Below are 230,686 nucleotides of genomic sequence, written 5' to 3'. Positions count from 1 at the left end.
TAATGAGCCGCCTGGCTGTACGGCGTTGGTTCCAGTTGTAGCCGCGGCCGTTGTATTATTGTGCGTAGTAAGATATATAGGAAAGCCAAGGCTGTTTACGCCCTGTAAAAACACGTGGTTACCGTTGCGCGACCGGCGTGTAACCGGCCAGCCTTTTTGCGCCGCCAATGAAAGGGCCTGTTGCTTATTTACATTGAAAGTACTCCTCAATTGCGAAGAAAAACTGCTTAATTCGGCTTTTTTTGCATCGCTAACCAGCGGTTGCTGAGCAAATGTTTGAACTGCAATACACAGCAAAAAAAAAGAAGTACATACCGCGGCGTATCGCTTATTCATAGGCTTGAAATATAGGTATTTTTAGTATGAAGTAGTTAGTATCAAGTATCAAGATTTTTGACTTTCGAACAAAGGTTTTTTAGACTAACCCGCAACTGTCTTGATACTTGATACTAACTACTTGATACTTTTTTACGACAAATATTTCCCTACTATTGGCATCCTGCGGCCCATGCCAAATGCTTTGGGAGATACCCGTAATATTGGCGGGGTTTGGTAACGTTTATGTTCGGCGGAGTTGGTGAGTTTGATCACCCTGCGAACTGTTGCTTCATCGTAACCCATTTTAATGATCTCGGCAGATGAGCGGCGGTATTCAATATATTCTTCCAATATCTTATCCAGTATATCGTATTCGGGCAACGAGTCGGTATCCTTTTGATCAGGTCTTAACTCGGCCGATGGCGGTTTTACAATGGAGTTTATCGGGATGATCTCTTTGTCTTTATTAATATGGCGGGCCAGGGCAAATACCTGGGTTTTGTATACATCGCCTATAACAGAAATGCCGCCGCACATATCGCCGTATAAAGTTCCATAGCCAACGGCGGCTTCACTTTTATTACTGGTATTAAGCAATATATAGCCAAACTTGTTACACATGGCCATTAACAATACCGCCCTGGTACGCGATTGGATATTTTCTTCGGCAATGTTAAACGGAAGGTTTTTAAATTGGGGATGCAGCGATGTTTCTATAGCCTGGGTTATATCTTTTATGGCGATGGTCTCGCTCTTGCAACCCAAATTAGCCACCAGGTCTTCGGCGTCTTTCAGCGAATGATCGGTTGAAAAACGGGACGGCAATAATACTGCCATTACATTTTGAGCCCCTAAAGCCTCGGCAGCCAATGCGCAAACTACGGCGGAATCGATACCGCCGGACAGACCTAAAATTGCCTGCTTAAAGCCCGATTTATAAAAGTAATCGCGGATGCCTAATATGATGCCCTGGTGAATTTGCTCAATATCGCCGGGACGGTCTGTTTTCATGGTTGACGGATGCTCAAAGCTGATACTGTTATCCTCATTGAGGGTATAGTAAGCCGTACTTTCTTCAAAATAGGGCATTTCATCTATCAGTGTCCCTTTATTATCAAACACCAGCGATCCGCCGTCAAAAATCAGTTCGGTTTGTGCGCCTATATTATTGATATATAAAAGAGGCAGCTTGTAACGGCTGGCATTATCGCTTAAAATAGCAATCCGCGTTTCATCATGGTTATAAGCAAATGGCGAAGCTGCGATATTAATCATTACATCGGGCCGCTGATGGATCAGGATATCCATAGGTCGGGTGATGTATAAAGGGTTTTCAATCGTGTTCCACAAGTCTTCGCAAATGGTAAGCGCTATTTTTTTGCCTTTAAATTCAATACAGTTAAAATCCGTTGATGGTTCAAAATAGCGGTATTCGTCAAATACATCATAGTTGGGTAGCAGCGCTTTGTTTACAATCGCTTTTACTTTACCATCCTCAATAAAATAGGCCGAATTATTTAAGTCCTTGCCTTCGGTTTTATTGTTAACTGTAGGCAGGCCGATAATACAGGCGATATCAATACACACTTCGGCTATTTTTTTTGCCGATTCTTCGCACAGGCCAATAAACTCGTCAAATTCCAGGAAATCACGGGCTGGGTAGCCGCACACGCATAGCTCGGCAAAAACCACCAGGTCGGCACCGTTTTGTTTGGCTTTTAATATATGGTCAATTATTTTGGCTGTGTTTGATTCGAAGTTACCTATATGATAGTTAAGCTGGGCTAATGCAATTTTCATGGATGGTATAGTAACGTATTAATGCAAATAAAAATTATTTTTGCTCAAAGGATAAATATGATAACTACCCGGTATAAAGCAAAACAAATTTACTTAATTTTTTTTATCGGTATGATATTGTCGGCCTGCCGCGGCAACAAAAAGGTTGATGTAAGTAATATTGACCTTGAGGTGAAGATTGAACGCTTCGACCAGGATTTCGACGCCATGCGCACCCACCCTATGGCACAGCAGGCTATTCACCTGCATAATAAGTACAAGGTGTTTTACCAGGATTTTATTGAACGTATTTTACCGGTAGGCAGCATCAGGGATACCGCTTATTTTAAAACGCTGCGCAATGTTTTTGCCAACAAAGCATATAACGACCTAAGGCACGATGTGGAGGCTACTTACCCCAAGCTGGATAAGCAGGAAGCCGAACTTACCGATGCCTTTAAGCATATTAAATATTATTACCCCCAAAAAAGGATTCCTAAGGTTTACAGTTATTTTTCGGGCTTCCAGGCGCAAACATCCATAGGCGATGGGTATTTTGCTATCGGGCTAGATTTGTTTTTGGGTGCCAATTCGCGGTTTTACCCTTCCATCACCAGCGCGTTCCCGCATTATTTATCAAGGCATTTTACGCCCGAAAACATTACGCCGCGGGTGGTTGAAGGCATTGCCCGCGAAGATATGTTCCCCGAAAGTGACGATGATAAATCGTTGTTGACAAAAATGATTTACAATGGTAAGATCATGTATTTTATGGACAAAATTTTGCCCGATGCCGGCGATACCCTGAAAATAAGCTACACCCGCGACCAGCTAAAATGGTGCACCGATTTTGAGCCTAAGATATGGGCTTACTTTTTAGAAGAAAACCTGCTGTACGAAACCGACTATCCCAAAATTCAAAAATACCTTACCGAAGCACCCTTTACGCCCGGCCTTGGCGAACGCAATGAATCGGCCCCAAAACTGGCCGTATGGACGGGCTGGCAAATTGTACGCGCTTATATGGATAAACATCCCGAAGTTACCCTGCAACAGTTAATGGCCAATAAGGATGCGCAGAAAATATTGAATGAATCGAAGTACCGGCCAAAGTAAAGCGAAGCCAGCCGGAACCTGAAGGCAATGGTGTTAAGAAATGCAGCGGTAACAATCTTCCGGGCACCTACAGGGACAAATCAATCAAAGTGTTGGCAAAAAAATTTGCAAGTAGCGTTCAAAACTGATAAAATTAACCGCAAACTGTGTGTACCGGTACAGGGTGAAACACCCTGGTACGGGGTGGTACACCACTCGTAGTTAATTTTTTTAACCCTGGCGATGTGTGGGGTTAAACTTATCGGATTAATTCGCCCGTATTAGATGGGGGTTATTGGTAATTACAAAGCTACCTGGTGGCCTATAAAGATGCTCAAAGATATTGAGCGAATCAAAGTACATGCCGAATTAGGACCCTCGGCCCCCTGAAAGGGGAGTTTTTGATTTACTGTTAAAGAAAGTTTAATAGCATCAAGCGAAGGCCTGTTATCCTGAGCCTGTCGAAGACTCGCGCGGAGAGGCATTTGTCCGTAAAGGGTCCCTTAGCATGACAGTTTTTTATTTTTGAATGTCATTTCCGCTTTGGTATTTTGACAATTTTATAACTGAATATGACCACTTTTTAAAAATGCACAGAAACCAAAAAAGCCCCATCCAAAAAATGAACGGGGCTTCTTTATAATATGTATTTTCCCAAACTCCCCCTTTCAGGGGGCAGGGGGGCTTTACTTCATAATTGCGAAAACAGCTTTTAAAGCTATCAGGGTACCAATTAACAATGCTGCGTTGGCTATCCATGAGAAATAAGCTGAGTTTTCATCACCTGCAAAACGGATAAATACACCAAAAATGCCTATGATGATTGCGACAACTAATAGTTTGTAATGTTTCTCTGCGTTAGCGTTTTCCATTGACTCCATGATACCGATATTTTTTGTACCGCAAAAATAGAAATGTTTACCGAAAATGCTACTAAATTTTTATGATTTTATAGTGCCGAAAAATGCCGGGTGTTTTCGCCTATAATACCTGAACAATAGCCATAAACAGATGGCAGCTAAAACGAATACCCAGATATTGGCGAAACCAACGGCCAGATTGATAAAAAGCGACCATCCATAAATTAATGCGCTAACCAAACGTTTAGAAGCAGGCAACTGATATGCTGATGCATCATTACTTGGCAGTACCTCTTTTAATACCGTTCTGCTTTGGTAAAAACTTAATATTACAGTACTAAACTTTACATCCTGGTCTGTTTTAAGGTTAGCAATTTTTCTGTCGACAATGTCATCTTTAGCCGTGAGTTGTTTTTCCGGGTCGGTCTTTTCACCGGTGTTCGCCTCCTGTTTTACAGCATTTTCCCTGTTTTCGCGCTTGAGCTTTGAAGATAAATAATCAAGAGATTTATCTTCGATGTTCATTTTCCTGTTCTCGACATATAGTCCTATCTGGGCAACCTGGTTCATGAAATCTTCCAGGTGATTTGGAGGAACGTTGACTGTCATATCGGCAACGCTGCTAAACGAAGATATGTGCATCACAGAATCATTACCGACGCTTAGGTCCTGGCTGCCTTCGTTTGTGGTTTGCATTTGGTGATGAATTACCATGCCTCCATATTTTGCAGTTAAGGCGGTAACCGTTTCTGTGGCTTTGCCAACATCTTTTACTTTAATACGCATATCGGCCGTTTTAACCAGCTTAGCATCGTCAAGTTTGTCGGTTTTGGCCGTAACTGCAGCAGGCGATACACTGGCCGTATCTGCGCTATTAGTACTTTTTTCGTTGTCGTAACTTCCGCCAGAACCCTTACAGGCGCCCAGCAGCAAGAACCCCGCCGCAAGGGCAGTAAAAATTTTTGTTTTCATGATGTTAATTTGTTTTTTGGTTACTATTGATACCAAAAAGGGTATTTAGGTAACCGTTATGTTTTTAGAAAATCAGTAAGTTATGACGAGCGCCTGGACGTTGGTTAAAGATTCACCCCGCTCATGGGTATTTCTAACCATAATCTGCTCCCACGCCATTTTCAACACCCTTCGTCGCCTTTGCCGAAAGGAATGAAAATGCTATTCAGGGTTTTATCGCACCTAAAAAAGCCGGGTGTTTTCTTTTATAAAATCTGAATAACATCCATACGGCTATCGCGGCTAAAACAAATACCCAAAGATTGGTAAGCGCCAAAATTAATTCGGTAAACAAAAACCAACCGTAAGCCACCGAATTGAAAAAACGTTTGCCGAAAGATAGCTGATAGGCCGATGGATCATCGTTGGCGATGTTTTCCTGGATGATGGTATTGCTTTCATAAAAGTTAAGGGTAATTACGCTAAACTTAACGGCAGCATCTATTTTAAGATTGTCAATCTGCCCGTCTACCATATCATCCTTTAACAACAATACATTCAGCGGATTTTTGATGGTAACCTTGCCTTTCTTTTGCTGATCTACCAGTTCTTTGCGGCTGTTTAGTTTTAGTTTTGCGGATAGATAATCGAGCGATTTATCTTCAATATCCATTTTGCTGAGGGTAACATGCGTACCCATATGGGCCACCTGGTACATAAAATCCTCCAGTTTATCCGAGGGGACTTTAATGGTCATGTCTTCGTTGGTATTGAATGCCGATACCCTGCGTACGGAGTCACCGCTGATGCGGTAATCCTGGCTGCCCTGCGCCGACGACTCCATTTGGTGGTGCATTACCATGCCGTTGTTTTTCACCGTGAGCGCGGTTATTTTCTCGGCCGTTTGCTGAACATTTTTTACTTTGAAACGCATATCGGCCGATTTTACAAGCTTGGGCTGTACAAATAAGGAGGTATCGGCCATCGTTTCTTTTTCTGACTTAGCCGAATCGGCGCTGCTGCTGTTGTTTATAGCTTCGTAATTTCCCGACCTGCCTCCCTTACAAGCGCCCAGCAGCAATACTCCCGCCGCAAGGGCAGTAAAAAATTTTGTTTTCATGATGTTAATTTGTTTTTTGGTTACTATTGATACCAAAAAGGCCATTTAGGTAACCCTACGGACGAGATAATCAGGGGATTAAAGTTGTGGGGCCGTAAGGGCAGATTGACTTCATGAAGTATTTGGCGGAACGCTGGCGACGACTCACCCGGTCGAGGCTGCGCCCGACCACCCTATCTCCGGCTGCGCCGCAAAGAGGGTGTAGCTCATTTTTTATATCTTTTAGCCCCTCTATGCGCGAAGCGGAGAGGCAGACGGGCGTAGCCTCGTCGGGGTGAGTCGTCTCCGCCGCGCACGATTTATCCCAGCTTTTCACCAATGAACTAATGAACCAGTGAACTAACCGAACCAATGAACTAACCCTCCTCCTTTAAACTATCCACCGGATTGGCCATCGCCGTTTTGATAGATTGAAAGCTCACGGTTATCATCGCAATTACAACAGCTGCCAGTGCGGTAAGCACAAATACCCACCATTGGATGTTTTGGCGGTAAGCATATCCCTGCAGCCATTTTTGCATGGCCAGCCAGGCTAAAGGTGTGGCAATGGCTATGGCAACCAGTACCAGTTTGATGAAATCTTTTGATAGCATGGTTACTAAACGGAACACCCCGGCACCCAATATTTTGCGGATACCTATTTCGCGGTTACGCTGGCTGGCGGCATAGGCCGCAAGGCCAAATAAGCCCAGGCAGGCTATCATAATGGCAAGGGTAGTAAATACCACAAATAGGCTCCCCATGCGCTGCTCGGTGCGGTAAAGGGCGTCAAAATCGGCATCCATAAATGAGTATTCAAATTGCTGGTTTGGGGCAAGCTTTTTCCACTCATGTTCTGCATGGTTTAAAAAAAGCGGCAGGTTTTTGGTATCCACTTTAACGCAAAGCAACTGCCGCCAATCCTGGTTCATGACCATTACCAGCGGACTGATGTTATCCCTTAACGAACTGAAGTTGAAATCTTTTACCACACCTATAACATGATATGTTCTGGCATTTGGCCCCTGCCCGGTAGTAAGCGTTTTATTTAAGGCATTGTTATTAAAGCCCAGCATATTGGCAGCTGTTTGATTGATGACCATTCCCGATGAGTCGGAACGGAACTGGCCCGAAAATCCGCGGCCTGTTAACAAGTGCATGCCCATGGTATGCAGGTAATCTTCGTCAACCGACCAATATTCGGCCATCAAGCCGCTTTTATGCTCGCTGCTGATGCTGTTTGGGAAGTGGGTTGTGTTGGTAGGGTAGTAGGCGCTAAGTGTGGCGTTAACAACGCCCGGTAATTGCTTTACTTGCTGTTTTAACAACTGCGGATTATTTAACGCGTTTACATTTTTTATTAGCAGTAGCTGGTCGCGGTTAAAGCCAAGGTCTTTATTTTGGATATACCTGAGTTGGTTGTAAACTACCATGGTGCCAATGATCAGGAAAATGGATATCGAAAACTGGAATACTACCAAGAAGCTGCGCAGCATGCCTCCTTTAAACCCGGTTGATATTTTGCCCTTTAAAACATGAGCAGGGTGAAAGGCCGACAGGAAAAAGGCAGGGTACGAGCCGGAAACAATGCCAACAATGATGATGATAACCGCCAAAGCAGGCAACAGCCAGCTAACCAGTTGCTTGCTTATCGTTATCTGTTTTCCGGCCAGCTGGTTAAATGCAGGTAGCAACGCCCATGCCACTAATACCGCTATGATAGTAGCTGCCAGGGTAACAATAAATGATTCGGACAGGAACTGTACAATGAGCGACCAGCGCGAGGAGCCCAGTACTTTGCGCACCCCAACTTCGCGGGCGCGGTTGGCAGCGCGGGCGGTTGAAAGGTTCATGAAGTTGATACAGGCCAGCACCAATATAAACAATGCAATGGCCGAGAAGATGTATACATACTGAATGTTGCCGTTTGGCCTCAGTTCGCGCTGGCGATTTGATTGCAGGTGGATGTTTTTTAGCGGCGTTAAATTCAGACGGATATAATTACCGCCTTTTTCAAATTTATCCATGTTCATACTGCCGTTAAGCCATTGGCGCATCAGGGCAGGCAGTTTGCCTTCGAGGCGCTCAGGGCTTGCACCCGGCTTCAGCAAAATATAGGTGCCGAAACTAAAATGATTAAACGTTTTATCGCGCGATGATTCCTGCGATAAAATTGACAGGAAGAAACCGGCCGTAAAATGCGATTGCACGGGTACATCTTTAACAACCCCGGTTATTTTATGCGGGATGCTATCGGTATTAATGGTGAGTGTTTGGCCTACTACGTCGGTTTTGTTAAAGTATTTGATGGCCGACGATTCGGTAAGTACAATGGCGTTCGGGTCATTCAGCGCGGTTTTCGGGTCACCATCAATCATGGGTAAGGTAAATATCGAAAACAGGGATGGGTCGCAATAGACCACTTTATCTTCGGCAATATCCTGGCTGCCTTTTTTAAAGCGGATATTTAAGGCAGGCGAGATCCTTACGGCGTTTTCTACTTCCGGGAAATTGTTTTTTAAAGCATCGCCCACGGGTGGCGCGGCAATTGCAAATGAGGTTATAACGCCGCCATATTTTAAATCGGTGTTTACCCGGTAAATGCGTTCATATTTTGCATTGTACCTATCGTAGCTCAACTCATCAACCACATATAAAACAATGAGCAGGCAGGTTGCCAGGCCCATCGCCAGCCCTAAAATATTGATAAAAGTAAAACCCTTATTTTTTAACAGGGAACGGAACGCGGTTTTGATGTAATTCCTGATCATAGCTTTATTGGTTGATAGGATAAAGCTATAACTAAATATTTAGTTAATCAAGGATTGAAAGAAAATGGATCTGATTTGTTTTTGCCATATCAGTAAACAGAGATATTATGGCGGCGCACTCGAGAAAGATCGTAGTGAAATTTTGACCCTTTATTTACTATGTTTTCATTTAATTATCATTCATTTGCAGTATAAAAACACGCATTATGTCATTACAACCAGGCCAGGCGGCACCACAATTTACATTAGTATCATCAGGGTTGAAAACTGTATCACTGTCCGATTTTAAGGGACGCAAGGTGGTATTACACTTTTTCCCTTTGGCATTTACCGGCGTTTGCACCACGCAACTATGCACCATGCGCGATAGCTTTGGCTATTACGATGGGTTAAACGCTACCATACTGGGCATCTCGGTGGATTCGCCTTTTTCGCTGGCCAAGTTTAAAGAAGAAAATGGTTATCAGTTTGATTTGTTATCCGACTTTAACAAAGAGGTATCTACCGCTTACCAAGCCATTTATGCCGATTTTGTAATGGGCTTAAAAGGCGTTTCAAAACGTGCCGCATTTGTTATCGACGAGGAGCAAAATATCATTTACGCCGAAGTACTGGAAGTTGCTACCGACCTGCCAAACTTTGCGGCCATTGCCGAAGTGGTAAAATAATTTTGTATACTATAGCACACCGAGCCTGTTAAGCCGAAATGCCTGGCAGGCTTTTTTATGCCTTTTTGTTTTTAGCAAAATGTTTCTTCAGCTTTAAGAAAAACTTCTCGTAATAAAAATATGATAACACCGGCACCAGCGCCAGGAACAGCAGGTTGATGGGATATTTGGTAAGCGGGAACCTGGTATCATTAGACAGGAACAGTTGCTGCCAGATGTAGATACTGTACGATAGTACGCCGATGAAACTCAATGCCGTCAAGTTCAGAAATTTATATACCAAATTGGTTTTGGGGCTGATGTTATTGACAATGATAATGCCGATAAAAATGGATATGAACAAATTGATAAAGCAAGATTGCAGCGTAAAAAAAGCATCGAACTTTAGGTAAAATATCATAAAAACGGATACCAGGGTAGCCGCCAGGCCGAACCTGCCAAAGTTTAAATAACCTTTAAATAACAAAACCGAAAACAGGCAACCCACAGCGATGCCCTGGAATTTAACCACGTAACGTAAAGCGGCAGACAGTACGCCGTTATTTAAAAAAGCGATTATTGTTTGAAGGTAAACCAGTACAGGTACCAGCAGAATGATTGCCAACAGGATAGTTACGTATAACTGAAACTTCTTTTTGATAAAAACCGGGAACAGCAGGTAAAACTGCTCTTCAACCGATAGCGACCAGTAATGGGCCAGGCTCCAGTCGAACTGTAACCTTCTGAAATAGGAAAGGTTGGCGATGAACAATGCCGACGATATAAAACTGAGCGCACCTACCTGCAATTTGAAAAAATAATTAAGTATGGCAATCACCACTATGTACAGGTAAGCAACCGGGAGGATTCTTAATGCACGGCGGATGTAGAAGTTTTTGAGCGATAAATCGCCGGTTGTTATTTTCTCCTTAATGCATAAAGTGGTGATTAAAAAACCGCTGATCACAAAAAATACATCAACGCCCAGGGGGCCGATAAATACAAGGCTTTGAAAATAAGGGTTGTAGTTGAGGATGAAATGATGGATAAGCACCATGATGATTGAAACGGCCCTTAACCCGTTCAGCGATGGATAGGTTTTTTGATCTAAAATAGCAGGCACCGATTTTATTTCGGAGAAAAGGCTGGCGCTATTGTTAAACTTCACGTTGGTTATTATCCGGTTAAAAAATTAAAGATATAAAAACAAATAACTAATTATGAAGCAAAGTAAGACCATGCAATACTGCGGTTTATAGGTTTTTTGAAAAAAAGTGTGAGAGATTAAAAAGAAATTCTATCTTTGCATTCCGTTTCGAAAAGCACTCGTAGCTCAATTGGATAGAGCGTCTGACTACGGATCAGAAGGTTAGGGGTTCGACTCCCTTCGAGTGCACATAAAATATGCCTTTAAATGGTTTTGTCCATACAGGTACAAAGTTAATCCTAAGCCTTTCTGTGTTGTACCGAAAGGCTTTTAATTTATAACGAGCATGCTAAACCTGGTATTGTTTGGTCCACCCGGAGCCGGGAAAGGGACTCAGTCACAAAAGCTTATTGAACAATATGGATTGATCCATTTATCAACCGGCGATCTTTTACGTGGCGAAATTGCGCAAGGAACAACACTTGGGTTAGAGGCCAAGAAGCTGATGGACGATGGTAAATTGGTTCCAGATGCGGTTGTAATTGGCATGATCAGCAATAAGCTGGACAGTAATAAAGATGGCAAGGGTTTCATTTTTGATGGTTTTCCCCGCACGGTTGCACAGGCAGAAGCGCTGGATAGCTTGTTAACCAGCAAACATTCGGCTATAACCGGCATGATAGCGCTTGAGGTTGATGATGATGAATTATTGCGTCGCCTATTGCTTCGTGGTAAAGATTCGGGCAGGCCTGATGATGCTAATCCGGAAGTGATTAGCAAACGCATCCATGAATACAATGATAAAACGGCGCCTGTGGCCGGTTTTTATAAAAACCAGGGTAAATTTAAAAGCATTAATGGCATAGGCTCGGTAGATGAGATTTTTGGCCAGATACATGCCATTATTGAAGCCTGGTTAAAAGATTAATATTTAAAGTCCGGAAGACGGGAAGTCAGTAAAGTCCGGAAGTTAGTAAGGATAAAGTCGGGAAGATAGGAAATCGGTAAAGTCCGAAAGTTAGGAAGTTAAAACTCTTAAACTTTCGGACTTTACTGACTTTCGGACTTTCGGTCTCAAAAAGAGAAAAAATTATGTCGCAAGGTTCCAATTTTGTTGATTATGTGAAAATCTGTTGCCGCAGTGGCCACGGAGGGGCGGGCTCTGCGCATTTACACCGTGATATATTAACCTCAAAAGGTGGCCCCGATGGTGGCGATGGCGGTCGTGGCGGCCATGTTATTGTTAAAGGTAATGCCCAGTTATGGACCATGCTGCACCTTAAATACCGCAAGCATGTTATTGCCGGCGATGGCGATTCGGGCGGCAGCTCGTTACGCAGCGGCAAAACCGGAAGAGACGAGATTTTGGAAGTACCCCTGGGCACCACCGTTAAAAATGCCGAAACCGGTGAGGTGATCTTCGAGATAACCCAGGACGGAGAAACCCGTATTTTAACCCCTGGCGGCCGTGGCGGCCTGGGCAACTGGCACTTTAAAACCCCAACCCAGCAAACCCCCCGCTTTGCCCAACCCGGCGAAGATGGTAAAGAAGACTGGAATATACTGGAACTAAAAATCCTGGCTGATGTTGGTTTGGTAGGATTCCCCAATGCCGGTAAATCTACCCTGCTTTCGGTAGTATCCGCCGCCAAGCCCGAAATTGCCGATTACGCTTTTACAACCCTGGTACCCAACCTGGGCATCGTATCCTATCGTGATAACCGCTCATTTGTAATGGCCGATATCCCGGGCATTATTGAGGGTGCATCGCAGGGCAAGGGTTTAGGCTTTAGGTTCCTGAGGCATATCGAGCGTAACTCGGTACTATTGTTTATGGTACCCGCTGATACGCCGCGCACCATCAAAGAAGAGTATGAAATATTACTAAACGAGCTGCAGGAATACAATGCCGAACTGATGCACAAGCCCCGCGTTTTAGCCGTAACAAAAATGGATTTACTGGATGACGAACTTCAGGCCGAAATGAAGAGGGAGCTGCCGGAAGGAGTGCCTTCGATTTTCATCTCGTCGGTAGCCCAAAAAAACCTTACCGGATTGAAAGATTTGCTTTGGGCCGAGATTAATAAAGCGAGCGTTTAAAAGCAGAGAGTTTAGGGCCCAAATCAGAAAGCTGATTTCCTCAATAAGTTGTACACCAAACTAAAAACTTTAGGCTTTCAGCTCATTTAGCTGAATACAGTACATATTTGTCGCTCAGCATATCCATATGAAAACCCTTATAACCCGGGAAACATTTACGGATGATGTTTGATTTTGGTCCCATGTAACTTGCCGGGAGCATGATAAAGATGGGACCGGCATGGCCATAATGTACATAGTCATCAAACGCAATTTTTACATCGGGGCCAATGGGGTCTAATATTACGTAGCGGTTATGGTTTATCTCCAGGCCCAGGTCGGGGCTGATAAATACAAAAATAGCATCGGTATTTTTCCGGTCGAGTTCCATAATCTGGTCTAACGATTGCTGATCAATGAACAGTTGCGCTATACCAGATGTTCCCCTGGCATTTTTGGTTGCATTTTGATAATAGCTGGGGGCAAAATACCTGATACTTAAAGCAGTAATAAACAGGCACACCAAACCAAAACCAATTTTAACAGGCAGCTTACTTAAACTTACCAGGTAAACAATGCCCGGCGTTATCAGCAAGCCTATGATCCGCAAATGCCTTCCCTCGTAAGAGATATTGGCCTGCTTTAAAAAGCTATACCCAAAAAACAATATTGATACCGAATAAAAAACGGCAAGCAGCAGCGTATAGTTTTTTTCAGGAACAACCCTAACAATACGTATTACTAAAATTACGCTTAATACCGCGGCCAATATCAAAACCACTAACGACCACAACGGATTAAGTATGGGTGTATTGCCATGCGTTATGAGGCCGTTTAATATATCATCTAAAGAAAAGCCCGTCAATACCGGCGAAGCTAAAGGAAAACTTAATGCTTCCCAGCTAAATTTAAACCCAAATGATATGCCGGCCGGGTTTGCCCCTTTTGACATATATTGAAAATAAATTACAGCAAATGATAGCGTGGCGGGAATACCAATCCAGATGCCATTTTTAATCCAATCAAGTACTGCTGTTTTATTTTTAGAAAGGCTGATCCACAGGTAGATACACCCAGCGCCGTACATCCACAAAAAAGATGACTTACAGAAGAACCCTATCCAGGCGGATAGCAGCAAAAATAAGGTAAGCTTCCAGTTGGCATTGTCGAAGCTAACACAACCATACAAAAACCACCCCAGGAAGCCGAAAAGTAAAACCTCGCCACCATTATAAAATATATAAGGTACAAAAAAAGCCTGCTGAATAACTATAATCAGCACGCTTATAGCTGCTAAAAGCTTTGTAAAGCCCACCTTTTTAAAAAAGGCATACAGCCCGGCTATACCTAACAAACCGCATACAGCAGTAGTAATGGCCGCTGCGCGCCCATCGTTAACACCTGGCAATGATTTAAAAAAGTACGGAGCCAGATATTGCCCCGGCGACCACCATGATAAAAACTCGCTGTAGTTTTTGCCGATATCAGCAGGGTCTGGCTTGTTTGTAATATTAAAAGCCCCGCCTGCCTGCATTTTATGCATCACCTGTAAACCCCAGGCCGGATCCGGAAAAATGGCTGCCGGGGCTATAAATATCATTATTCCTAAAATGAGCACAAACAAGCTTAATGCTATCAGTATAATTTTATGCGTTTGAGATTGCTGTGCGATCATATATAGTGGTTGTTTTTTACAGGCTAATTTCGCGGTCGCGGATTTTTACTGCCGGGTTACCCTGGTAAATGCTGTAAGATTCCATGTTTTTTGTGGCTATTGAGCCGGCGGTAAGCATAGCATGGCTTCCGGCAGTTATACCCAGGTTTACCATAGCGCCGGCGCCTATCCAAACCCCATCCTCCAAAACAACGCTTTTGGTTATCAGGTTAAACGATGCTGTTTTATAGTTGTGGCTGCCGGTTAGCAGTATTGCCCCTTGTGATAAGCATACGTTGGCGCCAATGGTAATCATTACCAGGCTATCTATCCAAACGTTTTCGCCAACCCAGGTATGGTCGCCAATTTGCAAAAACCAGGGATATTTGATATTTACGCAAGGCTTTATAGTTACTTTTTTGCCTATCCTGGCGCCAAATAGCCGCAATAAAAATACTTTAAAACCACTTGAAGGTATAAAGCTGGTTTTAAAGAAAACGGCATTCACATAAAACCATAATAGCCTTTTTAACGCATTGCCACCCGGGTGAAAAGGGTGGTTGTTATAAGTTGACAGGTTGGTTTTGTGCATGTTTGTTTAAGTGATTGTCGCCTTGTTTAACCCAAAAATACAGGCTTGCCATTATAATGATGTACAAAATGATATTAAATACCGTATGATGGTCAACAATCCGGCTTGAATTTTTATTCCAGAATAATGCCAACAGCACAAAACGCAAAATGTTTAAAAACTGGATGGCTAAAATCCCGGTGACTAAAAAGATAACTTTTTGCTTTGTTTTTGTAGGATAGGCAATAACAAATGCCGCAAAAAAACTCATCAGCCCAAGCCCGAGGCAGGAGTATACCAGCACTATAGCCCCTTTGCCTGCCACCAGCAATTCGGTGCCATTATGAATAGCCGAAAAACCAAACCAGTTAAGTACCTGGGCGCTGATACTCAGCAATAACCAACGGAGGCCCCGTATGTAATTTAAGTGATTAGCCAAAAACGGGTAGTAATGTTTGCCCGGATTGGTTATCCCAAAAAACAAAATGTTAAAGTAATAGAACATCAAAAACAACGCAAGAAACCTGAAGATAAATTTCACTGGCGAGATATGGCCTGTTGTTGCTGCCCTGGCTTGTTGCCCGTTTCTCAGGATTTCATCAATTTTAACATCTACAATCAGCCTGAACCAGAAACCTTGTAAAAAATGAAAAATTACGCCTGTACGTCCATCTAATACACCCAATTGGAATATCATACGATAGGTAAAATAAAGCATTGGCCTTACATAGCGGGGCAATTGCCACCACAATTGCTTAAGCCAGGCGGTACGCTCGTCCGGCGAGCCAGATAATGATGGCTTAAGGGTTTGCTGCCGCATTTTTTGCATGCGTTCCACCTCTTCCTGGGCCAGTAAATCACTGTACCGGTTATGTTTGGCTATCCAGAAACTGATGTGGTTCTCTTTCAGGTTTTCTTCCAGGATATGCCCGTCTTTCCATACTTCGGTTTTGCCAGGTACGATGAACCGGTGGTCCATATTTTCATTCAGATCAGAGTAGCCGACACCAAAACGGATCATTTTAAGCAGGAAAAAGGGATAGTAGCCGCCATGTTTTATCCAGCTGCCTTTAAAAAAATTCTTCCGGTTAAAGTAAATGCCGCTAACGCCCTGGTAATCCTGGTCTCTGAAATTCGCCAGTTTTTCTTTCAGTTCCGGGGTAACAACCTGGTCGGCATCTAAACAAATAATCCAGGGAGTTTTGATATCGAAGTTTTTAAGGGCGAAGTCCCATTGTTTAGGATGATTTTCAAAGGCGTGCTGCAAAACAGTTGCTCCAGCTTTTTTGGCTATGGCTACAGTATCATCATCGCTGCCCGAATCTAAAATAAAAACAGGCGCATCAAGCCCGCCGACAGAATCCAGCAAACGGGGCAGGTGCTGCGCTTCATTATGGGTAATGATGATAAATGAATATGCCGGGTTCAATGCTGTGTGCTAATTTTAGTATACAAACCTATATATTTTTCAACTATGCTACCCGCGTTAAAATCGGTATAAATAATATCGGGTGCTTGTTGCCTGATGCGTTCCAGTTCATGGGGCTGGGCCACTATTTGGTCAATCATTCCGGCGACAGATATCGCGCTTGTTTCGCACAGCCAGCCAAGCTTATTTTTACTAACATAATCAGCAAGGCCCACTTCGCGGCTAATTAGTACCGGCGTGCCAACACTTAAGCTTTCAATTACGGCGTTGCCAAAGTTTTCATCATAGGATGGCAGTACAAAAAGATCATGTTTTTGTAATAACTCAAACTTGTCCTCATTTATAAAGCCCGTCCAGGTTATTTTATCGCTAATGCTTATATCGGCAGCTAACTGTTTCAGGCTATCAACATAGGCTTCGCTGCCACTGCCTGCAATGGTAAGATGGAAGGGGGCCTTGATTAAGGGCAGTGCATCGATCAATATATCCAGGCCTTTTTTTTCTTCTATCCTGGAAAAAAATATCAGTTTAATTGTAGCCTTTGTTGTGTTTTGCACTTGTACCGATGGATGATAAACCGGCAGTTTTACAAAATTAGGTATGATAACCGAACTTTTTGGGCTGATAATACTGTTGACGGCCTCATTCTCCCGCTGCGAAGTGGCATGAATATGGCAGCGTTTTAGTACGGGTTTGCTCAATAGGTTATGAATGAGTGATTTGATTGCCCGGTTTTTATTTTGAAAAGAGTAAGGGCTTAAAGTACCCCTGGCCGATACCACCACCGGTACCCCACGTATTACCGCTATAAGGCAGGATAGTACCGAAACCAAATTCCACCATGCGTGGATATGTACGGCATCATAAGTTTTAGCGTTTTTCCAAACGGCTTTTAACAATGCAGGCGATAAATGGCTATGGTCTTTAGTGATGCGCTTAAAATAAGTAACGTTTACACCATCAACCATTACCGTTTGGTTAGGGGTTACATCAAGTTCGGAAACGCCGTTGGCTGTTGTTGCAAATACGCACACGGCGCAACCTGCATTTGCCAACTGTTCGCTTAGCATGGCTACCGACATAGTTGGCCCGCCATAAACGTAAGCAGGTTTGTATGATGCCGAAATTTGTAAAATCCTCAAACTTCTTTTAAAATGTTAGATGCCGTGAGTATTTTATGGATGGCCAGCATACTGATATAGCTCCAGAATACCGTATTGATAAGAAATTCAAAACTAAGGCCGCGCCACATAATCTGGAACAAGCCGCTAAATACAAGCGCGGTTCCTAAAATATATCCACCAAAAAGTTTTTCGGCTTTTACCGAGATAATTTGTGCAACGGCCCCGTAAATAAGCATCATGACAAAAACTCCCCAGCCACCAAGTGTAAGGTAGGCATCTACTATAAAAGCGGGCTTTGCCGATACCGACGAGGCCCTGTTAACTACTCCGGCATCATACACCCGCTCCATAATCAAATCTTCGGTGCTTGGTTTACCGGGCCAGAAAATGCGCGGAATGATAGCCATACCCGATTGGGCAAGCAATTTTGTGCGGTAAAAATCAACAGTCTTGGGCGTTGACTGGGTGAATTTGATGAACATATCAATTTCGCTTAATCTGTAAACCATAAAGCCCCAGTTTGAATCATCTTCATCGCCCGAATCGCTATTCAACGCGGCATCAAGTGCCAATTGGGTGGCCTCATCTGCCGAGGCATCGCCCGACCATGCGTTTTGCCTGAAAATTCGGTTATAGGTAGGCAAAAACATAAATAAAATAAGCAACGCAGGTATAAATATGCCTGCCACCAGTTTTTTGTAATTGGGATACAGGAAAACCCCCAAAACCAGTACGCTGATAATAATAGGCTCTTTAAATCCCGAAGTTAAGGCAGTGTAAAAGTTAAAAAAGTAAAAGGCCAGGCAAATAAGGGTATTGCCGATTTTTTTTTGAGGGATAGCAAAAGCGAGCGCCAGGGTGCCGGCTATAAAACTCAACGAACTAAACTGGTTGGCAAATTGCGATAAGCCCGGAATGCGAATGAAAAATATTGATGCAGGGAAACTGACAACGGCAAACATCATCAGTAAATTAGCCAGCTTATCTTTGGCGATGTAGTATTTTGATTTGGTACTATAATCCATAAAAATCAAAATACCCGATACGAAAGCAGCATGCCCTAAACAATAATAGCGCTGACATTGCGCGGTATACTGCAAGCGGTTCTGATCAACCAAGGTGGTGCTCACTTTTTCAAAGTTTTGATAGCCCAATACATCCAAAAAGTAAAATATGGAGGTACATGCCATGTAGCCTGCGAAAATGATCTGTACCAAAAAAATCGGGCGCATCAATTGTTCGGCTACGCTCATGTCATTAGGTATAGGCTTAACCCAACCCGTTAGTGTTAAAAAAAATATCAGGAATGATCCAAGCCAGGCTATGATATATGACAGCTGGGCATCGCTGCTTAACAAAGCAGCCAATGCCCAGGGGACATATAACATAATAATGCGTTCCATCGGGGCCTGTTTAGTTTGCATGGCTGTTATTAATTACGTTTAACATGGCATCGGCCTGTTTACTAAAGGTCCAACCGGCTATTTTAGCTTTGGCATTGTTACCCAAAATTGTTAGCCCATTTTTATCCCCGATGAGCGAATGCAGCTTTTTTGTTAGTGATGATACGTTACCGGCTTTAAATATTTCGCCGGTAACGCCCGGGTTTACCAGGTCGGCAGCGCAACCGCATTTGTTTGATACTAATACTGGTTTACCAGCTGCCATGGCCTCATTTACTGCAAGCCCCCATGTTTCGCCCGGGCCTTGTGAGGGCAGGCAAAACAGGTTGCAGGCATGGTATATAGCCGGCATTGCCAATTGATTTTGAAAACTTAAAAAATGAACATTGCTGTTTTTGCAGGCATTTGTTTTTAACGTCTCTTCCAAAATACCGTTACCAACAAATAATAAATGAGTGTTCGGCACGTCCAAAGTTAAAAAAGCATTTAGTAATAAATCGGGCGATTTCTTTTCTTCAAATTTACCGGCAAACAATATCAAAATATCAGCAGGCTTAATCCCTAAATCCGCCCTTATTTTGGAAGCTTCCTCACCTTTTTCGGCAGCAAACCTGTCGTTATCTATAGCGTGCGGCGCAAAAGTGAGCTGTTTATCTTTCAATCCGTATTTTTTAAAGTAAGCGCCATTATTGCTGCCCACATAAAACGCATGATCAACGTGGCCATAAATCCATCTTAAAAAAATAGTCCGCAATAATTGTTTAGCGCCCGGTTTAACATCCAGCAGCGTTGAGTCGCCACGAAAGTAAACCGGTATTTTATTTTTAAAATGCCTCATAACCTTTAAATGGCTATCATATGCCCAACCGTAAACCAAAACCGCATCGGCTTGCCATGATTTTATTTGGTTGATAAGACCGGGATTTACAATGCCTTTAAAATGATGGGAACCCGGATGGATAGATGTGTTTTTTACCCACTCGTAACTATAGCCGTCAAGCAATGGGATATCCCATGAGATGGTTTTGCCAAAGCCTGGATCAAATTTTTCCTGCGCCTCATTACCCCAGGTATAAAATACTTTAACATCAATTTTATCTGCCAGTAATTTAAATACCGGGGCGTAGTACTGGATGGGATGAGTAGTAATGATTGCCAAACGCATTTTAAATAGCCTCGCCCATGATTTTAAATCCTTTCGACACTTTTATACGTGTTTTTATAAACTCCACATCGCGGCAGTAAATGGTATTATAACTGCCAAATGAATCCATCAAATTTAGTTCCCGTTTAAAAGGATCATATTGGTATGGCTTAAAACCTACCGACAAAAGTGCTTTGTGAATATCATCTTCATTAAAACCATAGCGTAAACCACTGCCATTCAATTCAATAATAATGGCCTTAAGTATAGGCAGCTTTAGGGTGTTGGTCATTCCTTTTAACACTTCGGTTTCAAAGCCCTCCACATCAATTTTTATTAGGGCAGGTTTATCAGTAAGGCTGATAGAATCAACGCTGATCACATTTACCGTTTCTACATCCGTTGCCTGGCTTTCACCGGCACTGATAATGTGGTTGGTGGTGTCTTCGTTTTTTGAAAAAGTTAATATGCCTTCCTCGGCGCCTGCGGCCGCGTTTATTAAAGTAACCTTACTCTCCAGTTTATTCAGGCTAATGTTTTTTGCAGTTATGGCCGCAGTATTTGCCGATGCCTCGATGGCAAAAGTTTTGGCGTTACATACTCCTGAAGCCAATAGGGTGTACGACCCAACGTTGGCACCTATGTCAAAAAAAACATCGCCGGGCTGTAAAAAATGCAACAGAAGCGCCATGTCATCAAACTCATGCAAACCTGTATAAATATTGCCTGTAATACCTGTAAGGCCCTTGCGCGCATAAAAATTGATACCGGCAATATAGGGTTTCACTATAAACTTAGCCGGCTGCATACTGCTTTGAAGCTGCCAGGTTAAAAAACGGATAAAGGCTTTAAGCGGATTCCTTTTACCTAAAGGATGGTTTAATATAAAACCGAATGTTCTTTTAATTTTTCCCACCGGTAGCGCTGTCAAAAAGTTTGCATTGATTTATGGTCATTTGCCTTGCCGAATATTTATCTACGGCCCCGGCATGATATTGGGGTGGTTCCGGGCTGCCGTTGGTAAGGGAAGAAAAAAAAGCGCTGATGTTGGCCTCGGTAACAGTTTCATAATCATATACCTGTTTAACGCCATATTCCTTCATAATGTTTATTACCGAGCTTGCCTTGTTAAATATAGCTAATAGTGGCTTGGGGGTAAGTAAATACGGATAAATTTTTGAAGCCGTGTATTTAGGATCATCCGAGCCCGGAATAAATAATGCATCGGCCTGTTGCAGGGTTATTAATGTATGATAGTAGCTTATCCTGTCGGTAATTTCAATTACGCTTTCAGCAACGCCCAGTTGCCGGGCAAGCGGTGAAATGCTTGGCTTGCCTTGCCCGTTGGGGGCGTAACTTGTACCTATAAAATAAAATCGCAATGATTTTAAAGTCTCGTTGCCATTATCCAACACTGCTTTAAGGGCTTTAAACAGTGGAGTAATCGCCGGGTGCATGTCGGCACCGCCACGGCCTATGTACACTACGTTGGTGTAATTTGAGTCGAGCAGATTGGGGAAGGCATTCTTGTTCTGTTCGGCTATCTGCATATCCGGCTTAAATGCCCCGAAGGTTATAGTTGCTGATGGGATGTGTTTAATTAAAGGATAACGGTTTTTAAGATCGCTGATGTAATTATCAGATACACTGATGATGCCATCTACACTGTTCATAGCAATGGGTTCCAGGTATTTGTTCAGCCGATAAGAGAACCAGTATTTGGGTGGTCTTTGCGCTTTGGGCTTATCCTCGTAATAATCAGAAAACCAGGGATCCTGCATGTCAATTACGTAAGCGATACCATATCGTTTTTTAAAATAGGCACCTAAAATGCAAACCGGGAATTGGGTGGTCGAAAAATATATCAGATCGTAGGATTGTGTTTTTAAAAGCTCCTTTATTTTTTGCCTGTAAAACCACAGTGAGCGTAAAGCAATACTGCCCAAACCCAGTTTGGATGTAATGCTTTTTTTTAACGCTTTAACTTTATAGATCCTGATCTGCTCGGGAATACTTTGTAATAGCAGGTAATCGGCAGGCAGGTCGGCATATTGTTCATCCACCATTATTACTTCGGCATCCCACCCATTGGCCGCAAAATAGGGTAGGCTCATGCGGATGCGCTGCATATCGGCCCCGTTTACGGGTGGGAAGTAGGGCGATATGATGAGCAGTTTCTTCACAGGATTATTTTATCAGCCTTTTCCACCATCGATTGTTGCTGATTTTTTCGCGTGCTGCCGACCAATCGCAAACCTCATCAATAATATCGTAAAAACCCTGCTGCTTTTCGGGCAGGTTATTTGTCGCTATGATTTTAATCAGTTGCGGCAGCCCATCATAAAAAGCCTTGGTACGATAGGGGGGATGTAACGACCATAATCCTTTGCCGCTGCCTAAAAAATCAATCCGTTTTAAATGATGGCCGGCGATATAGGCAGATATCAGGTGTTCGGGCAAATCGGCATTGGAGTTACCTTCAATTATGGCTTTTATCTGCCCTCGTACGGGCGGTTTGGCTAGTATTAACTTATCGGTTTTAAACCGGCTTTTATTAATCATGAAAACCCTGGTGCTCATGCCTGCAAGTTGCCAGGTGTAAGGGGCAATTTTATTAATCACCTGTTGCCCGGTTAAAGTATCCATACTATTGGGCGGGCCAGGCAAAGGTGCCATAACAAAGCAGGCGGGATCTGTTTCAAAAAAATGTGCGGCTTCGGCAACCCATCCGCTATTTCCGCCACCTAAAAATATATCGGAATCTAAATGGAAAACGAGGTTATTGGCAGCCGAATAAATTCCGAAAAAATAAGCATAAAAAGGCCCCCCCCTGAAGTCTTTTTCGGGCATATCCTTTTTACCGAAGAAGTAGCCTGCAACTTTTTGTTTGGTTGCTACAGAATAATCAGCCGGGATAACTTTAACGTTATACTTGGTTTCAATTTCTGTTGACAGGAATTGGTTTAGCAACTCTTTGTTTTTCTCCCATCCCTCGGCAAAGCGGCCTTTGCTTGGCCGGGTATCAACCGTTAATATAATCTCATCTACCTGCGTACTTAAAATAGCTAACTGATGTTTAAGGATATACCTGGCATGCGGATAATCGCCGGGCGCCAGGTTTATTTGTAGGCTTACCTTATTCTCCAAGGGCGTTGTTTACTAATTGAAGCAATTTTTTCGACTCGTTTTCCCAATTGTAAAACGCAGCTGCCTCAATGGCTTGTTGTTGGGCTAATTGTAGTTCGACGGCATTGCTAAGCCACCTATCCAACTCGTTTATTTGCTGTGCCGATGGCTGTTGCGCTAATTTGAAACCCGGTTTAAATTTATCAAAGGCTTCATCCTGGCCTTCTGTTTCGCTGGCGATAACAGGCAGTCCCGATTGGATATACTGGAAAAATTTATTGGTAATGGTATAATTACGGCTTGGGGGGGTATCCAGTTCCAATGCCAGGCCAATATCAAAACCGGCTATTTTTGCGGCCAACTGATTTTCACCAACAAGGGGATGAAAATATAGTCCGTGCTGGGCGGGCATTAGTGTGGTGAGTATTTCGCGATAGTCTGTAGTTATATTGCCCAGCAAGTGTAGTTCAATGCCTGTTTTCAACGTGCTCAATACATTCATAAATTGTTCAAGCCCCCGGCCTGGGCCAATGGTTTGTGAAAACCAGAATAATTTGAGTGGCGTGCTAAATCCTTTTATTTTATTGTGAATAAATCCAGGTGACGGAAAAACATTATAAATGACTTTTGGTTGCGGGCATAAATACACCTTCGATAATTGGTTAGCCAGGGCATTTGAGGTTGTAATGCAATAGGAGCCTTTATTTAAAGCTATAGCCTCTATCCGCTGGAGTAAGCTGATGGGCCTTTCGGCGCGTGCTTCGGGCAGCAAGTCCTCCGAGTACCAGTCTTCAAAATCAAACGCCACTTTGTAACCTTCATTTAACAACCTGGTACCTATGTACGTAGCCAGCTCCTGGTGGCAGATGTATAAATTTGCTTTTGCAGCCTTAGCTTTATTATAATAGCGCATAGCGCCATAACCAAGTGCCAGGCTGTTTTCTGTTTTAAAGTTACGCACAAGCAGGCGGCCAATTTTACCCAGGAGCTTATCAGTAAATGAATTAAGGGTTGATGCAGAAAGATTTGAGATTAACTGTAACTTAATGTTAGCAAAGGAGCCTATAGCTAACAGGTCTTGCCGGTAGAGGTCATCTGAGATAATGCCTGTTAAAATATGAACATCATAACCTGCTGTAGCCAAAGTGATCGCCTCTTTTAAAACCCTGGGGTTTCGGCAAAGATGCGATTGTGTGATGATGCAAATTTTTTTTGGCAAATGCTTTAATTGTTTAGCTAAACAGCCGGGTTTTTATGAGTTGTAATGATTGCGGAATGGAATGGGAGTTAAGCGCGCGTTGCTGCCCTTTCATTCTCAGTTCTTTGCGCTTGTTTTTTGAAGCAATAAGTTCCCGGCATTTGTAAACCAGTTCATCGGCATTGGTATAGGTTTCCATATCGGTGCCCAACTCATATAACTGGGATAAGCCGGCAGTATATTCCGTCAGATAACAGGCACCCAGCATAGGCGCTTCCAGGTCACGAAGCCGGCTATAGGTTATGATATCTTTGCCAAACGTATTGAATGTTGGCACCCGGTTGATGCCAAGTGTTACCATGCTTTCACGGCTAAGGCGGATGTATTCGTCGAAACCAGGTTTTTCAAATATGTTTTCAACAGGTATGTTCGCAGGCATTACTTTTTTATTGCGTTGAAAATGATACGCTACAAACACCTTGATCCCTGCATTACGCAGCAGGTTGAATTGATTTTTAATTTTGGATGAAGGTTTTGGCGACAGTTGCTGTGCTGCAGGCTCGTTTGTATCATTCCAGCCATTTCCCCTTATTTGTATTGGGAGGCCCCTGGTAATCGCATCTGCCAAAAGCTGCGCGCGTAAATCATCTCTTGATCCGATGAAAGAGATGATGTCAGTTTCCTGCTCATTAAAATGGCGGTATTTAGGATCAACCCACATGGGCATGGGCAAATTAACGTGCGGAACCCGGGCGGTTTGATAAAGGTGCAGGGCTTCAAATTCAGGCACCCACACCAGGTCGAATACCTTAAACTGGAGCGGCAGTTTAGTAAACGAGCGTACATTATCGCAATAAAAATTAACGCACGGTACTCCCATTGCTTTAATTTGTTTTATAGCCCCGGTATCTATTTGTTTGGGATATAAATAGCACAAACAAATATCTATTTGCCTGCGGTTCGCTTTAATGTAGTTTATAGTTTTTTCCCATGCCTGCTGTTGCCATCGTTGCAGGGCAGGATCGTTTTCATAGGGTACAAGCCCGGCAGCCCAGTCAAGGCCTGGTATTTCGGCCCATTGCATTCCGGCTTCTTCTATGCCGTTTTTGATATAATATGTCCAAAAACGATATGCAGGTATGGCATGTGGCTGGCCGCCGTTATCCTGTAAAAATGAAAGGAGGATTTTCAATTAATTGATGTTAAATGCCTGTTTAAAACGTTTGGTAGCTTTCCAGCCTATCAAAGCTGTAATTATTTTGGTTATACCGCCTGCCATAAATTTTAATGTAGAACCTCCAAGCTCGTTTACCCGTTTTTGCGCTTCTTTGGCCAGTTGAGAATGCTTAGGGTAAGCGATATATATGTAATGCTGCCAGGTATTGGCGCAGGCCAGCTTAGCTTCGGTACTTTTTTTTACTGCCAGCAGATTTTTGGTGGCTTTATCAATAGCCGTAAATGCCGATTGCATGGCTTCCTGCTGTTTACGGTCAGATAAACTGCCGCTATTGCCCGACCGGTAGTATAATACAGAATTGGGGTCGAACACTACCAATTTGCACTTTAATATAACCCGGGTAAAAAAATCAAGGTCGTCAATTAAGGTAAGCTGGTCGTCCCACAGGCCGGCGTTTTCAATGATTTGCCTGGGCAATAAAAAAATGCCCGATTGTGTCATGGAGTGGCCGTTTTTCCATGATGAGCAGATCCAATCATATGCAGGCAGTGTTTGCCAGCAATCTTCGGGGCTCAGCTTAAAAGTATCCAGGCTGTTATCATAGAACCTGCCCCATTTTGCCGAAATTATACAATCCGGGTTTTCAACGGCCAGCTTAACCTGGCTTTCAATCATTTGGGGGTTGATGATATCGTCGCCATCTAAAAATTTGATATACTGCCCGTTTGATTTGCTGTAAGCCAAATTACGGGCAGCGGCAGCACCACGGTTTTGCTGATAATAAATGCTGATATTTTGATGCTGCAGGCTTTTTAATAAACTTTTGGTACTATCTGTAGAGCCATCATCAACTATTATTATCTCGATGTTTTTGTAGGTTTGATTAACTACCGCATTAATCGTATTAATGATATAGTTTTCACCATTATAAACCGGGATGCACACAGAAACTAAAGGAGCGGAAACAGCCATTTTATTTGATACCGTGTTTACGCTTTAGCTTCTCGAACAATGAACCCTTATCGTATTGGCCATTTTTATCAAGTTTGCCGGTATTCCATATTTCGTTCCAAAAATGTACAGTGTACGATTCCGGGCCTATTTTTCTGCCGGGCACGGTATCGGGCTTTAACAGAGGCCGTAACACCTCTTTCACTTTACTGCTTGTGCTCATTTTTCCTAAAATCAGTTCACTTACATTTTTCCAGGCGATAGGGTTAAAGTAACGATACGGGAGGACAAGTTTTTCTAACTCCAGTTCTTTTACTGCTTTTTGAAATAAAAACGGACCAGCTAAACCGAAAGACATGGTTTTGAGATCAATCAGGGCAATTTGGTCAAGGCAGTATTGTACAAAATCGCTATCCTTTGGTGCTTTAAAAACGCAGTTGTTTACCAGTTGGTCATATTCACCTTCATAGCTCGAACAAAAAACGGTATCGGCTTCAAAATCGAATTTTTTGAGGCAAATGATATCCATGTCAACCCACCATCCCCCATTTTTTTGAACCATCAGCAAACGGAACAAATCGGCAAAGCCTGATACTGAGCCAGCGCCCCAGCCGGTTTTGTATTTGAAAATAGCCTCTTCGCCAATAATACTTCTTGCGTTATGGATAATGGTATCTTTAGGTGCGTTGGTTATTTCTTCATAGGCATATAAATGAAAATTGTGCCCATGATCAATAAACGATTGGATACATAATTGTTCAACCTTTGATAACTGGCCGCCTATCCATAAGGATTGGATATGTTTATTTATATCGCTTTCCATGCTTTCTTAAAGTATCCTTCTTTTGATAAATCTACATAATGATGAAGTGTCCCAATATGATGCTCAATCCTGTTTACATCCGGGTTCACAATATATTCGTCTGCCGGTAAAACCACTGCTTCTACGTTGGCTAATAACATGGCCGTTAAAGCCTGTTCAAGGTAATACGAGCTGCCTTCCTTTTCCTCCAGTCCTGTTGTCCAGCTTTCTAAATGGGCCCAATTTACAGCACTGCTTTTGAGGCCAATAGCGCCTACATTTAACAGCGTAGGAATCTTGTTTTTACAAAGCTGCTCCATCAATTGCCTGCTGTAACCATATGATTCCTGGCAATCCTGCATATATATAGGTTTTTGGGGTTCCCTCAGCCAACTAACCAGGGCCAACGGATCGTTCCAAAACATCATATCCGAATCTAAAACCAATTTCCAATCCTCACCGGGGATGGTATGTACATCTGTCAGTTTCTTAATATGCGGATAAACCTGGCGTTTATGGTGTAAAACCGGGTATTGGTGTTTGGGTAACGCTTTGCTCAGGTTTTGATTTATCATTTGCCGGTCCACTATATCTGCCCCGGGCAATTGGGTGTTTATTTGTTTAATTAATTGTTCGTCAAAGCTGCCATCATCAACCAATATAAATTTAAAAGGAGTTTGGCTGACCTTTATTAATGACTGTATGCAGAACAGTGTTTGGTACAGGTACTTTTTCCCGGTTAAAAAGTAAACCTCCAGGCCATCTGCCGCCGATTGAACAGGAGGCAAATGAGCAGACGCCTGCTGCATCAGTTTTTGGCCGTGCAGCATTTTGCGGTAATTAAAATATCCACCAAAACGGTTAAAGTGTTTTAACCGGGCCTTAGGGTAACGATATAAAACATTAATTACTGACTGCAACACTTATAAAATGCCGATTTAAGTAGATAAAAGAAATTTTCATTGTTTGGCCAGGCCATCAAAAGTGCCGCAGGCACCCTGCCACCTGATGTAGTTTACCTTATTTTTCCAGGCTTTATAAGTAAACCATGCTTTTATCTTGCGTGGAAATACTGTCCAACCGGCAATTTGCGGCCAGGGGTTTATCCCGTGGCTTTGCAGCAACCTTACCCATGAGTTGCTGCTGTTATTGATTAACCGCGCCATGTAGCCGGTTTCCAGTCTTTGGGCCGGGATAATATGGTGTAATACCAGGCCTGGTAAATAGGCCACATGCCAACCCGCTTTCAGTATTTCTAAAACAATATCATTGTCACCACCCGAACTTAGGGAATCGCCCTTTCTATCGGTAATAACATTTTTTTGTGTTTCAATTTTTTTGATATACGTGTTCAGTGCCACTTTCCGGATAGCTATCCCTGCACCAATGGGTGCGCAAACGGGGTATTTATGATCCCATGATGCAGTTAAAATCTCGTCGCCAAGGTCGCGCAAAGCTAAGCTTGAATAGAACTCCGGTAGCCATGCCGGTGGGGTGCCTTCAAATACAGCGAGCGATTTGCCACCAATAGCACCAAGCTTAGGTTGATCCTGGAATGCTTTTAATACGTTTTCAAGGTAGTTATCTTCGAGTATGTTGTCATCATCAACTAATATCAAAACTTGCCCTTGGGCTTCTTTAAAGCCTTTTAGCCTGGCGTAGGTTAGCCCTTGCGCTGTTTCCCTAACAATTTTATGATTAGGTTGCCATCCAAGGTCTGCATTAATGGGTTGGTTGGAGTTATTATCAACTATTATTAATTCCCATGCCTGCAATGGAAGGCTTTGCTTTTGTAAACCGGTTAACGTTTTAGCAAGCCTGTTTGCATCAGGGTTGTAAGTGGGGATGATAACACTTAGCATATCAGCCATTTCTGTAGCTAACTACTTTTGCGGGCACACCCATTGCTATAGCATAGGGCGGCAGGTTTTTGGTAACCACCGAACCGGCGCCAACAACGCAGCCATCGCCAATGGTAACGCCGCCTAAAACTTTAACCCCGGCGCCTATCCAAACGTCGCTGCCAATTTTAACCGGCAGCAAAATATCACCCTGCGAGCGGATTAGCGTACCCTTATCGGGAATGGTATGGTTAGCACTTACAATACAGGTATGCATAGCAATCAAGGTATTTTCGCCTATGTCGACCCCGCCATGGCCGTAGATACACACGTATTCGCCTAAAAAAGTGTTTTTTTGTATGTTGACGGTGCCTCCATAAGCCTTGATAATTACGCCCCGCGATAGTTCACATTGAGGCGCGATTGTAATTTCCCCCTTTTTGCCGTTCAAAAAACCCCGTGACAAAAAGGTATTTGGTTTTATGATAACAGGTTGATGAATAGTTATGCCTAATAACCTAAAAAACGTGGCGTACAGGTTACTTATTAGTTTTGACATACAAAATCATTCAATAATGTTTTCAAAAAGACAAGGCCCTGCTTACTATCGTGTTCATCTTCAAAATTGAGCCAGGCTACATGATGTTTCAGCTGGCATACTGACGATAGCCTGTAAAAACAAGGTTTAAAAAGCATCCCATCGGGGAATAACTCCAAAATATGTGTACCCTTGTTACATAGATAAATGTTACTTAAACCTGCGCCATGGGGCGCAATAATGTGTGTGGCCGACTGCATCTTTTCGATAGTTTCGATAGCGCTCAGTCCCGAAAGGTCGATAGTTTCAATTGATGGGAAATGCTCCAGCAATGGGCGTTCCCAAACAATATCCCGTGAAGCGGCCCCTTTGCGGCTGATCCAAATTATTTTGCATGGAGCGGGTTGTTCTGTTGGAGTGATATTGAACAGGGCCTTTAAGGCGTCAATGCTCCATGGGTTTATCTGCTGATCGTTAACCAATCTGCCGGTAAATAACAGCTGCTCACATTGGTAATGCGCACTGTTAGTGGCCCAGATTATTTTTGAGGTATCGACGTTTGCCCTTTGAAGCCACTTTAATTTCCAGTCGGTTGCCGGTCCGTTAAACAATATATGGTCAACATGCCTCATTAGTGGCATGGCAAAATGGATTTTAACTATCGATTCAAATAAAAAATGATAAAAACCACCGTCGGCACCATTTGTCAGGCAGGAGAGTGTGGTGCCATCCAGGTACGTTTTTTGCGGGAAATGGACAACATTGGTTAAAGCAGAATCGCTTAAATCAACCGTCCATTCCTTGGCAGATTCATCAATAAAGCATCTCCGCTGGCTATCGTATACCAATCCGATAGCGCACCAAACTGTACCCTCTGATACACTATATAAGTACCTGTGGGGCTCTTTAAACACACCATTGGTTTTAAACCTTGGTTGCCCGCCAACAGTTTGCTGTGGTACTGTTTGGTTGTAAGTGATAAGCGGTAAATTGTAAGCCACCGATTGCCCCTCCTCATGCAGTAAAATTCCGGTAAGCGATTCGGGACGGTCAATGGCTTCGCCGGTTTTGGGGCGGTACAGGTCTGTAAAACTTTTAATTTGATATGGGTTGCCGGTGAAACATCTGATCCATATTTTTTTTAAAAGTTTCGAGATCATTTTATAAGCTGGCTTTTTTTAATTGTATCATCAAAGTTAACCTTTACCAATGAGCTGTTTTTTTATCCTGGGTTGAATAACGAGTTCGGCAATTGTTGACAGGGCACCGGTGATTAACACCGATGCCGATAGGCCAACTATTAATAAAGTAACGCCCGAAAGATATTTTGTAAGGCAGCTATTTAAAAAATAAAGCACCGGGAAATGGAAAACATACAGGGCATATGAGATGCGCCCTAATTTACTTAACCGCCCTAAAAAGTCAATTTTGAAATTGATGGGCAGTGTGATAATTGCAAGGGCAAAATAAAATATGCCATAAATCCAATTAATCTGCGAAAATAAAGGGTGTTTGAAGTAAAGTAATAACAATAAGTGGAATACCGGAATGGAGTAGGCTAAAAGCTTTATCCAATTCATATATTTTACTGACCTGTTGGTTAGTTCCATAATTATAATGAAGCAGACAGGCAAATAAACCAAATCCCCAAAAGAAACTTTAAAAGCAAAGTCAAGTTTTAAATGTACAAAGTGGGGGATAAGATCGCGGGTATCAAAACAATGGATTGCCAGCAGGAGAGCGAAATAGCTGATCAATGAATGCCACCTTTTTTTGGTTGCGGCTATAATTACAGTTTTAGTTTGGGCTATGTAAAGGCCAAGCATCCAAAAGATTGCGCCCACCAACAGTGATTTTAAAATTGTAGCATCCTGATTTCTCAATACAAATGCAACTGATAAAACACTAATGGCTAAGCACCAATGCATGTTGTATCTGCCAGCCTTCCATAAGCCTAAAAAAAGTATATAAAACGTCACCTCATAGCTAAGAGACCATAAAGGACTATTTGACGAAATGGTGTTTACAAAAAACTCCTGCATAAAAAAAAGATGCCCTAACAGTTGCCGTACCGAAAAAGCTCCGCCTTTATAAACCAGGAACGAGATGATGATTGCTAAAATATATATAGGGTATAAACGGACGGCCCTTTTTTTTAGATAAGCAATAACATTTATTTTATTAAAGGGCGTGTGGATATGATTTAATCCGATTACGTAACCCGAAAGCACGAAAAATATGAGCACCGCTTCATGCGCAAACTCAAGGTGCACAAAAAAATCATAATGCGGAATTTGGAATGAATGAAAAAAATCGAAGGTCAGGAAGTGGGATATAGCGACAACCAACGCGCATAATCCTCTCAACCCTTCCAATTTATGGTCATAACCCGATTGTTGTTGTTTAGTCATCGGCACTGTTTTTAAATGCAATTTTGAGTTGGATCATCCGCAGGTTGATCCTTAACCATGCTGGCAATATAGCGTTTATTATACCCCAAACCGGGCTTTTGCTATCCGGAACCTTTAATCCGCATAGCTCACTTAGCCTTAAGGCAGATTTGGCAGCGGGGTATCGGCGCGAAAGAATAAGTTTACTGGCCGTCAGTTGAGCTTGTTTTCCTATCGTGCGCAGCACGTTTTTATCAGTATAATGTTTCTGGTATGTTTTTAAAAGCGTCAGCCTGGTTAGCCAGCCAGATGTTTGATCTGCGCTTGCAGAGTTTGAATATCGGATAGAAATAGAAAGTACCTCCTCAATAACATAAAACCTTGCGCCTGCGCCAGCCAGCCTGACATGAAGATCGGCATCTTCCCAAATACGTAAGCTGGTATCAAAGCCGCCTGCCGCTGAAAATTTTTCTTTTCGGTACAAACCATTAATGCCGCCGATAGGATGGCCGATGGTATATGAAACAGGGGACTGATTTATTTGCTCGTTCGAGTATTTCCAGTTAAGCAAAATATTTTTTTGATCGGTGCTGTACCAGTCAACATTACAGAGTACAACATCGTAATTGCCGGTTTGCGCAACGGCCACAGTCTTTACCAGGTAATCGGGATCTAAAAAATCATCAATATCATGAAAATGAAACCAATCGCCTTTTGCCGCCGATGCAAGTGTATTCCGTGCAAAACCGGGCCCCCGGTTGGTTTCTCCTTTTATTACTGTGCAGCCCCTTGCCTGCAGTACCGAAACCGTATTATCAGTGCTTGCATCGTCATAAAACAACACCTCGTCGAATGCTTTGTTTAAATTACCGATATTGGCTAAAAAGCCGTCAATGAATTTTTCTGAATTATAACATGGAACTAATAAGCTATACACTGTTTAATTGTGCAAAATCCGTTTTAATTTTTTGTAAGCTTTAACCAGCATTGGCGGCTCTCTTCTGTCGAGTCCTGCAAAGTAGGGGTGAGCCGGTGGCAGGTTGAGCCTGGATGGAATTGCGATTGTTTTTTTTTGCCTACCCGCTAAATCGTTAAACAACTCAATCCAACTGGCCAGGTTTTTATCCGAAGAGAATTGGTCGTTTATCAATTTTTGACAGTTTAAAGAGAACTCTTCCCATTTGCCGGCATTGTGCTTTAGGTATTCAATTTTCGATAACAAGCCTTCCGGACCATTGGTAAGTAAGCCGGTAATGCCATCGTGTACCAATTCGGGGACGCCCGAATTGATGGATTTGCAAACCGGTACTACACCGCAGCCCATCGCTTCCATTAAAGCAACAGGAATGCCTTCATAATCTGACATCAGCACAAACACGTGACTGCAAAGCAGCACCTGCTGAACATCATCGGGTAAGATGCTTCCCTTAAAAAAAACATTTGCGGGGTTGTTGTGCGCGTTAATAATATTATTCACCAAAAAGGCATCGGGGCCAGATCCATAAATATAAAAGGCAACATCGGGTAACTTTTGCGCACATCTGCAAAAAGAAGTTGTTATATCATCTATCCTTTTTTGGTCCTTAACTATCCTGCCAATGTACACTACATTAAATGTTTCCCCCGGCTTTAATAAGGCCTTCTGTTTAGGTACAGGGGCGCCACATGGTATTTTATATAGCTTGATGTGCTGGTTGCGTTGTTTTACGTTTTTGTATAATGTTTCTGATACCGTTACAACTACACTGACATTGGTGTCGTTACCTTCGGCAACAAACTGGTCAATTATCGCGGCGTATTCAGCATCGTCATTGTGAAGTACTGCAATAGTTGGTAAGCCGGCCTCTTTTGCCCATTTGGCGGCGTGCAGGGCTGGTACCATGTTTCCCGGTACAAATACATCAGCGTTTTCGGCCTTTAAATATTTCAGTATCCAGTTAACCTGCTTCCCGGTATAATGTGCGGTGGGTATTATTGTACATTTTATACCTTTTGCCCTCAGCTGGGGAATTGTAGTACAATCTCCCTCGGCCGCCCAGGCTATAAAAATCACGCTTATTTCAATATCATTTTTTAGTAAAGCCGGCAGTAATCTTATTAGCCAGGTATTTATCCCGTTAATGACATCTTTTCCGTCGTAAGCACAAAAAACAACTTTCACTGGGTTTATTTAAAGCTAATTTTGTCTAAAATGTTAATGATCCTGTTGTATGCCCGATAAAGTAACATTTTCTTATCCCAGTCATAAACCGGGCCATGGCCATCCTGGCTGCAAATAAGCTGGTGGTCTTTTTCTCGTGCCGCATCCAGGTAGGGGCTCGATGTTTTAGCATCTTCATGCACATTGGCAACCGATAATGGCTGTTTAATTAACCGCCGTGTATTGCCTTTAATAATGCGAAGCCAAAGCTCGTAATCTAACGAGCATTGCAAGGCCTCATTAATTGGCTGATGGATGCGGGCAGCCCAGAAGCACGAGGGCTGCGGCAGCGTAGGGATACGGATAAAATAATCTAATAACGGATTAACTTTTAAAAGTTCAAATCGCGCTGTGTTAACGTGAAAATTATAAGCATAGCCATATATAAAATCAACCTTGCCCGCTATAAAGCCACGGGCTACTAACCTAAAAACATCCTTCAAATAATAATCATCACTGTTTATCCAGGCCATGTAGTCGCCGGATGCCAAGCTAAAGCCTAAATTAATGGCATGGCTTTGGCCCTTATCTTTTTCACTTTGACTGTAACTGAGCCAGGGCGAATATTTTTCGATGATATCTTTAGAATTATCTGTGCTGCCGCCATCAATTACAAGATACTCCAGGTTAGGGTAGTTTTGTAACAATACCGAGCGAATGGTTTGCTCTAAAAACCGGCCCTGGTTATAAGAGGGCGTAATAATAGTTAGCTTAGGCCATGTTGTGTTATCGTCGTAAGCAGCGGGGCTGCTTTCTTCTGTCCACGGCCAGCCGGTTTTACCTGCAGGCGGGGCCGGCAGCAATTTTAACAAACCATCTTTTGCCGACTCCACCACGGGTAAAGGGTAAATCACGCCTCTTTTTTGGAATAACGACCGGTATACGGCAAGATCAGGAAGCGGGAGGTTCAATTTAGTGTTTGATGATGTTTTATGATCAGCGGCTTCCAGGTTTCCCATTCATGTTTTTCAAAAGCATGGCAGCCAAAGGGCAGTTCGCCATTTAGTTTTTTTAATGATAGGAGGGGAGATTCCTCTATCGAAAACCTTAAAGCCACTCCGTCGGCCGGTAATTTAAAAAACGGGTAAAAAACGTTTCCCCAATATTTAAAGAAGCCATCTTCATTATGGGTTCCCCAGACTTTAACTTTTCCCTTTAATATTTTAAGTAACCAGTAGCAGGCTTTGGTTTTCCGTAAAGAAAAGCCGCCGTTGCCAACATTGCTTATTTTATGGTTTGTTTTAAAAAGGTGGTTAATAAGATTTATAAACTTTGTATAACCTTTCAAAAGTTGCATCCGCCCGTCCCGGTTTTCATGTGGCATATGCGGTGCGCCAATGAAATCGTAATTTTTATTGCACCAGTAGGTCAATTCATCTTTAAAAACATAGGCATCCAGCTGATAAATAAGGATAAACTTATAGTCAAAAAATGATTTATAAAAGCTGGGCGATAACATTAATTGATTATACCCGGCTATGCTTTCAAAATAACAATCATCAAAAGTTAACAAGTTAAACCCGGCATCGGCGCAAATGCTTTTATAGGCATCCGGATTTAGCTTGTTTGGGCCTACAAATATGATAGGATGTTTTTTTAAGACAGATAAACATTGTTTTAGCGAAATAACCTCATTATCAGAAAGCTGTTGTTTGTATATTGGGATAACTACCGCGGTAAGCTTATTTGCCATTTTTTTGTACCCAAAGTTTGCTAAACCTGCTGATAACAGATTTTAATTTATTGGTGTAATACCCTGCGTTTGAGCCTATCAATATATTGTATCGCTCATAATTATCGGCTTGTTTATTAATGCTGATTTTTTGAGGATGGTGAATAGCCATAATTGTATGTTGTTCCATCTGGCTCTGGTGCGAGTTGCTATCAAAAGTATGTGTGGCGTGTGGGCCAAAGCCTATATTTGAAACCATATTTTTCCATGGTACGGCGCATAGACCGTTATTTTTCCAAATCCAATACATCCATTGATAATCCCAGGCATCAAGCCCGTTGATAATCATTTTTAAACTGCCTTCCCAAAGCCGGCGTTCCCTGCTGTTGGCAAATGTGTTTTGTATCACATTGGTCCTTACAGCTTCGGTTTCATCATCCAGCTTAAAGTTGTAATTGGCCCAGGCCCGCTTCCAGGTTGCCCAACCCCAGGCATGCGGATATCGTGAAAAATAGTATGTATCGGCATTTAATGGTTTGGGCTGATAGCTGGTACCGCAAATCATCATTACGCTGGCATCATTATGATATTTTTTTAACAGATTTTCGCAAAACTCAAAAAAACTCTGATTAGGGATACAGTCATCTTCCAGTATGATGCCTTCATCCACCTGCGAAAAAAACCAGGTGATGGCTGTAGCCGGCGCGAACCCACAGCCCAGGTTTTTAGATTGATATAGTGTTTTTACCTCGCAGTCCCAATCAATTTGTGATACTATTTGCTTGCACTGATTGCCCAGTTCAATGTCGGTAGGTTTATGTTCCCGCGGCCCGTCGGCAGCAATAAACAAGTACTTTGGCTGTTGTTTTCGGATTTCAGCAAAAACCTTCTCCGTGGTGTCCGGGCGGTTAAATATCAGGAACAAAATAGGTGTACTTAACACGTTAGGTGAGGGCGGATTGAAGTTTTAATTTGGTATAAGCAATTAAACATATGGCCCGTTTCCAAATGTTTAGCGGCGAGTTGGCCGATAAGGCCGCTCTTTGTAAATAAAGCCGCGAGTTGATAAATTCCTTGCCAAAAATCTTTTTACCAAAGTATTTCAAAAACAGTGCACCGCGGTCTTTATGAAATTCATTGTCAGGAAAATTGGTGCTTTGGCCACCAACAAAAAAGTTTGCTATAACAATGTTTACATATTGAAATGCCGTTGCGGTATAGCATCGTAAATTAAAATCATAATCGGCATTGGTTTTATATTTTAAATTGTAAAAACCGCACTTTTCAAACACCGTCTTATTGTAAAACATGGCCTGGTGATTTATGGTAAGGTCGAGTAATTTTTCAAGATTGTATTCGCCGTTGAAAATTACATTATCCAGGTTCCACTGGTTTTGGCCCCGCATTTTTACGTTGCCATAAATAACACCGGCGGAGGTTGTTTTAGAAACATTTGCCACCGACGTAATTACCTTATCATTGTATAATGTATCGTCGCTCCCTAAAAAATATAGCCAATCGCCATTACATTTGTTTATTCCCTTATTCATAGCGTCATAAATGCCATTGTCTTTTTCGGATACAAAGTTTATATAAGGGAAGGCAAATTGATATTGTTTGATAATGTTTAACGTATCATCAGTAGATAGTCCATCCATCAACCATACCTCCATATTGGCGTAGTCTTGGTTAACAATGCTGTCCAGGCATTTAGCCAAAGTTCCCGCCGCGTTGTACGTTGGGATTATGATAGAAATTTTGGGATCGTTAACAGGTTTAAGCGCCATTAAATATGGTTGCGGCGTAAAAACGGATCAGCCGAAGCTTATTAACGGGCCTTAGCCCCCAGAAGGATTTTTTGCCCAGTGGCAGTAAAACATTTTTTTGTTTATATGGATAGTAGGCCTCAAATATCCTGTTGTCCAGGTAGGCAGCGGTATTATTTAACAAATAAAACTCCCGGTGATCTTCCATAAGCTTAACCATATCAAGCCGGTTAAAGCTCATATTCATGCCCGTTGCCGACTTATTCCAGGCGTAAATGGGCTTGCTTAAGTAAAAACCCTGGCTGCCACTTGTTATCACCCTGATCCAAAAATCAACATCCTGTACCGAGTAGGAGTATTTGAGGTTATAGCCGCCAACTTTTTCCCAGGCGGCTTTTTTGCATGGGCTTGTACCCAATAGTTTCCAATCTATCCCCAGTTTTTTAATGTCGACTGTGCCTGCCGTTGTTATGCCGCTGCAATCTACAACCCCGGTTTGGCCGGTTTGTACGTCATTAAGGTAATAATTGCCAACTATAAAGTCAAACCCAGGATTTTGAGTAAAGGCCGTATAAATATCATCAATGGCATGTTCGGGGAAAATATCGTCGGCATCAAGTGGTAATATATACGGGGTGGTGGCGTTTGCAAAACCGATGTTACGTGAATTGGATAGGCCAAGGTTCTGTTGGCTATAAATCACGTTGTATTTGGTAAGTTTTGCCAGCAAATGTAAAAGCCTTAATGTAACGGGATTTGTTGAGCAGTCGTCAATAATAATTACCTCAGTTTGTTTATAAATATCGTTGTGGTATAGGGATCTTAATGCCTCAATTAAGCACATTTCTTCATTAAACACGCAAATTATGACTGATAATTTAAACACGATTTAACGAATAAGGATATAACCGGTTTGAATATACACATCACCCAAAAACAGAAACGAGTTTAAATACTGCCCTTTGCGATACAGGTTCGGGCTTTGCAAAAAGTTTTTTAATAACAAAGGTCACCATCTTCTTCCCTTTGTAATTAAGATGGGATATGATAAGATTGAGACATTGGGAATGGAAGTCTTGATTAAAGATGTACCATTTCACTTTATCTATAAGTACCTGTCTGAATTTATCGGGGGCGTGTTCTTTAAGCAAATTGCTATAAGCGTGAAATATAGGCGCAGCGATACCTGTATTTTGAAAGGTTGATTGGTTGCTATGTACCCGGTAATAAAAAAGCCTGTCGGGAATTGATTTAAACACTTTATCCGCAATAAGTAATTTTAACCAAAGGTGGTAATCTTCTGCGTTTTGGATATCAGCATCCTCTGTAAATCCGCCCACCTGTAGCAAAGCTTCTTTTTTTACCAATACAGCAAGAATAGGGATACGGTTTTGTTGAACAAAATCGGCGAAATTATCGCTGTTCCAAGCCGTTTTTACTTCTACATTATAATCTTCAACCTGGCTGTTTGTAAGGCTATAGCCTTGTGAAAAAAGTAGGTCGGTATTTTTATCTTCTGATATCAGTTTCGTCTGGATGGTCAGTTTATCGCTTGTCCATTTATCGTCGGCATCTAAAAAGGCTATGTATTTGCCATTACTGTTTTGTATGGCCAGGTTACGGGCTTTTCCCTGTCTGCCATTTTGTTGATACAGGTATTTAATCCTTTGGTCGGTAGCTCCAAAACGCTTTACTATTGTGGCTGTGTCATCTGTGGATCCATCATCAACAACAAGCAATTCCCAGTGAGGATATGATTGGTTGATAACGCTTTCAATACTTTCGGCAATATAATTTGCCGCGTTATACGCGGGCATTATTACAGAAACTAAATCTTTATCCAATTTAACGGAACAATGTCTGTTTTAGCCGATACAAACCAGTTATCAGGTGCAATAACCACCTTATCGGGATTGTTATTTAACCATGCGCCCCACCAGCTGTAGCTGCTGTTGGCAATAATGTTGTGGCTGCACAGGCTCATCAGGTACATGTCTTCCCAGGTGTTGGCCGAGGCCCCTGAAACAATGGTAACCTTATCACCCAGGAAATCAAAGTTTAACCTGCACCATTCCGGGTCATCCGAAAAAACAAAATAATGAGGGCTGCTTACCTGCATTTCTAATTTATCTTTTGCCTGTTGATAGTAAGATAGAGGTAGCGTGCCATGAAATGCGTTTACCTCGGGCCTCAAATAATCTCCGCGGCGTACGTGAATGCTTACCGGGTTTAATGCTTCGAGTATCGCATCCTTTTTTTCGATGTTTCCTGCCGGAAATTTAAAATCGTGTAAAAGTTGTTCTCTTATCGGTTTAAAATAATCTTCATTTTGAAAATAGCCATCCAAATAAATTGCAGGTGAGGTTATTGCCTGAAGATTGATAAACTCATTATTTTCTGTTTGACAGATGAACACTGCCCGGGGCGTCAGGATACGTTTAAGATACCTGTAAAAAACTTTCCTGCTTTCTATTAAAGGTTTCATAAACCTGTTTGCCGTTTTGAACCGGATATTGTTAAAAATTGCTAATTCAAAATGCCTTGCAGTAAGTGTGTTTGTGCTTGTGGTATTGCTGCTTAAAAAATTCAGATCAAAATATACCGGTTTGTTGCCGCATATGCTCCTGGCGGCAGCATATTGAAACATTTGGTTACCAAGGCCGCCCTGTAGTTTAACAATAAGCATTATTGTTTTTTAATAAATTGGTGCCGCAGTCAAACCGGGATACCTTTTGCAATTTATTATAGCGAAGAAATTTCTACCTGCATGGGATTGAGCAGGAACCCAACATTAGTCGTTCTGACAATTGAGCTATCTATGAACGTATCTGTTGCTTCTGATATGACAAATGAGGCCACATTTTCAAGGTAATGAACTGATCGTTCAAAGTTAGAAAGCCCAACTGTTAAGTTATAATTGCCAGGCGCAAGTATTAAGTGCGTTTCTTTAAAAACGGCTTCATAATAACCTTCATCCAAATCTGTTTTTGTGCTCCAGGAGGTGCTAATGTTAACATCGATAAAACTATTGATGCCCAATCCAATAATAAAGTGTTGTGCTTTTTTATTGATTTTAAAAAATACGCGTATTTGCCAATTTTGGCCAACCGGTATCTCCTGGATAACGTTGCCGTAACTATTTTCAATTTGTATTTTTGAAGTATAGCCAATCATTTCGTCGGCGTTATGGGGCAACGGGATTTCGAACACGGCTTTTTTTACCTTCGAATCCTGTAAGTACTGGTCAATAACGCTTTCTGTTTTTCCGATGCATATCAGCTTCCCGTTTTCCAGTAACATGCCATGTTTACAAAGCTTTTGTATTGCCGCCATATTGTGGCTTACAAATAGTATTGTTCGTCCTTCACCTTTGCTTACATCGCCCATTTTGCCCAGGCATTTTTTCTGAAATTCCGCATCGCCAACGGCCAACACTTCATCAACTATCAAAATTTCCGATTCCAGGTGGGCGGCCACCGCAAAGGCCAGGCGCACATACATTCCAGACGAGTAGCGTTTTACCGGCGTATCAACATAACGTTCAACGCCCGAAAAATCAACTATTTCATCAAACTTCCGTTTTATTTCGGCTTTTCGCATTCCCAGGATGGCGCCATTGAGGTAAATGTTTTCGCGGCCGCTTAGTTCGGGATGAAAGCCCGTACCAACTTCAAGCAGGCTGGCTATACGCCCCTTTATTTTTACCGATCCGGTTGTAGGGGCAGTAACCCGGCTTAATATTTTCAGAAGTGTACTTTTGCCAGCACCATTGCGGCCTATAATACCAATAGCATCGCCTTGTTGAATATCAAAGTTTATATCTTTCAAACTCCAGACAACATCACTATCGCCTTTTTTTGAGCGATCATTAACCTCGCCTATTTTCAAAAAGGGGTCTTCTTTGCCACGGATCCTGGCCCAATAGCGTTCCAGGTCGCGGGATAAGGTACCGGTGCCTATTTCGCCCAGTTGATAAGCTTTTGAAAGGTTTTCGACTTTAATTACCGGTGACATATTTTTTATACAGTATCAACAAAGGTGCGTTCAACGCGGTTAAAAATTATTATTCCAGCTAAAAGTATAACAGTAGTTATTAGGGTTGTTATACCCAGCGATAACATGCTAAATGTTCCCTTGCCTAAAAAACCATACCTGAAAGCTTCTATTATGGGCGTCATCGGGTTGTACTCTACCAGCCAGGCATATTTGGGATACTTTTCTTTTACGGCAGACAAAGGATATATAACCGTTGTCAGATACATCATAAGCTGTATGCCGAAAGTGATCAGAAAACTAAGGTCGCGGTATTTTGTGGTTAATGCAGATATGATCATTCCAAGCGCTAAGCCCAGCATAGCCATTAATATAAGCAAAAACGGAAACAGCAAAAGGTAGGCATTGGGATGAACATTTGAACCTTTTATAGAATAAAATATCATAGTTAGCACAAAAAGCGCCATCTGCACTGCAAAACGAATGAGATTGGAAACAACAATGCTTAACGGAACAATTAGCCTTGGGAAATAAACTTTACCAAATAAGCCAGCATTTGTTACAAATACTGCCGACGTTTTGATGAGGCAATCAGCAAAATAATTCCAGGCGGTAATGCCGGCCATGTAAAACAAAGGCTTGTCTAAATTATCGGCAGATATGTTGGCCAGGTTTCCAAATACAAAAGTGTATATAATGGTTGTAAATACAGGTTGGATAAAAAACCACAAAGGCCCAAGGATGGTTTGTTTATAAAAAGAAACAAAATCGCGGCGTACCAGCAGCATCAGCAAATCGCGGTAATGCCATACGTCTTTCAGCTTTAAATCGAGCAGGCTGCCATTCGGGCTTAATTCAATATCCCATTCTTCTTCTATAGGTATACTCATTCGTTTAGTAGCAGTTGTAATTTTTTCATATAATCTGTTTCATTAAAATACATCAAGCATTTTTTTTGTAAATTTTCGCGTCTTGCCGGTGTCAATGGGGTGTCTAAGTAGCCGGTAATGCAATTGTATAGCTGGGCAGGATCATCGGCATTGATGGCTTTGCCCAACTCACCGTCCCTTATAGCATCAATGCTACCATCGGCATTGCCGCAAATAACAGGCAGGCCGCAGGCCAGCGCCTCAATAAATACAATGCCAAATCCTTCTTTTTTGCTTGGCAACACAAACACATCGGCCAGTAAAAAGTGATCAGATAGCTCATCTTCCTCAATAAAGCCGGTCAAAATTACTTGTTCGGTTACGCTGTGTTGTGCTATCAGTTTTTTTATTCTGACCTCTTCTTTGGCATCGTACTTCCCAGCCAGGATATACTTGATATCGGGATAGCTGCTTTTTATTTTACTTACAGCTTGTATAACATGCTCGTAACCCTTGTATTGCTCAGTAGATGCCAGGCGGGTGAGGGTGAAAATTACAGGCTGTTCCGGGTTTAATTTATAGCGGGCCAACAAATGCCGCGGTTTTTGAAAATTGACAGGCAATTTCATAAAAGGGTCAATTGCATTATTCAGTACGGTGCAAACAGCGGGGTTAAGATTGTGCCTTATTATCATTTGCCCACGGGTAAAATTGCTTACACATATAACCTTGTCGCAACGTTTTAACATGTATGTTTTAACCGGCGAGAGTGGCCGCCAAACTTCTATGCCGTGGGCAATAACCCATACTTTGCATTTGGGATTAACTAATTTTATAAATAAACCAATAACTGCAAGGTTAATGTGGCTCAAAATAACTATATCGGGTTTTACAGACCTGCTTATGGCCCTTAAAACAAAGCCTATTTTGTTTACACCGAAACCTTTAAACGCGCCGGATGGCAGGTATTGTGGCATCAGGTCGTTGTTTTTATCATAGGCCGACCATAACTCAAAATGCCAGTTAATGTTTTGCGAAAGCTGATATAAGGAATGCCCCAATGTACGGGTCATTTTTTGAATTCCACCGGTGCTGCTAAACGTCTGTAAGGTAAAAAGGATCACTTTTTTAGACATAGGGTTGTATCTGGTAAAGTGCAAAAGCTTTTGACCAGTGGATTTGATTGTTCGTAAACTTTTTTATTGTTTTTTTTACCAGCTTGCCTTTATATAAATTACTATCGCCTATTGGCTTATACTGGCTCATCCAGCGCTGCAAAGGAAAGCTAAAGCCCATTTTGGGCCTGTTCCAGACAGCCTGTGGCAACAGGTCGTTAAAACTGTCAATAAGTACTTTTTTGGGTTGTAGCGGGTTAAAACGTATTGCGGGCGAAATGCGTTCGGCCAGGGTTGTGAAATCTTCATCTAAAAATGGTACCCTTACTTCCAGGCCATGGTTCATACTCATTACATCGGTGTCCCTTAATAACTGATTTTTCATATAAAGGTTTGCCTCAAACCATGAAGCTTGTTCTGCGTCGTAAACACATCTTTTTTGCGCTTCCTGACTGTCAAAAAGTACTTCTTTTACCTCTCTGTCGCCAATGTCAAGCATCCGCGCAATATCGCCCGTTGAAAATAATCCGCGCAATAAAAGATAATCGGCTATCGGGTTGTCATTTGCCAAAAAAGCAAGCTTTTTGTACGGATCGGGCAATAATTCCTGAACGGCCGAGAACAGGAAAGGAGGGATTTTTTTTAAATATTTTAGATATCCGATCCGGGTAAATGAGGGGTAACCGCCAAAGTATTCATCGGCGCCTATGCCAGACAATACTGCTTTTAAGCCATCCTCGTGCGCGTATTTGCTGATAAACCAACTGTTGATGCCATCAGTGGTCGGCATATCCATGGCGCTGATAATTTGCGGCAGGTGGGTTTCAAAATCCTGTTGCCTTACTAAATGCGAGAAGTTTTGGCCACTTAGTTTATCAAGTACCAGGCGCTGATACGCCTGCTCGTCATAGCTTTTTTCATTAAAAAAAATGGATATAGTTTTAAGCTGTTCTTTTTTTTGCTTATCGGCCAGTAACGTAATCAGGCTCGAATCGGTACCGCCGCTTAAAAATACCCCTAACGGGGCATCGGCTATTAGCTGGCGTCCTACTCCATTTATCAAAGCTTGTTTAATAAGGTGCCGCGCTTCATCAGCATCTGTTATCTGATTGTTGTATCCTCCTGTTATTTTGTAAGCATCTATAAAATAGGTAGATGATGTATGGTCCCAGCATAAGTAATGGCCTTTGGCAAGACTGAATACGTTTTTTAACGTAGTATAAGGTTCCGGTATATGTCCAAAAGCCAAAAAACGTATCGGCCATGAAGCATCGTTACTATTAGTTATACCGGCAGCAATAAAAGCCCTTGTTTCAGATGCGAAGCTTAACTGGCCGGCCTGGGCAAAATAATATAAGGGCTTTACGCCCGCGGTATCACGTACCAGGTAGGTGAGTTTTTTAATGCTATCAAACAATGCAAAAGCAAACATGCCCCTAAACTTGCAGAAGGCTTCGGTGCCCCATTGCATGTATGCGGCTATGATAACTTCGGTATCGGTAACCGAGGTGAATTGTGCACCAAGGGTTAAAAGCTCGTTTCTGATTTCCAGGTAATTATAGATTTCGCCGTTAAAAGTTATCCACGTTTTTTGCCCGGGATCGGCCATTGGCTGGTGCCCGTTTATGCTCAAATCAATGATTGATAGCCTGCGGTGCCCAAAAGCAAGGCTGTTTTTTTCGTCGAAGAACACGCCCTCATCATCAGGACCGCCGTGCTGCAATGCCTGGCACATGGCCTTAACTTGTTCTTTGATTAGTTGAGGCTGTAAGCGATTGTTAATTACACCTGTTATCCGGCACATTTTTAGTTAAGTCTGTTCATAGCTTCGCCCGGTAAGTCACATGTATTATTTGTAACTTATTATTAAACAGCTTGTTGTGTTTTTATTTAGCTGCTGTTTATTATGTTGTCGACCCGAAATGGGTTCAATTTAACTTTTATTTAAAATAAAGTAAAATTCAGTTAAAATCTTTCAATGTATGAGGCAGCAACATGTACTATTATGGAGCATCCAATACTTTCAAGCCTCAATATCAATTGCTTTTGTGATCGTTGTGATATTATTTCACCAGTCATCCCTTTTAACGGCCCGCCTTTTATCATGATTTTTTCCCCGGGTTGCAGGTCCTGTTCGGTTACCTCTAATTCATAGGGGCTGGCCATTAATAACTTTAACTCTGTTATCTGGCGGTCGGGCATTGAGGCGGGCTTTCCCATGAAATATAAAAATCTTGATATACCTTTTGTCATCAATATATCAGCCTGCTCATGTTGGGCAATGTTAACAAATATGTACGATTTAATGAAGGGTTCTTCAACCCATTTTTTGCGGTCGCTCCATTGTTTTAACTGGCGGTGCAAGGGAAGGTAAGCTTCAAACCCTTTACCGGTTAGTGCCTGGTATGCTTTTTTTTCGGCACGTGGCTGAGTATAAACCGGATACCAGTTTTTTGTTGAGCGTGCATTTAAATCCATTCTTTATATAAGTATGCAAATTTTATTTAAACCATCGCCGTATGTCCCACCATTTATTTTTGTCGTCTTCCAGGTAATATCCTGATCCTGAATAGCCGCTATAATCTGAATAATAGTAATACCGGGCTCCGGCACTATCGCCACTGAATTTGGTAGTGTAATATCTTGAATGCAAAAGGTCCTCTTCAAAAGCATTAAGCACTATTACAGTATTATCAAGATGATATTCCTGGGCAATGCGCTGCGGTACACTGGCCGCATAAAATTTTGACTTGCCCGACCGGATTACAAAAACATTAATATCACTTACCCTGATCAAGGGAATAGCGTCAGATACCAGGCCTATAGGAGCGGTATCAATCATTACGATATCATATTTTAATTTTAGCTGGTTTATCAAAGCCTGCATCCTGTCACTATGTAATAATTCAGATGGGTTAGGGGGCACTGGTCCCGAAACTATAAAATCGAGGTTCTGTTGGTCAGAATGTAGTATAATGTCTTCCATCTCGTTTTGATGGGCAAGGTAATTGCTTAATCCCAGGTCATTAGGTACATGGAAGGTTTTATGTAGTTTTGAGCGTCTTAAATCTGCGCCTATAAGTACTACTTTTTTATCAATAAGCGATAAGGTGCTCGATAAATTTACAGCTACAAACGATTTGCCTTCACCGGCAACTTCGGATGTAATACAAATTACTTTACTCAATTTTTCTGAGGCAAGGAAACTAAGATTTGTGCGTACCGAACGTACGGACTCGGCGAAAATAGACCGTGGTTTGCTCAACGCCAAAACCTGCTTGCTGTTTTCGTCAATTATGTCGGGGTATTTTCTTATAATACCCAGGATAGGTATGGCCGTAAGGCTTTCGATAGTCTCCTTATCATAAATATAAGGGTTTAGCACGCGTATTAAAATAATAAGCCCCAGGCCAATAGCCAGGCCAAAAATAATTGCCGACCGGTGGATATCATGCTCATTTGGCGATACCGCGTTAAAGTTGGGTTGGGCAAATTCAATTACCGTAGCGCCCGGCAATATCCCAGCGCGACTTATTTGCGCCTCCAGCTTTTTTTCGGACAAGAAAGAGTATACTTTATCGTTAATTTCGAAGTCGCGTTGCAAGCTCACCAGGTCGCGCTGGGCAGCGGGTAAGGCCATTATTGTTTGGTTTACCTGCGATAGCTGGCTATCTAAATAAGCCATATTTTTTTCGATGCTGCTGCGAATACCTTTTATGTTATTTAACGCGGTAAGCTTGGTTTGTAAAATTTGTTGGTTAACCTCCTGTAAAGGTTGGGAGTTTGGCGTAAATGTTTTTAATAGACCCGATCTTTCAGATATCAGCCCGTCTAACTTATTAATCAGGGCGTTTAGCGCAGGTAAATCAGTTCCGCCGGCGCTGAAGTTCAATGTCACGTTATCTTTTTCTTTGGTAATTTGATCTTTGAGCTGATCGAGCGAAATAAGCTGGATTTTTAACAACGATCTGTTCGATTCAATCTCGGCGGCTTTTGATGCCGATGTGGCTGATGCCGAGTTTACATCAAGTATCTTGTTTTTATTTTTATATTTTTCTATTGAGCTTTCAGACCCTTTTACCTCATTTGATAAGAATGATAGCTGACTATCGATAAAATCGATCATTTGCGAGGCCGACTGTGCTTTTTGGTTACGGTCGAATATCACGTATTCTTTCATGATATTGTTAAGCACATCGGCCGCAAACTGTGGGTTCGAGTCGGTTTCCTGGATGGAGATGATATTGGTATTTTTTCCTGTTTCTCCGGCCCTTAGGCCACCCTGTACCCTGCCTATATAATCTTCGGGGATGTTGAAATTAAAAAGGTAAATGGTGCTATTATCAATGGCTCCGGGGTATTTTATATTGAAACTGGTATTGCCAATGGTTACAGGGCTGTTATACCTGTAATTATTTTTTATTTCTTTATCGCCCGCTTTATAGCTTAGGCTAAACGTTTGCCTGTCAATTGGCCTATAGCTAATTTGTTCATGAAAAAAATTTAAGCTGTCAAATTTTATTAACTGAATGTTTAATGGTTTTGATGGATAGGTTTCTGTAGTACGCACGCGGCCCGAGAGGTAAAAACTTACCCGGTAATCCATATCCTTAATAGCGCTAAGTATAACGTTGCGGCTTTGCAGCACCGATGTGATGCTTTGTATTTTTGAGGGACCGCGCTCGGGTACTGCCATAACAGTTATCAGGTCAGATACCTCAGATTTTTTTTCTTCTATTTTAAGCGTACCGGATGTTGCATATGTTTTTGGTGTATACCACAAATAAGCATATGAAATAACTACGGCAATACCTACAGATGTTGCTATCCAGTACCATCGGCTCAATAATATTTTACCTAACTTAAAATAATCAATTTCTTGATTGGGCAGTTTTCGTTGAAATTTTTCTGTCTCTTCCATTAGCGGCGTGAAAGCGATAAAACTAATAAGGCCGTATTAAATAAAAGTAATATGGGCTGTGCAAGAGTTGATATGTTTTGTAAATTATCGTTACGTATGGAACGTTTGTTGGGCGATGCATAAACAATATCACCGTTTTGAAGTATGGCCCTCGGGTCGTTTATGGATTGTATGTCCCTCAGATTAATATAGGTTACCTGCGGGTTTTTTTGATCGCCGCGTATAATTTTTATGTTTGTTTCGTTTGCCTTATCTGACAGGCCTCCGGCCTGTCCAATCATTTCAACTAATGTAGTCCTGTCTTTTACTAAAGGAAAGTTTCCCTGTCCTTTAAATTCTCCAAGTAGCGTCACTTTTAAATTTGTAATCTTTAATTCAATTATGGGATCTTTAAGTAGGTTTTTACGGTAAAGGTCCTCAATAAGTTTTGCTGCCTGTACACGTGTAAGTCCCGATACAGGTATATGCCCAATAACAGGCAGCGCTATGGTGCCATCTTCTTCTACCTGGTAAACCTGTCCTGTACCGGCAACTCCGCCACCACCGGTGCCCGAAGCCGACGGACTTTCATCAACAACATATTTGATATTTTGCAGGTTTCGTATCTGCAGTAAATCCTGGGGCTTTATATGGTAGCTGGTCAAATCACCATTGCTCCTTTGTGATGTATCAGGATTAATATTAGTTGCTTTTTGTTCAAAAAGTATTTGGTATTGTTTACCCGAACATGAGGTTAAAACAAGAGTTATTAAAAAGAAGGAAAAAAAGTAGATTATTATACGCATAGGGACGATAACTTATGCTTAATGTGTTTATAATTTTGCAATATTTTCAAAAATACATAATTTGCGGGTATTAGTGCGGTGTATTTTTTCAATTTTCAGGGTTTGAAGGTATCGTTAATTACAGTTGTTTATAATGCCCAGGATACAATTGCCAGATGTATCGAATCTGTTATCAGCCAAAAACATCCCGATATTGAACACATAATCATCGATGGCGGATCAACAGATAACACCCTTCCAATCATCAATCAGTACCGTTCATCAATCAGCCATTTGGTTTCCGAGCCTGATAAGGGAATATATGATGCCATGAATAAAGGCATTAAGTTGGCTACCGGCCAAATTATAGGGACGCTGAATGCCGATGATCGTTTGGCCGGTGCTGATGTTTTATCGGCAGTAGTTAAGGCATTTATTGAAAATAGCGCCGAGGCTGTATATGGCAACTTGCTGATTGTAAACCTTGCCGGCCAGGTTAAACGCAAATGGAATTCTAAGCAATGCGGGGTCAATTCCTTTAACCTGGGCTTTATGCCGCCGCATCCCACCTTTTACTGCAAACGGGAATTGTTTCAAAAATTGGGCTTTTACAGTCTTCAATATGGTTCTGCCGCCGATTACGAGCTAATGCTGAGGTTTATGCACCAGTATAAAATCAGGAACTTTTATTTAAATAAAGTAATGGTAATTATGCAGGGTGGCGGAGTTAGCAACAGCAGTTTAATAAACAGGGTTAAGGCCTGGAGCTTTGATTTAAAGGCGATGCGCCAAAATAACATCATGGTTCCTGTGCTGGCACTTGTATTAAAACCATTGCGGAAAATTTATCAATATTTTTAATTTGAAATTAAACTTTTATTAAACGCTTGCGTATAACGGCTTAACAATAAAACGAATTGATCTTAATACCCCCACACAATGCTTGAACTTTTACATTCGTCTCATTTAATTTACAATATTTTAATAGTAGTATTTTCAGCATTAATTACACTGCTATGTATCCCATCTATATTACATGTTGCGCGTTCAAGGCACTTGTATGATGACGTTGGCCATTTCAGGAAACAACATGACCATGGCATTCCGCGTTTGGGCGGTGTGGCCATTTTTGTAAGCTTTACCATTACTACACTGTTATTTAGCATAATTGATAAAGCACTCCCGCTCAGTTATGTGCTTATTTCGTGCATCATACTTTTTGCAATGGGATTAAAGGACGATCTTTCCGGCGTTAATTCAAGCACCAAGTTTTTAATCCAGTTTGTAGTTGCGTTAATATTGGTATTGCTGGGCGATATCCGTATTACCAGTATGTATGGTGTATTTGGCATTACGCTGTTGCCCTACCTGCCAAGCGCTGCATTATCTGTATTGCTTATTATGCTTATCGTAAATTCTTTCAATTTAATAGATGGGATAGATGGTTTGGCCGCTACTACCGGCATTATTGTAAACGGCGCATTTGCGTTTTTATTTATGTATATCAGGCAATATGAGCTTGCCGCCATTTCGCTGGCAATGGTGGGTGCTGTTATCGGGTTTTTAAAATTCAATATTACGCCTGCCAAAATATTCATGGGCGATACAGGCGCGTTGCTTATTGGCTTAATATCGGCAGTGATGGTTGTTAAGTTTATCGAGGTAACAAAAATTGAGCATAAAAACATCCCGGCTATCAGTCATGCACCCGCATTGGCTATAGCCATATTGATAGGCCCGGTATTTGATACTTTAAGGGTGTTTGTCTTGAGAATTGTAAGCGGTAAATCGCCTTTTGAGGCCGACAGGAACCATGTTCATCACCGTATTTTGAGGTTAGGACTTAATCACCTGCAAACAACCCTGTGCTTATCAATAATAAATTTATTATCAATAGGGATGGTGTTTATGTTTGATGGCTTGAGTAATTCATTGCTCATCGTGTTCATCCTGTTTATTTCGATAATAACTAACTGGATTATTACATTTAGCCTGCGCTCAAAAGAACGTGAGCGAGTTGCTCTCCGTAATTTTTTCGCTTAATCACATTTGTTTATTTTGCCATCTTTTGTAAAGTATTTACAACTAAAGTAGTTACAACGTCACTAAATCAGTGTCGTTGTAAATACCCGTTCATCTTCATTAACTTTGCGCTCTCCATAAAAAAAACACAAAAGAAGATGAAGATCGCTATAAATGGTTTTGGCCGTATTGGGCGCATATTTTTGCGAAATATCCTAAACCGGCCAGGTATCGAGGTAATTGCTATTAATGACCTTACCGATACCCAAACCCTTGCCCACTTATTTAAATATGATTCGGTTCATCGCGGTTATAAAGGCAAGGTAAGTTTTGATGCCGGTAATCTTTATATTGATGGTAAAGCAATAAAGGTTTTGGCCGAAAGCAATCCTTTGGCATTGCCATGGCAAAACTTGGATATAGACCTCGTGATCGAATCGACCGGTAAATTTACGTCAAGGGAAGGTGCGCAATTGCATTTAGCCGCCGGTGCAAAGCAAGTAATCATCTCGGCACCGGCAACAGATAAAAGTGTGCCAACAGTGGTGCTGGCTGTTAATGACGGGCAGGTTGACTTATCATCGCCCATATTGTCAAATGCCTCGTGCACCACCAACAATGTAGCAGTAATGGTAAAAATTCTTGATGAAAACTGGGGTATTATTGATGGTTATATTACTACAGTACATTCGATGACCGGCGATCAGAATTTACATGATGCGCCGCATAAAGATTTGAGGCGGGCCCGTGCGGCATCGGCCTCCATTATTCCAACTACTACAGGTGCTGCCAAAGCTATAACTGCCATATTTCCGCATTTAACCGGTCGTTTAGGGGGCGCGGGTATCAGGGTGCCGGTGCTCAATGGTTCGTTAACCGATTTTACCTGCAGTTTAAAAAAGCAGCCAACTATAAGCGAAATTAACCTGGCATTTAAACAGGCGGCTTACGGGGATATGAAAAACGTACTGGAATATACAGAAGATCCAATAGTATCCACTGATATTTTAGATAACCCGCACAGCTGTATTTTTGATGCCCAGCTTACATCAATAGTTGGCGGGCTGGTAAAGGTTGTTGGCTGGTACGATAATGAAATGGGTTACAGCAGCCGCCTTGCCGACCTGGTTGAAAAAATAGCCCATTTTAAAAAATAACATCTAAAGTGCCTTGATATGCCACCTGCGGTTGTGTTTTATTAGCTTAACGCTTTACAAAACACAGGTTTGCACTTTTAATATTAGTTTTAAGCATGATAAAATTTATTGAGGTTGAAGCGTTACTACCCATTAGGAACGAAGTATTGCGCGAGGGGCGGCTTACCCCTGATGAATGCCGTTTCCCGACAGATGTAATAGCAGGGGCTTTTCATTTAGGGTACTACAAAAATGATGAATTGGCTTGCATCGCATCTTTTCACCCACAAAACTATGGCGAATTTAGGGGCACTGGCTACCAGTTACGCGGAATGGCTACTATCCCCCAATATAGAGGGCAGGGGCTGGGCAACCGGCTGGTGAATTTTGCGCTTACCTATCTGCGCGGCCAAAAGGTAAATTATGTTTGGTGCAATGCCCGCAAAAAAGCTGTTCCATTTTATCTCAACGCTGGTTTTGAGGTTGTTTCGGCCGAGTTTGAAGTACCGGGAATAGGGCCGCATTTTGTGATGTATGTTAAGTTAATATGAAATATTGGGCAAATTAGAACAGCTTTTTACTTTTTTAGTTAAGAATTAAGAATAAAATGCTGAATTTGCGCGCCTTACCATTAAACGACCCATATTTTATATGAAAACCGTAGATCAAATTAGTTTTGCAGGCAAAAAAGCCCTTATCAGGGTTGATTTTAACGTGCCTTTGGATAAAGATTACACCATTACCGACGATAACCGGATGACGGCTGCGTTGCCTACTATAAAAAAGATTTTGAAAGATGGCGGCAGGGTTATCCTGATGTCGCACCTGGGCAGGCCAAAAGATGGCCCTAATGAAAAAGATTCTTTGATACACGTAGTTACTCATCTTTCAGATTTGTTGGGCCAGCAAGTGCAGTTTGCTAACGACTGCATTGGCGAAGAAGCGGTTGAAAAGTCAAAAAACTTAGGTAACGGCGAGGTGCTTTTATTGGAAAATCTTCGTTTTTATAAAGAAGAAGAAAAAGGCGACGTTGCTTTTGCCGAAAAGCTTTCAAAATTAGGCGATATATATGTGAACGATGCTTTTGGTACCGCTCACCGCGCGCATGCCTCAACATCAATCATCGCGCAGTTTTTTCCTGATGCCAAATATTTCGGTTATCTGATGGCCGGCGAATTGGCTAACGCCGAAAAAATACTGAACGGCGCTACCAAACCTTTTACGGCTATCATGGGCGGATCTAAGGTTTCTGATAAGATTCAATTGATAGAAAAATTGTTGGATAAAGTAGATAACCTGATTATTGGCGGCGGTATGGCTTATACTTTTGCCAAGGCAGATGGCGGCAATATTGGTACATCATTGGTAGAAGCTGATAAACTTGACCTTGCAATAAGTCTGAGGCAAAAAGCTAAAGATAAAGGTGTAAACCTTTACTTACCGGTAGATAACGTTATTGCCGATGCTTTTTCAAACGAAGCTAAAACAGGGGTGGCCAAAACCGGCGAAATTCCGGATAACTGGATGGGATTGGATATAGGCCCCGAAACCGTAAAAATATTTAGCAAGGTAGTTGAAGAATCAAAAACCATTTTATGGAACGGCCCGATGGGGGTTTTTGAAATGGAAACATTTTTGGTAGGTACCAAGGCTATTGCCGAAGCCGTAGTTAAAGCAACCGAAAATGGCGCATTTTCCTTAATAGGAGGTGGCGATTCTGCAGCGGCAGTTGCTAAATTTAACCTTACCGACGAGGTGAGCTACGTATCTACAGGTGGTGGCGCACTGCTTGAATATATGGAAGGTAAAGAACTGCCCGGCGTAAAAGCAATTAACGAATAACTTGATATATGTAAGCTTTTTCGTGCCGGTTTTAAACGCTGGTACGAAAAGCCTTACTTCTCCCAATTAATTGGCAGTACATTTCAACCAATCCCCCCGGGAAATAAGCGTAATAGCACGGCCACTCTGCATAACTTATTTGCACATCAGTATTCTGTAATAATTCTTACAACCTGCACGCAACCTTGTGATTGGTTAAGTGGTTTTTAACTACATTTGCACCATGATTGAATTGCCGGTAGTTCCTGCAGCGAGCCAGATCCAACGTAAGCCAGATTGGCTTAGGGTGAAGCTCCCCATCGGAAAAGAATACGCTCACGTGCGCGGCCTTGTTGACGAGCACAAACTACATACTATTTGCGAAAGTGGTAACTGCCCTAACATGGGCGAGTGCTGGGGTGCCGGTACGGCCACCTTTATGATACTTGGCAATATTTGTACCCGCTCATGTTCATTTTGTGCCGTAGCAACCGGCAGGCCGCTGGCTGTTGATGTTGATGAGCCAAACCGCGTAGCTACTTCGGTTAAATTAATGCAGGTAAAACATTGCGTTATAACCTCTGTAGATAGGGACGACCTTAAAGATGGTGGCTCCATCATCTGGGCCGAAACTATCAATGCCATCCGCCGCGAAAGCCCTGAAACTACTTTGGAAACCTTACTGCCCGATTTTCGTGGTAACTGGGATAACCTTGCCCGCGTACTGGAAACCCGCCCCGAGGTAGTATCCCACAACCTGGAAACTGTAAGGCGCCTGACTAAGGAAGTGCGTATCCAGGCTAAATACGACCGTAGTTTGGAAGCATTGAAACATGTATCAGCCGCCGGTTTGCGTACCAAATCGGGCATAATGCTTGGCCTGGGCGAAACTGAGGACGATTTGCTGGAGGCGATGGATGATTTGTTGATGGCAGGTGTGCACATATTAACCCTGGGGCAGTACCTGCAGCCAACCCGTAACCACCACCCTGTTTTGGATTGGATTCACCCGGATCAGTTTGCCCGGTTAAAACAAATTGGCCTGGAAAAAGGTTTTAAATATGTAGAAAGCGGCCCGCTGGTAAGATCATCTTACCATGCCGAAAAACACTTATTTGAATTATAACAATTCCTTTATATATTCACCTCGTTGAGTAAGAAACATAAAATATCGCTTTCGGAAGATGAGTTGGTGCTTGCATTGAGGAAGCATGAAAAAATTGCTGTCGAGGCGCTTTATGACATGTACTCATCGTCGTTATATGGTGTAATATCCCGCATTGTTGTTGATACCGCCGTAGCTGAAGATATTTTGCAGGAAACTTTCGTAAAAATCTGGCATTCCTTTTCCAGTTACAGCGCCGAAAAAGGCCGTTTATTTACCTGGATGGTTAACATTGCCCGTAACCTGGCAATTGACAAAATCAGATCAAAAGATTTTAAAAACCAAAACAAAAACCAGGAGATTGAAAATAACGTAACTTTTATTGACGAACAAAGGAGCACTGCTTACAAGCCTGAGTTAATGGGGGTTAAAGATTTAGTTCAGACTTTGAAGCCTGAACAGAAATCAATTATCGACTTGGTTTATTTTAAAGGGTACACACACGTGGAGGCAGCCGAAGAGCTGGGTATTCCACTGGGTACTATTAAAACAAGGCTGAGAATGGGTATACAGGAACTCAGAAAACATTTTAATTGAAAGTGGAAGATTTAAAAGCATATATAGAGACAGGGATACTGGAACTTTACGTTTTGGGGGATGTAACCCCCGACGAGAAGCGCCAGGTGGAAGAGATGGCTTCAAAACATCCGGAGATAAAAGCCGAGCTGGATGAAATTGAGCGCTCGATGGAATTATATGCAAAGGAAAACGCTGTTGAACCATCAGAAAATTTACGCAGCCGGGTTTTAGGCAGCCTGCTCACCAACTTAGGCGATGACAGGAATTTCAGTAAAGCACATCCGCAAAAGGACAATGAGACCGATGATGAGGATGAAGATAATGAAGATAATATTGTAACCCTGCCTGTTCAAAAAAAGGAAAGTGGTTTTTACAAATATGCTTTCGCGGCCAGCCTGGCGCTGTTGGTAGCAAGTACCATTGCATTGGTAAATGTTTACAGCAAGCTGCAGGCCTCAAATGAGCAACTGGTTGCACTACAGGCCGACAAACAGCATTTTGCCAACCAGGTTAAGCTAATGGATGGAGAATTGACGGTTTACCGCGATACCACCTACAAACTGCTAAGATTAAAGGGCACAGCCAAAACGCCGGAGTCGGTATTAACTGTTGCGTTTAGCCCGGTACATAAAAAAGTTGTTATCGACCTGGCCAATATGAAAATGCCAGTGAATGATAAAGCACATCAATACCAGCTTTGGGCCCTGGTAGGCGGCAAGCCGGTTGACCTGGGCGTTTTTGATTCGGGTGCTGATACCCTAACCAATATTAAAGAGATGAAGTCGCTGGCCTCGGCAGATGCATTTGCGGTAACACTTGAACCGCGTGGCGGCAGTGTTAACCCAACTATGGACCAGATGATGGTTATTGGCAAATTTTAAAAAAACACGCAGTCCTTCCCTAATAATTATAATTTAAAGCAGCTAACACGGGATGTTGCTGGCTTTTTATATCCAATAATTGTCATTTTGAGGTAATTTGAGGCGTATTTGTTAAGCTAATACCCGGTTTGCAAAATATTTAATACTTATTTAACAATAAGCCAAACCATTTATTCGTTTTTTTGTAACTATTAGGATGTCACCGACGTCTTATAACCAGTTAGATTAAACAGAGCCTGTGAAGTAACGAAAATGAAAGTGATAGATCTAACTCATAAACATGAGTATTTAGTTCTTTATAAGATCAGTTAATAGTTAATAAAAAAGGATGTATGATACTTGCATCCTTTTTTTATGCCATCAACTTTGCCATGGTAACCGGCAATTGAGAAATGATTTTGCCTGGCAACACTACATTAAGCCGGCTTGGTAAAGCAAGTTCGTCCCCGGCTTTTCCATGTATATAAATTCCTGCCAAACAGGCTTCTAAAGGTGTATATTTTTGAGCCAGCATAGCTGTAATTACCCCGGTAAGTACGTCGCCCATGCCTCCTGATGCCATAGCAGCGTTGCCTGTGGGGTTAAAATAACATTTGCCCCCGGGTGTTATAGTTATAGTATAGTTGTTCTTTAATACAATATAAATATTTAGCTGCCGGGCTTCTTCCAGTCCGGTTTCAAGCCTTTTCCACCAACTTGTATGCGGGCCGAACAGGCGGTCAAACTCCTTCATGTGGGGCGTTAAAATGCTGCCTGCGGGCAATTTTTTTAGCAATTCTTTATCCTGGGCTAATAAATTAAGGGCGTCGGCATCAATAACTAATGGTTTTTTATAGTTTTTTATGAGGGCCGCTAACAGTTTTGCAGCATCATCGTGCTTGCCCAAACCAGGCCCAATGGCTGCAGCGTTAAATTTCTCCCATTCAATCTCCGGCAATTCATTTTCATTGCGTACAATCACCATAATTTCGGGCAGGTAGCTATTTAAAGCAGTCAGACCGCTTGCGGGTACACAGGCCGTTGTTAAACCAGCGCCCGCATGTGCCGCGGCCGATGCGCTAAGCAAGGCCGCTCCCATGGTTTTTTCCTGCCCGGCTATAATCAGCGCGTGCCCGTAAGTGCCTTTGTTACTAAAAGGGCGGCGGGGTTTTAGTATTTTGCGAATGTCTTTCTCTTCAATAAACTGGTATGCGGAGTTTAGCGATTGCACAAAACTTTCATTAATGCCAATATTTACGGCTTCCCAGCAATTGATGTAAGGAGCCGATTCGGGCAGCAGGAAACTGATTTTAGGCTGTTGAAAAGTAATCACCAGGTCGGCTTTTATAGCTACTGCGTTCGGTAATATTTCGCGTTCCGAAAAAAAGCCGGTTGGCACATCTACCGCAACTATTGTTCTGTCAAGGTTATTGATGTAATTTACCAGGCGTCCATAGTCGCCGCTAAGCGGTTTGTTTAGCCCGGTGCCAAGCAAAGCATCAATTAATATAATGCCGTCGTCTGGTGGCAGCTCTGCGCTTTTGTTTATGTTAATGATAGTAACACCGGTTTGCTTTAACCTTTGCAGGTTAGCCTTAAAATCGTCGGTCTGCCGTTCGCTGAAGTAAGCTATTTTAACGCTTAGTCTTTTATATTGATGATCTTTAAGCAGTCGGGCTATGGCCAGTCCGTCGCCGCCGTTATTACCGGTGCCGCAATAAAAGGATATACCTACATTTTTATCCGGAAAATGGTTGATAAACCATCCTACAAACGCTTTCGAAGCCCGTTCCATCAAATCTATAGAAGCTATCGGCTCATTGGCGATGGTAAAAGCATCGGCCTGGCGTATTTGTTCGGAGAGGAGTAAAGGCAGCATATAACTTAAAGTTAGGAATTATATGTTTTGTTTGGGATTGAAATGATAATTGAAAATTATGTGCCTAAAAAATTGCTCATTGGATACCGGCGGTTACACTTTTAAATAGAGCTGATTTGGTGAAGCCGCTACATCAAACCCAGGGCCCCAACATTTCTTTGCGGTAACACATATAAAATTACCATTATTTGCGTTTAGTGTAACTTTAGCCGTTTAACTTCGTCCTATCAATACATCACCCAATAACAAATTGGGGCATCCTATGAGTAAAACATGCCCATTTTGACCCTCACTAAGCCCTATACCGATCAGCAGCTCCTGGATTTGATCAGGACGGATGACCGCGGTGCATTTACCGAACTGTACAACCGTTACTGGGATAAAACCTATGCCGTTGCCCTGCACCGCCTTGACGACGAACACGAGGCCGAGGAAGTGGTACAGGAAGTATTTTTAAGCATCTGGCAGCGCCGCGCGACGCTACAACTAACCCATACGGTGGCTACCTATCTTTCTGTTGCTGTAAAATATAAAGTAATTAACCACCTGGCCAAACAACACCGCCGGCAATTGCAGCATGATGAACTTACCATCACATCGCCGGTGGTTGCCGACAGCACTGCCGACTGGCTGCATGAAAAAGAATTGCGGCAACTGTTAGAGAAAACCGTCAGCCAGCTCCCCGAAAAATGTCGTATTGTTTTCCTGCTCAGCCGCGACGAAAATAAAACCTATGCCGAAATTGCCGCCGAACTGAACATATCGCAAAAAACAGTAGAAGCACACATGAGCAAAGCCCTGCGCGAATTAAGGGAAACGCTGGGCGTATCGGCACCCGTATTGGCTTTCATATTGCTTAATGCAGACCGGTTTTTGTAGAGTAAATTAGTACCTTAGATAAACCACTAATACATTCGGGACATGAGGAAGTCATCTGTAGATATCAGTAACAAAGAATTTGAACAAAGAGCCGAAATCAACCCGACTAAACCTTCTTTAAGTAAAATTGAACTGCGTGTTTACAACAGCCTGAAAGCGTCGTTTGAACAAATCAAATTACACCAGAAAGGTAAAATTAAGCTGCAAAATGCAAAAGAAGCCTTGGTAGAAGTAGAAGCATCGATTAAAGCCAATGACCTTTGATGTTGTTTTAACGCCATTAGGTATCTTTCCGCATTAGGTCCCCCAATGTTATTGAGTTAAGGATTTAAGTTCGATTTAATATCGAACAGCGAATGTCCAATTTCGAATAATGAAGGAAAAACTTCGGTGTTGGACATTCGAAATTCAATGTTCGATATTGTTTTTTCTTTTTCCTTAACTTAATGACGTTGCCCTCCCTCAAAATAAATTTCATTTCTCACTAAGGGTATCCGGCCCCGCCGTTGACTATATGTACAAAAGATAGATATATTTTACGATGGAAAACAACGCCTACGATATTAAAGAGCTTGCCCATAAACTTGAAAACGGAACCATTACTCCCGAAGAAATGGCCTGGTTTGAGCAATGGTACCAGCGGTTTAATGATGAAGAAGTACTGCTCACGGGCAGCAGGCACTCCGGCACCAATGAACTTAAGGATAGTATTTTTAATCGTATTGCATCGCAAATGGAAGCGCCTGCGCAACCAAAACGTAAGGTAATTTCCTTATGGCGTAACGTAGCTGCAGCAGCGGCTATAGTGTTATTGGTTGCCTTTGCGGCCTTTTACAAAAACGCTATCCTGGATATTGTCGATCCGGTAAAACAGGTGGATTTAACGAGCAAAGCAGGCGAGCACAGGCAAATCAGTTTGCCCGATGGTACCCTGGTGTGGCTAAGCCCGTCGACCCGCATCAGCTACCCGGATAATTTCAGGGGTGCGCAGCGTTTAGTAAAACTGGATGGCGAAGCATTTTTTGATGTAAAGCACGATGCCAATCATCCGTTTATCATTCAATCTGGTGCCATCAAAACCGTGGTGCTGGGTACCAGCTTTAACGTAACGGCTTATAAGGATGCAAAAACGGCCGAAGTTACGGTGGTAAGCGGCAAGGTGGGCGTGCTCACATCGGCAAGCGGCAAAAACCAACGGCAAATCATGACAGCCAGGCAAAGGGCGGTATTCAACAAAACAGATGGCTTGCTGGTGAAAGAAAACTATCCCGATGCCGCAAAATTCCTTGGCCAGCGTAATGGTAATTACGATTTTGAAGGCGCATCAATGCAAACCGTTGCTGATGAACTTGGCAGGCAGTATGGCGTGCAGATAAATGTTGACCCACGCATAGCCAATAGTTTATACTACGGGCACTTAAACACTACACGCCTCATCGGCACCGAGCTTGATTTGCTTTGTACCGTAATGGACAACACCCGCTGGCAAAAAGTGGGCAACCAATATTACATCCGGGAAATTATAGCTAAACATTAACCTTTTGATCCGGCTGATTACCGGGCATGAAAATCAACTCAAACCAGGGAAGTTTTTAACAGACTTACCCACATTTAAAAAACCTACACAAAATGAATAAAACCAAACCCACATGGTTATCCATGTTGATTTGCGCTGTACTGCAAATACCTATCCTGTTCCGAACGTCGTTCTGCGCCATCGTTTTACTTGTATCAAGCCAACAGGTTTATGCACAAGGGCCGTTGGATAAAACCTTAACCATCAGCATAAATAATGAACCTGTTAAACAGGCTTTAGATAAAATAACCGCTGCCTGCGGCGTTAGGTTTACCTATAACCAAACCGTTGCCCAAAGCCCCGCAAAAATCAGCATCCATGCCAAAAAACAGCCTTTGGGCGATGTATTAAAGCAAGCTTTTGCATCGGCCCCCTTCAGCTTTTCGGTGCTGGACCAGGACGTTATGATTAAATATGATGCGGCTAAAATAAAAAAGTTGCCGGCCGCCGTGGCAGGCGGCAAATTCATCCTAAGCGGTACCGTTAAATCAAAACAAAGCGGCGAAACCATTATTGGCGCCACCATCAGGGTTCCCGATGCCAGCCAGGGCACCTCGAGCAACGAGTACGGCTTTTACTCCATTACCCTGCCGGCCGGTAGCCATCAGCTGGCTATCAGCGCTGTTGGCCAAAAAAGCACTTTCGTGCAGGTGAACCTGACAGCCAACCAGCAGCTTAACATCAGCATGGATAATAACGAACAGGCGTTGCAGGAGGTTACCATCAGCGCCAAGGCACCCGGCACCCGCGATTTGGCCAGCCCGCAAATGGGGGTTGAACATTTAAGCGTACAGGAAACCAAAAATATCCCTGTGTTGCTGGGCGAACGCGATATCATTAAAACCATACAGCTGTTGCCTGGCATCAAATCGGCCGGCGAAGGCAGCGGCGGCTTTTATGTGCGTGGCGGCGCATCTGATCAAAACCTGATACTGCTGGATGAAGCGCCTGTTTACAACGCATCGCACCTGCTGGGTTTCTTCTCAACCTTTAACTCCGATGCCATCAAAAACATCAGCATTTATAAGGGCGATATGCCGGCCCAATACGGCGGCAGGCTATCATCCGTGCTGGATATTAAAATGAACGAGGGTAACAACCAAAAGTTTGGCGTAAGCGGCGGTGTTGGGCTGATAGCCGCCAGGATTAACGTGGAAGGCCCCATCCAAAAAAATAAATCATCGTTCCTTATCTCGGCCCGCCGTACTTATGCGGATGCTTTCCTGGCTTTCTCTAAAGATTCTATCGCCAAAAAAAGTCAGCTGTATTTTTATGATATCAACGCCAAGGCCAATTATATTTTGGGCGATAGGGACAGGATTTTCTTATCCGGGTACTTTGGTAAAGATGTATTGAAGGCCAGCGATATAGCAGGTATTAACTGGGGCAACACCACCGGCACCCTCCGTTGGAACCACATTTTTAACAGCCAGCTATTTTCAAACACCTCGGTTATTTACAGCGACTATGATTACAAGATCAATATTAAGGAGGATGTAAACCAGTTCCAGATTTTCTCGCAGATAAAAGACCTTAACCTGAAGGAAGACCTGCAATACTATGCCGGCGATAAAAATACCATCAGCTTTGGTTTTAATGCCATTTACCATACCATTAAGCCCGGCGAAATTTCATCCACCGGCAACTCGGGTATAATATCGCAGAGCCTGCAAAACAGGTACGCGCTTGAAAATTCGCTGTATGCTACCAATACCTGGAAAGCATCTGATCGTTTTAGTCTTACTTATGGCGTACGCCTGTCGGCCTTTACCATCCTGGGACAGGGCGATTATTATACCTTTGATGCCGATGGCAATATCACGGGCACAAAACACTACTCCACAGGGCAGGCGGTTAAAACCTATGTTAACCCCGAGCCACGCATCGCTGCAGCCTATTCGCTCAATGATTATAGTTCGGTAAAGGCTTCGTATGCACGTAACGCGCAAAATTTGCACCTTATCTCCAACTCCAACTCTGGTTCGCCAACAGATAAATGGGTGGCCAGCACCAACGTTATTAAACCCGAACTGGCCGACCAGTTTTCGGTAGGCTATTACCGCGATTTCGGCGACCATAAATATGAGTTCACCTTTGAAACTTATTATAAAAAAATGCAAAACCAGGTTGATTACCGTAACGGCGCCAATATTTTTACCAACCAGCCTATTGAAACCCAGCTGCTTTACGGCAAAGGCCGTGCTTATGGCGCCGAGGTGCTGCTTAAAAAGAAAACCGGCCGCTTAACCGGCTGGGTAAGCTATACCCTGGCCAAAACCGAACGGCAGATAGATGGCATTAACAACAACCAATGGTACAATGCCCGGCAAGACCGTACGCACGACCTGGCCATTGTAGCCATGTATAAAGCCACCGAAAAGTGGACCCTATCGGCCAATTTCATATACTACACCGGTGATGCGGTAACTTTCCCCAACGGCAAGTACCAGGTAGATGGGGCCAATTACTATTACTACACCAGCCGTAATGCCGACAGGATGCCTGCCTATAACAGGCTTGACCTTGGCGCCACCCGCCAGCTAAAAAAGAGCAGCAAATTTGAATCGGATTTAACTTTTAGCCTGTACAATGCACTGGGCAACCACAACGCTTACCGCATTTATTTCCGCAATAATAAAGACGATGCCAGCCGCACCGAAGCTGTGAGGACCACCCTGTTCACCTTTGTGCCTTCCATCACCTATAACTTTAAATTTTAATTGTATGCACAGTACCATAAAATATATGATACCCGCCCTGTTTGCCATAGCGTTATGCTCGTGCGAAAAGGCCATTAACCTGACACTGAAAGATACCACGCCCCAATATGTTGTTGAAGGTGTACTTACCAACGAAACCGGCGGATGCAAGGTAACGCTAAGCCAAACCAAAAACTTTACCGATAATAACGATATAGTAGGTATTGATGGCGCACAGGTAACCATAACCGACGATAATACCGTTTATCCGCTTACCGCATCGGGTGGCGGCATTTATAAAAACAGCACCCTGAAAGGGGCCTATGGCCATATTTACAAACTGAATGTGCTTGTTGCCGGCAAAACATTCGCATCAACCTGCGCCATGCCCGCATTGGTACCACTGGATAGTATTTACCTGGTAAAAAGCGATTTTGGTAACAATAAGGATGGCTCCATACGTAAATATGTAACCGTGAAATACCATGATCCTGTGGCTAACAAAAACTACTACCGTTTTGTGCAATATGTAAACAATCGCAAAGAAGAATCGGTACTGCTGGATAACGATGAATTTACCAACGGCCAGGAAGTAAACACCCGCCTTAATTTCGACAACAATAATGACGACCCGGCCCGCGACATCCGCCCGGGTAACCAGGTTACCATCGAGATGCAAAGCATCGACCCGGCCGTGTATAAATACTTTTTCAGCCTTACAGCCGGCGCCACCGGCGATGGCAATAACGCCGCCCCGGCCAACCCGCTTAGCAACGTTACCGGCGGCGCGTTAGGCTATTTCAGCGTGCACCCAATTTCAAGGAAAACCCTAACCGCGCCGTAATGGGGGCGCGGGGTGGTGGCGGGATCAAAAATATTGATGTTTAGCACTGCCAAAACACCCCGACAAACCATCCACAACATTTTTTTGACTTTTGAATTTTTACTTTTGACTTAACAGAGCGTTCCCGCCGCTGATAGAAGCGGCGGTCAGGCTTTCTGTTCATACTACACAGGCCTTAACCACCTGGCCGGTATCCACGCCAATCCTTAACGCGAACTGCGGGTGTACAAAGACACCCGGATGAAATTAAACATCCGGGTGTTGTATATTTATTACTTAGCAAGATTCTTGCCGTAGCCGGATGAAATCCTGTAGTTACAAACTAAAAGCATAGCCGCTCGATGGCAGAGAAATTGAACAGCACGGAAAAGGCTTACGGTCACAGGGGGCATTTTTACGAAGTCACTTTCTTTATTTGGCTAAACGAATAATTTAATATGTCAGGTTGTATAGCTTTTTTATTTCATTCAATGTAAGAGCCCTTTTATAGATTCGAATTTCGTCTAAAGCTCCCTGTACATAATAGCCGTTAGTTGGTACTTCTGGATTGTCCTTGCCGATATACAAGTCAGTTGTTATGTTGGCATTAGGAGAAGGCAGGCCGTAAGTGACATTGTCTAACACACCATCCACATATATGCTTATTTGTTGTTTTGTTAAATTATACACGGTAGTAACCATGTGCCATTGGTTTAAACCAATAATGGCTGTACCCCTGGCAAATGCGCTTCCGCCGCCCGGGCCATATGTAACGATGCCTTGAGTGGCTATTGAATAGCCCGTTATGCCCCAGGCCCATCCATTGTCAACTCCGGAAATACGTTTAGATAATAAATTGACACCATAAGAAGCATTATAAACATCTAATTTGACCCAGCTATTTAAGGTAATATCGGTATTGTTCAATCTAAGCGACTGATTATCTTTTACCTTGATGTAACTTGTTGTGCCATTAAAATAATAAGCGCTATTTGCTGTTCCAAACCGGTTTGGGACCGAACTAATATTGTAAACCATCCCATGGTTGGCATTGCCGGATGAGTCAACACCACTGTTATTAAAAGCAAAGTATGCAAGCAAGCCCACTTTTAAGCTATCTATAATGGTTTTTGGAACTACATTCACAAGGCATGTTACAGATATGGTTTGTTTATCATTGGTAGCTTTAACAATGGCAATTCCCGCTTTTATCGCAACAATTTTGCCCTTGTTAGTCACCGTTAAAACAGTAGTATCCGACGACGATAAACGAAGCAGCGATTGATCATAATCTGTAGGTGTAACCGCTAAATTAAGTTGATAAGTTTGTCCTGCAACAAGAGTCAGGGTATCCCGGCCGAGGCTTATAGTTTTTAATTCAACCGGCACGGGATCGTGTTTTTTCGAACACGCATTAAACAGTGCAATAGCAATTAACGCAATTAAAAGTGGGAAGTATTTTTTCACGATAAGGTTTGGTAAATAATAAATTAACAACTTTATTTCTATCCAAATATCAGAATAATTTGTCGCAAAACACATAATTCAAAAACAAAAAGGTTGCCCACGCTGCAGCAAGCCTCCTGGCTTGTGCGCCCACATGCCAGGTACATGCCATGCCTTTAGGACAATCGACAATATAGGTTGTTAACCTTAGCGCTTTTGTATTATTCTTTTGCCCTGTTTAAAACGCCACCCCCCGGATGAAACTTACATCCGGGAGTTGCATATTTATTACTTAGCAAGGCGTTTAACCTCTCAACGGGCGCACAAGCCTGGAGACGGCAGCGAAAAATGCTTGCGGGAGCTGGTGGCTGTTATCTGTCTTTTGTTTTTAATACCAGGGTGGTTACCAGTGAATCTAATTGCATTGTAGCCAGGTCAAGGGTGATGCCTGTCGCGTCCTGTTGAAATTTAACTTGTTCACCATGCAGAACCGTACACGCTGTAATAATCTGCCTGGTTGGTGGTAATTTAATAACAGCAGTTCCCTCCGGAATTTTCAGCAGGTGGATATATATTTTATTACCTCTGTACGTAGCTCCATAAAAATCATCAACGGGTTGAAACGGCCCCGGACGCGTTTGATATATACCTTCGCCATTTTTGGCTAACCACTGCCCCACTTCTTTCAGACGCTCCACATGAGTACGAGGAATGACACCATCCGGGTCTGGTCCAACATTTAATAACATATTTCCCCCGCGGTCAACCGTATTAACAAGCATATCTATAATCTGTTTCAAGGGCATCAGTTGCTGAGCTCTATTATACCCCCAGCTTGTTGAATTGAGGTTGAGGCATTTTTCCCATGGAAAAGGAATAATCGGCCCTTTAACATCCGCGCCGCCTTCGTCGGTCTGGAAATCTCCAACCATTCCCGATCTTGGGTTAATAACCACATCCGGGTTATAGCTACGTACCATTGCATTAAGTTTTAAGGGTTCCCAAAACCAGGCTGCATCCGCATCGCTACCCTTATGTGCCAACCAGCCGCCATCGTACCACAAAATATCTATTTTGCCATAATTTTTCATTAACTCTTCTACCTGCCCATAGGTTTGTTTCTTAAGCAGCGCGGCATTGTCAGGAAGTCCCTTAGGGTCGAAATAACCAGGAAAGCGCCAATCCAGCGGCGAGTAATAGATCCCTACATGGAGGCCCGCCTTACGGCATGCATCGGTGTACTCTTTTACAAAATCGCGGTGAGCGGCAGTTTCCCAACTATCAAAATGCCGGTAACTCGACGGGCTGTTCCAAAGCGCAAAACCATCATGGTGCCTGGAAACCATTACCATATATTTCATTCCGGCTTCTTTGGCTACCCTTGCCCATTCCGCAGCGCTGAAGTGTTTCGGATCAAACTGACCGGCAAGTCTGGCATATTCCTCAGCCGGTATTTTTTGATTAAACATGGTCCATTCGCCTGTGGCCGGAATTGCATATAAGCCCCAATGTATGAACATTCCAAATTTCTGATCTTCCCACCATTGCATCTTTTCGGGCGGAAGATTGGAACCCGGACCGGATACGCCTTGCCCTGCACCCTTTAATGCAGTGTAGATCGTTCCTTTCTCCATTGATTTTTTTTCTGCGTCGCCCATCTGCTGGCTCTTTACGGCAAAAGAATGGCTCAATAGTATTAACAACAGGCCGGTCACCTTAATCGTTATTTTTCGTTTGTATATCATTTTGGTTTCAAAATTTGAACTATTTAAATAATTGGCCAACGCTGCCATCTTTTTCGCCTATTTATAGTTGAACTGGTTGACTTAGCGTTAAAAATTGTCATATAAACTCCGATGAAAAATTTAGGCGCATGGCGTGGTTGTGAAAACACTGAGCTGGCTGGTATCCATAAAAACCTTGCACAATTAATACAGGCTTCGTTTCAATACCGGTCGCGGCTGTTTTTAAAGTGTGGTCTATTTATCGGTTGGCTTATAAAGGCTTTTGCAAATAACTCATATGTTGGTCAGCCGGGCTATTTGATTAAAACAAAACTATATAAAGTCTCCCATGCTGAATTATTCCAAACAGACTTTATTTTATACAAAACCGACTTTCAAGCTACTGCACATTTTCCCTTGAGAGAATATAGCATGTCTGTTTTATTTCTTTTTCAGCCTTGTCACAAAACCAGCCCCACGCTACCGCAAGTGTCCTCACTTGTGGCCCGCGTGCTAAGTACACGCCATGCTTTTAGGACAATCAAGAATGTTTGTTGTTAACCTTAATGCTTTCGTATTACTCTTATGCCCCGTTTAAAAATACAAAAACTCCCGGATGAAATTAAACATCCCGGAGTTGCATATGTATTATTTAGCATAGCGTTTACTATCAGCGGGCACACAAGCCTGGAGGCAGCGAAGGCGATCAGTTTAGTGTTAACCATGATAAAACATAAAACATTTATTATCAAATATTTATAATAAATATATTTGAAATGTGTTAAGTTATGTTAACCCAATTATATGCATTTACCCTGCGGCAAAGCCCTGGCTTCTTGATATTTTCAACCAATACCTTTATATTTATTCTGTTTATATAAACGTAGTTATCACCGCCGCAGGAATGAACTTATCGCAAAGCTCTAAAACCGAAGTTGTACAACACAAACGCTGGGTTAAAGGCGCGCACTTTATTATCACCCTAAGTTTTTTGGCGCTTACGGTTAGTGGTTTTGTTATCCTGATGTCGCACCCCAGGCTTTACTGGGGCAAGGCAGGTAACGACCTGACCCCGGCACTGTTTGAACTGCCGATAAGCCGCAACTACCACCATGGCGGCTGGGATAAAAGCGTACGGTTTAAGCACGTAACCGGCCAACAGATAAGTGCGGCCCGCACTTACGATATTTTTAATGAAAATGGCTGGGGGCGTAGCACGCACTTTTTGGCTGCATGGTTCATGGTATTAACCGGCATCATCTATTTTATAGCAGGGCTTTACAGCGGGCATTTTTGGCATAACCTGGTGCCGCGCCGCCGCGAATTTGGTTTAAAGCTACTTTGGCGCGATGTTGCCGCACATTTGCGCAGGCACATGCAATACACGGGCAAATATGGGCTACTGCAAAAGATCACCTATCTATCAGTTATCTTTTTACTGTTCCCGGTGGTTATTTTAACCGGCTTTGCCATGTCGCCGGCTATTACCGCGTCGTATCCATTTTTGCTGAAAATATTCTTCGGCCATCAATCGGCGCGCACTATCCACTTTTTTGCGGCGGTTTTACTTTTGCTGTTTTTGCTGGTACATGTGGTTATGGTGATCAGGTCGGGCTTTAAACGAAATATTTGGGCAATAACTTTTGGCAGGTAGCTATGAAAAGAAAACTACTGATGAACCGCCGCCAGGCTATTTTAACAGGACTTACCTCTGCTGGTGCGCTTTTGCTTTCGGGCTGCCTTAAAAAAGCACCGCCCACCTACGGCAATATTTTGCGGATGGGCGACGATTTAACCTACATTGCCCAGCGCGGCCTGCTTTCGCAGCGGGCCCTGGCTATGGAGTATCAAAAAAACGAGATAACCAGCTTCCCGGTAACCGATATTGGCGACCCTGCCGATCCGGCGAGCAAAAAAGCCTACAGCAAAGCTTATCAGCAACTGCAACTTGATAACTTTAAAGATTTTACGCTTGTTATAGAAGGCTGCGTGGCCACACCGCGTAAGTATTCAATAGATGAGCTCAAAAAACTGGGTGCGCGAACCCAAATAACCCGGCACACCTGCGAGGAAGGCTGGAGCGCCATTGCCGAATGGACAGGCGTACCGCTAAGCGCCCTACTAAAAGATGCCGGCATTTTAAAAACCGCACGTTATGTAGCCCTATACGGCTTCGACAACTATGCCGAAAGCATTGATATGCTTGATGCATTTCATCCGCAAACCATACTGGCCCATACCATGAACGGCGAAGACCTACCTGCGCGTAACGGCGCGCCCTTACGCCTGAGGGTAGAAACGCAGCTGGGCTACAAAAACGTTAAATTTTTGCAGCGCATTGTGGTGACTGATAAATTTACTGATCCGGGGCCCGATATTACTTCAGGATGGTCGTGGTATACCGGCATCTGATTTTGGGGGCTTTGGTTTATATCTGGCTATTGATAGACGCCTATGACCGGCTCTGCCACCACCATGGCAAGACAATGCGCAAGTTTTCCGCTGACTCAGCCTGGGGGCGGTGTGATAACACCGAACACAGGCTGAAAATCGCATTTCTAATCATGACAACACTTTTTCCTGATTCGGTTATTTCAAAATACGGCAGCACGATCAATTTGTTAACCCAGGTGCATGAATGCCGGCTTTGGCGGGCATAATTTTGTGTCATTATTTAGAAACAAACAATCATGACAACAAAAATCTCTTATGCAATCGCATTTTTACTGGGCCTGGGAATGGTATTCCTCGGAGCCCGCTTTTTTTTCTCTCCCGAAGTAGCAACAGCCGCTTTCGGCATCCGCTTTAACGCCAATGGCGATTACGCCTTTCATCACATTAAAGGTATCAGGGATATATTTTCCGGGATCCTGTTATGCGCATTGGTCCTGATGAAGGAGCGCCGTGCCCTTGGCGTAATGCTATTTGTAGCCACGATCATCCCGGTATCAGATATGCTGACTGTACTTAGTAAAAGCTATACCGGTTTGCAGCAAGCGATGCCACATATTGTAGCAACCATCATTTGTTCGGTTGTTGGCATCCTGTTATTTACGGCAAAACCTCAAACAAAATCACTATAAACAGTAAAAACAACATGGAACAATTAAGAATTTATACGCTTGCTGATAAAGAAACAGCTGCTCAGTACTTTACAGCAAATTGGGCCAGGCACAGGATAAACCTTCCGAAGTTTGGCTTCGCTGTCAAAGGTGTTTGGATCGGCAATACCCCCGGCATCGCTAACCAGGTTATCGCCCTCGTATCTTTTCCAGACGATGCCGATGTGAATGAAATGACCGAACGCTATTTGAAAAGCCCGGAGTTTGCCGCCGATACGGCAGACTTTGACAGAAACAAAATTACCAACGTAGAAACCAAAATTTTAAGGGCTGCAAGCTAACCGGTTTTGCCGCACCAGGATTGCTACACAACTTGTTAGCAGGTTGTGTACTTTTGGTTTTGATACAGTTCAAATGATGATGATAGACAGCTTACTAACCAGCATACAAAAGGTGATTACGCTCAGCCCCGAAGAGATAGATACCGTGACCTCTTTGTTTAAGGAAAAAACCTATAAAAAGGGCGACTATTTTTTAGAAGAAGGACGGATTTGCAAACAAGTAGGATTTGTGGCGAAGGGATTAATGCGGTTTTATATTAACCATGACGGAGAAGAAAAAACATATGATTTCTCGCAGGAAAATGAATTTGTATGTAATTATGAAAGTTTTCTTCCCCAGGCCCCTTCTTCAAAAAACATTCAGGCTTTAGAGGACAGTATTGTATTTGTGATCTCGCATGCTGACCTTCAACTATTTTATGCAAATGTTCGTGGCGGGGAACGTTTTGGCAGGATAGCCATCGAAGCAGTTTTTGTCAAAATGCTGCAGGATATCAGTTCATTATATGCAGAAACACCTGAACTTCGTTACGAGCGTTTTTTGAAAAATCATGCCGATCTGCAGCAAAGGATCTCCCAGTACCATATCGCCTCATTTGTTGGGGTTAAACCGCAATCACTCAGCCGTATCCGCAAAAGGATTTTTACACAATTCTGATTAGTTAAGCCAGGAATTTATTGTTTAGAGACACACAAATTTCTGATAGCAACGGTTGTCATTTTCCTTTTATGATAGATTTAAATTCGGCCAAATTATCTGGCGGCATAACGTTATAGCAAAACATAATTAACGATGATTTAAAATCGTTTTTTAGCATCTGTTCATATTTCGACTCAAACTGTTCATGAACCCCGAGGCCTAAAAACAACGATCCGTCTTCGTTAAAAAACATCATCGCGAAGGGCGCTTCACTATTTTCCTCATTTTCAAAATAAAAACAGAATCTGCTCTTTTCCTTTTGCAAAATATATGATAACATTAATTTATAATCGTCCGTTTCAAATTCGATTTCACCTCTGAAACGTGGGTATTCGTAGTAACCGTTAGTCTCCTTAAAGCCTTTTAAGTAGTTTTGGGTGAATGTCTCTATACTTTCGTTTCTTTTGGGAAATTCAATAGCTACATATATATCTTCGATATCTTCCATCTTATTAGTTTTTGATCTTCAGCTAATGTAAGTACCGTCAGTTCAGACTGTGATCGCGTCATCACTGTTCGTTTAGCTCACAGAAACGCCGTATTATATAGTTCTGGCACTGAAATATACGTAAAATACAACTTGGCTGGTGCAATGATAACACCGACCGCTCAATCTGCCCTCACCGTTTTTTCACCCAGCTTGCTAATTGTCAAAGTAAAACCCCTGCCAACATCCGTTAAGGGTACCGATATGCTGTACTGTATATTAAGGCCGTCCGGGTCAAATTCGACGTTCGGGAATAACAATACACCATACTTTTTTAAGCTATCGCCCAGTAAGCTTAAAAAATCATCCTTTTTGATAAATCCTTTAAATATCAGCTTACTGTTCCGCTTTACCTGCAATGCGGTTATAAAGTTATGCGCTTTAAACTTTTTGAGGCCGTACATGCGTAAGTACCGGGGCGGCAGGTTTATTTTACCATCATAAGTACAATAGTGCCTTAATTTAACTTTCAGGGTATCACCCTGTTTCAATACAAACAGGGTATCCACCTTGGTAATTTCATGATGGCGTTTGAGCTCATCGTGCAAGATGCTTTTTAGCGTGGGTGTGTGGGCATCTTCAAGCCGCGGTTTTAGCTTTGGCTTACGGGAGGTATCGGTTTTTGTGATGCCCAAAATACGTCCAACGCTTTTTGTAGCTACAACATGGTAGCCCGGCGAAAGCAGGGATAGCACCATGATGAATAGAATGGCTTTATTTTTCAACGTTATATATAGGTGGTTGTTAATATTTATTTCAGTTGCTCACCGTTTCCCACAAGGTTTTTTTTAAACAAAATTTCAGCAATAGGGATAGAAGCGGGTACCGGCCTGCGCCTAAAGCCTTGTGCGCGTATGAGCGGATAGCCCGGGCCGCAGGCATTGCCCTGTTTAACTTTATTGATTGAGTTTGTCGTCATCAAATACCTCTTTCAAACTTTTGTTCAGCGGCACAATTTCAAACGGATCGTGGGTAATTGTATAAATCACTTTATCGGTGCCAATGCCGATGAAATCGCCGTCTTTCAGGTCTTTAATGTGGTAATAGGTGTTTCCGTTTAAAACTACTTCGTATACTTCGCTGGGGTTAATTTCCTTAATATCATCGGCGTTTAACAGGGTGGCCAGTTTATCAAAATCGTCATTTTCCAGGTAAACTTTGGCATAGGCCCTTACATCAACGCTATTTAAATCGATAACCGACTGATCGAACTCTTTTAACGAATAGCCGCAGATGACGCCGGCAACAACCCAAATTGTATAGTCAAACTTTTTTTATCGATGTTGGATACTTTGATATTGCGGATCATGTAATCCTGCATGCGCCGGTTTTCAAAATCCCGGTAGATATCCGGGGCGAAGCTGAATGATATATAATCAGGATCGTTTGTGCTGCGGCCTGTAGAAGCTACTGTAAACAGCGGGTATTCAAGCTGCTGTTTCAGGTGCGCAAACTCACCCGGCAACTGGTTTAGGGCATTGTACATGATGCACATTTCCCAGTCGGTTATCGGCCAGGTCTTTCGTTTTTTATTCTTTTTAAACAATCCAAACATTTGTGCTGCAAATTATAGAGTGAACTAACTTTAGTTACAAACTACAAGCATCGCCATCAGTAATCAGAGACATTCGAACAGCTATAGACTACGGACAACCGGGGTTCCTGAGCTATTACTATTTCTCTATTTTACTTTTTAAATCTGCTACAATCTTATTAAAGCTATCCTCATATTGTTCCGCACTCAAACTATTAGGCCATTTATTTTTTAATTTTAAAAACAAATCATCAATGGAAGCAACGACATCATCAAAATTATCTGGAAAAAGCAGCCACCCTATTATCAGAGCAGTTAAATAATTATCGTAATTGGGGGCTATTTGCTCATTAAGATATTCATTCGAGTCTGTAAAAAGTTGATAGATATTTTTAAGTTCATTATAGCGTTCAATAAGAAGAATTAGTTGGACATCTAAAAAGGGGATTATCTTCCCAATGATAATTGAATCTAATTCTTTTTCATTGGTATATCTAAAAGACGTAAATTCATTTTTCACTAACCCTGTTAGTGAAAAGACTATTGTTGGTAAATTTTTTCCGTCGGAAGGATTTATGTCCACATACCGAATAAATAATTCCTGAACCTTATTTTTCCTAAGTTCAAACCCCAAATTCATATTGTAGGTCATGGCGAAATCATAAAATGAAAAATCAATCTTTACCCATCCGTTATCAATTTTCTTAACGAAACCAGATTTTGATTTTCTATAAACAAAACCATACTTTAAAAAGTAAGGTTCAACCTTAGGAATAATATAATCTAAAAAATCTTTTTTATTCATTGAGCTATTGCGTTTATTTCGATTATAACGTGATGTGCTGCAATTCCCTTACACCAGCGCCACACACTCCACCGAAATAAGAATACCACCCGGAAAAGGCATCACCTGCGGGGCGCTGCGTGCCGGCGGGTTTTCGGGGAAGAACTCGGCATAAATTTTATTGATGGCTGCAAAGGTTGGGTCCTGGCCGCTAACCATCCAGATGGTGGTTTTTACGATGTTATCCATATTGCTGCCTGCTTCCTGCAATATGGTTTGGATGTTTGCAAAAGCCTGTCGGGCCTGCCCTTCAAAAGTATCGTCGATCAATTTGCCGGTCTCGGGATTTAGCCCCGCCATGCCCGAAACGTATATTAAACCGCCTGCTATTACGGCCTGTGGGATAAAGGTGTTTAAACGCGGTATTTTACCGGTATTGAAGCTAATTTTTGAGGCCATGGCGATAGGTTTTTGGGATGATTTACTGCTCTATAAATATAAAAATAAGCACTGATATATCTTGCAGGTGTGATCAAATTGTCGTTAAACGAATATTTGATCACAAGTCACCATTTTCGCCACCGCCTACGCAATACTTCCGCCCAATCCGAAGTTTTGCCCTGGTTAAAAATATTAACCATTGGTAGTGTACCACCCCGTACCAGGGCGTACCACCATGTACCAGGGCGTGTTACCCTGTTTCACCTCGTACCGGTACACACACTTGCAATTAAATCCATTCGCCAACGTTGCCACGCTGGCTAAATATTACGGTACCAGGCGATCAACCGGAACTAATTAAAAAAATAAAAGGCGCTTTAATGTCTGTAACTTCAAATAACGCTTGATGTTCAATTAGTTAACCTTATTAACAGGTGTAACACAGTATATAAAGGTGCAAAAGATGCTTGTAAAGTGCTGGTATTGCAGGCGGGAACAGCCACCTAAAACCCCTTCTTCCGGGTGATGCCAGGCTTGCGGTTTTTGCGGGTTTCGTCCACTTCGCCAACGCCTTCTGCGCCGTAGCGGCGGGCCATTTTGGCAATACGTTCTTCCATAGTTTCGGTAGTCAGTTTTTCACGGCCAAGGCTGTCAACCATTATCGGGAAGGCAAATGGCGTAGGCCGCTCAATGGTTTTCAGGATGATGGTTTGGGTGGCTATCCGTTGTAAAGCTGCACGCAGCCTAAACTCCTCCAGCTGGAAAGCCAAAGCCTCGTTATATGCCTGGCGCACCAGCAGGTTATCCGGCTCGTACTCGGTAAACACCTCGAACAATAAGGAGGTTGATGCCTGCAAATGCTTATTCTTCACCTGCTGCCCGGGATAACCGGTAAACACCAGCCCCCCAATATGGGCTATATCCCTGAACCGCCTGCGGGCCATTTCATTGGCGTTCAGGCTATGCTGGATGTCATCAATGAGGTTATCTATCGAAAAAAAGCTGACGTCTTCCAGCACGTCCTCAATGGGTACGTCCTCGTCGGTAAGCAGTTCGAAACCATAATCGTTCATGGCGATGCTGAAACTGGCATTCCTGATTTTACTGATCCTGAAGGCCAGCAATGACGCCATCCCCTCGTGTACCAGCCGCCCTTCAAAGGGATAAAACAACAGGTGGTGCCCTTCGCGGGATTTAAACGACTCGATCAAAAACTCGTGGCTCTGGGGCAGGTGCGATAATTCCTGCTGCAACTTGAATAAAGGTTTCAGGGCGATGACTTCAACATCTTTTTCGATACCATGCGCCACCTCGTCCAGCTTATCCCTGAATACGGCAGCCAGTTGTGACGACAGAGGCATGCGCCCGCCATTCCAGCTCGGTATTAAACCCTTAGTGGAGTTTGATTTTTTGACAAAGGCCGCCATTTCCTTTACCCGGATAAACTCCAGGCTACGGCCTGCAAACCAGAAGGTATTGCCTGGCTTAAGCTTGGATACGAAGGATTCTTCGATGGTGCCCAGGCTGCCGCCGCTCAGCCATTTTACCCGGATGCTCAGTTCGCTGGTTATGGTGCCTATACTCAGGCGGTGCCGCATGGCCACCCGGCGGCTGTTTACTTTGTACAGGCCGTTCTCTATTTCTACCTTTAAAAATTCATCGTATTGCGCCAGTGTTTTGCCGCCGGTGGTTATAAACTCCAGCAGCTGGCCAAATTCGTTGCGGGTGAGGTCGGCAAAGGCGTAGGTACCCTTTACCTCGTTAAACAGCTCATCGGCCCTAAAACCGTCGGATACGGCCAATGTAACCATGTATTGGATGAGCACATCCATGGTAAGCAGCATAGGGTCGCGGCTTTCAAATATGCCGCGTTTAATGGCGGCTTTAAGCGCGGCCCCTTCCAGCAATTCCAACGAGTGCGTGGGCACAAAATACGCCCGTGATACCGCACCCGGATGGTGGCCGCTTCGCCCGGCGCGCTGCATAAAACGGGCAACACCTTTGGGGCTGCCCACCTGTATTACGCAATCAACCGGCCTAAAATCGACGCCAAGATCGAGGCTGGATGTGCACACTACGAGTTTCAGGGCCTCGGCATGCAGGGCCTGTTCTACCCAGTTGCGCAGCTCGTTATCTAACGAGCCATGGTGCATGGCCATAATGCCGGCATACTCCGGGTAATTATCTAAAATAGCATGGTACCAGATCTCGGATTGCGACCGCGTGTTGGTGAATATCAGCGTGGTTTTGCTTTTGGCCACAATCTCCATCACTTGCGGCAGCAACTTTAAACCAATATGGCCTGCCCATGAGTAATTCTCCACATTATCGGGGATGATGGACTGGATATCCAACTTCTTCTCCAGGTTGGCCCGCACCATCCTGATCTGATCTGCCGGGAAGTCATTGCCCAGCAAAACTTCGGCCGCCTGCTCCAGGTTACCTATGGTTGCGCTGATGCCCCAGATTTTGAGTCTTAAGTTCTGAGCCATAAGTCCTAAGTCTTTTTCGGGGACCTGACTCAAGACTTCAGACTTCGGACTTAAGACTTTCAACTTAGACAATCCCAGCTCCACCTGCACACCGCGTTTGGTGCCCAGGAGTTCGTGCCACTCGTCAATAACTACCACCTGCAGGTTGTTGAACAATTTGGGGTAGTCTTTTTGGGCCAGCATCAGGTGCAGGCTTTCGGGGGTGGTAAGCAGCACCTCGGGCAATTTTCGTTTCAGTGCGGCTTTTTCTGCCGCAGATGTGTCACCTGTGCGGGTGGCTATGTGCCAGGGCAGGCCCATTTCGTCGCAGGCTTCCTGCATGGCTTTGCGAATATCGTTGGTGAGTGCACGCAATGGGGTAATCCATAGCATGAGCAAGCCGTTGTTTTTTTGCGTGGTGTAAGTATCCGGGTGCTTGTTAATAAAATCGACCAGGAAGGGCAAAAACAAGGCAAAGGTTTTACCGCTCCCCGTAGGTGCGTTAAGTAAGCCGGAGTAGCCCCCCAGGTAGGCCGCTTCCATTTCCTGCTGAAAGGGGAACTGTTGCCAGTTTTTTTGCTTGTACCAATGCTGTATAACCTGCCGGCCTTTTGTACTCATCTTTTGCCTAACAATTTAATTTGCGTTTAGTTAGCCAGTGCAACAAATACGCGCCAACAAATTAGTGATAAATCCTGTTAGCTATAGTATGATAAAAAATAGCCTGATCATATTGCTGGCAACAGGCCTGTTATCCTGTAACCAGCCAGCCCAAAAACAACCAACTGCCGATACCGCTAAAACGGGCGCAGTTGATACTACGCTCACCGATAAATCTATTGTCGATGATTCTGTAGCCGATAAGCTGATATCGTCAGATACCTCAACTATGAGTACCGTTGCTACCGACCGACTTATTTTGCCGGGGAAAGGAGTAGGCCATATCCTGATTGACCAGGACCTGGAGCTGGCCTTAAAGCAACTAGGCAAGCCCGATAGTTCGGATGCAGCCATGGGCAGCTCATTAATGGTATGGTTTGCCAAACACGATACCAAAGGCTACCGCACCAGCATTTATTCGCACCGTAACATGGGCGGCAAAGATGAATCTATCAGCCGTGTCCAAAAAATACTGGTAACATCACCGTGGTTTAAAACTGCCGGTCATTTGGGTGTTGGTGCCGCTTTAGAAGCTGTTAAAAAAGACTTTTCGTTAAAACCTGTTACCAGGTATAAGGCCAACGGCCACAATGTACAGGTTTACACCGATGCAGATAAGGGAATATCCTTCGAAGTAGACGACGTTACTAAAAAATGTGTAGCCGTTGTGGTGCACAAAGCACATGAGGCGGCTTCTGCTTATATCAATATGCATTAGCTAACCAAACTTGCGAAGTTTCAAAAACTTCGCAAGTTTTTCTCAGTCAACAAAAAGCGCCCTGCCGGGTAAACCAACAGGGCGCTTTTACCATCAGCAAGAAATAATTATTTCTTCTCGGGCAGTAAAATCAATTTGATAAAGTTTTTGCCGCTTAAGTATTTGTTGGCGGCATCTTTGGTGCTTTGTACGGTTACCTGTTCAAGGTTACCTACGTGTTGCAAAATTTGATCCGGGTTTTCGCCATTTTGTGACGATGATGCCAGGTATCCAGCCCAAAAAACATTTTCTTTCATTTGCTCGCGTGTGCTGCGGGCTTCTTCGGCTACAAACTTCTGGATATCGGTTGCCTGGGCACCATTTTGTTTAAGCTTGGCTATCTCATCCAGGGTAGAGGCTATCATTTTGTCTACATTCGCTGGCGCACATCCAAAATAAACGGTGATGCTATACCTGCCGCTTGGCGTTTTGTGGTAACCGGCCCTTACGCCAGGAGCGTAAACACCGCTTTCCTGCTCGCGCAGGCGTTCAATCAATTTAATATTTAATACTTCTTCCAACGCATCCATTTGGATGTTATTGGCATCGTTATACTCATAATCTCCGCTAAACACCAGTTGTACGCTGCTCTTCTCGGCTTCACCCTTATTAACTATTTTGGTGATTTCGCCGGCCGGAGGTTGAATGTTCAAATTCTTGTAGGTTTCTTTACTATTGGTTGATGGCAAACCTCCTAAATAGTGCTCCAGGTATGGTTTTACCGTTTCCACATCAAAATTACCTACCAGGGTGAAGGTAAAATTGCTTGCATCGGCAAACCTGGCTTTATAAAAGCTGTAGGCCTTATCCAACGATGCTTTGCTCAGCCTTTCGGGCGTGGTAACCATTCCCCTGAAATTGTGGTTGCTTAATGTTGCTGATACCGTGTCCTGGAACACGCTCGGCGGATCGAGGCCCCTGTTGGCCAATACAGATTTTGTTTGGGCAATTGTTGATTGCCAGATATCGTTATCCTTACGCGGCTGGGTAAAATACAGGTAAATTAACTGCAGCGCCGTTTCAAAATCGGCAGGAGAAGAGTTACCCGAAATACCCTGGGCAAACTCGCTGATGTAAGGGGTGATGCTCACATTTTTGCCGGCCATTTTTTTATCGAGCATACCCTGGTTAAACTGCGCAATACCGCTGCTGCTAATGATAGACGAAGCCAAATTAGCCGATGTAAAATCATCATCGCTTGCTAACGACGAGCCACCAAAGGCATAGCCGTTAATCAGGATCTGGTCGTTTTTATAATCGGTCGGTTTTAATATCACTTTAAGCCCATTACCAAGGGTTAAAGTAGTAGTACCAATTAACGAATCGACAACTGTATTCACAACTTTGGTGCCCTCTGGTAATTTACTCAACAAAGGCTCCGATGATACATTGTCAACATAGGCAGTAACACCTTGTCCTGCCGCACTTATCCATTGCAGTAATGTGGCTTCGGTTGGTAAGGTAGCTTTGTCTTTTTCGGGGGCTTCAACAATCACAGCCCTGTTTTGGTCGCCAATAAATTTACCGGCCAAAGCATTCATCTGGTCTACCGTGATCTTGTTAATATTGTTTACATAATAATTGTATTCATACTCAATACCGGGGATTGCTTCGCCTTCTAAAAAGTGTTGCTGATACTCACGTACAAAATTTGCTGACCGTGTTTTATCGCGCTCTTTATAGGCATTACCCATTTGCACCAGCGCATCCTGCTTGGCGCGTTCCAACTCAGTAAGGGTAAAGCCAAACTTGCGGGCGCGTTCTGTTTCGGCAACAACGGCTTTAATGGCGCCTTCTAACTCGGCAGGCGTTTTTGCAACAGCAATTGAAGTAAAGGCATCCTGTTCGCCCAAAAAGCCACCATAGCTTGAGCGGCCAAACAAAAACGGTGGATTTGGTTTTTGCAGCAATTCGCCTAAACGGGCATTCAGCATCTGGTTAAATAACCGGATCCTGACACTCTGCATATAGTCAACTGTGTTTTTAACCGTTGTGCCAGGATGTTTTACAATGATTTCGGCCAGCGTGTAAGGGAATTCCTTGTCTGTAGCTATTTTAACAGCGGTACCCGGTGTAGCGGGTACGGTATACTTTGTGCGTGGTTTTTCGGCAGTTGGGTTTTGCAGGCCCGAGAAGTTTTGTTTTATCAGTTCTTCAACATGTTTCGGATCAAAGTCTCCTACAGCAATTACAGCCTGTAAATCCGGGCGGTACCAATCATGGTAAAAGCTTTTTATTGTCTCGGGTTTAAAGTTTTTAAGGATATCTTCTTTACCTATAGGCAAACGCAAGGCGTAGCGGGAATTATTAAGCAACACCGGTAATATCTGCTGTTGCAAACGCTCCTGCGCGTTTTTGCCGCGTAGCCGCTGCTCTTCTAAAACAACACCGCGTTCTTTATCAATTTCAGCAGGGTCGAAGCTTACGTAGCCCGCCCAGTTGGCCAATATTTTAAAGCCATTATTAAAAATAGCTGCCGTATCGGTAGGAATGGGTAGCTGATAAACGGTTTCGTTAAATGAGGTGTAGGCATTTAAATCGGCGCCAAATTTCACGCCTGATTTTTGCAGGTAATCAACCATTTGGTTTTTAGGGAAATCGCGGGTGCCGTTAAAGGCCATGTGCTCGGTAAAGTGGGCAAGGCCTTGCTGATCGTCGGTTTCTAAAACAGACCCTACCTTGTTTACCAGGTAAAGTTCTGCTTTGTTTTTAGGTTCAACGTTTTGCCTGATGTAATAAGTTAGGCCGTTGGGCAGTTTTCCAATAATTACTTTATTATCTATAGGCAATACATCTGCTTTTGCAAGCAATTGCGATGCTACCGGTTTGCTTTTAGGCGATGGTGCCGGCTTTTTTTTAACTTGTGCAAAAGCACTTCCTGAAGCTATAAGGAAAGCTAAAGCGGCTACAGAAAGCTGTTTGTTTAAATTCATATTGTTTAGGGAATATTTTATGCTAAGATGCTAAACGAAACTATTAGTTACAAATTGTGGCCCTTAATTATTGCCTGGCCGCGGGTGCTTCTTTTTTCGCAAATGCGTCTTGCATCATTTGCTCCAGCTCGGGCCTGTGGTCGGCTATGGTTTTTTGTCCTAAGGCCATGCCCTTTTGCATTAAAATTGGAGTTTTTGCGCTTAACTTTTTGCCAAGCGGCGAATTATAAAATGCCGTTAATTGATTGAGTTCATCTTCGGTATACTCTACAGCGTATATTTTTGCAAACTCTGTTTTTAATACATCCCACGAATAATATTTGACCATAAAGCGCTTCATTACCTTTACAAATTCGCCTCGTTGCGCTTCAGGAACCTGGGCGCTTGATGTATTTATCATATTATCAACAATGCCTCCAAATTGGCTGTTTATACCGGTGGCTATTAAAAAGTTTTCGGCCGCTTTTAATTGCGATGCACTGAAGGATGGAGTGGTGGTTTGTGCCTTTGCGTTGGTGATGCAGAAGAGCAAAATGCCCATTAAGGCGATAAGGGTTGGTTTAAATTTCATTTACTATATTTTGATAATTATTTTTCGAAGATACAATATCCACATCACCAGCCATAATATAATAACTGTAAATATGGCGCTTGCCAATGAGGCGTTCAGGGGCGAGAAATGGGGTGCAAAAAAGGTTTGATAAATAGATAAGCCGCCAATTTTTATCATGTTCATATAATGTGGAATAAAACCCGAAAGTACATATGCCGTAATGGCGTTGGCCCCAAAAACTACGAAAGGATAAGTAAACCGTTTACGCCCCTGCACATCAATAAGCCAGTAGCTTAGGGCGAGCGCAATGGTGGCCAATCCGCCGGTATAAAGCACAAAAGAGCTTGTCCACAAGGCTTTATTAATGGGGAAAAACAAATCCCATATCAGCCCGGCAACAACGGCGATAACGCCGTAGGTAAACATCCAGCTTACCTTAACATTGTCATCTACATCTTTCCGCTTCAGCCAGGTGCCTATCCTTATACCGAACAACCCGGTCGCCACAGCAGGTAAGGTGCCCAATAAGCCTTCGGGGTCCCAGGTGTGCGATTCGCTCCAGAGGTGATTGGTGGTAAAAACCAACCTGTCTATCCAGGCTCCCATGTTAGTGGCCGGTTCCAGGTTGGCATAGCCTACACCCGGAACGGGGATAAACGTCATGATGATAAAATAACCAATCAACGCACCGGCAAAAATCCAGTCGCGTGTTTTTTGTGACGTTTTTAGATAGATGATGGTACAAATAAAATAAACCAGGGCAATACGTGGCAATACGCCGGGAAACCTTAAATGCGAAAAGCCGCGATCCCAATGAAATATCAATTGTGTTATCCAGGGGATGGCAATTAAGATAGCGGTGCGTTGCAGGGCTTTAAGAATTAGTTTGGAATGAGAAACAGTAGCTTTCCTGCTTTCCATAGCATAGGTAACCGATACCCCAACCATAAACAAAAAGAATGGAAACACCAGGTCTGTAGGCGTACAGCCATTCCATTTGGAATGTTCAAGTGGTGCATAGATATGCCCCCAATCGCCTGGGTCGTTCACGAGTATCATGGCGGCAATTGTGACCCCACGCATTACGTCGAGGGAAAGGAGTCTTGGTTTTTTTTCCTGTGGAATCATTAGGTTATACGTTGGACGTTTTAAGTTATACGTTTTTGTTTCTTACTTTTTCGGGTAAGTTGATATTCATTGCCATTACCTTGTTGATTTTTTCCTGTAATATGTCAAAATCGCCTTCGGAAAGATAGTTTAGATCTTCTGCCAATATTGTTAAATAATCCGTTTCGTTAGTCGACCCCAACGAAATTTGAAGGAAATTGGCAAAATCTTTAGAAGTATATCGACCGCAACCTTCTGCTATATTGCAAGATATCGATGTTGCCGTCCGCCTTAATTGAGACGTAACACCAAACAACTCTTCCTTTGGGAATTTTTTGGATACCTCATAAACCTTAATGGTAAGCTGATGGGCTTCCTTCCATAAGATTAAGTCCTTAAATTTCTGCATAAATAACCCCTAAATAATAAGGAGATTGAATAGTCTTGTTGTTTTCTAAACGTATAACTTACCACGTAAAACGTACAACCTCTCAAAACTTATAACGCTTAAAACCTTCCATGGCTTCATACTCCGCTAAACCCAGGCGATCATATTTCTGCGCGGTGTCTCGTGTCCTGTCTTCGGCACGTACCCAGAATTCGCGGGCATCATCACCAGGGAATACAGGCCTGTCTTTTTGCGATTGGTGTTTGAAGATAGCATTGCGTTTACGAATTACCTCTTGCGGAGATAATGGCACGGCCATTTCAATTTCGTAAGTTTCAAATTCGTGCCATGCACCGCGGTACATCCATAACCAGCAGTCTTTTACCCACTCTTCGGTGGCTTTCAGGCGATCAAGAGCAGCTAAAATAATGTTAAAGCAAACCAGGTGGGTTCCGTTCGGGTCAGCAAAATCGCCGGCAGCAAAAATCTGGTGTGGCTTTATTTTTTGTAACAGGTCGATGGTCAGCTGGATATCTTCCTCGCCAACGGTGTTCTTTTTGGTTTTACCTGTTTCGTAAAAAGGCAAAGCCATAAAGTGGATATGATCGTCGGGCAAGCCGGCATAACGGGCGCCTGAGATGGCTTCTGTTTTGCGGATAAAACCTTTTACATTCCGTATCTCACGGGTATCAATCTGGTTGGGTTGTTTTTGCGGGAAGAAGGCACGCATTTCTTCGTATAACGAAGTCAGGTGTGCACTGTCCTCACCAATGCTGTTGGTAAAATCGATGGCGAACTCCATGTAACGCAGCACATCATCATCCCAAACTGCGGTATTGCCCGATGTTTGGTAGGCAACATGCACATCATGCCCCTGGTCAACCAGGCGAATGAAGGTACCACCCATCGAGATCACATCATCATCCGGATGTGGAGAAAAGATAACCGAGCGTTTTTTTGCCGGTAAAGCCCTTTCTGGCCGTTGTGAGTCATCTGCATTGGGTTTGCCGCCCGGCCAGCCGGTAATGGTATGCTGTATCTGGTTAAAAATATCAATATTGATGTTATAAACAGGGCCTTGTTCTACAGCAAGCTGCGCCATACCGTGGTTGTTATAGTCTTCTTCGGTAAGTTTTAATACCGGTTTGCCAATGGTATCAGCCAGCCAGATCACGGCTTTCTTTTTCAGCGTATTATCATCCCATGAACAATCTTTTACCAGCCAGGGGGTATCAAAGCGGGTTAATTCAGATGCTGCCGCTTCGTCAAGCACAAATTCAACATGCTCTGATAATTGCAGGTAGGTAGCAGGAACTTCGCCTGATATTTCGCCTTCAACAGCTTTTTTTACAATCGGGGCTTTTTTGGCGCTCCAGGCCATCAGGATAATTTCTCTTGCTTTAAAAATGGTGCCAATACCCATGGTGATGGCTTTGGTGGGCACATTGGCCTTGCCGCCAAAATCACGGGCGGCATCACTGCGGGTCAAATCATCCAGGGTAACCAAACGGGTACCCGAGTTCGGTGCAGAGCCCGGCTCGTTAAATCCGATGTGGCCGGTACGGCCGATACCTAATATTTGCAGGTCTAAACCGCCTAATTCTTCAATTTGCTTTTCATAGTCCAGGCAGAAAGCTACCACGTCTTCTTTATCCAAAGTACCATCGGGTATGTGCACATTAGCTTTATCAATATCAACATGACTGAAAAGGTTCTCATACATGAAAGTAACATAGCTTTGGGCGGCATCGGGCTTCATGGGATAGTACTCATCCAAATTAAAGGTGATGACATCTTTAAACGACAAGCCTTCTTCCTTATGTAAGCGTACCAGTTCGGCATAAACACGGATGGGGGTAACACCTGTTGCCAGGCCAAGCACTGCCTGCTCGCCTTTTGCCTGCTTATCGCGGATAAGTTTGGCTATCCTGCCTGCTACGGCAATGGATGCCTCCTGCTGGTTGCCATAAACGCTTACCGGTAGCTTCTCGTACCGGGTCTCTTCCAATAAATTTAATCGGGCCATAGGATGGGTTGAATTTGGTTGAAAACAAATATATCAGATATTTATTGACTGCCTCCATTATTTTAACTTTTGTAAACGGCCAACAAATAGTAATTTAACCGGATGTTACCGTTAAACCAAAATCTGCAAAAGCTTTTTGATGTCGCACAAAAGCCTGTCAAAACCGGCATTGGCTTAATGTCGGGCACATCATTAGATGGGCTGGATATCGCTTTAAGCAGTTTTACGGGCAATGGCTTACAAACCCAGTTTGAATTGCTACAATTCATCACGATACCATATCCCGAAAGTTTTAAAGCAGAAGTGCAGCAGGTATTCGCCCAAAAAACAATAGACCTGGAGAAACTGACTTTACTAAATGCCTTCATCGGCAACTATCATGGACAACTGGTGCTTCAGGCGCTCTCTGAATGGAATATTGAACCAAATACAGTTGATTTTATTGCCAGCCATGGCCAAACTATTTACCATGCACCAAAACGGTTACATAAGCAGCCGGGGTATCCGAATGCTACATTACAAATTGGTGATGGCGACCACCTGGCAGTAAAAACCGGGATATTGACCATAAGCGATTTCAGGCAAAAACATATTGCCGCAGGCGGAGAAGGCGCACCGCTGGCCCTATATGGAGATGTACTATTGGGCAGTAAAGCCGGCGAAGAACGGGTTTTGCTCAATATTGGCGGCATTGCCAACCTTACTTATTTACCAGCTGATAGCGATGCAAGCAAAGTTTTATGTACAGATATCGGCCCCGGTAATACATTGATTGATGCGGCCTGCCGCAAGTATTTTAACAAAGCTTTCGACGAGGATTCTGCTATTGCCAACAGCGGTAAAGTAAATGAGGATTTGCTTACCACCCTGCTAAGCCACCCGTTTTTTGACGAGGCCGCGCCGAAAACTACGGGGCCGGAATTGTTTAACCTGGCATTTGTTGAAAATGCGCAACAATGGTCACAAACAAAGGAGCTGCCACACGAAGATCTGGTAAGTACATTAAGCGCTTTTACAGCTGCATCCGTCATCAATTTTATCAAATACAATATCGGGGCTGATGATCTGAAAATATTTGTAAGCGGCGGCGGAGCAAGAAACCCCTTTGTGATAGCCCGGTTGAGGCAGGTGTTTGCAAACATTAAAGATACCGGCAGTTTGGGGATCAACCCGGATGCCAAAGAGGCGATATTGTTTGCATTATTGGGCAATGAAGCTTTATGCGGCGAACCCATCGCTATAGGTAACAATCCAAAGGTATTGATGGGGAAATTCAGTTTTGCCCCATAAAACAGGTGTTAATCAGATTAAAATTAGGTATGATAGATAATCAATTTGCATTACAGTTTGCCGCTGATTGGATAAACTGCTGGAATAAACAGGATTTGGATACGCTTATGGCGCATTATACAGATGATTTTAGCATCCAAACACCATACGCCCTGAAAATATACCCCGATTGCGGCGGCATCATATCGGGTAAAAGCAACGTGAGGCTGTACTGGGAAACCGCCCTGAGCAAACTGCCCAACCTGCATTTTGAGCTTATAGAAGTGCTTACCGGCGTAAACAGCATCAGCATATACTACCACAATACCGATAGCGGCAAAAATGTCGTGGAAAATTTATTTTTTAATGGTAATGGGATGGTTGATAAGGTTATTGTGATGTATAATTGAATGTTGTTGTACCTTAATATACAGCAAACGCCAGTTTGTGAAAGATTCTTTTTTATATTTAACCGCGTCAAAACCTTTACATGATTAAAAATAAGAAACTCCTCATCATTAGCTTGATCTGTTTTATCGGTATTAATACCTCTTATTTTTGGGAAAGTTATGCAGGTGCTTTATTGCTGCCGCTTACGCTGGCTTGTTTTATAACATTGGTTATTGCGTTTTTACTATTGTTAAGGCAGATATACATGGTGGTACGGGAGCGATTTGCCGATAAGTCAAGATTGTATACCACAATAGCGATAACCGTGTTGCTGGCTCTTATCGTAATTGAGCCGTTCGGTATCATCGATTTTGAAAAACTGGAGGGTAAAAGTATTTTCTCTGCCGGGTATAAAGGAGTTGCAAGCTGCAGTTCGGCTTTAAAGTTAACAGCAGACCATAAATATTTTGTACGGGGAGTTTGCTTCGGAGTAGAACACCTGAGCGGGACATACACCGTTGCTAATGATACAATAAGGTTTAAGTCACCGGCATCTGGCCGATCAAACAGTTATTATGAGTTTGGTGTAATAAAGATGCTTAGTAACCCGCCGGGTAGCCATATTATAGGCGAATTACGCCTGTACAGGTCTGTAAAAGATTCCATGCCATTGCCTATGGGTGTAACGCTGAACGAATTGACGAAATGAGTTTTAGATAATACGATGACCTGCCTATCGCAGCAACTTTGTACCAAAGAAACTATTATTCCTAAATACCCTCGGCTACCCTAATATAATACCCGTTGATATCAATAAAAGCAAATTCCCTTAATCCATATGGATGTGTTTTTAGGCCATCGGCTATTTCAACGTTTCGTTCCTGTAGTTCGGCATAAACGCTGTCAATATTATCAACAAACCACATCAGGGGCAGGCGGTGTTTGGTATTGTTAATTGCAGCGGTAAACCCGGCATCTTCACCAAACAGCAGGCGCATATCATCGCGTCTTATCCCACCGTCTTTATTGCCCTCGGTCCACTCATCATAAAAGCCAAGGGTTTCACGGTAATAATCAAGCGTCTGTTTTAAATCCTTTACCGGCAGGTGCGGGCTGCTACGGATAAATTTTTTTGTTTTCATGAACGGAGAGGTTGATTACAGTAAATTTAATATGCTTTTTTAATCAGTACAAAAAACAGGTGTCAGTAACCAAAAGATTGCAGCGTATTATGCCGCAGCTTTAACAGCTTTTTATCTTTTAAATAAACCATCCAGAATTTGGCGCGATCATCGGAGTTGCAGCCATATACGTTTGCGGAGTTACATAGTTTGGCAGGGAAACCAAGGCCCGGAATTATAACTCATTTTTTCAACGAAATATACAAGGACGCCAACATTATGATTTATCAATAAATAATGATAAGTTGGTATTCATTTCCATATAAACCGGGGATCAGCATAATGGAAGATAAAAGAGGTCGCAGAAGCTTTTTAAAAAAAGTGGGTGTTGGCGGAGCTATGGCCATGATGCCGGCCGCCGTTATAAATATGGCAGATGCCAAAGCTTTGGACGAATCCGTTGAGAATGTTAATGACAACTCGGGCAAACCTGTAAAACGGGCGTATAATACTGTGTACACCGGCGATCATTTAAACCGGGTAGCATTCCCCATAGGAGGTATGGGCGCGGGTATGTTTTGTTTGGAAGGTACGGGTGCTATTTCGCATGTCTCGATACGCAATAAACCCGATATTTTTAACGAACCGGGTGTGTTTGCCGCCATCCATGCAAAGGGTGTGCCCCGGGGAGCGAGGCTTTTGGAAGGCCCCGTACCCGATTGGAAAAAGTTTGGCCTTCGCGATGCAGGCAATGGCCTCACGGGTTCAACTACGGGCTTGCCGCGTTTTCATGCCGCTGAGTTTAAAACCGAATTCCCGTTTTGCCACATTAAACTTATTGACCTGGATATCCCATTATCTGTTGGCATTACCGGGTGGAGCCCTTTTATCCCTACCGATGACGATAACTCGAGCCTGCCTGTCGGGGCCATTGAATATCAATTTACAAATACAGGCACATCTAAAGTTAGCGCGGTGTTTAGCTTTAACGCCCGCAATTTTTGGGGCGACGCAAAGGGAAAGGACGCGGTGCTACCCACAAAAAACGGGTTTACGGCTACAGCTACCGGCAACGGCGAAACAAGTTTTCCTTTAGATTTTACGGTATTTACCGATGATGACCATACGGTTGTTGATCATTGCTGGTTCAGGGGTGGCTGGTGGGATCCGTTTACTATGGCCTGGAACGCCATAAAAGATGGCCGGGTGGTTGATAATCCTGCTGTGCCTGCCAATGCCCCCGGCGCCAGCCTTTACGTGCCTTTTGATGTAGCGCCCGGCAAACAAAAAACAATAAAGGTGATGCTGGCCTGGTACTCGCCCGAAACCCGGCTAACATTTGGTACCCCGGGTAAAAAAAAAGAGGGCTGCGACCCGGCCTCGGGCTGCTGCAATTCGCCGGCAGATATTGGTTTGGATAAGTACGACAAGGATTTTGACGGTAAATTTTATAAGCCCTGGTACAGTAACCGTTTCGAAAATATAGATAGCGTAAGCAGCTACTGGCGACAAAATTATAACGACTTAAAAGCAAAGTCGCGGTTGTTTACAAAGGCGTTTTATGCCAGCACCTTACCGCCCGAAGTTATTGAAGCGGTAGCCTGTAACCTTTCTATTTTAAAATCGCCAACTGTAATGCGGCAGTACGATGGCCGCCTGTGGAATTTTGAAGGCTGCGGCGATGACTCGGGTTGTTGCCATGGTTCATGTACCCATGTTTGGAATTATGCCCAGGCAATTCCGCATCTGTTCCCCGCGCTGGAACGCAGCCTGCGGGCCACTGAGTTTTGCGAAGATCAGGCCGAAGACGGCCACCAAACCTTTAGGGCCAACCTGCCGATAAACCCGGTGGCGCATGATTTTCATTCGGCTGCCGACGGGCAACTTGGCGGCATCATGAAGGTTTACCGTGATTGGCGCATCAGCGGCGATAACGACTGGCTTAAAAAGATATTCCCCATGGTAAAAGTGAGTATGGATTACTACATCAAAACCTGGGACCCACGGCACAAAGGTGTGATAGAAGAACCTCATCATAATACCTACGATATTGAGTTTTGGGGAGCCGATGGCATGCATACCAGCTTTTACCTTGGAGCGCTCCAAAGCTTTATAGCAATGAGCGGGTTTTTAAAACGGGATGTTGGTATTTACCGCGATTTACAGGCCAAAGGCAAGGCGATGATAGAAAACGCGCTTTATAATGGCGAGTTTTTTATACAGGAAATTAACTATACCGGCCTTAACGCCAAAGATCCATCCAAAGAAAAATCATACGGCGGCGAATACTCAAAAGAGGCTGAAGCATTGCTGCATACCGAAGGCCCCAAATACCAATACGGCAAGGGCTGCCTGAGCGATGGCGTACTTGGCGCCTGGATAGGCCGCATGTGCGGATTGGAGGATGTTATCGACAGCAAAAAAATAAACAGCCACCTGCAATCGGTATACAAATACAATTTTAAAACCGACCTCAGCGAACATGCCAATCCCCAACGCCCGTCATTTGCGCTGGGTAACGAGGCCGGCCTGCTGCTTTGCACCTGGCCCAAAGGCGGCAAGCTATCGTTGCCGTTTGTATACAGCGACGAAGTTTGGACGGGTATTGAACACCAGGTGGCATCGCACTTAATGCTCACCGGCAAGGTGGCCCAAGGCCTAAACGTGCTGCGTGCCTCCCGTAACCGTTATGATGGGAAAGTGCGCAATCCCTTTAACGAGTACGAATGTGGCCACTGGTATGCACGCGCCCTATCAAGCTACGGCTACCTGCAGGCACTCACCGGTGTAAGGTTCGACGCGGTTACAGGTGTATTACATATCGATTCGAAAATTGGCGATTTTACAAGCTTCTTATCAACGGCAACAGGTTTCGGTACGGTATCGCTTAAGGCAGGTAAACCATCCTTAAATGTTGTTTACGGGAGCATTAATGTTAAAAAGGTAATGGTGAGCGGGAGGGAAGTGGTGATGGGGTAACTGTGTTTTTTGTTGTAAATGTTTTGTTTTTAAGATTTCTGTGTTAGCTTTATAAAAACTGTTAACCTATATCTTAATCTCATATACCTGTAAATACTGCCTATGCGTTTAAAACAAAAGCTGCCTGTTAGCTATCTGCTTTTCACTTTTAACGGACGGATTTCGAGAGGGACCTATTGGTTGGCGGCTATTTTTTATTGGTGTACGTTTTATGTGCTTTACAACCTGTTTATGTTGACCACAGGCCCGTCATCAACATTTATTTTATATCCTTTGCTTTTCTGGATCATCGTGGCCACCTCAATTAAAAGGCTTCATGATCAAAACTGGTCGGGCTACTGGTTATTTGCATTGCTGGTGCCGGTTTTAGGTCCCGTTTGGTTGTTTTTCAGGCTTGGGTTTAAAAAAGGTAATTACAATAATAATTTTTATGGTACGGTACCCGGTTCGGCACCTGATTATTTAAAGAATGACCAGGGGCAGCCAATCCCTCATTTAAAAACTGACGAGCGAATTATTGATGATGTTACCAAACTTAACCCGGTGCTGGTATCGGGAATAAGGAGGCCGACATCGGTACAGGAAATATGCGACGTGGTGAAAAACACAATGAGCGCCATTTCAATTGGTGGCGGGCGTTTCAGTATGGGCGGGCAAACTGCAAGCCCGCACAGTTTGCATTTAGATATGCGCGGCATGAACCAGGTGCTTGATTTTTCGAAAGAGGAAAAATGGATAAAAGTACAGGCAGGTATCCGCTGGTGCGATATTCAGCAATATGTTGATCAGCACGATCTGAGTATTAAAATTATGCAAACCTATGCCAACTTTACAGTTGGCGGGGCCTTGAGTGTAAATGCGCACGGCCGGTACATGGGCCTGGGGCCGGTAGTTTTATCCGTACGAGGCATTGATGTAGTTTTGGCCAACGGCACTTTGGTACACGCCAGTAAAACGGAAAATAAAGAAATTTTTTATGGCGCAATAGGCGGCTACAACGCCATCGGCATTATTGTGCAGGCCGAGCTTGACCTTGCAGATAACCTGGCGATAAAACGGATAGATAAAAAGATGAGCGTGGAAGATTATAAAGATTATTTCTTCAAAAATGTCCGCGAAAACCATAAAGCAGTGTTTCATAATGGCGATATATATCCACCCAAATACAAATCACTTCGCGCAGTAACCTGGGTAGAAACTACCGAAAAGCCAACCGTGAAAACCCGGTTAATGCCTTTAAAAGAATCGTACCCGCTGGAGCGCTACTTCTTGTGGTCGTTTACAGAAACGCCATTGGGCAAATGGCGGCGCGAATATTTAATTGACCCCTTGCTTTTCAGAGGGAAAAAGATTTATTGGCGTAACTATGAAGCAGGTTATGACGTAGCCGAGCTGGAACCCCGGTCTCGTACGGATAGCACCTATGTGTTGCTGGAATATTTTGTGCCTGTGCAGCGTTTTGACGAATTTGAAAAGCAAATGGCCGAAATTTTTATCCGGTTTAATGTCAATGTGCTCAATGTATCTATCCGTCATGCCAAAGCCGATCCCGGTACGTATATGGCCTGGGCGCGCGAGGAGGTATTTGCCTTTGTGGTGTATTACAAACAACGCACAGATGCCGCATCTAAAAATGCCGTCGCTGTTTGGACACGCGAGCTTGCCGATGCGGTTATAGCTGTAAATGGGGCCTATTACCTGCCATACCAGGTACACCCAACTGCTGCCCAGTTTCATAAAGCTTATCCAAACGCCCGTAAACTGTTTGCTTTGAAAGATAAGCTCGACCCGATGTATAAATTCAGAAACACTCTTTGGGATACTTATTATAAACCTTTAAATCAACAAAATCATGGATAGTACCAAATCGGAATTTAAAGCGGTATTTAATGATACCAAATGGAGCGACGATTTTTACCGGTTTTTACAGGTGATATTCCATTTATATCCCGAGGATAAGTTTCATCAACTGATCAAAGAAGAAACGGCGGCTAACAGAACCGACGAAGAGATTTATAAATCGATACAAAGCAAGCTGCCCGGAATAAAAACGTTTCTGTCGGAACTTACTTACGCCTTGCCTGCATTAAAAAAACAAAAAAAAGAAATTACCCGTCAAACACTCGGCTTGCTGGGCGGTGTTAAACAGATTGATGGTTATGCCGAGATAGGTTCGACGGGTCGGTACATCAGCCAGTTACGAAAGGAAGTAAAAGTAGTTGAACCGATATACCTGATTAATGATTTGGCGCCAACCAATTCGCCGGGCGACATTATGGAGCGTGGGCAGTTGGGCAAACTGGGCACCTTTATTAATGTAAATAATTATGAATCTATAAGTGCCGCCGATATTGCGGATGAAAGCCTTACCGTAGTTACCTGTTATATTGGCTTGCATCATTGCCCCGTCGCTAATCTGGCTGGTTTCGTGCAATCTATTTACAGAATTCTGCGTCCGGGAGGTTCGTTTATTATCCGCGATCACGATATTAAAACAGCCGAAATGGCCACATTTGTATCATTGGTACATACTGTTTTTAATATAGGGTTAAATGAAACATGGGATTTTGAAATGAGGGATTTCAAGAATTTTAAATCTGCGGATGATTGGTCGGCCATTATTAGTGAAGCAGGGTTTAAAGATGCCGGGAAACGTATTTTGCAGGATAAAGATCCCTCGGATAATACATTGATGTTATTTACAAAGTCATAATATGAAAAGGCTGCGGATATTAACATTGATTTCGGTATTGCTGGCTATACTGGTGTTTTTTGTGAAAAATAAAAAACCATCAACCATATCCGCAGGTGATGGGTTATTGGTTGACAAGGCCTGGCTTACAACCAATCCGCAACCCTTGATACCGCAAAAAGATGTGCGTCCGTCCGACCAAACTTTTTTAACCTTTCCTGAATGGTTCCTGGTATTTAGCCCGGCAGAACAGGCCGACTATTTTAAAACCAATACATCAACTACATTCCCTTACATGAAACATATTGACCAGATGTGGGGAGGATATGGTATTGTTTATAACCAGATTAAAGGGAATTATCCATTCAATACCGGTTATCATGTTATGATTATGGTTATTGCCGGCAGTACGACGGTTGAATATGGCATCAAGTCTTTTTATGAAACAATTGCAGGGCGGATAACCAATACAAAGCAGGGCGAAGCAATGACCGGCGAGGATAAATTTAACGCGGCCTATGAACTTAACTACGTTAAGTTTATTGAGGATTTACCCTGGTACGAATATGACTTTAACCATCAGCTTAAAATGCTGTGGGGCAGCACACCATTATCAGGACAGCATATGTTTCGTAAACTGGAGCGACGATACTACCTCACTACCGAATTACTGGTGAAAAGCGGTTACGGCTATCTGATAAAACTTGCCACAAAGTCGGCTTATGATGTTGCCGCTTTAAATACAACGGTGGTTGTTGATAAGAAACCCGTTACCCCCGATGCTCGAAATACAAAGGAACTTTCAGGCGACCTTTGGCAAACCGATTTGCCGCGTTACGCCCGGTTTAATTACGCGGTTCAGCAATTGGCTGCGAGTAATATTAATTTAACAGAAATTGCGGGTAACAAAGGTAGTATTATGCTTACGCTGTTAACACCTCAATCTTTAAAGGAAAACCCACGGGATTTTAAAATATTGTTTACCCAGCCCATTTTTACCAAACCTGGTTTAAACCGGATTGCTGTTGTTACAACTGTTAATGGGCTTAGTAAATTGGTGAAAATACTTGGAGAAAATCATGTTACCATTGAGCATATCTATGATTATTGATTGAGCCAAATAAAAAACTCTCTGCCGGTTTCGGAAGATTCAAAAATTTAAAATGATCCCTTATAAGACTTGCGAAGTTTTTAAAACTTCGCAAGCCTGGTATTATCATAGTATTTTACGCCGTCAATTCTGCTTCCGCCAGTTTCGTGCCCTCAATCCTGGCTTTTATTTTCGCGAAGGCGGTTTCGCGGGTTGTGGATACATCGTCGCAAAATGGCGAGAAGCCGCAATCGTCGGTGGTGCCCAACTGGTTGGTATTGATAAAGGCTGCCGCTTCAAGTACCCTGTCGCGCACTTCTTCGGCAGTTTCTATTACGGGGTTAAGTACATCTATCACGCCAATAAACACTTTCTGATTGGGCTTTAGGTATTGTTTAATAACCTTCAAAACTTTTACCCTGTCGGGCTCGCTGGCCAGTTGCAAATAAAAGCTGCCTACATGCAGTTCAAATAAATCGGGTAAAAAATCGGCGTAATCAATATCCGCGCTATGGGTCGAATCGTGGTCGCCGCCGGGGCAAACGTGTACGCCCAGTTTTTGCTGTTCTTCAACGGTAAAACGGTCGAATACCTGGTTGTTAAGGCCAATGAAGTGTTTCAATACACCGCCGGATGGATCGAGCTTTAACGATAGCCGTCCTTCTGTAAAATCCATTTGTACTTTATATGCGCCCTGCTCCAGGCAAAGCCTGATGTCTTTTTCGCATTCATTCAGCAGGTCGGCAATAAATTCAGCTTGCGGATAGCCTTCAATTCGATCTGGCGGATAAATTAAACTAAGCGCGGATGCCGATATGATGGCTTGCTTAACGGGCAGACTGGTTAGTTTTTGAGCTGCGGCAAGATATTTTGATGCATAATTACCGTACCTGAACGGCCCTTTGGTAAGCAAAGGCAACTGCCGCGAGTGGCCATCCTCAAAATTGATGGTCATGCCTCCGGATGCTAAGTTGGTTAAGCCCTCCAGCGGATAAGTGACAAAGCTTGATTTGGTTTGCTCACCATCGGTAATAACGGGCGAACCGGTTTCAGCAAACTCCTTTAAAGTGTCGGCAATTGCAGCTGCATAAAGTTTATTTAACTCATCGGCATTGGCTTGTGTGGTAATTGCCGTTACAAGCTCAGGCGACCTCGGAATGCTCCCGATAGGTTCAGTTAGGATTTTCATAGACTTTAAATTGGGTTTATAGATTACATAAATCTACCGCAATTTTATATGGAATAAAAAATATTGCCTGGTAATTATTATAATAACTTGCCAAATGCTTTTAATAACCTAATTAAATATAGTTACTGAACCACTAAGCACCTGTTTTGTGCCTTTTGTGCTGATAACGTAATAGTATACCGAAGCGGGTAATTTACTGCCGTTATAGGTGCCATTCCAGGGCGTGGCATAACCTTGTGATTGAAATACCATACTGCCCAGGCGGTTATAAACCCTCACGGTTGTGGTTGGGTCGCCCTCCAGGCCGGCTATTACCCAGGTATCATTATGGCCATCGCCGTTGGGGCTAAATGCATTTGGTATATGTATATCATCGCAATGGCTGCTTATGGCAATGGTTTGTGATGCCTGGCACCCGTTGTTATCGGTTACCGTTAAAATAACCGATCCTAATTTATTGGTTGTAAAAGTGTTGGTGCCGGGTTGTCCGTTCCATTCGTATTTGACAAAACCTGCGGGGGCTGTAAGGGTAATGCTTTCATTGGTATACTGACAAAGCGTAGCCGATGGTACGTTTAACGTTGGATTGGGAAAATACTGCACCGTAGCAGATTCATCAACCGTACAACCCGCCGTTGTTGTAACTGTAGCTTTGAATGTGCCCGAGTGCTGGATGCTTATTTTGTCGGATGTAGCGCCGGTACTCCAGGTAACAGTACCGCTTGTATAGCTTGCTTTAAGATCAACCGTTTGACCATCGCATAAGGTGGTATTCACAATTTGTTGAATACTGACGGTGGGCGGCGGGGTAAAACCTAAATTATAAACAGACGACGCGATACTGCACGAACCAGCACTTACAACGGTTACCGTATAGTTGCCACCTATATTGGTTGTTATGCTCGCTTTGTCCTGTTCGTCTGGTAATATATTTCCGTCCCTGAGCCAGCTTACAGTCGTAAACGGGTCTATATTAACATTCGCGATTAGTTGGGCCATATCGCCAATGCAATATGCCGGTTTACTGGCAGATACAACAGGTTTTGGCAGTTTAATGAAGTCGACCTGCAGCCCGGCGGACGAAACCGAGCCGGAACAACCGCTTACCGTCACTTTGTATTTGCCCGGTTGGCTCACGTTTATTGCTGCAGCACTGCCGGTTATGGGGCTGCCATCTTTATACCAGGCGTACTGGTAACTTGTCCAATTCAAAATAGCCGAGGCATCAATAAGTACTTTGGCCGATAGTGTAGCCTGGTCGCCATCGCAGTAGCTTGCTTTATCGGTAGCCAAAACCGGCGTTGGGATAGTAATAAAGTTTACCTGAACCTCTTTTGAAGCTACCCAATTGCCTGCACAGGCGCTTACTTCTACCTTGTATTTGGCGGTTTCGGTGATATTATCAAGCGTGGCTGTTGTATTGCCATTTAATACGCCATCCTTATACCAGCGATATTGGTAGTTGGGTTTGTCGTCGGTTTTTAAGCTCGCTGATGAACCGGCGCAGTAGTTTAATACATCGGGGTAATTAAAGCTGAATACAGGGGCGGCTACCTGGGTGACTGTTAAATGATTTGATTCAAAATGCACCTCTGAGCAGGGATCATACATCACCACATAATATTCGCCGGCCTCCTTAATTGAAAGCGAGGTGCCGCTTTGGTTAGCCATTTCTTTACCATCCTTATACCACTGTTGAATGTTGTCGTTATAAACATAGGAGCTGAAATAAGCGTTAATACTGACATTGGCGCAAAGTTCTATTTTGGTAACCTCTGGTCCATTTCCTTCAAATTGGATAGCTTGTAATTGCTGTTTTTTATCAACATAAGCGCCAAAATCGGGCTTTAAAAGATAAAGCCCGTCAATAGCGGCCACCCAAACGCCGTCTTCACAAACAGGTGTGGTATACGATGTAGCGTTAACGCAAATGTCATTAATCTTTTTATTGCCTAATGGGTCATAGTGGAAAAAGGTGTAATTTCCCATCAGGCCATCTATATTGTTTTTATATCCCGAATTGGTAAAATACAGGCCATTATCAGTGCCTGCCAATACGTTTTCTTTACTTATTGCCTTTTGGTTAAGATAGCCAAATCCAACCAGGCCTAAAATAGAAGTTACCTTGTTAATATTAATTCCTTTCAGGTATTGTTTGTGCGGCCAATCTAAGGTATAGGAGTAGTTCCGGTTGTTCTGAAATATGCCGTCCTCGGTCCCCCAAATCTGGATAAAATATACGCCTGCATTTGCGGTGTTCATGTCATCAATCCAGCCGTAGGTATAACATGCGGTATTAATGCTATTTGCGAAATCCTGATATTTATAATATAGCCAACCACCGTATATCGTCCATTGAGTAAGTTCAATTACGTCATATTGGTAATCCTGTCCGGGATACCACGGGCCATATTCCAGATCGCTGAACATTTCCGTGCGGTAGGTAGCATCGAATACTTTGGCCGGCACTTTAGACGACCCTGCTAACATGACATCACTGTCATAATCATAGTGGCACATACCTTTATCAGTGCCAATGATAATTGAATTGGCGGTAGGGCGCCCTGCCAAACCGCGCGTATTATCGGTAACGTAAGTTCCTGTATAATCTGTGCCTATTGACGTGATTGCGCCCGGCACCCCGTCTGGATTGCCTATTTTTTTTAACGCGCTGTTTTTATATTCCAGTAAAACATCGGCATTGGTGGCAACAAATACCAATTCCTTGTTAACGCCCGCGATGTCGGTAAATCGAAAATTGCCATATGCCGTAAACTTATCCGAAAAATCATCTACTTGTTTGGTGACGCTATTAATTCTGTAAACTTCATTGTTTTTTGCAAGCACCCACAAATATGGGTCATGAAAGTCTCTTTTTATTTTCAAAATATTTTTACCGGGAAGAAAAGTATTACTCAGATGCAAGTCCATATCCTGCTGAGCATGAACTTTGTAAACGGTAGCAATAAGGATTAACAGTAGCAAATAGCGCAAACGGGACATGACAAGGCTTTACAGGCAGAAAGATAAGATAAATATTAAAATATTTAAAACACTATTCTTCCCACCTGGCTGCTATCCCCCATAAATATTATGCTCCAGAAACGCGTTCCTGAATTTACCATGCGGGTCATATTCGGCAACCACCTTTTTAAAATCGGCTATTTTTTCATAACGTGAGGCCAGCACTTTCGGATCGAGCGTAAATACTTTACCCCAATGCGGCCGGGCATTGAAAGGGGCCAGGGCCTTTTCAATAACGGGGAGTAGTTTGGTAACAGCTTCTGTTTCGGGTTTCCAGGTAAAGTGAATAGTTACCGAGGTTTGATTATGGCAGGGGCTCATCCACAGGCTATCTGCCGCTATGGTGCGGATCTCGGTTATAAATAAATGCGGGCCAACCTGCCTGCCTAATTTAGCAATCGCTTCAATGGCCGCTACCGCATGTTTTATCGGCACAAAATATTCTGATTGCAGTTCTTTACCGCTGCTTGGGGTAAAGCCCATTTTAAAATGCGGCAAACGCTCGTACCATGGTCCGGGTACACCTAACTGGTCGGTGCAGCTTTCGGCGGGGTGGTCATAAATAGGGTGCAGGTTTTTGGTGGCCGCTTGGGCACCATAAAATTCGGGACCGTCATGGTCTTTTTCGGTCATGCGGCTTTTTATCCAAACCTCGTTTACGTAGTCGTTTTGCCAATCGGTAAACAGGCTTACGCTGTAACCTGCAGATACTATCGCTTCAAAATGTTGCTTAACCTGTGCCATGGGCAGCTTTAAAAACACGCGCTGGCGCATCATGTAAGTGGGCTCGATGGCCAGGGTAACTTTGGTAATAACACCTATGGCGCCCAGTCCAACAACTACCGCGTTAAACTTTTCCGGGTCGGCGGCTTTTGAAAAATGAACTATACTGCCATCGGCAACAACAACTTCCAGCGCTGTTACGGCACTGGCCAGGTTGCCGTTTTTTACACCGCTGCCATGCGTAGCCGTGGTGATTGAGCCCGCAACGGATATATGTGGCAATGAAGCCAGGTTATGTAAGGCATAGCCCTCTTTATGCAGGTAGGGGGCCAGCTCGCCATATTTTATGCCGCCTTCAACAGTAACGGTCATGGCTTTTTTATCAATCGAAACAACTTTATTGAGTTCTTTGGTTGATAGGAGGTCGTCCTTGCTATCGGCGATGCGGTTAAAGCAGTGCCTGGTACCCAGCGCTTTTAGCTTGCCGTGTTTTTTTATGAGCTGTTGTACCTCGGCCACCGTAGCCGGATACTGCACATTAGCAGTGCTGTAAGTAAGGTTGCCCGCCCAGTTTTGCAAAGGTGCCTGGCCGGCCAGGCTGATAACGGGAGATAAAAAAGGTGTAGCCATAAGTGTGCCGCCTAAACGGATAAAGGTTTTTCTTTTCATAACTAATTGGTTGATACAAGGTAGGATTTTAATTGCCATAAAAAATTAAAATTAATCACAAATATAGTTGACAAAGTCAACTATATTTGTGAACTTAGCTTTTGTAACTGCATTATTTATATGGAAAGAAAGTCGTCACCAGTTCAGCAAATTCGGGCCTTTAGTCGTTTTTATACGGATATTATAGGTTTGCTGGATAAACACCTGCTGCAAAGTGATTACTCGCTGGCCGAGGCGCGTATCTTATTCGAGCTTCATGCGGCCAAAAGCATGCAGGCCTCGCAGATCATCTCGGCCATGTATATCGATAAAAGTTATTTAAGCCGGTTATTGAAGAAATTGGAAAAGGATAAGCTGATTGCCCGTAGGCCTTCGGAACATGATGCAAGGGCGATGGTGCTTTCGCTTACAGATAAAGGGATGGCCGAATTTGAAAAACTTAACCAGGCATCAGATAAGCAAATTAACCAGCTGATAAAAGATTTGCCTGCTGCCAGGCAGTCGGAACTGGTAGCGCACATGCAACAGATCATGACTATTTTAAAATAAACAATGAACGAAAAGAGCACAACGTTAAACATCAACGATATTAATATACGGACAGTATTGCAACCCGGCGACCTGGGTTACATTGCGTACCTGCACGGAGATATTTATGCGCGGGAATGTGGCTACGGACTTAACTTTGAACGTTATGTACTACAAGGCCTGGCCGACTTTGCCAGCCAGTACAACGCCGGTAAAGATAGGGTATGGATTTGCGAGCACCGGCAGCAAATGATCGGGGTGCTGGTTGGCGTTAACCGCGGCGATAGTATACAACTGCGCTATTTTATTTTTAGGCCCGAATACAGGGGGCTTGGCCTGGGCAAAAGGCTGATGGATGGCTTTATAAACTACATGCGTGAATCGCAGATAAACAAATCGTACTTATGGACAACCAACGAACAGCATGCTGCCATCTCGTTGTATACCCGTTATGGCTTCCGGTTAACCGAAGAAAAGGTATCTAACGGGTTTGATAAAGAGCTTACCGAAAGGCGGTATGACCTGGAACTTAACGACAAATATTGACTACCCAATGCCGAACCCATGGCATTGAATAGTCAATATTATAGAAGCCAAAAGTAGAATGCACAAAGCTTAAGGCTTATACATTGTTTGATATCTGAAACTATATAATATCAATTGGCCGTGAGTGCCACCGGCGCCAGTTGCCTTGGCGAACCATCGGGCCCAACCGCTATAATATTATCAAAAATTACCCTTGAACCTGGCTTGATGCTGTTAAGGGATGCCGTCATGGAATCATTCAGGGTGTTGCCCGATCCAACCTGTACCGATGCGGTTTCGCGGGGGTTGGCTATAATAAGGCTGAACCGAGTGATTTTGAACCTGGCGTCAAAATCAAAATTATCCAGCATGGCAAAAATAGCATTCTGAGCTTTTAAGGCCACGGTAGGTACGCTGCCGCTTGACCGGCCCGAGAACTTTGCGACAGGATCTGGAATGCGTTTGGCCCTGAACTGGGTATGGCTTAATACCTGTACTTTACCCGGCGCAATTTCTGCCGATACCGAAACGGTTACCGTACCCGGAGTAGTCACCCTGGCTACATACTTCCCTTCGGAACCGCTGAGCGTGCCGCCGGAAATACCTATCCTGATGCTTTTTGAGGGGATACCCGGCACAGAAACCGATACCGGGTTATCCACCCCGATATAAAATACATTCATCTTATCGGGCGATACCACTGCCGATGGCCTTGAAACAATATAACGCTGCTCGGGTGTGGTATAAGTTTTTATAGTACCATCGGTTTGTTTTACGCTGATGGTGCCCTTCCAGTTAAATACCCCTTCGCGGCTGGTATTTACATTGTATACGCCCCGTCCATCCTTCACAGATATCGGGTTGCCGCCAACCTGTACAGTAGGGGTCGAGCGTGAATCATAAGCAGTTAAAAATACCTGCGCGGTGTAAGGCTGTCCTTGTATCAGGTACGATGTTGGCGCCACTGCCACTGCCTCAAATTTATCCAGGTTCACCACGGCCTGGTCCATTTTGCCCAGTATCTTTTTCACCACTTCCGATTCGGCATTTTTGTTATCGGCCTGGATGCGCGATAGTATCGTAAACGTAGCGGTTAAAGGCACGCCTTCGCCAAAGTTCAATTCTTCCCAGTTGCGGTGGCTGGGGCCTCGTTTTACCGGGTCATCGGCGTTAAGATTGAATGATACCGTTTTGCTATCCTGCGGGCCTAACAAAGTGAGCAACCGTTCGCGGGTATCATTAATTTTTTGCTTAAGCGCGGTAGCCCGCTTTTTGTTAATCATTACATCAAAACCGATATCAAGGTTGTCGCGCTGTTTTAAATCGCCTGTTACAAGATCGTACCCGTTGCTTTGATTACTAAGTTCTGCTTTGATGTCCCTGATGTAGTTATCCAGATCTGTTGTTACTTCCCTTGCCTGTTTTGCTTTTTCATATACAGGTTTGGCCCTTTCGGGCGATTCCTTAAGGCGGGTTTGCTCAAAAGTGCTGAATAATTGCTGTACCGAATTACCCACGTTTGCCGCCGAAGCAGTTAAGCTGTCGTTTATGGTTTTAAACGCGTCCAGTATGGTTTCTGATACATTCAGGGCCAGCATTGCCAATAAAACCAGGTACATGATATTGATCATCTTTTGCCTGGTGGTTTCTTTTCCTGCAGCCATTTTTTTAAGTTTTAAATTGAATTATTAATTGTTTTGATAGGGTATAAACACCTTGTGGGATGTTGTTAGCCGTAGTGAGGGGGTACGAGAACTATCGGGTTTGAACGCTGGTTAAGACTCACCCGGCGAGGCTGCGCCCGCCACCCTCTCTTCGGCTTCGCCGGAAAGAGGGGCTTGAAAGCGTTTTTGTTTACTTCCATTAAGGATATTCCCCGTTCAATTCCCTCTTTCCACCGCAGGTGAAGAGAGGGTGGCGGGCGCAGCCTCGCCGGGTGAGTTTTCGCCGCCCTACATATCCACCATCCTATACCAGCGTTCCAACCCGAAAAGTCGTTCCCCTTTTACTACATCCGCTGCTGATTCATAGCCGAAAGCATGTTGGCGTAGTAAACATTTAATGATGATATATTTTGCACCAGCTTGTTCACCTCATCCTTAAACACCCGGGTTTCGCCTGCCGACTCGTGCAAACTATTCAGGGTGCCGGTAAGGCCCTGGTAAAACTGGTTAATGCGGCGCAGGTTATTATCGGCCCCGCTCAGTTCGCTCTCGTATAATGAGTTTAAATGTGCCAGGTTATGTGTTAGCTTTAAAACCTGTTGCTGATAGGCATGGGCATCATCGCGGCTATCGGCAATGGTAGCAAAGCCGGCCGATGCTTTTTCGAACATAATGCCTAACAGATCAAACTTGGACGAAGCGTTTTTTAGCTTCGCCGCAAATTCGTCTGTCCCTAATGATGCATCAGCTATAGCGTTTATCCGACTCATTTTATCCGAAAATTGTTTTAATCCCTCCCCAAGGTTGTTAATCTTTTCGGGGCTTAGGTCGGCATGAGTAAGCAAACCGTCAAGCGCCGCGGTAACGCCATTGGTTTGGTGCATTGGCCTATGGCTATGCCTTGGGAAGTCGCCCGCATAATCAACTGCCAGTTCAGGATATACCTTTTCCCATTCCGGCTCTTCGGCCGGAGGGAAAAAGCCAAGGGTAAAAAACAGCAGGGCTTCTACTGATAGGCCAAGCCCTATCATATAGGTGCCAAGCTGGCCACCCCAATGGTTAATTTTAAACATAGCGCCAAGGATAACTATACTGGCACCCCAGGAAATGGCTATATGCAGCCAGTTGATTTTTTTGCTCTTTAACATGATATTTGATTTTTAATGGTTTTACAGATCAGAATTTTACATAAATGGTTACCGCCGAATTAAGGCCAGGCAGCAGGCCCCGTAACCCGCTGCTTACTTTGCTGGCCTTATCGCCATAGGTTGATGTGGCCGAACTGGTTGGAATAAACCACCCCAAATCCGTACGCATACCTATGTTTTTGAACAGGTGGATATTACCCAGCCCGGTGCCGATATAGGGTCTTACTTTCGACATGTAGATAGTGTAGTTGGGTGTAGTGCCTATCCCTTCCCTATACACATTATTTGAAAAATAATAAGCAATACCGGTAGATATGTACCACTTACGCGCCAGCCAGTCGCTTTGGCCGTACAGGGGTTGCCAATCGGCAATGGCAAATACCGATGTGCGGTTAAATTGCGCGTCGCGGCCATTGTATTGTACCGTCATCCCCGGGAAGGCATTGAACCCAATCCTGGCGTTAAATGATTTCAAAAAACTGTATGATCCCTGGATGCCTAACCCCTGCGTACCAACCTGTACGCCAAATGATGATGTTGGGAATGCACTGTACTCGGGCAGTACCTGGGCGCTGGCCTTGCCGCAGCAAAACAACAGCCCCGATATGAGCATCATCAATAAAAACTCCTTGAATAATTTTGCTTGCGTTGTCATAGCTTCTCCTCCTTTTTACTATCTGTTTGTGCTAAATTTTTTGCGTTTACGCCCCTGGGGTTTTGCCAGATGTGTTTTTTCAGGTCGGCAATTTTTTGTTCAAGCAATATCGCTTCCGTGCTGCCCGGCTCCAGTTGCCCACTTTGTACGCCACCCGGCGACGCTTGTTTTACCAGGTAGGCCGAAAACTTGTGCTGCATAAACACATCATCCAGCGTAAAATCAAAAATGTCCTTGTCGGGGTTGCTCACATCCTCCTGCACCAGCGTGTACCGCAGCTGTGGAAAATAAAGCCAGAAGGCCGGGGTAAATGCCAGGTTGTCGGCCAGGTCGGCCGATGTGCTGATGTGCATCATGGGGGCCAGCGCTACAATGCGGGTGTCAACCCGGCCGCGCTGCCTGTCAAAAAACACATCTTCCCTAATCCGGAACCGGCGTACTTTATCAGGGTTGAACTCGTTAAGCGCCATCCTTGAGCCTGTTTGATTACCGTCTTTATCAAAAATTGGTATCAGCACCGAATCGGCAAAGCGCAACTCGCCTTGTTTGGCGCTGAGTTTCTTTTTCAGGTCCTCTTTTTCATAAGGTGTAAGCTTGCCTGCTTTTATCCCTTTCATGATATCTTCCATAAGGGATTTACCAGGGATGGTAAGGATGCTGTTGCCCGAGTCGGAAAGGTCGATATCCCGCCAAACCTGTGCATATAACCTGATGTTGGCGGCATTAGCCTTTGGATAGGGGAAAGGCTTTGCTTTTCCTAAATCGGCCGATTTAATTAAATTATCATATGCCGGCAGGGTATCTGTTAACGTACTATCGGCCACTATTGCCTGGGCAAAGGACATACCCCTGCCGAAACCGATCAGCAGAAGGGTTTCAATCACTATTATTATCTTTTTCATAAAATTATCGTTTAGCGTATTTTCTTGTTTTCACCTGCTCGCCGGGGAGTTCAAAGGCGGCCATCACGCAGCGGAAGCCTATGTAGGAGTGGGCGTTGCCCTGGTCTTCAAAACTGCGGGTATCACTGTTCAGCATCTCGCCGTTATCTTTCCATGATCCGCCGCGTACTACCTTTCGTTTTAATAGGGGCGAGTCTTTATCGGCGGCATCATACAGCAACGCCGGATTTAAATCGTTTACCAGTTGCGAAGCCGAGGGACTAAAAGCATCCATCGTCCACTCAGATACGTTGCCTGCCATATTGTAAATGCCGAACGCGTTGGGGGTATAGGAGGTAACCGGCAGCGTAAATGTTGATCCATCGCTGGAGTAGGCGCCCTCGCCTTGTTTAAAGTTGAGCGAAAGTTTTTCCTTACCGGTAGTTTTATCAATAGTGGTTTTTACTGTTCGTTCTACAGTATCAGCTGGATCGAGCTTGGCTTCGGCGGCGTATTGCCACTGTGCTTCGGTAGGCAAACCAAAACTTAGTTTAAAATTTTTAAGGTTGGGATTGTTCCTGATGAGCACCTTTAACTGCGTACTGCGCCAGTCGGCATAAGCACGGGCCTGTTTCCAGGTTACCCCGACTACAGGGTTATACTCATAAATTTTATTGCTGAAGTAGTTGGCGTCCATCACCGTCATTTGCGCGTTCGGAAAATCCGTCGACCATACATGCTCGTTAGGATAAACGCCGACCGTATCCATTACATACTGGTTGTTTTTTTCGCCATCCATGCGCACGTAATAAAACCGGTAGTTCATTAATGCCGGGTCGGGCATACGCTGGCCATTGAGCATGGTCATCATACCGGCCAGCTTTTCTTTTACGTCTGCCGGTGCGCGTTTCCACAAGGGCGAAATCTTGTGCACTTTATCCCAGTCTATCAGCCTGATCTCCTTGCGGTTTTTACCAACGGTTGCCCCTGTGGATGGCAGATAAAAGGAATCATCGTGCAGGTAATCGGTAATAGCTACCGAATCGGCAACCCAGTTTACAAAGGCCTGGTATTGCTTATTGGTTACTTCGGTTTTGTCAATAAAAAAAGCGCTTACGCTTACATTGCGTTTTTCGGATTTATCATCATCATCCTGCAGTTTGTATTGGAAAGTGCCTGATGGTATATACACCATGCCTGCCGGCGGGATGAGGCGCTTTACAGAAACAGCGCGGGTGGCCGGGGTATTGTATAGTTTTGACTGGCAGGAGCTGAGCACTATTAGCAGCAAGCCTGTAATTTGAATTGACGATCTCATAATTGACTTATCGGGGTTTTAAATGAAAAAAAATAGTCGAGGTGAGATCATAGCGTTTTTTTAAGTGGTGAAACAATGACTCAAATATGGGAGGTGTGGACCCAAGGGGGCATAATGTGCCGATGAACAGACTAAATAACTCGACAAAGAAATTGCGGGGTAAAAAGTAGAATTTTTAGTTGGATGCCTGTGCAATATATCAACATGGATACGCGTTTTTAGCCGCGTTTTTGCATGTTGCACAGGGATTTAGGAGATTTTGGCTGAAAATATGGTATGATTTTTAGGCTTTATGGTTGGATATAGCGGCCCGAAATATCGATTTGCAAGAAAAGTATTTTGATAAAACGACGGACAAACAGGAGGGCAGGGCGCTATTTAAGCCACCGGTTTTCGGGACAGCGTTAAGTATGGTAGTGTAAAAATAAGGCCCCGCATTACACGGAGCCTTTGTAATATAAATCGGCTAAAAATTATTTTAAAATACTGCCCACATAACCTTCAACCGCCCGCTGAGGAGCGCGGTTAACATAAAACGATCTGTCTTGCGGCGCCCATGTGCCCAGGCCATCTACATAGCGGTTAAACATGCAAAACGATGCGGCTATCAGCACCGTGTCGTGTATCTCTATATCTGTAGCGCCTTCGCTTCGGGCGGCATCTACCTGTTCAATGGTTACATTTTTGCCCCCTTTTTGAACACTACCGGCAATAGTTAATAAAGCCTTTATTTTAGGCGATATATCGGCGGATGTAAAATCGGCTTTAATAGCATCTATATCGTCTATACTACAGTTAAGATAGTGGCCGGCTACCGCGCCATGCACGTTCTGGCAAAAAAAGCAGTCGTTCAGGTACGATACGTAAGTGCCTATCAACTCCCGCTCGCCTCGGGTTAGCGAGTTGTCTGAGCGCAGCAAAAATTCGGCAAGGGCATTCAAGGGGGCCTCGGTTTCGGGCCGGTAAAACATCAGGCCTCTTATGCCTGGCAAGTCGTTATTTAATTCAATATGTGCCATGGTATATTTTTTATGGTGAATAATTATTGCTTTGGTGTAGGTAATTCAATAACTAAAAAATGGAATTACAAATAATATCGAATAACGAATTTCGAATATCCAACACCGAAGTTTTTCTTCATTATTCGACATTGGATATTCGGTGTTCGATATTTAAATCAATCTTCGTTCATCACTTAGGAGCATTGGGAGGTAAAGTATACCCCTTTGCCATACGTACGCCCATTTCTGCATAAGCTTCCGGATCTGTTGGTGTAAGGCTGGCCAGGCCATCTACATAACGGTTAAACATGCTGAACGCCGCCGCTATCAGTACCGTATCGTGTAATTCGCGGTCGGTAGCGCCAAGACTTTTGGCGGCGTCAATATCGGCCTGTTTAACTTCGGTACCCAGGATTTGCACTTTACCAGCTATGTTTAATAGCGCTTTCAGCTTATCGCTTGCCGGGGCCTCCTGCATATCTCTCAATACCTCGTCAACAATAAGGGCATCGTCTTCATACAGGCACCTTGCCGCAGCGGCATGGCTACTGTAGCAAAAGGTGCAGTTGTTGCGGTACGATACATATGCGGCTATCAGTTCGCGCTCAGCGGGTGATAGGGTAGATTCGCCCCGCAGCAGTATCTGCGCCAGCTCATATAAAGGCTTACCTGTTTCGGGCCTGAACATGACCAGCGAACGGATGCCCGGAACGCCTTCGGGTACATTGATGTGTGCCATATTTTTATTGAATTATTGAATTATTGAATTATTGAATTATTGAATTATTGAATTATTGAATTATTGAATTATTGAATTATTGAATTATTGAATTATTACTCTTTAAAACACTTTTCCCTTTAACCTTTTGCCTTTCAGCTTTTGCCTTCTCTTTTATGGCCAAAAAGCACTACCAGCAGGCCTACCACAAATACTAACGAAAAAATGAATATGGCATTACCATAGCCGCCGAGGGCCGATACCAGTATGCCTACAAACAGCACCGCCGTAGCGGTAAATATTCTGCCGATGTTAAAGCAAAATCCCGTTGCTGTGGCACGGATGCCGGTTGAAAATAGCTGTGGTATGTAGGCTGATAATACACCCTGGCTGGCGCCGAAAAATAAAGCCAGTACGCATATCTCGGCATAAATGACAGGGCTGAAGGTGCTGTTGGTTTTAAACAACACGAACGATAAACCGGCACATACCGCGAAACAAATCAGCATCGACCGGCGCAAGGTAAGCAGGTTTACCAGCCACCCCGAAAGGAAACCACCTGTTAGGCCACCCATCCCCAAAAACATCATGCTCAGGCCACGCTCTTTGGCTGCATCATGATTGGTAATAAGGCTTTGCACCCAGGTTGGCAGCCAGGAAAATATGGCCCACAGGCCTATTAACATAGTGCCAAAGGTCAGCGAACCTACTACCAACTCCCGGCGATGGGCGGGCGATAGTAATTTATTCAACGGGTTGTTGCGGTTGGCAATATCGTTACGATAGCTTAGCCAGCCTGGCGATTCGGATAAAACCCAGGCGCCAATCAGCGCCAGGGCGAGCGGGATAACGCCGATCAGAAAACCTGACCGCCATGACGATACCACGTAATTGATAAGCCCGGCCGAAAAGATACCCACGGGAAAGGCGATAGACAGGATTCCGATAACAACGGCTTTGCTTTTGGCAGGCCAAACTTCGCTTATAAGGGTAATGGTTGTTACCAATACGCCGCCCACGCCAAAGCCACTCATAAAGCGGCATAGCACAACGCCCCACCAGGTGGGCATTTGCCCTGTTAAAATGGTGAAGATGCCATAACAGCTAATGGCCATCAGTAAGGCGGTTTTACGGCCCATTTTGTCGCTGATAACGCCCCAGGTAAAGCCGCCCAATGCCCAGCCAAAAATGAAGATGGCGTTAATATAGCCACTGATGGAGTTAATTTCGTTTGGAGGCAAATTGCCCTGCAAATCTTTTACCACCACCGGCAGATAAACCGACATCAAAGTAGATACCGTACCCCCAAGGGCGCTGCTCAAAAAACAAATAGCAAATAGTATTACCCGGTAAGGTACGCTGATATCTGTTTTCGGTTTTGAACCCGGCTTATCAATTACAAGTGTGCTCATGTTGTTTATTTTAAAAGGTCATCAAATACTATGGATACATAATAAATAGCGCCAATGGCCGGCGAACCGTACGACTGGTAGATGTGCTGGTTAAAAATATTGCTGCCACCCAGCTTAACTGTCGATTTGAATTTTGGGAGCTTTTTGCTGATCTGCGCATCAACCACCGAGTAAGCATCTACACGGCCCGGACGGGTACCGTTAAAAGTACCGTACCAGTCAAACGCGCTTTGCCAGTGCCAGGCCAGGTTAAAGCCAAAATTGTTGGCAAAATTGCTGTTGCCAAAAGTGGTATTGGTAGCCCATTTAGGCGTGTTAAAGGCTGCAATGTTATTTGGATTTGCGTTGCGCAGATTGAAAGTTGATAGCGTAGCGTTGGCACCCAGGGCATATCCTTTATCAAACAAATAAGTTAAGCCTGCGCTTGCGCCCTGTGCCGATACTTTATCGGGCGCGTTGGTGTATAGCTGGAAGGCATGTACCTTGCCACCGGGAATATCACTTGCCGATGCTGTGGTAACTTTGCCATCGGCACCTAATATTTGATCTTGTGGCTGTATTACTACCGTGTTCAGGATAAAGTTGGTATAGCTGCTGTAGTAATAGTTTACATCAACCAGTAATTTATCCATAATTAAGCCTTTATAGCCCAGCTCAAAGGCCTTTTGCTGCTCGGGCTTAATATAGGCCACATTTGATTTTTGCAATAACCCTTTGTTTTGCTCAACCGCTTGCGGAAAGGGTGTTCCGCCGGCAACAGCCGCGCCAAATGCCGCACCAAAGGCACTTACTGATGATGCAGTGAACGAGTTTTCATAAACGTTTAACCCTGCACTGTTTTTGGGCGCGCCACCTAAAATGGTGATAGGGCCTACGTTAAGGTGAATAAACTGATCAACCGGGGTAGGGTTCCGGAAACCGGTTTGGTATGATGCCCTGAAATTATGGGTTTTATCAACGGTATAAACTGCCGAGAAGCGAGGCGTATAGCTGCCTTTAAAGTTTTCGTTTTTATCATAACGGATAGAGGCAGTTAGCTTCAGGTTATCGTCAAACAGTTTTTTGGCGGCCTGCATAAACGCGCCGTATTCGGCAATGGTTACTCGGTTGGTTTTATCATCAAACAAACTGCCGTTGGTAAACATGCGATAATCGCGGTAACTGCCGCCGGCCAGCAGCTCAAATACTTTGATAGCACTTGAGAAATCGTACTGACCATCAGCATGGTAAAATTTACTTGCACTAAATACGCCCGCACCGCTTAGGCCGTAGTTATGAATAGATGCATCTTTGGCAGCGTTGAAGGCAGCTGTGCCCGGTAAAAAACGGCCCTGATCTGCAAAAGACCTTGCTGCCGCATTATCGTGGGCGGTTACGCCGCTGGCGTTGCCGTTGTATGCTGTTGAATAACGGGTAAACCAGGTATCGTCGGCTTTATCGGGCGTAACGGTGTTACCGCTTAAATCCTGTACCCAATCGCGGTTGATGAACTGCGCTAGCGAGCGGGTATTATATGAATCGTGCGAGTTTTCGGCTACGGAGTATCCGCGGATAAAAAAGTTACTGCCTTTCAGCTCCACCCTGTGGGTTTGCAGTACAAAGTTATTCAAATCAAAACGGCTGCTGCCGGTATAGCTGGCGGTTCCTTTACCAAAGTTGTACTGGTAAATGGCCTCCAGGTTATTGCTGATGCGGTAATGCAAAGCGCCGTTTAACTTAAGGCTGTATACGTTATAATTCATCAGGTCTTTTTCCTCGTAACCGGTTCTCGATACCAGGCCGATGCCGGGAAGTGTGCGGGAGACTTCATCGCCGTAAATATTCAGCGCGTCGCGTCCGGGGTTATTGGGCCCCCGTTGGGCAACCGGGGTTGATGCGCTTACATCGGTATAGTTTTCGGCATACCAATCCCTGCCGGTTAAATACGAGGCGTTAATTTTCAAGGCAAATCTGTCGTTGAAGGCTTTGGCATATCGCGCGGCAAAATCATACAAACCCTGTGGTTTTACAGATGATTCGCCAAAGTGGTTCATTCCGGTTTTAACCTGCAGAGTTAAGCCCTGGTATTTGAAGGGATCTTTTGTTTTTAACGACAATAAACCATTAAAGGCTACGGGGCCATATAAAGCTGATGCCGCACCTGGTATAACTTCGGCGCTTTCGATATCAATATCCGATGCGCCGAAAAGGTTACCTACCGAGAAGTTGAGGCCGGGTGTTTGGTTATCAACACCATCAACCAACTGCAAAAAGCGGCCGTTACCAGTGCTGTTAAAGCCACGGGTGTTTACCTGTTTGTAGGTTAAGCTGCTGGTTACCGCTTCAACCCCTTTTAAGCTTTGCAAGCCATCATAAAACGTGAATGAAGGATTTTCTTTGATAGCTTTCAGGCTCATTTTTTCGATACTAACCGGCGATTGCAATATGCTTTGGTTAATACGGGTAGCAGATGATACAACCTCGTTTAGTACGATGGATTTTTGCTGTAATTTGAGGCTTACTTCGCCGGCGGCTGTAACATTGTTTTCTATTTGCTCATACCCTACGGCAGATATAATGAGCGTAAAGGGCAGCTTAATTTTATTAAGGTTGAGGGAGTAATTACCCTTCGAGTCGGTAATGGTACCGGTTAATTTTCCTTTAACGGTAATGCTGGCGCCGACAACAGCCTGACCGGTTGCGGCATCGGTTAGGGTTCCCGTTATTTTGCTTTCCTGTGCAAACAGGTTGATTGACGAGAGCAGTAATATGATAAATAAAAGTTTTCTCACAGTGATTTGGTTTTAAATTAGTTAGGGTAATGGCTTATTTTTTTAAGTGATCATAGCCTTGCGGCAGGCGGGTATAACCATGGTTAACCAGGCGATCGGCCAGGATGTTATAGTACCCGGCATCGGCGGGCAACGCTGTAGCCAGGCCATCAACATAGCGGTTGTACAGGCAAAAAAGCGCAGCTATTAATACGGTATCGTGAATTTCGATGTCTGTCGCACCCGCGGCCTTAGCCCGGTCAATTTCGGCTGAGGCTACATTTTTGCCGCTTTGGCCGATTAGTTTGGCAATGGTAAGTAGTGCTTTCATTTTCTCGCTTACTGGGGCGGTCTCGATGTTTTCTTTGATCTTTTGGGCGGTATCATTTTCGCCTAAATACAAGTCGGCAGCGGCAGTATGGGCAGTGGTACAAAACTTGCACTGATTGCCGTGCGATACGATGGTAGCTATCAGCTCACGGTCGCCCTCCGATAGGGTCGACGGGCCGCGAAGCAAAATTTGGGTCAGGTCGCGAATAGGTGCAGCACTTTCTTTGCTGTACTCCAATAGGCCGGTAATGCCCGGTAAATGGGACTCAAGAGGTATGTAAGGCATGAGTTTAATTTGAGGATTTGAAAATTTGAAGATTTGAAAATTTCCGAAGGGGTAATTAGCTTATCGATACTCTTACTACGTCGCTGTCGCGTTTGTGCTCTGGCTAAATGCAAAGCAGCAAACTGCGTTAAAGCGCACAGGCAAATTCCAATAAAAGCAAATCATTGGTACTAACAGTACCGTCCGGAAAATGAATTAAAAAGAGGGGATTAGCAGCTGGCTTTTGGCGGTTGCTCAGGAATGTCCTGGTGGTAATAAACCAAAGGTTGTACGGGTTGTACAACGTTTTTCTGTAAGTTTTTTATAGGGCAATTAAACTCAATTTGCGCAAAAGAGAAACTAATGTTTTCCTGCACAATGGTTTTGCCGTAGGGCACATGATCTTTTTGTGGTACCGGGATATCTTTAACGCCTTTGGCATTAACTACATTTTTATCAATATGTTGGGTGGTTTCGTAATTGGGGATGCACATCAGGTGTAAACCGGTGCGTGTCATCTTCATTTTTACGTAGTTGTAGTTGGTGTTCCCAAACTGGATTTGCCCTGCAATGTTCTCAAAATTTTTCCAGTCGCTGATATTAGGCAGGTTAACAGGGATAATTATCTCTGTTAAATCTTTAATATTGTAAAGACCTTTGCGGGTTTGTTCGGTATAAAACTTATCTGTTTTGTAAACCAGATATTGATGAAATGCCAACTGCCCGCCAATATTTAGCAGGTGAATGTTGAGTAACATTAAGGCAATAAACTTTTTCAATCTGGTTTAAAGGCAAAAGAGTTGTTTAAAGTTGTGACTTTAAAACAAACTTTCAAAATTTTATTTAATAATAGCGTGAATATCTGCCGCGTTTACGCCCTATTTGCTCCGGAGTTAATTTTTAATGTACATTTATGCTGCCAACTTTATAAAACAGCTACCCGATGTTTAAATATTTTACCTACTGCCTTGTCTTCGTGACGTCTACTGTTAAAGTATTTGCCCAGCAAACGCCAACGCCACAATGGCGACCAGCATACCATTTTACGCCGCCCACCGGCTGGACTAACGACCCTAACGGACTCCTCTTTCTCGACGGGAAATATAACCTGTATTATCAGCATAACCCTTTCGAAAATAAATGGGGGCATATGAGCTGGGGACACGCCACCAGTACCGACCTGCTGCACTGGAAAAATCTGCCGGTAGCCATTCCCGAAATAGTGACAAAGGATACTTTAACCTATGTCTACTCCGGCTCGGCAGTGGTGGATAAAAATAATACCAGTGGTTTTGGTAAAAATGGTAAAGCTCCTATTGTTGCCATTTTTACAGCCGATCAGCCCAAACAGAAAAAAGAATCGCAATATATAGCTTATAGTAACGATGGAGGCATAAGCTATACCCAATACACCGGCAACCCAGTTATCGATTTGAATAAAAAAGATTTCCGCGACCCCAATGTTTTCTGGCACGAACCAACCAAACAGTGGATTATGACTGTAGCCATGGTTGACGAGCATATGGTAAGGATTTACGGCTCTAAAAACCTGAAAGAGTGGACAAAACTCAGCGATTTTGGCCCTGCTGGTTATACTAAAAGCGGCTGGGAATGCCCATCGCTGCTGCCTTTAACTGTTGATGGCGATGCGGCCAATACAAAATGGGTGCTGTTTGTATCGTGCTGGGGCGAGCATAGCCCAATGATGCAGTATTACGTTGGCGACTTTGATGGCTTAACCTTTAAAAACAGCAATGATGCCGGTAGCCTGTTCAAAGTTGATTATGGCGACTCGTTTTATGCCGCTATTGCCTGGCGCAATGCACCTGGCAACAGGAAAGTGCTTTTAGGCTGGCTGGTAAACGGCCGCAAGGAAACCTATCCATGGAAAGGGCAGATGTCAATCCCGCATGACTTATTCTTAAAAACTACCGATGAGGGCATCAGGCTTGTTCAGGCACCATCAGCTGTTGTTAATGAGGCAATTTCAAAGGAAGTGAAGGCGCTTTCGTTTGGTAGTCACGTACTTGACGGAACGATGTCGTTAAAAGGCAGCAGGGTATTTGGTAAATCAATGTGGATTGACGTTGATTTTCAGCTGAATGATGCCAAAAAAGTAGGCTTTATTTTAGCCCAGGAACGCGGCACAACAAAAAAAGTGGTAGTAGGATATGATGCTGAAAAACAGGAGCTTTTTATTGATTGTACAACCTCTGAAACGGCGAATAAGGATGCCGTAAACCTTATCCAGACCGCGCCGTTAAAGCCGGTAAATGGGGCTGTAAGGCTCCAGATTTTGCTTGACAGATCCTCGTTGGAGGTTTTTGGTAACGGCGGCGAAAAGGTAATATCCACCATGATATACCCCGGCGAAAACGCCACCGACAATACCATATTTTCGGAAGGACAATCGCTGGTGAAAAGTTTAAAGATATGGGATCTGAGCAGTAAGTAATCTGGCCAAAACAAACATCCATAAAAAATGAACTTGCTGAATCGCCTGGCCGGGTTGTTCTTTGATTATTATTTTATTTTCAATATATTTTGAAAATTCAATATTTTACTTAGATTTGTACTATCGAAACTGATAAAAATAAATAGCCTGTAAAATGAAAACCATAGGTTTTAGTATTCAGCAATTGATCTGGTTTGCGGGGCTGGCACAGGTTGGGCTGGCGGTTGGCAGCCTGGCCATTCCCCGGGTTTTAAATTGGCGGCCCGAGCTGTTAAAAGTGCAGCCCCTGATTAAGCAAATGTTTTGGACTTATGCCGCATACATCCTGGTTATTAACCTTTGCTTCGGGCTGCTTTCGGCACTGGCATCTAATGACCTTGTTAACGGAACACGGCTTGCAACATTGCTTACCGGCTTTATCGCCGCCTACTGGATCTCCAGGGTGTTGATCCAGTTTCTTTATTTCGACAGGGCAAATTTCCCTTCAGGTAAATTGCATAAACTGGCCGAGGCGGTATTGGTTGTTCTTTTTGTTTTCCTGAGTATTGTTTATAGCAGGGCCTGTTACTTTAATTATATGCAGTCATGATCACCACGACGGTACTATTACCCTTGTTATATTTCGGCATCACAAACGCTGTTGTTGTACTGTTGGGCTATGTTTTTATAAAATATAAAATGGTGTGGCAAAGCTGGGTTTTGCTGATTGTGAGCATCCTTATCGTTGATCTTATATTTTTACATGCTAACCCCATATTGCGAATGCTGGCCATTATTGCCACAACCTTTACCGCCATGAAGGTTATTGCTGTGGCTCAAAATTATAAAAGCAAAAAACTTACCCTTCGATTTAATCAATGGCTGGTTTTTGCAGGCGGCTGGGCCGGCATGCGTGCCGAACCTTTTGAAAACCTTGGGCATGCACCCTTAACCAATGCCTGGGCAATGATTTGGTTTGGCCTGGGCCGGGTAATAGCCGGCGGGGTATTTATTCTGCTGGGGCGCCAAATTGTATTGCTGCCTTTGGGGCCGAAGCCGGCTTACCTGTTAACCACCGCTTTTTTACTGGTTGGGCTAAGTCTTATTCTTCACTTTGGACTGTTGAGTATTAGCGCAGGTACGTGGCGACTTAAAGGCGTAAATACCTATTACCTGTTCAAACAACCTGCCAGGGCCATGAGCATTACTGAATTTTGGGGTAAACGCTGGAACATGGCCTTTAGCGAAATGACCTCCATAACCATCTTTCGCCCCTTGCGTAATAAAATAGGGCCGGCTGCCGCGTTAATGGTCGCATTCGGTTTCTCGGGACTGCTGCATGAACTGGCCCTTAGTGTACCGGTAAATAGCGGATATGGTTTGCCTATGATATATTTTATTATCCAGGGAGCTATGGTACTGCTGGAAAAAGTGTTGACAAATGGTGGGGCTGCTTTTTTAAAACACCCGTTCACCGCCCGTTTATGGACATTGTTTTGGGTGATAGCACCAATGCCCTTGCTGTTTCACCCGCAGTTTATCAGGCAAATTGTGTGGCCGATGGTGGGGTTACACGTGTAAGCTTAAAATAACGTGTATCGCATGGGCGTTCAATGGAACATTTGTGCAACTCCCTGCCCATGACATATTCTTTAAACTTCTCTTTTGTCATAGCGAGTGACAGAATCCGCAGTCAAGAAACTCCGGAGCTGGAATTGATTTTCAATGGTACACCCCACTCAAAAAATATGTGCACAATGCAGCATCCGAATTGCGACCTACACTGTTAGATAAACATCCGGCATCGTTGAAGGTGGATAAAGCAGGTTTATAATTAATGGAATAAAGTAGTTATCGGGCATTTTATACCTTTAATTACTTGCAAACTTGGGTATATTTGGGGTAAACGCATTTCAACGGTGAATGTACGATCAAAATAAAATAGACGATTTTTTTCTTCGCTCTGAACAAACTATTAAAACTTGTGATCGAGACAGTGCTTTCATACTTATTTCGTCTGAAATAGACAATTGCGAAACCAGGTATCTTAACGAATACATTACAGCTCTGAATTTTATACGTCATGAAAAAGCTTTAGACTGGATTGAAATGAGTGCCCATAGAATAACTGATGTAAATCTCAGTTGGGGGCACCTTGCAGCCAGTTCCTATTTTAACTGGAATAAGGCAGATAAATGGTTGACAAAAGGGAGGCCCTTGAGTTTAATAAGCCTTGATGCATTGGTGTTCTGCACGTCAATTGGAGAACGATTAAATCAATCGCCCTGGATGAGACAAATTCAGCCAAGGCTTGTTGATAATCCAAAGCCAGAAATTGTTGCTGCAAGAGTTCAAGAATATTTGAAAACAGACGCTGTGCCGAGAACAAAGCGGGTTGTTAATCAGATTATTGAAAATATTTTTGATGCCGGATATTAGTCATTAAGTATGCTGATTGTATTAAAAAGTGAGTTCAGCATCCCTGATTCTTCGAAATTGCGGAGTACTCACCCGCCTGTTCGCAGTAGTCGAACTGCACCGCTCTCGGGCGATTGCAGTGTACAGACGCTCGAAAATTTGAATTTTATTTCGCAAACCCTAAGCCTCGTTCAAGCCCCATCTTTCCTGCACAGCAGAAGAGAGGGGGACGAGCGCAGCGATGCCGGGTGAGTCTTTGCCTGCGTTCAAATATTTACCCCTAAAACACAAACACCCCGCTATGCCGGGCATAACAGGGTGTTGCTTAAGTTTATGATAGGTTAAAGGATAAAGGCTTTTAAATAGGCGTTTGCATAAGTGCCCCAATCTTTCATTACATTTTTTAGCGTAGCGGTCAGTTGCTGGTTGTTTACCACTTTTCCTTTTTTGGGTGGCATAAGCGCTTTGTCATCCACCGGCACTTCGTTTACTTTGGTGGCAAACCAGGTTACGTTTTCATGCGGCAGGGCAAGGCCCAATATCATCCCGGGAAGGCCTGTGAAACTTTCTGGTCCGCCAGGTACGGCAATGTCGTCGGCATAAAACGCTACCACATAAATAGAGTCCATAACCAGCGCGTTGGCACGGCGGCAGGTAAAGCCGGCTATTTCGCGGGTTTCACTGGTTATCTTCCAGTTTATTTTGCGCAGGGTGTCTTTTACCAGGAAGTTTTGCTCAAAAACCTTTTTCTGGTTGATGCTTAAGCCCGTGGTTAAATCGTCGGCAATGGTATTTACCTGGTTTACTACGGGGCTTTCGCCAAAGAAACCATTATCGGGCGCATCAGATTCGATAGGCGTAAACAATGTTTTGTTATTGGCAAATGTTAACGTGCTTTTAAGTTTTTTAAACTGTGGCTGTGTTTTTTTATAGGAGTCAAAAGCAGATCGAAGAAAGTCTTCATTGTTTTTATTGATCTGTTTTTCAAAAAAAGCAAACATGTTCACAGTTTTTTCAAACTCGATGGTGCCATTCATGGTAAAGTGCTTGTTTTGAGCAAACACGGCGCTACTGCCAAAGGCAATTATACAGGTGGTAAGTATTATAAGGTTTTTCATAGTGCTTATTTTTTAGGTGCTGCCCCGCCGCCAACATGGTTAAAATCCCAGGTAAGGGATAACATAAAATATCTTTTAATCGCAGTATATCTTTCCTGAGTAAGTATGCCGGCAGATCCTGACCGGTTGTACCCTTTATTTTGGTTAAGCAAGTCGTTGCCGCTTAAAGTTATTTTAATACTTTCGTCCTTCATAAACGCCTTGCTTATGTTGGCATTTAGCGTGGTACGCTTAAAATCTTCAGGAAAAGATTGCGTTTTGGCGTTGTATTGGTAATTACAATCGGAGCCAATACCGAATTTTGCCGGTAAATAAATATTAAACCCGCCGTTGGCATTAAACCCGCTGCCGTTATTGTTTACATTTGGTAAAAGCGATGATGAGTTAAGCGTATAGGCGGGGCCGGCAGATGCCCATACATTATATTTTTTTTGCTTGTATTTTGATAAGTTAAAATTGGCCGAGTAGGTGTACGAGGTAGTTTTATTGAGCTTGTTGTTTGACAGGTTATAATAGGTATTTCCATTAGCATCGGCGCTTAAACCGGCGTTGATATCGCCAATCGGGATTTTGCGGCCGTAGTAAACATTAACGTACATATTAACAGTTTGCTTATCCAGGTTTGAAGATTGAAAAACACTTTTACCGGTTTGCGTATCGGTAACCACATTGCTTACAATAGGGTTCATGGTGCTGCTGTATGAGCCGCCTACGTACAACGATTGATCGCTGATAACCTGGTAAGAGTTGTACCATAACGAAAACCGGTTAGTAAATGATGGCTTCAGGTTAGGATTACCCAATGTAACATTGAGCGGGTCGGTATTTACCCTTACCGGCTGAATCTGGTCGATGTTTGGTTGCGAAGTATTACCGTTGTAACTGATACGGATAGATTGCTGCTGCGAAAACCGGTATTGGTATGTAGCCTGCGGAAACCAGTTTACAAAGTTGCGGGTCCGGGAATTGGCATCGTTAAATAAATCAACCTGTTTAAAATTAACCGTCGCTACTTTTGAGCCAAAGTTGAAAGTGGCCTTTTTACTTTTATAATTAAAATTTAAGCCAAACTGGTTAGAAAGCTGATTAAGCTTATAATTATTGCTCAGCGAATCAATTTGTACGTTATAAACACCCGGGGCCGATTGGTTGTAGGAGCGCCTGTCTGAGGTTCCGTTGTTCACGTTGATGCCGTAATTTACAACAGCCGAAAACTTTTTAGATAGCGGCTCGGTATAGGTTACAGTGGAGCTTAATACATTATTTTTAGTTTGGGTGGTTTTACGCTGATCTATGGCCTGCGTACTGGTTGCATTTTCCAGCGTATCAAAAAACGCCGTGTTTGATTTCAAAAAGCCCTTCGCATCGCTTTCATTGTAAGCTTCGCTGATGTTTACCGATAATGTGCGTCCTACTCTTTTAAATTTTTTGGTGTAAAAAGCGCTTGCATGAAATATTTTGTCGGTAACATCATTGTTTACTGTCCGGTTATTGGTGTTTAGCTTAGTACCGTTTTGGCGTAAGCTTGTCGAGGTGTAAGTATTATCAACCTTGCTGTGTTTATCAGTTCCGTCAACCATCAGCTTTAAATTTGATGACGTATCCAGTTTTACCTGGTACGTTAAATCAAGCTTTTGGCGAAACATATATTTATGAAAGGTTTGATCGGAGTTGCTGTTGATAAAATTGCCCGGCAGTGTATTTTGGGTTAAGATGTTTTTTGTTCCATCCACATCAAGCGAGCCTATTTTATAATTGGCGTTGATTGATTGTTTATCAGCATTCCATTTGGTATCATAATGTGCACCGGCGGTGCGTGCTAATGGGATACCCTCGCCTTCAAACCTGCCATTCCAGCTGTCAAGGTCGCTCTCGTCGCCGCCTCCGTTAAAGAATAAGCCGCCGTCGTCGCTAAACTCCAGGCCGGTGCCGCCGTATTTATTTTCGTCTCTCCAGCCAAGGCCTATTTTACCGGTATTGCCTATAGTACCATAAACCGAAAACTTTTGCTTTCCCTTAAAGCGGTTAAACATCAGTTGTTCCTGGTAATATTTATCGGTACCGCCTTCAGCATCCAGTTTGCCAAAATAGCCGTTCTTTTTATCCTCTTTAAGCTTAATGTTGATGGTTTTATTTTTCACCCCGTCATCAATACCGGTAAATGCGGCCTGGTCGCTTTTTTTATCGTAAAGCTGTACTTTATCTACCATATCTGCACGCAGGTTTTTGGTAACCAGGGTTGGGTCATCGCCAAAAAATTCCTCGCCATCAACCAAAACCTTACTTACGGTTTGGCCCTGGGCGGTAATTTTACCATCCTTATCCACCTGGATGCCTGGAAGCTCCTTCAAAAGGTCTTCTACTTTTGCGTTCGGTTGTACAGTAAATGCATTGGCATTAAATTCGGTAGTATCGCCCTTAATTTTAACCGCCGCTACCTGGGCTTTTATAATAACTTCTTTAAGCAGCTGTGTTTTAAGTATCATGCCTATGCGGCCAAAATCGTGCGTGGTATGTGCCGAATCGAGTGTAAAACGCTCTACAAAATCGGCATAGCCAGAGTAGCTTACCAGCAAAATGAATTTACCTTTTTTTAGATTATTGATGGCAAACTGACCGTCGTTTACCCGGGTAAACTTTTGCAGGATAGAATCTTTGGCATTTAAAACAGCAACAGTAGCGTTGGTTAATTTAGAATTTGAAGCCGTATCGGCAACTCCGCCTTTGATGGAATAAGTATTTTGTGCAAAAACAGAAGCTGTACCAAGCAGGAGTATTATTAGTGCAGTAATTGTGATTTTCATAAGGTTATTTATGGAAACCAAGATATAACTAAGTTTTTAGTAATCAAAACGATTTAACATTTGCACCTGTATATTTAACATTTAAAGCCAAAAATTTAACATTTATGAATTTTTTAAAGTATGCAAGCAATTGATTTTCATCTTAGTAAACAAATATGGGCTTGTAGTGTAATAATATTATTACATTTTATATTAAATACCGAAAGATAAGCGGCGAATAGCAAAGGGATAAATGTATAAAGCATGGTGCTATGCAAGCCAATAGTGTAAAATGGAAAATTATAACTTGGCATTGCTTTTTACCTTGAACTTAAGATTGAAATATTGTTGGTGATTGAACAAGTTAGAAAATATCACCTACTGCTCCTTGTTTTTTTGGTAGGCTACCCAAACGTAAAAAGGTACGCTCATCATCAGCAAAACAAAACCGTAATACACGGCATCTTTGCCCGTGCCTACAATATTCCACAGCGCATAACCAAATGCTACTATAGCCAAAAACACCGCCCCAAGCCAGCCATTTGCCTGCTTGTTTTTTACCTTGATAATAAGATAGGACGCAGCCGATAACAGGTAAGGAATAAGCATCGACAGCAACGAAAGCATCAGTAAAAACCGGAATTGTTCAACAAATCCTTTGGAGTAATTCATACTCATAAAAACAGAAACCAGTGTACTGCTAAGCAGGATTCCCATGTAAGGCACGCCTTTTTTATTTTGCTTGCTAAATATGGCGGGGAACAATTTATCCCTGGCAACGGCAAAGGGCATTTGCCCCTGCATTAGTGTCCAGCCGTTAAGCGCACCAAAAGCGGCAATGGCAACACCGGCGCTTACCCAGTAGCGAATGTTATTGCCATAAATTATAGCAGCGGCATCGGCGTAAGGCGTTTGCGATTTTGCCAGCTCGGCAGCGGGTATAAGGCCCATTACGCTTATACTACCTAAAATATACACCAATGTAGCAATTAGCAGGCCCAGTAATGTTGCACGCGGCACCGTTTTTTGTGGATTTTCTACACTCCCGGCGGGTATAGTGGCGCATTCAATTCCGATAAAAGAAAATAGGGTCATGGCTGCGGTAGTGCTTATTGCACTATAGGTACTTGTACCGCTGCTATTAAACGGGCTAAAGTTTTTGGCCTGTAAAAAAAACAGGCCGCCAAATGCCACAAGCACCAGTGGTAAAATTTTAAGTATAGTTGTAACCAGCTGCCATTTGCCGCTGGTTACAACTCCGCGTGTGTTGATATAAGTAAGCAGCCATATAGCGCACAGGCCGGTGGCTATTGCTGGAAGGCCGCTTGCCAGTGCCGGGAAAAATGTACTTAAGGCGCTCACCAGCGATTTGGTAATGGCTGCGCAGGCGCATGAGGTAGATAAGAAATAACCCCAGGCCACCAGGAAGCCTGCAAAATCGCCCAATCCATAACGTGTAAAGGCATAGGGGCCACCCGTAGCATGTGGCAATAGCTTACTCATGTTACTGAAAACCTTTGCCAGGAAAAACGAGCCCACTGCCGAAAATATCCAACCCAACAAACCAATACTTCCGAAGCTGGCCATAGCGGCGGGTAGTAAAAAAACACCTGCACCTATCATATTGCCCGCCACCAGGGAGGTGCTTGTCCATAAGCCTAATTTTTTTTCTGAGTTGGGCATTGCAGTTAATAAAATTGAGGATGATAAGATAGGGTTTTTATTAAATACTGCCGTAGTAATTTTGTATAGGTGGCCAAAACTTCGTTTTGAATGCATCTTGAATTTTATTTAAACATTTCCCCTTCAAATTCCTTTTACTACCGGCAAATACCTGCTGCCGATCCATAGTCGGCATATAATTCCCGGATGAAGAAAAATATTTTTTTAGGAGCAAGAAAAACGATTACGGTGCTTTTGGCCACGGCAATTGCGGCAATAACACTCGCTTTTGTTTTAAACAAACATTCTGATAAAACGCTGACTGCCGATAAAAACAACGGCGGGTTGTACCTGCCAGGTAATTTCAAAGCGGTCATCGCTATCGACAGCCTGGCCGGCAGGGCACGCCACCTGGCCGTAAATACCAATGGCGATATTTATGTAAAACTCAGGTTTCCCGATTCTATCGGCGGCAATATTGCGGCACGGGATACCGATCATGACGGCAAGGTAGATACGATAAAAAAATTTGGCAACTATGATGATAAAGGGCCTTATGGTACCAGTATGCGGGTGCATAAGGGCTACCTGTATTTCAGTTCGGAGGTAAACGTTTACCGCACCAAATTAAACCCCAATACGCTGGTGCCCGATGGTCCGCTGGAATTAATATTACATGATGCCCACGGCGAGCACGAGCACGACGCCAAGCCCCTGGCTTTTGATGATGCCGGGCATATGTACGTGGCCTTTGGCGCGCCATCCAACGCATGCCAGGAGCAAAACCGGGTTCCCGGTTCGCCGGGGATAAAAGGCTGCCCCTTGTTGCAGGAGTACGGCGGCATATGGCAGTTTGATGAAGCCAAACCCAACCAGCAGCAAAAAGATGGCATCCGCTATGCTACTGGCTTACGCAGCGTGGTAGCCATGGATTGGAACACGGCGGATAATTGCCTGTATGTTGTAGCCCACGGCCGCGACGACCTGCGGTTGTTGTTCCCCAAAAAATTCAGCGCCTGGCAAAGCGCCGTAGCGCCTGCAGAGGAATTTTTAAAAATAAAACAAGGTACAGACGTTGGCTGGCCTTACTACTATTACGACCCCATTAAACATAAAAAACTGTTAAACCCCGAGTATGGCGGCGATGGCATAAAGGCGGGCGACGGCGCAAAATATGCCCAGCCATTGATTGCCTTCCAGGCGCATTGGGCACCCAACGATTTGTTGTTTTATACCGGCAACCAGTTCCCGGCCAGGTATAAGAATGGGGCTTTTGTGGCTTTTCATGGTTCAACCAACCGCTCGCCGTATCCGCAGGCCGGCTTTTTTGTGGCTTTTGTACCGTTTAAAAATGGCGTGCCGACGGGTAAGTGGGAGATATTTGCCGATGGTTTTGCGGGCCGTAACACCGTGGTAAGCGTAAGCGATGCGCTTTGCCGCCCCATGGGTTTATCCACAGGGCCCGATGGCTCATTGTACGTGAGCGATACTGAATTAGGAAGGGTATGGCGCATTTTTTATCAGGGCGATAAAACTAAATTTACCAGCACCATGCTGGCCAAAATGGAACTGCGTAAAAAGCTGCCCAACTTTAAAATACCCGATCAGGCACGCAATAATTTTGCTACCGGGATGCTTAAAGGCGGCGCAAAAATTTACACCACGCATTGTGCCAACTGTCATCAAAAAAATGGCAAGGGAGATGGTAACCTTTTCCCCCCGCTGGCCGGATCGGAGTGGGTAACAGGCGGCAAATACATGGAAAAGGAACTTGCTATAAGGGTTTTATTAAACGGCCTGGAGGGGCCGGTTACCGTTAACGGCAAGCCCTACAATAGCGTAATGCCAAAGCATGATTTTTTGAGCGATGCCGAAATAGCAAGTGTGCTAACCTATATCAGGAGCAATTTTGGCAACAACAGCAGCCTGGTTACCGCATCTGAAGTGAAAAAAATAAGGGCAAGCCTGCCTGGTAAATAGCTCACTTATCCGTAATAGCTATCACCTTGCAGTAGGGGCCTATATATAAACCCCGTAGCTCATTTTTAATCTATCCATTACTACGTGGGTATAAAAGCGCTGCACATCGGGGCAATCCATAAAATATTTTTTGCTGAATTGTTCGTAGTGTTTCATATCCCTGGTGTTAACAATAAGCACCAGGTCATAGGTGCCGGTTACGTAGTAACACTGCGATACTTCGGGGCAATTTTCAATTTCGGCCTTAAACCTTTCGATGGTGCGCGAGCCATCTTCCTGCATACAGATATCTACTATGCAGGTTAGCCCAACACCAGCCGCCGCGGGCGAGATGATAGCTACATCGGCCTCAATAATTTTTTCATCACGGAGTTTGGCCAGTCGCCTTTGTACAGCCGATGCGCTAAGGTTTACCATTTGGGCCAGGGCCTGGGCGGTAAGGCGGTTGTCTTTTTGTAATAAACGCAGAAGCTTTTTATCGTAGTCGTCAAGCATGTACATAATTTACCCGTTTTAAGGGCTAAATTAAATAAAACATGCGCAATGCCGGCCAATAAGCGATTTTTATGCAAGGGCTTGTTGGTAGTTTTGAATTATCATCCACAGTAAACAAACAGGTAAATATTTATGAAACTATTAGCCAACAGCATATTCACCAAGGCCGAAATTGAGCAGTTCAGAAACGATACCTCCGGCTGTACCTATGTTAACCATTTAAACAACGCCGGGGCGGCATTGATGCCCAATGTAGTTACCGATGCCATTACCGGCCATATTAAGCTGGAAGCAGAGATAGGCGGATATGAGGCCGCTGCCGCAAAGGCCGGTGCCATTGCCGAATTTTATGTGCTGGCCGCCCAGCTTATCAACAGTAAACCCGGTAATATCGCTTTTACGGCAAGTGCTACCGACTCGTACATCAGGGCTTTATCTGCCATTCCATTTGTAGCGGGAGATATTATTTTAACCGATTGCGACGACTACATCTCAAACCAACTCCATTTTCTATCGCTCAAAAAAAGGTTTGGAGTTGATATTGTCCACATAAAAAATGTCGCCACAGGCGGTGTCGACCTTGACGACCTGGAAGCTAAATTATATGAGCTTAAGCCCCGTTTGCTGGCTATAACCCATATCCCTACCAATTCGGGCATGGTACAGCCAGTTAACCAGATTGCAGCTATCTACGCCAAATATAGCCAGGAAAGCGGTGATAAAACATGGTATATTTTAGATGCCTGCCAATCGGCAGGGCAAATGAAGCTGGATGTACAGCAGCTGCAATGCGATTTTTTATCGGCAACTAACCGTAAGTTTTTAAGGGGGCCGCGTGGTTCGGGCTTTTTGTATATCTCCGATAAAGTTTTGCAGGCCAAACTTGAACCTTTGTTTATTGATATGCGCGGCGCGCGGTGGACAGAAAAAGACCAATACGTGCAACAGCCCGATGCCAAACGTTTTGAAGACTGGGAGTTTGCCTATGCTACGGTAGTTGGCAGCGCCGAAGCTATCAGGTACTGCCTGGCCATTGGCGAAGACCGGATCTGGCAGCAGGTTAAACAGCTATCTGCCTATTTGCGCAGCCGTTTAGCATCAATACCAAATGTCAGGGTGTTGGATCAGGGGCCCGAATTGAGTTCGTCTGTTACCTTTACGGTTGCAAACTCATCGGCTGAGTACCTTGTGAAACAGTCTTTACAGCACAATATCAATGTGGTATCATCCTATCGTGAATTTGCAGTTATCGATTTTGACCAAAAACAGGTAGAGTGGGCTATCAGGGTATCGCCGCATTATTATAATACCGTTGATGAACTTGACGCGTTGGTTGATTGCCTGGCCGGTTTTTAATTTAGGGAGGCGTTTAACCCTCCAGTTTGCCCAACACCTCTTTGGCATATGAACTACCGATTGGAATACTTTGGCGGCCAATTTCAATATGGCTGCCGGTGTAGGCATTAATATGGTTGATGGAAATTATGTAAGAACGATGCACGCGGATGAAATAATTGGCAGAAAGTTTTTCTTCCAGGTAGCTAAGGGTTTGGTAGGTGATAACGGGTTTATCTGTAGTATGTATTTTTACATAATCTTTCAGGCCTTCAATGTACAGGATATCTTTGAGCAGCAACCGCACCATTTTTTTATCAGCCTTTACATAAATAAAAGCATGCTGATCGGGCTTTGATGACTGAAGGGGTGCGGGTAGGCTTATAACTTCGGGCGCTTTGGCGTTGATGAATTTATCAACAGCTTTTAAAAAGCGCTCAAATGATACGGGTTTCAGCAGGTAATCAATCACATTAAGTTCGTAACCTTCCAGCGCAAACTCGCGGTAAGCTGTTGTCATGATAACCGGCGGCGGATTTTTTAGGGTACGCAATAACTCTATCCCGGTTAATTGAGGCATCTGGATATCTAAAAACACCAGGTCCACGTTGTTTGCTTTAAGTGCGTTGTAAACCTCCATGCCGTTGGCACAAATAGCAACCGGGTTTAAGTTTTGGAGCTTGCTTACATGGTTTTGCATAATTTCGCGGGCAAGCTCCTCGTCGTCGGCTATGATGCAGTTTATAGGTTTCATAGGTCAAGTTTCAGGTCGGCCTCAAAAATGCCATTGTTTTGGTTCAGTACAAGTTCATAATGGTCCGGGTAAGTTAGTTCCAGCCGCCGTTTAACATTTTTAAGCCCAAGGCCATAATTAGCTGGCTTGGGTAATGGTTGATAACTGTTTTCTACCTTTAAAAACAACCGGTTCCCGGTAACTTTAATGTTAATGGTTATCCACCCGTCGCTTTCGGCAAGGCTGTGTTTAAATGCATTTTCAACAAAAGGAAGTAACAAAAGCGGGGCTATCATTTTGCCGGTAATATCGCCGGAGTATTGGAACGATAATTCAAGCCTGTCGGCAAAGCGCATTTGCTCAATGCCAATATAGCTTTCTAGGTGTTTAATCTCGTCCTGTAGCAATACCCTGTTTTCGCTTGCTTCATACAACATATAATGCATCAAATCCGACAGGCGAAGCACCACTTTTGATGCCTGTTCGCTGCCCTTTAGTGTAAGCGCATACAAGGTGTTTAAGGTATTAAAAAAGAAATGCGGGTTTATTTGAGCTTTTAGCAGCCCCATTTCGGCATTAAATTTTTCCTTCTCCATTTCTCGCATGTTTTTTTCATGTTTAAAAGCATTGCGCATTAGCTTAATAAGCATGGTTATTGCGGTTATGGGGATAATATTAGCCGCGTTTTTAAATATCCGCACCGGGATCCAGAAGATTATTTTTTCCATCCGGTACATCCCCGGATCATGCATCTTATCCCAGGGTACCCATATCGCATAAGCAAAAAAGCGCTGTAAAAGGCCGCCCAGCAGTAATAATAATAACAAGCCTGCTACATAGCCGAAGTACTTTTGAGGATAGTAGAACAACGGCATCAGCATATACAAGTTTAAGTAGGAGATGAGCATACCAATAGGTACCTCTGTTGATAGCTCAGGATCGAGTTTAAATGCAAATACATCCTTATCCTGCCAGCCGTTGTTTATACATTGGTACAGGATATACGCCAGCCAGAACAGCAGGTGCAGTGTTATAGCCCGGTATGGTATCTGCCTGTTTTTTTGCATGTTGTAAAATTGAACATTCTAAGCTATTTGTACCTGTTTTTTCGACAAATACCCTTTTTTACGCCGTTAATTATACGTTTGCCACCTTTAACGGGTTTAAGCCAGGGAAAGGCACATCGGCGGCTCGTAAGCGGTAGTACATCTAAAAGTACAAAATAGAAGCTTTTAGCTCCATTTATTTGGGGTATGAAAATTTTTAAGGCTGCAAAACTTAGTAGGAGTTTATGTTTATTGGTGGTATTTATGGTAACCGGGCTACAACAGTTATACGCACAGGAAGCGTTTGCCCCGCTGCCGGTAGCAAGCCGCCCGCATTTGCAGGCCACACGTGTTACCGGGCCAATAAATATAGATGGTATCCCCGATGAGGCCGCATGGAATAACGCGCCGGTAGCTGCTCATTTTACCACGGCCTACCCACGGCAGGGAGATAAGGCTACCTACGATACCGAAGTAAGGTTGTTATATGACGACAAAAATATCTACATCAGCGCCCGCTGCGATTTTCCGCCGGGGAAGAAAAGCCTCCAGGTACAGGATTTGCGCCGCGATTTCAGTTACAGCAATAACGAGCTTTTTGAGATCCTGATTGATCCTTTTAAAGATCCGCGCATGCCGGTAATGACATTTTGTGTAACGCCCTACGGCACCCAAATGGATATTATGCACTATGCCGATTTTAGTTACGACTATAAATGGGACGCGGTATGGCAGGCCGCCAGCAAAATACAGGAACATTCATGGACAACCGAAGTGGCTATTCCGTTTACCTCATTGCGGTATCCAAAAAACTCAACAGAGTGGAGCATTAATTTTGCCCGTAACATCCGGTTTATTGGCGAAACCAATGGCTGGTCGCCCTGGCCGCAGGCTTTTAGCGAAACCCAGCTGGCTTACGGCGGTATCCTTACCAACATGGTACCCCCTGACGCCAACTTCAATTTACGGGTTGAGCCTTATGCTTTGGTAAATGTCAGTCGTGCGGATAATAACAAGCCGCGTTACAAACCCGAGTTTGGCGGCGAAATTAAGTATGCCATTAACTCCAACACCCTGCTTGAGGGTACCATCAATACCGATTTTGCCCAGGCCGATGTGGATAAGCAGGTAGTTAACCTGAGCAGGTCGAGCGTTTTCTTTCCCGAAAAACGGCAGTTCTTTTTAGAAAATTCAAGCCTGTTTTCTGTAGGTCAAAACAGTATTATTCAGCCGTTTTTTAGCAGGAGGATAGGGTTAAGCGATAATGGATCGCCTTTAACCATCAATGGCGGCTTAAGGTTTATCCATCAGGATAATAAACAATCGGCCGGAATACTGGTCATGAAACAAAATGGAGATACTACAGAAAACGGGGCTTTGTTTGGCGTTTTTAGGTACAAAAGAAGTGTTAGCCAGCGCTTGCAACTGGGCGCCATGGAGGTATTGAGGCAAAATTTTGCCGGCCTAAATCAGTCTGCTTCTGTTAACCCTGTCGAGGTGGTGGATGCTTTTTGGCAGGTAAGCCAGCCGTTATTTATAAGGGGCATGGCATCTTACTCGGGCAACTCGCTAAGCGGGCAAAAGGGGCCGGCCGCCTTTGCCGAATTTAACTACTCGGCTACTCATTTTTTTATCGATTGGTTTCAAACGGCTGTATCTAAAGGCTACCAGGCACAAACCGGCTTTACCGCCAGGGACAATTTTATCAATACACAACCCACGCTGTATATTTTTATGCATAAAAAATGGTTCCCCAAAAATGTACAATTTTTCAGCCCGCAGTTTACTGCCGATATTTACCATGAGGCATCAAGCGGCAAATTCCAGGAGGCCAGTGTGGTGGTGATGCCGCTGCAATTGTTTTTTACCAATCAATCGCACCTTGATTTTAGTATCACCAGTTCCTGGGAGAACCTGACAGATAATTTTCAACCGGTGCGGAATGTTGACATAGCTGCGGCCAATTATCACTTTAACCGGTACGAGTTTTATGGCATTACCAATGCCGCAGCCCCCTTTAGTGCCGAAACCCGGCTGAGTACAGGCGGCTACTATAATGGCAGGCTTAATAGTTATTATTTATCGTTACGTGCTGCTCCCGTACCCCAGCTATCGCTGGTAATGAGCTATACCCGCAACGATTTTAAAAATGTGGGTATAAACCAGGTATCAACCACTACCCACCTGCTGGCACCCGAATTGCGGGTAGCTGCAAATCCCAAAATGTTGCTCTCGGCCTTCTACCAATACAATACCGATGCCCGTAACGGATCGTTAAATGCCCGCTTCTCCTGGGAGTACAGGCCGCTATCGTTCATTTACCTGGTGATAAACAGCGTTAATAATTACTATAAAACTCCATTCGGAATTCCGCAGCGACAGCAGGGAGGTATCATGAAGCTTACTTATATCAGGCAGATATGATCCAGGGTTTAACTTCCTGCTCGTTTTTGCTCGTCTGCCGATCCGGAATCAATTAACGACGTGGAAATAGGTAAAATAGAACTCCCCATTGGCGATACTTATAAGGCTTTGGTGCAACAGTTAAAGCGGTAACGTCTCAAAGCGTTTAAATTGCTTCTCAGGGAATCAAAAAATACAGGCCGCCTTATCTATTCCCCGCCGCGCCAATATCATTCTCCTTCAGCTATCGTTTTTACAGTATCCAGTGCTTTTGGCCATACGTTCTTAAAAAAAGCGGTCATATCTTTGGGGAAATTGCCGCCGCTAAGTTGAACTGTAAGCAAGGTTTTGCCATTGGTGTTTTTGAGAGTATATTCTTCTAACGAGCCACTGCACATCTTGGCACCGCTACTATCGTAATTCTCGATTCCCTTAATTATTTCGCCAATGCCTTTAATCGCCATAAATTCATTTGGAATAGCCCTATCAATGACTCCTATCATTCCCGATTTCTTATGGTCTAAAAATAAAGCCTTGCTGCCCTCTTTCCAGTCGGTAACGGCGTGCGAGCCTTCGCAAAAAACTGCGGTCCACGTTGGGTAATTGGCATCGGTAAAAAGTACGTCCCAAACTTTTTGGGGTGATGCATTGATCTCGACATTGAACGTGATGTTTTCCATTATTGTATGTTTTGATAACACAAAAATGGTTAACGCCCGGCTGATTAAAAAGGGCAAAAAGCGACAAACTACGGTGGTAATACAGACAGTAGCAAGCTTTAAGCCGCAAACGCCGGATGCGGCACATAATTAATGAGTGCTCCGTCCTGTGTTTGATCTTATCCTTTATCTAAAATTCTTTGCTCCTTGTTTCTAAAAATCAATTTTTGCCAACCTCAATAATATGAAATGACCCAGGCACCTGTTTTGGGCGGGGTTTAGGATTTTCGGCCGTTACCACACCAGGTTCGGTTTTAGCTGCGGGCAGGTATAGTTTATGAGTAAGCAAGTCGATGCCGATAGTACGGGCGCTGGGTTCGGTCGGGATGTTTTCGACAAATTCAAATTTATCGGCGCTAAGCTCTTTTACCACGCTGATGGTTCCTTCGCCGTTTGAGGCATAGGCTAATTTTAGTTTAGGATCAAACACCAGCCCGTCGCAACCGCCTATCGGGAATTTGGCTAAGTTTTTACCATTGGCGGCGTCCATTACCACCATGGTGCTGTTACCACCGCAGCCAATAAACAGGCGATTGGTAGCACGATCGATATCTAAACCCGACGGTTCATCGCCGCCTTCAATTTTATAACGGGCTTCTACTTTTAAGGTAGTGGCGTTAATAACAACCACCTCGTTAGTAGTTTCGGCATTTACAAATACTTTTCCTTTGCCGTCAGAAACGCCCGTTTCTGGCTTCGCGTCCAGCGGGATGGTAGCAATCACCTTATCGGTAGCCACATCAATCACCGAGGCATCTTTACTTCGGCCATTAAAAGTATATACCTTTTTTGCAAAAGGCTCATAAAATATAGCATCGGGATTGGTGCCAACGGCAATTTCGCCCAAAACTTTAAAGGTGGTTAAATCAAAAACAATCACTTTATTAACACGGCCGGCGCTGATGTAGCCTTTATTTAAAGCATGTACCAAAGCTATTCCATGTACGCTGGGTGTATTGGGGATATAACTTACAGAATCGCCGCTGGTTGATAATATATTTACCTGGTTGCCGTGCGACGTATAGATGAGTTTATTGGCCCCGTCAACCGTAATATAATCCCAACCCCCCGTGCTTTTTATCGGGAAGCTTTTTAACATATGTAAGCCTGTTTTTTGCTGGGCCTGGGCATAAATTGGTTTAGCTAATATAAAAATAGCCATAAAGGCCAATCCAAGTATGAGTTTAGCGCTTTTCATGATTAATTGATTTGATGCAATCTACCGGATTGATTCTGTAGAAATGTTGGATACCGGAAAAGAAAATGTACCCGGAGGTTTTGGCTACACTTATCCCCGGGCTTAAAAACAAAAGAGCGACCTGTTTACACCAGTCGCTCTTTTACTTTAAATTTTATTTAAAAGATTACAGGCCAAAAGCGGCTTTCACTTTGTCAACGTAATCCAGCTTTTCCCAGGTAAAAAGCTCTACTTCGCGCAGTAGCTGGCTACCATCATGGGCAATAAAAGTTTTTGTTACCGTTTCGTTGGGTTTACCAAAGTGGCCATAAGCTGCAGTTTCGCTATAAATAGGGTTGCGCAGTTTAAAGCGGGTTTCAATGGCATATGGGGTCATATTAAATACCTCTTCTACCTTTTTAGCAATTTCGCCATCGTGTAAAGCAACTTTTGCAGTGCCGTAAGTGTTTACGTAAATACCCATTGGCTGGGCAACGCCAATGGCGTATGATACCTGTACCAAAACCTCGCTGCAAACGCCGGCAGCTACCAGGTTTTTGGCTATATGGCGGGTTGCATACGCAGCAGAGCGATCGACCTTTGATGGATCTTTGCCAGAAAAAGCCCCGCCACCGTGTGCGCCTTTGCCACCATAGGTATCCACAATAATTTTACGGCCGGTTAAGCCGGTATCACCATGTGGGCCGCCTATAACAAATTTACCGGTCGGGTTAATATGGTATTTAATCTGATCGTTAAAAAAGTGAGCGTATTTTGGATACTTTGCTTTAACACGAGGGATAAGGATGCTGATAATATCCAAACTGATTTTGGCCAGCATAGCCGCCTCCTCGTCAAAATCATCATGTTGGGTTGATATTACAATGGCATCAATACGCTGTGGCTGGTTGTCATCACTATACTCCAGCGTAACCTGCGATTTTGCATCCGGACGAAGGTATTTGATCTCATTGTTTTCCCGGCGGATGGCAGCAAGCTCTATTAATAAAGCATGGGCAATATCCAATGCCAGTGGCATATAGTTCTCAGTTTCGTTGGTGGCATAGCCAAACATCATACCCTGGTCGCCGGCGCCTTGTTCTTCGGGCGCTTTGCGTTCAACACCCTGGTTAATATCCGGCGATTGCTCGTGAATTGCCGATAGTACACCGCATGAACTGCCATCAAACATGTATTCGCCTTTGGTGTAACCAATTTTATTAATTACCTCGCGGGCTATTTTCTGTACATCTAAATAGGCTTTTGATTTAACTTCGCCGGCTAAAATTACCTGCCCGGTAGTTACCAGTGTTTCGCAGGCTACTTTTGAGTTAGGGTCGAATGCTAAAAAATGATCAATCAACGCGTCTGAGATCTGATCAGCAACTTTATCCGGATGTCCTTCTGATACGGATTCAGAGGTAAATAAATATGGCATATAAACTTTTTATACAATTAATGTGAAACAGCCGAGCGGGGGATTTATGAGGGATCGTAGTAAAAAGAAGCATGGGTATTAGCACTTTTTTACGTGGTTGCAATCCTTTCCTTTCGATAAAGGGTGTTAAATCAGTCCACTTTCGGGTGGCAAAAATAAAACAAATTTTACAAAGCCGAAAATACATTTACTTTTGATACTTTAAATAATACAGATAATTGAAACGTAAAGCGTTGTTTATAATAAACCCCATAGCAGGGGGCAAAAAGAAGGATCGTGTGCCGGAGCTGATTGATCAACATCTTGACAAAAATGTATTTGATTACCATATAATATTTACCGATGGTGTTTCGCATGCACAACAAATAGCTGCGGAAGCTGCGGGTAAAGTTGATATTGTAGCTGCTGTGGGCGGGGATGGTACCGTTAACGAAATTTCGTCGGCCATAGTAGGCAGCACTACAGCGTTGGGTATTGTGCCATTTGGTTCGGGTAATGGCCTTGCGCGCTTTTTGGGCATCCCTATGGATACCGCGGCATCTATAAAAACGTTGGGTGGTTATAGGGTTGAAACCATCGATTCGGGTTTGATGAACGGCCAGCCTTTTTTTAATATGGCAGGCATGGGGTTTGATGCCCATATAGCCGAAGTATTTTCGCATGGCAAAAAGCGGGGTTTTTTAACCTACATCAAATCAACCATGCAGGAGATCATGAGTTACCGGCCTGAAAAGTATTGGATTGAAATTGATGGCAAAAAACATGAACGCGACGCTTTTATAATAAGTATAGCCAATTCATCGCAATGGGGCAATGATGTGCATATCGCTCCCGGGGCGTCGGTACAGGATGGTTTGCTGGATGTTTGCATTATCAGCAAATTTCCGGCTTGGCGCCTGCCCGAGATTGGCGCGCGATTAATGCTGAAAACAATTGAGGCGTCGACATATATTGAGATTATAAAGGGGAGGGACATTCATATTAAAAGAGTAGGCCCGGGCGCGATACATCTGGATGGCGAGCCACAGGTAATGCAGGCAGATTTACATATTAATATAGAACCAAAGTCATTAAAAGTTATTGTAGGGGCAGGCTATAAAGATTAATAATCATGGCAAAAAAGAATTTTACAGGGGTGGTTTATTCAACCGATCCCGATTTTGAATACCAGGAGAATGGCGGGCCCAATGCGCAAACGCTGCCTCCGCAACAACAAAACCTCAAAATATACCTTGACCGTAAAGGCGGCAGCAAACTGGTATCCAGGGTAAGCGGCTTTATTGGTACAGATGCCGATTTGGAGGCCATTGGCAAAAAATTAAAAACAAAATGCGGGGTAGGCGGTTCGGTAAAAGATGGCGAAGTACTGATACAAGGCGATTTCAGGGATAAAATACTGATACTCTTACAAACCGACGGATACAAAGTAAAAAAAGCAGGCGGATAGTTTATAAGTGCTTCATAGCCTATGCATTAAGCAGTATCATAGCGTATTTTATACACTAAAACATCATTATAAACCGGTGATTGCACCATAACAAATAAAGCACATAACATGTGTGTAACGAAATAGTAGCATAAATTTTATCACTATTGCTTGATAATATTAAAAAAAATGGTTTTCATTGCAAATAATTGTAGTGGCAACACACAATAATTTATCGGTATTACGTTATTTATATCCAATTGCACACAAAATGTAATTTGGTATTAAAAAATTGTAAAGAATAATATAAATGGTTTTTTTATTTCAATAAAATTCTATTTTTGTTATTCGCATTTAAGTAGCACATTTAACTAACTTATAACATAAACAAAAACTAAAACTAAAAATTTAAAAGTAATGGCAAACGCACCAACAAAACCAACTACTCCTGTTAAAAAAGAAAGCTCAAGTGCATCAAGCATATTTGCTTCTTTAACTATTCCAATTTGCCTGGTAGTAGCAATTTGTATTTTCGTATTTATACTTGGTGATCCAAGCAACTTTAAAGGTGGTGATGTAGCTAATGGTTACCCTGCAAACATTTATGGAACAGTTCACAAAGGCGGTGTTATCGTACCTTTGATCATGTCGTTCTTATTAATGGTTATTGTTTTCTCTATCGAGCGCTTTGTGGTAATTGGTAAAGCATCAGGTACTGGTAGTGTAGATTCTTTTGTTAGAAAGATCCAGGCTGCCCTTAACGCTGGTAACATTGCAGCAGCATCAGCTGAGTGCGATAAACAAAAAGGTTCAGTAGCAAACGTTATCAAATCGGCATTGAAAAAATATGGCGAAATGGAAGCAGAACCAAACCTTGATGTTGACCAAAAAACTTTAGCCATCCAAAAAGACATCGAAGAAGCAACAGCTTTAGAAATGCCTATGTTGGAGCAAAACTTAACTATCATCGCAACATTAGTATCTATCGGTACATTAACAGGTTTGTTAGGTACGGTTGTGGGTATGATTGGTGCGTTCTCGGCGTTAGCAACTTCAGGTGTGCCTAACCAGGTTGAACTATCTGCTCACATTTCTGAAGCTTTGATCAACACTGCATTTGGTATCAGTACTTCAGCTATCTCAATTATCATGTACAACGTATTTACGTCAAAAATTGATAAACTGACTTACGCTATCGACGAAACTGGTTTCAGCATCGTGCAAACATTTGCTTCGTCACATAAAAACAAATAAAAATATAGTAGTGCATCTGCTGCGTAATTAACGCCGGCAGCGTTAAAACACATTATACACTATATATTTTTAAAAAATTTTAATATGGCAAGGATAAAAGTTCCAAGAAAGAGTACAGCAATCGACATGACCGCCATGTGCGACGTGGCGTTCCTGTTGCTAACTTTCTTTATATTAACTGCAAAACCAAAAACGGAAGACCCGGTTCCAATCGATATTCCGAAATCTTCCATCCAGCAGCCTGTGCCTGAGTCGGATTTTGGGACAGTATCTGTAGGGTCTCAGAAAGCATTCTTCGGCGTTGAAGGGACTGACATTCGCAAGGCGCTTTTAACTCAAATGGGTGATATTTATCACATTACTTTCACCCCTGAGGAGCAAAACAGGTTTTCTACAATCACCTCTGTAGGCGTGCCTATGAGCCAGTTAAAGCAGTTTATTGCTTTATCTGCAGATCAGCAAAAGAAGTTTGTTGCACCAGGTATCCCAAGAGATTCTGTGAGTAACGAATTATTTAACTGGATTCGTGAAGCCCGTAAAGCAACTGTTGCATTGCATAATACGCAAATGCGTATCGCAATTAAAGGTGATAGCAAAGAAGAATACCCGGTTATTAAGGATGTTGTAGGTATTTTGCAAAAGCAAAAAGTTAACAAGTTTAGTTTAATAACAGATCTTGGTGGCGGTGGTACTGCCCCAAAAAAATAAAGAATCATGGCAGAATTAGACACCTCCGGGGGAGGGAAACATAAAGGCGGGAAGGTTAGAAGTAAAAAGCAATCAACCCGTGTAGATTTAACCGCGATGGTTGACCTTGCATTCTTGCTGATCACCTTCTTTATCATGACTACTACATTGGCCAAATCAAAAGCGATGGACCTTGCAATGCCTGATAAAGATGAAAAGACCAAAGATCAGTTGCCAATTGCCGCTTCACGTTCATTGACCCTTTTATTAGGTAGCGATGACAAACTGGAGTGGTACCTGGGCGAACCTGGTAAATCGGCTCCTGAAGTTACCAATTACCGGCCCGATGGCTTGCGTAAGTTGTTAATTGAAAAAGGCAAAGATGTACAGGCAAAAACGGGTAAGGTTATGTTTGTTGTAATAAAACCAAGTGATAAATCAAAATACAAAAACATGGTAAGTGTTTTGGATGAGATGGCTATCACTAACATAACAATGTATGGTATTGTTGATATCACAGCACCCGAAGTAGAGTTGCTGAAAAGAGAGAACATTTACAACGATAACAAATAATAATAAATAACGTTAATTACTATTAAAGCCTGACAAAAAATGTTTGGATCAAAATTAGACATATTAGATCAGAAATGGATCGACGTTGTTTTTAATCTTAGGAATAAGTCTTACGGGGCTTATGAACTTAGAAAGGATAACTCAAAAAATACATCAAGGGCGCTTATTTACGCCATTGTGTTTTTCGTGCTTGTTGTTTCTGCACCTACTATTATAGCGAAGATCAGGGGACTTATCCCGAAAGCTGATGACAAAGTGAAGATAACAGACGTAGTGCTGTTACCGCCACCACCGGTGGATCAAACCAAAAAACCACCTCCGCCGCCGCCAGAACCACCGAAACCAAAAGTTGACCAGGTGCGTTTCCCTCCTCCGATTGTAAAACCGGATAATGAGGTTAAGGAAAAAGATCCGCCAACTGTGAAGGAACTTCAGGTAGCTGACCCTGGTCAGAAAGATCAGAAAGGCGATCCTAACCAGGAGATCAGGATTGATGAGCCTGTAGGTAACTCGGATATTAAACAGGTTGTTGAGGAAGACCCTAATAAGATCTTCGCATCTGTTGAAAATTTACCGGAGTTTCCAGGTGGCCAGGATAAATTTATTGCTTACTTGAGTAAAACTATCCGTTATCCTGCTGTCGATCGTGAAAACGGTACACAAGGACGTGTAATTCTTACCTTCGTTGTGGAACGTGACGGCTCGTTAACTGATATCAAAGTTTCAAGAAGCCTTAGTCCTGGTACCGATGCGGAAGCTGTTCGCGCGTTGAAATCATCGCCGAAATGGAAGCCGGGTATTCAGAATGGCAGGCCAGTGCGTGTACAATATAGCGTACCGGTAAGCTTTGCATTAGCTGCCGATAATTAGGATAATGTCAATTAATTTCAATAAAGAGCAAAAATCGCCCAAAAGGCGGTTTTTGCTTATTTTAGGAACAGCCGCATTTATTTGTTTTATAGTTTTAGGCTTGATGATTATGTTTTGGGATGCACTCCCACTACAATTACAGCCATATCAGCGAAAACTTTTTGGAGCCTTTATAATAGGCTACGCTATTTTGCGTTTCTCAAGGGTATTCAAAAAAGATAAGTATGATGAATAAGTACACTAAAAAATGCGCTTTTTTTATGTTTCTTGCAGCAGCGTTGCTGCAGGCGTGTGAGCCTAATCGTTCTACTCACTCAGGAAGCGACACTTTTGATTCGGGAAAAGCACAATTTGCCGCGGACGAATCATTTGCCCCAATTATTGAGCAGGAAGAATATGTATTTAAAAGTAGGCACGCTGATGCTAACCCTACTTTTTTGTATAGATCAGAAAACCAGGCCATTAATATGTTGCTTAATGATAGCGTGCGGATGGCTGTATTGGCCCGTAATTTGGATACCGTTGAACGCAATGTGCTGATAAAGCGTGGTTTGAGTGTTGAGGTACAACGATTTGCAATTGACGCCGTGGCGTTAATTGTAAACCATGCTTCTAATGATACTACTATTACAGTAAGCATCTTGAAAAAAATGCTCAACGGACAAGGTGATCCGAATAAAACAATTGTTTTTGATAACCCTAACTCAAGTTTGGTAAGGTATTTGAAGGAGTTTTCGGGTAACAAGGAATTTAAGCAGAAAAACATTTACGCGCTTAAATCAAATAAAGAAGTTATAAAGTACGTTAGCGAACACCCGGACGCCCTTGGCATTACAGGTTTTAGCTGGCTGAACGATCCGGGAAAGGATATTGCCGCTTATGTGGACAATGTTAAAATAGTTAGTGTTAAGGATGAGGCCAGTAAGGAGTATTCCGGTCAATACTTTAAACCTTCACAGGAATCGCTTGTCTTAAAACAGTATCCTTTAAGCCGGGGATTGTACCTGGTTAATAGTTCGAGTAAGATTGGTTTAGCAATTGGTTTTGCAACCTTTTTAGGTAGCGATGTAGGGCAACGGATCATATTGAGATCTGGTTTGCTCCCCGATTCAATACCGCCACGGGAGATAATTTTAAAAAGTAAATAATTAAAATAAGATGAAAATGATCAGTAAAATAGCTAAGGCAACATTAGGACTGGTATTAATAGGTTCATCATCAGTTTTTGCGCAAAGTCTAGCCGACGCCAAAAAAGCTATTGACGCCGAACAATATCAGAAAGCCAAATCGATGCTTAAAAACCTTACGGCCACGCAGGCCGACAAGGACGAGAATTTCTTTTACCTGGGTTGGGTGTACATCAAACAGGATTACTCCGACTCGGCTAAGGCGGCCTTTAACAAAGGTATTGCCGTAAACCCAAAATCTGGTTTAAACTATGCCGGTTTAGGTGCTGTTGCCCGTTTGGATAAAGACAAAGCAGGTGCTACAACAAACTTTAACCAGGCCGTAGCCCTTGCAGGTAAAAATGCGAAGCCTTATGTATTTGTGGGTAAAGCTTATTTGCTGCCGGTAACTACAGATGGTAAAGTATCTGTTGACGATGCAAGCGCTGCAATCGCGGTGTTGCAAAAAGGTAAGGTTGTTGCCCCTAAGGATGTAGAACTATTGATTACGTTAGGTGATGCTTATGCTTCGCAAATAAAAAGTAATGAAGCTTACCAGGCTTATTCTGATGCATCAACCATCGACCCTAAAAACCCTGCTGCTAAAGTTGCAACCGGCGTTTTATGGAGGTATGCTAATAACTTTGAGGATTCTGAAAAGCAATTCCAGGATGCTTTAGCCATCGACCCTAACTATGGTCCGGCTTACCGCGAGTGGGCCGAAACAGATAACCGTTGGGCAACAACTGACCCTAAAATGGCGTCAGTAAAAATTAAACAAGCAGTTGAGGAATATAAAAAATATATAAGCCTGACAGATCAATCACCAGAATCGCAAATGCGCTATGCCGACTTCCTGATCAGCGCAGGCCAATATGCCGAATTACAGCCTGTTGCTTCTGATTTGGTTAAAAACGCAAATTCAAACTTAAGGGCTTATCGCTATCAGGCTTATGCCGCTTATGAAAATAAGGATTATCCTGCCGGTTTAACAGCCATGAATACCTGGATGACAAAAGCAGATCCTAAAAGGATTGTACCCCGCGATTATTTATACCTGGGTCGCTTACAGATGAAAACAGGTACAGATTCGGTAGGTATCAATACTTTGAAAAAAGCGTTAACAATGGATTCAACACAAACAGATGTGTATGGAGAAATTGCGAAGTCATTATTCCAACAGAAAAAATACCTTCAGGCTGGTGATGCTTATAAGTTAGTTACCGTAAAAGGTGGCCGTGCTGTGAAACTTACCGACTATTTTTACGAAGGTATTAGCTATTACTACGGTTACGATGAAAAGAAGCCAGGTGCTGACTCGGTAATTGCTAAAGCTGATTCGGCTTTTAGCTATGTTACTCAAAAAGCGCCCACAACTTCAGATGCATACATTTACCGTGCACGTGTTAACGAGTTGAAAGATAAAGACCGTAACAACATTGTAGGCTATGCCAAGCCGTTTTATGAGAAATACATTGAAGTTGCAACTGCTAAAGGAGCACCAGATGATAAAACTAAAAAGAACCTTGCAGAAGCCTATGTTTATTTAGGTACTTACGCCGAATTTAAGGAAAAAGATTTGGCCAAGGCTACCGATAACTACACCAAAGCAAGGGACAACGACCCCAATAATAAGCAGGTAGTAGCTTTCTTCGCCCGCAAAGCAGGCGGAGCCGGTAAGAGCAAATAACTTTTAGAATCAAGAGATAAGAATCAAGAGTCAAGACGAGGAAAAGCAATGCTTTCCTTATCTTGACTCTTTTTTTGCGCCGGGCCGCAAGAGGGGTTAAGATTTAATATCAAAAGGCGACGCGGTTATTATGTGGAAACTTGCGAAGTTTAAAAACTTCGCGAGTTTGATCGTCGCCTCATATTTTCAAAGGTGTACGGGCCGTATGAAGATATTTTTTCGTCTTAACTCTTGATTCTTGACTCTTGATTCTTTTATTATTAATCCATTAGTATATTTGCAGCATGGAAGCACACAGTTTACCGGGTAGCTATCTGCCCATCATATTTCAAATGCTGGTTGCATTAGGGTTTGTTGTTACTACCATGTTTGTAACGCATAAAATTGGTCCTAAACGTAAAACAAAAGATAAGCTTACACCTTTTGAATCGGGTATTGAGGTTGTGGGTAATGCCCGTACGCCTATTTCTATCAAGTATTTCCTGGTAGCCATCCTGTTTGTATTGTTTGATGTGGAAGTTATTTTTATGTACCCATGGGCGGTTAATTTTAAAGCTATGGGCGAACAGGGAATGATTGAGATGTTCATCTTCATGGCTACCCTTTTATTAGGTTTTATCTACGTTATTAAAAAGGGCGCTTTAGACTGGGATTAGTTTAGAACAATTCTAAATATAGCCATCGGCTACGCATAGTGTACCTTTTACATCGTTATTTATGTAATTTTGCGCTCGTTACCTGTTAAGGCAGGTAATGTTTTCTATTAACATTATTCAATGAGTGATATTCAAATAGTTAATGCCCCTATGGGGGTTGAAGGTTCCGGTTTTTTTGCCACATCGCTTGATAAGGCGGTTGGCTTGGCCCGCGCTAACTCACTATGGCCATTGCCTTTTGCCACATCATGCTGCGGTATTGAATTTATGGCTACAATGGCTTCTCACTACGATCTTTCGCGTTTTGGTGCCGAGCGTTTAAGTTTTTCGCCACGCCAGGCAGATTTGCTGATGGTTATGGGTACTATAGCCAAAAAAATGGCCCCGGTACTGCGCCAGGTTTACCTGCAAATGGCCGAGCCCCGCTGGGTTATGGCTGTTGGCGCTTGTGCATCAAGCGGTGGTATTTTTGATACTTACTCTGTGTTACAGGGTATCGACGAAGTTATCCCGGTAGATGTTTATGTACCAGGATGCCCGCCACGCCCCGAAGCTATCATTGATGGTTTTATGAACATACAGGAACTGGTAAAAACTGAAACTGTGCGCAGAAGAAATGAGCCTAAATACCAGGAATTATTAGCTAAATACGGAATTCAATAGTAATGGCCCAGATACCCAACGAAGAGCTTTTAAAAAGAATCGGCGAGAAATTTGGCGAGCAGGTTACCTTAGTGGGTGAGCCTTATGGTTTGCTGACTGTAGAAACAAGCCGCGATCAGATCATTGACCTGTTAACTTTCCTGAAAACAGACCCGGCCCTTAAGTTTATATTTTTAACAGATATTACCGGCATTCACTACCCAGAGCAGGAAAAGCAAATTGGCATTATTTACCATTTGCACAGCCTTACTACCAACACCCGTATCAGGATAAAGGTATTTTTGGCTGATGGCGATGTCCATATCCCGACTGCCACCGTACTATGGGAAGGCGCTAACTGGATGGAGCGTGAAACTTACGACTTTTTTGGAGTGATCTTCGATGGTCATCCCGACTTGCGTCGTATTTTAAATGTTGACGATATGACAGCTTTCCCGATGCGGAAAGAATTCCCGTTGGAAGATCCTAACCGTGTGGATAAGAAGGATTACTTTTTTGGAAGATAAATACATGCCGCACAGGGTAACCTTACGCGGCATCACTATATAAAAGAAATATAAATTATACTGATGCAAAACCATCCTGTATATACAGATAACGATCCGCAAAGCGAGCTTTCAACCTTAAACCTCGGCCCAACCCACCCTGCTACCCACGGTGTGTTTCAAAATGTGCTGCAGTTGGATGGAGAAAGAATTGTGAGCGGCGTATCAACCATAGGCTATATTCACCGGGCGTTTGAGAAAATTGCCGAACACCGCCCTTTTTACCAGATAACCCCGTTAACCGACAGGCTTAACTACTGTTCATCACCCATCAATAACATGGGCTGGCACATGACGGTAGAGAAACTGTTAGGCATCACCACACCAAAGCGTGTTGACTATCTGCGTGTAATTGTGATGGAACTGGCCCGTATTGCCGACCACATTGTTTGTAACGGCGTATTGGGTGTAGATACCGGCGCTTTTACCGGGTTTCTGTATATGATGGAATTCCGCGAGGCTATCTATGAAATTTATGAAGAGGTTTGCGGTAGCCGACTAACTACAAACATTGGCCGTATTGGTGGTTTTGAACGTAATTTCAATTCTATCGCTTTCGCCAAACTGCGTAAGTTTTTGGTTGATTTCCCTAAAACATTAAAGGAGTTTGAATCGCTGTTTAACCGTAACCGCATTTTTGTCGATAGGACAAAAGACGTGGCTGCCGTTACCGCCGAAGAAGCTTTGAGCTATAGCTGGACAGGCCCTTTATTGCGTGCCGCCGGTGTTGATTACGATGTAAGGGCCATGAACCCATACTCGTCATATGAAGATTTTGATTTTGAAGTACCGGTAGGTACTAATGGCGATGTTTACAGTCGCTTTTTGGTACGTAATGAAGAAATGTGGCAAAGTTTGCGCCTGATTGACCAGGCATTAACCAAACTGGACAAAGAGCCATCGGATGTTTTCCACGCCGATGTGCCGGAGTTTTACCTGCCTCCAAAAGAAGAAGTTTATAATAACATGGAAGCCTTGATCTATCACTTTAAAATTGTGATGGGCGAGATACCAACCCCTAACACCGAGGTTTATCATTCGGTTGAAGGTGCCAATGGCGAATTAGGTTTTTATTTGGTGAATGATGGCGGGCGCAGCCCATACCGTTTGCATTTCCGCAGGCCAAGCTTTATCAATTACCAGATGTACGCGCCAATGAGCCGCGGTATGTTATTATCAGACGCGATTATTAATATGAGTAGTTTAAACGTTATAGCCGGAGAGTTAGATGCTTAGAGTTGAAGATACTCAGGTTTCGGTTGAGTTTAGCCCGGAACTGCTGAATAAATTTGCTGATGTGGTTACCCGTTATCCTGCAGGTAAGCAAAAATCGGCATTGTTGCCTATCCTGCACTATGTACAGGCCGAGTTTGGCTGGGTAAGCCCGCAGGCTATGGATAAGGTAGCAGCCTATTTGGATATATTGCCGATAGAGGTTTACGAAGTAGCTACATTTTATACCATGTACCTGCTTAAGCCAAGCGGTAAATACGTATTGGAAGTGTGCCGTACAGGCCCATGTGGTGTAGTTGGTGCCGATAAGATCATGGATCATATTGAGCAAACACTTGGTGTACCCGAAGGCGAAGTTACTGCCGATGGCTTATTTAGCTGGAGAGGCGTAGAGTGCCTTGCAGCCTGTGGTTACGGCCCCGTGCTTCAAATTGGCCCCGAATATACCTTTTACGAGAATTTAACTAACCAATCAGTTGATAAACTGATTGGAGATTTAAGGGCAAAAGCAAAAAATTAAAGCAATGGGACGCAAATTACTTTTAGAACATATAAACGTACCCGGCATCAATACATTTGATGTGTACCGCCAAAAGGGTGGTTATGCATCTGTAGAGAAAGCTTTAAAAACCATGACGCCTGAGGCGATTGTGGAAGAGGTAAAAAAATCAGGCTTACGCGGTCGTGGTGGTGCGGGTTTTCCAACCGGCATGAAATGGAGCTTTTTGGCTAAACCCGAAGGGGTAGAACGTTACCTGGTTTGTAATGCCGATGAATCGGAGCCTGGTACTTTTAAAGACCGCTATTTGATGACTTACATCCCTCACTTATTAATTGAGGGGATGATTGTAGCCAGCTTTGCGTTGGGTGCCAAAACATCATATATCTACGTTCGTGGCGAAATGATGCCGCAGATCCGCATCCTGGAAAGGGCCATCGCGGAAGCAAAGGCAAAAGGATTTTTAGGAAAAAATATATTAGGATCGGGCTACGACCTGGAGCTGTATGTACAACCGGGTGGTGGTGCATACATCTGCGGAGAGGAAACCGCCCTGTTAGAATCATTGGAAGGCAAGCGTGGTAACCCGCGTATTAAACCACCATTCCCGGCTATTGCTGGGTTGTATGGCTGCCCAACAGTGGTAAACAATGTGGAATCAATTGCTGCCGTAGTGCCGATCATCAACGAAGGTGGCGACGAATATGCTAAAATAGGTATTGGCCGCAGCACCGGTACCAAGCTGATCTCGGCCGGTGGTAACGTGAAAAAACCAGGTGTTTACGAAATTGACCTTGGCCTGCCTGTTGAGGAATTTTTATACTCCGACGAATATTGCGGCGGCATCGCCAACGGCAAACGTTTAAAGGCGGTTGTAGCGGGCGGTTCATCTGTCCCTATTTTGCCGGCAAATCTGTTCCTGAAAACCATTAACAACGAACCGCGCCTGATGAGCTATGAATCATTGGCCGATGGCGGATTTGTAAGTGGTACCATGATGGGCTCGGGCGGTTTTATAGCTTATGATGAAGACCAATGTATAGTACGTAATACCTGGAACTTTACCCGTTTTTATCACCACGAAAGCTGCGGACAATGTTCGCCATGCCGTGAAGGTACCGGATGGATGGAAAAAGTATTGCACCGTTTAGAGCATGGCCATGGTAAAATGAGCGATATGGACCTGCTGGTTGATGTATCTAAAAAGATTGAAGGAAATACCATTTGCCCGCTTGGTGACGCGGCAGCATGGCCGGTAGCCAGTGCTATCCGCCACTTCAGGGATGAGTTTGAATGGCATGTAACTAATGGAGCAGAAGCAGTGACCCGTAATTTCGGTTTGGCACACTACGCAGATCCATTACCGAAACCAGAGGTTTTGGCATAACATAATACACCGCCCCACTATGTCATTGCGAGGAACGAAGCAATCTCATAGAAAGGGCGACGACTATGCATACGACGAGATTGCCACGCTACGCTCGCAATGACATATCGGAAAATAAAATGCTTCTAAACTTTGGAGTTTAGATAATAGGATTTAGAGTTTATACGAGGACGTTATATATATAAATGTCGATGAAAGTAACGATTGACGGAATACCCGTTGAAGTAGAACCAGGAACAAGCATACTTAATGCCGCGAGGCAGATAGGTGGCGACATTGTTCCGCCTGCTATGTGCTATTACTCCAAACTGGAAGGCAGCGGTGGTAAATGCCGTACCTGTTTGGTTAAGGTGACCAAAGGATCTGAAAAAGACCCACGCCCTATGCCAAAACTGGTAGCATCATGCCGTACCGGTGTTATGGATGGCATGGAAGTGCAAAATATTACATCGCCCGAAGTTATTGAGGCCCGCAAAGGTGTGGTTGAAATGTTATTGATCAATCACCCGCTGGATTGCCCTGTTTGCGACCAGGCCGGCGAATGTCACCTGCAGGATTTAGGCTTTGAGCACGGCGCGGCTAAAACCCGCTACGAATTTGACCGCCGTACTTTTGAAAAAATTGATATCGGCGATAAAATTCAGCTGCACATGACGCGCTGCATCCTTTGCTACCGTTGTGTTTTCACTGCCGACCAAATCACCAATACCCGTTTACACGGTATCCTGAACCGGGGCGATCATTCTGAGATATCTACTTACATCAGCAAAGCTGTTGATAACGATTTCTCGGGCAACGTAATAGATGTTTGCCCGGTAGGCGCGTTAACTGATAAAACCTTCCGCTTTAAAAACCGTGTTTGGTTTACCAAGCCGGTTGATGCACACCGCGATTGCGATAAATGCTGTGGTAAAGTAACTTTATGGTATAAGGGCGAGGATGTGATCAGGGTAACCGGCCGTAAAGATGTTTATGGCGAGGTAGAAGAATTTATCTGCAATACCTGCCGCTTTGATAAAAAGAAAACGGCTGATTGGGTAATTGAAGGCCCGCGTAAAATATCGCACAAATCGGTTATCAGCTCAAATCATTACGAGTTTACGCCGCTGCCGGTTGTTAAAACCAACCCGGTATTACTGGAAGCCAATAAAGAACAATTTGAAAGGGATACACGCTTATAATGGGAACCGATTTAATATTTAGGATTGTACTGATCGTTGTTATTTTCCTGATCAGTTTGGTTGTAGCCATGTACTCAACTTATGCCGAGCGTAAAATAGCGGCGTTTTTCCAGGATAGGATAGGCCCTAACCGTGCCGGTCCGTGGGGAATTTTACAGCCGCTTGCCGATGGTGGCAAGATGTTTTTGAAAGAAGAGATCATCCCTACAAATGCTACCTCGTTCCTGTTCATCGTGGGGCCTTGTTTGGCTATACTGACAGCCTGTATAGGCTCGGCAGTTATTCCATGGGGACAAAAAATGGTTATTGGCGGTCATATTGTCGATTTGCAGGTTACCGATATTAACGTTGGTGTATTATATATCTTCGGCGTAGTATCATTAGGCGTTTATGGCGTAATGATTGGCGGCTGGGCATCAAACAATAAATACTCATTGTTAGGCGCTATCCGCGCGGCATCGCAAAATATCAGCTACGAAATTTCGATGGGCTTATCCATCATCGCCTTATTGATGCTTACCGGCACTTTAAGTTTGAAAGAGATTGCCGAGCAGCAGCACGGCTGGAACTGGAATATACTGCGTCAACCGCTGGGCTTTTTGATATTTATCGTATGCGCATTTGCCGAAACCAACCGTACCCCGTTTGACTTGCCCGAGTGCGAAACCGAGCTTGTAGGTGGTTATCACACGGAGTACTCATCAATGAAATTAGGTTTCTATTTGTTTGCAGAGTATATCAATATGTTCATTTCATCGGCAGTGATGGCTACCCTTTATTGGGGCGGTTATAACTATCCTGGTATGGATTGGGTTACAGCACATGTAGGCCCTGCAATTGGCCCGCTGATTGGGACAGTTGTGCTATTTGCAAAAATATTCCTGTTCATCTTCTTCTTCATGTGGGTACGCTGGACAATTCCGCGTTTCCGTTATGATCAGCTGATGGATTTGGGCTGGAAGATATTGATACCATTGGCTATTGCCAACATAGTGCTTACCGGTGTGGTGAGTACAGCACTTAAACACTTTGGATTTTAATTAAATGGAATCATTAAGCAATAAGAAAAAAGTATTGGAAGTAAAGCCGCTCAATTTTCTGGAGCGTGCTTACCTGCCTGCCATTGTTGGCGGTTTGGCTACTACCATGAAGCACTTTTTCAAAAAACCGGTAACAATTAGTTATCCTGAAGAGAAGCGTGAGTTTTCTGAAAACTTCCGCGGCATGCATTCGCTTAAGCGTGATGAGGATGGTAAAGAACGTTGCACCGCATGTGGTTTGTGCGCTTTATCATGCCCTGCTGAAGCTATTACCATGACAGCCGCCGAGCGCCAGAAAGGCGAAGAGCACCTGTACCGGGAGGAAAAATACGCCGCTGTTTACGAAATAAATATGCTGCGTTGCATTTTTTGCGGCTTATGCGAAGAGGCCTGCCCTAAAGAGGCCATTTACCTTGACGGAGATATTGTACCTGCCGACTATTTAAGGAAGGATTTTATTTACGGTAAAGACAAATTAGTAGAGGCACCCTTAAATCAATAAAGAAGTTTTATACCTTTGCCCAACCTTAAAGCAGGGCAAGGGTATTTTGTAAATATAAACATGAGTACATTTTACTTCATCGCGTTTTTGTCCATATTCTTTTCGATATTGGTAATCTCGGCCAAAAATCCGGTACATAGTATCCTTTATCTTATACTTACCTTTTTTACGTTCACCATTCACTACATTTTACTGAATGCCCAGTTTTTGGCTATCGTGAATTTTATAGTATACATGGGGGCTATCCTGGTGCTGTTCCTGTACACCCTGATGCTCATTAACCTTAATAAGGAAAGCGAGCCGGTTAAGCCTTTTATGATCAAGATAGCCGGTGTATTTGGCGGGGGCATTCTTGCTGTTGCCATAGCATCGTCATTAAAACTGGTTGCCACATCAAACCCGGTGGTATTGCAAAACCCCGACCTTGGGTTGGTGAAAAACCTGGGTAAAGTATTGTTTAACGAATTTTTATTGCCATTTGAAGTGTCGTCTGTATTGCTGTTATCGGCAATGGTAGGCGCTGTTTTACTGGCTACAAAAGACCCTAAAACTACATAATGGAAAGTTTAACAAATACCATGCACGCGGTGCCGCTTAATCATTACATATTGTTAAGTGCCATTATTTTTTCGATTGGCGTAATGGGCGTATTAATCCGCCGCAATGCCATTGTGATATTTATGTCGGTTGAGTTGATGCTGAACTCGGTAAACCTGTTGCTAACCGCATTTTCTGTATACAGGGGCGATGCTACTGGCCAGGTTTTCGTATTCTTTATTATGGCGCTGGCCGCCGCCGAAGTTGCAGTAGGCTTGGCTATTATCGTAATGATCTATAGAAACACCAATTCGATAGATATTAACGTGCTGAACAGGCTGAAGTGGTAGTTGCCATTTCGGATTTCGGAATTTTGATTTCGGATTTAAGGGATTAGAAAAAATACATAACAAACCGTCATTGCGAGGTACAAAGCAATCCCCGATAGGCAAACCGGATTTGCATTGAGGAGAGGGTTTTACTCTGACAACTGACGATTAAATAAATAGAAACGTATAACGTAGTACGTAAAACGTATAACTCAAAACATGAATCAATATATCTGGCTTATTCCCATATTACCGTTAGCCGGTTTTGTTATTAACGGGCTTGGCCGTAATTCATTATCAAAAGGCGTAATAGGCTTTATTGGCAGTGCGCTGGTATTGGCATCTTTTGCCTTAAGTATTGCCGTTTTCTTCCAGGTAAAAGCCACCGGGGTAATTAACGTTAATTATTTCGATTGGATTAACGCAGGCCCTGTAAAAGTGCCTTTCGCGTTTCTTGTAGATCAATTGAGTTCTATCATGCTGCTGATTATTACCGGGGTAGGTTTCCTTATACACCTATATTCTATTGGCTATATGCATGATGATAAAGGCTTCGGTAAATTCTTTGCTTATTTAAATCTGTTTGTGTTTTTCATGCTTTTATTGGTGATGGGTTCAAACTACATCATCATGTTTATAGGATGGGAGGGTGTTGGTTTATGCTCATACCTGTTGATAGGTTTTTGGTATACCAATGCAAGCTACGCGGATGCCGCTAAAAAGGCATTCATTATGAACCGCATTGGCGATCTTGGCTTTTTGATGGGTGTATTCCTCATCATCTATGCTTTTGGCACCGTTGAATTCGCATCCCTTTTCCCTAAAGTAGCGGCAATGAAAGTTGGCGCCGCGCCGCTTACAGCTATTGCTTTATTGCTGTTTGTAGGTGCAATGGGTAAATCGGCACAGTTGCCGTTGTTTACCTGGTTACCGGACGCGATGGCCGGCCCCACACCGGTTTCGGCATTAATACACGCTGCAACAATGGTTACTGCCGGTATTTATATGATTGCCCGCTCAAACATTATTTATACATTATCGCCATTTGCTATGGAAGTGGTGGCAATAGTAGGTTTGGCTACAGCATTGTTTGCCGCACTAATTGCCCTTACACAAACCGATATTAAAAAGGTGTTGGCTTACTCAACCGTATCGCAATTGGGCTATATGTTTTTGGGTCTGGGCGTTGGCGCTTACACAGGTTCTTTCTTCCACGTATTAACCCATGCTTTTTTTAAAGCCTTATTATTCCTTGGTGCGGGTTCTGTTATTCATGCAATGGGCGGCGAACAGGATATGCGCAAGATGGGTGGATTGAGAGGTAAGATAAAGATTACCTTTTGGACTATGATGATAGGTACCATTGCGATTTCTGGTATCCCGCCATTCTCAGGTTTCTTTTCAAAAGACGAAATTTTAGCCCACGCCTACGAACATAGCACTACGTTTTATGTAATTGGTGTGTTTACAGCGATGCTAACATCTTTCTATATGTTCCGGATGATGTACCTTACTTTCTGGGGTAAATTCCGCGGAACGCATGAGCAGGAACATCATTTGCATGAGTCGCCGGCTACCATGACTATTCCTTTGATTGTATTAGCTATATTGTCCATGGTGGGTGGTTTAATAGGTGTGCCCGAAGTATTAGGCGGCCACCATGAGTTAGGGCAATACCTTGCGCCGGTATTTAAAGCATCAACTGCCGCGTTGCCAATGCATGAATTATCTGCAGGTACAGAAAAAGCATTGATGATAATTTCGGTAGCCTTAGCATTTGCAGCATTAATTTATGCTTATGTTAAATATGTTAAAAACGGCCGCGTACCGGTGGCTGATACCGAGGAGCGTCCTGCACTAACCAGCTTATCATACCATAAATTTTATGTTGATGAGCTGTATGACTTTCTTTTCCGTAAGCCTTTGGATTTCCTGTCAACCTTCTTCTACAACGTGGTAGATAAATTAGGTATCGATGGCCTGGTTAATGGCATAGGCAAGGGTACAATTGAAACCAGTAAAGGCTTGCGCTTATTGCAAACAGGTAATGTAGGTTTTTACATATTTGTAATGGTACTGGGTATTATAGGCGTGCTGCTGTATACCGTATTTGGATTAACTAAAGTATAAACGATAGCGTTTAAAACATAAAATGACCGTTAGTATATTAATTTTTTTACCGGTAATTGCTGCAGTTATAGTAGCCTTTTTAAAAGGCAACACAGCTAAATATGCCGCCTTATTTTTTGCAATAGCCGAGCTGGCAGTAGCGGGCTTGTTTTTAAGCAAGTTTGTACCCGATGCAACTTCGCAGTTTGTTATAGATGCCCCATGGATACCAAGGTTAGGCATTTATTTTAAAGCGGGTATTGATGGGATTAGCATGATTGTAGTGTTACTTACGGTATTGCTTGTTCCGCTTATCATATTAAGTACATTTAAGCATGAGTACAAAAACGCGGGTGCTTTTTACGGCTTGATTTTGTTTATGCAGGCTGGCTTGTTGTTGGTGTTTACTGCGATGGATGGCTTTTTGTTTTACGTAGGATGGGAGGCTGCATTAATTCCAATTTACTTTATATGCGCCCTTTGGGGTGGCGAAAATCGTATCCGCATTACGCTTAAGTTCTTTATCTACACGTTTGCAGGTTCGTTGTTTATGTTGGTGGCCATCATCTACCTGTACCTGCAATCACCAACGAAAACGTTTGATATACATGCCTTTTACACTTTAAAATTAGGCACTCAGCAGCAATCATGGGTGTTTTTGGCGTTCTTTTTGGCATTTGCCATTAAGATGCCTGTATTCCCCTTCCATACCTGGCAGCCCGATACTTATACAGAAGCCCCAACCGGCGGTACCATGATGCTATCAGGTATTATGCTTAAGATGGGTGTATATGGCGCTATTCGCTGGATGATCCCAAATGCACCTGCAGGTCTTGACCACTGGCAGGCCATTATCACTTCGTTAGCAGTAATAGGTATTGTTTATGCATCAATTATCGCTTTTAAGCAAACTGATGGCAAGCGTTTGGTGGCTTACTCGTCTATTGCCCACGTTGGCTTAATTGCCGCAGGGATATTTTCATGGAGCCAGCAGGGTGTACAAGGAGCGATGGTGCAGATGCTTAATCACGGTATAAACGTTGTTGGTATGTTTTTTATCTGGGATATCATCAGCACCCGTTTAAACACCCGCGAGATAGGAAATCTTGGTGGTATTGCTAAAGTAGCACCTAAATTTTCCATAGCGTTTTTAATTATTGTATTGGGTACTGTAGGCTTGCCGTTAACCAATGGTTTTGTAGGCGAGTTTTTACTGTTAGATGGGGTGTTTCAGTATAGCGCATTCCATTACATGAATATTGCTTTGGCTGTTATTGCCGGTACAACCATTATTTTAGGTGCGGTTTATATGCTGCGCATGTACAAAAATGTAATGCAGGGCGAAGCCAATGAGTTGACCAGTAATTTTAAAGACATCAGCGGATCTGAGCAATTGGTGCTTGGTATTATCTGCATATTAATAATTGGCATAGGTATTTATCCGCAACCTATTTTGCACATATCTGAGGCGGCTGTTACTAATTTGATAAATACTTTGAATACAAAACCAGCCTTTTAATGCAGGCTGCGCGCATTTAGAGTTTAGAATTTGGCTTTTAGAATTTATTAAAAACATGACTACTTTAATCATCATATCTGTTTTACCAATAGTGTTGCTGTACCTTGGCTTGTACAAGGCTTCAAAGGCATTATTACCTGTTACCATTGTTGGTTTGCTTGCTGCGCTGGCTTGCGCTGTGGGCGAATACAAAAGGCCCGATACCACAATTCCTACTTTTCATGGTATGATGATGTTCAATAATTTTTCTGTTGTATTTTCATCAATAGCTATAATAACAACTATTTTAATCCTGCTCTTATCAGCGGGATATTTTGAGAAGATAAGTAACCACGTTGCCGAGTATTACGCTATTATCCTATTTTCATTGACAGGGATTATTGTAATGGTTTCTTACTACAACCTAACCATGATGTTTATTGGTATTGAAATCATGTCGGTAAGTTTATACATCCTGGCGGGCATCAAGAAGAGCGATTTTGCATCAAACGAAGCTGCTTTAAAATATTTTCTGATGGGGGCGTTCTCAACAGGTTTCTTATTGTTTGGTATTACTTTGCTTTACGGCACAACAGGCTCTTTTAGCCTCGAGGTTATTAATGATTGGGTTGTCGCGCATCCACACGCCGATCCTATGTTTTATACAGGCATAGGGCTTATCATCGTGGGCCTTTCCTTTAAAGTGGGCGCTGCTCCGTTCCATTTTTGGACACCGGATGTATACGAAGGCTCGCCAACCCTTATAACCGCTTTCATGTCTACAGTAGTAAAAACTGCAGGTTTCGCGGCATTCCTTCGTTTGTTTTCGGTATGTTTCGCACCACTATCAGATTTCTGGACACCAATCTTACTTGTCATCACTGTAGCAACATTGTTTATAGGCAACATTACCGCATTATATCAGCAAAGCTTTAAAAGAATGCTTGCTTTTTCAAGCATTTCGCATGCTGGTTACCTGCTTTTTGCAATTGTGGCTTTAGGTGCAAGTTCGGCCAATTCGGTGTTTATTTATGCAACTGCCTATTCTGTTGCATCCATTGTAGCTTTTGGTGCCCTTATTTTAGTGCAGCAACAAAGCGGCAGCGACAATTTTGAGAGTTTTAATGGCCTTGCAAAAAAGAGCCCTTTTCTGGCATTAGTACTTACTGTTGCCATGCTTTCGTTGGCCGGTATCCCGCTTACTGCAGGTTTTATGGGCAAGTTTTATATGTTTACCGGTGCACTTGCTAAATACCAGTTTTGGCTGGTTATAGTAGCTGTTGTAAACGCAATCATCAGTATTTTCTACTACTTCAGGGTTATTGTGGCTATGTACTTCAAGGCGGCAGATAGGGCCGAGCTGGTAGTGCCGGCTTACTATAAAATTGTTTTTGCTATTTCGGCATTGGCAACTATCGTCATCGGTGTTTACCCTGATTTTATTTCCTATTTCATTTAATAGTAACTGGGTACTGCAAATTGATATAATATTTGTAGTTTTACAGATATAGTGAATGGAAAGTTTTTGGGATTACCTTCAAAATTTAACGGACGCTCAATCCATCATAAGTAGGGGAGGTTTTTATTTCCTGCTTATTGTTGTTTTTGCTGAAACCGGGTTGTTTTTTGGTTTTTTTTTACCAGGAGACTATTTGCTATTTATGGCAGGCTTGTTGTGTTCTGCAGGCAAGGTTGACGTAAATATATCTACATTGGTGTTATCGCTCATTGCAGCAGGCATATTAGGAAATTTTACGGGATATTGGTTTGGTCATCGAACGGGGCCTGTATTGTTCAATAGAAACGACTCGCTGTTTTTTAAGAAGCGATATGTGATACTGGCCAGCGACTTTTATAACAAATACGGCGGTATGGCTTTGATTTTGGGCAGATTTTTCCCTATCGTTAGGACATTTGCCCCTATATTTGCAGGTGTTGTTAAAGTTGATCTTAAAAAGTTTGCTTTATACAACCTTGTTGGTTGCGTAGCATGGGTGTGCACCTTTACCTTGGGCGGTTTTTTTTTAGGAAAACGGTTCCCGCAGCTGAAGGATTACATGCAGTATGTAGTTTTAGGGCTTATAGTAATTACTACCATACCCCTTGTTGTTGCGTACGTACGGAAGAAAATTGCAGAGAATAAAGAACAGAATATTAGATAATAAATATACTACAAATACCAAATGAGTACACAACATCCATGGCACCAGGTTTCTCCTGGCGATAACATTCCCGAAATTGTTAATGCTATAATCGAAATACCTAAAGGCTCAAAAGCCAAATATGAAATTGATAAGGATTCTGGTTTATTAAAATTAGATCGCGTGTTGTTTTCATCAGTGATGTATCCTGCTAATTACGGCTTTATACCGCAAACCTATTGTGATGATAAAGACCCGTTGGATATATTGGTGCTCTGTTCAATCGATGTGTTTCCTATGTCAATAATTGAGGCAAAGGTAGTAGGGGTAATGCACATGGTTGATAATGGCGAGCAGGACGATAAAATTATCGCTGTTGCAAAAAACGATATGTCGGTTAACTATATTAACGACCTGAATGAATTGCCGCCACACGCCATGACTGAGATTGTACGTTTTTTTAAAGATTACAAAAAACTGGAAGGCAAAAACGTAACTATCGAGCATTTATTAGGTGTTCGTTATGCGCATAAAGTAATAAATGAGAGTTTGGAATTGTATAAGTCTACTTTTCCGGTAACCCAATAAATATTAGATGGACCCCGCGCATTACGAAATAAGTACTTTTTATTTAATTGCAACCGTATTCCTGGTTTTGCTCAACGGTTTTTTTGTAGCCGCCGAGTTTGCCATGGTGAGAGTACGGGGTTCACAAATTGAAATTAAAGCAAAATCGGGTAGCGGAGTTGCCAAAGTTGCCCGCGGCATACTACACAATCTTGATGGATACCTGGCTGCTACGCAGCTGGGTATTACCATTGCTTCACTGGCTCTTGGTGTCGTGGGCGAAGAGGTTGCCACCAATATTGTCATCCGGGCATTTTTAGCTGTAGGGATAACACTTTCGCCCGGTTTTATTACAGCCAGCCACATCCTTGCCTTTACCTTTATTACGGTACTGCATATTGTATTTGGCGAGCTTGCCCCCAAATCAATAGCCATTCAAAAGTCGGTACGTACAGTGCTGGCCATTTCGCTGCCGCTACGGTTTTTCTTTGTGTTTTTTAAACCCTTGATTTGGGTACTGAACGGCTTTGCCAATTTTATTTTGGGACTTTTAGGTATAAATACTTTAGAGGGAGGTGAAGCACACCACAGTTCTGAAGAATTACAATACCTGCTTGAACAGGGAAAAGAATCGGGCGCATTGGATTCAAACGAACATGAGCTGATCCAGAACGTTTTTGATTTTAACGAACGTGTAGTTAAAAATATCATGGTGCCGCGTACCAAAATTTCGGGCATCGATATCAGTTCAACCAGGCAGGAATTGCTGGATATGATCATTGATGAGGGCTATTCTCGAATGCCTGTTTATGACGACGTTATAGATAAAATTATAGGCATTGTACACGCCAAAGATATTTTGCCGCTACTGGCACGCGACGAGGAAATTGTGTTGAAAAATATAATCCGCAAGCCGTACTTTATTCCCGAAACCAAAAAGATAAATGATTTGATGGCCGAGCTTCAGCAAAAACGTATCCAGATAGCCATTGTACTGGATGAGTTTGGCGGAACCGCAGGGATGGTTACCCTGGAAGATATTGTGGAAGAGCTGGTAGGTGAGATACAGGATGAGTACGATGAGGAAAAACCAATTGTAGAAAAAGTTAACGAGCGCGAGTTTATTGTAAATGCCCTTGCGCCCATATATGACGTAAACGAACACCTACCCCATGACTTGCCCGAAGATGGCGACTTTGATACGGTAAGCGGCTGGCTGGGCGACATATTCGGTAAAATTCCGGATGTTGGCGAGCAAAAGGAATCAAATGGCTATAATATTACGGTGCTGCGCAAATCAGATCAGAATATTGAATCTGTGAAACTGGAATTGCTGATAAATGAAGAAGATGCTGTAGATTTACATTAATCTGCTTAGCCAATGCATCTTTTTTATACACCTGATATCGCCCCCTCGCACCCCCAATATTTTCTCAGTGAAGAAGAGAGCAAGCATGCTATACGTGTTTTGCGGCTGGAGGCAGGTGACGAAGTTCAACTGATTGACGGGCGTGGAGGGTTTTATAATGCGGTTATTCACGATGCACATCCTAAACGCACCATCCTCAATATCACATCCGTTACTCCGGAGTTTAACAAAAGGAACCATTTCCTGCACATAGCTGTAGCACCCACCAAAAATATCGAGCGCCTGGAATGGTTTTTAGAAAAAGCCACCGAAATTGGTATTGATGAAATATCGCTTATCATTACCCAGCGTTCTGAGCGTAAGGAAGCCAAAGTTGACAGGCTTAACAAGATTATTACCGCTGCTATCAAGCAATCGTTAAAAGCATACCATCCTGTACTAAATGATGCGGTTAAATTTAACCAGCTATTAGCTCTCCCTTTTGATGGACAAAGGTTTATTGCTCATTGTGAACCAGGCGATAAGCTCGATTTGCGTAAAGTAATAAACCCGCAGGGGCGTTATTTAATATTGATAGGACCTGAGGGTGATTTTAGCCCTGCCGAAATTGAGCTGGCTTTGGAAAGCAGCTTTAAACCGATAACTTTGGGTGAGGCCAGGTTGCGTACCGAAACCGCTGCCCTGGAGGCCTGCTTTGAGGTTAATTTTTTAAACCGGCTATGAAGAAACTTACGTATACTGCTATAGCTTTTACCGCATTTGTTGTAATGTGTGGCTTTTGTGCACCAGCATACAAAATGGCGCGGCTTAAGTACGCCGGCGGGGGCGATTGGTATGGCGACCGAACTGCTTTAACTAACCTTGCAAAATTTTGTAATGAAAACCTGAAAACTAATTTTGATACCGATGATGAGGTGGTAGAAGTAGGCAGTGCATCTATATTCAATTATCCCTTTGTTTTTATGACTGGGCATGGTAACGTGATTTTTAGCGACCAGGAAGCCCGAAACCTGCGCAAATACCTCACCGGCGGTGGCTTTTTGCATATCGACGATAATTACGGATTGGATAAATTTATCCGCCCGCAAATGAAAAAGGTTTTCCCAGAACTTGAATTTGTTGAACTGCCACTTAATCATCCCATTTATCACCAAAAATACAGCTTCCCTAATGGCTTGCCCAAAATACATGAACATGATGGTACCCGCGCACAAGGTTTTGGACTGATATACAAAGGGCGATTAGTGTGCTTTTATGACTACGAGTGCGACCTTGGCAATGGCTGGGAAGATTATGGCACCTACGCGGGCGATACCCAGGAAACCCGTATTAAGGCGCTTAAAATGGGTGCCAATATGGTGCAGTATGTTTTTACACAATAGTTATATATCCGCTGAGGGTTTAAATTGACAGTAAATTTTAATTTGCCACTGGCGGTAGTCGGGATATTTGCATAACTTTAATTTGTCATTACGTTAAAAACTACACTATCCTGCAACTCAAACCCTGCAACACATGTATAAGCTAAAAATAAATGAGAAGTATAGCTTTGAGGCGGCGAGAAACGATGGCGGCCTGCTTATTAATAATAAGGCTATCACTGCCGATATTAAACATATCGGCGAAGGCATCTATCATGTTATAGAAGGCAACCAATCTTACAATGCCGACGTAGTATCTTTTAACAGCGTCGAAAAAACTGCCCAAATTAAGATAAACAACAATATCTATACAATTACGGTAAAAGATCAGTTTGATATTTTGCTGGATAAATTGGGACTAAGTAACTTAACCGGCGCCCAGTTAAGCGAAATAAAGGCCCCTATGCCGGGTCTTGTACTCAAAGTATTTGCTGTTGAAGGCGATAAAGTTAAAAAAGGGGATAACCTTTTGGTACTCGAAGCCATGAAGATGGAAAACATTATCAAATGCCCTGCCGATGTTACTATAAAAAAAATCAGGATAAAGAGCGGGGATAAAGTAGAAAAAGGGCAAATCCTGATCGAGTTTTAAAATTCACTTATTCTTTCCGGTAATTTTTGTATTGTGTTTGTAAAAACGCAGGCAATCTTAATTGCTTTAATTGTTTTTTTGCCTTTTTGTTAATAACTTACTTTTTTTAAATTAACATTTTAACTCTATGAAGAAAAATCTACTAACAATTTTGTTGTTATTTTCCTGCATTTCATTCGTTTTTGCTCAAAACCGGATTATTACAGGTAAGGTAACAGATCAAAAGGATGGTTCGCCCTTACCTGGGGTAAGCGTGACCGTGAAAGGTGCCGCCAGTATTGGCGTTCAAACAGATGTAAGTGGAGCCTACAAACTTTCGGTACCTGCTACAGCCAAAGTTTTAGTCTTTAGATTTATCGGTTATACACCGGTAGAAATTGCAATAAGTGGTATTGCTGTTAATGCGAGCCTGGCCGTTGATGCCAAGCAGCTTAACGAAGTTGTGGTTGTTGGTTACGGTACTCAAAGCAGGGCATCGTTAACAGGCTCGGTTTCAAAAATTAAAGGCGCCGACATTGAAAATATTCCTGTACCAAGTTTAGAGTCGGCTATTCAGGGCCGTACACCGGGCGTATATATCCAGGCACAAAACGGTAAGCTGGGGCAAGGCATACAGGTGCGTATCCGTGGTGCTTCGTCTGTATCAGCAGGTAACCAGCCTTTATACGTGGTTGATGGTTTGCCTATCACTGTTGATGATTTTTCAAGCAATGGTGCGTCAACCAATCCGTTGGTCGATCTGAATCAAAATGATATCGAATCTATTGATATATTAAAAGATGCATCTGCTGCTGCTATTTACGGTTCAAGGGCGTCAAATGGTGTGGTTTTAGTTACAACCAAGAAAGGTAAGGCCGGCGATACCAAAGTAACCTACAACCAGTATTACGGCTTTAGCAAACCGACACGCGAGCGCGAGTTTTTAAATGCCGAACAGTATGTTACTTTATTAAGATTGGCTGGCGCTGCCGGAGGGTATTCAACAACTTCTGTTGAGGCGCGGTTAAAGAGGTATGCTGCCGGCAGTGACAATTATAAAACGTACGCTGTAAATACCGACTGGCAAAAAGAAATTACTCAACATGCCCCCGTGCAAAATTATAATCTTGTACTGTCAGGAGGTACCGATAAAACCAAGTTTTACATATCTGGCACCTATAATAATCAAAAAGGCTTCCTGATAGGCAATGCTATAAACCAGTACAGTTTGCGTACCAATGTTAGTAACCAGGCTAATAAATGGCTGGAAGTGGGTGCCAATTTAAGTGTATCGCGTACCAAAAATTATCGTTTATCAAATGATGATCAGTTTTCGACCCCCGAGCAAATTGTTGCATTAAGCCCGATCACGCCCGTTATCGATCCGCGTACAGGTTTAACAAGTGGCGCGCTTGATCCTACTACAGGTACACCAAACAGTAATTTTCCTATTTATTATAATCCATTATTAAATGCGCAAAACGCATATTTTAATACAATAGATTACAGGAATCTTGGAAACGTATATGCGCAGGTAAAGCTGCTCCCTTCTTTAAGTTTCCGGTCGGAAGTAGGTGTGGATATATTGAATTCAAGTGAAGATAGTTACGCAGGTAGTTTAACCTCCCGTAATTCAGGTACACCAAACGGGGTTGGCTTTAACTCGTCCGTTACATCGGTAAATTTTAACACCAATAACTTTTTACAGTTTATAAAAGACTTTGGTAAAAGTAATATCAACGCGGTAGGTGGTATGACCTATCAACGTCAACAAAACGATCTTAACTCTATCAGCGGTGACCAGTTTCCGAGTGACGCTTATAAAAAGCTAATCAGTTCCGCCGATATCACAGCCGGATCATCATCATCAACAGCGTACTCATTGCTTTCGTACTTTGCCAGGGCAAATTATAAGTTTGACGAAAAGTACCTGTTATCGGTAAGTGGCCGTATTGATGGCTCATCAAGGTTTGGGGCAAACCACCGTTATGGATTTTTCCCGGCAGGTTCTGTTGGCTGGGTTATTTCGCAGGAAGGTTTTATGAAACAGCAACAACTGGTTTCTGATTTAAAATTACGGGCGAGTTACGGTATAACAGGTAACTCAGAGATTGGAAACTTCCCGTCGCGCGGGTTATTTTCTGAATTTGGTTATGCGGGTGTTGCGGGATCAAGGCCTACCCAATTGCCAAACCCGGATTTGAAGTGGGAAACATCGGCTACAACAGATATTGGCTTAGATGTTGGGTTTTTTAACGGAAGGCTTTCCGGACAGTTTGACGTTTACTTGCGAAAAACTAAGGACCTTTTGTTAAACGTACAAGTGCCTGCAACCTCTGGTTATACAACAATTACTCAAAATTTAGGTAAGCTGCAAAACAAGGGTTTTGAAATGCAGATAGATTCTAAGAACATAGTGGGCAAAGAGGTTACCTGGTCAACCAGCTTTAACTTTTCAGTTAACCGTAATAAAATTACCGATTTGAAAGGCCAGGTTATTACCGGAAGTGGAGATGGCGTAAACCGTGCAGTTGAGGGACAACCATTGGGTGTTTTTTATACTGTTGAATTTGCGGGTGCCGATCCGGCCAATGGTGATGCACTTTATTATAAAAACACCGATTTGGGCGGTGGTAAGCGAGACCGTACAACAACCAATGATTATAATGCAGCAACTCCTGTTGTAGTTGGCGACCCTAACCCTAAATTTATTGCCGGCTTAAATAACACTGTTAGTTATAAAGGAATTGACTTTAGCTTCCTGTTGCAGGAAGTAAATGGCGATAAGATTTATAATGGTGGTGGGCAGTACATGTCGGTTGGTTTTAATAACGGTGCCGACAATCAAACTCTTGATCAGCTTCAATCATGGAAAAAGCCGGGCGATATTACAATGGTTCCTGAGGCCCGCTTATTTGGCGGCAATGGCGTATCGCCAAGTTCGAGGTACTTAAGTGATGGATCATACCTTCGTTTGAAAAATATTGTATTAGGTTATAATTTCCCCAAAAGTATACTTGAAAAAATTAAACTACGTAGTTTGAGGATTTACGCGCAAGCTACAAACTTAGCCACCTGGACCAAGTACAAAGGTTGGGACCCTGAGCTGAATTCGGACGCGTTTTCTGGCAATATTACCCAGAACTATGATTTTTATGCAGCGCCGCAGGCTAAAACAATAACATTTGGTATTAACGTGGGATTTTAATTTAAGCTGAAGAAGATGAAAAAAATAAAATATTCAATTATAGCATTGAGTACATTAGCAATGCTGTATAACTCTGGCTGTCAAAAGCAGTTAGATATTAAACCGCAAAATTCAGTCGAAGCTGACCAGGCTCTCAAAACATCAAAAGATGTGGAAGGGGTGCTTATCGGAGCATATACCGCAGCCGGTTTAAGAGGGCTATATGGCGGGCGGTTGCAAGCAACTACTGATTTTTTGGCCGATGACGGAGATTTCTCTTATTTCGGGACATTTTCTGACTACACCGAACTCAACGATAAAAAGATTACGATTAACAACTTTTTTGTTGAAGGGGCATGGGACAGTGGTTACAACACCATTGGAGTATGTAATACAGTTTTAGCCAATCTAAACCTGGTTATTTCAACAGATAAAGCAGGTGTTGAAGGAGAAGCCAGGTTTTTACGCGGGATGACTTATTTTGATTTGGCCCGGGCTTTCGGCAGAGCGTGGAATGATGGCAGTCCGACAACTAACCTTGCTGTGCCTCTTGTTTTAACACCAACCACGACTATAGCCGGCATTCAAAAAGTAAAAAGAAATACAGTTGCCGAAATATATGCACAGGCCATTGCAGATTTGAAGATTGCTGAAGCTAATCTCCCAAATAAATCAACTTATGCAAGCTCGGCGGCTGCTTCGGCTGTTTTGGCACGTATTTACCTCACCCAGGAAAATTATGCCCAGGCAGAGGTTGAGGCATCTAAAATAATAGATGGGGGTGCGTACAGCCTCATTGAACACTTTGCCGACGAGTTTCAACATCCGGATCAGGCTACACGCGTATTTAATACCGCCGAGGATATTTTTGCTATTCAAATCTCAAATCAATCGGGTTTTAATGCATTGAATGAGGTTTACGCAAGTTCTGATTACGCTGGCCGTGGCGAAACTTATATCAATCAACAACACTTTGACCGGTACGAAGCAGGCGACGACAGGGCCAATGAGTTTACCGATGATCCCTTCACAACCAAGTTTAATAACGCATTCGGTAACGTTGTAACTATTCGTCTGGCCGAGATTTATCTTATCCGCGCCGAAGCCAGGATCAAGAAAGCCGTTCCCGATCTTGTTGGTGCAGCTGCTGATATAAATAAGGTTAGAAACAGGGCCGGTTTAGCTAATACTGCAGCTGTAAGTGCTACTGCTTTGTTTAATGCTGTGAAGCAGGAGCGCCGGGTCGAGCTTCCTTTTGAGGGCTTTAGGTTAGGCGATTTGAAACGTTACAAAGAAACTACCCGATCGGTAGATGGTGACGGTAACACTGTAGAGACATTCGATTGGGACTCTCCGAAATTGGTATTCCCTATACCAAAACGTGAAATAGATGCCAATTCTAATTTGGTACAAAACCCAGGTTATTAGTAAGCACTACACTATATAGAATGAAATCCCGGTAGCTGATGTTGCCGGGATTTTTTTACCTCATGGGAGGCCAATCTAACCCGATTAAATAGAACATACCAGATGTCTGGATATAAGGCTCATCAACGCCAATGCCAAATGCCATGGGGTTTGTGGCATCGGCTGTTAACAATTGCATTACGGCATTTGTAGGGAATATGATATGGCTGTTTCCAGGCAGTGATAGCCTTGACAAGACTATATAAAATAATTTATGGCGCTTTGATGGCTTGATAGTTGCAACTGATACAGAGGATCAACGGAGTCCGGATCTTATTTCTGAGCTGCGAACGGTGCGGGCACTTTAATCCACCACAACAAACAAGGCCATTCAAATTGAACGGCCTTGATACTTAAGTTTAAAATTGGGTATTTTATTTAGCCTTAAATGGCTTTGCTTTTTTAACCGGGTAGTGTGGCTTGCCGTTAGGATAAACTTCCGGGGCTCCTACTAAGGTCATTGCGCAGCGGAAACCGACCTCGGCACTTGATTCTTCCTCGTCCATAAAGCGGCGGGTTGCCGGGTTCATCCAATAGGCAAGGTCATTCCATGAGCCACCTTTATAAACTTTCGAATGATCGTTTACCAATGTTGTGTTACCGTATAAGGCTGTATTTACCGTATCCTTTTCGCCCCTGAAATCAGGATTGTATTTTTTGCCGGAATCTTTAACCAATGAGCTAACAGTAGCATTAGGAGCTGCCGCATTTGGCTGTGCCCCCGGAGTTGCCGGCGCGCCGTTGGCAGGTGTACCCTGTGCCGGTGCACTGTTAACAGTATTCGGGTCCTGGCCTTGTTGTAATGCCAGGTAATCGGCATACTTCATTTTTTTGTTTGATTTGGCAGGATCTTTAATAGGCTTGCCATATTTATCTTTGGCGTATAAGCCTTTAGATGGGTCGACCAGGCGTTTGTTGGTATATTGGTTACCGCGGAAAGGGTTAAAATCTTCAAATTCCTCAAAAGATGTTTGGCGGTAGGTGTCCTGCACCCACTCGTTTACGTTGCCCGACATTTGGTAAAGACCAAAATCATTTGGAGGATAGGTACGCACAGGTGCGGTTATATCGGCTTTATCATTCAAATAACCACCCACACCCATGTTGTCGCCGGCACCCCTTTTAAAGTTGGCTAAAATTAAGCCACGGGTTTTGCTCTTTGCCGAACGAACCCCCATGCCATTCCATGAGTACATTTTACCATCATCAATATTTTCAAATTGGGTGTTGCCTGCCAGTGCCAAAGCCGCGTACTCCCACTCGGCTTCTGATGGTAAACGATAAGCCTGTTTCAATATACCATCTTCCATACGCACGGGCCTTACTGGTTTAGCATTTTTGCCAGTACCTGCGGCAGCGTTAGGGCTTAAGTTAGGCATCATTTTTTTACCGTCTATTCCGGCACCTTTCATTTGGCCATTCAGGTATATATCGGTATTAAAAGGCTGCGATGCTCCCGTCGCTGCTGTAGCGCCGCCGTTTTTGCCTTTTGCGTTTTGATCTTTCCAAGTTACCATACGCCCGGTTTCACGCAAAATGTTTTCGTTGGTACGGTCGGTACGCCATGCACAATAATCTTGTGCCTGGTCCCAGCTAACACCTACCACCGGGTAATCCTGAAACGCGGGATGGCGCAGGTAGTTATCAACGTAAGGATCGTTATATGATAATGGTTTACGCCAAACCAATGTATCTGGTAAGGCATTGTAATACAATTCACGGTCTTGAGGGAAAGTAATGCTTAACCAATGCAGGTAGTCAAGCCAATCCTGGTTGGCAACTTCTGTTTCGTCCATATAGAATGACGGTACAGTTACTCTGCGGCGTACATTGTTATAATCATAAGTAACGTCCTGATCGGCGCTGCCACCCATTACAAAGGTACCACCTTCAATAGGTACCAGGCCCGGGCCTGGCGCGGGATGTGTTTGCCTGTAACGCTCATAGCCACCATTATTTTTGTTATTATAAACTAAACCGGTTTTTTGCGATACCGATGGTTTACTACAGCTGCTTACCATTGCACATACAGCCGCAAGGGCTAAAGCAGTTTTAGTAAAAAGTATTTTCATAATTTTACAATTATATTAATGACGTAAATTTAGAAAAAAATGAGTATAATGCTAACGCTAATGCATCTTCTTCTAAATAAATCAAACAATTATTGATGCTTTTAACGGAAATGGTGCAACGTTGGTTGCAATGTTTTGTTTTTTTTAGTCGTTTGCAACCAAATGTCTTCACAAAAAAATCCGATATAAATTATGAGCGGATATTTATCAATTTAAATAATAAAGCTAAATTGCACCCAATGAAGTTTTTTACATTTCGGAATATAACCTTCTTATCATTGTATTTACTGCCATTTACGGTTGTGGGGCAAACAAGTACTGACGGAAGCGCATACAGGGGATCGCGCGTTGAAGTACCGTTTTTAAACATTACCCCCGATTCACGTTCGGGTGCGATGGGCGAGGCGGGGGTTGCTATTTCGCCGGATGTTAACGCTAATTTCTGGAATCCCTCGAAGCTTGCTTTTGTTGAAAGTAATGATGCACTTTCGTTGTCATATTCTCCGTGGTTAAGGCACCTGGTGCCCGACATTAGTTTGTCGTACCTAAGCTATGCCCATAAAATTGACGATCGTAACACACTCGGTGCTTCGTTGCGCTATTTTAATTATGGCTCATTGCAGCTTAATGACGACCAATCCAATAACCAGGGTACTTACACGCCAAATGAGTTTTCGCTCGATGTTAGTTTTGCGCGTAAGTTTGGCGAGAATTTTTCATTGGGGTTAACCGCTCGTTACATTCATTCAAGCATTTCCAGTGTGTCGTTTGCCACTGCGGGATCAACCCAAACAGGCAGGGCCGGCAATGCTTTTGCTGCGGACGTATCGATGTTTTATAAATCGACCTATGGCGATGATAACCTGTTTGCTTTTGGTGCCAACATATCCAACATTGGCACAAAAATTAGCTATACTACCAATGGGCCTAAATATTTTTTACCTGCCAATTTAAAGTTAGGCGCGGCCAACACCTGGAACCTTGACGAAAATAACCAGATAACGGTTGCCTTTGACATAAACAAGCTGCTAACACCTACTCCTCCTATAAAAGATGCCAACGGCACAATTATAAGTGGCAAAAATGATGATGTATCGGTACCATCGGGTATTTTTCAGTCATTTGGGGATGCCCCTGGTGGTTTTAGCGAGGAGATGAAGGAAATAAGCCTGTCGCCCGGCGCCGAGTACTGGTACAACAACCAGTTTGCCATAAGGGCCGGTTATTTATATGAAAACCCAAGCAAAAGCGACAGACGTTATGTAACCCTCGGTTTTGGTGTTAAATATGATATTTTTAAGTTCGATTTCTCATACCTGGCAGCCAGCCAGCAAAATAGTCCTTTGGCCAATACCTTGCGTTTTAGTTTGTCGGCAAGTTTTGGCGGTACCTCCAATGTGTCAAAATAATAATGGGTAAAATTAAAGTAGGGTTTGGTTTTGACGTTCACCAACTGCGTGAGCAGCACCCATTTGTTTTGGGCGGGGTTAATTTAGAGCACCATTCGGGCGCTTATGGCCATTCAGATGCTGATGTACTTTTACATGCTATTTGTGATGCCTTGCTTGGCGCCGCTAATATGCGCGATATAGGTTTTCATTTCTCCAATACAGACAACCGCTGGAAAGGTATCAGCAGCCTTATTCTGCTTCAGCATGTTGTTAAATTAATAAAAGAAAAGGGCTTCAGCATTGGCAACATTGATGCCATGGTATGTTTGGAAGCACCAAAGATAAACCCCCACATCCCGGCTATGAAGGTGCATATAGCCAAAGCGGCATCTATCAGCGAAGATGATATATCTATAAAAGCTACCACTAACGAGCAATTGGGCTTTATAGGGCGTCAGGAAGGCGTTGTTGCTTATGCGGTTTGTTTGATCGAAAGAGAATAACCTAAAAGGCAAGGAATCAAGACAAAATACATTCCAGACGCGGGGTGTTTTTGCCTTGACTTGCTTACAGTTCTTTAACTTACATATACCACTTTTTTACCACCCAGAATACAATCGCAGCAATTATTAGCAAAGCAACAATAATGTAAATTGCCGAGTTGTTCTTCTTTTGACCGCCTTTAACATTTACGTTACCGGTACGTTTTAGTACGCCCCAGCCGCTTAACTCGCCTTTAAGGGCCTTACGCATCGATTTAAACAGTACGTAATACATCAGCTGTCTCCACAGGAATCGTTGCGGTATAATGTAAATAAGCTTCCTGTAATCTTCTTTTTCCATTCGGAAAGCAATAATGCCCACAATGAAATCGATAACCACAAAAGCCACATAGTATATCAGCATTTTCTCCGGCTTCTCGCCAAACAGCGCGAAGATCATCATCAGATCGGCCAACGGGGAGAACAGTGGTAGTATAATCTGGAAAATGAGGATATTGGGCATGCCCACCATCCCAAAGAATTTATACTTTTTGTTGAACAATGCGTCGCGGTTTTTCCAGAAGCTTTGAATAACCCCGAAACTCCAGCGGAAACGTTGTTTAAGTAACATATTAATGGTTTCCGGTGCTTCGGTATATGCAATAGCTTCGGCACAGTTTTTTACAATGTAGCCTTGTTTGAGGATGCGCATGGTTAAATCACAATCCTCGGCCAGGGTATCGTAAGTAAAGCCGCCGGCACGGAAAATGGCCGATTTGCGGAATGCTCCAATAGCGCCTGGTACTACAGTAATGCTATTGATGAGGTCGAAAGCGCGGCGGTCCATGTTTTGGGCGGTAATGTACTCTATTGATTGCCACCTGGTAATAATATTGGTTTCGTTGCCAACTTTTACTGTGCCTGCCACAGCGCCAATTTCCTCATCGGTAAAGTAGCTCATCAATTGATAAATAGCGTCGTTTTTAAGTTGCGTATCTGCATCAATACAAACAACAAAATCGCTGGTGGCATGGGTTATACCAAAATTAAGGGCCGATGCTTTACCACCATTGGGCTTGGTTAATATTTTAACCAGCGGATGGCCTTCATAAGCAGCCGATACTACTTCAAACGTTTTATCTTTTGATCCGTCGTCAACAAAAATAATTTCAAAAACCGGGTATTCGGTTTTTAATAAACTTTGGATAGTGGCAACGGCATTTACCTCCTCGTTATAAGCTGGTACAATAATACTCACGGGCGGAAGTGGCAAATTGTCGCCACGCAGTTTTACGGTCTTTTTGTTCTCGCTGTTTTGTCTTACCGCCAGTATAGCAATCAAAACAATACGGCCTATGGCCAGGAATATAGCCGACAAAAACACATATATCAAAAACCAGTTGAAATAGTAATAAGCATGTACCGCGACATCATACATAGGGCCAAAAATGCCGGTATGATCGTCTTTTATAGGTGGCATCAGGTCATCTTTGGTTTTGTCAAGCACATCGGCAATGGTAGTAAACTGGTAGCCATGTGTTTTAAAGTAGTGTATAATGGCTGGTAATGCCTTTACTGTTTCTTCACGGGTATCGCCGCCGGCATCATGCAGCAGGATCATCGATCCATTGTTGGCCTGCCTGATGGTGCGGGCAACAATGCTGTCGGCTGTTACGCCGGGCTGCCAATCCCATGGGTCGATAGATTCGCCAATAGTGATATAGCTTTGCCTGCGGCTTTCGGCTACAGGGATTACTTCGGCCAACGTTTCGGGCTCGGCATCGGCGTTAAATGGCGGGCGGAACAATATGGTGCTGCGGCCTGTAACCGATTCGATGATTTTGCGGGTAGCGTTTAGCTCAAGCACCACGCGTTGCAGGCTGATGGTTGATATATCCGGATGGAAGAATGTGTGGTTTCCAATTTCATAACCGTCCTCATAAATTCGCCTCAGGATGGCTATGTTTTTTTCGGCCATGGAACCCACTACGAAGAAGGAGGCCGGAACTTTTTCTTTTTTTAGGATATCAAGAATGCGCGGGGTGTAATCCGGGTCGGGTCCGTCATCAAAGGTCAAAACAACCTTTTTAGGCTTATACCCATACTTACGGATCATGTACTTGGTGGGCAGTCTTTTATAAGTTTGCGCAGTGATGGTATAGTTGCCTGTATCCAGTTTTACATCAATCTCGCCGGTTTGGGGCGTGGTTATCAGGTCGAGCACCTCGCCATCGCCATCATACTCTACGTTTTTACGGCTATTTAAACCAACAGAAGTTAACTTTTTTAAGTCGACACCGGTTTTACGCAGCGAATCGATAGATAGGTTTTTCTGGAAGAACGACCATAGCCTTGGATCTTCGGTACCCATGCGCCACAGAGCCACCCCGCCGGTTGCCCAGTCATCGGCCATGCGGATGACGTTAAAGTTGGTAGCAGCGTCGGCAAAATAAATGGTATGGTCAAGGCTATCCTTATCCATATAGGTAAAATGAGAATTTGCCGAAGCCGGATCAAATGTGATCTTGCTTTGGTTTTCTTCGGCAGCGCTAATAGCCTGCTGATAACCTATGGATTTGCCGATGCTGGTTTCGCGCCAATCATAAGCGCCGCCTGCAAAAGTCAATATAATTTTTTCGCTGGGTACCTGGCTGCATACATCATCCAGTATCTGTTCAACCCAGTGCTGGTTTGATAAATCGCCCGGATTGCTTAGCTCATTATGCTCATCAATGGCCATAATGAACAAAAAATCGTTAACATGCTGCAACCTTATAATATTGTAAGCCTCATCTTCGGGCACTACGTTTTGTGTAACCAGGAAACCCTTGGCTTTTAATGTTTTATAAAGCTCGGTTTGAAAAGCAATATAAGTTTTGCTGTTGCGGTCTTTAATTTCGTCCAGATCTACATTGATGCCTTTAAACTTATATTTTGTAAGGGCATTTACAATACTGTTAATAAAACCGGCACGCAAAGCAGGTTTTTTAAAAATGCGCTCAATATCATAGCTATCATAACCGCCTTCCTGGTTGTTTTTATTTATATAGTTTGATAGTGTGAGTACAATGGGCTTATTATATTTTTTATTAACGTTGATGAGCCCCGTATCAACTTTGGTAATTACAGTGTCGACACCCGGAAGGATAGAAAAACCTTCGCTTACCACCATATCAAGCTTTGGCATGTTATCCAGCAACGAATAATAAGCCTGTGGCTCCCATGGGCGGTAAAAGGCCACATTCAGGCGGTCTTTATTATTAGGATGTTTGCGTTGATGCAGGCGTTTTGCACGTTCAAGGGCCTCAATTTCGCCTTTTTGTATTTTAAACGACCGGTATTTGGTTGACCGCTTGATTTGCGCAAGCTCCTCTTTCGACATTTTTTTGGGTGCCAGGTCGAGGCTTGGCAAACTGGGGTAATAGGTAGATTTAATGGTAACTATTACGGCAACAATACCTACTGCCAAAAAGGCAAATAGTATGCGGCTGAGCCATTTAAAACGGTTCCATCTGTTTGGTGAGTCTGCCTGAAAAATTTGCTTATTTGAAGCCATTAAGTGAGATTACTTCTGGTTTAAAAGTATAGGTAACAAATGAAGATATGATGAATGGATGTTGTAACCTATTTGTCTGTTTTGCCGGGCTCGATGCCCGAAAAATCAACACCGCATTTACAATTGCCACCGCAACTTTTTTTAGCGGTGAGGCTTTTATACATCATACGGCCAATGTAAAAAACAGCAGCGGCAAAAAGAACAATAACTAAAATTACCTGGATGTTCATAGTGCAAAAATACTTAATTTTTAATATATACGTACAGACGCTTTTAATAGTATATAGTTTAACGTGGCATAAAGGCAATTGTTCCGCCAACCCAGTCAAAATCTTTATTATAACGTACGCCAATCATCTTTCCGCGGCTTAACCGGGCCAGGTTTATGGCCAGTGTAGGTTTTTCGTCTCCGTCCGGCCATAAGTACAACAACCTGATTTCGACCTTTACACCGCCATCTGGCGACTGTACAATCGGCTCGTAGTTTACTTTTTGCTGTAATATCCAGTTTTCGGGCTCTTTAATGCTGCGGATATCATCCAATGTAACATCAATAATTACACCCTGGCCGGCAAAAGAAAACAATGGCTTCAATACATAGTTTTCCAGGTCGGCCGGCAGGTAATCTACCTGGTGCAAAAACTGTGTTTTGGGAATGTAATCGCCGCTTAAAAAAGGCATGGTAAATTTACTGATGCGGTAAAACCAATTGGGGTGTGTTATCCACTCCACATCAACAGGCTTCCTGATATCAACAACCTTTTCAAAAATCTCCGGATCGTTATCAATTTCATCAAAAATTAAGCGGTTATAAATACGCTTAATTAATTGAAGGCCGCTATCTGTTTTATAAAATAGCTTATTTTGTTGTTGCACCAGCTCGGTTAAAGATACCACCGGGATGCCAAGGTATTTTTCAGTAATATAAAAGTCGACTGCGGTTTTTTGCTCCGGGGCATTTACATCCATTAAAACCACTTCGGCCGGTTTGCAATCGCCTATAATCGTTTTCCTGAGCAGGTCAATGTAACTGGCTTTGTTCAATCCGTTAAAATAAACGGTTTCATCACCGGCAATATCAAAAACATCCGTATAAACATCGCCCAGCAAAATCTGGAACCCGTATAAGGATGGAAAGCCCTGCATTTCTATCAGCTTAGGTACAATATTGCCGTATTCATCTTTGCATACGCCAAAATCAAGTGCGATAAAATGAGGATGACCAGTCTCATTGGCAACACGCCATTTATCGGGAATTGCCCGTTCAGTAAGTTCCTTAAAACCGGGTCGGAGGATGGTATCTACAATGTCGTTCCCGGCGGCAATCAGCCTGTCGCGAAAATCGGCAGTCAAAAAAACAGGTGTCTCGGCCACACGAAATTGAACAGGGCTGTGCAGCCCCTCGTTAAGTTTGCTCAAAAATTCCTGGTATTTGGCATCGGTAAAGCCTGCGTTAAATGTTTTCCTGGGTGATGGGTTCATATGGTAAAAAAAGTTTTATCCCCCTGTCATGCTGAGGAACGAAGCATCTGTTTGCCGCTTTTCAGGCGGCGATGCATGTCGGCCAACAGATCCTTCGTTCCTCAGGATGACAGCGCTTGATAGCAGTGACACTATAAACAAACTTAACCAATTTAGTTTATCATTTTAAAAGTCCACTAATTTTAGTCGTCAAGCACTTTAACCTTTCGCCTTTAACCTTTCCCCTTATCTGAATAAAAATTCCTTAATTTGCTTTGTCAATTAAAACTTAAACCTGGCATTACTACTTTAATTTATTAAATGTATAACAAAAAGATAACCGTTGTTGGCGGAGGAAGCTGGGCTACAGCCAATGTAAAAATGTTGGCTGATAATACTACCGAAAAGGAAATTTTTTGGTGGATGCGTAATACGCAGGCGGTTGAGCACCTAAACAAATTTGGGCATAATCCCCATTATTTAAGCTCGGTAGAAATAAAGCTGCCTAAACAAAATATATCAACAGATTTAAAATCATTGATACAAGTGGCTGATATTGTGTTGCTAAATGTGCCGGCTGCTTTTTTAAAAGAAGCACTAACTGGCATTAGGCCTGCAGATTTGGCTGGCAAAAAAGTTGTATCGGCTATAAAGGGTATTGTGCCCGATGAAAATTTAATTATCGGCGAGTTTTTACACCAAAAATATGGTATTCCGTTTGAAGATTTTATTGTAATAAGCGGACCTTGCCATGCCGAAGAAGTTGCATTAGAGAAACTCTCTTACCTTACCATTGCATCCGGTGATGCTGCTTTGGCTACGGAGTTTGCGGGAATGATTAATACCCGTTACATAAAAACCAATGTATCTGATGATATTTATGGCACCGAGTGGGGGGCTGTATTAAAAAATGTGTATGCCATTGCGGGTGGTATTTGCCATGGAGTAGGGTATGGCGATAATTTCCAGTCGGTGCTCATTTCAAACGCGATACGCGAGTTGGAAAGGTTTGTTGATGCAGTGCACCCTATTAACCGGGACATTAAAGAATCGGCTTACCTGGGCGATTTGCTGGTTACCGCTTACTCGCAGTTTAGCCGTAATCGTACTTTTGGCAATATGATAGGGAAGGGGTATACCGTTACATCGGCCCAGCTGGAAATGAATATGATAGCCGAAGGATATTATGCAGTAAATTGCCTACAGCAGGTTAACAAACAGTACAAGGTAAACATGCCCATTTGCGATGCTGTTTATGCTATTTTATATCAAAAACACTCACCGGTGGTTGAAATGAGGCTTTTGGCCGAGAAATTGAGTTAAATGCTAATAGCATTAACTTAATTTATTTACTACCATGAAAAATTTATTCAAAATTGCAATGTTTGCAGCCGGTACATTTATGATATCGCCGGCATTTGCACAAACCCACAAAGACAGTACAATTGGGCATAAAATTTCAAGAACGGCTAAAAAGGTTGGCCATAAAACATCACAGATTGCCGCCAACGGCGCATCGGCTGTAGTTGATAAGAAGTACGAAGGAAAGGTTGGACCTGGCAACCATACGGTTTATATTGACGAGCACGATAAATACTATTACGTGAACAAAAAAGGCCACCGCGTTTATATAAAAAAATCTCAGCTTATTGATAAGCCGGAAAAATAAAAGTTGTATCTTAACAGTGCAGGCTTAGGCCTGCACTTACCATGTTTGTCATGAAAAAATATGCTTTAGTAATGCCCGCTGTTTATGCCCTCACGTTGTTTGCTTTTGCATGCAACAGTAACCAGGCTGCAAAAAGCGAAGCTAACAAAAAATTAATGGGCAAATGGGTATCAAAAGACGGTGCCACTAAACTGGAGATAACAGAAAAAGGTTTTACTACCGATGATGGACAACCGGTTACTGAAGATTATTTTGTGCAAAAAGATACCATTTTTACATCGTACCAGGGTAGCAGGCCATATACTAAATTCCTGATAAAAAACCTGGATGATCATAAACTCACACTCTTTTACCCGGATTCGGATTTGGTGGAGTTTGCGAGGTAGGGGCTGTGAGTGGTGAGTAGAGAATAGTGAGTGGTTTTATTGTGAAGGTTGAGATCTTTTTTTCGTGTAGTCTCCCGTGTGCAAATCCAACTTGCAAATTCGCCTGTCTGGCGGGAGACGCAAAATGTTGCGTCGCTACGGTGGGGAGGTATGTCAAAAAACAAAAGCCCTCATGCTGGCGGCATTGAAGGCTTTGTTAACAAAACTAAACTAAAACTCGCTTCCTTACCAGGGGAAGCCCATGAAAACTATCTTTTATCCAGTAGTAAGTATTTAGTATCAAGTATCAAGACAGCTTCAATAAGTTAATATTATCTTGCTACTTGATACTTACTACTTGATACTAAACTTAGAATCTTCTTTTGCGTTCCGGGCGATCTTCGCGGGGTTTGCCGGAGAAGTCACGGAAGCCACCACTACGACGATCACCGCCGCCTGAGTTGCTTCTTTCGCCACCACGGTAACCACCACCTTCTCTGCGGTCACCACCACGGTAACCACCTTCACGACGGTCGCCGCCACGGTAACCACCACTGCTTTCACGACGGTCGCTGGTGCCTTCGCCAGATACTTCTATCCGTACGGGGCGACCTTTGTACTCGGCGTCTTTAAAGCCTGCGCTTACCTTTTCAACATCTTCGTTAGGTACTTCAAAGAATGAATAAACACCTTTAACATCTATTTTACCAACGCTGCGGCCGCTAATTTTTGATGTGTTGCAAATGTAACCTAACAAATCGCCGCGGTTAAATTCATCAACCGAACCTAAGTTTATAAATAAACGGGTGTAAGCAGAGGGGCCGCTTGAAGCACCACGTTCGCCTCGCTCACCACGGTCATCCCTATCCCTGCGGCCACCTTCTTCAACGCTTGCGTTAAGATCAGGTGCATTTTTGTAATAATCAAGGAAACGGTTAAATTCAATTGATGCAAAGCGTTTGATAAACTCTTCTTTGCTCATATCCTTAAACTCTTCCATAATACGCGGGATGTATTGCTCAATTTGCTGCTCATTAACCTGTACGTTGTGTACTTTATGAACAATGGAGAATAATTGTTTCTCGCAAACATCAAACCCGGTTGGAATCTCGGCTTTAACAAAGCGCTTACCCAGGGTGCGCTCAATCTGGCGTATTTTACCTAATTCTTTGGCGTTAATAATGCTGATAGATACACCTGTTTTACCTGCACGGGCTGTACGGCCGCTACGGTGGGTGTAGTTTTCAACCTCGTCTGGTAACGAGTAGTTAATAACGTGTGTTACATCATTAACATCAATACCACGTGCAGCAACATCAGTAGCAATTAACAATTGCAGGCTGCGCTCGCGGTAGCGTTTCATTACCTTATCGCGTTGCTGTTGCGACAGGTCGCCATGTAACGAATCGGCATTGTAACCGTCTTTGATCAGGGCTTCTGCAATATCCTGGGTTTCTATTTTGGTACGGCAAAATACGATACCAAAAATATCAGGATTAAAATCAACAATACGTTTAAAAGCGGCATACTTATCACGGGCACGTACAATGTAGTACTCGTGCTCAATGTTGGCATTGCCGGTGTTTTTTGTGCCCATGGTAAGCTCAAATGGCTCGTGCATGTACTTTTTCGCTATACGGCGAACTTCAGTTGGCATGGTGGCCGAAAACAGCCAGGTTTTTTTCTCGTCCGGAGTGGTAGATAAGATATTATCAATGTCTTCCTGAAAGCCCATATTGAGCATTTCATCAGCTTCATCCAATACTACAAATTTTACCTTCGAAAAATCTATCGCCTTACGGTTAATGATATCAAGCATACGGCCTGGTGTGGCCACAACGATCTGTACGCCGCGTTTAATCTGGCGTAACTGATCCATAATGCTTGCTCCGCCATAAACGGCCACAACGTGAACGTTGTCCATTTTTTTGGAGTAATTTTTAATGTCGTTCGTGATCTGTAAACAAAGTTCACGTGTTGGGCATAAAACAAGTGCCTGTGGATGATTTTCTTCAAAATCCAACAGCTCTAATAATGGTAGGCCAAAGGCAGCAGTCTTACCGGTCCCGGTTTGGGCTAATCCGACAAAATCGTTGCTGCCTGTTAACAATACCGGAATTGACTGTTCCTGGATTGGCGTTGGGTTTTCAAACCCTAACTCAGAGATGGCATTAACAATATCATGACGGATTCCCAGTTCAATAAATGGGTTCATGAATTAAAATAACGAATTTGGCAACATCGCCAAATCGGGCGCAAAGATAGCGCTAATATTTTATAAAAGCAATAAGTATATGCAATCAAAATCGCTTTTGAGTGATCTATTCTGATTTTGGCGGTAATAGCCTTTGAAATAGCAACTTAATTATGGATTTTGTAAATTTTACCGATTATTCCGGGAGTGCCGGACGTGTTTTGGATTGGATTAAAACAGGTGTTGTCGCTTTTTTTTGCCTTTTGTAGCAAAGCTATCCAAGCACAGGTTTTTAATTTGCACTATTACTCGTTAAAACTTCGCTCATATAATATTATCTTAACCTATCGGCAGATTTGATCAGCTTTTCATCATTTTTGATACCCTTGGTGGCCAATAGCAGCATAATAATGCTTATTGATGTCAGGAACAAACCAATTCCCATTGTATGCGTATCTAATTGAACGCCTTCGCCTACCGCTTTTTTTACAGTTTGCGCCATCCAGAAACTGTAGCCAAACAATACCAATATAGCGCCATAGCAAAAAGCCAGTTGCTGCTTGCGGTTTTTGAAAAGGAAAATTATAACAAGTGGTATAAGCGCCACTACAGCCGTTATGGCCGTAAGCGCCGTAAAAGATTCGATATGTTTTTGCGCGCCGTTAACATCCTGAAAAATGCCGGTGACGGTAATAGTTACAGGGACATTATTTACGTAAACGTTATGAGCCAGCGGAAAAAAGTAAAGGGCAAACAAAACCAGGCTGGCTGCAAGCAGGTAAATGCTTTGTATTCGTTGTAGCATAATGTTAAAAATATAATGGCAAATATAGTTGTTTTAGCCATTGCGTTATTGTTTTTTAATGGAGATGTAATTTGCTTTTTATGATAATTATTATAGTATCTTTAAACAGATTTTCCAATAATTATTAAGCGATGACCCCAAGCCCTGATAAAAACCTATCGCCACAGGAGGTGAAGTTTGAAGATGCGCATCTTAAAAAAATTTTCCTCGAACACTTAAACAGCATTTATTGCGGCAAGCTGCATCTTATTCATTTTTTTGAGGAGATAAAAACCCTGGCAACACTGCAATATTTAAAAAATGCCATACAAGATTGCAGTGATGATGCTGAAAACCAGATGGTACACATTGACGGGATATTTAGCGCGATAGGCGAAGATCAATCAAAAATAAGCGTACTGGGCATGAAAGCCATGACGCTTGAAGCCTATATAACTGCCATCCGGTCGGGAAAAACGCCTATGGAGCGTGATGTTTTTATTGTATTTTATCTGCAACTGGTTGAAGGTATCGAGGTTACATATTTTAAGGTGCTGAAGAACCTGGCTAAGGCAATAGGTTACAGTAACACCTTTTTAGATAAACCATTTAAACAGGCAGTAGAAGATAAGCTAATGTTTGAAGGTATTTATAAAGAATACATAACCCAGCCATCTGCCGGTTAAGCAACAGCTTCTGGTAAAAAGTAAATATTTAGTTTGTTGATTATTAGATATAGATCCCTGATAGTCAAATGTTCCGTGTTCAACCTGTCCCGGGGCGTTTTTGTAGAGTGGTACCACCGCTGCCACAAGTTTTTGTTGCTGATAGATGCCTCGTACCAGCCCTTGATAAGGGTGTTTTCCGCAACATATCGTTTCTTTCTCCCAGATTGATAATCATCTATCAAAATGATAGGCAATTTTCATCAATTAAATCCATTTCGTCGCGGCTATTCAATGTTAATTAACTGAAATTCAGTTACTTGATTGGTATTGTCATTTATTGGCATCTACTTGGTAAAGCTCTCTGCAAAAACATAAGAATATGGATATTTTACAGATTGCAATTTACATAGTGACTTTCGTGGTCATCTTCTGGATCTTCTTCAAATCAGTTAATTACTTCGAAAAAATCTAATCATCATGATCGCATTATTCATCGTGGCAGTGGCTGTGTTTGTATACATGGTGTATGTGCTGCTTAAACCCGAAAAATTTTAAACTATTAAACCATGAACACTGAAATTTCAGGTGTAATTTTTACCTACCTGCTCACGCTGGCAGTAGCCATCCCTCTGGGCCGTTACATCGCCCGCATTTTTAAAGGCGAAAAAACCTGGCTCGACTTTTTAGCCCCGCTCGAACGTTTTATTTTTCGTTTCAGCGGCATTGATGCCAAAAAGGAAATGAATTGGAAACAGCATTTATTTGCCCTGCTTACTATCAATAGCGTATGGCTTATTTATGCATTTGTTTGTTTAATGGCACAAGGCCATCTGCCACTTAACCCGGATGCAAATCCTGGCCAGTCGCCCGATACGGCTTTTAACACCGCCATCAGCTTTTTGGTAAACTGTAACTTACAGCACTACTCGGGCGAAAGCGGCGCCACTTACTTTACACAGCATTTTGTGTTTATGTTCCTGCACTTTGTATCGGCAGCTACCGGTATTGCAGCGCTGGTTGTGCTGTACAGGGCCCTGAAAGATAAAGTGACCGATAAACTGGGTAACTTTTGGGATTACTTTGTAAAAGCCATTACCCGTATATTATTGCCTATTTCATTTGTAATAGCTGTCATCTTCGCCTTTAACGGCATGACTACCAGCTATGCAGGTAAAGATACTTTTATCAGCATGCAGGGCGATACCGTTCATGTATCCCGCGGCCCGGTTGCTGCACTGGTAGCTATTAAACACTTAGGTACAAACGGTGGTGGCTGGTTTGGTGCAAACTCTGCCCACCCTATCGAAAACCCTAACTACTTAACCAACACAGTTGAGTTGGTTGCACAGCTTATTATTCCTATAGCGCTGGTATTTGCCCTGGGCTTTTACCTTAATAAAAAGAAATTTGCTTACGTAATTTTCGGGGTGATGACGCTGGGAATGCTCATGCTGATGATACCAACCATTAATGCCGAACTAAACGGTAACCCCGCTATAGCCCATATGGGTGTAAGCCAGCCTACCGGCGCTATGGAAGGCAAGGAAGTAAGGTTTGGGCCGGCCAATTCCGCATACTGGAGCATAATGACTACTGTTACTTCAACAGGTTCGGTAAACTCCATGCATGATAGTACCATGCCTTTATCAGGTTGTATGCAATTGCTGGGTATGATGGTTAATTGCTTTTATGGCGGTGTGGGTGTTGGTTTCCTTAATTTTTACATCTTTATCATCATCGCGGTATTTATATCGGGCCTGATGGTAGGCCGTACACCGGAGTTCCTGGGCCGCAAAATTGAAGCCCGGGAAATGAAGGTAGCTTCGCTGATTGCTTTATTACACCCATTCATCATATTGGTAGGCTTAGCCGTATCATCATACGTGGTGGTGCACATGCCTGGTGCCGATTGGGCAGTAAAACCATCATCATGGTTAAATAACCCAGGTAACCACGGTTTTTCTGAAATGCTGTATGAGTATACTTCAGCAGCGGCCAACAACGGTTCGGGTTTTGAAGGGTTGGGCGATGGTAACATTTTTTGGAACGTAACTACCGGTATTGTAATGGTGCTGGGCAGGTTTTTACCAATAATTGGTCCGCTGGCTATAGCTGGTTTATTGGCCAATAAAAAATACATTCCTGAATCTGCCGGAACACTTAAAAGCGATACCTCAACTTTTGGGCTAATGATATTCGCGGTGATTGTAATTATAGCCGCCCTGTCGTTTTTTCCTGCACTGGCTTTAGGTCCAATTGCTGAACATTTTTCACTTAGATAATCATGAAAACCTCAAATACATTATTTCAGGGCGATCAGATGAAAGAGGCTTTTAAACAGTCGTTCATCAAACTAAACCCACGCATACTGTTCCGTAACCCGGTTATGTTTACCGTTGAAATAGGAACGGCAGTAATGCTTATTGTAACTATATTTTCCTTTGCAAATAAAGGACAGGGCAGCTTTGCCTATAACTTCACCGTGTTTTTGGTACTGTTGCTTACCGTGCTGTTTGCCAACTTTGCCGAAGCTATCGCCGAAGCACGTGGTAAAGCCCAGGCCGAAAGCCTGCGCAAAACCCGCGAGGAAACTCCCGCCCGCTTACTGGTTAACGGTAAGGAAACCATGGTAATGTCGAGCCAGTTAAAAAAAGGCGATGTGTTTATATGCGAAACAGGCGACAATATCCCTACCGATGGCGAGATTATTGAAGGTATTGCTACCATCGACGAATCGGCCATCACAGGTGAATCTGCCCCGGTTATCCGCGAATCTGGCGGTGATAAATCATCAGTGACCGGTGGTACCAAAGTATTATCCGATAAGATAAAGGTTATGGTAACCACCCAGCCCGGCGAAAGCTTTTTGGATAAGATGATTGCGCTGGTTGAAGGTGCATCGCGCCAGAAAACACCAAACGAGATAGCTTTAACTATCCTGCTTGCAGGCTTTACGCTCATCTTTGTTATTGTGTGCGTTACCCTGAAACCTTTTGGCGATTATTCAAATACCCCGATAACAATTGCCGCATTCATCTCATTATTTGTTTGTCTTATCCCAACCACTATCGGTGGCCTGTTATCGGCCATCGGTATTGCCGGGATGGATAGGGCATTACGCGCAAACGTGATAACCAAAAGCGGTAAAGCGGTTGAAACTGCAGGCGATTTGGATACCTTGTTATTAGATAAAACAGGTACCATTACTATTGGTAACCGTAAGGCAACCAATTTTTACCCCGCCACAGGTGTTAGCAACGCCAGCTTTGTAGCCGCATGTGTATTAAGTTCTCTGGCCGATGAAACCCCCGAAGGTAAATCGATAGTGGAACTTGCCAACGAGGATAAAACCTTACCTAAAGTGGTTGCCCCTGCAAATTCGGTATTTATAAAATTCACCGCCGAAACCCGCTCAAGCGGTTTGGATACGCCCGATGGTTTACGCATCCGTAAAGGTGCTTTTGATTCTATCCGTAACATTGCCTTAAAGGCTGGTCACGCTTTCCCAACCGAGGTTGAGGATAACGTTAAAAAAATCTCGTCGAATGGTGGTACACCGCTGGTGGTATCGCAAAATGAGAAGATAATGGGCGTAATTGAATTACAGGACATTATTAAACCCGGCATTGCCGAACGTTTTGACCGCCTGCGTAAAATGGGCGTTAAAACGGTAATGGTTACCGGTGATAACCCTTTAACTGCCAAATTTATTGCTGAAAAAGCAGGTGTGGATGATTTTATTGCCGAGGCTAAACCCGAGGATAAAATGAACTACATTAAAAAAGAACAACAAGGCGGCAAACTGGTAGCCATGATGGGTGACGGTACAAACGATGCCCCAGCATTGGCTCAGGCCGATGTTGGTGTAGCCATGAACAGCGGTACCCAGGCAGCCAAAGAAGCCGGTAACATGGTTGATTTGGATAACGACCCAACCAAGCTGATTGAGATTGTAGAGATTGGTAAACAATTACTGATGACCCGCGGTACGCTTACTACCTTCTCGATAGCCAATGACGTAGCCAAGTACTTTGCTATTGTTCCTGCCTTATTCATGGTATCTATACCATCATTAAGGGCGCTTAATATCATGGCATTGCACAGCCCCGAATCGGCCATATTATCGGCAGTGATATTTAATGCCATCATTATCCCGTTGCTGATACCGTTGGCCTTACGTGGTGTGGAATATAAACCGATAGGTGCCAGTGCGTTGCTACGCCGTAACCTGTTGATTTACGGCCTTGGTGGTATACTGATACCATTTATCGGTATTAAATTAATTGACCTTGCCGTAGGCGTATTTATATAGAAGAGATTTGAGAGGTGAGATATGAGATTTGAGACAAAAAAAGAATGTCGAAAATCTCATATCAAAGCACTCAGATCCAATTTAAAAGATGTGAGATAAGGAAATCTCATATCTCAAGTCTCATATCTCAAATCTAAAAAGAAAATGAAAACATATTTGTTGCCATCAATCAAGTTAACTATCATCCTGATAGTAATTACAGCCGGTATTTATCCATTAGCTATAGCCGGTGTTGGTAAATTGACTCCCGGCCATGGCGATGGGGAAACCGTAACATACAAAGGCCGCGTAGTTGGTTATGCCAACGAAGGTCAAAAATTTACTAAGGACGAATACTTCTGGAGCCGCCCGTCGGCTGTTGATTATAACGCTGCCGGTTCGGGAGGTTCAAACAAAGGCCCTTCAAACCCCGATTATTTGAAACAGGTTGATGGCCGCATCCAGGATTTTTTAAAGCATAATCCCGGTGTAACCCGTGCCCAGATCCCTGCCGAACTGGTTACCGCATCGGGTAGTGGGTTAGATCCTGATCTTTCGCCTGCAGGCGCAAAGGTACAGGTAGCCCGTGTTGCCAAAGTACGTGGCCTATCTGCCGATGTTGTAACCAAACTGGTTGATGAGCATACCGAAAAACCATTATTTGGCTTATTTGGCCCATCAAAAGTAAACGTACTGAAGTTGAATGTAGCATTGGACGAGCTAAAGAAATAGCCCTCTTTAAGTAGTTAAAAAAAGCGGGGCCAAGTGCTATTCCCTTCTTGAGAGGGGGGAGGAGTGTGTTTAACCCGCGAAATGGCATAACACACCCCTGCTACCGCACAATCCCAACGCACCCCCTCTCGAGAGGGGAACTGAAAAAGTAAATGATTTTTATACATAAATGAAAAAGACCTTCATATTAATACCTGCATTTTTACTATTAAGCGCTTTGATAACCAAAGCCCAGGACACTGTTAAAACAACATCCGATGCGCCATTGGTGATCTTTGGATCGGTTGATACTTATTATAAATACGACTTTGCTGATAAAGGCAGCCAGATCCCTACCAGTTTTGCTACCGACCAAAATTCAGTTTCGATTGGGATGATAGACCTGGGGGTTAAGAAGAAAGTTGGTAAAGCTGCCTTTTTAGGCGAAATGTCTTTTGGCCCAAGGGGGCAGGCGCAATCCGTACCTAACGGGCCAAACGGCGACTCGTATCATATCCAAAATCTATATGTAGCGTATGATGTAACCGATAAATTAACCCTTACCGGTGGTTATATGGCAACTTTTATTGGCTATGAGGTGATAAGCCCTGTTGGTAATTTTAACTATTCCACATCGTATCTGTTCACTAATGGCCCGTTCCAGAATGCTGGCGTAAAGGCAACCTATGCTTTTACCGATAAAATAAGCCTGATGGTTGGGGCATTTAACGATAACTGGAATGCCTACCAAGCTACCAAAAGGGTTAACAATTTTGGCGCTCAGCTAACGGTTATCCCGGTAAAGGGGTGGACAGCTTATCTGAATGTTATTACAGGTGGTTTACAGGGGACAGAATTTGATTTGACCACAGCCTACCAAATAACAGATGCCTTTAAATTAGGCTTAAACGCTGCCGACTATAAAGCTAACAATGGCATAACAGGAGGTTTTAACGGGGTGGCGTTGTATCCGCAATACGCGGTTTCAAAAGATGTAACATTAGGCCTTAGGGGCGAGTACTTTAAAACAAAAACCGGCAGCTATACCTCTACAGCCGCGCCTGCCCCCGGCGAAAATGTAACAGCAGTAACTTTTACAGCAAATATTAAGGCTGGTCCGCTGGCATTGATACCCGAGTTTAGGGTCGACAATGGATCGGCAAACGCGTTTAAAAATAACTCGGGCGACCCGACTAAAACTGCCTCGCAATTTGTGCTGGCAGCGGTGTACGCTTTTTAATTTAATAAAGATATGTATGAATGGTTGTATAGTTAATTTTGGTTTAATTATATGTTAGTTTGAGAAACATTCATACCTTAAAAGGGGGGCCGCGAGGGCTCTCCCTTTTATTAGTTTAAGAGAGAAGTATATTATCTACATACTTAATCAAATGAAATTTGTCATTTCGAAAGAGCCGGAGAGGTAAAGCGCGGGGGAGCAAAAGAGAAACTATCTCTTGGACGTAGCGAAAAATCTTCGACGCCAGGTTATCGATATGAATAGTCGAATTGTAAGGTGTCGAAGATTTCTCCTCGTACCTCGTTCGAAATGACAATAACTTAATAGAAATATGGACGGCGAAAAAGAACGATCGGTTGAGCATTTCCTGGAGCTGATAAAAAAATCAAGGCGCGGGAAATTCAAGGTTTACATAGGCATGAGCGCGGGTGTGGGCAAAACCTTCCGCATGCTGCAGGAAGCCCAGGCTTTGATGCGTAACGGCATCGACGTTAAAATTGGCTACATAGAAACGCATAACCGCAAAGAAACCGTTGCCCAATTAGAAGGTTTGCCGGTAATACCCCGCCGCAAACTGTTTTACAAAGGTAAGGAGCTGGAGGAGATGGATTTGAAAGCCATCATTAGCCTGCGTCCCGAGGTGGTTTTGGTTGATGAACTGGCACATACAAATATTGAAGGCAGCAGCAACGAAAAACGCTGGCAGGATGTGCTGGAGATATTAAACGCGGGTATCAATGTGATCAGCGCGGTAAACATCCAGCATATGGAAAGCCTGAACGAAGAGGTGGAACGGATAACCGGGGCCAAAATAAACGAGCGGATCCCCGATAAGGTGTTGCAACTGGCAGACGAGGTAGTAAACATCGACCTTACTGCCGACGAACTGATAGATCGCTTAAAGGAAGGCAAAATATACGACGAGAAAAAAGTGCCGATGGCGCTCAACAACTTTTTCCAGGCCGATAGAATTCTACAGCTGCGCGAACTGGCCCTGCGCGAAGTAGCCCACCAGGTAGAGCGGAAGATAGATATTGAGATACCCAAAACCATTAAACTAAGGCCCGAGCTTTTTTTGGCCTGCATTAGTACCAATGACGAATCGGCTAAAATAATTATTCGTAAAACAGCAAGGTTGTCATCATATTACCGCTCTAAATTTTTTGTTTTGTATGTGCAAACCTCAAGAGAGAGCAGCGATAAAATAAACCTGGCTTCGCAGCGCCACCTCATTAATAACATGAAATTGGCTACACAACTGGGCGGCGAAGTAATTAAAATAAAAAGCGACCGTATAGCCCAAACCATTTGGGAAACGGCCGAAAAGTACGACATTACCACTATCTGCCTGGGTAAGCCACGCTTTAAATTTTACCAGGTTATTATGAAAACGGCGGTTTTTACCCAATTGTTAAATAAAATGTCAAAAACTGATATAGACCTTGTAATACTATCATAACCATGACTATTAAAAATAAACTCCGTACAGGCATCGGTTTCTTGTTTGTACTGGCGCTCACCTGTTGCGGATTATCTGTTTACTTCCTTAACCGCCTGTCGGCCGATGCCGGGGCAATACTTAAGGATAATTATAAAACCCTGCAGTTTACCCAAAACATGCAGGATGCTATCGATGCGAATGATAAGGCGCTTTCGCCAAAACAAATTGCGGTTATCGACAATAACCTTAAACTGCAGCAACATAATGTTACAGAAAAGGGCGAGCAGGAATTAACAGATTCGTTGACGCTTGTTTACACGCAGATAAAGCAGCATAATAACAATATAGCAGCGCAATTGCCTTTAAGGAGCCATGCCCGCCGGCTTATTTATGGTATCATGCACCTGAATATGGATGCAATTTCTCGAAAAAATGCCATCGCCACTGATACGGCAAGCAGGGCAAATGTGCTGGTGGCCGTCAGTGCTTTTTTATTGTTTACTATCGCGTTCACTTTTGCGGTAAATTTTCCGGGTTATATAGCCGATCCTTTAAAAGAATTAACAGCAAGGATAAAAGAGGTATCAAATCGTAATTACCACCAGCAGATAGACTTTCACTCCGATGATGAGTTTGGCGAATTAGGGCAGGCTTTTAATAATATGACCCGGAAACTGGATGAGTACGAGAACAGTAACCTGGCCAGCATCCTGTTTGAGAAAAAACGGATAGAGACTATTATTAATACCATGCACGATGCTATTATTGGTTTAGACGAAAAGCAGTTTATCATATTTGCCAACGAAGTAGCGTGTAACCTGATAGGCATGACCACCGAACAGCTTACCGGCCGGTACGCGCCAGACATAGCGCTGGAGAACGACCTGCTGCGCAACCTGCTTATAAATGAACAGCCACGGTTAAAGATTTTTGCCGATAACCGCGAAAGCTTTTACAGCCGCGATTCATTATCTGTGAGCAGCAAAAGTAAAGTGATAGGTAAGGTAATTATCCTTAAAAATATTACCGAGTACCAGCAGTTGGATGAAGCCAAAACCAATTTCATTGCCACCATATCGCATGAATTGAAAACGCCGATATCGTCCATAAAAATGAGCCTGAAATTGCTTGAGGACGACCGCATAGGTAATGTAAACACCGAGCAAAGGCAACTGCTGGAAAATATTGATGATGATGCCCGCCGCCTGCTGCAAATAACCGGCGAACTGCTGGATATGGCACAAGTTGAAACCGGTAAACTACAGCTTAACTTTGGCAGTACACACCCCCGTAACATTGTTGATTATGCGGTAAAGGCCATTAAATTCACAGCCGATCAAAAGCATGTAAACATCAAAGTAAAATGCGATGATACCCTCCCCGAGGTACATGCCGACCTTGATAAAACTACCTGGGTACTTATCAACCTGTTATCAAACGCCATAAAATACAGCCACGAAAAATCAGTTGTGGAGCTAACCGTTAAAAAGCATAAGAACGACGAGATTGAATTTTCGGTAAAAGATCATGGTAAAGGCATAGAAGAGCAATACCTGTCGAGGTTATTTGAGCGCTACTTTAAAGTGCCCAACGCCACCGCCGACCAAACCGGCACCGGCCTTGGCCTTGCCATTGCCAAAGATTTTATTGAAGCCCAAAGCGGCCATATTATGGTTGATAGCGAGATAGGGGCAGGGAGCCGGTTTGCCTTTACATTGAAGAGGGCGCTGTAAGAGAACAAGACTTTCGAAGGTTCAAAAACTTCGGAAGTCTGAACCGGGGATCACTTGCGGGTTTACTCCAGCGGGAGGCTGAAACAAAAGGTTGAGCCGGCATTGGGTTCACTTTCTACCCATATTTTACCTTTATTCATCTCTGTAAATTCCTGGCAAATCCTCAAACCTATGCCTGTGCCTTTTTCATTATCTGTGCCCGCGGTAGTGTGCGTTATCAATGAAAATATTTTGTGCAGGTCGGCCTTTTTTATACCTACGCCGGTATCTTTTACACAGATGATCAGTTTGTCTTTTTCAGGATAACAACTCACGCTGATTGCACCCAGTTGGGGGGTGAATTTGATGGCGTTCGTCATTAAATTTCGCAACACTATTTTAATCATAGCGCTGTCTGCATATACTTTAGTTCCTGGTGTTATGTTATTTTCTACCGTTATTTTTTTCTGTAAAATATTGTTTTTTAAGTCTGCAATGGTTTCATTGGCCAGTTGATATATGTCAAACAGTTCGGGGCTGAAATGGAAACCCTGCAGTTGTTTTTTCGACCAGATGAGTAAATTATCAAGCAACTCCAGTATGTTAATGATATCTGCCTTTATCACCGGGGTAATCGTTGATAGTTCTTCTTTATTTAAATTGCCGTTCTCCCACATGTTAAAAATAGAGATGAGCTGGGTAACGGGGCTGCGCAAATCATGAGATATCACCGAGAAAAGCTTGTCCTTAACCATGTTACTGTTTCCCAATACCAGGTTCTGTTCGGCAATGATTTTGTTTTTGGCCTTCACCTGTTCATTTATACGCTGAAAGTAGATAAAACCCAGGCAAATGAAAGCCAGTCCAATAAACAGCGCACCCTCAACGGTATGTTGCTGGCTGATGATCGCCCGGTTTCTTTCTTCAGATATCCGCAGGCGTTTATTTTCTTCATCGCGTAGTTGCGAATCAAACCTTACATTGTATAACGCGGCTATCTGATTTTTATTAATATTAACCAGGCTGTCATTCAACTTATGGAACCGGTAATTACTTTTGAAGGCCGCCTCGTAGTCGTGCTGGGCCGAATCAAGTAAAAAAAAGTCATGGTAAATTGCCAGCCTGTCTGTCGAATTGCGGGTTAGCTCGCTTAATACGTTGGCCCGGTTTAGCAGCTGACGCGACAAATCAAAGCGCTTTTGAATATAAAACACCTTTGCTTTTACAACACAAGCAGCAGATGCATCGCTTAAATCGGTACCGCTGCTATCCTTTGTTAGCATCGTAATAACCTTATTGCAATAGTTTAGCGCTGTTTTATAATTCTTCTTTTTTAAATGTATAGATGCTAAATTGGCATAGCAAAGGCTCAAATAACCGGCATCATTTGTTTTTATTGTTAAGGCCAGCGCCTCGCTATAATTGATATACGCCTTATTAATTAACCCGTTTTTTTCATAAATATCCCCGGTATTGCACAATAACAGTATCACCATTTTATGGCGTTCAATTTTTTTTGCTTGTTCAAGCGCAGATGAAAAATAAATTAATGACAGCTTATAATCTTTAATGGTGTGGTAGTAAACACCTAAATTGGTTAATGTGCGCGCGCAGTTAAGGGTATCATTTAAGTGTTTAAAAATTTTATAGGCTTTATTAAGATACTCAAGCGCCAAAGGGTTGGCATTATCGTCCATGTATACCGTGCTCAACCTCCTGTAAGCAAAAGCCTCGCCTTTGGGGTAGTTGAGTTGCCGCGCCAGGGAAGCAGCTTCAACAGTATAAATCTTTACTTTTTTTGCATCGTTGTTATTATAGCAGGCATAAGCCAAATCGTTTAAAATATCTACCCGGATAGTATCTTTCTGCGGGTAGTTTTCAAGTCTTTTTTGCAAGCTGTCTACTACCTTTTTTTGTCCTTGAGCCAGGAGGCCAAACAGAAACATCAGTATAAGTAATAGTTTGGCCTTTAAAGTCATCGAAAGTTGAGGGGGCTATACCTAACAGTTGTATACGATGGATTGTAAAACAGGTTTCTTTATTAGTCAAATAGTTTCTGGATCAGGGATTTAAGGCGAGCAGGTTCACCCTCAGAGGAGCCGACGAATTGCCGATGGAGATAGGTGATACGTCATCGACTGCTACGCACAAGGTGATGATGAGTTGTTAAATACCGATTGATAATATCCAGGATATAAAGCGGGATTGCCGAACGAAAGATTTTAGCGAACAAGCTGTAGATCGCTTTGCATTTTAAGCCAGTTTTTTACCAACGAAAAGACCTCACCAGCGTTCTCAATCAAATTCACCGCAAGGCAGCTTATGATATGACGCCCGGAAAAATGAAAGCTCATTTAATGCCCCCAGCAAGAAAGCTTCCCAGTAATCCCGGAAGGCCTTCCAAATATCAATTAATCCTCTTAATTCACTTCCACAATCTTCATCCCCCAAGGCTCCAATTGCATAGCCGAATTGCTGCTTACATTTGCTCCTGAGAACAGTTCCTTCCCGTTGCCATAAGGATAGGTAAAGTTTACTTCCTTATCCGAGTAATTAAAATAATAATGCACCGTTTTACCCGCCTGGTTTACGCCGTACTTGGTAATTACAGGGAAAGCCAACTGCTGATCGGTACCCCAAAGGCCTGCCTTTTTAACCGCGTCGGCCAGTATTTTATCGGTAACGGCGCTTGTAGTAACGCAGCCAATGTAAGTTGCCAGGCCTTTGCCGTATGTATTTTCGGTAATGGCCGCGTATTTGCCCCAAACCGGGTGGTCATAATAGGCCAGTACTTTGGCAGTGGTAGGGGTGATGAGTTCCATCCACGTATTAAGCTTTTTATCTTCCGGTTTCAGGTTAAAATCATCGCCTTTAAGGCCAACGTTTTCGGGCACCGTGAACTGGCTGTAGTAAATTCCTAAAGCCTCGTTAATAATGCCGGGCTGGTGGGTTGTGCGTACCTTAACATTTTCGTCGCTAAAGCCGCTTTTAAAAGTATAAACAACGTGGCCGCCATTTTTAACATAGCGGTTAAGCCGTTGCAATAAACTATCGGGTGCGGCATACAAAACTGGCACAATCAGTAGCTTGTAGTTTTCGATGTTCAGGCTGGTAGGGTCAACAAAATCGCAGCCTACGTTCATATGGTATAAGCCGTCGTACAATTGGCGCAATACTTCATTATAACCGGTGCGTACACCCCAACCAAAGCCAAAAGCCTTAAAGCCCGTAAGCGCCTCGTTGCTGAATAGTATGGCTACATCGTTTTTCTTTTTCAGGTTGATGAGTTTCGGGCTTAGCCGGTCAAAATCTTTGCCGATGGTTTTAGCTTCGTTATAAACCGGGTTGGGCTCAAAATCGTGGCTTAACAACCCTTTCCAATAGGTTTCGGCCGAGTTGTGGATGGAATGCCATGGCCAATAACCAACCATATTGGCGCCCGAGGCCAGGTGACTGAAAGCCTGTAATCGTAGCTGACCGGGATAAGGCGTCCATTGAGCAAATCCCTGCGCTTCGGTCTCTATGGTCAAATAGTTTTTACCGCCCTTCATTGATCGGGTAACATCGCCGCCAAAAGAAATCTCGGCGCCGGTAAGCTTATCCTGGCTGGGGTGATAAATATCTATCCCGGCAATATCCAGGACCTTGGCAGCCGCAAAATGGTCAACATCGGGCTGGATACCGAAAGAAGAGCCACGCCAGTCCAGGTCGAAGTTTTGGGTAATGAATTGGTCGGGGCGTTTGTATTCACGCACAATGGCGGCCTGCCAGCCTAAATATTGGGTAACCACCTGGCGCTGAAATTTGGCAAATTCAGATGATAAACTGCCATTGATGGTGTTATTCATCGATGGGAAATCTTCCCATGCGTTAATGCGGTTGCTCCAGTAATCCAGGCCAAAAATATGGTTAATATTATCAAGCGTTTTGTATTTGGCCTGCATGTATTTTACAAACAACGCCTGCACATTTGGGCCAGATGTACCGTATGATTTAGTTTCGTTATCAACCTGGTAACCAATAACGGCGGGGTTATCTTTCACATGCTCCATTATCTTGCGGATCACCCGCTCGGCATACATCCGGAAATCGGTATTGGTAATATCCATATTTTGCCTTGGCCCGTATTGGTTTTGGCCCTGTGGTGTAATAGCTAAAATTTCGGGATGTTTTTTGGCCATCCAGGTAGGTATGGCATAGGTAGGCGTACCAACTATCACTTTAATGCCGCCTTTTTGCATGGCCGCCAGCATCCTGTCAATATGGGTAAAATCAAAAACACCATCTTGTGGCTCAACGGTGCTCCAGGTCGATTCGGCAATACGTACCACGTTTATGCCTGCCTCCTTTATCATCTTTACATCTTTGTCAAGGCGCTCGTAAGGCATATATTCATCATAATAAGCTACGCCGTAAAGCAGCTTATCCATTTTGGGGTATTGCGCAAATGAAGTGGCGCAAAAAAATAATTGCACAATGAAAAGCAGCAGGAATCTCTTTTTCATAAAACTGGTTTTTGGTGTAAATTGGTTTCGGGCATGAATCTACAAATTAATTGTGTTTTTAACACATAATGATAAAAAGTTTACGCTTTTAAGCATTGGTTGCCGGGTTTAGACAAGCTTTTAGTCAAACCGGGCGCTTTTGTGCAGTAAATGTAGTAGTAAGTCATCTTTTAATTATTGTTTAAAAACAGATATTAGCATCCTGTTATTACCTATATAAACCAGTGTATATATGATGAAGATAGCTGCCCGTATTTTACTGATACTATTGCTTTGCTTTTTCCTGCAGGATGCAAGCGCGCAAACCAAAAGGTTAACTTATTGCAACCCGCTTAACCTCGATTACGGCTACACCCCTTTTGATAGTTTTGCAAGCTGGGGCAAACACCGCGCTACTGCCGACCCAACCATGACCTTGTTTAAAGGCAAGTACTACCTGTTCAGTACTAACCAGTTTGGCTACTGGTGGAGTGATGATATGCTGAACTGGAATTTTGTATACCGCAAATTTGTACGCCCCTACAACCAGGTTGCCGGCGATGAACTTTGCGCGCCTGCAACATTAGTTTTAGGCGATACCTTGCTGGTGATAGGATCGACCTATAATAAGGATTTTACCCTTTGGATGAGCACCAGCCCTACCAAAGATGACTGGAAAGCGGCTAAAGACTATTTTAAAGTAGGCGCCTGGGATCCTGGCATGTTTGCCGATGATGATGGCCGGGTTTACATTTATCATGGATCGAGCAATACCCTGCCGCTTTATGGGCAGGAGATAGACAGGAAAACATTTGAACCCATCGGCCTCAAAAAAGAAATGGTTAAGCTGGATCCCGAAAAGCATGGCTGGGAGCGCTTCGGCGAACATAATGATAATGTATTCCTGCTGCCCTTTATTGAAGGCTCGTGGATGAACAAGCATAACGGCAAATACTACCTGCAATTCGGTGCGCCCGGTACCGAACAAAGCGGCTATGGCGATGGCGTTTTTGTGGGCGATAAGCCACTTGGTCCGTTTACCTATCAAAAACATAATCCGTTCTCGTACAAGCCCGGCGGCTTTGCAAAAGGAGCGGGGCACGGAGCAACCTGGGCCGATAAGTATGGCAACTACTGGCATATCAGCACCATGGGTATTTCGGTAAAAAATAACTTTGAACGCCGCATTGGCTTTTGGCCTGCCGGTTTTGATAAAGACGGAACGCTGTATTGCAACACCGCCTATGGTGATTATCCCCAATATTTGGCCACCGGCGCCGAAGACCACCTGCAAAGTAACTTTACCGGCTGGATGCTGCTGAACTATAATAAGCCGGTAGAAGTATCGTCGACCCTGGGCGCTTACTACGCCAATAACGCGGTTGACGAGGATATTAAAACCTATTGGAGCGCTAAAACTGCCAGCAAAGGCGAATGGTTTAAAACCGACCTGGGCGAAACCAGCACCATCAACTCGGTGCAAATTAACTATGCCGACCAGGATGCAACGTTTATGGGTAAATCATTAGGCGTTTATCATCAGTATATAGTTTATTCATCGGTAGATGGCAAAACATGGAAGGTCTTGATTGACAAAAGCCAAAACAAAAAAGATGTTCCACATGATTATATCGAACTAAAAACACCTGTAAAAGCGCGTTACCTGAAAATGGTAAACCGGCATATGCCAACAGGAAAGTTTGCGTTATCGGGCTTCCGGGTATTTGGTAAGGGTGCAGGCGCAAAGCCTGATACCGTTCAAAACCTGATTGTGCTGCGTGGCGACAGCGAGCGCCGTAACTCCTGGCTTAAATGGAAACCCAATGATAACGCCACCGGCTATACCATTTATTTTGGCATAGCGCCCGATAAACTGTACAACAACATGATGGTATACGGCAAAAACGAGTTTTATTTTAGCGGGATGGATAGGGATTTACCTTACTATTTCCAGATAGAGGCCTTTAATGAAAACGGGATTTCGGCAAGGACAAAGGTGGTAAAGGTGGAATAAGAAAGCGTTCTGTTCCTTGTTTAGTGAAATGTTTATTTTATATTATGAAATCGAAGAGTGGTAAGATAATGAAAGCCGAGTGCCGACCCCAATAACCATTCGGGTTTAGTATGCATCGGAAACCCTTTTTTATACTCCCCGCGTTTTTTAAGGTGGAGATAATTATCTTTATTAGTATAGAAATCATTAAAAAAGGAGCATGGATCAAAGACTAAGAAACCATATAGAAAAGATCGTGTTACTCAACGATGATGAGTATGAATTTGTATTAAGTCATTTCACCGCTAAAAAATTTAAAAAACATCAATTTCTTATTCAGGAAGGAGAATCTGTAAAACACAATTTTTTTATTCTGTCCGGGCTTTTAAAGCTGGTGTATACTGACGATACGGCAAAGGAGCATATTGTCTCGTTTGCTATGGAAGACTGGTGGGAAAGCGATTTTCTGGCCTATTATACGCAGACCCTATCGACCATGTCACTGATATGCCTGGAAGATACAGAAGTACTGTGCTTAACGCTGGAAAATTACCGCAATCTTTGTGATAGAATGGAAAAGATGGAAAAATTTTTTCTCGAAAAAGCCAACTTCGGCTTTCTTGGTGCACAAAGGCGCATCGTCTCTTTGTTAACCTCTAATGCAAAACAGCGTTACGAACAACTTCTTAAGCAATATCCTTCACTCGTTCAGCGGGTGCCGAAAAGTCAGCTGGCTGCATTCCTGGGAGTATCCCGTGAAACTTTGAGCCGTTTTAATTAATAGTGTGATATACCTCACATGATAATGGTGAGGTATATCAAGGCTTGATCCCGAATGTTATCCGGATTTTTGCACTGTAAATTTATACTGCAATTATGAAAAAGATCGCAAAACTGGCAACACTATTATTAACAATTACTGCACCTGCATGGGCGCAAACTTCAAAACATGCACAGATGGAAAAAAGGATAATCAATCCCTGGGGGTGGCAGGACGAACGCAGTTATGTACAGGCTGTTGAAGCAAGACATGTGGAAAGCACACTTTACATTTCGGGACAAACCGCTATAAGCGATGACGGAATATCAAGTAATGACGATATGAAAACTCAACTGACCAAAGCATTGCAGAATTTAGAGACTGTGATCAGCAAGGCAGGGTACAAACCTGAAGGGATCGTCCGCTTAAATATTTATACGACATCGACCTCTGAGCTTTTGTCGAATTTTAAGATTTTTCAAGATTGGGCCGTCAGGAATGGCGTCAAACAAGCACTTACGCTTTTGGAGGTGAAAAGCCTATTCGAAACTTTAAAAGTTGAGTTGGAAGCAACTGTCGTTAAATAAAGTATTCGTTCGAGGATTAGTGGAAACGGAAGACTCACCCGCCGGAATGGGTCTTTCGTTTGCATAACTTCTACAATCAATTATTAATTTAGGTTTCAGGCTTCTATCTTTAGGCATGAAGGTAAAGCAGCATAGGTCAGGGATATTAAGTAGGATTCGTTTTGATTATTTGGCGTATCGTATTTCATAACTATTACGCAAATTAAGAAAGGTGGAAGTTTATTGGCCTAATAGTTGCGGCTTTTTTGTAAACTGCAACCTATGCTGAAAACAATACCTGTATTTATAGCTTCCCTGTTTATTTATAGTGGAATTGCGGCGCAGACGCCCGATAGTACCTTGAAAAAATCGCCTGTTAAAACTTTAACTGATGCGCAGTATACCGCATTGTTAAAAGGAGATGATATTTATAATATGCCGCCGGTGGCACTGCTGAACCATTACCCAATGCCGGATGTGGCTATGCAGTTTAAAAAGGAGGCAGGCCTTAGCCCCATACAAATTACTAAGATTGAAGCTATTGCTAAAGAGCTGAAACGCAAACGAATTGAAATGGGGGGATTTATTGTTATCAACGAAAAGAGACTGGATGATTTGTTTAACAAAGGAACCGACGAAGGCAGCATCATTTTTTATAGTAACCGGTCGGGCTTGTACTACGGCGAACTGCGGGATGCCATTTTGATTGCCTGCTACAATACCTGGAAACTGCTATCGCCGGCCCAGATAAAAAAGCTGGAAACTTTGCAAAATCATAATTGATAAATTTGCCGATTGATTTGTTTAATTTAGCGGCCCCAAATAAAGTGTATGAAAATAACTTTTGATTTTGAAAAACCCCTTGCCGAGCTGATGCAGCAAATTGAAAAGGTGAAGCAGGTTGAAGATAAAAACAAGCTGGATATGTCGGCAACTGTTGCAGAGCTGGAAGCCAAATTGGAAAGCACCAAAAAAGAAATATACGGCAATCTTACCGGCTGGCAAAAGGTACAGATTTCCCGCCATCCCGAAAGGCCATATACCCTGCAATATATTGAGCTGATGTGCGATGATTTTATTGAATTGCACGGCGACCGTACAGTTGGCGATGATAAAGCCATCATTGGCGGTTTTGGAACATTAAATGGCCAAACAGTGATGTTTATTGGCCAGCAAAAAGGCCGTAACACCAAAGAGCGCCAGTACCGCAACTTTGGTATGGCTAACCCCGAAGGCTACCGGAAGGCTCTGAGGCTGATGAAAATGGCCGAGAAATTCAACAAGCCGGTTGTTACCTTAATTGACACCCCCGGAGCATTCCCCGGCCTGGAAGCCGAAGAACGCGGACAAGGTGAAGCCATAGCCCGTAACCTGTTAGAAATGTCGATACTTAAAGTACCTATCATCTGTGTTATTATAGGCGAAGGTGCATCAGGCGGCGCATTAGGTATAGGTATTGGCGATAAAGTAATGATGCTGGATAACTCCTGGTATTCGGTAATATCGCCGGAGAACTGCTCAACCATCCTTTGGAAAACATGGGAAAATAAAGAACGTGCCGCCGAAGTTTTGAAACTGACATCTACAGAAATGCTAAAAAACAAGCTGATAGACGGGGTTATTAAAGAGCCCCTTGGTGGCGCCCACCAGGATCCCGTAGCTATGGCTGCCACGCTTAAAAAGCAATTGCTAAAAGATCTTAAAATCCTCAAAGAAAAAGACGTTACCGAACTGGTTAACGAGCGCATCGAAAAATTCTGTTCGATGGGTGTAGTAAACGAATAATAGTTTTCGGACTTTAATAACCATATACTAAAAAAAAGCGGCGATTGCCGCTTTTTTTAGTATCACCCTTTTTGTTACAAGAGCGTCTATTCTTAACGTATTCGGTGGGAGACCTGTCAGTCTGAGTTGTAAAATTTCGCGAAATCCTGAAGGAAGAATGACAATGATTTCGCCCTAATGTCACGCTGAACTTGTTTCAGCACCCCACGTGCTAAGTATACTTCATGCGGGTCACCTGTCCTGTGGGATCCTGAAACAAGTTACAAGGATGACTTCCGTTTTTTAACTTGTCATGGGTAGCCTGTCGAAGACTCGGACTCGCGCGGAGAGGCCTTTGCCCGCTATGGTTCGACGGGCTCACCATGACAGCCCGTTTAAATTCTTAATTCTATTTCCCCGTACCCATGCCTAATTTCTTCTCATATTCTTTAAACTGCGCGTTAAATTTGGCGTTCAGTTGTGGTTGTTTGTAGTTTTTGGTAAACTCTACCAACCCGTTCAGCATCGACATCGAATATTGGATATCGCGGCTCTCCAGCGTGGTATCGCCGCTTTGCAACAGTGTTAAATTATAAGCCAGAAGGTTGGTTACGTAAGCATCAACCAGGTTGGCCAGTTTGTTGGCCATTTGGGTTTCGCCCAGGCGATAGGCGGTTTCAATCAGGTAATATTTGCGGATGGCTATCTCGGTATTTGGGATGGTCTCCGGCATTACCTCGTCGTATTTTTTTAACGCGTTTTTAGCCAGGTCGGTTTTTCCTTCTTTTAACAGGTTATCGGCCAGGCTGGAGTATAACCTCGAGATCAGTGGATAAAACATGGTGTTTGATTCATGATCAAGATAGCTGGCCGTTTTCATGTTGCCCCATTTGTATTGTGTCATCATGTTATAGTACATTACCGGGGTGTTAATCAAATCGGCCGCGTTTGCTGCAGTATCTACCTTTAATGGCATAAGGCGGTTTGCAAAACCTTCGCTATATAAATATTTGCCAAGGCCTATCAGGTTTTCATCGGGTACGGTGGTAGCAAAGTAAATCGGCCTTTTCCAGTTATTGTGGGCCAAAATATCCATCATAGCCAAAATATCCTTGGTTACGTATTTGCCGTTAAATGTCCAATCCATTTCGGGCGCTATCTGGTCCTTTTGGGCGGCAGGCACTGTTCCGGTTTTAACCACATCGTCTGCATTAACCGTTATTTTGAATTTTTTGGTTGGCAAGTAGTTGCCTATATCGCCATTGCCATACTCAGCCATGGTAGCTTTATCATCCGAAGTAATAAAATCAAAAACATCCTTTAACTCGGTTGAGCCTGGCAGGTTTTTATCGCTTAAATAAACCACATCGCGCACACCCGCTTTAAATTTATCGTCGGGCATAGTAATAGGCAAAGGCTCCGATTGGTTCATCTTATGTTTCATGCCGCGGATATACCAATCGGTACCCAGTAAGCTTAAATTCACGATGCGTACATCGGGCCTTACGTTTTCAACTTCCTGTATATACCAAAGCGGGTAGGTGTCATTGTCGGCATAAGTAAACAAAATAGCATTTGGCGCGCAGGAGTTAAGGTAGTTATAGGCCATATCATGCGGCGTGAGCTTGGTCGACCGGTTATGATCGTCCCACTCCTGGCTGGCCATTAGTATGGGAGCGGCTAATAAACAAACCACGGTAGCAATAATGCCGCTGGTTTTGGCATTAACTACCTTCCTTAAAAGCTCGGCTACGCCCATAACACCAAGCCCTATCCAAATTGCAAAAGCGTAAAATGATCCTGCGTAGGCATAATCACGTTCACGTGGCTGTAAAGGATCCTGGTTTAGGTAAAGTACAATGGCAAGGCCGGTAAAAAAGAATAGTACCAAAACCACACCGGCGTTTCGCTGGTCGTTTTTAAAGTGGAAGAATAAGCCCACCAGGCCAATTATCAACGGTAAAAAGTAAAGGCGGTTATAGCTTTTGCTTTGGGTAACCTCGGCAGGCAAAGGCTTGTTAAAATTCCAGCCGCTTATCCAGTTGCCATCTGCGCCGCTGTTGCTGGTTTGGCCGTCAAGATCATTAGTACGGCCAACAAAATTCCACAGGAAATAGCGGGTATACATCTGGTTAACCTGCCAGGTGCCAAAGAAGCCCAGGTTGGTAGCAAATGTTGGTTTTTCGCCTTCGGCCAGCTTGCTCCATGCGCGGTAAAATTGTGCATGGCCTCCCTTATCGCTAAACATCCGTGGGAAAATGGTGTTGCGATCATAAACAGTTGTTAGTTTTTTGCCGGCAACCTCGTACTGTGTTTTGCCGCGGCGGTAAATTTTAGCGCCTTCGGTTTGCTCGGTAGGCGTAGAGTCAAAAAATTGGCCGTATAATAAAGGCGTATCGCCGTACTGATCGCGGTTTAAGTAGCTGTTGAGTGCAAAAGCATCCTGCGGATCGCTGTTATTCAGGTTCGGGTCGGCCTTGGCGCGTACTACTATCATTACAAATGAACTGTAGCCAAACAGTATGAACAACAGGCACACAAAAAAGCTATTGAGAGCAAAACGTTTTTCACGAATTTTAATCACGTACTCCAACAAGGCCAAAATACCTATGCCAATAAGTGCACCAATAATGCCGGTACTAATACCCAGCGCCAATATAAAACATACCGCCGAAGCTATAATGGCAAGCTGCGATTGTTTAATAGTATAATAAATGCCAAAAGCAATGGTGCCTATCAATAATGCAAAAAAAGCAATAGCACCGCTGCCGAAGCCCATACCCAGGGTGTTTACAAAAAGCAGATCGGAGAAGGCCGCGCCTTTAACTGTAAACTGGATAACGCCCCATAACACAAAAGCTACCGATACCACACCCGCAAAAAATGCCAGTAGCGTGCCCTGGGCGGTTATGGCTTTTGCCTTGCGGAAATAGATTACTAACGCTATTGCCGGTATTACCAGCAGGTTTAACAGGTGGATGCCTATTGATAAGCCCATGATGTAGGCAATAAAAACAATCCAGCGGTTGGCGTTGGGTTCATCAGCATGGGCATCCCATTTTAGTATAGCCCAAAAAACGATGGCTGTACATAAAGATGATTGCGCGTAAACTTCAGATTCAACTGCCGAAAACCAAAACGTATCTGACCAAGCATAGGCCAAAGCACCAACCAAACCAGAACCTATAATGATAATCAGGCTGGCGATATTAATATCTTCGGCTTTTTTTACCAGTATTTTTTTAGCAAGCGCGGTAACCGTCCAGAATAAAAACAGGATAGTTGCGCCGCTGGCCAATGCCGAGGCCATATTGGCCCAGTAGGCAACCTTGGTATTATCGCCCATAGATAACAGTGTAAATACTTTACCTATCATGGTAAACAAAGGCGCTCCCGGTTGATGAGCTACCTGCATGCGGAAGATACAAGCTATAAATTCGCCACAATCCCAAAAGCTGGCCGATGGTTCAAGTGTTAAAATGTAGGTAATGGTAGCGATAATACCGGCTATCCAGCCAAAAATATTGTTGATCTTAGTGTAGTTCATGTCAGGTACTTTCGTATATCAAAAGGCTTAATTGAGCCGAAATTAGCAAAAAACTATTATGATGCCGAAACCAAACGCTTTGCGTTAACTCTTTTTAATCGTTTTTAGCTGTAAAACAGGCTTGTAAATACTTTTTTCAAATTCTGTTTTGAGAGTTAAAAAATCGTCTTATATTTGCATTCCTTTTCGGAGAGTAAAACATCCAGGGAGATTGCCTGATAGTATAATGGTAGTACGACGGTTTTTGGTACCGTTTGTCTAGGTTCGAATCCTGGTCGGGCAACAAGAAATTTCGGATTTCGAATTTTTGATTTCGGATTTATTCCGTTTTAGAAAATCGAGGTCCGAATTGTATTTTAGGGGGTTGTTAAGGGCCTGGTTTATTTTATTTTAGCTTGATAAGCAATTGAAAATTAACCAAATCCGAAATCAGACATCCGAAATTCAAAATTCAAAAAAATGCCATTACAATTTAATCCGGTTAAATTATTTGCAGGTTCGGGCTCAAAAGCGCTGGCGCAAAAAATTGCTGAAGCCTATGGCCGCGAATTGGGCGATGTAGTTCTTTCACGTTTTAGTGATGGCGAATTTCAACCACATTTTAATGAAACTGTAAGGGGATGCGATGTATTCCTGATACAAAGTACCCACCAGCCTACTGATAACCTGATGGAATTGCTGATGATGATTGATGCCGCACGCCGTGCATCGTCACATTATGTAAACGCCGTTATCCCGTATTTTGGTTTGGCACGCCAGGACAGGAAAGATAAACCCCGCGTAGCTATAAGCGCAAAACTGGTAGCCAATTTATTGGTGGCAGCCGGTATTAACCGCATCATGACCATGGATTTGCACGCAGCGCAGATACAGGGATTTTTTGATGTTCCGGTTGATCACCTGGATGCTTCTATCATTTTTGTGCCGTACATTAAAAGCCTTGGTCTTGGTAATTTAACCATTGCATCGCCTGATATGGGGGGCTCATACAGGGCGCGCAGCTTTGCTAAATTTTTTAATGCCGAGGTTGTAATTTGCGATAAACGTCGTAAACGTGCCAACGAGATTGAATCGATGACATTGATTGGCGACGTAACCGACCAGGACATTGTATTGATTGATGATATTTGCGATACAGCCGGCACGCTGGCCAAAGCAGCAGGCTTAATTATGGAACGTGGTGCACGCAGCGTACGCGCGGTTTGTACACACCCCGTATTATCTGGTAAAGCTTACGAAACTATCGAAAACTCGGTGTTAACCGAACTAATAGTTACCGACACCATACCATTGAAATACGAAAGCCCTAAAATAAAAGTACTATCAACTGCCGAATTGTTTGCAAAAGCTATAAGCAATGTAAATGAACACGGCTCGATAAGCCAGTTGTTTAGGGTAGATTGATTGCGGCTGATGGTTCATAGTTGATGGTTCATAGTAAAACATTAACTATAGGGATTGAAAAGAACGAAGAACTTATAAGGATTAGGCTATGAACAATGACTTATGAACCATGAACGAAAATAAAATTTGTGCGGATTAGACCATGAACAATGATCTATGAACTAAAAGAAGACCTTGTGCGGATTAGGCCATAACAATGATCTATGAACCATGAACTAACAATAAATAATAAAATAAAAAACAATGAAATCAATTGCTATTAGCGGTTCTCCAAGAGAGAACGTAGGGAAAAGAGACGCTAAAGAACTGCGTTACCAAGGCTTAGTGCCTGCAGTACTTTACGGTGGGCCAACCCAAACCCACTTTTCAGTGTCCGCAGCTGATTTGAGAGCCGTAGTTTACACTCCGGTTGTTCATTTCATCGATCTTGACGTTGCTGGTGTTAAATCACAGGCTATTATTAAAGATTTGCAGTTTCACCCTTTAACTGAACAAATTATCCACGTAGACTTTTTATTGCTTGACGAGAAAAAGCCTATCACTATCGAGATCCCTGTTAAATTAACCGGAACTTCGCCAGGTGTTAAAGTGGGTGGTAAATTAGTTCAAAAACTAAGGAAACTGCGCATCAAAGCATTACCTAAAGATCATTTAGATGCTATTGAAGTAAGTATTGCAGCTTTGGAAGTTGGTAAATCAGTAAAAGTGGCCGAAATTAAATTGCCAAACTTAACTATTACCAATGCACAGGAAGATACTATCGTATCTGTAACTACTTCACGTGCATTACGTCAGGCTGAGCAGGAAGCTGCTTCAGGTAAAAAATAATTTTTACCTCCTGGTAAAAAAAACGCGATCGGGCTTTGCCTGGTCGCGTTTTTTTTGGGTCAAGAATTTTTGGCAAAAGCAAGGTTTTTAAACGCCTTGTTGTGGTTGATTGGTGGTTTGAGTCGGAAGTAAGCAACAAGCGAAAATGACTTGAGACTTGCAACTAAATACTTTTGACTTAGCGTTAGCTGTTTGAATTTTGTAATATTTAGTTTGATACTTATAACCGCATCGCTTTGCAGGTTGTTTAAATTTGTATCAACAAAAACATAATACCTATGAAATACAGAAATTTAGGGAATACCGGCGAAAAACTATCTGCCATTGGCTTAGGCTGTATGGGCATGAGTTTCGCCTATGGCCCGATAGATAACGACGAATCATTAGCTACACTTAACCTGGCGCTTGACCTGGGCATTAACTTTTGGGATACTGCGGATATGTATGCCAACGGCAAAAACGAAGAACTGATAGCCAAAGTATTGAAGCAAAACCGCGATAAAGTATTTATAGCCACCAAATTTGGTTTCAGGGTGAGGGATGTCAACGCCCCTTATGCGGGTAGCGGCACCGCCAATGTTTATTTTGATGCATCGCCCGCTTATATGAAAACTGCGGTTGAGCAAAGTCTCAAACGATTAAATATCGATACCATCGATCTATACTACGCCCATCGAATCGATCCCAATGTGCCTGTGGAGGAAATGGTGGGAGCTATGGCCGAATTAGTTAAGGAAGGCAAGGTGCGTTACCTTGGTTTATCAGAAGCATCGGCTGCAAGCATCCGTAAAGCACACGCCGTGCATCCTATTGCTGCCCTGCAAAGCGAGTATTCATTACTTACCCGCGATGTAGAGAACGAAATACTGCCGGTATTACGCGAGCTAAATATTTCATTAGTGCCTTATAGCCCGCTATCGCGCGGCCTGGTAACCAATACCTTAAATAAAGAAGGACTTGCCGACGGCGATTTTCGTAAAACATTGCCACGTTTTAACGAGGACAACTGGGACAATAACCAAAAACTGGCCCGTGAATTTGCTGTCCTGGCACAACAAAAAAATGTTGCACCAGCACAATTAGCCTTGGGTTGGGTATTGGCTCAGGGCGATGATATTATTCCTATCCCCGGCACCAAAAAGCGCAAATACCTGCAGGAAAACGCAGGAGCTGTTGATGTGGAGTTATCGGCTGTAGATTTGCAGGAGATAGACGAGCTGTTAAAAAAATATCCAGATACCGGTCAGCGTTACTATGAGGCATCTTTAAAAATGACCAATCTGTAATTTTATTTAATGGTGTTTATTTTTATGGTGATATTAGATCATGAAAGATCATCATTATAAAACCACCATCACCTGGACAGGTAATACGGGCGCTGGAACCAAAGATTATAGATCATATGAACGTGCCCACACCATCAGCATTGATGGTAAGCAGGATATTTCAGGTTCGTCAGATCCAAATTTCAGGGGGGATAAATCCCGTTATAGTCCCGAAGACCTGTTGCTTGCATCGATAGCTGCCTGCCACATGTTGTGGTACCTGCACTTGTGTTCGGTGGCGGGTGTGGTGGTAACCGCGTATGAAGATAGGGCAGAAGGTACGATGGTTGAAACCAGCGACGGCGGCGGTTATTTTACCGAAGTAATATTAAAGCCGATGATCACCCTTAAAGAAGCCATCATGCAGGCCAGGGCGGATGAACTGCACCACGAGGCCAACAAATTGTGCTTCATAGCCAACTCGGTTAAATTCCCGGTTTTGAACCAGCCGGAGTATAGGGTGGAGAGCTGAGGTAAATTGTGTTTAGCTTCTGAACGGAGAAACACATATCCGTGTAATAAAAAGATTGAGGAATGTTTTAATTTCCGGCGTAATGGTTTAAAGTACCACGATTAAGCCATTACGCCGGGGGCATTTTTTTAAGAGCCTTTATTGTATATTTTTATTGTTTATTATTGGTTTGCCAATAATTCATTTTGCAATTGTTTTTTACCCCAATTGTGTAAATGCTCAATAAACGGAATTAATTCCCGCCCTGTCTCGCTCACCGAATATTCTACTTTGGGTGGCACTTCGTGATACATTTTCCGTGTTATTAATTTATCGTCTTCCAATTCCCTTAAAGTCTGGGTAAGCATTTTGGTGGTAATATCGGGCAAAGTACGGGTTAGTTCGCCGTAGCGCAGTACAGTTTTTGAGTGTAAATACCATAAAATCCTCGCCTTATATTTTCCGCCGATGCGTTTAAACGCATATTCAACGCCACAATTCTGGATTTGCTCAGGGATTTCGCGTTTATTTTTCATTTTTATTTTATATAAAATATTGATAATCAATTATACATACTTTTTGGTATATAACATACAAATAAGTACATACTTGCCAAAAGTATACAAATATATTAGTATTGCAGCTCATTAAAAGCAATAAAATGGACTTAAAGTTAAAAGATAAAGTTGCGGTGGTTACAGGTGCATCAAAAGGAATTGGTGCCGGAATTGCAAAAGCATTTGCAAAAGCGGGTGCAAAAGTTGTGGTCAATTATGCATCAGCTAAGGCTGATGCTGATAAAGTGGTTGATGAAATAACAAAAGATGGTGGCGTCGCCATCGCTGTCCAGAGCGATATAACACGGTCAGCAGATGTGAAAAGGTTGTTTGCCGAAACAAAAACAGCGTTTGACAGGCTGGATATCGTGGTAAATAATGCCGGCGTTTTTACTTTTGAGCCCTTAGAGGCCGTTACCGAAGATAGTTTTCATGCACAATATAACACGCATGTGCTGGGTAATTTGTTGTGCACCCAAAGCGCGGTAGCCCTGTTTGGTGAGGAGGGTGGTAGTATTATAAACATCAGCTCGACAGTAAGCCAAAATCCCATGCCCGGCCTGGTGGTGTATTGCGCGGCAAAAGCAGCCGTTGATACCATGACAAAACTATTGGCCAAAGAGTTAGGTGGACGAAAAATACGGGTAAATACTATTGCCCCCGGCGTTACCGAAACGGAAGGTACACGTAGTGCGGGTATAATTGGAGGCGATTTGGAGAAACAAATGGTTGCCAACACGCCGTTGGGTCGCACGGGTCGGCCGGAAGATATTGCAAAAGTTGCGGTATTCCTGGCTTCTGACGATGCAGGTTGGGTAACAGGCGAAAGAATCACAGTTGCCGGTGGGTTGTTGTAATTCAAGAACAACGGTTAGGTTTCAGGCCAGATAGGCGGAACAAATTGCGCTTAAAAAGTAAATCACCGCATCCCGCGGTGATTTACAAACCCAAAAGAGACCAGAGACCAAGCTGCCCCTTTTATATAAAAAGTAAACAAGAAGCTATTTTTTTAGCGCCAGGTATTGATATGGCTGAATAATAAGCTGGGCACCTAACGTGATATTTGCTTTGGTGAAGCCGTTTGTCCAGGTGGTACCTTGCAGGGCTGCCGGAACAGCGTAGGTAACGCTGCTGTTTTTTGAATTTACCAGCACCAACACATCATCCGCTGCTGTCTTTTTCTCGAACGACACAATATCATTATCATTATAATCCGTCAAAGTGCCCGTTTTAACAGCCTCGTGTGCCTGGCGGAAGGCGATAATCTTTTTGTATTCGGCAATCATGTCCGGGTTGGCGGTATAATCTACCGTTACGTTGTTAAAAAAGTTGATGGAATTTGGATAGCCAACTTCCTGGCTGCTGTATATCAATGGCACACCATCCATATAGGCTGCCAAAACAAACGCGGCCAGCGCACCCTGCTTGCCTTTATACTCGCTGATGGTGCTGCCATCTGACGAGGCATTATCATGGTTGGTAATATACCTTAACTTAATACCATTGGTCGGTAACGAAGCTTTTTCGGCAGTGTTTGTTGAGAACAGGGCCGATGGGCTGGATGTACCTGCAAAAAGATTTTTAAGCGTACCGTAATAGCTGAAAGCGAAATTCATCTGGAAACCGGCGCTTATTTCGGGGCCTTTGGTGCCCTCGGCTAAATAGATCAGTTTATGGGTGGTAATTTTATTTAAAGTATCTATTGCCTGAACCCAGAAATCATTAGGAATATTATCGGCAAAATCGCAGCGGTAGCCGTCGATGTTGGCTGTGTACACCCAGTATTTCATGGCCTTAATCATGGCGGCACGCATGCTGGTGTTGTTGTAATTTAGCGCGGCAACATCAGCGTAGTTTGTGCCTGGCGGAATAATGATATTGCCCGATGCATCCTGCTGGTACCAGTCTTTATTCTGGATCCATGCATTATCCCAAGAGGTGTGGTTAGCTACCCAATCCAATATAACGGCTATTCCCAGCGCATGGGCTTTGGCAACATAAGCCCGCAAGTCATCCAGTGTGCCAAAATCGGCGTTTACGGCCGTATAATCTTTAACTGCATAGGGTGATCCTGAAGCTTTCAAAACGCCTACCGGGTAGGTTGGCATTAGCCATACCACGTTAACGCCAAGCGCTTTGATAGAATCTAAACGAGCCATGGCACTGCTCAGGCCAACCGGCGAGTAAGTTTTTAAATTCACCTCATACATCACAATATCTTTGGTTGCGGGTACGCCGCTAAAAGGGGTACCATATTGCGCCGGATCTGTATTGACCGGATTTACCGGCGGATCGGGTGTGGGATCTGATTTTTTGCCGCAGCCCAGTAGCGAGCCTATTAGCATTATAAATAGAATTAAACTGTTCATCTGGTTTTTTTTGTTACTCATGATCATACTCACACTTCCTTTTTAATAATTTATCTGGATGTTATTTGGGGCATTACTGATGGTTACCGTTTTAACAGGGCTGCTATCGGGCCTGTTTATGCTCCCTTGCGGGTCGGTATTTGCTGCGGCACCTAAAAACGCGATGCTGCTATCCTGTAACTTTAAATTGCTGTTGCCTGCTTTAACTGCTGTTGATTGTTCAAAGCCGTGCAGCACCAGCCTGATGTATTTAAAATTGGTTTTAAAGCTCCCTTCTGCTTTATCAAATGTGATGGTTTTTTTATAGGGATCAAAACTGATGGTACGTTTATAAAAATCACCTTTCTGGTAGCTGAAGCTTTTGCCATTATCTTCGTAATACACAAAATGATTGGCTTTGCTGCCCTTATATACATGCACGGCGAGCGTATCGGTAGGCAATTCGGCAGTTGATTGGGTAAGCGACTGCATGGGGATAATGCTGCCGCCTTTTATGTAAACCGGCAGTTTGCTAACCGTTAGCGGGATAGTTACCTCCTGTGCGCCTTTTTGCGCGGCACCGGTATAAAGATCATACCAGCTGCCTTCGGGAAAATATACTTTGCCAAAAGCCGCGGTGCTTTCAAAAGGGGCAACCATAAAGCCGTTACCAAACTCGTACTGGTTTTGGAAGGTGGCGTCCATTACTTTCGGGTCAAAAGTATAGTTGATAGCCAACGAGCGCATTACAGGTAAACCGTTTTGCGTCGACTCATAAAAGCTGGAGTATAAATAAGGCATTAACTGGTAGCGTAAGCTGATGTAGTTTCGTGCAATGTCCAGCACATCCTCGCCAAAAGCCCAGGGCTCGGCAGCGCGGCTATTCAAGGCCGTGTGGTTACGATAGTAGGGGATAAATGCGCCAAGCTCAATCCAGCGGGTATATAAGGACGTGGTGGGATTGCCGGTAAAGCCGCCAATATCCATCCCCGTAAACGATACGCCGCTTAGGCCAAGGCTGTTCATTAAACGTACGCCCAACAACATGTGGTCTTCCTCGGCACGGTTATCGCCTGTCCAAATGGCCGAGTAGCGCTGCAAACCTGCATATCCCGAACGGCTTAAAATAAACGGGCGCTCTTTAAAATGTTCGAGCGCGCCTTCGTAGCTTGAACGTACCATTTCTAATCCATACACGTTATGCGCCTGTAAATGGGTAGTTGGGTGGCCGTCATAATCAAACAGAACATTATCGGGCATTTTTTGGCCCCAGGTAGATATTTCGTTCATATCATTCCAGATACCGCTCACGCCCGATTTTGCGAAGAAATCGACCTGGTTACGCCACCATGCGCGGCCTTTATCGCTGGTAAAATCGGTAAAGTTGCACCAGCCCGGCCAAACCTGGCCGGTGTATGGTGTACCATCGGGGTATTTGATATATACATCCTGTTTCAGGCCGCTTTCATAAGCGGGGGCGCCTTTTTCAACTTTAATCCCCGGATCTACAATAACGGTAAGCTTCAGGTTCATTTTGTTAAGCGCATCGGTCATTTTTACAGGATCAGGGAAACGGCTTTTGTTCCAGGTGAATAGTTGGTACCTGTCCATGTAATGAATATCTAAAGTAATACCATCAGCAGGGATTCGCTTTTCGCGCAGGGTTTGGGCTATGCGCATTACCTCGGCTTCGGGGTAATAGCTGTAACGGTTTTGCTGGTAGCCTAAAGCCCATTTTGGGGGCAAAGGCATGCGGCCGGTAAGCCAGGTGTAGGAGGCAATAATATCTGCCATTTTTTTATGGTAGATAAAGTAGTAGTTCATTTCGCCACCGTGCGCGCCGAATGATGAGAAGCGGTTATTACTGGCGCCAAAGTTAAAATCGCTTTGGTAGGTGTTATCCATAAAAATACCATAGTTTAAGCCATGGTGAATGCCGGCATAAAAAGGGATGGTGGAGTAAAGCGGATCGGCCATGGTACTGTAGCCATATACATCCGAGTTCCAGTTGGTGTAGGCGTTGCCCCTGCGGTCAAGGTTGCCGGTTTTTTCGCCAAGGCCTACAAAATGCTCATCATCCTGCATTTTTTTATAGGTAATTACCGCATCGTTTACCCATGACGTGGTTAAACCGGGTTCGTCCTGGTTAATTATCCTGCCATCAATTGTATAGAATGTTATGCTGAAAGGTTTCTTTTGGATTACCGCTTTTAACGAATCGGTGCTGATATCAATCTCATTATCTGTTTGGCTGATCTGCACTTTTACAGCATGCGCTTTGCCAACTACAGCGTACGAAAAATCGTCGCCCAATACCTTTTTATCCAACCGCACCCGAACGATGGATGGGCTGTAAACAGATATGCTGCCGTAAGCATTGGTTGTTTTTAAAGAAACTTCCTGTTGCCCAATGGTAACGGTTTCGATATTTCCGGGCGTTACTACCGGCGATTGCGCCATAACACACGGCAAGTTTAAAACGCAGGCAAGTAAAAGTGTGATCGTAATAAATTTCATGTATAAAAGGGGTGATGAATTGTTATCGGAAGGTAACTGGCAGTAAAAATCAGGAGCCCGGCAAACCCGGTTACTCCTGAAAATCAACTAATGCACACTTGTAAAATCCGTTAACATACTCAAAGTATATTAAAAAAAGGTATGATGTAAGGCAGCAAACGCGCTGCCTTACCGGTTAATTTTTCTTTAACTTAAAGTTGTAATTATTTGGATCATGCAAATCCAGCGTAATGGTATAATTACCATTTGACGGTACAGTTAAGTTGCCTAACGAGCCGTTGTACGGTAATGCAGGGTTATCGGCGTATTGAATTTTGCCATCTGCTGTGATGCCAAAATCAATAGCCCACTGGTTATTGGCCCTGAATTTGAACGATCCGCTTGCAACCATATTGGCAGTAACCGTCCACACTTGTTTAGCCGGGTCGTACGTCATTTGGGTATCCGTGCTCCAGCCGCCTGGTGTGGCATCGCCAATTATACCCCAGGTAACCAGGGTGTATGACCAGGTAAGGGTTTGCGGGTTGGCAACCAGTTCATAAACACCCGGGCCAGGCAAAACCAAATCGCCTTTGGTGCCATCAGTGGTCAATAAGCCCGGGCCGCCATCGCCGTAGTTAATGTGGTTCCAATCGGGAGCGCTGGTAAACTTAAAGTGATAGCTGCCACCTGCAGGCTCATAAATGTAGCCTTCGTAAATGTTAGGTACCGATGCCGCTACTGTGCCAGCGGTGCCCGGCGACCATCCCTGGTAATCGCCCGGAAGGTATAATACCGGGTAATTGTTGCTTGGCGGCAGGATAATTTTATACGGGCTGATAGTTAATGTTACCGCTTTTGAATAAGTATTCCTATCCTGGTACGCCTGCATCCTGAACACCATTTTACCCACTTCATTTGGCGTAACGCCCAATGCGAGGGCCAGTGTGTTTAAATCGCTGCCTTTGTAAGTTTTGGTTAGCACATCGGTTCCAATTAATACCGATGTAGCGTTTTGCCAGGCGGTTGCGCCTACGGTATCGGCAGGCAAATCGGCCTGCAGGGTGTAGGTTACGTGCGATTTGTAAGGGTAAACTACCGCAGGCCAGGTAAAGGTAATTACCGACTGATCGTCGGTAGTAGCAGACAGGGTGACTGTAGTTGTTGAGGCCGTCATGTTACCCGTAAAGGCAACCGGTTTCAGCGTGGTCAACTCCGCCTGCTTATGGCAGGCAACGGTCATGAAGGCCATTGCTGCAAATGTTAAGTTGATTATTTTTTTCATCACTTTATGAATAATTAATAACCTGGATTTTGTTTCAACGTGGTATTGGCGTTAAGTGCTTCTGTCGGTATCGGGAACAGCATCCTGTAAGCAGGTGTAGTTTGAACAAAACCGTGCGGTAGCAAAAACTTGCCAAACCTGATCATGTCCTGCCTGCGGTGGCCTTCCATGTTCAATTCAAATCCACGCTCATCGTAAATGTTATCTAACGTAGGTGCTGCAATATCGCTAAGGCCGGCACGCTCCCTTACCTGGTTCAGGAATGGGGCTGCGGCTGTAACATTGCCTAAGCGTACATTACACTCGGCCTGCATCAGCAGTACATCGGCATAACGGTAAACCGGGAAATCGTTTGATTCGCCGCTGCCGTCAGATGGTTTTACGGGGAAGAATTTATCGTCACGGATACCTTCATTAGGGCCCGCACCCGGATCAATTAGCGACGATACCTCTTTGGTATAAGTAATACCGCCGGCCTGTGCGCCAACCAGGAATTGTTTTTTACGTACGTCGGCATTATCAAACTTATCATAATACTCTGATGGGATAATGGTACCATTCCAGCCGGCAAAGCCTATAAGGGCCACGCCATTGGGGCTGTTTAAGCTCCGGATGGTGTAAATGTTACCACTGATAACATTTTGCGTAATGTATAAGGCAAAAATGGTTTCGTCGTTGGGGCATACATCGCCAAAAAGGTCGTAATAGGTATTACCAAGTGGTGCCGTTGTGCTTGCACCGGCGGCATGTAATGTAAAACCACCCGATGCTACTTTGTTGGCTGCTGCCAAAGCTTCGGCCCAATGTGGGGTGCCGGTATAAACCTGGGCATTTAAGTAAACCTTGGCCAATACCATGTAACCTGCCCACTTGTTAAAACGGCCGTAATAGGCGCCGCCACGTGTTTCAGAAAGTAAATCAACATTGGCTTTAAGCTCGTTTACCACAAAATTGTAAACATCGGCACGTTTTGCCTGCGGTATTTTTGAAACGTTGGTATTGTTGTCGGTATAAAACGGCACATCACCAAAATCATCTATCAACAGGTAATAGATCCAGGCACGCATCACTTTGGCCTCGGCAATTTTTGCCGGATCGGCTTTGGCCGATGTAAGCTGGGCAATGGCCAGGTTGGCGCTGTAAATTGTAGAGTAAGCCCAGTTCCAGGTATTATTGATGATGCCCAGGTTTGGCAATTCGGTACGGGTATACAGTTGGGCAAAGTCAAGCTGCCAATCGCCGGTGTTACGGTGAGGTATTACCTGCTCATCTGATGAGAAGCTATTTAAATCGTACCAGCAATTATCGCGGCCTGCATAGTTTGAGCCCCAGCTGCCGGTAATTTTTGAGTACACATTGGCCAAAGCATCATCGGCACCCGCCGCGGTTGAATAAAACTGGTCAGCCGTATATTTGTCATACACATGCTCATTAACCTTGGTACAGCTTGCAGCAAGGCTAATAATACAAATACTGATTAATATTTTTTTCATGATCAAATTATTTTAGAATAACATTTAAACCTAAAGAAAAGGTCCTGGTGCGCGGATAGGTACCGTAGTCGCCGCCCGATGAGCTGTCGCCACTAACGTTCACTTCAGGATCAAGGCCTTTGTATTTGGTTATAATGGCAAGGTTTTGGCCGGTTACAGATAAGCGTAAAGCGCTGATGTATTTTACTTTGGCCAGGTTAAACCTGTATCCTAACGAAAGATTTTCCCACCTTAAATACGAGCCGCTCTCCAACCAAAGGTCAGACCCATAAGGCGACGACTGAATGCCTAAAGGTATCGCGCTGGTAAGCACGTTTGATTTTCCCAGGTTTTCCAGAAGGCTTAAATCCTGGCGAAGGCCGTTATAGATTTTATTACCGCCCGATCCGCGCCAAACCATTGATGCATCAAAGTTTTTGTAAGTAAAAGATGGTGTAAAAGCATAGGTATATTTAGGCAGCGATTGGCCTTCTTCGTACCTGTCTTTACTTTGCGATCCCTGGTCGATGGTGCCGTTTTTATCACGGTCAACAACGGTTTCGGCGCTGTTGGCATCTTTGCCAAGGTGTTTTAAAATAAGGAAAGTGCCCACTGGCTTGCCTACAACAAGGTAAGCGTTTGGTCCCCAGCCAACATAGTTGGTAGGTACATCAAAGCCTTGTATGTTGCCGCCTAATTTAAGTACCTTACTTTGCAGCAATGACCCGTTTGCAGCAAGGGTAAGTGTCATATCCTGGCTTTTTATCACCGTATAGCTTAACGAAAGCTCGACACCTTGCGAACGCAGGCTACCTACGTTTGCCAGAATGTTGTTTACAAAAAACTGGCCTACAACGGGTACAGTGTAGTGGTACAACAAATTATCGGTAGTGGCCCTGTATACATCAAAAGTACCGTTCAGCCTATCATTAAACATCGAGAAATCGAAACCGGCATTGGCCTGTTTGCGGGTTTCCCACTTTAAGTTAGGATTGGCATTTTGTGTATAAAAATAGTTGGGAATGGTTGATCCTCCGAAGAACACCGAACCTGCCTGACCTACCAAAGCAATGGAGTTTTGCGGGGTAATGCCTTGTTGGTTACCGGTAACGCCATAACCCACACGTAACTTAAAGCTGCTGAACAGGGTTTGGTTTTTCATAAAGTCTTCCTGGTCAACCCGCCATGCAAGCGCTGCCGACGGGAAGTTACCCCATTTGTTATTAACCCCAAATACGGTTGAACCATCGCGCCTGATACTGGCGGTTAACAGGTACTTGTTGTTGTACGAGTAATGGATCTGACCAATGTATGAAATAAGCCTCCTGTCGTTTTTGTAAGAAGAAATATCGCCCTGTAAAACTTTGGAGATATCGCCCAGCTGCAAAGCGTTATAAGTAGCAAAATCGTTCACAAAACCACGGCCCTGTGCAAAGCTGCCGTTATATGTTTGTGCCTGCCACTCATAAATAGCCGATGCATCAAAATGGCTTAACCCAAATTCATGTTTGTAGCTCAGGCTGATGTCCATCAGTTTTTCGTCAACATGGTTATTGCTGATGTTGGCGATGCCTGTGTTATCAATAGCGGTAGCTATGGTTGATGCTACCGGCGCGTAATAACCTGTATTCGTATCAGATTTTCTCCAGCTGCCAAACCATCCGGCAGATATGCCTTTGTAAATATCCAGGTCGCCCCTTAAACTGGTGAACAGGTTGTTGGTGTTCACATCGTTTTTAACCGTTTTTGCAACAGCGTAAGGGTTGATGTACTGGAATACGTTAGGGTCTGAGTAGTATGATCCATCGGTGTTAAATACAGGATCGGTAGGTCTCGAGATGTATGTATTGCTGATCAGGTTTGAAGTAAAAGCTGCCCGGCCGATGCCGATAGGGCTGTAAACATCATTGTTGATGCCGCTATTTACATTCATGGTGAGGGTTAACTTATCATCAAGCGCTTTTTGCGTAGCGGTAATGCGGCCTATATATTTTTTATAGTTGGAATTGATAACGATACCGGTTTGGGTAATGGCACTTACGGATGCACGGTAGTTAAAGCCATTGGTACCACCACCAAAAGCAAGGTTATGGTTTTGCGTAACGCCGTTTTGGGTAAGCAGGTTAAACCAGTCGGTATTGGAGCCATGGTTTGCAGATACATCCACACCTTGTTTTTCGGCTTGTGCAGTCCATTGCACGGCGTTTAGTTCCTGCAATTTGTGGGCAATTACGTCCAGCGAGCTATTTTCGGTATACTCAACACTGCTTTTGCCGGCGGCGGTTTTCCTGGTAGTGATCAGGATAACACCCGGGGCGCCGCGCGAACCGTAAATAGCGGTGGCCGATGCATCTTTAAGGATGTCTATTGATGCAATTTCACTTGGCGGCACCTGATTTAGCAGGTCCATGTTGCCTTGAATGCCGTCAACAACAACCAAAGGATCATTGCCGCCCTGTAACGATGTTAGGCCACGTATGCGCACCGTTGGTGCCACACCGGGTTCGCTGCCTACCTGGGTAATGTTTACGCCTGCTGCTTTGCCGGCAAGTTGTTGTAATGGGTTGGTAACCGACCCCGGATTAAGGTCTTTAGCACCGATGGTTGCAACGGCACCCGTTAAATCAGATTTTTTAACCGTTCCGTAGCCCATAACCACCACTTCGGTTAAAGCCTTTGATGAAGGTACCAGCTGAATAGTGGGATTTTCGTTGGCTTTGATTACCCGCTCCAGCACATCGTAGCCAACAAAAGTAACCTGCACGGTTAATGCCTGTTGCGTATCGCCCGTAAGCGAAAACATACCATTAGCATCTGTTACTGTTGTTTGAGATGCACCCTTAACGTGCACTGTGGCGCCGGGTAATGGCTGGTTAAGATCATCAACCACCTTGCCCCTGAAAGCACCTTTTTGAGCAAACGAAGCTATCGCCGAGATTAAAAGGAGCACAGTCAGGCCGTACTTAAATAAGTAAACTTTTTTCATGTAAAATTGGTTTTAAAAATTGGTTTTTGCAGATGTACCATAGCTGGCAAATCCGAATCAAATAAAAGGAGGGAATTTTGGCTAATCAATAGCCTAAAAGCTCAATATAGAAAATATAGGCGGAATAATATTGTTAATTGATTGATTGTTAGGTACTTTTATTGTTGTTTTAGGAGTTGTAATATAGATTTAATATGGGGCGATATAGACGGGTTTTGAGGAGATGATTGGGGCTGTTGGGGGAAATAGTTGCAAAGCTGCCAATTATTCATCACATAAAAACTTAAATTGCAGTATCTTCAGCAATCCACAACAGATGAAAATAAAAAGAGCCCTGGTCATATGCCCCGCATTGGTCGTTATTTTTTTAACCGGTCAGTCTTTTTATCACCGGTATCAAAAAAAAGTCACAAAAACCGCGTTTTTGTATAAGGCTATTACACGTCCCGTGGTACTTTGCAGCGGCGGGTACAACCTGGCAGATGATTTAAAAGAAATTCCTGCTTTAAATGGCTGGGGAAATTATAAATGGAAAATCACTACCCCGTCTGACAGCGCCCAGTTTTATTTTAACCAGGGCCTGAGCATGTATTACGCTTTTCATTCTATTGAAGCTATAGCGTCATTTACCAAGGCAACCCGGTTTGATCCGGAATGCGCGATGGCCTGGTACGGCAGGTCGCTGGCTATGGGGCCAACCATCAATTACCCTAATGGCTACGCCCCGCCCACCGATGCTTACGAAGCATCAGTAAAAAGCCGCAACTTTGCCAATAAATGCACGCCGTTGGAGCAAGCACTTATTGCGGCAATGCAACAGCGGTATAGTAAAGATACCACCGTCACCGTGTTGCAGTTACGCAGCAATTATGCCAGGGCCATGCAAAAGGTTTACGCCAGCTACCCTAAAAATGCCGAGGTGATAACATTATATGCCGATGCCCTGCTATTGTTACATCCCTGGGATTTATACACCCACGATTTTAACCCCAAACCATGGACGCCGGAGATCCGCGCATTATTGGAGCAGGCTATTGCAATAAGCCCCAAACATCCGGGAGCCAATCATTTTTATATCCATACCATGGAGGCATCGGCCACGCCGCAACTGGCTTTAAAAAGCGCGCATTTGCTGGATACTTTAATGCCGCTGGTATCGCATATTACACACATGCCATCGCATATTTACATCCGTACGGGTAATTACCAGCAAGGTATTGCCAATAATAACGCAGCGGTTGCCGGGTTTAATTATTACGTGGGCCTTTACAACCCGGTGGTTAACGGGGCCGTGTTGTACCAAACGCATAACATTCACCTTAAAGTAAATTGCGCGCAAATGGGCGGTAACTATAAGGCCGCCATTAGCGGTGCCAATGAAGCAAAGGCTACCATTGTACCTGATTACCTGGTCGCCAAAGGGGCTGATGGTAATTTTTTCCAATACGTTTATATGCAGCCTGCGCTAACCGATGTGCGCTTTGGCAAATGGGACGATATTTTAAACACCCATGTAGGCGATACTCTTGCCTATGCATCGGTATTGCTTCATTTTGCAAAGGGCATGGCCTGGTGCGGTAAGGGCGATTCACAAAAAGCTGCCTCAGAACTAAAACTGATGGAAGCCGGTTTAACTGATGCATCGTTAAAAGCACCAATAGATAATTTCAGTTCGGCATTTGAGGCCGCCGGCGTCGGCCACCTGATATTGCAAGGCAATATTGCTGCCACGCAAAAAAACTATGGTGCTGCAATCTCCACTTTACAACAAGCAGTTATAGCCGAAGATAAGCTCATTTATAACGAACCCCGCGACTGGCCCTTACCCGCCCGGCATTACCTGGGCAATGTATTGCTAAAAGCAGGTCGTTACAACGAGGCCGTGGCTGTGTTAAATAAAGACCTGCAAATAAACCCCAACAATGGCTGGGCGCTTACAGGCTTGCAATGGGCCTATCAAAATGAGGGGAATGCACTCGCTTTAAACAAAGTAAAACAACGTTTAAAAACCGCCTGGAAAATAAAGGATGTGGAGATAGACAGACCTGTTTTTTAATGCTTCTATAATGAAAATGCTTATCAATTTGACCTTTTTCTTCTTGTTAACCTCTGAGGGCTGTTTTGCACAATCAAAACAAGAGGTCGACAAATTATTGGCTGATATTTATAAAACAGGCAACTCAAAAAATATAATTACCAATGCTTCGGCAAAAAAGTTAAAAGCTTATGGAAGCAAATTGCTGCCCACCATAACAACCTATTTTGGCGACACCTCCACCACCGGTATTCGTTCCGATTGCCAGGACAGATTTTTAAATAAGGGAGAGGTAGCGATTATTATGGCCGACCATATAGAGCCGATGCCTTATTATACAGTAACAGGTATCCAGAATTGCATAATTGAATATTGTAAAGGCAATCCCAACCTTATAGAATATTATTTATGGGCTATAAAACGTGATGGGGTATTGTTATTTCAAAAACGCTATACTATCTGGCTAAGCAGTGCCGACAGGCAAACGTGGCCGCCTTATACTTATAATAAGAAGAGAAATAAAGTTTGAATTTAACAGCTTAAAACTACACCGCCTCTATCGCCATGATATGATCTTCAAACTCATCATTAGCGATAAATGATTTGTTTTTGATACGATTTTTGTAGGAGTAAATGGTATTTACCGAGTAGCCCAGGAGTTTGGCAATCCGGTCGTTATCGTGGATGCCCATGCGGATAAGGGCAAAAATGCGGTGCTCGGTGCTCAACAGCTGCCCATCGGCAATGGCAATTTTATCGTCTTTGTTAAACAGGGCTTCAAACTTTTCGATAAAATCAGGGAAAAGGGAAAGGAAAACCTTATCGAAAGTATGGAACAACTGGTGCCGCTCGTTCTCCAGGTTCAGGCTTTTAATGGCTGCCTGGGCATCTTCGTAGCGTTTGCTGCTCAATTTTTTATCCAGCGATTTCTGGAAGCTTTCCAGCTTATCAATGTAGATGGAATTGATATTGAAGTAATAGCCAATGTATTCGTTTTTGATTTTATTGGCCGTACTTAAATTTCGATTTAATGCTTCCAATGCAACGTTGCTTTCCTGTAACGATACATTGGCCTCCTTGATGAGGTTATCGGCAATGCGTAGTTTTTTAAGCTGGCGGAAGATGATGAAGGCAAACATTACCACAAAAAGCACCAACACCGTAATGATAGAAGCGTAAATAATCAGCGACTTGCGTTGCTGCTCAACCGTACTGATGCGCTGCGCCTCGATAATGGGCAATATACTGCTGATGGCAACCTGCCGGTGGCGTGCCCCATAAAAGGTGGCATCGTCCATAGCTTGTTTGATATAGACGAAGGCGCTGTTCAGGTCGCCTTTTTTATACAGGAAATCGGCCAGTTTATAAATGGCGACTGTTTCTTTAGTGGCCGACTGCAAGTCGGCAATGGCGGCCTGGATCAATAATTGGGTCGATTTGTCCTGCTCACCGAGCACTTCATAAATGTAGCTTAAAGAGCAGGCACTTATGGCAAACTGGTTGGGCGTTAAGTTTTTTAACTTAAGCAGGGCGGTATAATCTTTTACGGCACCGGTATTATCGGCCTTGCGTAAGGCTTGCAGCCCCCTTAATGCATAATAGTTGTAGGTTCCGGGCGAGGCTAATGAAAGGGCCGAATCGATAAACTGGATGCCTTTGGGATTATACATAGCCGAGTAATCGACATTACGGTCAAAATCGGACAAGTCGAAATAGCTGCGTGCTTTCAGGAAGTAATACTCCACCTTATCGTCGGTTGATAGGTATTGCAGGCTGATACCGTTCAGGGTTTCCAGCGTTTCTTTAAACATGCCCGATGAAATGAGCGTAAAGCCCAGTTCCATTTTAGCAAAAGCCATACGGTTAGGGTCGTTTAGTTTGGCGGCGGTTTCCTGTAGCTTTTTGGCGTAGTTATAGGCCGAATCGTAGCTGAAGTTTTTATACTCGTTATATAACTGCTGGTAAATATTATATTTTTTATCCAGATCATTGGCCTGGCTTAGCTGTTTGCCCAGTTCATCAATGCGGTTTGTTTTTTGCTTTACGTATACATCCTTATCGGCCAGTACCGCGTTAAGCTTGGTGAGTAACGAATCGGTAGCAACTGACTGTGCATAGGCCGGCCGGCTTATCGAAACAAATAAGAAAAATAAAAGATATAAGCCTGGCCTCATTTAAAGTAAAGGAAGTAATTGGATGTTCACCACTAAAGATAGGCAAACATATTAAAATATGGCGTATGGTTTTTGGTAAGCGGTGTATTTCGGCTACGCCCACAATTTTTCCACTCCGTCCATACATCCAATCGCAATAAGCCCTAACTTGCCATCCTGAACATGAAAGACATTCCAGTACATCTTTTAAAGGAACGTGCCTCATCGGGCCTGGAGATTAATCGCTTTTTTAAGGGCGATAAACCCAAAGCCGATGAACCCCTGGGTGCTCACCGCGATGATCATTATATATTTTTTGTAATCGAGGGGGGATGGGGATCGCTGATGGTAGACTTTAACGAGATCGTGATACAGGAATCCTGTCTTTACTATGTTTTACCCGGGCAGGTGCACCATCGCATCCAAAACGAAGGCGCTTATGGATGGTTCATAGCGGTGGATACCATGCTGATACCGCCCGATTATCGTAATGTGTTTGAAAATCAATTACTGTTGCAGCAGCCTTATACCTTAAACGACGTGCAAAAACGGCAGTGCGAAAGCTTGCTTAACCTGTTATTTGAGCGGTACCGCGAGGACGAGCAGGCTGTTTTTAATTTATCAGTTGTGCATTCACTGCTGCAATCGTTTTTGGGGATTGCTGCCGGGTGTTTTAGTCAAACGGGTAAACCGGGTATGCTGATGTCGCGCCCGGTGCAGTTGGCTCAGGATTTTAAGAAACTGCTGGTTGAGCATGTGCGTACGCTCAAAAGCCCGTCGGCCTATGCGGCTAAGCTAAATGTATCTGAAACGTACCTGAATGAGGCTTTAAAAAAAGCTACGGGACTGTCGGTAAGTTACTGGATTCAACAGGAAGTTATTTTGGAGGCCAAACGTTTGCTGTATTATAGCCAGTTGAATGTTAAAGAAATTGCGCACGCGCTGGGGTATGAAGACCATGCCTATTTCTCGCGCCTGTTTAAAAAAGCAGAAGGTGTAACGCCACTCGCCTTCAAAGCCGATTACCGCAAATAGTCCAATCATTACCGCAGGTATGCCATTTCATTGGGCATAGATAAGCCTTTTCTTTGTGATAATAATTCTACATCACATGGAAACATCCACTCTACAGAAATTAAAACAAAAAACCGGCAAGCTATTTGAAGGCCGCCTGCAAGCAGGTTATGTTTTGGAAGTAAGGTATTGGGAGCCCTGCACTTTAATTGAGGTTGACCTGCACCTGCCACAAATAGATATGACCGGCTGGACCGAAATTCCTTATATTAAATTTAAGGTAGATAACCTTACTTTCAGAGATTACACCCCATCGGGCTGGGATGCCGAAACCCAAACCTGCACCATTTATGTTGATGCCGCTCATAACGGTCCCGGCAGTAATTGGGCGCGATTGTTAAAAAAGGGCGATAAGGTAAATTATCTTAAAACGGGTACTACTAATCAAAGCCCCGTGGCTACATCGGCAATAGTTGCCCTTGGCGACGAAAGCAGCATGGGGCATTTACTCGCCCTGCAAAAAATGGTGCTGCCCCATACCCGGTTTTCGGGCGGTATTGTAATTGGCAACGAGCATCACCGTAAATTATTCCAGGAATACTTTTGGACGCCGCTGGAGCCAATAGCCCGCCGCGATGTTTATGGCCATCACAGCCTTATTGAATGGGTGCTTGATCAGCGTTATAGTTTAGAGAACACCGTATTTTATTTAGCCGGCAATAATACCATGGTAGCCCAGTTGCGTAAACTGCTCAAAGGGCAGGGGTATCCATCGGCACAAATTAAACTTCAGGGCTTTTGGGGCTGAGCTTTTTAAATACGCCGGCCAGTATTTTTACGGCCGTTTTCAGTTCCTTAGGGTTGAGGGATGCAAAACCTATCCTGACATAGGGATGATTGACGGTGTTATGGTAAAAATAATCGCGGCCGTTATTAATGGTGAGGCCCATAGCCGATGCTCTTTCGGCTACGTCGGCAGGGCTAATGCCATCGGCATACTTAACCCAAACCGCAAAGCCGCCATCGGGAATTTTAAAGCTTAACCAGCTGCCAAGGTGCTCTTTCAGCAGGGCGCAAAGTATATCGCGCCTTTCATGATACAATTTATTGGCCTTTTTAAGGTGACGGCCTATATCGCCATTTTTAAGGAGATTGGCTATGGCTTCTTCCAGCAGGTGCTCGCCCTGGCGGTCAATCATTTTACGTAGCCTGGTGGCCTGCACAACCAGGTTGGCCGGTGCAACCATAAACCCGATGCGAATGCCGGGCGCTATAGTTTTACAAAATGATCCTACGTATATCACGCTGCCATAGTAATCGGCACTGGCCAGGGGCAATATGGGGCTGCTGGCATAATGAAAGTCGTAATCATAATCGTCCTCAATAATGGCAAAGCGGTATTTGCGGGCCAGTTCCAGCAGGCGCATTCTCCTGTCGGCACTTAGGGTAACCGTAGTAGGGCGGTGGTGATGGGGGATAACGTATACCAGTTTTACTTTCTTCTGTTCGCATATCTCTTCTACTGCGTTTAAATCAATACCATGCTCGTCAACCGGTACCAGTTTTAATTTGGCCCCGGTTTGTTCAAATACTTCGTTGGCGCCCGGATATCCGGGGTCCGCGGCAATTACAACATCATTTTTGCTTAGCAGGATCTGGGCTGCCAGGTAAATGGCCATTTGAGCGCCCTTGGTAATCAGGATATCATCGGCGCTAACCTGCAGGCCACGGGTTTCGCCCAGGAAACGGGCCAGCTCGGTACGCAGGTTTGCCGAACCTTGCTCGGGGCCGTAGGTTAAATACTTTTGAGTGAAATGGTAGTTGGCAAACCTGCGGTACTCCCGTACCAGTAATTCAACCGGGGCTACGCGGGTATCGGGGAAGCCATCGTCAAATGTTAGCAACCGGGGCTTATCATCGTTAAATAAGCCGGGGTAGGGTACTTTCTCGGCAACATCAAAATGGGTTTTTAAGGGATAAGCATTTTGTTTTACTGTGTTGTTGATTGGCCGGGGCGATACATCGGGCAGGTTTTTGGCTACAAAAAATCCTTTACGCGCGTAAACATCTACCCAGCTTTGGGCATACAACTCGTCATAGGCAGCCACAACTGTTTTTCGGTGAACTTTTAAAGCGGCGGCAAGCAGCCTGCTGCTGGGCAGGGGTGATGCCGGTTTTAATGTACCTTGCCTGATGTGCCCGATAATGCTATTGGTTATCTGCAGATAAACCGCTACCTGTGCATTCTTATCAATGCTGATTAATCCTATGCTGAATTTCATACTGGACTATCTTATTTGTATTTTCTGGACTATAAAGATAGGCCAACTGTTGCATAATTTTATACCAGTTAATAGAAAAGATATGCAACTTATTAAAAATTATGCTCTTCCGTCTGTCGCTTTGCGTGGTGCTTTGGCTACCAGCTACCTGTGGGAGGTGGCAGATCGTCTTGGTTTTTTTGGCGCCCACGGACGGCCCCATGTAGGCTGGGGCGATTGGCAGCACTTTATGGATTATGCCCGTCAGGTAATGAACTTTTTGCCTTCGGGAATTATCCCAACACTGGCTGTGACAGCAACCATTGGCGAGGCCGGCGTGGGCTTGTTATTACTCGCGGGTTTGTTTACCCGTACCGCAGCATCACTTAGCTGCCTGCTTAGCCTGGCGTTTGCTTTGGCCATGGCTATATCCGGCGGTATCGAGTCGCCGGTAGGTTATTCGGTTTTTACCGTAAGCGCGGCAAGCCTGCTGCTGGCTACACTGCCCGATTATAAATGGAGCATCGATTCAATCATCAACAAAAACTAAAACTATCATGACAACAGTTAAACAACAAAAAGCACCTGCGCTATTGGTAATCATAGCATTCGCTACGGTTTATATCGTTTGGGGCTCTACATACTTTTTTATCGGGATGGCGGTACACGGTTTCCCGGCTATGCTGATGGGGGCGCTCAGGTATACTACCGCCGGACTGCTTATGCTGGGCTGGTGCGCTTACAGGGGCGATAAAATATTGGTGAAACGGGATATCATCAATTCGGCTGTTAGCGGTATGCTGATGTTGTTTGCAGCCACCGGCATGGTAATTTGGGTTGAGCAAACTTTGCCCAGCGCAATGGTGGCCATCACGGTATCGGCCAGCCCCATTTGGTTTGTGGTGCTGGACAGGCCGAACTGGCGTGTTAACTTCAAAAGCAAATCGACCATTATCGGGCTAATTGTGGGCTTTGCCGGTGTTGTGCTGCTATTTGGCGAACAGGTAGCCAAAGCCCTTGCCGATAAACATCATACAACCACTTTTTTGGGCGTAGCCCTTTTGATTTTGGGGCCGATAGTATGGTCGGCCGGTTCATTGTATTCCAGACACAACGCAAACAGCGGCCCGGCAAGGTTAAATACAGCCTGGCAAATGATTATTGCCGGTTTGGCTTTTATCCCCGCAGGCATGCTGGATCATGAATTTGATGGTTTTAGTTTGACGCAGGTACCTGCTTCATCATGGATGGCCATTGCCTACCTCGTTATATTTGGATCTATTGGGGCATTTAGCGCTTACGTTTGGCTGTTGCAGGTAAGGCCGGCTACGCAGGTAAGCACACACTCCTATGTAAACCCGGTTATCGCGGTGCTTTTGGGTGTATTGTTTGCCGGCGAGCAGGTATCTGTTTTGCAGGTTGTTGGTTTGGTTATTATCCTCATCAGCGTACTGCTTATTAACCTGGTTAAGTACCGTAAAGTTACTTCCGAAAAGAAAGTAGTGCCTATGCCGGGTTTAAAAACAGCTGAATTGCTGGTGAAGGCTTGTTGAAGGATGGTCGCTTCGCCTGTCACTGGTCATTTCGCTTCGCTTGTCATTGGTCATTTCGCTGCGCTGTCATTAGTCATTGGTAGATTTATTAAAAAAATTAAAACAATCGTTGCCAATCAAACTTGGCCATAAATGACCAATGACCAATGACCAATGACCAATGACCAATGACCAATGACCAATGACCAATGACCAATGACCAATGACCAATGACCAATGACCAATGACCAATGACTATAAACCATTTGCCCTTACCGTTATTTCGGCAACATCCAACACCTGGATCTCGTCTTGTTTATCCTGTAGCTTAACACCATCGGTAAGCATGGTCATACAAAAGGGGCAGCCGGCAGCTACAATATTGGCTTTGGCTTCAATTACATCCTGCATGCGTTCAAGGTTGATGTCTTTTTTACCTGGTTCGGGTTCTTTAAACATCTGCGCGCCGCCCGCGCCGCAGCATAAACCATTACTTTTGCAGCGTTTCATTTCAACCAGTTCGGCATCCAGTATTTCCAATGCGGCACGCGGGGCCTCATAAACATTATTTGCCCGGCCTAAGTAACAAGGGTCATGAAAAGTGATCTTTTTACCTTTAAAGCTTTCGCCTCCCTCGGCTTTCAGCTTACCTTCATCAATTAATTGTTGTATCAGCTGGCTATGGTGTATTACATCATAATTACCACCCAAACCCGGATATTCGTTCCTGATGGTATTAAAACAGTGCGGACAGCCGGTTACTATTTTTTTAATATTATAGGCATTAAGCACTTCAATATTGGTCATGGCTTGCATCTGGAACAAAAACTCGTTACCGGCCCGTTTGGCAGGGTCGCCGGTGCAGCTTTCTTCGGTACCCAAAACGGCATAGCTGATGCCTACATGATGCAATATTTTACATATATCGCGGGTTATTTTTTGCGCCCGCTCGTCAAAACTACCTGCACAGCCAACCCAGAACAATATTTCGGGTTCAATGCCGTCGGCGGCCATTTGGGCCATAGTGGGTATTTTGAAATTTGTCATAAATCCTGATTATAAGTCGTCGGGCAACTCGTTTATATTGGCTATAAAATCATTTACGCCGCTGTAGTTTTTAAATACAATTGCCGTGTTGTTGGCATTTAGCTGGTTAAGAATATCGAGCGCCACATTTAAAGCGGGGCTTTCTTTTCCAAACATTTTGGCGTCCCAGTTAATACCGGCCAGTACGTCGTTTTCATCCATTTCCACACACCAGCTCTCTAAAAATTCGGCTATCAGAATTTCAACCGGTAAGTAGCCTTTCCAGTCATCACGTGCGCAGGCTTTGGCCAAAGCCCTATCCGACCAAAATGGAATCACGCTAATACCTTCATCGTCGCTTGAATGTGAATTGGCCCATCCTGTTTTACTTTTCAATCCCCATACCGATTTGGCTGCGGCTGCCCTTTCAATAAATGTATTATATTTCAGTTCGATGATTGCGATATCCTGCAGCATGTGTGTATTTAATAAAGCCTGTAATTAATCATTATTTGCCCAGTTCAACCTATCGGCCTGGCTGTACTTCCAGGGGGCCCCGTTATTTTCTACATTGCTAAACATATTGTTCAGGCTTGCCGGTGCCTGTGATTCTTCCATTACCACATAGCGGCGCATTTCGACAATTATCTCCAGTGGATTGATATTTACCGGGCAGGCCTCGGCACAGGCATTACAGGTGGTGCAAGCCCAAAGCTCTTCGCGGGTAATGTAATTATCCAGTAAGGTTTTGCCATCGTCATGATCCTTGCCGTGTTTATCCAGGTTGTTGCCCACTTCGGTAAGCCTGTCGCGGGTATCCATCATAATTTTACGCGGCGATAGCAGTTTGCCGGTAATATTTGCCGGACATACTGATGTACACCTGCCGCACTCGGTACAGGTATAGGCCTCCATCAGGTTTTTCCAGGTAAGATCAGTTACATCCTTCGCGCCAAACCTTGCAGGCTCGCCGGTATTTTCCGGAACGAAAGCAGGATCGAGCATGGCCTTAACCTCGTTGGTAACTGATGCCATGTTTGTAAACTTTCCTTTGGTGTTCAGGTTTGAATAATACACATTGGGAAAAGCCAGCAGGATGTGAAAATGCTTGGAGTAGGGCAGGTAATTTAAAAACGCAAGGATACCTATGATATGAAACCACCAGCAGCCTCTTTCCAGCATCACCAATGACGCTGTGCTATCGGGCAATATCGGTGCTATAAAGGAGCTTACCGGGAAACTGCCTGCTTTTACATAATGTTCAAAATGTAATAGCTGCAATTTATAGTCGGCCGCGTTCATGGTTAAAAACGCGGTCATGAGCAATATTTCAATACAAAGGATGTAGTTGGCGTCCGATTTTGGCCATTGGGTCATCTCGGTGCCCGAAAAGCGCTTTAGGTGTACAATGTTACGCCGGCTCAGGAAAACAATACAGGCAACAAGTACCAATACCGCCAGCACCTCAAAACCGCCTATCAGCAAGCTATACAAGCCGCCCAACGGGGTCGAAAAAATACGGTGC

Annotated in this window: 200 protein-coding genes and 2 tRNA genes (2 of these 202 cut by a window edge); 102 read left to right on the top strand and 100 right to left on the bottom strand. The window is 43.5% G+C overall.

The genetic code is table 11. The features are described from left to right. Both PQ469_RS23860 and PQ469_RS23855 read right to left on the bottom strand, forming a co-directional pair. A protein-coding gene (locus PQ469_RS23860) for a S8 family serine peptidase (RefSeq protein WP_274209900.1) crosses the window boundary here: on the bottom strand, nucleotides 1–336 show its start. Its footprint begins 3,408 nt before the window's first position; the window shows 336 of its 3,744 coding nt (coding positions 1–336); its start codon is at nucleotides 334–336; the stop codon falls past the left edge of the window. Nucleotides 337–468: 132 nt separating this feature from the next. After that, nucleotides 469–2,118 carry an NAD+ synthase gene (locus PQ469_RS23855; protein WP_274209899.1) on the bottom strand — a complete coding sequence of 550 codons (1,650 nt, stop codon included), beginning with the start codon at nucleotides 2,116–2,118 and terminating at the stop codon, nucleotides 469–471. A 57-nt stretch (nucleotides 2,119–2,175) separates the two neighbouring features. On the opposite strand from PQ469_RS23855, the gene gldB reads away from it, so the two are divergent. Continuing rightward, complete coding sequence (gldB, locus tag PQ469_RS23850; RefSeq protein ID WP_274209898.1) at nucleotides 2,176–3,213, top strand: gliding motility lipoprotein GldB; 1,038 nt, start codon at nucleotides 2,176–2,178, stop codon at nucleotides 3,211–3,213. Between the two features lie 665 nt (nucleotides 3,214–3,878). Here gldB and PQ469_RS23845 read toward each other — a convergent pair. The 4 genes from PQ469_RS23845 to PQ469_RS23830 form a co-directional block, all read right to left on the bottom strand. Next, nucleotides 3,879–4,073 carry a hypothetical protein gene (locus tag PQ469_RS23845; protein ID WP_090651678.1) on the bottom strand — a complete coding sequence of 65 codons (195 nt, stop codon included), beginning with the start codon at nucleotides 4,071–4,073 and terminating at the stop codon, nucleotides 3,879–3,881. Between the two features lie 60 nt (nucleotides 4,074–4,133). Then, entirely contained in the window at nucleotides 4,134–5,024 is an 891-nt protein-coding gene (locus PQ469_RS23840; RefSeq protein ID WP_274209897.1) for a DUF4349 domain-containing protein, read from the bottom strand. A gap of 205 nt (nucleotides 5,025–5,229) precedes the next feature. Next, nucleotides 5,230–6,123 carry a DUF4349 domain-containing protein gene (locus PQ469_RS23835; protein WP_274209896.1) on the bottom strand — a complete coding sequence of 298 codons (894 nt, stop codon included), beginning with the start codon at nucleotides 6,121–6,123 and terminating at the stop codon, nucleotides 5,230–5,232. Between the two features lie 356 nt (nucleotides 6,124–6,479). Continuing rightward, complete coding sequence (locus PQ469_RS23830) at nucleotides 6,480–8,873, bottom strand: ABC transporter permease (RefSeq protein WP_274209895.1); 2,394 nt, start codon at nucleotides 8,871–8,873, stop codon at nucleotides 6,480–6,482. 206 nt (nucleotides 8,874–9,079) lie between these two features. Here PQ469_RS23830 and PQ469_RS23825 point away from each other — a divergent pair, with 206 nt between their 5' ends. Then, nucleotides 9,080–9,541 carry a redoxin domain-containing protein gene (locus PQ469_RS23825; RefSeq protein WP_090651682.1) on the top strand — a complete coding sequence of 154 codons (462 nt, stop codon included), beginning with the start codon at nucleotides 9,080–9,082 and terminating at the stop codon, nucleotides 9,539–9,541. Nucleotides 9,542–9,596: 55 nt separating this feature from the next. Here the strand turns inward: PQ469_RS23825 and PQ469_RS23820 are convergent, their stop codons facing one another. After that, a complete protein-coding gene (locus tag PQ469_RS23820) occupies nucleotides 9,597–10,688 on the bottom strand; it encodes an acyltransferase family protein (protein WP_274209894.1) in 1,092 nt (363 codons plus the stop codon). Between the two features lie 154 nt (nucleotides 10,689–10,842). On the opposite strand from PQ469_RS23820, the gene PQ469_RS23815 reads away from it, so the two are divergent. The 3 genes from PQ469_RS23815 to obgE all read left to right on the top strand — a co-directional run bounded on the left by PQ469_RS23815 (nucleotide 10,843) and on the right by obgE (nucleotide 12,767). Beyond that, nucleotides 10,843–10,916: transfer RNA gene (locus PQ469_RS23815), tRNA-Arg, on the top strand. 97 nt (nucleotides 10,917–11,013) lie between these two features. Continuing rightward, entirely contained in the window at nucleotides 11,014–11,595 is a 582-nt protein-coding gene (locus PQ469_RS23810) for an adenylate kinase (RefSeq protein ID WP_274209893.1), read from the top strand. A 164-nt stretch (nucleotides 11,596–11,759) separates the two neighbouring features. Continuing rightward, complete coding sequence (gene obgE / locus PQ469_RS23805) at nucleotides 11,760–12,767, top strand: GTPase ObgE (protein WP_090651685.1); 1,008 nt, start codon at nucleotides 11,760–11,762, stop codon at nucleotides 12,765–12,767. A gap of 82 nt (nucleotides 12,768–12,849) precedes the next feature. On the opposite strand, the gene PQ469_RS23800 is transcribed toward obgE, so the two are convergent. The 34 genes from PQ469_RS23800 to PQ469_RS23635 form a co-directional block, all read right to left on the bottom strand. Further along, the gene (locus PQ469_RS23800; RefSeq protein ID WP_274209892.1) at nucleotides 12,850–14,421 is read right to left on the bottom strand and encodes a hypothetical protein; all 1,572 of its coding nucleotides are present in this window, start codon (nucleotides 14,419–14,421) and stop codon (nucleotides 12,850–12,852) included. Nucleotides 14,422–14,437: 16 nt separating this feature from the next. Beyond that, nucleotides 14,438–14,992, bottom strand: coding sequence for a putative colanic acid biosynthesis acetyltransferase (locus PQ469_RS23795; protein ID WP_090651687.1), 555 nt, complete (start codon nucleotides 14,990–14,992; stop codon nucleotides 14,438–14,440). Further along, nucleotides 14,964–16,400, bottom strand: coding sequence for an exosortase Y (gene xrtY / locus PQ469_RS23790; RefSeq protein ID WP_274209891.1), 1,437 nt, complete (start codon nucleotides 16,398–16,400; stop codon nucleotides 14,964–14,966). The genes PQ469_RS23795 and xrtY overlap by 29 nt, the downstream gene beginning before the upstream one ends. Next, nucleotides 16,397–17,542: an XrtY-associated glycosyltransferase XYAG1 gene (locus tag PQ469_RS23785; protein ID WP_274209890.1), complete on the bottom strand. Its 1,146-nt coding sequence runs from the start codon at nucleotides 17,540–17,542 to the stop codon at nucleotides 16,397–16,399. The genes xrtY and PQ469_RS23785 overlap by 4 nt, the downstream gene beginning before the upstream one ends. Beyond that, nucleotides 17,539–18,948, bottom strand: coding sequence for an exosortase Y-associated Wzy-like protein (locus PQ469_RS23780; protein WP_274209889.1), 1,410 nt, complete (start codon nucleotides 18,946–18,948; stop codon nucleotides 17,539–17,541). Before PQ469_RS23780 ends, PQ469_RS23785 begins: the two co-directional genes overlap by 4 nt. After that, entirely contained in the window at nucleotides 18,938–20,092 is a 1,155-nt protein-coding gene (locus tag PQ469_RS23775; RefSeq protein ID WP_274209888.1) for a glycosyltransferase family 4 protein, read from the bottom strand. The genes PQ469_RS23780 and PQ469_RS23775 overlap by 11 nt, the downstream gene beginning before the upstream one ends. A 1-nt stretch (nucleotide 20,093) precedes the next feature. Further along, nucleotides 20,094–20,987 carry an FkbM family methyltransferase gene (locus PQ469_RS23770; protein ID WP_274209887.1) on the bottom strand — a complete coding sequence of 298 codons (894 nt, stop codon included), beginning with the start codon at nucleotides 20,985–20,987 and terminating at the stop codon, nucleotides 20,094–20,096. Further along, nucleotides 20,974–22,254, bottom strand: a complete 1,281-nt coding sequence (locus PQ469_RS23765; RefSeq protein WP_274209886.1) for a glycosyltransferase family protein — start codon at nucleotides 22,252–22,254, stop codon at nucleotides 20,974–20,976. Before PQ469_RS23765 ends, PQ469_RS23770 begins: the two co-directional genes overlap by 14 nt. 4 nt (nucleotides 22,255–22,258) lie before the next feature. After that, complete coding sequence (locus PQ469_RS23760) at nucleotides 22,259–23,218, bottom strand: hypothetical protein (RefSeq protein ID WP_274209885.1); 960 nt, start codon at nucleotides 23,216–23,218, stop codon at nucleotides 22,259–22,261. Next, nucleotides 23,208–24,416: a glycosyltransferase family protein gene (locus PQ469_RS23755; protein ID WP_274209884.1), complete on the bottom strand. Its 1,209-nt coding sequence runs from the start codon at nucleotides 24,414–24,416 to the stop codon at nucleotides 23,208–23,210. Before PQ469_RS23755 ends, PQ469_RS23760 begins: the two co-directional genes overlap by 11 nt. Before the next feature lie 13 nt (nucleotides 24,417–24,429). Next, complete coding sequence (locus tag PQ469_RS23750) at nucleotides 24,430–25,587, bottom strand: glycosyltransferase family protein (RefSeq protein WP_274209883.1); 1,158 nt, start codon at nucleotides 25,585–25,587, stop codon at nucleotides 24,430–24,432. Further along, nucleotides 25,588–26,544 carry a glycosyltransferase family 2 protein gene (locus PQ469_RS23745; RefSeq protein WP_274209882.1) on the bottom strand — a complete coding sequence of 319 codons (957 nt, stop codon included), beginning with the start codon at nucleotides 26,542–26,544 and terminating at the stop codon, nucleotides 25,588–25,590. 1 nt (nucleotide 26,545) lies between these two features. After that, nucleotides 26,546–27,346 carry a glycosyltransferase gene (locus PQ469_RS23740; protein WP_274209881.1) on the bottom strand — a complete coding sequence of 267 codons (801 nt, stop codon included), beginning with the start codon at nucleotides 27,344–27,346 and terminating at the stop codon, nucleotides 26,546–26,548. Continuing rightward, a complete protein-coding gene (locus tag PQ469_RS23735; RefSeq protein WP_274209880.1) occupies nucleotides 27,331–28,248 on the bottom strand; it encodes a glycosyltransferase family A protein in 918 nt (305 codons plus the stop codon). Before PQ469_RS23735 ends, PQ469_RS23740 begins: the two co-directional genes overlap by 16 nt. 36 nt (nucleotides 28,249–28,284) lie before the next feature. Next, nucleotides 28,285–29,196 (bottom strand): glycosyltransferase, encoded by a 912-nt coding sequence (locus PQ469_RS23730; RefSeq protein WP_274209879.1) that lies wholly within the window; start codon nucleotides 29,194–29,196, stop codon nucleotides 28,285–28,287. Continuing rightward, the gene (locus PQ469_RS23725) at nucleotides 29,189–29,725 is read right to left on the bottom strand and encodes an acyltransferase (RefSeq protein ID WP_274209878.1); all 537 of its coding nucleotides are present in this window, start codon (nucleotides 29,723–29,725) and stop codon (nucleotides 29,189–29,191) included. Before PQ469_RS23725 ends, PQ469_RS23730 begins: the two co-directional genes overlap by 8 nt. Continuing rightward, complete coding sequence (locus PQ469_RS23720; protein ID WP_274209877.1) at nucleotides 29,713–30,864, bottom strand: glycosyltransferase family 61 protein; 1,152 nt, start codon at nucleotides 30,862–30,864, stop codon at nucleotides 29,713–29,715. Before PQ469_RS23720 ends, PQ469_RS23725 begins: the two co-directional genes overlap by 13 nt. Before the next feature lie 36 nt (nucleotides 30,865–30,900). After that, complete coding sequence (locus PQ469_RS23715) at nucleotides 30,901–32,115, bottom strand: acyltransferase family protein (protein WP_274209876.1); 1,215 nt, start codon at nucleotides 32,113–32,115, stop codon at nucleotides 30,901–30,903. Continuing rightward, a complete protein-coding gene (locus PQ469_RS23710) occupies nucleotides 32,108–33,031 on the bottom strand; it encodes a glycosyltransferase family 2 protein (RefSeq protein WP_274209875.1) in 924 nt (307 codons plus the stop codon). The genes PQ469_RS23715 and PQ469_RS23710 overlap by 8 nt, the downstream gene beginning before the upstream one ends. A 3-nt stretch (nucleotides 33,032–33,034) precedes the next feature. Next, complete coding sequence (locus PQ469_RS23705) at nucleotides 33,035–34,255, bottom strand: glycosyltransferase family 4 protein (RefSeq protein WP_274209874.1); 1,221 nt, start codon at nucleotides 34,253–34,255, stop codon at nucleotides 33,035–33,037. A gap of 5 nt (nucleotides 34,256–34,260) precedes the next feature. Continuing rightward, on the bottom strand, nucleotides 34,261–35,253 hold the full coding sequence (locus tag PQ469_RS23700; protein WP_274209873.1) for a glycosyltransferase family 2 protein: 993 nt from the start codon (nucleotides 35,251–35,253) through the stop codon (nucleotides 34,261–34,263). Then, on the bottom strand, nucleotides 35,202–35,987 hold the full coding sequence (locus tag PQ469_RS23695; protein ID WP_274209872.1) for a DUF5672 family protein: 786 nt from the start codon (nucleotides 35,985–35,987) through the stop codon (nucleotides 35,202–35,204). Before PQ469_RS23695 ends, PQ469_RS23700 begins: the two co-directional genes overlap by 52 nt. Beyond that, nucleotides 35,977–36,909, bottom strand: coding sequence for a nucleotide-diphospho-sugar transferase (locus PQ469_RS23690; RefSeq protein ID WP_274209871.1), 933 nt, complete (start codon nucleotides 36,907–36,909; stop codon nucleotides 35,977–35,979). Before PQ469_RS23690 ends, PQ469_RS23695 begins: the two co-directional genes overlap by 11 nt. 1 nt (nucleotide 36,910) lies before the next feature. Continuing rightward, a complete protein-coding gene (locus PQ469_RS23685) occupies nucleotides 36,911–37,753 on the bottom strand; it encodes a glycosyltransferase family 2 protein (protein ID WP_274209870.1) in 843 nt (280 codons plus the stop codon). Beyond that, a complete protein-coding gene (locus tag PQ469_RS23680; RefSeq protein WP_274213845.1) occupies nucleotides 37,743–38,576 on the bottom strand; it encodes a glycosyltransferase family A protein in 834 nt (277 codons plus the stop codon). The genes PQ469_RS23685 and PQ469_RS23680 overlap by 11 nt, the downstream gene beginning before the upstream one ends. Nucleotides 38,577–38,658: 82 nt before the next feature. Beyond that, nucleotides 38,659–39,549 (bottom strand): glycosyltransferase family 2 protein, encoded by an 891-nt coding sequence (locus tag PQ469_RS23675; protein ID WP_274209869.1) that lies wholly within the window; start codon nucleotides 39,547–39,549, stop codon nucleotides 38,659–38,661. A gap of 11 nt (nucleotides 39,550–39,560) precedes the next feature. Beyond that, complete coding sequence (locus tag PQ469_RS23670) at nucleotides 39,561–40,418, bottom strand: alpha-1,2-fucosyltransferase (protein ID WP_274209868.1); 858 nt, start codon at nucleotides 40,416–40,418, stop codon at nucleotides 39,561–39,563. A 56-nt stretch (nucleotides 40,419–40,474) separates the two neighbouring features. Continuing rightward, nucleotides 40,475–41,746, bottom strand: a complete 1,272-nt coding sequence (locus tag PQ469_RS23665) for an ABC transporter ATP-binding protein (protein WP_274209867.1) — start codon at nucleotides 41,744–41,746, stop codon at nucleotides 40,475–40,477. A gap of 5 nt (nucleotides 41,747–41,751) precedes the next feature. Then, nucleotides 41,752–42,615 (bottom strand): ABC transporter permease, encoded by an 864-nt coding sequence (locus tag PQ469_RS23660; RefSeq protein WP_274209866.1) that lies wholly within the window; start codon nucleotides 42,613–42,615, stop codon nucleotides 41,752–41,754. Next, nucleotides 42,612–43,730, bottom strand: a complete 1,119-nt coding sequence (locus tag PQ469_RS23655; protein ID WP_274209865.1) for a glycosyltransferase family 4 protein — start codon at nucleotides 43,728–43,730, stop codon at nucleotides 42,612–42,614. Before PQ469_RS23655 ends, PQ469_RS23660 begins: the two co-directional genes overlap by 4 nt. After that, nucleotides 43,723–45,513, bottom strand: coding sequence for an asparagine synthase (glutamine-hydrolyzing) (gene asnB / locus PQ469_RS23650; RefSeq protein WP_274209864.1), 1,791 nt, complete (start codon nucleotides 45,511–45,513; stop codon nucleotides 43,723–43,725). Before asnB ends, PQ469_RS23655 begins: the two co-directional genes overlap by 8 nt. Before the next feature lie 161 nt (nucleotides 45,514–45,674). After that, nucleotides 45,675–46,187 carry a UpxY family transcription antiterminator gene (locus PQ469_RS23645; RefSeq protein ID WP_090651715.1) on the bottom strand — a complete coding sequence of 171 codons (513 nt, stop codon included), beginning with the start codon at nucleotides 46,185–46,187 and terminating at the stop codon, nucleotides 45,675–45,677. Nucleotides 46,188–46,209: 22 nt separating this feature from the next. Next, on the bottom strand, nucleotides 46,210–48,630 hold the full coding sequence (locus tag PQ469_RS23640; RefSeq protein WP_274209863.1) for a GumC family protein: 2,421 nt from the start codon (nucleotides 48,628–48,630) through the stop codon (nucleotides 46,210–46,212). After that, complete coding sequence (locus tag PQ469_RS23635) at nucleotides 48,630–49,415, bottom strand: polysaccharide biosynthesis/export family protein (protein ID WP_274209862.1); 786 nt, start codon at nucleotides 49,413–49,415, stop codon at nucleotides 48,630–48,632. The genes PQ469_RS23640 and PQ469_RS23635 overlap by 1 nt, the downstream gene beginning before the upstream one ends. A gap of 102 nt (nucleotides 49,416–49,517) precedes the next feature. On the opposite strand from PQ469_RS23635, the gene PQ469_RS23630 reads away from it, so the two are divergent. From PQ469_RS23630 to PQ469_RS23595, 8 genes are all read left to right on the top strand, one after another. After that, complete coding sequence (locus tag PQ469_RS23630; RefSeq protein ID WP_274209861.1) at nucleotides 49,518–50,255, top strand: glycosyltransferase family 2 protein; 738 nt, start codon at nucleotides 49,518–49,520, stop codon at nucleotides 50,253–50,255. 78 nt (nucleotides 50,256–50,333) lie between these two features. Beyond that, nucleotides 50,334–51,437, top strand: coding sequence for an MraY family glycosyltransferase (locus PQ469_RS23625; protein WP_274209860.1), 1,104 nt, complete (start codon nucleotides 50,334–50,336; stop codon nucleotides 51,435–51,437). Nucleotides 51,438–51,574: 137 nt separating this feature from the next. Then, the gene (gene gap / locus PQ469_RS23620) at nucleotides 51,575–52,573 is read left to right on the top strand and encodes a type I glyceraldehyde-3-phosphate dehydrogenase (protein ID WP_274209859.1); all 999 of its coding nucleotides are present in this window, start codon (nucleotides 51,575–51,577) and stop codon (nucleotides 52,571–52,573) included. Nucleotides 52,574–52,668: 95 nt separating this feature from the next. Continuing rightward, nucleotides 52,669–53,103 (top strand): GNAT family N-acetyltransferase, encoded by a 435-nt coding sequence (locus tag PQ469_RS23615; protein ID WP_274209858.1) that lies wholly within the window; start codon nucleotides 52,669–52,671, stop codon nucleotides 53,101–53,103. A gap of 100 nt (nucleotides 53,104–53,203) precedes the next feature. Continuing rightward, nucleotides 53,204–54,394, top strand: coding sequence for a phosphoglycerate kinase (locus tag PQ469_RS23610; protein WP_090651721.1), 1,191 nt, complete (start codon nucleotides 53,204–53,206; stop codon nucleotides 54,392–54,394). 223 nt (nucleotides 54,395–54,617) lie between these two features. Next, entirely contained in the window at nucleotides 54,618–55,499 is an 882-nt protein-coding gene (lipA, locus tag PQ469_RS23605) for a lipoyl synthase (RefSeq protein WP_090651722.1), read from the top strand. A 24-nt stretch (nucleotides 55,500–55,523) separates the two neighbouring features. Beyond that, nucleotides 55,524–56,075: an RNA polymerase sigma factor gene (locus PQ469_RS23600; RefSeq protein ID WP_090651723.1), complete on the top strand. Its 552-nt coding sequence runs from the start codon at nucleotides 55,524–55,526 to the stop codon at nucleotides 56,073–56,075. A 2-nt stretch (nucleotides 56,076–56,077) separates the two neighbouring features. After that, nucleotides 56,078–56,938, top strand: a complete 861-nt coding sequence (locus PQ469_RS23595) for an anti-sigma factor (RefSeq protein WP_274209857.1) — start codon at nucleotides 56,078–56,080, stop codon at nucleotides 56,936–56,938. Nucleotides 56,939–57,290: 352 nt separating this feature from the next. On the opposite strand, the gene PQ469_RS23590 is transcribed toward PQ469_RS23595, so the two are convergent. Further along, nucleotides 57,291–58,796: an NAD(P)H-hydrate dehydratase gene (locus tag PQ469_RS23590; protein ID WP_274209856.1), complete on the bottom strand. Its 1,506-nt coding sequence runs from the start codon at nucleotides 58,794–58,796 to the stop codon at nucleotides 57,291–57,293. Nucleotides 58,797–59,069: 273 nt separating this feature from the next. On the opposite strand from PQ469_RS23590, the gene PQ469_RS23585 reads away from it, so the two are divergent. The 5 genes from PQ469_RS23585 (at nucleotide 59,070) to PQ469_RS23565 (ending at nucleotide 64,794) form a co-directional block, all read left to right on the top strand. Next, entirely contained in the window at nucleotides 59,070–59,675 is a 606-nt protein-coding gene (locus PQ469_RS23585; protein WP_274209855.1) for an RNA polymerase sigma factor, read from the top strand. 42 nt (nucleotides 59,676–59,717) lie between these two features. After that, entirely contained in the window at nucleotides 59,718–59,939 is a 222-nt protein-coding gene (locus tag PQ469_RS23580; RefSeq protein WP_274209854.1) for a hypothetical protein, read from the top strand. A 277-nt stretch (nucleotides 59,940–60,216) separates the two neighbouring features. After that, complete coding sequence (locus PQ469_RS23575; RefSeq protein ID WP_274209853.1) at nucleotides 60,217–61,212, top strand: FecR family protein; 996 nt, start codon at nucleotides 60,217–60,219, stop codon at nucleotides 61,210–61,212. A 92-nt stretch (nucleotides 61,213–61,304) separates the two neighbouring features. After that, nucleotides 61,305–63,971: a TonB-dependent receptor gene (locus PQ469_RS23570; protein ID WP_274209852.1), complete on the top strand. Its 2,667-nt coding sequence runs from the start codon at nucleotides 61,305–61,307 to the stop codon at nucleotides 63,969–63,971. 4 nt (nucleotides 63,972–63,975) lie between these two features. Further along, nucleotides 63,976–64,794: a DUF4249 domain-containing protein gene (locus PQ469_RS23565; protein WP_274209851.1), complete on the top strand. Its 819-nt coding sequence runs from the start codon at nucleotides 63,976–63,978 to the stop codon at nucleotides 64,792–64,794. 432 nt (nucleotides 64,795–65,226) lie between these two features. Here the strand turns inward: PQ469_RS23565 and PQ469_RS23560 are convergent, their stop codons facing one another. Both PQ469_RS23560 and PQ469_RS23555 read right to left on the bottom strand, forming a co-directional pair. Continuing rightward, nucleotides 65,227–66,240: a LamG-like jellyroll fold domain-containing protein gene (locus tag PQ469_RS23560; protein ID WP_274209850.1), complete on the bottom strand. Its 1,014-nt coding sequence runs from the start codon at nucleotides 66,238–66,240 to the stop codon at nucleotides 65,227–65,229. A gap of 350 nt (nucleotides 66,241–66,590) precedes the next feature. Next, on the bottom strand, nucleotides 66,591–67,964 hold the full coding sequence (locus tag PQ469_RS23555) for an alpha-L-fucosidase (protein ID WP_274209849.1): 1,374 nt from the start codon (nucleotides 67,962–67,964) through the stop codon (nucleotides 66,591–66,593). 111 nt (nucleotides 67,965–68,075) lie between these two features. Here PQ469_RS23555 and PQ469_RS23550 point away from each other — a divergent pair, with 111 nt between their 5' ends. The 6 genes from PQ469_RS23550 to PQ469_RS23525 all read left to right on the top strand — a co-directional run bounded on the left by PQ469_RS23550 (nucleotide 68,076) and on the right by PQ469_RS23525 (nucleotide 72,004). Then, nucleotides 68,076–68,504 (top strand): hypothetical protein, encoded by a 429-nt coding sequence (locus PQ469_RS23550; RefSeq protein WP_274209848.1) that lies wholly within the window; start codon nucleotides 68,076–68,078, stop codon nucleotides 68,502–68,504. 343 nt (nucleotides 68,505–68,847) lie between these two features. Next, nucleotides 68,848–69,597: a cytochrome b/b6 domain-containing protein gene (locus tag PQ469_RS23545; protein ID WP_274209847.1), complete on the top strand. Its 750-nt coding sequence runs from the start codon at nucleotides 68,848–68,850 to the stop codon at nucleotides 69,595–69,597. A gap of 2 nt (nucleotides 69,598–69,599) precedes the next feature. Continuing rightward, nucleotides 69,600–70,355, top strand: a complete 756-nt coding sequence (locus PQ469_RS23540) for a molybdopterin-dependent oxidoreductase (RefSeq protein WP_274209846.1) — start codon at nucleotides 69,600–69,602, stop codon at nucleotides 70,353–70,355. A 278-nt stretch (nucleotides 70,356–70,633) separates the two neighbouring features. Beyond that, nucleotides 70,634–71,026 carry a DUF4267 domain-containing protein gene (locus tag PQ469_RS23535; RefSeq protein WP_274209845.1) on the top strand — a complete coding sequence of 131 codons (393 nt, stop codon included), beginning with the start codon at nucleotides 70,634–70,636 and terminating at the stop codon, nucleotides 71,024–71,026. A 14-nt stretch (nucleotides 71,027–71,040) separates the two neighbouring features. After that, nucleotides 71,041–71,346, top strand: coding sequence for an NIPSNAP family protein (locus tag PQ469_RS23530; protein WP_274209844.1), 306 nt, complete (start codon nucleotides 71,041–71,043; stop codon nucleotides 71,344–71,346). 73 nt (nucleotides 71,347–71,419) lie between these two features. Beyond that, on the top strand, nucleotides 71,420–72,004 hold the full coding sequence (locus PQ469_RS23525) for a Crp/Fnr family transcriptional regulator (RefSeq protein WP_274209843.1): 585 nt from the start codon (nucleotides 71,420–71,422) through the stop codon (nucleotides 72,002–72,004). Between the two features lie 58 nt (nucleotides 72,005–72,062). On the opposite strand, the gene PQ469_RS23520 is transcribed toward PQ469_RS23525, so the two are convergent. The 5 genes from PQ469_RS23520 to PQ469_RS23500 form a co-directional block, all read right to left on the bottom strand. Then, complete coding sequence (locus PQ469_RS23520; protein ID WP_274209842.1) at nucleotides 72,063–72,494, bottom strand: hypothetical protein; 432 nt, start codon at nucleotides 72,492–72,494, stop codon at nucleotides 72,063–72,065. Between the two features lie 161 nt (nucleotides 72,495–72,655). Next, a complete protein-coding gene (locus PQ469_RS23515) occupies nucleotides 72,656–73,258 on the bottom strand; it encodes a hypothetical protein (RefSeq protein WP_274209841.1) in 603 nt (200 codons plus the stop codon). 491 nt (nucleotides 73,259–73,749) lie between these two features. Further along, entirely contained in the window at nucleotides 73,750–74,088 is a 339-nt protein-coding gene (locus PQ469_RS23510) for a hypothetical protein (RefSeq protein WP_274209840.1), read from the bottom strand. A 118-nt stretch (nucleotides 74,089–74,206) separates the two neighbouring features. Continuing rightward, entirely contained in the window at nucleotides 74,207–74,872 is a 666-nt protein-coding gene (locus PQ469_RS23505) for a hypothetical protein (protein WP_274209839.1), read from the bottom strand. Between the two features lie 48 nt (nucleotides 74,873–74,920). Further along, nucleotides 74,921–75,310, bottom strand: coding sequence for a RidA family protein (locus PQ469_RS23500; protein WP_274209838.1), 390 nt, complete (start codon nucleotides 75,308–75,310; stop codon nucleotides 74,921–74,923). A gap of 187 nt (nucleotides 75,311–75,497) precedes the next feature. Between PQ469_RS23500 and PQ469_RS23495 the strand changes: the two genes are divergently transcribed. After that, on the top strand, nucleotides 75,498–75,653 hold the full coding sequence (locus PQ469_RS23495) for a hypothetical protein (RefSeq protein ID WP_274209837.1): 156 nt from the start codon (nucleotides 75,498–75,500) through the stop codon (nucleotides 75,651–75,653). A 142-nt stretch (nucleotides 75,654–75,795) separates the two neighbouring features. Here the strand turns inward: PQ469_RS23495 and PQ469_RS23490 are convergent, their stop codons facing one another. Further along, nucleotides 75,796–78,384, bottom strand: a complete 2,589-nt coding sequence (locus PQ469_RS23490) for a ligase-associated DNA damage response DEXH box helicase (RefSeq protein WP_274209836.1) — start codon at nucleotides 78,382–78,384, stop codon at nucleotides 75,796–75,798. Nucleotides 78,385–78,472: 88 nt separating this feature from the next. Between PQ469_RS23490 and PQ469_RS23485 the strand changes: the two genes are divergently transcribed. Beyond that, entirely contained in the window at nucleotides 78,473–79,141 is a 669-nt protein-coding gene (locus PQ469_RS23485; protein WP_274209835.1) for a hypothetical protein, read from the top strand. 107 nt (nucleotides 79,142–79,248) lie between these two features. On the opposite strand, the gene PQ469_RS23480 is transcribed toward PQ469_RS23485, so the two are convergent. The 5 genes from PQ469_RS23480 to nagB all read right to left on the bottom strand — a co-directional run bounded on the left by PQ469_RS23480 (nucleotide 79,249) and on the right by nagB (nucleotide 86,187). Then, the gene (locus PQ469_RS23480) at nucleotides 79,249–82,113 is read right to left on the bottom strand and encodes a M16 family metallopeptidase (RefSeq protein ID WP_274209834.1); all 2,865 of its coding nucleotides are present in this window, start codon (nucleotides 82,111–82,113) and stop codon (nucleotides 79,249–79,251) included. Nucleotides 82,114–82,180: 67 nt separating this feature from the next. Then, a complete protein-coding gene (locus PQ469_RS23475) occupies nucleotides 82,181–82,684 on the bottom strand; it encodes a DUF2059 domain-containing protein (RefSeq protein WP_274209833.1) in 504 nt (167 codons plus the stop codon). A 3-nt stretch (nucleotides 82,685–82,687) separates the two neighbouring features. Further along, complete coding sequence (locus tag PQ469_RS23470) at nucleotides 82,688–83,794, bottom strand: acyltransferase family protein (protein ID WP_274209832.1); 1,107 nt, start codon at nucleotides 83,792–83,794, stop codon at nucleotides 82,688–82,690. Between the two features lie 25 nt (nucleotides 83,795–83,819). Next, nucleotides 83,820–84,182: a four helix bundle protein gene (locus tag PQ469_RS23465; protein ID WP_274209831.1), complete on the bottom strand. Its 363-nt coding sequence runs from the start codon at nucleotides 84,180–84,182 to the stop codon at nucleotides 83,820–83,822. Nucleotides 84,183–84,264: 82 nt separating this feature from the next. Continuing rightward, nucleotides 84,265–86,187 (bottom strand): glucosamine-6-phosphate deaminase, encoded by a 1,923-nt coding sequence (gene nagB, locus PQ469_RS23460; protein WP_274209830.1) that lies wholly within the window; start codon nucleotides 86,185–86,187, stop codon nucleotides 84,265–84,267. Between the two features lie 102 nt (nucleotides 86,188–86,289). Here nagB and PQ469_RS23455 point away from each other — a divergent pair, with 102 nt between their 5' ends. From PQ469_RS23455 to PQ469_RS23445, 3 genes are all read left to right on the top strand, one after another. Next, nucleotides 86,290–87,477 (top strand): anhydro-N-acetylmuramic acid kinase, encoded by a 1,188-nt coding sequence (locus PQ469_RS23455; RefSeq protein WP_274209829.1) that lies wholly within the window; start codon nucleotides 86,290–86,292, stop codon nucleotides 87,475–87,477. 29 nt (nucleotides 87,478–87,506) lie between these two features. Beyond that, on the top strand, nucleotides 87,507–87,866 hold the full coding sequence (locus PQ469_RS23450; protein ID WP_274209828.1) for a YybH family protein: 360 nt from the start codon (nucleotides 87,507–87,509) through the stop codon (nucleotides 87,864–87,866). A gap of 80 nt (nucleotides 87,867–87,946) precedes the next feature. Beyond that, a complete protein-coding gene (locus PQ469_RS23445; RefSeq protein WP_274209827.1) occupies nucleotides 87,947–88,555 on the top strand; it encodes a hypothetical protein in 609 nt (202 codons plus the stop codon). A gap of 61 nt (nucleotides 88,556–88,616) precedes the next feature. Here the strand turns inward: PQ469_RS23445 and PQ469_RS23440 are convergent, their stop codons facing one another. Beyond that, nucleotides 88,617–88,988: a VOC family protein gene (locus PQ469_RS23440; RefSeq protein WP_274209826.1), complete on the bottom strand. Its 372-nt coding sequence runs from the start codon at nucleotides 88,986–88,988 to the stop codon at nucleotides 88,617–88,619. A 321-nt stretch (nucleotides 88,989–89,309) separates the two neighbouring features. Here PQ469_RS23440 and PQ469_RS23435 point away from each other — a divergent pair, with 321 nt between their 5' ends. The 4 genes from PQ469_RS23435 to PQ469_RS23420 all read left to right on the top strand — a co-directional run bounded on the left by PQ469_RS23435 (nucleotide 89,310) and on the right by PQ469_RS23420 (nucleotide 95,749). Further along, nucleotides 89,310–91,946 carry a GH116 family glycosyl hydrolase gene (locus tag PQ469_RS23435; RefSeq protein WP_274209825.1) on the top strand — a complete coding sequence of 879 codons (2,637 nt, stop codon included), beginning with the start codon at nucleotides 89,310–89,312 and terminating at the stop codon, nucleotides 91,944–91,946. A gap of 102 nt (nucleotides 91,947–92,048) precedes the next feature. Then, complete coding sequence (locus PQ469_RS23430) at nucleotides 92,049–93,806, top strand: FAD-binding protein (protein ID WP_274209824.1); 1,758 nt, start codon at nucleotides 92,049–92,051, stop codon at nucleotides 93,804–93,806. Then, nucleotides 93,799–94,659, top strand: a complete 861-nt coding sequence (locus PQ469_RS23425) for a methyltransferase domain-containing protein (RefSeq protein WP_274209823.1) — start codon at nucleotides 93,799–93,801, stop codon at nucleotides 94,657–94,659. Before PQ469_RS23430 ends, PQ469_RS23425 begins: the two co-directional genes overlap by 8 nt. A 1-nt stretch (nucleotide 94,660) precedes the next feature. Then, nucleotides 94,661–95,749, top strand: coding sequence for a hypothetical protein (locus PQ469_RS23420; protein WP_274209822.1), 1,089 nt, complete (start codon nucleotides 94,661–94,663; stop codon nucleotides 95,747–95,749). 115 nt (nucleotides 95,750–95,864) lie between these two features. Here PQ469_RS23420 and PQ469_RS23415 read toward each other — a convergent pair whose 3' ends face one another. The 3 genes from PQ469_RS23415 to PQ469_RS23405 form a co-directional block, all read right to left on the bottom strand. Continuing rightward, the gene (locus tag PQ469_RS23415) at nucleotides 95,865–96,917 is read right to left on the bottom strand and encodes a cobalamin-independent methionine synthase II family protein (RefSeq protein ID WP_274209821.1); all 1,053 of its coding nucleotides are present in this window, start codon (nucleotides 96,915–96,917) and stop codon (nucleotides 95,865–95,867) included. A 108-nt stretch (nucleotides 96,918–97,025) separates the two neighbouring features. Continuing rightward, on the bottom strand, nucleotides 97,026–99,920 hold the full coding sequence (locus PQ469_RS23410; protein WP_274209820.1) for a T9SS type B sorting domain-containing protein: 2,895 nt from the start codon (nucleotides 99,918–99,920) through the stop codon (nucleotides 97,026–97,028). Between the two features lie 72 nt (nucleotides 99,921–99,992). Further along, nucleotides 99,993–101,333, bottom strand: a complete 1,341-nt coding sequence (locus PQ469_RS23405; protein ID WP_274209819.1) for an FAD-binding protein — start codon at nucleotides 101,331–101,333, stop codon at nucleotides 99,993–99,995. 120 nt (nucleotides 101,334–101,453) lie between these two features. Between PQ469_RS23405 and PQ469_RS23400 the strand changes: the two genes are divergently transcribed. Together PQ469_RS23400 and PQ469_RS23395 are read left to right on the top strand one after the other, a co-directional pair. Continuing rightward, on the top strand, nucleotides 101,454–101,882 hold the full coding sequence (locus PQ469_RS23400) for a MarR family winged helix-turn-helix transcriptional regulator (protein ID WP_274209818.1): 429 nt from the start codon (nucleotides 101,454–101,456) through the stop codon (nucleotides 101,880–101,882). A gap of 3 nt (nucleotides 101,883–101,885) precedes the next feature. Then, on the top strand, nucleotides 101,886–102,407 hold the full coding sequence (locus PQ469_RS23395) for a GNAT family N-acetyltransferase (RefSeq protein ID WP_274209817.1): 522 nt from the start codon (nucleotides 101,886–101,888) through the stop codon (nucleotides 102,405–102,407). Between the two features lie 110 nt (nucleotides 102,408–102,517). Here the strand turns inward: PQ469_RS23395 and porM are convergent, their stop codons facing one another. From porM to PQ469_RS23340, 11 genes are all read right to left on the bottom strand, one after another. Then, nucleotides 102,518–104,050, bottom strand: a complete 1,533-nt coding sequence (gene porM, locus PQ469_RS23390; protein ID WP_274209816.1) for a type IX secretion system motor protein PorM/GldM — start codon at nucleotides 104,048–104,050, stop codon at nucleotides 102,518–102,520. 344 nt (nucleotides 104,051–104,394) lie between these two features. Next, nucleotides 104,395–105,198, bottom strand: a complete 804-nt coding sequence (gene porL / locus PQ469_RS23385; protein WP_274209815.1) for a type IX secretion system motor protein PorL/GldL — start codon at nucleotides 105,196–105,198, stop codon at nucleotides 104,395–104,397. Nucleotides 105,199–105,226: 28 nt separating this feature from the next. Continuing rightward, the gene (locus PQ469_RS23380; protein WP_274209814.1) at nucleotides 105,227–105,853 is read right to left on the bottom strand and encodes a hypothetical protein; all 627 of its coding nucleotides are present in this window, start codon (nucleotides 105,851–105,853) and stop codon (nucleotides 105,227–105,229) included. Beyond that, nucleotides 105,850–106,755, bottom strand: coding sequence for a type IX secretion system ring subunit PorN/GldN (porN, locus tag PQ469_RS23375; protein ID WP_274209813.1), 906 nt, complete (start codon nucleotides 106,753–106,755; stop codon nucleotides 105,850–105,852). Before porN ends, PQ469_RS23380 begins: the two co-directional genes overlap by 4 nt. Nucleotides 106,756–106,759: 4 nt before the next feature. Continuing rightward, a complete protein-coding gene (porK, locus tag PQ469_RS23370; protein ID WP_090651760.1) occupies nucleotides 106,760–108,052 on the bottom strand; it encodes a T9SS ring complex lipoprotein PorK/GldK in 1,293 nt (430 codons plus the stop codon). Between the two features lie 473 nt (nucleotides 108,053–108,525). Further along, nucleotides 108,526–109,071 (bottom strand): carboxymuconolactone decarboxylase family protein, encoded by a 546-nt coding sequence (locus PQ469_RS23365; RefSeq protein WP_274209812.1) that lies wholly within the window; start codon nucleotides 109,069–109,071, stop codon nucleotides 108,526–108,528. A gap of 172 nt (nucleotides 109,072–109,243) precedes the next feature. Continuing rightward, nucleotides 109,244–109,792, bottom strand: a complete 549-nt coding sequence (locus PQ469_RS23360; RefSeq protein WP_274209811.1) for a carboxymuconolactone decarboxylase family protein — start codon at nucleotides 109,790–109,792, stop codon at nucleotides 109,244–109,246. A gap of 134 nt (nucleotides 109,793–109,926) precedes the next feature. Continuing rightward, entirely contained in the window at nucleotides 109,927–111,183 is a 1,257-nt protein-coding gene (locus PQ469_RS23355; protein ID WP_274209810.1) for an MFS transporter, read from the bottom strand. Between the two features lie 5 nt (nucleotides 111,184–111,188). Further along, a complete protein-coding gene (locus PQ469_RS23350; RefSeq protein ID WP_274209809.1) occupies nucleotides 111,189–113,954 on the bottom strand; it encodes a TonB-dependent receptor in 2,766 nt (921 codons plus the stop codon). Between the two features lie 34 nt (nucleotides 113,955–113,988). After that, nucleotides 113,989–114,549, bottom strand: coding sequence for a carboxymuconolactone decarboxylase family protein (locus PQ469_RS23345; protein WP_274209808.1), 561 nt, complete (start codon nucleotides 114,547–114,549; stop codon nucleotides 113,989–113,991). Between the two features lie 209 nt (nucleotides 114,550–114,758). Further along, the gene (locus PQ469_RS23340; protein ID WP_274209807.1) at nucleotides 114,759–115,307 is read right to left on the bottom strand and encodes a hypothetical protein; all 549 of its coding nucleotides are present in this window, start codon (nucleotides 115,305–115,307) and stop codon (nucleotides 114,759–114,761) included. 164 nt (nucleotides 115,308–115,471) lie between these two features. Here PQ469_RS23340 and PQ469_RS23335 point away from each other — a divergent pair, with 164 nt between their 5' ends. From PQ469_RS23335 to PQ469_RS23320, 4 genes are all read left to right on the top strand, one after another. Next, a complete protein-coding gene (locus PQ469_RS23335) occupies nucleotides 115,472–116,983 on the top strand; it encodes a glycoside hydrolase family 32 protein (RefSeq protein ID WP_274209806.1) in 1,512 nt (503 codons plus the stop codon). A gap of 154 nt (nucleotides 116,984–117,137) precedes the next feature. Beyond that, nucleotides 117,138–117,572 (top strand): hypothetical protein, encoded by a 435-nt coding sequence (locus PQ469_RS23330; RefSeq protein WP_274209805.1) that lies wholly within the window; start codon nucleotides 117,138–117,140, stop codon nucleotides 117,570–117,572. Further along, complete coding sequence (locus PQ469_RS23325; RefSeq protein ID WP_274209804.1) at nucleotides 117,569–118,543, top strand: wax synthase family protein; 975 nt, start codon at nucleotides 117,569–117,571, stop codon at nucleotides 118,541–118,543. Before PQ469_RS23330 ends, PQ469_RS23325 begins: the two co-directional genes overlap by 4 nt. A 342-nt stretch (nucleotides 118,544–118,885) precedes the next feature. Beyond that, entirely contained in the window at nucleotides 118,886–119,401 is a 516-nt protein-coding gene (locus PQ469_RS23320; protein WP_274209803.1) for a hypothetical protein, read from the top strand. A 320-nt stretch (nucleotides 119,402–119,721) separates the two neighbouring features. Here PQ469_RS23320 and PQ469_RS23315 read toward each other — a convergent pair whose 3' ends face one another. The 3 genes from PQ469_RS23315 to PQ469_RS23305 all read right to left on the bottom strand — a co-directional run bounded on the left by PQ469_RS23315 (nucleotide 119,722) and on the right by PQ469_RS23305 (nucleotide 124,964). After that, nucleotides 119,722–120,498, bottom strand: coding sequence for a GLPGLI family protein (locus PQ469_RS23315; protein WP_274209802.1), 777 nt, complete (start codon nucleotides 120,496–120,498; stop codon nucleotides 119,722–119,724). Between the two features lie 5 nt (nucleotides 120,499–120,503). Continuing rightward, the gene (locus tag PQ469_RS23310) at nucleotides 120,504–123,302 is read right to left on the bottom strand and encodes an outer membrane beta-barrel family protein (RefSeq protein WP_274209801.1); all 2,799 of its coding nucleotides are present in this window, start codon (nucleotides 123,300–123,302) and stop codon (nucleotides 120,504–120,506) included. A 357-nt stretch (nucleotides 123,303–123,659) separates the two neighbouring features. Next, on the bottom strand, nucleotides 123,660–124,964 hold the full coding sequence (locus PQ469_RS23305; protein ID WP_274209800.1) for an amino acid permease: 1,305 nt from the start codon (nucleotides 124,962–124,964) through the stop codon (nucleotides 123,660–123,662). Nucleotides 124,965–125,150: 186 nt separating this feature from the next. On the opposite strand from PQ469_RS23305, the gene PQ469_RS23300 reads away from it, so the two are divergent. Next, nucleotides 125,151–126,923, top strand: a complete 1,773-nt coding sequence (locus PQ469_RS23300) for a PQQ-dependent sugar dehydrogenase (RefSeq protein ID WP_274209799.1) — start codon at nucleotides 125,151–125,153, stop codon at nucleotides 126,921–126,923. Nucleotides 126,924–126,962: 39 nt separating this feature from the next. Here PQ469_RS23300 and PQ469_RS23295 read toward each other — a convergent pair whose 3' ends face one another. Continuing rightward, entirely contained in the window at nucleotides 126,963–127,424 is a 462-nt protein-coding gene (locus PQ469_RS23295; RefSeq protein ID WP_274209798.1) for an Lrp/AsnC family transcriptional regulator, read from the bottom strand. 126 nt (nucleotides 127,425–127,550) lie between these two features. On the opposite strand from PQ469_RS23295, the gene PQ469_RS23290 reads away from it, so the two are divergent. Then, nucleotides 127,551–128,774 (top strand): aminotransferase class V-fold PLP-dependent enzyme, encoded by a 1,224-nt coding sequence (locus tag PQ469_RS23290; protein ID WP_274209797.1) that lies wholly within the window; start codon nucleotides 127,551–127,553, stop codon nucleotides 128,772–128,774. A 13-nt stretch (nucleotides 128,775–128,787) separates the two neighbouring features. Here the strand turns inward: PQ469_RS23290 and PQ469_RS23285 are convergent, their stop codons facing one another. Beyond that, complete coding sequence (locus tag PQ469_RS23285; RefSeq protein WP_274209796.1) at nucleotides 128,788–129,507, bottom strand: LytR/AlgR family response regulator transcription factor; 720 nt, start codon at nucleotides 129,505–129,507, stop codon at nucleotides 128,788–128,790. Continuing rightward, nucleotides 129,504–130,553 (bottom strand): sensor histidine kinase, encoded by a 1,050-nt coding sequence (locus PQ469_RS23280; RefSeq protein ID WP_274209795.1) that lies wholly within the window; start codon nucleotides 130,551–130,553, stop codon nucleotides 129,504–129,506. The genes PQ469_RS23285 and PQ469_RS23280 overlap by 4 nt, the downstream gene beginning before the upstream one ends. Nucleotides 130,554–130,739: 186 nt before the next feature. Between PQ469_RS23280 and PQ469_RS23275 the strand changes: the two genes are divergently transcribed. Further along, nucleotides 130,740–132,956 (top strand): carbohydrate binding family 9 domain-containing protein, encoded by a 2,217-nt coding sequence (locus PQ469_RS23275; RefSeq protein ID WP_274209794.1) that lies wholly within the window; start codon nucleotides 130,740–130,742, stop codon nucleotides 132,954–132,956. Nucleotides 132,957–133,165: 209 nt separating this feature from the next. Here PQ469_RS23275 and PQ469_RS23270 read toward each other — a convergent pair whose 3' ends face one another. The 3 genes from PQ469_RS23270 to metK form a co-directional block, all read right to left on the bottom strand. Then, nucleotides 133,166–133,615 (bottom strand): SRPBCC family protein, encoded by a 450-nt coding sequence (locus PQ469_RS23270; RefSeq protein WP_274209793.1) that lies wholly within the window; start codon nucleotides 133,613–133,615, stop codon nucleotides 133,166–133,168. 199 nt (nucleotides 133,616–133,814) lie between these two features. Beyond that, nucleotides 133,815–134,852 (bottom strand): YncE family protein, encoded by a 1,038-nt coding sequence (locus tag PQ469_RS23265; RefSeq protein WP_274209792.1) that lies wholly within the window; start codon nucleotides 134,850–134,852, stop codon nucleotides 133,815–133,817. 166 nt (nucleotides 134,853–135,018) lie between these two features. Continuing rightward, the gene (gene metK / locus PQ469_RS23260) at nucleotides 135,019–136,269 is read right to left on the bottom strand and encodes a methionine adenosyltransferase (protein WP_274209791.1); all 1,251 of its coding nucleotides are present in this window, start codon (nucleotides 136,267–136,269) and stop codon (nucleotides 135,019–135,021) included. A gap of 218 nt (nucleotides 136,270–136,487) precedes the next feature. On the opposite strand from metK, the gene PQ469_RS23255 reads away from it, so the two are divergent. From PQ469_RS23255 to PQ469_RS23110, 30 genes are all read left to right on the top strand, one after another. Beyond that, nucleotides 136,488–137,375, top strand: coding sequence for a diacylglycerol/lipid kinase family protein (locus tag PQ469_RS23255; protein WP_090651781.1), 888 nt, complete (start codon nucleotides 136,488–136,490; stop codon nucleotides 137,373–137,375). A gap of 5 nt (nucleotides 137,376–137,380) precedes the next feature. Then, entirely contained in the window at nucleotides 137,381–137,716 is a 336-nt protein-coding gene (locus tag PQ469_RS23250) for a translation initiation factor (protein ID WP_090651782.1), read from the top strand. Nucleotides 137,717–138,112: 396 nt separating this feature from the next. Continuing rightward, on the top strand, nucleotides 138,113–138,949 hold the full coding sequence (locus tag PQ469_RS23245) for a MotA/TolQ/ExbB proton channel family protein (RefSeq protein ID WP_090651783.1): 837 nt from the start codon (nucleotides 138,113–138,115) through the stop codon (nucleotides 138,947–138,949). 84 nt (nucleotides 138,950–139,033) lie between these two features. Beyond that, nucleotides 139,034–139,657 (top strand): ExbD/TolR family protein, encoded by a 624-nt coding sequence (locus PQ469_RS23240; RefSeq protein ID WP_090651784.1) that lies wholly within the window; start codon nucleotides 139,034–139,036, stop codon nucleotides 139,655–139,657. Nucleotides 139,658–139,663: 6 nt separating this feature from the next. Further along, a complete protein-coding gene (locus PQ469_RS23235; protein WP_090651785.1) occupies nucleotides 139,664–140,209 on the top strand; it encodes an ExbD/TolR family protein in 546 nt (181 codons plus the stop codon). Between the two features lie 39 nt (nucleotides 140,210–140,248). Continuing rightward, on the top strand, nucleotides 140,249–141,079 hold the full coding sequence (locus PQ469_RS23230; protein WP_090651786.1) for an energy transducer TonB: 831 nt from the start codon (nucleotides 140,249–140,251) through the stop codon (nucleotides 141,077–141,079). A 224-nt stretch (nucleotides 141,080–141,303) separates the two neighbouring features. Then, a complete protein-coding gene (locus PQ469_RS23225) occupies nucleotides 141,304–142,227 on the top strand; it encodes a PstS family phosphate ABC transporter substrate-binding protein (RefSeq protein WP_274209789.1) in 924 nt (307 codons plus the stop codon). Between the two features lie 10 nt (nucleotides 142,228–142,237). Beyond that, nucleotides 142,238–143,935 carry a tetratricopeptide repeat protein gene (locus PQ469_RS23220; RefSeq protein WP_274209788.1) on the top strand — a complete coding sequence of 566 codons (1,698 nt, stop codon included), beginning with the start codon at nucleotides 142,238–142,240 and terminating at the stop codon, nucleotides 143,933–143,935. A gap of 284 nt (nucleotides 143,936–144,219) precedes the next feature. Beyond that, nucleotides 144,220–144,591: an NADH-quinone oxidoreductase subunit A gene (locus tag PQ469_RS23215; protein ID WP_090651790.1), complete on the top strand. Its 372-nt coding sequence runs from the start codon at nucleotides 144,220–144,222 to the stop codon at nucleotides 144,589–144,591. A gap of 120 nt (nucleotides 144,592–144,711) precedes the next feature. Beyond that, nucleotides 144,712–145,254, top strand: a complete 543-nt coding sequence (locus tag PQ469_RS23210; protein WP_090651791.1) for an NADH-quinone oxidoreductase subunit B — start codon at nucleotides 144,712–144,714, stop codon at nucleotides 145,252–145,254. Nucleotides 145,255–145,256: 2 nt separating this feature from the next. After that, nucleotides 145,257–145,760, top strand: a complete 504-nt coding sequence (locus tag PQ469_RS23205; RefSeq protein ID WP_274209787.1) for an NADH-quinone oxidoreductase subunit C — start codon at nucleotides 145,257–145,259, stop codon at nucleotides 145,758–145,760. 63 nt (nucleotides 145,761–145,823) lie between these two features. Then, entirely contained in the window at nucleotides 145,824–147,035 is a 1,212-nt protein-coding gene (locus PQ469_RS23200) for an NADH-quinone oxidoreductase subunit D (RefSeq protein ID WP_274209786.1), read from the top strand. Beyond that, nucleotides 147,028–147,552: an NADH-quinone oxidoreductase subunit NuoE family protein gene (locus tag PQ469_RS23195; protein WP_274209785.1), complete on the top strand. Its 525-nt coding sequence runs from the start codon at nucleotides 147,028–147,030 to the stop codon at nucleotides 147,550–147,552. Before PQ469_RS23200 ends, PQ469_RS23195 begins: the two co-directional genes overlap by 8 nt. Nucleotides 147,553–147,556: 4 nt before the next feature. Further along, a complete protein-coding gene (nuoF, locus tag PQ469_RS23190; RefSeq protein WP_274209784.1) occupies nucleotides 147,557–148,918 on the top strand; it encodes an NADH-quinone oxidoreductase subunit NuoF in 1,362 nt (453 codons plus the stop codon). Nucleotides 148,919–149,109: 191 nt separating this feature from the next. Continuing rightward, nucleotides 149,110–150,099, top strand: coding sequence for an NADH-quinone oxidoreductase subunit G (locus tag PQ469_RS23185; RefSeq protein ID WP_439699265.1), 990 nt, complete (start codon nucleotides 149,110–149,112; stop codon nucleotides 150,097–150,099). Next, complete coding sequence (nuoH, locus tag PQ469_RS23180) at nucleotides 150,099–151,139, top strand: NADH-quinone oxidoreductase subunit NuoH (RefSeq protein ID WP_274209782.1); 1,041 nt, start codon at nucleotides 150,099–150,101, stop codon at nucleotides 151,137–151,139. The genes PQ469_RS23185 and nuoH overlap by 1 nt, the downstream gene beginning before the upstream one ends. A 4-nt stretch (nucleotides 151,140–151,143) precedes the next feature. Then, nucleotides 151,144–151,641 carry a NuoI/complex I 23 kDa subunit family protein gene (locus tag PQ469_RS23175; RefSeq protein ID WP_147053380.1) on the top strand — a complete coding sequence of 166 codons (498 nt, stop codon included), beginning with the start codon at nucleotides 151,144–151,146 and terminating at the stop codon, nucleotides 151,639–151,641. Between the two features lie 60 nt (nucleotides 151,642–151,701). Beyond that, entirely contained in the window at nucleotides 151,702–152,199 is a 498-nt protein-coding gene (locus PQ469_RS23170; protein ID WP_090651869.1) for an NADH-quinone oxidoreductase subunit J family protein, read from the top strand. After that, entirely contained in the window at nucleotides 152,199–152,528 is a 330-nt protein-coding gene (gene nuoK / locus PQ469_RS23165; protein ID WP_090651799.1) for an NADH-quinone oxidoreductase subunit NuoK, read from the top strand. Before PQ469_RS23170 ends, nuoK begins: the two co-directional genes overlap by 1 nt. 198 nt (nucleotides 152,529–152,726) lie before the next feature. Continuing rightward, nucleotides 152,727–154,637 carry an NADH-quinone oxidoreductase subunit L gene (nuoL, locus tag PQ469_RS23160; protein ID WP_274209781.1) on the top strand — a complete coding sequence of 637 codons (1,911 nt, stop codon included), beginning with the start codon at nucleotides 152,727–152,729 and terminating at the stop codon, nucleotides 154,635–154,637. Nucleotides 154,638–154,659: 22 nt separating this feature from the next. Next, a complete protein-coding gene (locus tag PQ469_RS23155; protein WP_274209780.1) occupies nucleotides 154,660–156,135 on the top strand; it encodes a complex I subunit 4 family protein in 1,476 nt (491 codons plus the stop codon). 55 nt (nucleotides 156,136–156,190) lie between these two features. Next, nucleotides 156,191–157,573 (top strand): NADH-quinone oxidoreductase subunit N, encoded by a 1,383-nt coding sequence (locus PQ469_RS23150; protein WP_274209779.1) that lies wholly within the window; start codon nucleotides 156,191–156,193, stop codon nucleotides 157,571–157,573. Between the two features lie 55 nt (nucleotides 157,574–157,628). Further along, nucleotides 157,629–158,276 (top strand): DedA family protein, encoded by a 648-nt coding sequence (locus PQ469_RS23145; protein WP_274209778.1) that lies wholly within the window; start codon nucleotides 157,629–157,631, stop codon nucleotides 158,274–158,276. A 21-nt stretch (nucleotides 158,277–158,297) separates the two neighbouring features. Continuing rightward, entirely contained in the window at nucleotides 158,298–158,843 is a 546-nt protein-coding gene (locus PQ469_RS23140; protein ID WP_274209777.1) for an inorganic diphosphatase, read from the top strand. A gap of 7 nt (nucleotides 158,844–158,850) precedes the next feature. Continuing rightward, the gene (locus PQ469_RS23135) at nucleotides 158,851–160,191 is read left to right on the top strand and encodes a hemolysin family protein (RefSeq protein WP_274209776.1); all 1,341 of its coding nucleotides are present in this window, start codon (nucleotides 158,851–158,853) and stop codon (nucleotides 160,189–160,191) included. A 12-nt stretch (nucleotides 160,192–160,203) separates the two neighbouring features. Beyond that, entirely contained in the window at nucleotides 160,204–160,914 is a 711-nt protein-coding gene (locus PQ469_RS23130; protein WP_274209775.1) for a 16S rRNA (uracil(1498)-N(3))-methyltransferase, read from the top strand. A gap of 44 nt (nucleotides 160,915–160,958) precedes the next feature. After that, nucleotides 160,959–161,573: a DUF4159 domain-containing protein gene (locus PQ469_RS23125; protein WP_274213844.1), complete on the top strand. Its 615-nt coding sequence runs from the start codon at nucleotides 160,959–160,961 to the stop codon at nucleotides 161,571–161,573. 133 nt (nucleotides 161,574–161,706) lie between these two features. Next, nucleotides 161,707–162,204, top strand: a complete 498-nt coding sequence (locus PQ469_RS23120) for an acyl-CoA carboxylase biotin carboxyl carrier protein subunit (RefSeq protein ID WP_274209774.1) — start codon at nucleotides 161,707–161,709, stop codon at nucleotides 162,202–162,204. Between the two features lie 127 nt (nucleotides 162,205–162,331). Continuing rightward, entirely contained in the window at nucleotides 162,332–165,391 is a 3,060-nt protein-coding gene (locus PQ469_RS23115; RefSeq protein ID WP_274209773.1) for a SusC/RagA family TonB-linked outer membrane protein, read from the top strand. A gap of 15 nt (nucleotides 165,392–165,406) precedes the next feature. Beyond that, nucleotides 165,407–166,798, top strand: coding sequence for a RagB/SusD family nutrient uptake outer membrane protein (locus PQ469_RS23110; protein WP_274209772.1), 1,392 nt, complete (start codon nucleotides 165,407–165,409; stop codon nucleotides 166,796–166,798). A gap of 55 nt (nucleotides 166,799–166,853) precedes the next feature. On the opposite strand, the gene PQ469_RS23105 is transcribed toward PQ469_RS23110, so the two are convergent. Further along, entirely contained in the window at nucleotides 166,854–167,033 is a 180-nt protein-coding gene (locus PQ469_RS23105) for a hypothetical protein (RefSeq protein ID WP_274209771.1), read from the bottom strand. A gap of 178 nt (nucleotides 167,034–167,211) precedes the next feature. Next, a complete protein-coding gene (locus PQ469_RS23100; protein WP_274209770.1) occupies nucleotides 167,212–168,909 on the bottom strand; it encodes an SUMF1/EgtB/PvdO family nonheme iron enzyme in 1,698 nt (565 codons plus the stop codon). Nucleotides 168,910–169,148: 239 nt separating this feature from the next. Between PQ469_RS23100 and porV the strand changes: the two genes are divergently transcribed. Together porV and ispF are read left to right on the top strand one after the other, a co-directional pair. Next, nucleotides 169,149–170,318, top strand: a complete 1,170-nt coding sequence (gene porV, locus PQ469_RS23095; RefSeq protein WP_274209769.1) for a type IX secretion system outer membrane channel protein PorV — start codon at nucleotides 169,149–169,151, stop codon at nucleotides 170,316–170,318. A 2-nt stretch (nucleotides 170,319–170,320) separates the two neighbouring features. Beyond that, nucleotides 170,321–170,803 (top strand): 2-C-methyl-D-erythritol 2,4-cyclodiphosphate synthase, encoded by a 483-nt coding sequence (ispF, locus tag PQ469_RS23090; RefSeq protein WP_090651812.1) that lies wholly within the window; start codon nucleotides 170,321–170,323, stop codon nucleotides 170,801–170,803. Between the two features lie 79 nt (nucleotides 170,804–170,882). Here the strand turns inward: ispF and PQ469_RS23085 are convergent, their stop codons facing one another. The 3 genes from PQ469_RS23085 to PQ469_RS23075 all read right to left on the bottom strand — a co-directional run bounded on the left by PQ469_RS23085 (nucleotide 170,883) and on the right by PQ469_RS23075 (nucleotide 175,820). Further along, nucleotides 170,883–174,338, bottom strand: coding sequence for a trifunctional glycoside hydrolase family 18/polysaccharide deacetylase/glycosyltransferase family 2 protein (locus tag PQ469_RS23085; RefSeq protein ID WP_274209768.1), 3,456 nt, complete (start codon nucleotides 174,336–174,338; stop codon nucleotides 170,883–170,885). Between the two features lie 68 nt (nucleotides 174,339–174,406). Beyond that, nucleotides 174,407–174,568, bottom strand: a complete 162-nt coding sequence (locus PQ469_RS23080; protein WP_274209767.1) for a FeoB-associated Cys-rich membrane protein — start codon at nucleotides 174,566–174,568, stop codon at nucleotides 174,407–174,409. Between the two features lie 58 nt (nucleotides 174,569–174,626). Next, nucleotides 174,627–175,820, bottom strand: a complete 1,194-nt coding sequence (locus PQ469_RS23075) for a hypothetical protein (protein WP_274209766.1) — start codon at nucleotides 175,818–175,820, stop codon at nucleotides 174,627–174,629. A 300-nt stretch (nucleotides 175,821–176,120) separates the two neighbouring features. Here PQ469_RS23075 and PQ469_RS23070 point away from each other — a divergent pair, with 300 nt between their 5' ends. From PQ469_RS23070 to PQ469_RS23060, 3 genes are read left to right on the top strand one after another with little or no spacing between them, the layout of a single operon-like run. Next, nucleotides 176,121–177,122 (top strand): NAD(P)H-dependent glycerol-3-phosphate dehydrogenase, encoded by a 1,002-nt coding sequence (locus PQ469_RS23070; protein WP_274209765.1) that lies wholly within the window; start codon nucleotides 176,121–176,123, stop codon nucleotides 177,120–177,122. Between the two features lie 34 nt (nucleotides 177,123–177,156). Next, the gene (locus PQ469_RS23065; RefSeq protein WP_274209764.1) at nucleotides 177,157–177,468 is read left to right on the top strand and encodes a hypothetical protein; all 312 of its coding nucleotides are present in this window, start codon (nucleotides 177,157–177,159) and stop codon (nucleotides 177,466–177,468) included. A gap of 50 nt (nucleotides 177,469–177,518) precedes the next feature. Next, entirely contained in the window at nucleotides 177,519–177,854 is a 336-nt protein-coding gene (locus PQ469_RS23060; protein WP_274209763.1) for a hypothetical protein, read from the top strand. 349 nt (nucleotides 177,855–178,203) lie between these two features. Here PQ469_RS23060 and PQ469_RS23055 read toward each other — a convergent pair whose 3' ends face one another. Together PQ469_RS23055 and PQ469_RS23050 are read right to left on the bottom strand one after the other, a co-directional pair. Further along, a complete protein-coding gene (locus PQ469_RS23055; RefSeq protein WP_274209762.1) occupies nucleotides 178,204–180,048 on the bottom strand; it encodes a DEAD/DEAH box helicase in 1,845 nt (614 codons plus the stop codon). A gap of 313 nt (nucleotides 180,049–180,361) precedes the next feature. Then, on the bottom strand, nucleotides 180,362–180,832 hold the full coding sequence (locus tag PQ469_RS23050) for a DUF4293 domain-containing protein (RefSeq protein WP_090651820.1): 471 nt from the start codon (nucleotides 180,830–180,832) through the stop codon (nucleotides 180,362–180,364). Between the two features lie 131 nt (nucleotides 180,833–180,963). Here PQ469_RS23050 and PQ469_RS23045 point away from each other — a divergent pair, with 131 nt between their 5' ends. From PQ469_RS23045 to PQ469_RS23015, 8 genes are all read left to right on the top strand, one after another. Beyond that, nucleotides 180,964–181,497, top strand: coding sequence for a DUF892 family protein (locus tag PQ469_RS23045; protein ID WP_090651821.1), 534 nt, complete (start codon nucleotides 180,964–180,966; stop codon nucleotides 181,495–181,497). A gap of 459 nt (nucleotides 181,498–181,956) precedes the next feature. Continuing rightward, entirely contained in the window at nucleotides 181,957–182,034 is a 78-nt protein-coding gene (gene kdpF / locus PQ469_RS31425) for a K(+)-transporting ATPase subunit F (RefSeq protein ID WP_090651871.1), read from the top strand. Nucleotides 182,035–182,045: 11 nt separating this feature from the next. Then, nucleotides 182,046–183,761 (top strand): potassium-transporting ATPase subunit KdpA, encoded by a 1,716-nt coding sequence (kdpA, locus tag PQ469_RS23040; protein WP_274209761.1) that lies wholly within the window; start codon nucleotides 182,046–182,048, stop codon nucleotides 183,759–183,761. A 2-nt stretch (nucleotides 183,762–183,763) separates the two neighbouring features. Next, nucleotides 183,764–185,791: a potassium-transporting ATPase subunit KdpB gene (kdpB, locus tag PQ469_RS23035; RefSeq protein ID WP_274209760.1), complete on the top strand. Its 2,028-nt coding sequence runs from the start codon at nucleotides 183,764–183,766 to the stop codon at nucleotides 185,789–185,791. A gap of 144 nt (nucleotides 185,792–185,935) precedes the next feature. Then, nucleotides 185,936–186,502, top strand: a complete 567-nt coding sequence (locus PQ469_RS23030; protein ID WP_274209759.1) for a K(+)-transporting ATPase subunit C — start codon at nucleotides 185,936–185,938, stop codon at nucleotides 186,500–186,502. Nucleotides 186,503–186,671: 169 nt separating this feature from the next. After that, nucleotides 186,672–187,721, top strand: coding sequence for an outer membrane beta-barrel protein (locus tag PQ469_RS23025; protein WP_274209758.1), 1,050 nt, complete (start codon nucleotides 186,672–186,674; stop codon nucleotides 187,719–187,721). 331 nt (nucleotides 187,722–188,052) lie between these two features. Next, nucleotides 188,053–189,180, top strand: coding sequence for a sensor protein KdpD (locus tag PQ469_RS23020; RefSeq protein WP_274209757.1), 1,128 nt, complete (start codon nucleotides 188,053–188,055; stop codon nucleotides 189,178–189,180). A gap of 2 nt (nucleotides 189,181–189,182) precedes the next feature. Continuing rightward, nucleotides 189,183–190,895: a HAMP domain-containing sensor histidine kinase gene (locus PQ469_RS23015; protein ID WP_274209756.1), complete on the top strand. Its 1,713-nt coding sequence runs from the start codon at nucleotides 189,183–189,185 to the stop codon at nucleotides 190,893–190,895. 62 nt (nucleotides 190,896–190,957) lie between these two features. Here PQ469_RS23015 and PQ469_RS23010 read toward each other — a convergent pair whose 3' ends face one another. Both PQ469_RS23010 and PQ469_RS23005 read right to left on the bottom strand, forming a co-directional pair. Beyond that, on the bottom strand, nucleotides 190,958–192,769 hold the full coding sequence (locus PQ469_RS23010) for a tetratricopeptide repeat-containing sensor histidine kinase (RefSeq protein WP_274209755.1): 1,812 nt from the start codon (nucleotides 192,767–192,769) through the stop codon (nucleotides 190,958–190,960). A 525-nt stretch (nucleotides 192,770–193,294) separates the two neighbouring features. Further along, on the bottom strand, nucleotides 193,295–195,379 hold the full coding sequence (locus PQ469_RS23005; RefSeq protein ID WP_274209754.1) for a beta-galactosidase: 2,085 nt from the start codon (nucleotides 195,377–195,379) through the stop codon (nucleotides 193,295–193,297). Between the two features lie 232 nt (nucleotides 195,380–195,611). Between PQ469_RS23005 and PQ469_RS23000 the strand changes: the two genes are divergently transcribed. The 5 genes from PQ469_RS23000 (at nucleotide 195,612) to PQ469_RS22980 (ending at nucleotide 200,462) form a co-directional block, all read left to right on the top strand. After that, nucleotides 195,612–197,372 carry a family 43 glycosylhydrolase gene (locus PQ469_RS23000; protein ID WP_274209753.1) on the top strand — a complete coding sequence of 587 codons (1,761 nt, stop codon included), beginning with the start codon at nucleotides 195,612–195,614 and terminating at the stop codon, nucleotides 197,370–197,372. A gap of 199 nt (nucleotides 197,373–197,571) precedes the next feature. Next, entirely contained in the window at nucleotides 197,572–198,132 is a 561-nt protein-coding gene (locus tag PQ469_RS22995; protein ID WP_274209752.1) for a Crp/Fnr family transcriptional regulator, read from the top strand. Between the two features lie 95 nt (nucleotides 198,133–198,227). Then, nucleotides 198,228–198,698 carry a RidA family protein gene (locus PQ469_RS22990; RefSeq protein ID WP_255369890.1) on the top strand — a complete coding sequence of 157 codons (471 nt, stop codon included), beginning with the start codon at nucleotides 198,228–198,230 and terminating at the stop codon, nucleotides 198,696–198,698. A 261-nt stretch (nucleotides 198,699–198,959) separates the two neighbouring features. Then, the gene (locus PQ469_RS22985; protein WP_274209751.1) at nucleotides 198,960–199,460 is read left to right on the top strand and encodes a hypothetical protein; all 501 of its coding nucleotides are present in this window, start codon (nucleotides 198,960–198,962) and stop codon (nucleotides 199,458–199,460) included. A 48-nt stretch (nucleotides 199,461–199,508) separates the two neighbouring features. After that, entirely contained in the window at nucleotides 199,509–200,462 is a 954-nt protein-coding gene (locus tag PQ469_RS22980) for an acetyl-CoA carboxylase carboxyltransferase subunit alpha (protein WP_090651831.1), read from the top strand. A gap of 388 nt (nucleotides 200,463–200,850) precedes the next feature. Here PQ469_RS22980 and PQ469_RS22975 read toward each other — a convergent pair whose 3' ends face one another. Then, entirely contained in the window at nucleotides 200,851–203,988 is a 3,138-nt protein-coding gene (locus tag PQ469_RS22975) for a DUF2723 domain-containing protein (RefSeq protein ID WP_274209750.1), read from the bottom strand. Nucleotides 203,989–204,200: 212 nt separating this feature from the next. Between PQ469_RS22975 and PQ469_RS22970 the strand changes: the two genes are divergently transcribed. The 5 genes from PQ469_RS22970 to PQ469_RS22950 all read left to right on the top strand — a co-directional run bounded on the left by PQ469_RS22970 (nucleotide 204,201) and on the right by PQ469_RS22950 (nucleotide 208,017). Then, nucleotides 204,201–204,271: transfer RNA gene (locus tag PQ469_RS22970), tRNA-Gln, on the top strand. 176 nt (nucleotides 204,272–204,447) lie between these two features. Next, nucleotides 204,448–205,392, top strand: coding sequence for a ribose-phosphate pyrophosphokinase (locus PQ469_RS22965; protein ID WP_090651833.1), 945 nt, complete (start codon nucleotides 204,448–204,450; stop codon nucleotides 205,390–205,392). A 243-nt stretch (nucleotides 205,393–205,635) separates the two neighbouring features. Then, nucleotides 205,636–206,220 carry a 50S ribosomal protein L25/general stress protein Ctc gene (locus tag PQ469_RS22960; RefSeq protein WP_090651834.1) on the top strand — a complete coding sequence of 195 codons (585 nt, stop codon included), beginning with the start codon at nucleotides 205,636–205,638 and terminating at the stop codon, nucleotides 206,218–206,220. A 278-nt stretch (nucleotides 206,221–206,498) separates the two neighbouring features. Further along, a complete protein-coding gene (locus PQ469_RS22955) occupies nucleotides 206,499–207,506 on the top strand; it encodes an aldo/keto reductase (RefSeq protein ID WP_274209749.1) in 1,008 nt (335 codons plus the stop codon). A gap of 40 nt (nucleotides 207,507–207,546) precedes the next feature. Beyond that, nucleotides 207,547–208,017 carry an OsmC family protein gene (locus PQ469_RS22950; RefSeq protein WP_337993746.1) on the top strand — a complete coding sequence of 157 codons (471 nt, stop codon included), beginning with the start codon at nucleotides 207,547–207,549 and terminating at the stop codon, nucleotides 208,015–208,017. Nucleotides 208,018–208,178: 161 nt separating this feature from the next. Here PQ469_RS22950 and PQ469_RS22945 read toward each other — a convergent pair whose 3' ends face one another. Next, nucleotides 208,179–208,532 (bottom strand): winged helix-turn-helix transcriptional regulator, encoded by a 354-nt coding sequence (locus PQ469_RS22945; RefSeq protein ID WP_090651874.1) that lies wholly within the window; start codon nucleotides 208,530–208,532, stop codon nucleotides 208,179–208,181. 125 nt (nucleotides 208,533–208,657) lie between these two features. On the opposite strand from PQ469_RS22945, the gene PQ469_RS22940 reads away from it, so the two are divergent. Beyond that, nucleotides 208,658–209,410 (top strand): SDR family NAD(P)-dependent oxidoreductase, encoded by a 753-nt coding sequence (locus PQ469_RS22940; RefSeq protein ID WP_274209748.1) that lies wholly within the window; start codon nucleotides 208,658–208,660, stop codon nucleotides 209,408–209,410. 144 nt (nucleotides 209,411–209,554) lie between these two features. Here PQ469_RS22940 and PQ469_RS22935 read toward each other — a convergent pair whose 3' ends face one another. The 5 genes from PQ469_RS22935 to PQ469_RS22915 all read right to left on the bottom strand — a co-directional run bounded on the left by PQ469_RS22935 (nucleotide 209,555) and on the right by PQ469_RS22915 (nucleotide 219,140). Then, complete coding sequence (locus PQ469_RS22935; RefSeq protein ID WP_274209747.1) at nucleotides 209,555–210,922, bottom strand: alpha-amylase family glycosyl hydrolase; 1,368 nt, start codon at nucleotides 210,920–210,922, stop codon at nucleotides 209,555–209,557. A 42-nt stretch (nucleotides 210,923–210,964) separates the two neighbouring features. Then, the gene (locus PQ469_RS22930; RefSeq protein WP_274209746.1) at nucleotides 210,965–213,418 is read right to left on the bottom strand and encodes a glycoside hydrolase family 31 protein; all 2,454 of its coding nucleotides are present in this window, start codon (nucleotides 213,416–213,418) and stop codon (nucleotides 210,965–210,967) included. Nucleotides 213,419–213,593: 175 nt separating this feature from the next. Then, the gene (locus PQ469_RS22925; protein ID WP_274209745.1) at nucleotides 213,594–214,682 is read right to left on the bottom strand and encodes a SusE domain-containing protein; all 1,089 of its coding nucleotides are present in this window, start codon (nucleotides 214,680–214,682) and stop codon (nucleotides 213,594–213,596) included. A gap of 14 nt (nucleotides 214,683–214,696) precedes the next feature. Next, a complete protein-coding gene (locus PQ469_RS22920; protein WP_090651840.1) occupies nucleotides 214,697–216,175 on the bottom strand; it encodes a RagB/SusD family nutrient uptake outer membrane protein in 1,479 nt (492 codons plus the stop codon). A 7-nt stretch (nucleotides 216,176–216,182) separates the two neighbouring features. Further along, nucleotides 216,183–219,140, bottom strand: coding sequence for a SusC/RagA family TonB-linked outer membrane protein (locus PQ469_RS22915; RefSeq protein WP_274209744.1), 2,958 nt, complete (start codon nucleotides 219,138–219,140; stop codon nucleotides 216,183–216,185). Nucleotides 219,141–219,456: 316 nt separating this feature from the next. Between PQ469_RS22915 and PQ469_RS22910 the strand changes: the two genes are divergently transcribed. Together PQ469_RS22910 and PQ469_RS22905 are read left to right on the top strand one after the other, a co-directional pair. Then, entirely contained in the window at nucleotides 219,457–221,196 is a 1,740-nt protein-coding gene (locus PQ469_RS22910) for a tetratricopeptide repeat protein (protein WP_274209743.1), read from the top strand. Nucleotides 221,197–221,206: 10 nt separating this feature from the next. Continuing rightward, on the top strand, nucleotides 221,207–221,704 hold the full coding sequence (locus tag PQ469_RS22905; protein WP_274209742.1) for a hypothetical protein: 498 nt from the start codon (nucleotides 221,207–221,209) through the stop codon (nucleotides 221,702–221,704). Nucleotides 221,705–221,720: 16 nt separating this feature from the next. Here the strand turns inward: PQ469_RS22905 and susR are convergent, their stop codons facing one another. Next, nucleotides 221,721–223,349, bottom strand: coding sequence for a SusR family glycan utilization regulator (susR, locus tag PQ469_RS22900; protein WP_274209741.1), 1,629 nt, complete (start codon nucleotides 223,347–223,349; stop codon nucleotides 221,721–221,723). 162 nt (nucleotides 223,350–223,511) lie between these two features. On the opposite strand from susR, the gene PQ469_RS22895 reads away from it, so the two are divergent. Together PQ469_RS22895 and PQ469_RS22890 are read left to right on the top strand one after the other, a co-directional pair. After that, nucleotides 223,512–224,363 (top strand): helix-turn-helix domain-containing protein, encoded by an 852-nt coding sequence (locus PQ469_RS22895; protein ID WP_274209740.1) that lies wholly within the window; start codon nucleotides 223,512–223,514, stop codon nucleotides 224,361–224,363. 76 nt (nucleotides 224,364–224,439) lie between these two features. Beyond that, nucleotides 224,440–225,150, top strand: a complete 711-nt coding sequence (locus tag PQ469_RS22890; protein WP_274209739.1) for an SIP domain-containing protein — start codon at nucleotides 224,440–224,442, stop codon at nucleotides 225,148–225,150. Here the strand turns inward: PQ469_RS22890 and pdxR are convergent. Further along, nucleotides 225,125–226,624 carry a MocR-like pyridoxine biosynthesis transcription factor PdxR gene (gene pdxR, locus PQ469_RS22885; protein ID WP_274209738.1) on the bottom strand — a complete coding sequence of 500 codons (1,500 nt, stop codon included), beginning with the start codon at nucleotides 226,622–226,624 and terminating at the stop codon, nucleotides 225,125–225,127. The genes PQ469_RS22890 and pdxR overlap by 26 nt on opposite strands. An 82-nt stretch (nucleotides 226,625–226,706) precedes the next feature. Between pdxR and PQ469_RS22880 the strand changes: the two genes are divergently transcribed. Both PQ469_RS22880 and PQ469_RS22875 read left to right on the top strand, forming a co-directional pair. Next, nucleotides 226,707–227,153: a DoxX family membrane protein gene (locus PQ469_RS22880; RefSeq protein WP_274209737.1), complete on the top strand. Its 447-nt coding sequence runs from the start codon at nucleotides 226,707–226,709 to the stop codon at nucleotides 227,151–227,153. A 7-nt stretch (nucleotides 227,154–227,160) separates the two neighbouring features. Continuing rightward, entirely contained in the window at nucleotides 227,161–228,156 is a 996-nt protein-coding gene (locus PQ469_RS22875) for an EamA family transporter (RefSeq protein WP_274209736.1), read from the top strand. Between the two features lie 234 nt (nucleotides 228,157–228,390). Here PQ469_RS22875 and PQ469_RS22870 read toward each other — a convergent pair whose 3' ends face one another. The 3 genes in view from PQ469_RS22870 to PQ469_RS22860 are tightly spaced (at most 24 nt apart) and all read right to left on the bottom strand, a layout consistent with a single transcriptional unit that may run on beyond the window. Then, nucleotides 228,391–229,182: a (Fe-S)-binding protein gene (locus tag PQ469_RS22870; RefSeq protein ID WP_274209735.1), complete on the bottom strand. Its 792-nt coding sequence runs from the start codon at nucleotides 229,180–229,182 to the stop codon at nucleotides 228,391–228,393. 9 nt (nucleotides 229,183–229,191) lie between these two features. After that, nucleotides 229,192–229,638, bottom strand: coding sequence for a DUF2750 domain-containing protein (locus PQ469_RS22865; protein WP_090651851.1), 447 nt, complete (start codon nucleotides 229,636–229,638; stop codon nucleotides 229,192–229,194). Between the two features lie 24 nt (nucleotides 229,639–229,662). Then, nucleotides 229,663–230,686 carry the 3' portion of a 4Fe-4S dicluster domain-containing protein gene (locus tag PQ469_RS22860; RefSeq protein ID WP_274209734.1) on the bottom strand. 278 nt of this gene lie beyond the right edge of the window, so the window shows 1,024 of its 1,302 coding nt (coding positions 279–1,302); the start codon falls outside the window, past its right edge; its stop codon occupies nucleotides 229,663–229,665.

The sequence above is a fragment of the Mucilaginibacter sp. KACC 22773 genome (assembly GCF_028736215.1).
Lineage (GTDB): Bacteria > Bacteroidota > Bacteroidia > Sphingobacteriales > Sphingobacteriaceae > Mucilaginibacter.
This window is presented reverse-complemented; position numbering and strand designations above follow the sequence as displayed.

Excerpts from the sequence above, each read along its gene's own strand:
- PQ469_RS23855 (WP_274209899.1), bottom strand. The coding sequence starts at position 2,118 with ATGAAAATTGCATTAGCCCAGCTTAACTATCATATAGGTAACTTCGAA.
- gldB (WP_274209898.1), top strand. The coding sequence starts at position 2,176 with ATGATAACTACCCGGTATAAAGCAAAACAAATTTACTTAATTTTTTTT.
- PQ469_RS23845 (WP_090651678.1), bottom strand. The coding sequence starts at position 4,073 with ATGGAGTCAATGGAAAACGCTAACGCAGAGAAACATTACAAACTATTA.
- PQ469_RS23840 (WP_274209897.1), bottom strand. The coding sequence starts at position 5,024 with ATGAAAACAAAAATTTTTACTGCCCTTGCGGCGGGGTTCTTGCTGCTG.
- PQ469_RS23835 (WP_274209896.1), bottom strand. The coding sequence starts at position 6,123 with ATGAAAACAAAATTTTTTACTGCCCTTGCGGCGGGAGTATTGCTGCTG.
- PQ469_RS23830 (WP_274209895.1), bottom strand. The coding sequence starts at position 8,873 with ATGATCAGGAATTACATCAAAACCGCGTTCCGTTCCCTGTTAAAAAAT.
- PQ469_RS23825 (WP_090651682.1), top strand. The coding sequence starts at position 9,080 with ATGTCATTACAACCAGGCCAGGCGGCACCACAATTTACATTAGTATCA.
- PQ469_RS23810 (WP_274209893.1), top strand. The coding sequence starts at position 11,014 with ATGCTAAACCTGGTATTGTTTGGTCCACCCGGAGCCGGGAAAGGGACT.
- obgE (WP_090651685.1), top strand. The coding sequence starts at position 11,760 with ATGTCGCAAGGTTCCAATTTTGTTGATTATGTGAAAATCTGTTGCCGC.
- PQ469_RS23800 (WP_274209892.1), bottom strand. The coding sequence starts at position 14,421 with ATGATCGCACAGCAATCTCAAACGCATAAAATTATACTGATAGCATTA.
- PQ469_RS23795 (WP_090651687.1), bottom strand. The coding sequence starts at position 14,992 with ATGCACAAAACCAACCTGTCAACTTATAACAACCACCCTTTTCACCCG.
- PQ469_RS23780 (WP_274209889.1), bottom strand. The coding sequence starts at position 18,948 with ATGCAAACTAAACAGGCCCCGATGGAACGCATTATTATGTTATATGTC.
- PQ469_RS23775 (WP_274209888.1), bottom strand. The coding sequence starts at position 20,092 with ATGCGTTTGGCAATCATTACTACTCATCCCATCCAGTACTACGCCCCG.
- PQ469_RS23745 (WP_274209882.1), bottom strand. The coding sequence starts at position 26,544 with ATGGCTGTTTCCGCTCCTTTAGTTTCTGTGTGCATCCCGGTTTATAAT.
- PQ469_RS23740 (WP_274209881.1), bottom strand. The coding sequence starts at position 27,346 with ATGGAAAGCGATATAAATAAACATATCCAATCCTTATGGATAGGCGGC.
- PQ469_RS23730 (WP_274209879.1), bottom strand. The coding sequence starts at position 29,196 with ATGGCTGATATGCTAAGTGTTATCATCCCCACTTACAACCCTGATGCA.
- PQ469_RS23725 (WP_274209878.1), bottom strand. The coding sequence starts at position 29,725 with ATGTCAAAACTAATAAGTAACCTGTACGCCACGTTTTTTAGGTTATTA.
- PQ469_RS23720 (WP_274209877.1), bottom strand. The coding sequence starts at position 30,864 with ATGATCTCGAAACTTTTAAAAAAAATATGGATCAGATGTTTCACCGGC.
- PQ469_RS23715 (WP_274209876.1), bottom strand. The coding sequence starts at position 32,115 with ATGACTAAACAACAACAATCGGGTTATGACCATAAATTGGAAGGGTTG.
- PQ469_RS23700 (WP_274209873.1), bottom strand. The coding sequence starts at position 35,253 with ATGGGAAACCTGGAAGCCGCTGATCATAAAACATCATCAAACACTAAA.
- PQ469_RS23695 (WP_274209872.1), bottom strand. The coding sequence starts at position 35,987 with ATGGCAAATAAGCTTACCGCGGTAGTTATCCCAATATACAAACAACAG.
- PQ469_RS23685 (WP_274209870.1), bottom strand. The coding sequence starts at position 37,753 with ATGGCGCTTAAACCTGTTAACGATCCCAAAATTTCTATCATAATCCCA.
- PQ469_RS23680 (WP_274213845.1), bottom strand. The coding sequence starts at position 38,576 with ATGTGCTTAATTGAGGCATTAAGATCCCTATACCACAACGATATTTAT.
- PQ469_RS23675 (WP_274209869.1), bottom strand. The coding sequence starts at position 39,549 with ATGCCCGCGTATAACGCGGCAAATTATATTGCCGAAAGTATTGAAAGC.
- PQ469_RS23670 (WP_274209868.1), bottom strand. The coding sequence starts at position 40,418 with ATGCTTATTGTTAAACTACAGGGCGGCCTTGGTAACCAAATGTTTCAA.
- PQ469_RS23665 (WP_274209867.1), bottom strand. The coding sequence starts at position 41,746 with ATGTCACCGGTAATTAAAGTCGAAAACCTTTCAAAAGCTTATCAACTG.
- PQ469_RS23660 (WP_274209866.1), bottom strand. The coding sequence starts at position 42,615 with ATGAGTATACCTATAGAAGAAGAATGGGATATTGAATTAAGCCCGAAT.
- PQ469_RS23655 (WP_274209865.1), bottom strand. The coding sequence starts at position 43,730 with ATGTCTAAAAAAGTGATCCTTTTTACCTTACAGACGTTTAGCAGCACC.
- asnB (WP_274209864.1), bottom strand. The coding sequence starts at position 45,513 with ATGTGCCGGATAACAGGTGTAATTAACAATCGCTTACAGCCTCAACTA.
- PQ469_RS23645 (WP_090651715.1), bottom strand. The coding sequence starts at position 46,187 with ATGGATTTAAATGCACGCTCAACAAAAAACTGGTATCCGGTTTATACT.
- PQ469_RS23640 (WP_274209863.1), bottom strand. The coding sequence starts at position 48,630 with ATGGAAGAGACAGAAAAATTTCAACGAAAACTGCCCAATCAAGAAATT.
- PQ469_RS23635 (WP_274209862.1), bottom strand. The coding sequence starts at position 49,415 with ATGCGTATAATAATCTACTTTTTTTCCTTCTTTTTAATAACTCTTGTT.
- PQ469_RS23625 (WP_274209860.1), top strand. The coding sequence starts at position 50,334 with ATGCTTGAACTTTTACATTCGTCTCATTTAATTTACAATATTTTAATA.
- gap (WP_274209859.1), top strand. The coding sequence starts at position 51,575 with ATGAAGATCGCTATAAATGGTTTTGGCCGTATTGGGCGCATATTTTTG.
- PQ469_RS23615 (WP_274209858.1), top strand. The coding sequence starts at position 52,669 with ATGATAAAATTTATTGAGGTTGAAGCGTTACTACCCATTAGGAACGAA.
- PQ469_RS23610 (WP_090651721.1), top strand. The coding sequence starts at position 53,204 with ATGAAAACCGTAGATCAAATTAGTTTTGCAGGCAAAAAAGCCCTTATC.
- lipA (WP_090651722.1), top strand. The coding sequence starts at position 54,618 with ATGATTGAATTGCCGGTAGTTCCTGCAGCGAGCCAGATCCAACGTAAG.
- PQ469_RS23590 (WP_274209856.1), bottom strand. The coding sequence starts at position 58,796 with ATGCTGCCTTTACTCCTCTCCGAACAAATACGCCAGGCCGATGCTTTT.
- PQ469_RS23585 (WP_274209855.1), top strand. The coding sequence starts at position 59,070 with ATGCCCATTTTGACCCTCACTAAGCCCTATACCGATCAGCAGCTCCTG.
- PQ469_RS23580 (WP_274209854.1), top strand. The coding sequence starts at position 59,718 with ATGAGGAAGTCATCTGTAGATATCAGTAACAAAGAATTTGAACAAAGA.
- PQ469_RS23575 (WP_274209853.1), top strand. The coding sequence starts at position 60,217 with ATGGAAAACAACGCCTACGATATTAAAGAGCTTGCCCATAAACTTGAA.
- PQ469_RS23570 (WP_274209852.1), top strand. The coding sequence starts at position 61,305 with ATGAATAAAACCAAACCCACATGGTTATCCATGTTGATTTGCGCTGTA.
- PQ469_RS23565 (WP_274209851.1), top strand. The coding sequence starts at position 63,976 with ATGCACAGTACCATAAAATATATGATACCCGCCCTGTTTGCCATAGCG.
- PQ469_RS23555 (WP_274209849.1), bottom strand. The coding sequence starts at position 67,964 with ATGATATACAAACGAAAAATAACGATTAAGGTGACCGGCCTGTTGTTA.
- PQ469_RS23550 (WP_274209848.1), top strand. The coding sequence starts at position 68,076 with ATGAAAAATTTAGGCGCATGGCGTGGTTGTGAAAACACTGAGCTGGCT.
- PQ469_RS23545 (WP_274209847.1), top strand. The coding sequence starts at position 68,848 with ATGAACTTATCGCAAAGCTCTAAAACCGAAGTTGTACAACACAAACGC.
- PQ469_RS23540 (WP_274209846.1), top strand. The coding sequence starts at position 69,600 with ATGAAAAGAAAACTACTGATGAACCGCCGCCAGGCTATTTTAACAGGA.
- PQ469_RS23535 (WP_274209845.1), top strand. The coding sequence starts at position 70,634 with ATGACAACAAAAATCTCTTATGCAATCGCATTTTTACTGGGCCTGGGA.
- PQ469_RS23530 (WP_274209844.1), top strand. The coding sequence starts at position 71,041 with ATGGAACAATTAAGAATTTATACGCTTGCTGATAAAGAAACAGCTGCT.
- PQ469_RS23525 (WP_274209843.1), top strand. The coding sequence starts at position 71,420 with ATGATGATGATAGACAGCTTACTAACCAGCATACAAAAGGTGATTACG.
- PQ469_RS23520 (WP_274209842.1), bottom strand. The coding sequence starts at position 72,494 with ATGGAAGATATCGAAGATATATATGTAGCTATTGAATTTCCCAAAAGA.
- PQ469_RS23510 (WP_274209840.1), bottom strand. The coding sequence starts at position 74,088 with ATGTTTGGATTGTTTAAAAAGAATAAAAAACGAAAGACCTGGCCGATA.
- PQ469_RS23505 (WP_274209839.1), bottom strand. The coding sequence starts at position 74,872 with ATGAATAAAAAAGATTTTTTAGATTATATTATTCCTAAGGTTGAACCT.
- PQ469_RS23500 (WP_274209838.1), bottom strand. The coding sequence starts at position 75,310 with ATGGCCTCAAAAATTAGCTTCAATACCGGTAAAATACCGCGTTTAAAC.
- PQ469_RS23490 (WP_274209836.1), bottom strand. The coding sequence starts at position 78,384 with ATGAGTACAAAAGGCCGGCAGGTTATACAGCATTGGTACAAGCAAAAA.
- PQ469_RS23485 (WP_274209835.1), top strand. The coding sequence starts at position 78,473 with ATGATAAAAAATAGCCTGATCATATTGCTGGCAACAGGCCTGTTATCC.
- PQ469_RS23480 (WP_274209834.1), bottom strand. The coding sequence starts at position 82,113 with ATGAATTTAAACAAACAGCTTTCTGTAGCCGCTTTAGCTTTCCTTATA.
- PQ469_RS23475 (WP_274209833.1), bottom strand. The coding sequence starts at position 82,684 with ATGAAATTTAAACCAACCCTTATCGCCTTAATGGGCATTTTGCTCTTC.
- PQ469_RS23470 (WP_274209832.1), bottom strand. The coding sequence starts at position 83,794 with ATGATTCCACAGGAAAAAAAACCAAGACTCCTTTCCCTCGACGTAATG.
- PQ469_RS23465 (WP_274209831.1), bottom strand. The coding sequence starts at position 84,182 with ATGCAGAAATTTAAGGACTTAATCTTATGGAAGGAAGCCCATCAGCTT.
- nagB (WP_274209830.1), bottom strand. The coding sequence starts at position 86,187 with ATGGCCCGATTAAATTTATTGGAAGAGACCCGGTACGAGAAGCTACCG.
- PQ469_RS23455 (WP_274209829.1), top strand. The coding sequence starts at position 86,290 with ATGTTACCGTTAAACCAAAATCTGCAAAAGCTTTTTGATGTCGCACAA.
- PQ469_RS23450 (WP_274209828.1), top strand. The coding sequence starts at position 87,507 with ATGATAGATAATCAATTTGCATTACAGTTTGCCGCTGATTGGATAAAC.
- PQ469_RS23445 (WP_274209827.1), top strand. The coding sequence starts at position 87,947 with ATGATTAAAAATAAGAAACTCCTCATCATTAGCTTGATCTGTTTTATC.
- PQ469_RS23440 (WP_274209826.1), bottom strand. The coding sequence starts at position 88,988 with ATGAAAACAAAAAAATTTATCCGTAGCAGCCCGCACCTGCCGGTAAAG.
- PQ469_RS23435 (WP_274209825.1), top strand. The coding sequence starts at position 89,310 with ATGGAAGATAAAAGAGGTCGCAGAAGCTTTTTAAAAAAAGTGGGTGTT.
- PQ469_RS23430 (WP_274209824.1), top strand. The coding sequence starts at position 92,049 with ATGCGTTTAAAACAAAAGCTGCCTGTTAGCTATCTGCTTTTCACTTTT.
- PQ469_RS23425 (WP_274209823.1), top strand. The coding sequence starts at position 93,799 with ATGGATAGTACCAAATCGGAATTTAAAGCGGTATTTAATGATACCAAA.
- PQ469_RS23420 (WP_274209822.1), top strand. The coding sequence starts at position 94,661 with ATGAAAAGGCTGCGGATATTAACATTGATTTCGGTATTGCTGGCTATA.
- PQ469_RS23415 (WP_274209821.1), bottom strand. The coding sequence starts at position 96,917 with ATGAAAATCCTAACTGAACCTATCGGGAGCATTCCGAGGTCGCCTGAG.
- PQ469_RS23410 (WP_274209820.1), bottom strand. The coding sequence starts at position 99,920 with ATGTCCCGTTTGCGCTATTTGCTACTGTTAATCCTTATTGCTACCGTT.
- PQ469_RS23405 (WP_274209819.1), bottom strand. The coding sequence starts at position 101,333 with ATGAAAAGAAAAACCTTTATCCGTTTAGGCGGCACACTTATGGCTACA.
- PQ469_RS23400 (WP_274209818.1), top strand. The coding sequence starts at position 101,454 with ATGGAAAGAAAGTCGTCACCAGTTCAGCAAATTCGGGCCTTTAGTCGT.
- PQ469_RS23395 (WP_274209817.1), top strand. The coding sequence starts at position 101,886 with ATGAACGAAAAGAGCACAACGTTAAACATCAACGATATTAATATACGG.
- porM (WP_274209816.1), bottom strand. The coding sequence starts at position 104,050 with ATGGCTGCAGGAAAAGAAACCACCAGGCAAAAGATGATCAATATCATG.
- porL (WP_274209815.1), bottom strand. The coding sequence starts at position 105,198 with ATGTTAAAGAGCAAAAAAATCAACTGGCTGCATATAGCCATTTCCTGG.
- PQ469_RS23380 (WP_274209814.1), bottom strand. The coding sequence starts at position 105,853 with ATGACAACGCAAGCAAAATTATTCAAGGAGTTTTTATTGATGATGCTC.
- porN (WP_274209813.1), bottom strand. The coding sequence starts at position 106,755 with ATGAAAAAGATAATAATAGTGATTGAAACCCTTCTGCTGATCGGTTTC.
- porK (WP_090651760.1), bottom strand. The coding sequence starts at position 108,052 with ATGAGATCGTCAATTCAAATTACAGGCTTGCTGCTAATAGTGCTCAGC.
- PQ469_RS23365 (WP_274209812.1), bottom strand. The coding sequence starts at position 109,071 with ATGGCACATATTGAATTAAATAACGACTTGCCAGGCATAAGAGGCCTG.
- PQ469_RS23360 (WP_274209811.1), bottom strand. The coding sequence starts at position 109,792 with ATGGCACACATCAATGTACCCGAAGGCGTTCCGGGCATCCGTTCGCTG.
- PQ469_RS23355 (WP_274209810.1), bottom strand. The coding sequence starts at position 111,183 with ATGAGCACACTTGTAATTGATAAGCCGGGTTCAAAACCGAAAACAGAT.
- PQ469_RS23345 (WP_274209808.1), bottom strand. The coding sequence starts at position 114,549 with ATGCCTTACATACCTCTTGAGTCCCATTTACCGGGCATTACCGGCCTA.
- PQ469_RS23335 (WP_274209806.1), top strand. The coding sequence starts at position 115,472 with ATGTTTAAATATTTTACCTACTGCCTTGTCTTCGTGACGTCTACTGTT.
- PQ469_RS23330 (WP_274209805.1), top strand. The coding sequence starts at position 117,138 with ATGAAAACCATAGGTTTTAGTATTCAGCAATTGATCTGGTTTGCGGGG.
- PQ469_RS23325 (WP_274209804.1), top strand. The coding sequence starts at position 117,569 with ATGATCACCACGACGGTACTATTACCCTTGTTATATTTCGGCATCACA.
- PQ469_RS23320 (WP_274209803.1), top strand. The coding sequence starts at position 118,886 with ATGTACGATCAAAATAAAATAGACGATTTTTTTCTTCGCTCTGAACAA.
- PQ469_RS23315 (WP_274209802.1), bottom strand. The coding sequence starts at position 120,498 with ATGAAAAACCTTATAATACTTACCACCTGTATAATTGCCTTTGGCAGT.
- PQ469_RS23310 (WP_274209801.1), bottom strand. The coding sequence starts at position 123,302 with ATGAAAATCACAATTACTGCACTAATAATACTCCTGCTTGGTACAGCT.
- PQ469_RS23305 (WP_274209800.1), bottom strand. The coding sequence starts at position 124,964 with ATGCCCAACTCAGAAAAAAAATTAGGCTTATGGACAAGCACCTCCCTG.
- PQ469_RS23300 (WP_274209799.1), top strand. The coding sequence starts at position 125,151 with ATGAAGAAAAATATTTTTTTAGGAGCAAGAAAAACGATTACGGTGCTT.
- PQ469_RS23295 (WP_274209798.1), bottom strand. The coding sequence starts at position 127,424 with ATGTACATGCTTGACGACTACGATAAAAAGCTTCTGCGTTTATTACAA.
- PQ469_RS23290 (WP_274209797.1), top strand. The coding sequence starts at position 127,551 with ATGAAACTATTAGCCAACAGCATATTCACCAAGGCCGAAATTGAGCAG.
- PQ469_RS23285 (WP_274209796.1), bottom strand. The coding sequence starts at position 129,507 with ATGAAACCTATAAACTGCATCATAGCCGACGACGAGGAGCTTGCCCGC.
- PQ469_RS23280 (WP_274209795.1), bottom strand. The coding sequence starts at position 130,553 with ATGCAAAAAAACAGGCAGATACCATACCGGGCTATAACACTGCACCTG.
- PQ469_RS23275 (WP_274209794.1), top strand. The coding sequence starts at position 130,740 with ATGAAAATTTTTAAGGCTGCAAAACTTAGTAGGAGTTTATGTTTATTG.
- PQ469_RS23270 (WP_274209793.1), bottom strand. The coding sequence starts at position 133,615 with ATGGAAAACATCACGTTCAATGTCGAGATCAATGCATCACCCCAAAAA.
- PQ469_RS23265 (WP_274209792.1), bottom strand. The coding sequence starts at position 134,852 with ATGAAAAGCGCTAAACTCATACTTGGATTGGCCTTTATGGCTATTTTT.
- metK (WP_274209791.1), bottom strand. The coding sequence starts at position 136,269 with ATGCCATATTTATTTACCTCTGAATCCGTATCAGAAGGACATCCGGAT.
- PQ469_RS23250 (WP_090651782.1), top strand. The coding sequence starts at position 137,381 with ATGGCAAAAAAGAATTTTACAGGGGTGGTTTATTCAACCGATCCCGAT.
- PQ469_RS23245 (WP_090651783.1), top strand. The coding sequence starts at position 138,113 with ATGGCAAACGCACCAACAAAACCAACTACTCCTGTTAAAAAAGAAAGC.
- PQ469_RS23240 (WP_090651784.1), top strand. The coding sequence starts at position 139,034 with ATGGCAAGGATAAAAGTTCCAAGAAAGAGTACAGCAATCGACATGACC.
- PQ469_RS23235 (WP_090651785.1), top strand. The coding sequence starts at position 139,664 with ATGGCAGAATTAGACACCTCCGGGGGAGGGAAACATAAAGGCGGGAAG.
- PQ469_RS23230 (WP_090651786.1), top strand. The coding sequence starts at position 140,249 with ATGTTTGGATCAAAATTAGACATATTAGATCAGAAATGGATCGACGTT.
- PQ469_RS23225 (WP_274209789.1), top strand. The coding sequence starts at position 141,304 with ATGATGAATAAGTACACTAAAAAATGCGCTTTTTTTATGTTTCTTGCA.
- PQ469_RS23220 (WP_274209788.1), top strand. The coding sequence starts at position 142,238 with ATGAAAATGATCAGTAAAATAGCTAAGGCAACATTAGGACTGGTATTA.
- PQ469_RS23215 (WP_090651790.1), top strand. The coding sequence starts at position 144,220 with ATGGAAGCACACAGTTTACCGGGTAGCTATCTGCCCATCATATTTCAA.
- PQ469_RS23210 (WP_090651791.1), top strand. The coding sequence starts at position 144,712 with ATGAGTGATATTCAAATAGTTAATGCCCCTATGGGGGTTGAAGGTTCC.
- PQ469_RS23205 (WP_274209787.1), top strand. The coding sequence starts at position 145,257 with ATGGCCCAGATACCCAACGAAGAGCTTTTAAAAAGAATCGGCGAGAAA.
- PQ469_RS23200 (WP_274209786.1), top strand. The coding sequence starts at position 145,824 with ATGCAAAACCATCCTGTATATACAGATAACGATCCGCAAAGCGAGCTT.
- PQ469_RS23195 (WP_274209785.1), top strand. The coding sequence starts at position 147,028 with ATGCTTAGAGTTGAAGATACTCAGGTTTCGGTTGAGTTTAGCCCGGAA.
- nuoF (WP_274209784.1), top strand. The coding sequence starts at position 147,557 with ATGGGACGCAAATTACTTTTAGAACATATAAACGTACCCGGCATCAAT.
- PQ469_RS23185 (WP_439699265.1), top strand. The coding sequence starts at position 149,110 with ATGAAAGTAACGATTGACGGAATACCCGTTGAAGTAGAACCAGGAACA.
- nuoH (WP_274209782.1), top strand. The coding sequence starts at position 150,099 with ATGGGAACCGATTTAATATTTAGGATTGTACTGATCGTTGTTATTTTC.
- PQ469_RS23175 (WP_147053380.1), top strand. The coding sequence starts at position 151,144 with ATGGAATCATTAAGCAATAAGAAAAAAGTATTGGAAGTAAAGCCGCTC.
- PQ469_RS23170 (WP_090651869.1), top strand. The coding sequence starts at position 151,702 with ATGAGTACATTTTACTTCATCGCGTTTTTGTCCATATTCTTTTCGATA.
- nuoK (WP_090651799.1), top strand. The coding sequence starts at position 152,199 with ATGGAAAGTTTAACAAATACCATGCACGCGGTGCCGCTTAATCATTAC.
- nuoL (WP_274209781.1), top strand. The coding sequence starts at position 152,727 with ATGAATCAATATATCTGGCTTATTCCCATATTACCGTTAGCCGGTTTT.
- PQ469_RS23155 (WP_274209780.1), top strand. The coding sequence starts at position 154,660 with ATGACCGTTAGTATATTAATTTTTTTACCGGTAATTGCTGCAGTTATA.
- PQ469_RS23150 (WP_274209779.1), top strand. The coding sequence starts at position 156,191 with ATGACTACTTTAATCATCATATCTGTTTTACCAATAGTGTTGCTGTAC.
- PQ469_RS23145 (WP_274209778.1), top strand. The coding sequence starts at position 157,629 with ATGGAAAGTTTTTGGGATTACCTTCAAAATTTAACGGACGCTCAATCC.
- PQ469_RS23140 (WP_274209777.1), top strand. The coding sequence starts at position 158,298 with ATGAGTACACAACATCCATGGCACCAGGTTTCTCCTGGCGATAACATT.
- PQ469_RS23135 (WP_274209776.1), top strand. The coding sequence starts at position 158,851 with ATGGACCCCGCGCATTACGAAATAAGTACTTTTTATTTAATTGCAACC.
- PQ469_RS23130 (WP_274209775.1), top strand. The coding sequence starts at position 160,204 with ATGCATCTTTTTTATACACCTGATATCGCCCCCTCGCACCCCCAATAT.
- PQ469_RS23125 (WP_274213844.1), top strand. The coding sequence starts at position 160,959 with ATGTGTGGCTTTTGTGCACCAGCATACAAAATGGCGCGGCTTAAGTAC.
- PQ469_RS23120 (WP_274209774.1), top strand. The coding sequence starts at position 161,707 with ATGTATAAGCTAAAAATAAATGAGAAGTATAGCTTTGAGGCGGCGAGA.
- PQ469_RS23115 (WP_274209773.1), top strand. The coding sequence starts at position 162,332 with ATGAAGAAAAATCTACTAACAATTTTGTTGTTATTTTCCTGCATTTCA.
- PQ469_RS23110 (WP_274209772.1), top strand. The coding sequence starts at position 165,407 with ATGAAAAAAATAAAATATTCAATTATAGCATTGAGTACATTAGCAATG.
- PQ469_RS23100 (WP_274209770.1), bottom strand. The coding sequence starts at position 168,909 with ATGAAAATACTTTTTACTAAAACTGCTTTAGCCCTTGCGGCTGTATGT.
- porV (WP_274209769.1), top strand. The coding sequence starts at position 169,149 with ATGAAGTTTTTTACATTTCGGAATATAACCTTCTTATCATTGTATTTA.
- ispF (WP_090651812.1), top strand. The coding sequence starts at position 170,321 with ATGGGTAAAATTAAAGTAGGGTTTGGTTTTGACGTTCACCAACTGCGT.
- PQ469_RS23085 (WP_274209768.1), bottom strand. The coding sequence starts at position 174,338 with ATGGCTTCAAATAAGCAAATTTTTCAGGCAGACTCACCAAACAGATGG.
- PQ469_RS23080 (WP_274209767.1), bottom strand. The coding sequence starts at position 174,568 with ATGAACATCCAGGTAATTTTAGTTATTGTTCTTTTTGCCGCTGCTGTT.
- PQ469_RS23075 (WP_274209766.1), bottom strand. The coding sequence starts at position 175,820 with ATGAACCCATCACCCAGGAAAACATTTAACGCAGGCTTTACCGATGCC.
- PQ469_RS23070 (WP_274209765.1), top strand. The coding sequence starts at position 176,121 with ATGTATAACAAAAAGATAACCGTTGTTGGCGGAGGAAGCTGGGCTACA.
- PQ469_RS23065 (WP_274209764.1), top strand. The coding sequence starts at position 177,157 with ATGAAAAATTTATTCAAAATTGCAATGTTTGCAGCCGGTACATTTATG.
- PQ469_RS23060 (WP_274209763.1), top strand. The coding sequence starts at position 177,519 with ATGAAAAAATATGCTTTAGTAATGCCCGCTGTTTATGCCCTCACGTTG.
- PQ469_RS23055 (WP_274209762.1), bottom strand. The coding sequence starts at position 180,048 with ATGAACCCATTTATTGAACTGGGAATCCGTCATGATATTGTTAATGCC.
- PQ469_RS23050 (WP_090651820.1), bottom strand. The coding sequence starts at position 180,832 with ATGCTACAACGAATACAAAGCATTTACCTGCTTGCAGCCAGCCTGGTT.
- PQ469_RS23045 (WP_090651821.1), top strand. The coding sequence starts at position 180,964 with ATGACCCCAAGCCCTGATAAAAACCTATCGCCACAGGAGGTGAAGTTT.
- kdpF (WP_090651871.1), top strand. The coding sequence starts at position 181,957 with ATGATCGCATTATTCATCGTGGCAGTGGCTGTGTTTGTATACATGGTG.
- kdpA (WP_274209761.1), top strand. The coding sequence starts at position 182,046 with ATGAACACTGAAATTTCAGGTGTAATTTTTACCTACCTGCTCACGCTG.
- kdpB (WP_274209760.1), top strand. The coding sequence starts at position 183,764 with ATGAAAACCTCAAATACATTATTTCAGGGCGATCAGATGAAAGAGGCT.
- PQ469_RS23030 (WP_274209759.1), top strand. The coding sequence starts at position 185,936 with ATGAAAACATATTTGTTGCCATCAATCAAGTTAACTATCATCCTGATA.
- PQ469_RS23025 (WP_274209758.1), top strand. The coding sequence starts at position 186,672 with ATGAAAAAGACCTTCATATTAATACCTGCATTTTTACTATTAAGCGCT.
- PQ469_RS23020 (WP_274209757.1), top strand. The coding sequence starts at position 188,053 with ATGGACGGCGAAAAAGAACGATCGGTTGAGCATTTCCTGGAGCTGATA.
- PQ469_RS23015 (WP_274209756.1), top strand. The coding sequence starts at position 189,183 with ATGACTATTAAAAATAAACTCCGTACAGGCATCGGTTTCTTGTTTGTA.
- PQ469_RS23005 (WP_274209754.1), bottom strand. The coding sequence starts at position 195,379 with ATGAAAAAGAGATTCCTGCTGCTTTTCATTGTGCAATTATTTTTTTGC.
- PQ469_RS23000 (WP_274209753.1), top strand. The coding sequence starts at position 195,612 with ATGATGAAGATAGCTGCCCGTATTTTACTGATACTATTGCTTTGCTTT.
- PQ469_RS22995 (WP_274209752.1), top strand. The coding sequence starts at position 197,572 with ATGGATCAAAGACTAAGAAACCATATAGAAAAGATCGTGTTACTCAAC.
- PQ469_RS22990 (WP_255369890.1), top strand. The coding sequence starts at position 198,228 with ATGAAAAAGATCGCAAAACTGGCAACACTATTATTAACAATTACTGCA.
- PQ469_RS22985 (WP_274209751.1), top strand. The coding sequence starts at position 198,960 with ATGCTGAAAACAATACCTGTATTTATAGCTTCCCTGTTTATTTATAGT.
- PQ469_RS22980 (WP_090651831.1), top strand. The coding sequence starts at position 199,509 with ATGAAAATAACTTTTGATTTTGAAAAACCCCTTGCCGAGCTGATGCAG.
- PQ469_RS22975 (WP_274209750.1), bottom strand. The coding sequence starts at position 203,988 with ATGAACTACACTAAGATCAACAATATTTTTGGCTGGATAGCCGGTATT.
- PQ469_RS22965 (WP_090651833.1), top strand. The coding sequence starts at position 204,448 with ATGCCATTACAATTTAATCCGGTTAAATTATTTGCAGGTTCGGGCTCA.
- PQ469_RS22960 (WP_090651834.1), top strand. The coding sequence starts at position 205,636 with ATGAAATCAATTGCTATTAGCGGTTCTCCAAGAGAGAACGTAGGGAAA.
- PQ469_RS22955 (WP_274209749.1), top strand. The coding sequence starts at position 206,499 with ATGAAATACAGAAATTTAGGGAATACCGGCGAAAAACTATCTGCCATT.
- PQ469_RS22950 (WP_337993746.1), top strand. The coding sequence starts at position 207,547 with ATGAAAGATCATCATTATAAAACCACCATCACCTGGACAGGTAATACG.
- PQ469_RS22945 (WP_090651874.1), bottom strand. The coding sequence starts at position 208,532 with ATGAAAAATAAACGCGAAATCCCTGAGCAAATCCAGAATTGTGGCGTT.
- PQ469_RS22940 (WP_274209748.1), top strand. The coding sequence starts at position 208,658 with ATGGACTTAAAGTTAAAAGATAAAGTTGCGGTGGTTACAGGTGCATCA.
- PQ469_RS22935 (WP_274209747.1), bottom strand. The coding sequence starts at position 210,922 with ATGAACAGTTTAATTCTATTTATAATGCTAATAGGCTCGCTACTGGGC.
- PQ469_RS22930 (WP_274209746.1), bottom strand. The coding sequence starts at position 213,418 with ATGAAATTTATTACGATCACACTTTTACTTGCCTGCGTTTTAAACTTG.
- PQ469_RS22925 (WP_274209745.1), bottom strand. The coding sequence starts at position 214,682 with ATGAAAAAAATAATCAACTTAACATTTGCAGCAATGGCCTTCATGACC.
- PQ469_RS22920 (WP_090651840.1), bottom strand. The coding sequence starts at position 216,175 with ATGAAAAAAATATTAATCAGTATTTGTATTATTAGCCTTGCTGCAAGC.
- PQ469_RS22915 (WP_274209744.1), bottom strand. The coding sequence starts at position 219,140 with ATGAAAAAAGTTTACTTATTTAAGTACGGCCTGACTGTGCTCCTTTTA.
- PQ469_RS22910 (WP_274209743.1), top strand. The coding sequence starts at position 219,457 with ATGAAAATAAAAAGAGCCCTGGTCATATGCCCCGCATTGGTCGTTATT.
- PQ469_RS22905 (WP_274209742.1), top strand. The coding sequence starts at position 221,207 with ATGAAAATGCTTATCAATTTGACCTTTTTCTTCTTGTTAACCTCTGAG.
- susR (WP_274209741.1), bottom strand. The coding sequence starts at position 223,349 with ATGAGGCCAGGCTTATATCTTTTATTTTTCTTATTTGTTTCGATAAGC.
- PQ469_RS22895 (WP_274209740.1), top strand. The coding sequence starts at position 223,512 with ATGAAAGACATTCCAGTACATCTTTTAAAGGAACGTGCCTCATCGGGC.
- PQ469_RS22890 (WP_274209739.1), top strand. The coding sequence starts at position 224,440 with ATGGAAACATCCACTCTACAGAAATTAAAACAAAAAACCGGCAAGCTA.
- pdxR (WP_274209738.1), bottom strand. The coding sequence starts at position 226,624 with ATGAAATTCAGCATAGGATTAATCAGCATTGATAAGAATGCACAGGTA.
- PQ469_RS22880 (WP_274209737.1), top strand. The coding sequence starts at position 226,707 with ATGCAACTTATTAAAAATTATGCTCTTCCGTCTGTCGCTTTGCGTGGT.
- PQ469_RS22875 (WP_274209736.1), top strand. The coding sequence starts at position 227,161 with ATGACAACAGTTAAACAACAAAAAGCACCTGCGCTATTGGTAATCATA.
- PQ469_RS22870 (WP_274209735.1), bottom strand. The coding sequence starts at position 229,182 with ATGACAAATTTCAAAATACCCACTATGGCCCAAATGGCCGCCGACGGC.
- PQ469_RS22865 (WP_090651851.1), bottom strand. The coding sequence starts at position 229,638 with ATGCTGCAGGATATCGCAATCATCGAACTGAAATATAATACATTTATT.